A 230686-nucleotide genomic window follows, 5' to 3' on the forward strand; every position below is an offset into this window, starting at 1 on the left:
GCCAATCCATTTGATTATTTTGCAGTTGGTTATTGATAGCACCCTGCTTATCAGCCATTGATGCGTCTTGCTGGTTTTTAAGATTGGTTTGGTCAAGCTGTGCCTGTGTTTGCCACTGTTGGCTTTGTGCTTGATTATAGGTTTGCGCGTCTTGCTGGGCGATAGGCAGTGCCTTGTCAATCATCGACGATAAGGCGACTTCGTTACCGATTGAACTAGACTGCAATCCACGAGCCGCATTGTAGCCCTGTGCCTGCGCTTGGGCCTTGCGCATAATCTCGCTATTCGGGTCAAGTAAGCCGGTAATTTGGTTCTGTACTAATGACTCATTGCGCGGATCATACTGGTACTGCTTATCGCTGGTTACGCCATTTGTGCCCACGTTTTGATATTCTTTTGCGGTAAACGTGTTGTCCTTAATATTAGCCTTAGGCGCATTAGCCACAGCATCACCCGTTACAGACTGATACTGTGATGGAACATAGTTATTCTGCACCGCAGGTGGCGAGGCAACTTGATATTGAGCGTTTGCATCATTGGCGGGTGACGCTGGCGTAGCAGGACTCGTTGTTTGGTTGGCCGTTGGTTTTGGTGTTCCCCATGCAGAACCTTCCTTACCACCCGTTTGCGGAGCGCCAGGCATTGGCGGCACAGGATTTGGTGCATCAGATACAGCATTCGCATTTTTAGGACCAATATTATAAATGGGCTCAGTACCGTTCTTGCTATAACGCTGCGCTTTACCGAGTAAACCAAAACCTTCTTGATCAACATTACCCGTCATTGTGGCTTGCTGTCCTTGGTACTGCGTTCCAGTATCCGCTTGCTTATTTACTGGTGGTGTTTGATTAACAGGATAAATGCTTTTGTTAGTTGGTTTTTCAGGCGCAGGCAGTTGGCCTACAGGCTGAATAGTCTGCACTGGCTTTATTTGTTGCATGGCAAATGAACCTCGAATTAATGAGATTTGTTATCAGATAAGTGAGCTGAACGGATTTGAGCGAGAAAGGTGTGCTTACTGGCACTATGGGGAAATAATAAGCGTTTTATGCGCTATTGCAATCGGTTTAGCTTTTCTTGACTAGCCCTCAATGAATACCCAGTTTGCGGCGCGGTAATCTTTAATGTGCGCAGCAGACAATGCAATAGGTGCATCAGCAGCATCAAGTAGAGTTTGCGCTTCACCTTGGGCTTTAGTCATAGGGATTTTAATCACTGGCGTAGCGACGATGGCACTGTGTACCTCGATGTTACTTATCGCTGCGCGCAGCCCAAAGGCATACTCGCTATCTGGTACAAAGCCAGAACCAACATCACCTGGCATTTGATAAACTCGCTCACCATAACTTGGCCGGCTACCGATGCGCAGCACTTGGCCTTTCGCTGTGTTAGTAGGTTTTATCACTCCTTCCATGCTGTAAACCTGATAAGTATCACTACCTTTTGGCTTACAACTTACGCGCATAGAATCTATTGGCCCAATACCTGACAGCGTGTAAAACTCAATAAGCCAATGTCCTGACTGTAAACCAAAGAAGATTTTGCGTGTGAAATAGTAACCAAAGAAACTCAGCTCTATGTTGTCACGTTCTGCGCCGCTAAATGTCAGTGCAACCTTAGGCATTTGCTTTAGATTGCCATAGCTGAATAGTGTCGATTTAGCGTTCAACGCTTCCACGTTATCTAGCTGAAACGCAATACTAAAAGGCGTCGTTGCGCTGATAATATCTGGTTCAACAATTTCAATTGCACTTTGGTAGCCAGTCATTAAATAAGCAAAAGCACCACTTGCAGGATCAACAACTGGCGGCACTGGAGGTGGCGGGTTATAGCCAGTATCAATATAGCGATAAAGCAGCTGTAGGCGGTAATCTACCGTCATATCTGCTTCTAGCAATATAGCGCCATTTATCACAGGCGTAGCATGCTCAATGCTATATCTATCGCGCTGTAAACGATAATAAATACCGCCATCACGGATATAAAACAGCATATTATCGCTACGCGCATTGCTTGTGTCCCAGCGAATATCAAATGTCGAAAACGGGTAACTTCCATCACCAAATACAGTAGTCGTGTTTTCCACGTTAACAGGATCAAACCAATATAACCTAAGCTCACCTAATACTGTTTCATAAAACACCATTGGCCGACCTAGTTGATCAAATGTAGCCGACAGCCTTTTTACATTATCAACGTAGAAAATAATTTGCTGATCATCAAATTCGTTAGCAAAGTGGTTATAACGACTGGCAGTAACAGAAGTTCCGTTAAAATTGAATAACCACCAAAACTCCTTTATTGATCCGCCACTATTATTTAGTTCAATTGGTCCTAATTCTAATTCAAATGGGGTATCAAGCGACACTGACGGTTTATATAGCCCATAGGTAGCGTAAGGAGTGGCAGATTGAATACCATCTATTACTAACCAGCCAGTTTCAGGGATCATATGTCACCCGTTACCGTGATAATGTGAAAGTAATAGTGAACGTATACGCAATGTTTGAATCTTTAGGTAGAGGTGGTGTTACTTTAAATCCTGAATATGTTCTTGTAGCGAAACTGGATGACATACCTACACCTATAAACCCAATACCTGCACCTCCCGCTAAGTTTACGTTAGCTGGAATTGTTCTGGACACTACTACTTTACTCCTCCCGCTAACAGCCTCAGTTAAGTTATACGTGTATGAGTCACCTAAGTTTACTGGGTTTGTCATCACTATATACGTGTCTGTTACACCTATAGTTATATCTGTTGCATCTGCCGCAACTGTAATACTACACCCTGTAAACAATGTGGCGTTTAAGCTTATAGCAAAAGGCATAAACGGGTATATTAGTTGAGTAGTAGTCGCATCCACACGTGATGCCATGAATTGGAAAGTATGAGTTGTTTCATCTACATCTGCTGTAAACGATGCAGGAAATTGATCAACAGTTAACTTTAATGTGTGCGTTATAATCAATTGATCTGTGGCTGTAACCGTGATAGCTGTTGGGTCACCGTTCACATCTTTCACTAAAGTTTTAACTACCATGTCTGTAGCAACTGTTGTTCCTGTAGCTATAGCTAGAGAAGATAAGTTTCCTACTATAGCACCTGCTGTAAAAGTAAATACAGTCGTAGCAATTGTTGTTATAGCGCTTCCGACTACTTCTTTTGTCGGTGCGCTATGCGCTACAGTTGACGCAAATCCTAAGCTTGCTATTGTCGTGTCTGTTGGACTTACAGTCGTGTCAGTACACGCATAACATCTAATAAAAGCTACTGATTGCTTTTTAAAGAAGTTGTCTAGTAATAGGTTATCGAAATATCCAGTATCTAGACGTATCTCTCCAGTTACTGTGTCTCTCAGCTGCACTCTACATAAACCCTTAGCTTTAGCTGCTAAATTTAAGCCTATCATAATTTTATTACTCCTAGAGTTACTGAGTTGGAAGCTGCGTCTTCTACGAAACCTCTTACCACATCGTATTTAATAGTGCTTATCGCTACGGTGTTAGTTGCAACGTCCACCGCACTCGTATCACGTATTACTTTGCTTACCACAATCGCTAATGACACAGAGTTAGTTGCTTCATCTGTGCCTTCTGGCTTAGTCGCTAATGTTTTAATAATATCTAGCGTTACACTGCTGTTTGCTTCATCATTAATATCTAATAGTACAGGCGTTATGTACATGATTTCTATTGCGATACTAACATTGTTATAAGCTGTATCGGCATCTACTGGTATTGGGCTATATAGCGTACTTCTCAGCACCCCATCCCTGTAATAAACTCGCTCCCGCCTTGCCTGTGCTGCGCCTGCCAGTACAGCAAATAACGCCTGAGCTTGGGTTAGCTTGGTGGGCTCTGCCATTACAGCACCACATCGCTCGGGTAAATGTCGCCAACCATTAGCCACACGGTTTCACTTAAGCTGATTAGCGCGATGGCCGAGTTTTGACCATAGGCCCGAAGCGTGCCACTCGATAGAATCGTCACCCCTTGCGCTTCATCTGGCACTAACCAAAATTCAGCCTCAGTACTGGCAGCAAGAAAGATAATGCTACCAGTCGCAACAACCGGATCCCCGTTCACCGTTCTTATGCTGCGACCAACGGTCACTAAGACTTTGCTTTGTGCTTCGGTTGGGCTTTCAGGCATGACGTAGTTGCAGGTGATAAACTGGTTGTGACTATCACCACTCACGCTTATTGCATTGGTTGAGTTGGTGATGAAGGTAAGTTCATGGCTAGCATTTAGAATTAGCTGTGATGCTGGCAACAGGTCCATGTTGCCTTGCTTGTTGATATACAACAGCGTGTCGGTATATGACTGATTCGCTATCTCAGTATTGCCGACAAAGTTAGCCGGTAACTTAACGACAAAACCATTGATCTGCGCGGTAATCGCCTGCAAGTTTGCCGATATCCCACCCATTTTAGTGTTCATCGGTGTGGCGCGAATCGTTGTGCCATTAACGAATGGACTGGTATCTTGCCAATAGCTTAATTGAGTCATGGTGATCCTTAGCGCCTGCGGCTAACGGGCTTACTGTGCAAGTACAAGTTTGAAATGATGTGCGGTGGTAACTGCTTTGAAGTGTTGCTTAGGTGCAGGGCAATATTGCGCGATACGCCAGCGATATACATATCGGCCCAGTTAGTTGTGCCACTGCCCCACGATGCGTTATCCCATTCTGATAAATCCCACTTACTGCCAGAGCCGATAATAAGCTCACTATCTGGCGTGTCAGGGCTCATAAAATCAAAGTAAGCGATAGCGTGCATCAATACTTCGGTAACGCTGTCGCATTCAATCACCAGCTTGTGCCATTTCTTGCGGGTTTCAGGGCTACCAAAGTGCATAAATCCTGTGAGCAAATAACTCTCATACTCTGCGCCGTCAAAGCTGTAGCCACGGTCTAGCTGATAGATAAAGCCGTTTTCAGCGCCAACAAATACCGACTCAATGCCGTTTAAGTCCTCTCCACTAAAGGCGCAGCGGATCGGCATTGGATAATTAACTTGGGTAAACTGTGGCGTTCCGTCTGGCGCTAACGTGATAAACAAAGCGCTGCCATCGGTGAAAAACAGGCGGTATTGGTTTTTGGTTTTAATCGTCACGCTGCACATATCACGACCAGCGTATTGATCAAGCAACGGTTGAACTTTTTGGCTAATGCTTGCCTGAGCAAAGTCACCAAACTGCTGCACCCGCGCCAACATGGTTAAGCCGCGATCATCTAAAAACAGGGTATCGCTTAAGCTCTGCGCGGTTGCTGTGCGCATGCCAACCTTAGTGCTCAAGCTCTTAAGCTGAAAATCTTCTTTGCCTGTGCCGTACAGCATGTAAACACGGTTGCGGCAACCAATGGCGCATGTGTTGTCGGCCTGCACCTGCATTTCTGTGATTTCATCGGCCACCGCGATTTCACCGCCACCATCCACAGAGCTGAACTTAGTTGGGTCACCAATAGCACTAAACACAAACGAGCCGCCACGATAGCCGAGTAATAATACTTGGCTTGGTAAAACCTCGAGCACGGTTGGCGCGTCTGGCGTGATTGGGCCAGTTATTTGGGTGAAGGTAGTACCGTTAAAGCGGAATGCCTTGTTTTTGCCATCAACGCCGATAATCTCAAGCGTACCAGCGCTGCCAGTAAAGTTAGTTTGTCGCGTAAATAATCTGCCGCTGGGCGCAAGCACTGGCGTTGTGACCTCTACCCAACCGGCTACCGTGGCGCGGTAAAGTTTTGCTGCAGTGCCGTCGGCGATATTGCGCATCGCATAAACAAGTCCAGCGAACATAAACACGCCGATAATTGGGCCAGTGCCTGGCACTGCTTGAATAGCAGCCCTACGCGCTTCAACTTCAACATCTAACGCGGCTAATGCTTCATCGTCGGTATCAAATGGGAAGCCGGATAAATCTGGGATCCGCACAGCAGAGGGCGACGGCCTGCCATCAAAGCGCTCGTACCCTGTCACGCGCTGATAGCGGCCGGAGGTGTTCACCTCGTAGTTAACCAGTTCGCGGCATTCGCCTGGCTTCATATCGCTGTCGCTATCGGCAAGATTTAAGCCGCCACGCAATGACAGTGCTGCAGGGGTAAACGACATTAGTACGGCCCCCGCGCAAAGCCCATCTTAGGCAAATAGTCGCGGCACAGTTCAGTCAGCTTTTGCTCATACTCAAGCGATGCCAACTGAATCAAGTTTTGATCATCTTCGAACTTGCCATAATAAATAAGTGCTTTTTGCACTATGCAATCATGGTATGCAGCGGGGATTGCCGACACATTACTATCGCCACTTAACGCTACTGGCATCTTAAAATAATCGGTACGTGTGCTATAGGCGCTATCAGGAACAGGGTAAAACATAAAGCTACCGTCTGGCGCAATGGTGACCACTTGCGGCAATCCCTGCCCCGTTCCTTGTGGTTCGTATCGGTCAACCCATTCATCCCAATCTACAACGCTCACTGGCTGACCATTCACCCAAAAGCGGCTTAAATCCTTTAGATCGCTTAAGGACAAATCAATAGCGGTGTAGCTTTGCTGACCAAGCACTAAAGCTGATTGCGTGCGGCGCCATAGGAATTTCCACTCAGTTTTCAAGCGCTGAATATCAAGGTCTGCATCACGCACCCAGCCGACAATTTTAGCCAGCACGCCTATCTGATTGATTGTTGACGCTGGACCAGTTCCAGAAACGCCGGATTCCTCGCGCACGCGCACGCATAGCTCTAGGTAAGTCATAGTGAGGCCTTATGCGTAGTGCTTTTGAATTACACTGAAAGGCCAGCGCTTAACTTGGGTTTCTTTAAGCGATTTCATTTTGGTAGCAGCATCGGTCACTGTTTTAAAGCGTTTTTCAATCGCGTTATTGAGCACTTCATAAACACCCGCGCTGACTTTTACATCTATACCTTTTTGCACTTGGTGCATCACGCCGTTCACGCCGACTTGCACAAAGTTATCAACTTCGGTTTCTTCATCACCACTATCATCATGGATATTTAGAGTGACAGCGACCAGCTCTTTACCTTTAGGTGTTGAATCAAGTACTTCGTCAGTGAGTTCTAATTCTTCCAAGTCACTGTCAAGATCTGCATCTAAATCATCTTGATCAGCGTCAGTTTCATTATTGGCAGTGTCATTTGCAGCTGCAGTCGCTGCGGCCTGAGCTTTAGGTTTGTCAGCAGGAAATAAAGAGGCATCAGCCTTTTTCATTTCCGCAATCACTTCTTGGCGCTCTTTGCCAGATAGGTCTAGACCAAGGGTTTCAGCGGCATACTTAATTAACTTATCAGTGCTGTCTTTGCTGGTAAATTTCATGGTTTCATGCTCCAACTATAGGAATAAAAAAGCCCCCACATTTGAGTGGAGGCTTTTGATTTACTGCTTACTGATTTAGCTGCGCCAACCTAATTAGGTTGGGTCAACTGAGGCTGCGACTTCACCGCGTACAAGCCATGCGTCATTGAGGATCAGCGCGGTATACCACGTTTTCCATGCAACTGAGCCTGACTGACCGAGTTCATCACCATGGCTTGGCGTGCCAGGTTGACGCACCATTGGCTTGATCGCCCCGCCTGCTTCCTTGCTGCCCTTCAATGGGATACAACCGAACGCTTTAGCAGCCATGTATAACACAGGGTAAACGTCTGCACTGGTGCCGCCAGTCGTTACAGCTGTACTGCCATGCGCGCCGCCAGCGTTAACCCAAGGGTTAAACAATGGTGAAGCGATATAACGCACATCTTCCACGCTACCGACTTCTTCAGGGCAGATAGGCTGACGGTTGCCATACTCGGCCACAGGAGTGAAGCCGGGCATTTTACGCACGCTCGATACAACGTCGGTATGGCACACAGCCACAAACGCCGCTTCAATCGGCTTGGTTGCATAGTTAGTGCTACCAGATAGAATCGAGGTGATACGCTTGGCGCGCTGGCCCATTAAGGTACGAACCGCAAGTCGTTGAACCTTGATTGATAGTGGAGTATTGACCGCGTTACGGGCTGCACCGTTGGCATAAACGACGTTAGTACCAGCAATCAGCTTGCCGTAAGTCACTAACTCGATAGTTTCTGCGGCCTGTTCGCCTGCCATCATCGCCATATCGGAACCCACAGGATCTTCATGCAAGTCAGCAACTTTGTCGGTCAACTCCATCCACGCGCCATGCTGTTGCAAAGTCGCGTTTACGTCTGCATAACGGAAGTTTGTAGCCGCTGGGCGAACACCTTCAGTTAATGGCGTTAGCGCAGGAGCAAGCGGCACAGGGCGGCGGAACTTAATCACTTCACCTTTGTTTTTAGGCATAGGTTTGTGATCACCAAGTTTGTTGAGCACAAGAATCGGCTCAGCATGTTCAAGCATTTTTACTTCGGCATGCACGCCAACGCGCGAGCCAATATCACCATAGCCATTAGACATGATGTAACTCCTTAATTTTTACTAGTGATTTGATTGAAGTAATCAACTGGATCAACGTCGTCAGGATTTGCCGCCGCTTTGCCTGCGCCTTTGCGCGGAATTTCGGCGTGATCTGATAACGTGGTTTTGGGTTTAGGCTTTGCCGCTGGCGCGATAGGCGCTGGACGTGAGCCTTTGTACAAGTTGAGCAGCGCAATGTTGTCGTCTGCATAATCGCTCTGAGCCATGGCCTGCACTGAGGTTGGCTGAGTAGCCACCCACTGGTGAAACGTTGGGTCTTGCGATATCTGCATGTAATCAGGATGAACAGTCGCTAAAGCTTGGAACTGGTTTTTCAGTTCTGCTTGATGCTTCTCCTGTGCTTGCTGCTGGCGCATTTCTTCGAGCGGCGTTAGCTGCTGCTGAAATGCTTGCGTTGCTGCGTCAACTTGATTGCGAACAAAAGCGGCGAGTTCTGGAAAATCTTCCTCAACCTCGGCAAACGATTTGCCTTTGAGATCGTCGGCAGTGGGTAAACCTTTTTCGCTGTTCGCATCAGCACCATTGGCTTTTTCATTAGCCTGTAATCCTGCTGTTAACTCGTTGAGTTTTTTAGTCAACGCAGAGACTCGGCCTGAATTTGCGCGATGATTCGCGTCAAGCTGCTGGTACTGTTGTTTGAGCTGTTGATATTCGTTGCGCAGAGGCTCTGGCGCAGAGGACCAAGGATCATCAGTTGCGGCTTGGCCTTGGCCTGCATCTGTGCCCTGCTCGTCTTGCTGGTCTTTTGCTTCGTGCTGTTGCAACAAATCATGCTCGTGATCCAGCTCATCAACCTTTTCACTTGCAGAGTCTTTATCAGAGTCCTTGGTGAGTTCGTTAAATAAGCTGATAGCATCCACTTCATCGTCTTGGACTTGGCCTTGATCTTGTTGTGAATTAAGTTCGTCTTGCTCTTTTGGGTCCATTTTTAGAGTGCCTTATTAAGTTGCAGTCATAAAAAAACCCGCCGGAGCGGGTCATAAAATTGGTATAAAAAAGGCCGCTAATCTGCGGACTCAGGTGGTTTGGTTAAATCGCGTGGGTAGACGCGAATAATTTCATCAATCATTTCAATTTTGCCGCGTAGCTTTGCCGTAGCAACTTCATTGGCATCATTGGTCAGTGCTTCCAATAACTCTGCACGGTCTTTCTCTAGCCGCTTGACAACCGCTTTCCATGACTCACCATTGACATGCAGCATTTAATTCAGCCCGTAGTTAGCAGTTAAGCCCTGAGAGATTTTGAGATTGCTCTCAGCCATAAACTTGTCCCATTCAAGTGCTGCGCGACTTTTTACTTTTTCTAACTCGACCATGAGCCTTTCAGTATTCATCTTGTCGTTTTGCGCTAGCTTCATTAATTCAACACGTTCTTGCGACTCTTGACGCTGCATATCGGCTGCAATTTGCTGCTGCTTCATTTGCAGTTCTGCTTGTTTCTCTGCCATGCGCTGCTGGGCATTAAACTGCGCCAGCTTCATATCCATATCAGCTTTAACTTGTGCCTGCTGCATGCGTAACTGTTCAAGTTGCATCGCTGGGTCTTGCGGTCCGTTATTCTGTTGTTCTTCCATCTGCTGCTGATACTGTTTAAGTTCCTCATCAGTAGGGATAATTTCAGCAGGTAGCGATTGTGTTTTTACCCACTGCTTGAGAATTTCGACCGACTTGAGTTGCAGCACAGGCGCGAATATAGGGTTATTGCCTGCGATGTTGATGAAGTTAGTTAAGGCTTGGCCCACCTGTTCTTTGATCAATAAGGCAGAGGTTCCGCGCGCATCAACCTGATAATCGCCTTTTACCTCATTGTCGTCAGAGTGCATCATATTGAAGTGGTAAAAATCGCGGATCAGCGGTTCTGTAATGAAGTCGTCCCATTGTTTAACTTGATTGCGACGCACTGTATTGGCAGCATTCATCAGCATTGACATGCCGCCTAGGGTTTGGCTGGCTTGGCCTTGCTCACCCTGTTGCAGCATCGGAACACCACTCACTTCATCAAATAGCATCCGTGCCGTTTGATAAATCTGGCTTAGCTCATCGACATGTGAATCAAATTCAAAGGTACTGAAAACTTGCTTAATGTCTTGTATTGAACCATCTATATCCCAAAATTTACGCGGTCTAAAATTCCAGTTGCCATCCTGCGGCGTAACTTTCTTTTTATTTACCCCGATTTGTGGGCCAGAAGTGATTGCGGCGTTATCTAAAATCATGCGCCATGTACTGTTGATAATGGCTTGTTCGTCACGCACCATTCGCGGGATGCCGTAACCAAAAATGCTTGAGTCGTCTAGCTCTCAGTTGTAACAGCGGTAAGGCATATCCTGCGTGTAATCCATTAATGCCAGTTTTGCACCAAGGACTATGCCACCGCAGTAAAACACTACAGCATCGTATTCATCCTGTGCTTCATCTTCTTTACCTTCTTCAACTGGGCCTAAAATTTTAAGTTCTTCGAGGACTTGGCGCGATACAGGGCCATGGTATTCCCATGTTTCATAGCGTGTATCGTTTAGCGTGTCGCTCAATCCTGCAAGAATGCGCACATCATCCATATAAGTGCTGCGGTGCTGTGTCTGCTTTGACGTCATTTGCAGCACTTTAGCAACTTGCTCCTTTGGGAACCCCTTACGATTTACTAAGCCGCGGATCTGTTTCTTGCTCATAAAGCGGCGTTCGAAAGCAAATTCTGCTTCTTCAATCGTTGAAGCCGACATATCAGGGTAAAAATCCCACGGCCTTACCACTTCAGCACCAGGCTGAAATACTTTCTTGATAACTGTAACGAACTCGCCTCTTTCTTTATCGTGTACGTAAGCGCGGTCAGTCTTACCTAATACGACTGGGCCTTTAATAATGCCGGTGCCAACAACACATGCGTCGTGGATAATTGAGCGACACTTAGCGTTATACTTAGTTTCGACTAACTGATCTTTAATCAGCTTTTCCATTTTGTCGCAGGCTTGACTAATCTGCTGTTGCTTACGTTCTGCAACGTCAGCGTTAGTAATTACGTTTCCTTTTTCATCTTGATACTGAGTATCACCCAGCTTAAAAGGTGTATCTTTATCCGCTAGCATGTCGACTAACTGCGGCACTGGTGTTGGCTTGATACCCCAGTTTGTATCGTCATTAGGGAATAGCAGATCAACTAATTGCGATTCGCCAGCATTCGTTTTAGCGCGAGTGAGCTTGATAAAGACTTTAGCTGTCTCGTTTGTCTCCATCGCTTTGAGCGTGGCCGTGTCATACATGCCGTGATAGTTGCGTAAATCCTCCACCATACGCACATCGATGTTCCCGCGCTGATACATGGTGTCAGATAGCTTTCGCTCAAGCTCTTGCGCCAGAATGTCCAAATTAGAATTTGGATCATAATCATGGCCGTAAGCCTTAGGCTGTGCACCTTTAGGTTCATCTGACATTGTTTATCTTCCTGCTAATAACCTGTTAACGAATCAGCGGCAGCGGTTTGTGCTGCGGTCTGTTTGAGTTGTTCTGTCCGTTCATAATCAATTTCGCCCTGCGCGCCTTGTGCGAGGTACTGCAATCCGTCGTGTGGATGCGAATATTTGTTCTTGTCTGCAACACTGGTGTAGCGCGCATCACCAGCCACTTGAATGCGACGCAGCTGATAGCCACCGTTAAAACCTTTTCGCAAGGTTTTACAATCGGCGCTCAGTTCAAATGCTGGCTTGTTATCGATTTTTTTAGTTAAGAAGAAGCGCACCGACTCCCAGCGATGTTCCGGCTTGTTACTGCTGGTTGAGTAAGCAGTAATGCCGTATTCCATGTTGATGATTTCAATCGGACTGTTTTCATCATTACCCGACTTACCCCAGCCTGACGGGTCGCAGAACGCGACATAATCAGCCTTGGTGAATGCTGGGAACGTGCGCTTTAACTCAGGAACTAAGAAGTCCATAAAGCTACGAACGCCCATGTTTTCGCTAACGTATTCCTTTATCACCCGCAATTTACCGAGCGGCGTTAACTGCCCGACAATCGCTGCAGGCGTGCGCCCAAAGTCAAAGCCAATAAGCAAGTTGCCATGGGCTTTAATCGGTAACAGTTTGTTGGCGTTGGTATGGAGTACGTCATTCCACTGGCCCTTATAAATCGCCATCCCTGTGGCGACCGTGCCGTATTGGTTCGCTAAGTTAATGCGGATCCAGTCGTCGGCTTTACCCTGCACCTGCTTGATGTAATAACCATCTGGCAGGTTAGCGAGGTTTTCGGCGTCTTGATTTGGAACCCATTTAACCGTAGCGTTTTGACCTGTGCCGATCACTTTCTCTATAACGCCGCCAGGCTGACGTAAAAAAAGCCACTCATCTGGGTGGCTTTCTTCTGCTAATTCGTAGTACCAGTGATCATCGTCTGGCGCGTTGGTGTCGCCAATCATGCCATGCCAGCTTGGTCCACCTTCGGCAGCACTGGGGTAACGTCCATGTCGGCCGTCGCACATATCAACTACGGGCTTAGCCAGTTCCTTAACTTCGTTTAACCAGAACCCAGTTACTTGTAGACCGCGCAACTTACGCACCGCATCGGGCCTATCGAGTGCTAGAAAAACCAACTCAGCCTTAACGCGGGTGCCATCTTCTAAATCAAAGTCGAGATAATGAGTCGGCGGGAAATCATGGTTGAACTTCCCTAGCTGGCAGTCCTCGTTGTGATATAAATCGCACCAGTCTTTGATCGTCGTACCCTTGAGATCAGGATAGGTGTTGCGCACCGCGATAAAGCGAGTTTTACGAACGCCGAATGCGTTTGGCGTCTGTTCGCACATTTGGTTGAATAATCGCATGGCGCTACCATACGTTTTACCTGAACCAATTGGGCCCATAATGAAGGTGTTACGTACCCGAGAAGCGATGTACTGTTCAAGCACATCACCCTGAGCCGCGACATAAAACTCATAAGTTGTTTGCTCTGACACACTGTTATCACTCCTGTGCCTTAGCCTTTGGCTTATTGCGTCCAGTGTAGTCACGAACTACAACTTTAGGCCGCGAACTAATTTCAACTTTGTCAGTCCACATCTTGCGGTACTTACCAAGCAGCTCAAGGGCTTTCATTTTGTCCCATTGCTTAAACTTCTTGGTAAATCCCACTTGTTCACGGTCGTCGCCAACCCCCTCGAAAAGCTCGTCAGTTTCAACACCTGCCACAGCACGGCGGCAATGTTCAGGCCATTCAGCAAACGGCCTTAACGAACCGTCGTCGTTATAGATTGGCGCCATATCAGCAAATGCCACCATCGCGGCTTCACGGATAATGCGCTCAATAGTCACGTTATTAACGTCGAATAGCTGCTCGATATGCCAATCAATAGCTAACTTAACGTGTGGACGCTGGTACATTTCCCAGCCGACCTTTTTAGGGTCTTTGGATGTAGAGCCAGCACGCTTTGCTGCTTGCGCTTTATTGTGGTCAATCAAATACTCAGCAACGAACTTGCGCTCCATATCTGTGTATTTGTGCTGATCCCAATCGAATCTAGCTTTAGCTGGCTTATCCATTTTTATTCAACTTATCCAACTGACGCAGAGCGATTTCTTCATTAAGTTTATTGATTCGCTCTTGCTGTTCAGCTAATTTCGCCTCACGCTTTTCTTTATTATTAGAATAAGTTTTGTTAGCCCAATAAGTTGCAATAGCCAGAGCCATACCAAGGATCACCGCGAATTTATCCACAGATAGAAATCCCCCCAACGCACTAACGAATGATGAAAAGTAGGCGAACATCGACAACAATTTCTGAATGAAGTAATCGCTTAAGCTACTTAAGTTATTGTCTGTGTTCATTAGCCTTTGCCTCTCGCCAGTCGTGCAGCGCTTGCCAGTCGGTGTTGCACCGTTCTAGCGCCGCAATGAGTGTCAATGAGTAGTTATAGAGATCGGGATTTTTGCGCCCCGAATAAATGGGGATCAGGCATTTGCTCAGAAGTGACTTGTCTGGCAACACATAAACTATCTTTGTCGTTGTCACTGTTCGCACAATAGGAACGCTGCTCGAGCAACCGATTAAGCTCGCTAGGCACACTAGCCACAGTCCACGATTTATCAGATTCATTGGTCGAACTCTCCATCACAGCCTTAGCCTTGGCCTTGGTATTCACTAGATCAGCATCAATAGTGTTGCGTCCCTGCTCGCGAACCGTGAGCGTTTTAGCAGTGAGCGCAGCATCCAGCCGCAATCGTTCCTTTTCAATCTCAGCGGCTTTAAGCTCAGTTGTCGCGTTGTCCAAATCGGTTTGAAGTGTCGACAAAGCCATTTGCGACTTTTCAAAGTTAGCTTTAGTTGTTGCCAAATCAGCTTTGGTTACGTTCAGCATCAAGCCGAGCAACAGCAACGCCACGGTTAGCATGATGATCACGCCAGCACTTAATTTGTCTTTAATGGTTTGAAACATGGCTAAGCTCCTTTAAGCACAGTTGCCGTTCTGCTTTACGGCGGTTAACAAGCCCTTGTAATTTCTTGCCCTTGGCATAAACCCAGCGGCTTAGCTCATTGCACGCGCCAACACGGTCGCCACGCAGCAACTTCTTACGCAGTGTTGAATCACTGAAATTCTGTGCGCCGACGTTGTACATAAAACTGAGGTAGGCTGCGCGTTCGCTATCTGTGATAGGCACGCGCACTAGATTGGTTAACTGACGGTCGAATACCTCCAGATCATCAGCTAACATCGCCAGGCATTCTTGCTCGCTAAAGCGCTGCCCTAGTGCTAACTCTGGCCCAGTCTGGCCGAAGCAGGCCGACACAATACCAACCGGATCAACGTAAGTACCAAGCACTAATCCCTCATGCTCAGCAACAAAAACGCCTCCCGTCACTACTGCACCAGAAAAGCCAGCAGCGATAAGGAAGGCGCGGATTTTTGACATTATTTGACCCACATACCAACAGCAAACGAATCACCGGCAGGCGTTACGAATTGACCGCCGACAAGCTCACCATCACCAAATTTTTCAACCAACTCAGGCCAGTTAGCGCCAGTGAATTGAGTGCAGCCGAAATCTTTGAGGCGGTCATGCAAACACTCGGCATAATCTTCCATTGCGGCAGATTGACGACTCAACATTAATCGAGCGCGACTACCTAGCGACTTAAATTTGTCGCCTTCGATAAACTCATTCAGCTTAACCAGCTTCGTCATTAGCTCGTTGTGCTCAATGATCACGCGGTCGATATGGTCAATTACCGGAGCTACGCCGTTAATTTCTTTAGCAAGGCAATAACCTTCTAGCTCCCAAAGCTTTTCTTCGGATTGAGCTATCACCTTTTCAATCGCGTACTTAGCGCCAAGGTCAGCGTTAAACTTGCGCGGATCTGCGCAGCCGCTAATAGCTGTAGATAACGTGAACAAAGTCTCACCGATGGGCAGCATGGAAACTGCTACGGTTGTCGTCGTTCCTTCGACAATGTGGGTTTTACATTCGACAGTGGCGAGCAGCGCCTCAATCATTGCGGAGGTAACGGTCTTAATCATTATCGGAGTCCTCGGAGTCCAGAAACTAAAAAGCCCCAGCTAATGCTAGGGCTTGGGAATGTAAAGCGCAGAAACACAAAAGCCACCCCGAAGGATGGCTTTTGCTGGTGTGCTTTATTGCACTATGGGGAAATACTATGTGAATTGGATTCTATGTCAAGAGGGTAATTCACTCGATAACTTTACGAGCTTCGCATAAGTACACTCTGCAACTGAAGCAATCAAGTTTAATTTTTCAGATACTTGTTGTTCCATTTTCTGTTGTCCTTCAGGGCTTTTTCTAACCTCTGCTACCACATCTTTTATCATCATATTTCTTGATGTATTACCAAATGAAAGCTCTCTAGCTGAAAAATTTTTAGTTTTATCAATACCTGAATCTTTTAGTAAATAGTCATAAAAACTAACACTAATAACATGCCCCTCGTAATTCGTTGCAGCAGTAACAAATTCAACTTTAGCAATTTCAAATCTATAATCATCATCATAAGACTTTACTAGGTTACTCATGCACTCGCTATAATTATGCAATAAAGTCATTAACTTAATAAGATTATTGTTCAAATCTATTAGTTTTTGATGCTTATCCAATATAAACGGGTGCCGCCACTGATTGTAAGCCATGAGAGCCAAGCCAAAAGTCAGCATAGTAAACAATCCACCAATCACTGTGAAAGTAGTTGATACACTGGCTCCACTGCTGTAAATCCAATTACCAATATCACTGGACCACAGATAGCCAAAGATAATACCAGCCATCATAATCAGCACTGACACTAAGAGAGAAAACATTGCGGTTTGAACAAACTTTTGCATAGGTAAAAGAACTCCATTTCAGAATAACTCCATAATATCAGAAAATTAACACTAATCCCTTGTTTTAAGCGCCGCGTTCTCCGCCTCCAACTGCCCTATCCTTGAGCTATCAGCAAACGACTTACCCTGCATTTCGCTCACTAAGTCCTCTAGGGCACAAACGTAGTCAACAACGTTCTGCGGATAATTTTCATCAGCCAAAGCTTGCTCATACTCGTCGCAAAGCTGCTCGAGTGATTTAGCGCTATCCCCTTCCAATGAAAGCTGTAACTCTGGTTCTTCGCTGTACACTTCGCCGCGCTGCATGTCGGCAATTTTGAGCCCGAGAGGAAGATTGTTCAGGTGGGTAACGGCTTCATCGAGCGTCATAGAACCTTCACCACGGCGTTCATTTAACATCATAGCCAATGACATTAAGTTAAAGTTTCTTTCGTCAAGCTTAACGCCGCAGATACTCCTTACCGCATCACGGCAATCAAGATTATCAAAATCGATCAAGTTTAAATCTTGAATAGCTGACTTCAATTCTTCAAACCGCGCATCTAGCAGTTCTTCCAATTCTTTATCGTTCATAAATCACCTTCAAAAATTATCAGTTAAGTGAGCTAGAGTTATTTAAGCAGTTGCCACTTATGGCCGTTTTGACACACTGCGCGTTTAGAACCTGACTTAGTTTGCTTGAGTTCCAAACCGCATTTACCGCACTTCACAGCAGCAACACGCTTGATCATCGCCTCGTTAATCTGCGCTGAGTGATTGCGACGTTTAGGACCATAGCCCAAAGCTTTGGCAACCTGAGCGTATTCTTTAGAAATCCATTTGCCATCAGGTTCCAAATGCAAGCCATCGCCCATCATGTCGCCAAGTTGGACAAGCTGTTTATGAAGGTGCGCCTTGTTATCCATGCTTCACCACCTTCTCATAACCCACATCAACCAACAGCGCGCAATCTCTGCCATGGCGTTAATCTTCGCCTGGCGATTGTCGACTATTTGCGGATCACGCTGGCGACGCTCCATTAATTCGAACTCCTCGCGTTCCTCCTTGGATTCTGTCAGGTCGTCCGTGGTGTTTGGTGGAAGCGCGCAAGCTGGCGCGTCAACTCCCAAGCGTTTGCGTTCGGCGGCTAATGATCGAGCTGCATGCTTAACATCGATAGCTAGTTGGTCAAAATCGGTTTTCATAACTACCTCCAACGGTTGGCGCGATTCTGGCTGCGCTTGCGTTCTGATTTATTCCGGCGTTTACCACCGGTTACTTTTGGAGCTTCAAACCCATGACGAAGGTCTTTATGCTGATTACGCATTACATTCAAATGACCATCACCAAAGTCGTTATTACGTAGCACTGCAATAACCTCTGCAGTAAGGCAGTTATCAACATCGACATTGATACTCTCCGTATCCACGATAACGACTGGCTGACATAGCAGCATCTGCATCAGCGCTTTTCTAAGCGTCGATTTACCTACACCTACGCACCCAATTAAAATGATCCGCTTATCCATTCATCACCTCGCTTTCTGCCTGAACCAAACGCAACACGCTGGCCGCATACTTAGCCGCTTCACTTTCGTGCTGATACAGCTCGTCAATCACGCTCATGTAAACGTCATAATAAATCTGGCTGAATTGCTGCTCTGTTAAGGTTTTACGTGACAGAGCATTAAACGTCGAAGTCAGATTTTTGATTGTTCGAATATCTGCAACACCCGAACCTTTACAGTTGCGGCATGCATAGCGCGGGTCTTTTTTAAATCCTACTCCCTTACAACTCTGGCAAATCTTAGTGCCGCAAACCTCAGTCACCGCCATCGTCGCCAGCGCCTTAGCGTTAACCTGATTAACGTTACGGTTTTCAAACACACTCGCCAGCGCCTGCTTAAGTTCTGCCGCACTGTGTTGATTGCCGCCAATCTTCGCCTCCAAGAGTTTCACGCCGACAGGGTGAACGTGCTGAACCATGGCGATCACGCCTGCAGCATCTTCGCGGCTAAAGATGCCTTTACCGCTGGCGCGCGGTTCAACGCTTATCGCCTGCTGTGACGTCAAACAAAATAGTCTTTCAAGTGATACGCACATGCGTTGATCTCCAAAGTCTTGCTAAGTCCACGCGCCAACTAATTACGCGCCATGTTCCGCCAATTTATTTATCGTTTAAAATCAATTGCTTGTAAATCAAAACGGAATATCATCATCCCAGCCGTCATCTAAATCAGGGGTAAAGTTCTGCTGAGGCTTTGGCGCTGGCCTTTGCTGTGGCGCATGACGCTGATTTACTGGCGCGCCGTGGTCAGGTTTAGGCGCGTAAGCGTTTTGCGTGCCTTGGTTTTGCTGCGGCTTAGGTTGGTATGCTGGCGCTTGCGCGTTATGCGGCGCAGATTGGTTACTTGACTGCTGTCTGCTGCCGAGCATTTGCATCGTTCCGCTTTGGTCGACGATAACCTCAGTGCTGTAATGGTCCTTACCGTCGTTGTCTTGCCATTTGCGGGTTTGCAATTTGCCCTCGACGTAAATCTGTGAGCCTTTGCGCAGATACTCGCCGACAATCTCAGCTAGCTTTCCAAAGAAAACCACTCGATGCCATTCGGTGCGCTCTTGCTCTTGGCCTTGTTGGTCCTTCCACGATTCGCTAGTCGCGATACTCACGTTAGCCACCGCGTTTCCGTTTGGCATATAGCGCACATCAGGGTCTTGCCCTAAGTTGCCCACTAAAATGACTTTGTTAACTCCGCGTTTACCCATGCTCTTATCCCCTTACCCATGTAGCGCGATGAGTGCTGCATCGCGGTTATCTTCATTGCTGCTGCCAGTCCATCCGGTCAGCTTGTTGAAATATGCGCTGTTCTTCTTGGCCTGCATTTTCACTTCGCCTTTGAGCGGTTTAACCAAGTGAACTTCAATGCCCTTACTGTTCAGCATTTCTTTGATGAGGCTTGCAGTCGCTTTGACTTGGCCCACGTTCTGGCTAATCTTGCGCATGGCTGCTGGTCCTGTTCCTGCGCGATGTTTTACACTTCGCCAGGCGTTTACGTCCTCAAGCTTGACCGTGATTTCGTTATCAGCAGCCAGTGCCGTGATGTACTCAATGAGTTCAGGGAATGGCATATTTTTTAATTCAGAAATCTTGTTGCGTACCACAATGGCGACGCCGCTGGCTTTTAAATCTGGGTCTATTCCGATGATCAAGGACATTTCACTTTCCCTCGTTTCTGTAACTGCTAGCTAACTCATGTAAAAACTTTTTGGCGTTATAGCGACCTTCACGACCGCCGGCTAAAAACAACCGTTCGAACTCAAGTGATACCCAGTGCTTTAGGCTGTCAGGTATCCAGCGCATGCGGCTTAACACAAAGTTCTTATCCGAATCACCACCACGGCAGTGATACCAAATCGGGTATTGTCGTATTGGCCTAATGTGCTCAACTTGTTTTGCTAACGCTTTGTAATCCGGCTTTGCATCATTCGATGCTTGCTTAGCAAACGCATACATATCAGGCGCATCTTCAGGCAAAGGCTTGATGATTGGCCTAGCCATGATTCATCACCTGGCGCAATCTGCTATTGGCTTTGCGCTGCTCGAATGCAGCACGGCGCTTGGCTTTTAATTGAATTTTGAGCATGCGAATTTCTGGCGCTGTGCGTGGCACACGCTGAGTGATTTGCTGTTCAAAGTTCTGATTGAATTTGCGCGGCTCGCCTTTGCACTCAAGTAACTTTGTGTTGCGGCTTGGGATAAACTCGCCTCTTAGCTGTTTTGCGCTTAACGCTTTCATGTGCGCGCAGAACAGCGCCAGCGCTTTGTCTTGTGGCAAACGTCCACGGCATTCAAAACCGCACTTGAGACGAGTTGCATACTCAACGTCTGTAAGTGGCTTCTTGCGCTCAATCATGCGGGTGAACGCTTCCAGCATTTCGACTTCGGTTAACTCAACCGGATTACACCACTGAATAAACTGGCCGATGCTTGGCATAAACGGGCTTGGGTCCAACTGTGCGCGCTTAATGCCAAGTTCGATTTGCTCAAGAGTGCGAATGCCGTGCAATGCAAACGCTTGTGTCCATGATCGCTTCCAATCAGCGACAGCGCCCTTAGCATTCAGTGCTTGCTTGTGCGCAGGTTTGGCCGCTATCAGTTGCTTGAGCACTTGGTTAACGATTTGTGCGGCAGGGCTATTAGGGCCAAGAATCGCTGGCGCTTGGTCCTGCGCAGTCTTGATGTACTCAATTGCGCTGCTTTGCAATTGGCTTAACGCTAATGGGCCGCTCATTGCGCTTGCTCCGATTGATAGAGCACTAACCCTTCAGCCCAGCTTGTATCGTCTAAGTCGCCCAGATCAGCACGATTGGAGTTGTGATAATCCGTCTGGCGGTTAGCCAACCACGAATTAACAAACTGCATAATCGCTGTGCGCGGTTTGAGCTTTTCAGGGTTAGCGTCAAACCAGCCGATCATGTTGCGCAGCTCTTGCTCACAATCGATATCGGGGTATAGCGTTTTTAATTTCTCAAGCTGTTCAGACTTGATCGCGAAAAAGCCATTATTCATCAGCGGCAAGCCAATCGCGCTTTTTGCGATTTGCGCTGCTGTTTGTTCCTGTTCATGATCATGTTCTTGATCTTGGCTTCGAAGGGGCTCGCAAGGGGCTTCTGAGGGGCTTGTATTTTTCACGGGTTTTTCTAGCCCTAACACCTCCCAGTAAAGTTCTGCAAACTCTTGTTTTGCTTTGCTTTCTGGTAGTTCACCAAACTCCCTTTTAATCGCTTTTACTCGGTTATCTTTAGGGTTTAAATTCTCACCGACCTGAAACTTAAGCATGTTCTTAACAAACACTGTGTCAGTGGTAGCATCGAAGGTGCAAAAGCCCCCTTCCAAGAGGCTTGCAAGCCCCTTCGAAGCCCCTTCAATAGTTAACCCAGTCTCGTAAGCTATATACATGATTGGACAGTGAAAAACGCCAATCATCGTACTGTGCGGGCTGGTCATAAGGTACATGGCAATGAGTTGCGCCTCAGGTTTTCCGCGTAATTCCTTGCCAGTTTTACCGATCCAGAAGTGAGGCTTAACCACGCTGTATTCACGCATAAAACACCCCTTCACAAGGGGTTGACTCACCCCTTACTAAGCCCCTTGAGAGCCCCTTCGAAGCTCCTTCTAAGGGATTAACCGTTCTTATCCGTGCCATGTCGCTACTCCCGCACCTGTTGCTGAATGGTGCTATCAACTTGGAACAGCAACTCAACGACTGAAATCGTGGCTTTGCGAATATCTGCATACTCAGCATCGGTGATAATGCCGTCAGCTCGCGCTTGGCGAATCGTTTTACCCAGTTCGCCAGTGCGTTCTTGCACTAACAGCAATAGGTCTGAAAACTCATCGTCAGTAATGCCAGCTTTAGGGACGTCAATCAGCACTTTACCCATGCTCACAGCCCACGCGCTTAAAATGCGCGCATCCTGTGTGATGTGGGTAATTGCCACCGCTTCGCCTAAATGCAGTTGATGAAAGTCGCTATCGTTGTTCAGCTTAGCCAGCAAGGTTTTAGGGCTCTTTCCCAATAACCTCGCCACTTCTGAAATGTTGTGGTCATCCGTCAGTGATGCAGCAGCTGCAAGTGGATCTGTAGAAACTGCCGACGGTTTTCGCATGTTTGTTTTGCTGAAAAACATATAATCCACCTTACGCAGCAGGATTATTCATAAGTGATTCACTCGAAATTAGGTTTTTTTCCATAGCTTTCAGAATGATATTAGCGGGTACGCTATTACGCATTTTCCAGTTATGGACAACCTGAGGACTCACATCAAATAAGCGTCCTATTTCAGTGGGCTTGGAACGGTCAAAGCCTAACTTCTTACAAAAATCGTTGTAGTTCATACAACCTCCTAATTATTTGCACTCATTTTTACACATGGCGTGTATTTGTGCAATGCGATTTTTACACAACACGGTTGATGACCTGTAGAGCACCATTCTTTACACTTATTGTTTATAAAATGGAGGATTAATGGACAGCGTTTATAAAAACATCATGGCTATAGCAGCCATGAAGGGTGTAACAAAAAAGATGGATGTAGCAGACATGATCGGGGCTACTCCTCAAAAGTTAACCAATTGGAAAACCAGAGGTGTTCCTTCTGCTGAATATAAAAACATCGCTGAGAAGCTAGGAACGAGCATTGATAAGCTCATTAGCAAAACAGGTCATGTAACGAATGTTGAACCAGCCCCACACGGAAAGGGAGAGGTGCCAGTGTTATCTTGGGTACAAGCGGGGAACGCGCAACTAGCAATTGATGATAACGATATAAACGAATGGGTTCAGACCACTTGCCAAGTACGAAGAAATACTTACGCATTAAGGGTTCAGGGTGACAGCATGATGCCAATGTTTACTGAAGGTACTATTCTGGTAATTGAGCCAGAAATAGATTATGCGGTGAACGATTACGTTATAGCTAAGAACGGCGATGGCGAAGCCACCTTTAAGCAATTGGTTAAAGACGCTGGTTTATATTATTTAAAGCCTAATAACCCACAGTATCCTACAGTATCATTAGATGGTTACACTGTAATCGGTGTTGTTAGGGAGGCTATTAGAAAATTCAAATAACAAAATAAAATGCATAAGGATTTGTATGAAAGACACTGAAATAGAAAAGGAAATAAATTTTTGGCAGGATAAGACTAAATCAAGTGACGGAGATCTAGCCGAGGTTTCAAATGATAAAATAAAAGAATTAATAAAGCTAAGAGATAAGAATAAAAACGACAGAACACAGATGTTCATTGTGCTTTGGATTTTGTGTGGAGTTACGTTATCAGTCCTTATTGAGAGCTCTTTAATATTAGCTTGGTCAATAGCTATAGTGTTATCAGCTGTATATGCCTACGGCTTTTATAAAAAGTAATTTACCCAAAATGCACACAACTCAAGGATGAAAAATGTACAAAATAATAGTATTTACTATCAGTTCCTTAGCTTTATCAGGTTGTGCTGCTCCGGTGCAACAAATTACCAGACTAAGTGAAAAGCCTACTAGCATTTGTGTGGTAAAACACGACGCAGTAAAAGAAGGTGTCCTTACAGCGATCACCTCAGAGCTGCAATTTAAAGGATACAAAACCGCAGTAATTCAAGGGCGTTATACTCAGCGACATAATGTATGGCAACCTCAATGGTTAATTGATGAAGCAAAAACAGCACAATGTGATGCATTAATGTTTTATGTAGCGAATTGGCGTTGGGACTTAGCAAGTTACATGGCATTCGCTAACATATGGATGACTGATATTAACGGACAAAAAAATATAGGCCAAGCAACCTATGATTCGACTAACTCCGCATTTTCAACAAGTAAATTCATCAATGCAGACGCTAAAATTAGAGAGTTGATTAATCAGCTAGCCATGTAATAGACTAAAAATCACTGAACACGGTCTAAATCCTCTAAGCCCATTGCCATCGCTATGGGCTTTTTTATTGTCCCTGCCTAAATAAATCTAACCCATCACTAACAAAATCAAACCAAGAAAAAACACTCATAAAAATATTTTACACATTTAGTGTATTTTCCCTTGACGCAATTATACACATAGTGTGTAATTAAATACACAAGGCAGACGCCTAACGCTCTTTAACAATCTAGCCCATGAACGACTAAACCCGCCTAGAGCGGACTAGGTCACTCCAAGTGTCTCGGTGATGGAGGACAGAAATTCACCGAAAACAGACCTATACACCGCTATTGGCGACCGGACTGTTTGAGTGGGAAGAGCCCATAAGAACAGGTACTAAATGGTTTCACTGCGAGCATGACCCAAATATGTGTATAGCCCCGCCAACCATCGGCGGTGTGGTAGATGGACAATCGCCTTGGCAACAGGGCGCATTGGGAAGGTGGCTGACTTATGTATCAGTGACGACTGATGGCTTTGAAGCACCCAGCACTTAACTGGCAATGCTACGGGTAGCGCTAACAGTAAATAGCGTCCGTCCTAGCCACCTTCACCAATGCGAATCACAAGGAGAATGCCATGCAAACCTATGGCAGAAGTTCATTAGAAATTGCCGAGGATAACCTGCTTGAGCTGGTTACCCCTGTATTCAATATCAGCCGTGGTGAAGCACAAAGGCTGTGCATTCAACGCCGCGAACTTGGTGCTGATTTGAGAGAGGCAGGCCAAGCGCTGCTAGATGCCTGGGAAGGCACAAAGGAACAGATTGAAAGCGTCAATCGCTTATTGCTTGCAAAACAATTAGCGGTTTTGAAATCACACTAATCACGCCAGCCTGCGGCACCAGCAGACAATCTCACTAGAGGACAATCCCATGTAAATCACTAGCCGTTAGAAGCGGCCACTTACAAGCGCAGGTCATGACTGTGCCCCGAGTATCCATGTCGATAGCCAGCTTTGGATCTGGTTAGGGTTAATAAATAAAGGTCCCACTGGTAAAGCAGCCGAAACGCCTGAAAGTTCAGCACCAGTTATTAGCGGCATAGCGCGGCAGAGGACGGGTTCAGGCCGCCGGATGACGTAACCGGCACCAATGCTTTATCAAAGTTTTTTACTTTCACTGAGAGGCTTTGCTAAAGCCTATCAAGGAGGATATATGGACGACCGCTATACGGTTTATGAAAACCAACTGCTATACGCGCTGACCGTGGCGCTTCTTGCTAGCCCACTTGGTAGCAATACCATGGAGCACCCAGCCGTTAAAAACTGCCTCGAAGCTATCGAACAGCACTACTTAACGGGGAAGCCTAGCTTTCCGTTTGACGTTAGTTTCTGCGACTTTACTGGATACCTTTACCACCTTGTTGGTGATAAGCGCCTAACAGTGGCCACATTGCGCATTGACCGATTTGGCCGCGCTCGGACTTACCGTATAGGTCCGGCGATTTGCCACATCATTCAAACCACCGACCGCACTGAGCAATACATTGAGCGTAAAGAATTGCTGCGCGGTGTTCACCGAATTGACATAAGGAGCACGCTCCCATGCTTGATGCAAACTCAATAGGCGATCACCTGACCGCCAAACTTTCAAACTCAATCGCGCTCGATAGCGCCAAAGCCGAAGCGGTTACCGCTAAAGCTGAATGGATTGAAAACCAACTGCAGCGAGGTGTTGCCGTGGAAGGACATGATCTAGACACCATTATTGAAACCGTACTCGATAACGATGGTATTAACGAGGCGCTAAAAACCGCCTATCTGTACGGCAACCCGCAAAGCATCAACGTGTTAGTCGATGCCGAAATTACCCGCTTAGCCAATGCGATAGCGCCTGACTTAGTTCAAGCGCACTTGGATTATTTGGAGGACGTGGCATGAGTGATAAACCTCTTAAAGCCTACGAAGTAAACGAACCTGAAGAAGGTTGTAGTTGCATCGTTTTTGAAACTAACAGTGCCGCAGCACGTCGCAACGGAGCGGGTGAATTAGGTATTGATTGGGAAGATGTTTCGTACTGTCGTCGCATACCATGGGCTGATCAGTACGCAGGTGTTAAAGGCGGTATTCCTCCACTTGTTTGTATAGCTAACGGTTGGTGGTTTAAGTGCATGAATTGCGATTGCCACATCGACTGTGATCTTGAAGGTGAAGATAAGCAAGGCAATTACGTCAAATTAGAGCCAGTCGAAGATGGTAGTGCAATTTACTGCTCTCAATCCTGTAAAGATAAGCTCGATAACGAGAAGGCTAATAGAGATTTAGCGTTCGAGACATTCAAAAAGTCAGTTCAAGAAAAGCGCCCTGACCTTGAATTTTACCATTTTAGAGGCGGGTGGCCGTTTATCACAATGACCGCTCAATTTAGATTTCCTAATTCCAAATACGGTGGCAGTGCAACCGACCAAGACGGTAACGGCAACATCCAATGGTTTGTTGCCAACGGTGATAAAGCCGCTTGGGACGAATACGAAGCCAAGCTAAACGCTAAGGAGAGTAATCATGAGCAAACTCTTTAAAATGACCTTTAACCCCATGGCTAGCGCGCCTAAGGGAACCTGCGGTATCAGCTACTCTTTTGAAGCGGATACCTTGGCAGAAGCTGAGCGCCAAGCCGAGGCTAACCTTGCCGCCGAGGGTTATAACCGCCGTCACTTTCGCCGCAATATCGAAAGCCATTGCACGCTAGTGAACGAACAGCAAGACGTCAGCGAGCCAGTTAAAGCCAAAGTAATCACGAAAAGTGAACCAATTAAAGTAGCTAAGTGCGATGGAAATCATGCAGGCCCAAGCTGCGCGGATCCAGAGTGTTGGAATGACGATATTAAGCCAAGCTCAGTCAATGATGATTCGTTTGATGACGACCCGTTTGCCGCGTTCGCGCCACCAGCATGGACCATTGAAACGCTTAATGCACGTTTAGAACAGTTAGCGCCAGGTGAACGCTTGATTATTGATAATTTGCCCGATGACATTTATCACGGCGCAATCGGCGTTAGCTCAAGCAAGCTCAAGCTATTTATTGAGTGTCCGCAAAAGTATTACGCCAAGTACATCGCAAAAATCATTCCGGACGCGGAAAAAGCCTACTTTGATTTTGGTAAGGCTATTCACACGGTTTTCTTACAGCCTTGGCTATTCGAATCAAGCTATGTGTGCCAGCCAGAAGAAATCAAAATCCGCAGTAGTAAGGTTTGGTATGCGTTTAAAGAGAAAGCGGATGCCGCCGGACAAGTTGTGCTAACGCAAGCCCAATGGGATGACATGCCGATACTGCGCCAATCACTTGAGTCTAACGCCAAAGCTAAAGCGCTGACTCACCATGGCGTAGCAGAACGCAGCATCTTTACCCGCGACGTTGAAACGGGCCTGATTATTAAGTGCCGACCAGACTACATGATCGGCAAGTTGATAATCGATTTAAAAAGCGACGCCAGTGCCGATCCGCGCTTCTTTGGTCCTAAAGCCAAAAAGCTGGGGTATCACATTCAAGATGCGCTTTATACCGATGTAGCCGGTGCCGATGAATTTGCCTTTTTAGTCGTCGAGTCATGCCGCCCGTTCGTTATCACCGCGCCAGTTATTTTAGATGCCAACGTCAAACGCCTGGGTTATCTCAAGTACCGCAAAGCGATGCGCGAACTTAAACGCTGCATGACGCACAACGTATGGCCTGCATACACAGACCTAGCGGTAACTGTAGGCCTTAACCATTTCGAGCAACAAGATTTAGAAGCGCTCGAAAACGAACTCACCGACTCAATGGAGCGCGCAGCATGAGTAACAAACTAGTTTTTCCCATGTTCACGCCAGTGTTTGAGCGTGACGGGCGCGGCGATGGCCAGCAAATATGTTTTGAGTCCTACTTGATGGACGCCAAACAAGCACAAGAAAAAATTACGCTTTTCAATGGTGAATTTGGCGCTGCTGCGGTTGGTATGGTGTTGCCATTTGCTAATCGCATCAAAGTAAGCGGATTCAGCAAAGACCCCGTTTTTGAAGCGACCTTCTTAAGTCTAGGTACTGACTATGAAGAGTTTGAAAACGGAGCCACGCCATTCAGCGTTGTAATTTACCTAAAAGACGATGGTCAAATGGGTAGCGCAGCGATCCATTGTGTGCAGTTTATTTCGACAGTCGAGGATTCTTCAGATGATCAGCAATAACACTCAGCTTAAAAAAGTGGAGCAAGAACAGCCTAACCGCTTTCTAGTTCCGGCAAACTTTCAAGAAGCCTTTCAAATTGCTGAAATGCTGTCTCAATCTGAAATGGTGCCTAAAAACTACCAGCGCAAGCCTAATGATATCGTTATCGCTATGGCAATGGGCGCTGAACTTGGCTTTCAGCCACTGCAATCACTGCAAAATATTGCGGTTATCAACGGTCGACCATCTGTTTGGGGTGATGCGTTCCGCGCGCTAATTATCGGCGCACGAGATTTAGTCGAGTTTAAAGAGTGGTACGAAAACGATACCGCGCACTGCCACATTAAACGCCAGTTAGCGTCTGGCGCTGTTGTGGAGTTTAACGGCTCATTTAGTCTTGAAGATGCCAAGCAAGCCGGATTGTTCGGTAAGCAAGGCCCTTGGACACAGTACACCAAGCGCATGCAACAATGGCGCGCACTGGGATTTGCTGGCCGCGATGCCTACGCCGACCGCTTGCGTGGTATCTGGCTCGATGTTGAAGCGCAAGACTTGCCGCCAGAGCGCGACATTACCCCACAGCCTGAGAAGCGCGCCGACTCACGCTTAAACCAAGTGCTAAACAGTGCAACTGTAGTCACTGAGCAAGCGCAAACGGTTGATCAGCCAGTACAAGCCGCGCTGCCTAATCTAAGCGAAAAACTGGAAATGTCGCTGCGTGACTGCGGCAATCTTGACGAACTGTTAGAAGTTGGTGAAGCCATTAAAAAAGCAGTGGGAACAAGTCAAATCGACGCAGGACAACGCCAGTACCTTGGCAAGCTGTTCTCCAAGCTGCAGCGCGACTTTACCGCAGTCAATACAGAAACAGGCGAAGTCGCCTAACCCCTCTTTACTCCCTTTGTTAACACTCAATATGGCGGCGCCATAGCCGCCAAAGGAATCGTCATGTCTTTAATTCTGCCATTCGACACCGAAACAACAGATTTGCCAGATTGGAAAAGCCCAAGCGAAGCAGATCACCAACCCCACCTAGTGCAGTTAGCCGCGCTATTAGTTAACGACAAATTTGAAATCATCAAAGAGTTGGATGTAATCATCAAGCCAAACGGCTGGATCATCCCAGATAAAGTTGCAGCTATCCACGGCATCACCACCGAACGCGCAATGGATGAAGGTATTCCAGAGCAAGAAGCCTTAGCGCAGCTGCTCGAAATGTCACAAGGTGCGCTGCGTGTTGCCCACAACAAAAATTTTGATCATCGCATTATTCGCATTGCCACTAAGCGCTATAGCGATGAGGCAACGCAAGATGCTTGGGATAATAAAGATAACTTTGAATGCACCATGCAAATGGCTAAGCCAATCATGAAGATGCTGCCTAAAACCCGCTTCGGCTTTAAGTCGCCGAAATTAGAAGAAGCCTACGAATTTTTTACTGGTAAAAAGCTGGAAAACGCTCACAACGCAATGGCAGATACCAAAGCTTGCTTTGAGGTTTACAAAGCCATCGTACTTGGCGCGAATAAAGCCGCCTAACTAACCACCACAAACAATTATTCACGGCGCCACAATGCTGGCGCTGTGACTTTGCTTTATCTAAAAAATACTGAGGATCCACATCATGGCCGCAAAATCCCCTAAAAAAGTTGAAGAAGCCGCACCAGAGCAAACAAATACACTGCCCGTCCCGTTTGAAGAAATCAACGAAACTAAGGCAGTTGAACTTGGTCCCTTGCTTTATACCCAAGCAGGCGCGTTAAAGCCCTACTTTGAGCACATCAAAGCAAGCGTTAACGAAGTGCCAGACCTGACAACGGCCAAAGGCCGCGACCGCATAGCCTCGCTTGCTGCCAGTGTTAGCCGTAGTAAGGGAGTCGTCGAAAAACCTTGTCGCGCTTATCTTAAATATCTAAAAGCTGTGGTTAAGCCAGTCGAGCAAAACATTAAAGAGTTTGTCGATGACTGCGACGACCTGCGCGATAAAACCCGCGAACCGTTAACCAAGTGGGAAGCGGATCAAGAAGCAACCCGCCAACGCCTGCAAGCAAAGGTGGATTACTTCGGTGAAGAATACCAAAGCATGCTTGAGAACATGCCAGGCAACTTGCATGAACGCGCCGACTTCATCAAAGCGGTGCTTGAGGACATTAAAGCCGAGCCAGCGGGCGACGACTTTGAGGCCATGATCGAGGCTGGCACAGCAGCTAAAGCCGAAATTATCGGCAAGATGACACTCGCGTATCAAGCCGCGCTGATTGAATCAGACAATCAGAGCAAAGCTGACGAGCAGGCAGAACAAGCGCAAAAGGCCCGTGAAAAACAGATTGCCGAGGAAGCCGCGACGAAAGCCAAAGCGGATGCAGAAGCTGCAGCTCAAGAGCAAATTGATGCCGCCAATGCTGCCGCGCAAAAAGTGATTGACGATGCAGCCGCTGATCAGCGTTTACGTGAACAGCAGGCGCAACAGGATGCAGCAAATAAGCAACGTGCGGCGCAGATTACCAAAGAATTGAATTTGTTTAGCACGCAGATCAGCGAAGCCCCAAACAGTGGAGCGATGCAGCAGCTCGTTGATTCAGTGTCTGCTTTTAATATCCCTAATGATTTAGGCCAAGAGTTTGAACAAGTGTTAAGTGCTTATGACGTTGTTTACCGCGCAGCTTATGCAAAACTTGGCGCAATGCTTCGTGAAGATGAAGTAAACAAAAAAGCCCTTCTAGACCTGCAAGAAGCCAACCGCAAAGCAACTAACGAAAATCATCGCCGAGCAGTCAATAAAGACATTATGCAGCACCTTGTCGTGCTTGGCGCAAGCAAAGAACTCGCAAGGGCCATTACTGTTGCAGCCATGGATAACAAGCTTGGCGCGATGGTTATCAACTACTAGCTGAGGCATTTATGACCGAAGAACAAAATGCATTACTCGTTTTTGCAGAAGAACTTGTAGAGGTCGCGGCTGAGTTATTAAAGCTGCAAAACCAAGTATCGAAAGCAATCAGATTTGGCATTGATGAACTGCGTGATTTGCCAACGAGTAACCGTGAACGAATCCAAGCTGAATGGAATGACTTGCTAGGCACTGTGCAGGTTCTTGCTAGCCGAGGTATTGACCTCAAGCCGGATATAGCAGCGATTACTGCGAAAGTGGCAAAGGTCGAGAAATACACTCAGTACAGCAAGGACTTAGGGCAAGTATCAACATCCTAAGCTAACACAATGCGCGGCTTAGGCCGCGATAGGCTTCTTTTTAGGAGAAGAAAAATGGGACGAGGTAGAAACATTAATCGCGGTATCGGCGGCGATGCCATCGAAGCGCCAAAATCCGAAGGCTGCAAACGTGGCGATATCTTAGTAGGCCAAGCCACAGTAAAAGCCTTTAAACACGGTTGGGCACTCATCGGCTCACGTTTTACAAGCAACAAATCACGCGCAATAGAACACGCAAAGCGCATTGACCGCATGTTGGTTAGGGGGTGAGTCATGTTTCGAGTATTCGGAGTGACCCGCACTCAAGCTGAAACACTGGCAAAGCGCAAAGTTAAGCGCGTTAAAAAGGTGGGTAAAAAAAGTGTTGAACTCACCGAGCTTGAATATCAACAAGCCTTAGCTGATGAAATAGCCAATCAGATGCGCACCGCCAAGCCTAAGCAGCTCAGCCACGATTTATCCACCCCTAACATTTGCCGCGAATACATGAAGCTGATTAAAGAAGAAGCTCGGCTATTCATCATGCATCGCAAAGAGGGCGAGATAAACCCTAAAACACGTAAGCCTAAAATGGAGCGGGCAGTTTATGAGGCCTAGACAGAATTTACCCCCAATTACCGCAGCGGATACCCACGGCAAAACGCCGTGGAACCCAAGCCGCCGCGCGCTCAAGCGTGTCACTGACAGGGTAGAAATTCCCTGCACCTGCCATTACTGCAGAGGATTAGTTGAAATCAGGCATCATCAAGAAATCTATAACGGCCGTCAGTTTGGTGAATGGCCGTGGGTTTACGCCTGTAACGACTGCGACGCATACGTCGGCATGCACCCGTTCACTAACTTACCGCTTGGCACGCTCGCTTCAGCTGAAACCCGCGCAGCGCGCAACAAAGCTAAAGCGGCATTTACTCAGTATTGGGAAAGTCATCGCATGACGCGCAGCCAAGGCTATGTCTGGCTAGCGAAACAGCTCGGCATTGAACGCTCAAAGTGTCATATCGGTTGGTCAGATACAGCCCAATGTGAGCGGATCATTCAAGTTTGTCAGGAGGCGGTATGAATAAGCTTGAATCTATAGCAAAAAGAATAAGCGAAATAAGCTCAGAAATACGCGAAGCAAAAATACAGAGGCAAGTAAACCTTGAAAAATGTCACGGAGACGAAGGCTACCTAAGTATAGACATGGGAAATTGCCTTACAGCTACTTACATGCATGTTATTAATGAACGTTGCGATGAGACTGGAAGGACAGATGATTATTTTGAAATCCTTAAGGAATTTGGGTGCAAAAACTGCATTGATGCTTATATTCTTAAACGGAAAATTGGCATCCTTAAAATGGAGCGCGGAAGGTTAGTTGGAAGCATATCTAAAATAGGTGCGTCACTATGAACCACCTAATTCAAGGCGGTGAATCGGCCGAGCGTATTGAACTGCTACTTAGCCTAACCAAAATCAAAGAGCCGATTACCTCAGCGCTGTTTGATTACTACGTTAAAGGCGTTAGCTCAGGCAACGCGGCAGAACTGAGAGGCATCAAGCACGGCAACGTAAGCCGCGGAGCAGATACCCTCGAACAACACGCCGCCATCGTTGAAGCCATCAAAGAAATTGATTGGGAAAAGCATCTAGCAAAGCTCAATCAAGCCTATGCGCGCATCGCCGAACTAGAGGCGTTTATTCAATCATCACAGCTCAGTTAACCGATAAAAAATAGCAACTCTTTCACCTCCGCTTTTCGCCCACACATAAACTTTGAGAACCTTCACTATGAGCAATAACTGCACATACGCTAACGCTTTGCGCGCGCAAAAAGCTAAACCTGTTCACCTCTTAAAAGAAGTGGGCGATCAATGGCAAACGCCACCAGCGCTTTACTGGGGCATATTCGCCAAGTTTGGCCCCTTCATCCTAGACCTATTCAGCGACGGCGATAATGCCAAATGCCCACGCTATTACACGGTTGAAGATAATGCCCTCACCCAAGATTGGACCAAGGACTTAGCCGGCGGCAAAGCCTACGCAAACCCGCCATATTCCCGCGCCAGTTACGAAGATAAGCAAGCCATTACAGGCATGCGCAACATCATCGCTAAATCCATAGAGGAACGCGACAAAGGCGCTCAGTTTGTTTACTTGATTAAGTCTGCGACCTCAGAGGTGTGGTGGCCGGAAGATGCGGATCATGTTTGCTTCATTCGTGGGCGTATCAGCTTTGATCTGCCCGAATGGTTTGTACCCGCCAACAAAACGCAGGAAGCCTCAAGCGCTGGGTTTGCCTGCGCTATCGCCATTTTTGATAAAACGTGGCGCGGTGAGCGCATGAGCTACATCAACCGCGATGATCTGCTACGCGACGGCCAAGTGATGCTTGACATGATTGCAGCGGCAGCACAAATCAAAGTTGATAAGCAAGTCATTAAAATCATTGAAGATATTAAATTCGATATCAATGAGGAAATAACTAAAGCGCCAGCTAATAGCGTATGGCCGATTGAAGTACTGAACATTGCAAAAGAAGTATTCGCGCTTTGCGGCATAGAGAAACCCACTGAAATCCAATTCCAAGAACTCTGTGAAGAAGCCAATAGGCAGCGGTTAGAAGGTTATCCAACCGACTTAATCATTGATGACTTAGTAATGAACATGCCAACGGAGACAAAGTCATGCGCGGCTTAATCGTAGATAACTTCGCAGGTGGAGGCGGTGCTTCCACTGGCATTGGCTGGGCAATCGGTCGCAGCGTTGATATTGCTATCAACCATGATCAAGATGCTATCGCCATGCACTCAGCCAACCACCCTGATACTTTGCACTATTGTGAATCGGTTTTTGATGTAGACCCAGTAAAAGCCACTGCTGGTAAGCCAGTTGATGTGGCGTGGTTTAGCCCTGACTGCACTCATTTTTCCAAGGCCCGTGGTAATACGCCTGTTAAAAAAGAGATACGCGGATTAGCTTGGATCACTGTTCGTTGGATCTTGAGAACACGCCCGAAATTAATCCCGTTAGAGAATGTTGAGGAATTTAAAACATGGGGGCCGTTGATTGGTGAAGATTCACAAAATCAACACCCTGATCCTGCTCGCAAAGGTGAAACGTTTGAAGCCTTCAAAGCCATGCTTACTACTGGTGTTGCTGCTGATCACCCTGCTTTAGCTGAGTGCGTTGGAACCTTAGGTCTAAGCAATAACGACAGAGGCAAGTTGATCAAAGGGCTAGGCTATAAAGTGGAGTTTCGCGAGCTACGAGCCCGTGACTATGGTGCTCCAACTATCCGCAAGCGCTTATTTATGATCGCGCGTTGTGATGGTCGGCCAATTGTATGGCCAGCGCCGACACATGGCGCACCACACGATCCGCGCACTGTTCGCGGTGAATTACTGCCTTGGGTTAAAACGGCTAAAAAAATTGATTTTTCTTTGCCATGCCCAAGCATATTTATGACAAAAGAAGAAGCTAAACAGCAAGGTCTTAACGTAAAACGCCCTTTGGCCGATGCTACTTTAGAACGTGTGGCCATCGGTACGATTAAGCATGTTTTAGAAAATCCAAACCCATTTATCGTTGAAATAGCTAACTGGTCAGGTAAAGGCACTAAGAGCGTTAATGAACCTCTGAAAACCATCACTGGATACCCTAAAGGTGGGGCATTTGCCCTAGCGGCGCCAGTAATGATCCAGGCAAATGGTGGCTATAACACCACACTTGCTTACTCGGTTGAGAATCCTTGCAGCACGATAACTACTACAGGTAGCCAGCAGTGGCTTGCAACAGCCTTTATGGTGCACTTGCGTAAAAACATCAAACCGACTTCATTAAGTGACCCGATGCCAACTATCACCGCAGGCGGCACACACCATGCAGAGGTCAGGTTAACTCTTGTTGCACCAGGCGAAAGCGGTTTAACGGCAGAGCAAGAAGCCGGAGCTGTACAAGTCAGCGCGTTTTTGATGCGTTACTACTCAAACGGTGGCCAATGGAGTTCACTCAACGAACCATTAGCAACTATCACCACTAAAGAGCGTATCGCATTAGTTACTGTCACATGGAACAACAAAACCATGGTGATCGTTGATATAGGGCTGAGAATGCTCACAGCCAGAGAACTTTTCAGCCTTCAAGGTTTTCCTGATGATTACATCATTGATGGCTATAACGGTAAAACAAACAAAACCAAACAGGTAGCAAGGTGCGGAAACTCGGTACCGCCGCAATTTGCAGAGGCCATTATCCGCGCAAATCTCCCCGAGCTTTGCACACAAACCGCCGAAGCGGCATAGGAGGTTCGTCATGAAGGAACCTGACGACAGCGAGGAATCTCGCGGAACGTGGGCAATGGTTTGTCTCGCAATAACGCTATTTCTATTAATGATTTACTCAGTGCTTGACGCTAAGGGGTTGTTATGAAAATCACCGATGAAGAACTCATGCAGTGTATTTGGCAAATGCAGTTGCGCACGGTAACAACGGGCGTACTCGATTGCTATGTAGGGAATGAATACGCGGTTAGTGGTGCAAAGTGTGATAGTGAATTTTTGTACGCTTCATCAATGAAGTTATTTAACCGTGAGCATTTAACTAGCGTGATCTGCAAGTCTCAGTTGCTATTCCGTTTGCGCGATTTGGCCCGTCAAAAGCTAATCAAAATAGATAGAGGCGCATTTCGCATTGACAACCACGAAGCGCGCGAAGCCTACCAGCTCGCGCGCCAATGGTGGCTTGATCATGGGGTGCCCACAGGCTACGACCGCGAGCATAACTGCATGCGCTGTATCAAATTACCTAACTACAACGACATGGTTGAGCAGTGCATCGCTCACCTTCACCATCATTTTAATCAGCAAGGTTTACGAGGTGCGGCATGAGCTTAGATATGGAAGATTTCACTTTAGATATGCTGATCGCGCAGGCCAAAGCCGCACAGCTTAAGAAAGAAACTGACGCTGAAAATCTGCCAGCTTTGTTCGGCAAAACGCTAGATGCACTGGTTTCGGCATGTGAAAAGCTCGGAACAATCACCGAAGAACGCGACCAGCTGGCGGCGTATGTTGAACGCTTTAATAAAACAATGGCTGATCTTAGTGTTGATGCAGATGATTCGGATGATGACCCAATCCCATGTTCTTTGTGGGAATTATTTGAAGTCACTCCAAAACAATGCCTTAACCATGTCCGAGCCAAGGCTGTAATGAACTTTGCTGAATTACCCCGTGATGTTTATCTAAGTGGCGGCGTCACTGCTGAACTAACCGTTTATGACGTTTATCAGTTGGCACGTTACCACGTTAAAGCTAACTATGGCTATGACACACAGCCATGGGATGACGATGGCGCAACGACAGCGCGTAATTCGTTAAACGAGTTAAGTGCCTGCGCTGGAAAGACTGGCTTCATCGCTGGCGTGATACATGTGAATCCAACAGCAGAAGGCCGCATAAGTCTTGCTGATGAAGCTAATAAATACGCCGATAGCATCCGCAAAGCGGATAAGGGTGGTGAGTGATGGACATACTGAAAAGCCTCATCAAGATTATTTTCTTCTTTGCGCTGTTTATCGGCTTAGCAGTATTGCTAGCCAAGTGTGAGCATAACAGTTCACCAATTGTAAATGGCAAACACGTTGGCGCAAGGTATGAGTGTCATGATGGCGTGCTTTATGTCATTTCAGGAAGTGGCATTGGTCGCAGTATCGCACCATCTTTTAATGCTGATACCGGAAAAATAGTCAAGTGCAGCGATGGTAGAACCTATCAAGCGGCTAAGGGTGGTGAGTAATGGCAAACATCATTAGCGATGATGACAGAGAGCAATATCTCACCGCTACCCGTGGTCCTGATGGCGATATGTGGGTGGGCTTAAATGGGTTTAGGCTACTTCGCTACAGAAACATGATCGGCGGAGGTCGCTGTCCACATACTTGGGCGGCACTCGTTGAGTTAGAAGCAGCAATAAAGCGTGATATAGAGCTTCAACAAGGTGAAAGCTGTCAACTTAAAGCTTGGCAAGTAGCAAGTAAGAAAGTCATTAAGACAATGAAAGAAGGTGCCAAATGAAAACCACAATAACCGCAGTGCTTACCTGCTTGGTTGTATCACTGTTAATGACGTTGATTATTGTCGGGGTATTTAGCTTTTACACCGATACACAGCTGCTTATCACCATGTTCATTTGGGGAATCTGTTTTAGTTCATCTTGGTTTTCAGTATTCGCCATCACTAAAACATGCAAGGTGTTAGTGCTAGACGATAAAACCCGAGTGATTGTTGTTGACGAACATAGCAATAAGGCAGGTACATGATGGCCCTAATTCTAGGCGATACGTACCAATTTAAAGGTGGTCGTGAACAGATTATTTATGTTGGTGACTACGGCAGCTGGCATCAATTTGAGCTTAAAGGCGAAGTCGGAGTTATTTGGTGCGAGCTGTTAGATAGTGATTTGCATTTAATTGAAAAGGCAGGTGCATGATGGCTAAGAAAATTGTAGAAAATGTTAATCCAGCTAAGTGGGTACGCGGTAATTTACTGCCTAATGTGTTCGGCATCACCTCCGAGGCCGCACGTAAGTATCGCGAACGTGGCGTATGGTTAGAAGGTCGCCAATGGCGCTATGACCCAATTGGACGCGTCGTCTATAACGTTCCTGAGATTGAGCACTGGATGGAAGGAGCCGCATAATGAAAGCTTTACCTAAGGGCATAACTACAATGCCGCGTGGCGTTGAGTTACATGGCGTTACTGTGCGTATTGTATTTATGTTCAACGGTGAAAGATGCCGTGAACCATTGGCAGGCCATTACAAGATCACTAAGTCTACGATTAAGTATGCTGAAAATAAGCGTACAACGATTCTGACTGAGATAGCCGAGAATCGATTCGACTATCTCGCCCACTTTCCTGACTCAGCAAAAGCCGCGCAATTTGCTGGGCTAAATCTGCAAAAACGTTCAGTTACTGACGCTGTTAACCAATGGCTATCAGTTCAAGAAGCGACAAAAGCTAAAAGTACCTTTAAAAACTACAAGGTAAAGGCTCAGCATGTCACCAAAAAATGGGGCAACAGAAAGCTAGCGGATATCACTAAGTCACAAATGGAAATATTTCAGTCTGAGTTGCTTAAAGGTGGCTTGTCACCCAAAACGGTGAATGACATTTTCACCATCGTTCGGGGCGTCTGGTCCGAAGCATTTCACGATGGAATGATTAAGACTAACCCGCTAGATCGGTTAAGAAATATTGAGCGCGATAACTTAGAGGAAACCGCCGATCCGTTTACTCGCGAAGAACTGCTAAGGATTGAGAACATCAACACAATCCGTCAAGGCGATATCAACATGATCATGTTTTGGTGTTGGTCAGGGTTATCGCTATCGGAGATCATCGCACTTGCATGGGAGGATATTGATACAGAAACGTGGACCGTAAAAGTGCAGCGCGCCAAGGTGCTTAATCAGTACAAAGTGCCTAAAGAACGTGGGCGCATTAGGGTTATTGAGCTAATCGGACAGGCTAAAGTTTGGCTACAACGTCAATTAGCCCTTACGTTCATGCTGCAAACAACTGAATATACAGTACAGCAACGGGACAATATCACCAGCAAACAAGAAAGTATTCGTTTGGTTTTCCTGAACGGTAAAAGCGGCGAGCCTTGGTATGATCACTCCGTTCGCCGCTGGTTCACTGGGATTCTTAAACGCGCCAAGTTACGCCATCGGGGACCGAATCAGTGTCGCCACACCTTTGCAAGTCAGTTGCTTTCTAACTACGTTCCGCTTGAGTGGGTTGCTCGGCAACTCGGTCATAGTGACACCACTATGATCAAGAAACACTATGGGAAATGGATACCAAAAGACTCGCAACGTATGGCTGATCGCATCACGGAAATGGTCGGTCCATACGAGGACTTAAGCGGACTAGAAAGCGTCAATTCTGCCCCAAAAATGCCCCAAAGCAACAAGGGGAATCAGTAAGATACTGATTCCCCTTGCTTTTATTTGGCGGTGAGAGAGGGAGTCGAACCCTCGATACGTTACCGTATACACACTTTCCAGGCGTGCTCCTTCGGCCACTCGGACACCTCACCATATGTCGATTTATGTTAGCGTGGTTAATCTTTCACGTTTAAGAATCACTAACGATTTCGTATAGCCTTGCCGAGAGGCTTTCATCGTTAACGGAGCGGTACTGTACGCAAAAGCCTAAAGGGGGTCAAGTAAAAAAGACTCAGTTTCAGGCGGTTGCACAATTGCTAAACAAACCGCCGTGATTTCTTGAATCTTTTCACCGTTTTATACCGTTAATTGACGGTAAATTTGTGCACTTCTTTTGACATTGAATTCGCGTCAAACGTCAGGGCTTTGGTCAGCTCCCTAAGCTCATCGGAGATCCTTTGAGTATTAAGGTAAATCTCACTAATCTTCAGTGCATTACGATTTACGTCTTCGGATACCGCCGATTGCTCATGGGTTGCTGTAGCAATTTGCTCGTTCATGCGGTCAATAATGTCTACTTGCTCCACAATACGTTTCAATTCGATACCTGCCTGTTCAGCTTCATGGACACTGCTATTAGCCTGAGCTAACCCTCTGTCCATGGCTTTTACTGCAATGCTCGCTCCCGCCTTCAATCTATCTGTCATATTTTTAATGTCCGAGGTCGAGGTTTGTGAGCGCTGCGCTAAACTTCGGACTTCGTCTGCAACTACAGCAAAACCACGACCCATTTCCCCTGCGCGGGCAGCTTCAATGGCGGCATTAAGCGCGAGTAAATTAGTTTGCTCAGCAATACTGCTGATCACTTCAAGCACAACCACTATGCCGTGAATTTCACGGTCTAAATCGTTAATGGCTTTAGAAGCTCCACTAATATCGTCGGCTAACGCTTTGATCGCTTTGCTGGTTCGGCCGACTTCGAGGTTGCCTTCTTTAGCCTCTATATTGGCGGCGGAAGACGCTTCGGATGCCTGCACTGCATTGCTGGCAATCTCGGCCACTGTTGCACTCATTTCTGTCATAGCGGAGGCCACTTGTTCTGCCTCACTGTGGCCCGCCATCACATCTTGCTCCATGGCATGGGTACAGAGATCCATTTGCGCCACAGCTTGTTGCAATTTAGCGCCACTGGAACGTACATGTAGGATCACTTTTTCAAAATCACTCATCATGTCGTTAAAGGCGATGGCGAGTTCACCGAATTCATCCGAGCTAGAGTGAGTCAGACGCACACTTAAGTCGTAATGTTTACGGGCTTGCGTGATGGTCGAATATAAGTGATGCACACTGTCATGCAAATAACGGATAACAGATAGACTCAATATCAAGACTATCGCCAATACTGAGATTAAGGTCGCGAGCACTAAGAACATTTTCTCATTCGCTAATGTTAATCTTTCATGGGTAGTATTAAGTAAATCTGCCGAGACTTGCTGTTCAAACTCACGTAATAGCTCAATCCGGGCGGTCGATTTACTGAACCACTCTTCGGGACTTTGTTGCAGGATTTTTTGATTATCTTGCTCGAATGCGATTTGACGTAACAACTCAACGTCATGCATTGCAGCTGAACTCTGTAAACGGTTAAACGAGGATAATAAATCAGAATTTGCTAGCGCTAAAAAACGCTCTTGATAGGTATTTTGCTCTGAAACCAAAGTGATAAATTTGGCATAAACCTTAGGCTTAAATCCAGCTTGGCCAAAGGTTGAGCTGAGTACCGCCCTTTCAATCCCCGCCCTTTCCTTTAATTGCAAAAAAGCACTAAAAGCCGTCGCTTTAATGGCGATTTCTTGATTAGCACCCGTTTTTGCGGTTTCATCGACTATCGTCAGTAATAACTTATTTAACTCAGTATAATAGGCAACTTCATCGGCGACACTGATACTTAAACTATCCACCTGCGAGCGGATGGCATTCAAACGCCCAAGTTGAGCGTTTAACTCTCTAAGTTTTGGGGCAAATATCTCCGGCAGATGATTCTCAGTGATAAAACGCTGATAGAGGCCGAGCTGCGTATCCGTTAATTGTCTTTGACCAGGTATTTTACCCGCAAACGCTTTTCCTGCTGAGCCAATAAATCCAGCACTCATGCCGCGCTCTTTTTGTAACTCATGCACTAAGTTACTGTTGGTGACAGCTAGCTCGCTTAATTGCACCACTAAGGTTAAATCTTTTCTATATTCATATTTTTCAATGAGGTAAAGCGTGCCACATAAAAAACAGGCTAACAGCGGAGGCAAGACAACCATTAATAATTTTTGTTTTAGACTGAGATTACCAATCCATTGCCATTTCATAGAAATATCCTTTTAAACTTAGTTTTAGATCCAAATACCGAACACTAGGTATAGCATAATATCAACCGTAGGACGACTAAGGTTTATTGAAATTGCACAAGCTAATATCCTGATAAACGAGGATTTCCCTCATATTCCATCAATAGTTTAGATTTTGCTAATCGCAGAGCAAACTTGAGAAACGTCAAACAAGGATCAGATAGAAATAAAAAACGCATTGAAAATTCCAATACGTTTTTCTAGAGAAAGGAACACTTAATCTGTGACTGAAGATGACTCTAGCTGAAAAGCTGTGGGAATAATCCCTTCACACCAGCCGCAATGACTTCGATACCAATAGATAACATCAAGAGTCCCATGAGACGGGTAATCACGTTAATACCCGTTTTGCCGAGGATCTTATAAATGATAGATGCCATTCTAAACAGGCCAAAACTCACTAAACCAAACACTATCACAGTAATGAACATCGCAATAATGTTCGACAATGAATTATGCTCAGCGGCAAAGACAATCACCGAACTGATAGCGCCAGGTCCCGCCATCAGTGGCAAAGCCAAAGGCACAACCGCCACAGATTCCATCGCCGAGGATTCGCGGTCTTCCTCTTGGTTACGCTTTACTTCGCCTAACTTACCTTGCAACATTGACATCGCAATAATGGCAATCAGGCTGCCACCAGCAATTCTAAAGGCAGATAACGAAATGCTGAACATATTCAGAATGTGCTGCCCCGCCACAATCGTGACTAAGAGGATCACCACAACCGCAAAGTTCGCTACTTTACCCGTGTGATTCCGCTCAGCCTCCGTTTGATGGCTCGTTAAGCTCACAAACACAGGCAACAAGCCAACCGGATTAATGATGGCAACGAGGCCAAGAAAAAATTTAACGTAAAGAGTTAACTCCAAGGGACTATCCTTATGTGCGTGTCACGCCGTCTTCATCAAAATAAGCTTGAGGGCAAGTATAGTATCTCAAGCGCTATTGACTGAAAAATGAGATTTTTGAGGTTAAATCACAACTTCGAATAATATTTAGTTATCGAAGCCGATGCATTTTCAGCGCAATTTTAAACAAACAAGTTACCCTAAGTGTAGTTTTATTACATAAAAGCACGATATTGTCGTTGATATCACACTCTCAACGCGGCTTTAGGTGTAATTTTCTACCATAAAGAGGATTTAGTGAATGCCTTGATTCACTAAATCTTTTTAGGAGTATTAATCATGACAGTGACCAATGCACAAGAACTGGATCTCATGGTCGAGCGAGTGGCCAAAGCACAAGCCGAGTATGCAACATTCAGCCAAGCGCAAGTCGATAAAATTTTCCGTGCAGCGGCCCTTGCCGCTGCCGATGCGCGTATCTCGCTGGCCAAAATGGCCGCTGCAGAAACCCGCATGGGTGTAGTTGAAGACAAAGTAATTAAAAACCACTTTGCCTCCGAATACATTTATAACAAATATAAAGATGAAAAAACCTGCGGAATTTTATCTGAAGATGTCACCTTCGGTACTATTACCATTGCTGAACCCGTAGGCATTATCTGTGGCATAGTCCCCACCACGAACCCCACATCGACCGCGATATTTAAGGCCTTAATCAGCCTTAAAACCCGTAACGCAATTATCTTCTCGCCCCATCCTAGGGCCAAAGTTTCAACCACAACCGCAGCAAAATTAGTGCTTGATGCTGCCATAGCCGCGGGCGCGCCCAAAGACATTATTGGTTGGATTGATGAACCCAGCGTTGCACTATCGAATCAATTAATGACTCACCCTAAGGTGAATTTAATCCTCGCAACGGGTGGCCCTGGTATGGTGAAAGCCGCCTACTCTTCCGGTAAACCTGCTATTGGCGTAGGTGCAGGTAACACGCCTATTGTTATCGATGAAACCGCCGACATCAAACGCGCGGTCAGTTCGATTCTCATGTCGAAAACCTTCGATAACGGCGTCGTTTGTGCGTCAGAACAAGCGGTAATTGTGGTCGACAGTATTTATGAGCAGGTTAAAGAGCGTTTCGCAACCCACGGTGGCTATATGCTGTCGAAGGATGAAGCCGCGGCGATGCAGCAGGTCATTTTAAAAAATGGTGGCTTAAATGCCGATATCGTTGGCCAAAGCGCCGCCAGTATCGCGCAAATGGCGGGCTTTGAAGTGCCGCACTGGACCAAAGTGTTGATCGGTGAAGTCACCGACATTTGCGACAGCGAAGCCTTCGCCCATGAAAAATTATCACCACTGCTTGGTATGTACCGCGCCATCGACTTTAACGATGCCATGGATAAAGCTGAAGCTTTAGTCGCACTCGGCGGCATTGGCCACACATCAGGGCTTTATACCGACCAAGATACCCAAACCGAACGTGTACATGCCTTTGGTTTTAGAATGAAAACGGCGCGTATCTTGATCAACACCCCAGCTTCACAGGGCGGTATTGGCGATCTGTACAACTTCAAACTGGCACCTTCGCTCACTTTAGGCTGTGGTTCTTGGGGCGGCAACTCGATTTCAGAAAACGTTGGCCCGAGTCATCTAATCAATAAAAAAACCGTCGCTAAGAGGGCCGAAAACATGTTGTGGCATAAGCTTCCTGCATCTATCTATTTCCGCCGCGGTAGTTTGCCCATCGCGCTCGAAGAACTGAGCGATAAAAAACGCGCCTTAATCATCACAGACAGATTTTTGTTCAATCACGGTTATTGCGATGAAACCATGCGGATTTTAAAAGCCCAAGGCCTTGAAACCGAAATTTTTTACGATGTTGAAGCCGACCCCACATTAGCCATAGTCCGTCAAGGCGCTAAGGTCGCTCAAAGCTTTAAACCCGATGTGATAATTGCGCTCGGCGGCGGCTCACCAATGGATGCGGCTAAGATTATTTGGGTAATGTACGAGCATCCAGATGTGGATTTTGCCGATCTAGCATTGCGCTTTATGGACATTCGTAAACGTATCTACAAATTCCCCAAAATGGGCACCAAAGCCATGATGGTGGCAATTCCGACGACTTCAGGCACTGGCTCAGAAGTCACACCTTTTGCGGTAGTGACAGACGAAATTACCGGTAAAAAATACCCGATTGCCGACTATCAACTCACGCCCAATATGGCGATTGTTGATCCAAATCTTGTGATGGACATGCCTAAATCCCTCACCGCCTTTGGTGGCATAGATGCGGTGACCCATGCATTAGAAGCCTATGTCAGCGTGATGGCGAATGAGTACAGCGATGGCCAAGCGCTACAAGCCCTCGACTTACTGTGCAAATATTTACCCGATGCCTACAACTTGGGGTCACAATCACCTGTCGCCCGTGAAAAGGTCCACAATGGCGCCACTATTGCGGGTATCGCCTTTGCTAACGCTTTCCTTGGGATTTGCCACTCAATGGCACACAAACTGGGCGCCGAGTTCCATCTCGCCCATGGCCTAGCCAATGCGCTGCTGATCAACAACGTAATACGCTTTAACGCAACGGATCTGCCCACTAAGCAAGCGGCCTTTAGCCAATACGACAGGCCAAAAGCCCTGTGCCGTTATGCTGCCATCGCAGATCACTTGAAACTAGGCGGAAAGACGGATGAAGAAAAAGTCGAAAAATTGCTTGAGAAAATCACACACCTCAAGAAGACGATTGGCATTCCTGCTTCTATCCAAGAAGCCGGTGTCAACGAAGCCGACTTCCTCGCCAAGTTAGATGAATTAGCCGAAGATGCGTTCGATGATCAATGTACCGGTGCCAACCCACGTTACCCATTGATTAACGAGCTGAAACAACTGTTCCTCGATAGCTACTATGGCCGTAACTATAGCGACAACTACTAGGTATCGCCTACCGATGCTAGGCACGAGCTTAATAAAAGCCGCGCGACATAAATGAAGAAGCCCTCGAATGAGGGCTTTTTATTGCGTGATGTTCCGTGAATGACCTAATTAAGAGTCAATGCGTTAATCGATCGCACACAAAATGACTTCACTAGCAGCTAACTCAACTGGGCATCACTCACTTACGATCACTAAGCTGAACATCACAACAAACTGTGACTAACGCTGTGCCAGTACATAATCAATGGCGCTGGTGATGGCTGCAACCTGCGCCAGATTACATTCGGCAGGCGTGGCCGTTGGGCTATCTGGGTACACTTCTGTCGTTGTGTTATAGATACAGCCAGTGACACTGCTGCAAAGCCCTAATGACTTAAGCGGATAGTTAATCACCCCGTGCTGCACCACAGTCGAGCCAATGATCTCGCCTTTCTCATCGGCAGGAGCAATGTGCGTCACTTTACTCACACTATCAATAATGGCTTTCTGAAAGGCATCCATTGAGTGCTCTGTATCACCCACAGCATAAAAACCATCTGGGATAGTACCTTTGACGTACTCTTTACCATCACGGGCGCAAAGCGCTGGACGAAATTCTAATTCATCTGAATCAGTGGTTTCATGTAAGTCCACATGTACATCAAAATCTTGCTCTACGGATGCGACTAAGGCCATCAAGGCCGCCGATTCTTCCGCTGGACTGTTGGCATAAAATGAACGATTAGGATCGATAGCCTTCGGGTTCCAACGATTAATGGTTTCGTAACCCCAAGGACTCACACACACGGCGATCACAAGATTGACGCGATCAACATAATGAGCCGCCTTATCCGCTAAAAATGCCAAGGCACCATGAACACCGCTGGTCTCGTAACCATGCACGCCGCCAGTCACCAACACAGTTGGCTTTTGTGGATCAAACTGCTGGCTCTTCACCGCAAATAATGGATAACGATCGGCGTTAATCGATAAGGCGCCATATTGCACAATGCCAAGCCCAAGCGAAGATAGCTTTGCTTCCATTGCCTTGAGTGGCGTCACAACATCGTCCTGATACGAACGCTTGATTTGGGTGCTCGCCAGCCATGCGGCTTTTTCAGACTCGCCCCATTTTTCGCCTACGGTGCCGATGGGATAAAATGTTAAATTTGCCATAATTCCTCTATTTTTAGTTCTATTCGGTAAAGTTCTTTTTATTCAAGTTCTTTGCACCCTAGTGCTTTCGTTCAAGCTCTTTTCGCTCAAGCTTTTTCGTTGAATTACTATTCAGTCGAATGATAGTGCTCGTGTTCGGATGATAAATGAGTACAGTCAACCTAAAGCACTAGCTGCATGGGAATATCGCGGATCCCGCCGCGTTCTCGCTCGGGTCCAAGGGGCACAAAGCCAAAGCCTAAGTACACAGCCTGCGCATTCAGCGCCGAGTTCACGGTAAATATGCCCGAATTGCCTTGGGTTAAACATTGAGCTTTAGCATGTTCCCACAGCATTCTCGCCACGCCTTGCCCCTGTGCATGGGAGGCGACAAAAAGATGGTACAAGTGACTATTCGCCTTCATCCCCACTACACCTGCGAGTTGGCCCGAGTCCGTTATGGCAACATGGTACTGATAACCCATAGCAAAGTAGCTACCAATCGCCTCTATCGACATGGCATTGACTAAGATTGCAGCGCCCTCAGCAGTGCAAGTTGGGGCGATAAATTCTTGGGTTAATTGAGTGAGTAATACGCTTATTTCAGGGATGTCAGTTAAGGTTGCGGCTCGAATTTTCATCTTAACTCCTTGATTAAAAACATTTCATGACACAATAAAAAGCCAGAACAGAGTTCTGGCTTTTTAAGATACTGAATCAAAAGGCACTTAATCCAAATACACTTGGTCAGAAGACGCTTAGTTTAAATACAGACTAAAAATACTTTAATTGTCAGTTGAGCATTAAATGACTCGCCGATGATAATCCTATCAGGGCGAGCCTTGCTTCTATGGGCTTTCGTCGGTGCAAAGCCCATAAACACACTGGTCGTTATTGCTTAGTCCAGCGGTCCATCCAACCGAAGACATTAGCATACCATTGCTCTAAGTTTTCAGGTTTTAAGATCCAATGGTTTTCATCAGGGAAAATCAATAACTCTGATGGGATCCCTTTACGCTGCATAAAACTGAATGCCGCTAAACCTTGACCATAAGGGACGCGGAAGTCCTTCTCACCGTGGATAACCAGCATGGGTGTTTTCCAGTTTTCAACATAATTCACTGGGTTAAACTTCTCATATAACGCTTTGTTATCTGAATAAGTGCCGCCAAACTCATGCTCTGCGAACCACACTTCTTCAGTCACGTAATACATAGAACGCATATCGAACAGACCCGCGTGGTTAACTAAGCACTTGAAACCGTCGTTCCAGTTACCTTGGATCCAGTTCATCATGTAGCCGCCGTAAGAACCACCGAGCGCACAGGTGTTTTGCGGATCGAGCCATTTTTGTTGCTGGCTCACCGCTGCTAGGCCTTTTTGCAGATCTTCTAATGGCTTACCACCCCAATCTTGGCTGATTGAATCCGTAAAGGCTTGGCCGTAACCGGTAGAGCCGTGGAAATCCACCATGACGACGCCATAACCCGCACCCGCCCATAATTGGGCATTCCAACGACCACTGAAGGCATTACCAAATGAACCTTGCGGCCCACCGTGAACGAGATAGGCAATTGGGTATTTTTTCCCTTCTTGGAAGTTCGCCGGTTTGATCCAGTAACCGTAAACGTCTTCGTTATTCCAACCTTTAAAGCTGAACTGTTCAAACTTACCAAACTTGATCTCGGCCAATTTGTCTTTATTCACTTCGGTCAGACGTTTAAGCCCTTCACCTTCAGTCGTAATGCTATAGAGATCGCCCGGTTCAACTAAGGTTTTGCTATCGAAAATCAGTTGTTCGTTAGTGACCGCAATTAAACTGTTCGTGCCATCACTGTAGACAGAACGCACATCGCCAAATTGGGTATTCACTTGGAAAATAGAGACTTGACCTAGGTCTTGTGCCGTCACATACAAGGTACGATTGTCAGGAGCAAACATCAGTGAGCTTGGGCTGCGATCCCATAATGGCGCCACTTCTTTGGTTTGGCCTGTGCTAGTATCGCGCAACATAATGCCGTAGCGATCTGCTTCAAAACCCGGTTTTTTCATTGCTAAATAGGCCATGTAACGACCATCGCTCGAAAATGTTGGCTGCGCATCCCATGCAAGATTGTCTTTGGTTAAGTTGGTTGCGGTGCCGCCTGTCACTGGCACTTGCCACAAATCATAGTTAGTGGTCCAAGCTTGATCTTTGCTGGGGGCTTTCGCGCTATATACCACAAACTTACCGTCTGGGGTGAAGGTCACTTCTTCCATACCCGAGAAAGGTTTTGGCGGCGTTTCAGTGTCTAAACCTTGAGTCACATCCACTACTTTAGTCAGTTTTTCACCGTTTACAGCGCCCACAAATAAGTGGTTACGGGCGTGGTCTTCCCACGTATTCCAATGGCGAACCATTAACTGCTTGTATTCACGGCCAGTCGATTTACGCTCAGCTTCGGCGGTAAATTTATCCTTTGAGCAGGCTAAGTCCTTACACTCGGGGAATACCCGCATGCTAAGTACAACTTGTTTACCGTCGTTTGATAATTTGTAGCCATCAATATCCAAAGGTAAATCAGAAACTTGTACCGCTTCACCGCCCGTTAATGGCAGTTGAAATAACTGGCTTGAACCACTGCGACTAGCAAGGAAATAAATCGACTTGTCGTCATTGGCGAAGCTCACATCGTGCTCAGTGCCCGTGGCAGAGGTCAATTGTAGTGGTTTCGCCTTCGTGTCTATCAAATCTAATAGATACAGATCCGAGCTGGCCTCTCCCTTATCGTTTACCGTTTTAAGACCATAAACTAATTTAGTGCCATCATGGGACACAGTCGCAGAGTGCATCTTATTGAGTTTAATGAGTTGTTGCACAGTAAAAGGCGTTGGATCGGCCGCTTGGGCTGATAACGCCAGTCCCGCAGCGCCGAGCGCCAATAGGAGAGGAGCTATTTTCATTGTTATGTCCGTCTTTTGTTGAACAGGTTCGAGGCTTGCAAATATTCGATAATCATCATTGCTGCAAACACGAATGTTAAAAAACGATCTGAGATCGTATCTTTCGAAGATAAGCTTGCCACACTATCGAAACAAAAACGCTCAGGCAAGCCAAATGGCGAACCTGAGCGTATTTTTTTGTGACAAAATGTCAGTGGCGCAACGTTTTACCTCAAGAACAGATATCAGAACTCAAACTTAAGCTGTTTTGCTTAAAAAGCCATCAAGTTCAATCCGCTGCATCCTCACCTTTACGCTTTCGCGTTGGCGATATTCACTTTCCAAATTGCTGGGCCAGTTTCATGGGCGTTCACACCATGCGAATCCACAGCCACAGTCACTGGCATATCTTGCACATCAAACTCGTAAATCGCTTCCATGCCCAAATCAGCAAAGGCCACGACGCGAGAATGTTTAATCGCTTTAGACACTAAATACGCAGCGCCGCCAACGGCCATCAGATATACCGCTTTGTGTTTTTTGATTGATTCAACTGTCGCAGGGCCGCGCTCAGCTTTACCTATCATGCCCATAAGACCAGTTTTCTCTAACATTAAGTCAGTGAATTTATCCATACGGGTTGCTGTGGTTGGGCCCGCAGGACCGACAACTTCAGCACCGACTGGATCAACGGGGCCAACGTAGTAAATAAATTTACCCGTAAAGTCCACGCCTTCTGGCAGACCTTCACCGCTTTCAATCAGGCTTTGAATGCGCTTATGGGCAGCATCGCGACCTGTGAGCATTTTACCGCTCAGCAGAATGGTTTCACCGCTCTGCCACTGCTCGATATCCGCTTGAGTCACAGTATCTAAGTTAACGCGGCGCACATCATCACCCACTTCACGGGTGATTTCTGGCCAATCGGCCAATGATGGCGGCGTTAATTCCGCAGGACCTGAGCCATCTAAATGGAAATGTACGTGGCGAGTCGCCGCGCAGTTCGGGATCATCACCACTGGCTTTGAAGCCGCATGGGTAGGCGCCGATTTGATTTTAACGTCTAACACTGTGGTTAAACCGCCAAGACCTTGGGCACCTATGCCTAAGTTGTTCGCGCGCTCAAAAATGTCTAAACGCAGCTTTTCTTCGGTCGTTTGCGCGCCACGGGCGAGCAACTCATGGATATCCACGCTTTCCATCAGCGCTTCTTTAGCTAATACGGCAGCTTTTTCTGCCGTGCCGCCAATGCCTATACCCAGCATACCCGGTGGACACCAGCCCGCGCCCATGGTCGGTAACGTTTTTTCTACCCATGCGGCGATATCATCTGATGGGTTTAACATCACCATCTTAGCTTTGTTTTCACTGCCGCCACCTTTAGCCGCAATCGCCACTTCAATATGGTTGCCTGGCACCATGTCAATATGCACCACAGATGGCGTGTTATCTTTGGTATTTTTACGGCTGCCCGCAGGATCTGACACTATTGATGCGCGCAGTGGGTTATCAGGATTGGTATAGGCACGACGAACACCTTCGTCGACCATTTCCTGAATCGTCATATCGGTTTTGTCCCATTGGACACCCATGCCCACTTTCACGAAAGTGGTCACAATCCCAGTGTCTTGACACAGAGGACGTTTACCTTCGGCCGACATACGCGAGTTAATTAAGATCTGGGCAATTGCATCCTTCGCCGCCGCACTTTGTTCACGCTCATAAGCTTGGCTCATGGCATCAACAAAATCCTTCGGGTGGTAATAAGAAATGTATTGCAAAGCATCCGCCACACTTTCAATAAAGTCGGCTTGTTTAATCACAGAAGTTTCAGACATTTTATGGTGAGATGACATAGTAGGAGCGCTCCAGCAGCCTTTGCGGCCTAACTTGTTTTTGTTTAATTCTTTCTGGGCCAATATGATACTCTTTCACATCTTTTTGGGCTACATCACATTTTGAATAGGGTTAATCGATGGCAATTAGGGCGTCAAAACAGCTTGCATCACGCCAACTTGACTGGACATTAAGTACCGCAGCACTGTTCGAACACTTTGCAAATGACACTTGGGCAATTCTGTTAGATTCGGCGAACGCGCCGCATCAAGACGCCAGATTCGACATCATTTGCGCCAATCCTATCGCAACGTTAGTGACTCAGGGCGAGCGTAGCGATATAAAGCTCATCGATACGAGCTTGAGCTTACCCGAGGCAATAGACCCAAACCGTGATCCCTTCGAGTTACTCAACACTTTATTAACCCATTGGTATTCAAAATCTTTTGATTGCGTTCTGCCCTTTAGTGGTGGCGCAATGGGCAGTTTTAGCTACGATTTAGGCCGCAGAATTGAATCCCTGCCGATAACGGCCAAGCAAGATATACAACTGCCAGAGATGAACATCGGTTTTTACGACTGGGCGTTAGTTTTTGATTACCAAGACCAATGTTGGCATTTGCTGCATTATTTAGGTGAAGCAGCACTCGATATTGAATTGAATAAAATTCAAGATAAAATCGCCAAAAAGCCAAATTCCGCCGCATTCATGCTCACTAGCCCATGGACAGCACAGATAGACAAAGCCCAATACACGGCAAAATTTGCAGCAGTTCAAGCCTATTTACACAGCGGTGATTGCTATCAAATAAATTTAACCCAAAGATTCGAAGCCCATTATCAAGGCGATGAATGGTCAGCCTATAGCCAACTGCGCAATGCCAATAAAGCACCCTTCTCGGCCTTTATGCGTCTGCCGCAAAACACGATTTTATCGATTTCACCCGAGCGCTTTATTCAGCTTCGCGGTGACGATATTCAAACCAAACCTATCAAAGGCACACTGCCGCGTCATACCGATCCCGCATTAGATGTGAAAGCCGCCAATACACTGGCAAACTCACCAAAGGATCGCGCCGAAAATGTCATGATTGTTGATTTACTGCGTAATGATATCGGCAAAGTGGCGGCAGCAGGCTCAGTACGTGTACCGCATCTATTTGAGATTGAAAGTTTTCCTGCCGTGCATCACTTAGTCAGTACGGTGACGGCCAAGCTTGATAGCCGATTCACGGCGAGTGATTTACTGCGCGCGGCGTTCCCCGGCGGCTCAATCACCGGCGCACCGAAAATCCGTGCCATGGAAATTATCGAAGAACTCGAACCTTCACGGCGCAGTCTGTACTGTGGATCTATGGGCTATATCAGCCAAGATGGCCAAATGGATACCAGTATCACCATTCGCACTATTGTGGCTGAGCAGGGGAAACTCTATTGCTGGGCGGGCGGCGGCATAGTGGCGGATTCAGAAGTGAATGCCGAGTACCAAGAAACCTTTGATAAGATCAGCCGGATTTTGCCTTTGCTTGGCGCAGAGCCGCAAAAGCCGTAAGCTTTCATACTAAACAGTAACGAGAACGTCGATGGATCAAGCGGAATTTAGACTCAGATTTAATCTGCACCCTTTAGCGCTGCAAGATCCGGCGGCCTTCCCACACCTTGGACTGCGCAAAGCTGCGGTGTTGATCCCGCTGCAGGATATCAACGGTGAACTAAATCTAATTTTGACCCAAAGACCCATGCACCTTCGCGCCCATCCAGGGCAGATCAGTTTCCCCGGCGGTAAAATTGAGCCCTACGATGTCGATGCAATTGCGGCGGCGTTAAGGGAAGCTGAAGAAGAAATTGGATTATCGCGGTATAACGTCGATGTGGTGGGCACATTTCCGGCCCACAATACTTTTACCGGATTTGAAATCACGCCCGTGGTCGGCATTATCAAGCAGGCATTTGATTGGAAACTCGATCCCGGTGAGGTAGCCGATTGCTTTACTGTGCCATTAAGCTTTTTTATTGAGCCGAGCAATCGCCACCAAAAACGCTTTTTACGCCAAGGGCGCTACTACAGCGTGCATTTTATTCCCTATCAACAACGCTTTATCTGGGGTGCGACTGCCGCGATTATCGACCATCTGTGCCGCCAGTTAAGCATTCCTGCCAATATCATCTGACTTCACTTGCCATTGCTAAACCGTTAAAAAGCCAAACTGTTAAATTAGCCAAACAATGGCTAGCTTAAACCACCAAATGGATATACAAACCGGCGACAATCGACGTTAGCAGCAACATGGGAATATTAAACCAATAACCCATACGACTGTGGTGGGCGACATAATAGTTAAACGCTAAACTGACCAAACTAATACCGCCACAAACCCAAATCAAATACTGCAATAATTGGGTTTCATGTGGGTCCCAATGGACTCTAAATGTCGCGCCACGGGTTAAATAGGCCCCAACTTCACGGTCTGGCCTTGCATCACTAAACACTAATAGCGCATAGACGGCTATTGCCCAGCCTAAAATGGATAAGGTCGCAAGGATAATTTGAAATATTCTAGTCTTGCTCATACCGCCTCCCGCCGTTTAACTCACTATATCGCTCAATATCGATATTATTAACCTCAGGATACCTTTTTCAGCTTGAGAAAAGCCACCAGCAAGGTAATATAAACCTCCAAAATTTTCATATAAAACGTTTCGTTGGAGAATTAAGCAACAATGAGCATTGCATCTGTCGCATCTGTATTTAAAGGTGAGCACGCCGTCGGTTCTAAAGTCACAGTGCGTGGCTGGGTCAGAACCCGTCGTGACTCTAAAGCCGGCATCTCTTTTTTAGCTGTTTACGACGGCTCTTGCTTTAATCCTATCCAAGGTGTCGTGCCCAATAGCTTAGATAATTACGACAACGAAGTGTTAAAGCTGACTGCGGGTTGCTCTGTTGTAATGACGGGCGACGTGGTGGAATCTCCTGGTGCAGGCCAAGCATTTGAGCTGCAAGTGACTGAACTTGAAGTCGCTGGCTGGGTTGATGATCCAGACACTTACCCAATGGCTGCTAAGCGTCACTCAATTGAACATTTACGCGAATTAGCGCACTTACGCCCACGTACTAACATTATTGGTGCCGTTGCTCGCGTGCGTAACTGTCTATCCCAAGCGATTCACCGCTTCTACCACGAAGAAGGCTTTATTTGGGTATCGACCCCACTTATCACAGCATCAGATTGCGAAGGTGCCGGTGAGATGTTCCGCGTATCGACCTTAGATATGGAAAACCTGCCGCGTACTGAAGCGGGTAAAGTCGATTACGATAAAGATTTCTTCGGTAAAGAAGCTTTCCTGACCGTATCTGGCCAGTTGAACGCTGAAACCTACGCCTGTGCACTGTCAAAAGTGTATACCTTTGGCCCGACTTTCCGTGCTGAAAACTCAAACACTAGCCGCCACTTAGCGGAATTCTGGATGGTTGAGCCTGAAGTCGCCTTCGCCAACTTAAACGACATCGCAGGCCTTGCCGAAGCTATGTTGAAATACGCGTTCAATGCCGTATTGACTGAGCGTATGGACGATTTAACCTTCTTCGCCCAACACGTTGATAAGACTGTGATCGACCGTCTGCAATCTTTCGTTTCAAGCGATTTTGCTCAAGTAGATTACACGGATGCGGTTGAAATTCTGCAAAACTGTGGCAGAACCTTCGAGTTCCCTGTGTCTTGGGGTATCGATTTATCTTCTGAGCATGAGCGTTACTTAGCCGAAGAACACTTCAAAGCCCCTGTGGTAGTGAAGAACTATCCAAAAGATATCAAAGCCTTCTACATGCGCTTAAACGATGACGGTAAAACTGTTGCCGCGATGGACGTGTTAGCCCCAGGTATCGGTGAGATCATCGGTGGCTCTCAACGTGAAGAGCGTTTAGACGTGCTAGATATGCGTCTAGCAGAAATGGATCTGAACCAAGAAGATTACTGGTGGTACCGTGATATGCGCCGTTATGGCACAGTGCCACATGCAGGTTTTGGTCTAGGGTTTGAGCGTTTAGTGTCTTACGTGACGGGCGTGAACAACATTCGTGATGTTATCCCTTTCCCACGTGCACCGCGCACTGCGAACTTCTAATCTCCCTTAACTTGGGACTGCATAGCTAAGACATCTCTATTAAACCTTAGCAAAACGAAAGGAGCTGAATATTCAGCTCCTTTTTTGTTCGTCCGTTTTAGTCACATCATGCGGCTAAACAACCATTAATCCGCCAGACTCAACGCCTGCGCAATATATTCCGCGACTCGCTTGGCAGCAATATCATCGATTGACACCAACTTAATATGGCGACGAAATTTGCCACTGCCTTCAAGTACCTGATGTGGATCGCTAAGATTCGCGCCTAAGCTAAACTCCAATGAAACATGCTGTTTATAGGCAAACACACCACAAAAACTGGCTTTGGTGCTAAAGAGTATACCGCCGTACTTAACGGCTTCAGTAATGGCCAGCGACGATGTGGTAGCGGCAGTTTTGACCTCCTGTCGCACCCCCTGCACTATTTCAAACAGACTCGGGCTGGTACATAAAATATCTTCTAACAGTTTTTCAAGTTGCGGCTGATCTTCCATCATGATCTCTTTACCTCTCATACAAGCAAGACTATCTCAGTCAGATTGTAGCGCGCTAATCGGACTGAATAACACCCTATTGAAGCATCCCTAAAAAATAGTGACGTGCAAATAAAAAGGCCAAGCGTGGAGTACGCTTGGCCTTTTGCTGGAGTTGTCCAACTTAGCAAGGCTAAGTCACACGGATAAACACTGCGCCCTAGATTAAAACCCCTTCACACCGGCCATATCAGGGAGATGATGAGCAATCCCCTTGTGGCAGTCGATACAGGTCTTTTCGCCGCTTGCCAGTGATGTTGAGTGCATCTGCGCCGCTCTGGGTGATTGGCGAGTAAAGTCCATGTAAGTGAAGTTATGGCAGTTACGACACTCGAGCGAATCATTGGCCTTTAACCTTGCCCACTCATGTTCTGCCAGTTCACGACGCTTATCTTCAAACTTCTCACGGGTATTAATCGTCCCAAAAACCTTACCCCACACTTCCTTAGATGCCTGCATCTTACGGGCAATTTTATCGGTCCAGTTATGCGGTACGTGGCAATCGGGACACGTCGCCCGCACGCCACTGCGGTTAGTGAAATGAATCGTCGTCTGTAACTCTTGATAGACGTTATTTTCCATCTCATGGCAACCAATACAGAAAGCTTCTTGGTTGGTCACTTCTAGGGCAGTGTTAAATCCACCCCAGAAAATCACGCCAGCCACAAAACCACCTAAGGTCAAAAAACCTAAACTGTAATGCACACTCGGACGATTGAGTACCTGCCAGATTTTTTTCAGTTTATCTAACATGCTAACTCCTAGTGTTTTTTCTGCTCAGTGTTGGCTTTGATCAGATGTTCCATATCCACAAAGTCGTTTTCGACCAGCAACTTGGCATCTAACTGCGGCACATGACACTGAGTGCAGAAATAGCGGCGCGGCGATAACTCGGCTAAGAAGTTATTGTCCCTGTCCATAAAATGCGTGACGCTGACCATAGGCGCTTGCGAATCCCCAATGCGGCTACGAGCATGGCAAGCCATACACTTGTTCACTTTAAGATCAAGCTGATAGCCGTCGATCTTGTGTGGGATCACCGGTGGTTGCATGGGATAGCTGCGCACTTCCTTCACATCGGTATTACGCACACTTTGCATCGCAGGTGGCGTAGGCTCGATATTGATAGGCGCTAAGCGCAGGGTATCGATTTTCTCTTCGGGAATACTGGCGGCAGACACACTGGTCATGATTAATGAGCCAAATACCAATAAACCGATCGCTGAGACTAATTTTAGGGTTTTCATCGTGTTCTCCTTAAACCTTGACGATCTTCACCGCACACTTTTTAAAGTCAGTTTGTTTTGACAAGGGATCTGTCGCATCTAAAGTGACTTTATTAATGAGCTGGCTAGCATCAAACCAAGGCACGAACACTAAACCCACGGGCGGTTTATTGCGGCCACGGGTTTCGACTCGGGTCTTAATTTCACCGCGACGGGACACAACGCGAATTTCATCGCCACGGCGCAGACCGCGTTTCTTCGCATCTTCGGGGTGCATAAAACATACGGCATCGGGGAAGGCACGATATAACTCAGGCACACGTTGGGTCATAGAACCCGAATGCCAGTGTTCCAACACTCGACCCGTCGACAGCCAGATATCATATTCTTCATCGGGCGCTTCTGCGGCAGGTTCATAGGGCAGCGCGAAAATCACCGCACGACCATCGGGATGACCGTAGAACTCAAAGCCCTTCCCCGCTTTAACATAAGGATCTGTGCCTTCACGGAAGCGCCACTTGGTTTCTTTACCATCGACCACAGGCCAACGCAGACCATGAGCCTCATGGTAAACATCAAATGGGGCGAGATCGTGGCCATGGCCGCGGCCAAAGGTCGCATATTCCTCAAATAAGCCTTTTTGGACATAGAAGCCAAAGTGTTTAGCCTCATCGTTCAAATACTTAGGATCGGCATCCGCAAGCGGGAACTTATCAACATTACCGTTCTGATACAGGACTTCAAATAGGGTTTTCCCTTTAAACTCAGGGTTCGCCGCTAATACATCCTTAGGCCAGACTTCGTCTGTAGTGAAACGCTTCGCAAACTCCATCAATTGCCACAGATCCGAATGGGACTCACCCGGTGCCTGCACCATTTGATGCCAAAACTGAGTGCGGCGCTCGGCGTTACCATAGGCGCCCTCTTTTTCCACCCACATAGCGGTGGGCAAAATCAAATCGGCCGCTTGAGTCGTAACCGTCGGATAGGCATCGGACACCACGATAAAGTTGGCAGGGTTACGGTAACCCGGTAAACCTTCTTCATTGATGTTTGGGCCCGCCTGCATATTGTTGTTCACTTGCACCCAGTAACAATTTAAGTCGCCATCTTTTAGACGACGGTTTTGCTCGACAGCGTGATAACCGGGTTTAGGTGGAATAATGCCGCTTGGGATCTTCCAAATGTCTTCGGCATGCTTTCTGTGTTCAGGATTGGTCACGACCATATCGGCGGGTAAACGGTGGGAAAACGTCCCCACTTCACGGGCCGTGCCACAGGCGGATGGTTGACCCGTCAAAGAGAATGGACTGTTACCAGGGGTTGAAATTTTACCCATCAAGAGATGAATGTTATAAATCAGGTTGTTACACCACACACCTCGGGTATGTTGGTTAAAACCCATGGTCCAAAATGAGGTCACTTTGATGTCGGGATCAGCATACAGCTTGGCCAGCGCAATCAGTTTATCCTCGGGCACGCCCGACAACTTACTGACTTTTTCGACGCTATAATCCGCCACGAAGGCTTTAAAGGTCTCAAAATCAATTGGGGTTGAATCCCCCGCCGTTTTAACATTTTTCGCTTTTTTCTCAAGGGGATGTGTCGGACGCAAACCATAACCAATATCTGTTGTGCCCTGACGGAAGTTAACGTGTTTCTTCACGAAGTCCCAGTTCACTTTATCATTCTGAATGATGTAGTTAGCTATGTAGTTCAAAATGGCTAAATCGGTTTGCGGGGTGAACACGATCGGCAAGTCGGCCAAATCGAAGGATCTGTGTTCAAAAGTCGACAACACGGCCACTTTTACATGGCTGGCACTGAGACGTCTGTCTGTCACTCGACTCCAGAGGATCGGGTGCATCTCCGCCATATTCGAGCCCCAAAGGACAAAGGCATCGGCGGCTTCCATATCGTCATAACAACCCATAGGTTCGTCGATACCGAAGGTGCGCATAAACCCGACCACGGCTGACGCCATACAGTGACGCGCATTCGGATCGATATTATTCGATCCAAAACCCGCTTTCATCAACTTAACGGCAGCGTAACCTTCCCACACAGTCCATTGGCCAGAGCCAAACATGCCCACAGCAGTTGGCCCTTTGGCTTTAATGGTCTCTTTCCATTTTTGCGCCATGATGTCAAAGGCACTGTCCCAACTGATGGGCGAAAACTCACCGTGCTTGTCGTATTTGCCATCTGTCATCCGCAGCATAGGCGTGGTTAAGCGATCGCTGCCATACATGATTTTCGACAGGAAATAGCCCTTGATACAGTTGAGCCCACGGTTCACTTCACTGTTGGCATCGCCATGGGTGGCAACCACTTTGCCGTCGCGAGTTGCGACAATCACAGAGCAGCCCGTGCCGCAAAAACGGCATGGGGCTTTATTCCACTCTAATTTGGTTTTTTCTGAGCTGGTAATTAAGTTGCTTGCGCCTGCGGGCAAGGCTAAACCAGCGGCGCCTGCAGCGGCAATCACCGCATTGGCCTTGATAAAGTCACGTCTGTTCATATTCATTCTTCACCCTCTTCGAGCACTTCACTCTGGTGGTAAACCATAGTGGCTGATAACACGCCCGGAATGGCATTGATCGCTTCGATACTGTCCATCAAGGCGCGTTGCGTCTCGCCTTCGATCACGACGACCAATTTCACTTCGTTGTTGACGGAAAGTTCGGCATTTTCAATGGTCATTATCTGTTGTCTAACATCTGCCATTTTCTGCGGTAAGACCTGCACCACTAAACTGGTGATATGGAGTTCTTTGCTCATCCGACATTCCACTCTTATTTTTAACTATTTGATGATGTTACGTTTAACCAGCGCCCGGTGGACCCGTCAAAATTTGGCTGAACCAAATAGCAAAGCCCAGACCACTGACCAGTAGTACGGACAATAACGGTGCGAGAAACACGGTTAAAAAGATAAAGATTTTCAGTTCTAAGGATTTTTCTTCTGCGGTGCTAGCACTCATGCATCCTCCAAGAGGTGTGTTCCTGCCACTTTGAATGCGCTGCAAAAAATCGCCAGCGGCAGGTTTTATGTATATCTATTGCATCTTTGGATCACGAAGCGATCATACCTTTTAGTTGTTAACAAAATGTATACCTCCAAATTGGTAAAGCGGATGATGCTTGATCCAGATCATCAATTTGATGTGAGTATTCGTCAGATCTCAGTTTTTAAACGTTTTTTGCAATTACAAGTTAGATTATTGAACTGATTTTGTGATCAATAAACGGCTGGGATAGATAAATCACGGCAAGAAAACAACAGAAAAACCTCAAAAAAAACCTGAGTATTCATAAAGGAGTAGGCAGTAGAAAGGTGTAAAAACATGCGAGATAACGACTTGATCCCAAAAGAAAGATATTCGGCATAAAAGCATCGCTGCCACCCCAAAAAGCGCTTATTTTATGTGCCGAGCAGTATCTCTCCTAGTTGATAACTTAGTTTTATCTAAGGTGCTCACTTTCAGCCATTGAAGAATGATAACTCTAGAATAAGTAGATAATTTTGGTATGAGTAAATAACTTTGGTACTAGTAAATAACTAGGACATGAATGACATGAGTAGATATAACGTTAAAGCAGGCCCGTTTCATGGCGCACCACTGGAGGTATATCGCGTGAGAAGAGTAAGCATAGGGAAAATAAAAAACCGAGAAAATGGTTAGTTTTCTCGGTTTGTTTAGTCATTTTTTGATCGCGTTATTGTTACATTAATCGGACAAAGGCGTTCAGCTCAACCTTTAAATCAGTCCATTAAACCTGTTGAATATGATTCAAAATGCGCTTTTCAGATATCGGATACGCCGTGCCTAGCACCTGCGCAAAACAGGAAACACGGTACTCTTCAATCATCCAGCGCGCCTCGATTAACGCAGGCGGTGTTGGCATAGCACGTGGCACTTTAGCGAGTTGTGCGATTAAAGCTTCTTGAACCTTGTTGATGCTCTGCATATGTAAACGGTCACGGGTCGGATCAACTGGCAACTTCTCGACACGGATTTCAATCGCTTTTAAGTAACGCGCCACATCGGCTAACCGATTCCAACCACAGGATTCGACAAACCCTTTAAACACTAACTTGTCTAATTGGCTTTGAATATCACTCATAGCAAAGGCAATATCTAAGCTAATTTTGCCCTTAAGACGCTTTTTAATGCTCTGATACAAGGTCAAAATCTGCTCAACCTTCAATGCAATTTGCTCGGCGGTCGGGTTGAGTTCTTGGCGAACCCAATCCTTTGCCTGCTCAAATTGGGCTTGATTACGCACATCGAGGGCTTTTTCATCCAATAATTGCTGCACAGCGGCGGCAATAATGTCATCAATCAAGATTTGCACTTGACCGAAGGGATTGAAATACATCGCCAATTTCGCCTTATTCGGCAAAGCTTGCTGTAAGTGTTTCACCGGTGATGGAATGTTTAGCAGCAATAACCGTCGCAGACCTTGGCGATGGGCATCTAAGGCCTCAAATTCATCATCAAATAATTTGATCGCAACACTGTCTTTTTTATCGATCAGCGCCGGAAACGCCCGCACTTGGTAATTGCCTTTTTGCTGCTGATATTGCTGCGGCAAATCGCCAAAGGACCACTCAGTTAACGCTTCTTGCTCTATACCTTTATCCGCCACCTGACGAATGGCCTTCGCCACCACGCCCTGCAACTCGGCTTTTAAGGTATCGAGCACCCGACCTTCAGCCACTAAGTTGTTTTTATCGTCTTCGATTTTAAAGTTCATCTGCAAATGCGCAGGCAGTTGCGTTAAATCAAAATCTTCCGGCGATATACGCGTGCCACTCATGCGCAATAATTGCTTGCACATGGCCTCAAGCAAACTGGCCCTAAAAGGTACCATGGCCTGCACACAAGCGCGGGCATAGTCAGGCGCGGGCACAAAGTTGCGTCGTAAACTCTTAGGCAGAGATTTGATCAGTGCGATGCACTTTTCTTCCCTTAGCCCTGCCACTAGCCAATCAAAATCGCTATCGTCGATTTGGTTAAGCAGCGCCACCGGTATGTGAACCGACACGCCGTCATCCGCCGCAGCGGGTTCAAAGTGATAACTCAGCTGCAGGCGCAAATTGCCCTTGTGCCACGTATCGGGAAAATCTAAGGTCGAAATATGGTCGGCATTGCGCTGCATTAACAGTGCTTTGCTGAAATCGAGTAAATCCGGTTGCTCGCGCTTTGCCTTCTTCCACCAGCCAAAAAACAGCTGGGCGTTGTAAATCCCTTCTGGGATCCGCGGCTCGTAAAAATCCACCAACACTTGCTCGTCCACCAAAATATCGCGGCGACGGGATTTATGCTCGAGGGATTCAATGTCTTCGAGCAGCTTTTGGTTAGCGACAAAAAACGCTTCTTGGGTCTGTAACTGCCCTTCAGCCAAAGCGCTGCGGATAAAAATCTCACGCGCTTCAACGGGATCGATGGGGCCGTATTGCACTTTACGACGGTGCACAACCGTCAAACCGTAGAGCACTTGATTCTCAAGGGCGATAACGCTGCCAGGTTTTGCCTCAAAATGTGGCTCCACATAGCTTTTCTTGATCAAATGCGCCGCTAAGGGCTCTAGCCATTCGGGTTCGATTTTGGCGCAGCAGCGAGCGAATAGGCGCGATGTTTCGGTAAGCTCAGCCGCCATGATCCACTTAGGGCCTTTTTTGGCCAGTGGCGAACCGGGAAACACAAAGAATTTACGATTACGGGAACCTAAGTACTCGTTATTGTTATCTTTAAAACCCACATGGCTCAATAAGCCCGATAAGAGCGCACGGTGCAAGCTGTCGTAATTGGCTGGTGTATCGTTTAGGCGCCACTTTAAATCGTGCACGGCTTGCTTAAGCTGGGCGTATAAATCCTGCCACTCGCGAACGCGCAAATAGGCTAAATATTCATCGCGGCACTTTTTACGGAACTGGCTAGCAGATAACTCTTTTTGTTGATCTTTTAAATGCTGCCACAGGTTTATCCAGCTGACGAAATCGGAACTGGGATCGGCAAAACGCCGATGGGCTTCATCACTGGCTTGCTTCTTCTCCATCGGACGTTCGCGGGGATCTTGAATCGATAAGCCCGCGGCAATCACTAGCACTTCGTTCAAACAACCTAACTGCTGACTCTCGACCACCATACGCGCCAAACGCGGATCCACAGGAATTTGCGCCAAGTTGCGCCCAAGTGGTGTCAGCACTAGCTTGCCGTGTTTGCTCTCAACCGCTTGTAATTCTTCGAGCAACAGGAAACCATCGCGGATATGGCGTGGATCGGGTGGCTCGATAAAGGGGAAACCGGCGATATCACCTAGGCCGATGGCCAGCATCTGCAAAATGACCGAAGCCAAGTTAGTGCGCAAGATTTCAGGATCGGTAAAGGCCGGACGATTATTAAAATCCGCCTCATCGTACAAACGAATGCAAATACCCGGTCCCACACGACCACAACGGCCTTGGCGCTGATTAGCGCTCGCCTGCGAGATAGGTTCAATCGGTAAACGCTGCACCTTAGTGCGATAGCTATAGCGGCTGATACGCGCCGTACCTGGGTCGATAACGTAGCGAATGCCCGGCACTGTCAACGAGGTTTCCGCCACGTTCGTCGCGAGTACAATCCGCCGACCTCTGTGACTACTGAAAACTTTAGACTGCTCACCGTAAGATAAACGCGCGTACAACGGCAAAATTTCGGTATCGCGGTAATTACGCCGACTCAATTGCTCGGCCGTATCGCGAATTTCCCGCTCGCCGTTCATAAAGATCAGAATGTCGCCCAGCCCTTCGGCCACCAGTTCATCGACGGCGGCAAAAATGCCTTCGATTTGATCTAAATCGGCATCGCTATCTTGGACTAAGGGTCGGTAACGGGTTTCGACCGGAAAGGTACGGCCCGACACTTCGATAATAGGTGCATTGTTGAAATGCTTAGAAAAACGCTCAACATCTATGGTCGCCGACGTGATAATAACTTTGAGATCGGGGCGTCTTTTGAGAATTTGTTTGAGGTAGCCCAGAATAAAATCGATGTTGAGGCTGCGCTCGTGGGCCTCATCTATGATGATGGTATCGTATTGATCGAGATTGCGATCAGAGGTTAATTCCGCCAGTAAAATACCGTCGGTCATCAACTTGATATAAGAGTCACTCTTAAGCGCATCGGCAAAACGCACTTTAAAGCCAACCACTTCACCGAGCGGACTTTGTAATTCTTCTGCGACTCGACTCGCCACGCTGCGGGCAGCCAAACGTCTTGGCTGGGTGTGGCCTATCATGCCACGGCAACCTAAGCCCAGTTCCAAACAGATTTTAGGTAACTGAGTCGTTTTACCCGAGCCCGTTTCACCGGCGATGATCACCACTTGATTGCCCGCAATCGCGCGTGCAATATCATCGCGCATCAAGGAAACGGGCAGGTTTTCAGGATAGTGGATTTTAGGCCGAGCGTTACGACGCTGCTCAACCTTCTCAAACGCCGCCTGCGCTTGCTCGCTCAGCTGAGCTAAGACTTGGGTCTTTTTATCTGAGTCGGCTTCTTTATTGAGCTTAAATAAACGACGACGGATCCGCGACGCGTCGCTCTGATAACAAAGATTAAGAAAGGCGTTCGATAGCGGATGTTTGTCTGAGTTCAAATCCAAATTCCATTGCTAGCATCAAAAACGGCGATCCTAGCAAGGAAAGTGGCGTAATGGTATTGCTAATTTACTCTGCACTCAGTATATGGCGTGTCAGTTTCGCACTGGCTCGACTTAGATTAAACCGGTGACAGATAACATTGTTGCATATAGATATTCATTGCTTTGAGCACATTGGTGCGATTAATCGTGCCAATGACTTTGCCATGTTCAACCACTGGATACACTTTAGGTTTAGGCCCTAGCATTTGTTCGGCGAGCTGCAAAATACTGTCATCTGGCCCAACGAACAGCACTTCAGTGCGCATGCAATCCTTCACCACTGAGGTCATATCACAGTGATAGCTACTTTTAATCATCACAGCCAAACAATCCTGCTGGGATAAAAAGCCCACCAAATCGCCCGTATCATCAACCACTGCTGCGCCCATTTTATTATTATCTAACAACTTTTCGACCGCAGTTGCGAGCGACATATTAGCGCGCAGCAACACGGGCTGACGATCCATATGGTCGCGGATTTTAATTAAGTCCATAGTCTTTCCCTCGAATTAACCCTACGTTTGTAGTCTAGTCAAAATATCGACAAGAATGTGCGATTTATATCGATTGGGCTTATCTAGTGTATAACCCTATGTCAACAAGAGCTAACAGGACAAAAATAGCGTCAACAAAGGCAGCCAGAAATAGCGACTTAGAGTTAACTGAAGCGAGCACTACAAACTGAAATCAGGCAAGTATCTGATTGAGCTTCAATGGCGGCAGATAATACCATCCGTCTTCGGTGATCATGTTACTTGTCATTCCAACACGTTTTAATTCGCTATTGATACAAGTTATAAGTCGATATAAAAGCGATAGCCTACACCGGGCTCAGTCCGCACATACTGAGGTTCACTCGGGGAGTCGCCTAATTTTTGTCTTAAGTGACTGACCACAATTCGTAGATAATGTGTGTCTTCTGTATGAGCGGGTCCCCAAATTTCTTTGAGCAACTGAGTCTGAGTGACAACGCAGTTAGGTGACGACGCCAATTTAGACAATACTGCGTATTCCTTGGGTGTGAGTTCGACAATTTGATGATCAACTTTAACCAGCCTGCGACTTAAATCAATCTGTAACTTGCCGTCATCTAATATGGGTAATTTTTCAGGTTTGATATGGTCCCTTAAAATCGCCCGCACCCTTGCCAGTAACTCTTCCACACTAAAGGGTTTGGTCACATAATCCTGCGCGCCTGCATCTAATGCTGCGACTTTTTCTTTATCTTGATTGCGAACCGACAATACAATCACAGCAACATCGGACCATCCCCGTAACTCCTGTAGCACTTGATGACCTTCCATATCCGGCAAGCCTAAATCCAAAATAACTAATTCAGGTTGCTGTCGAGCGACAGCTGCGAGTCCTTGCTGACCATTTTCAGCTTCGGTAACGTCATAGCCCTCACTGGTGAGTGCAATCCGCAGCATGCGGCGTATTTGGGTCTCATCATCGATAACCACGATTTTTATTGCCACGTCTCTAGTCCATTCTGTGGTTTATTAAGGATATTTTGGCTGAAAATGATTAGCCAGGAACGGGATAGTCTAACGGCAATTCAACTTCAAAACGAGTACCTTGCCCCTGTAGACAATCGGTAACGCGAACACTACCGCCGTGTGCAGCTATCATGCCTTTACAAATAGCCAGCCCCATACCTGTATTCTGTTTTTTCTGATCGCCATCGGCAACCACATAAAACATATCGAAAATTTGATCCCTATGACTGGCGGGAATCCCCGGTCCTCTGTCTTCAATGGCAATACAGCAACGGTGATTAGAAATGGTCAATTCAATACAAATAGGCTCTTCTGGTGGTGAAAATCGAACGGCATTCTCTAGAATGTTAAATAATCCTTGTTCAATCAGCGCCGCATGCACAAAGAGGAGTGGGGGCTCTTTTTCTCTGTGATATTCAACGATTGCGTTAGGGAAATAACGTTTAAGCCTGCCAAGTACGCTGCCAATAATGTCATCTGCCGAAACCCAATCACGCTCTATGCTCAAAGTGCCATGACCCAGGCGTGTCATATCGAGTAGATTTTGGATATAGCTGTCCAAGCGACGGCTTTCTTGCAAAATAGTATCAAGTAGCTCGTTACGGTCGGCCTCTAGCAATTGTTTGTTCAATAGTTTTAAGCTCTCCGCCGCCCCCATCATGGCTGAGAGTGGTGATTTTAGATCGTGAGACACTGACGATAATAATGCGGAACGTAACTGCTCAATTTCTGTTTTCACCCGTGCCGATTCAAGATCTGACACTAACTGAATACGCCGCCATGTATTAGCGCCTTGCTGTAACATGGCCAGAATAAGCTCTCTATCAAACGGACTGAGTTCGTTGACCGTAGGTTGCCAATCTAAAATCGCCGCGCCAATCGTCGTACCTTCAAGTTCAATGGGGAACACACTCACACCCGATGCGCTCAAGGTATCGCTCAAACGCCCCGCCGCTTGCCCATGGCGCAAGGTCCAATCGATTGCGGCTAAATCAAGGTCGTTAAATGGCGTATTCAGCAGCGGTAAATAGGATCGCTGACCGTCTTTACGCTGCAAAACAATATAACAATCAGCATTCACTGAACCAGCAATCTTGCGCCCTATCGTTTGCCAAAGGGCTTTTTCATCATCGGCGACCGATAATTCTTGGGCAACATCTTTTAAGGTTTCAGCATAACGATTTGACTCACGCAGTAAAATAAACTGATTTCTGATCCGAGATGCCGCCGGTCCACTGATAAGCCCTATACACATCAAAAAGATTAAAGTGGCAATATCATCCTGACTATTTACATTCATAGTAAATTTGGGATCAGTAAGAAAGAAATTAAAGCTGAAAAAAGACCACACCGCAGTTGCCATGGCAGGCCTAGCGCCATAGGTTAAGCCAATGCTGACAATCAAGAAAACATATAACAACACCAGATTGCCATTACTGAGCCAAGTATCTAAAAATGCCACCAGCGGAAAAATAACCACCACGCCAATCAGCCCAAGAATATGGCCTCGAAGATCACCAAAACTGGCTTTAGGCGTAATGGGATCTCGTACTTGCATTTGGTTTTCGGGTGCGTGATAGACACTCACCTCAACAGGTAAACCAGACTCAATCAAGCGTTGATACAGCCTTTTACGCCACCAAGGATAGGTGCGTTTCACACCTGCGCCGACTAATACTGTGTTAATTCGATGCAGGGCTATGTAAGGTAAAATGGCCTGATAACTGCTCGTGTCGCGTAATACTTCGGTCTGCGCGCCAAGTTCCTTCGCTAAGGCAAAGGCCTCATTTAACCTTTTCCGCTGATAAAGGCCCAGCGCTTTGCCGGTATCGACCCAAAGCACTAACCAAGGAATTTGCCGCCGCTCGGCAATCTGCCGACCTATGCGGATCAAATACTGATGATCACTGCTGTTACTCACTAAAACCAACAATCTGTCTTTGAGAACAAAATCCGTTCCCTGTGCTTTGGCATCCAGTTCACAAATCAGTTTTGCATCGACTCGCTCTATGACTTTTTTCATTGCCAATTCGCGCAGTGCCGTCAAGTTCGAGACCGAAAAAAAAGCATCTAAAGCCGAACGAGCATACTCTGGCAGATAAACTTTGCCTTGCTGTAAGCGTTCGATGAGTGTTGATGGCGGTAAATCGACAAATATAATTTCATGGGCTTCATCAAGGAAGCGATCGGGGACGGTTTCCCGTACCCGCACTTGAGTAATTTGCAACACCAGATCATTCAAACTGACCAAATGTTGGATATTGACTGTGGTATAGACATCAATGCCCGCAGCCAATAATTCTGCGACGTCTTGATAGCGCCGTTTATGGCGACTACCGGGGACATTCGTGTGGGCCAACTCATCGACTAAGATAAGCTTAGGCCGACGAAGCAGCGCCGCATCCAAATCGAATTCCGTTAAACGATTATGATGATAATCAATGGGTTTACGTGCCAATACCTCAAAACCCGCTACCATGGCCTCGGTATCGGCACGCCCATGGGTTTCCACCAGTCCAACCAGCAAATCGACACCTTGCTGGGCCATTTCCCTTGCCGCACTGAGCATTGCATAGGTCTTGCCCACGCCTGGTGCCGCCCCAAGAAAAACCGTCAGTTTGCCTTTATCATTTTGCTGTATCTGACTTAAGAGCGCATTGGCTTGCTGTGTTTGACTGATTGGTACCACGATTAGAAACTCCTTGAAAGACTCACTATCCAGCGCGCATCACACAGGGACTGGCACTGACTCTGCGATAAATCCGTATCGACATAACCGACACTCAACACATCCTGCTCAGTCATATTGAGGTTCAGCCCAACTCGCCAATCTAAATAGTGGCTATTGCTTGCGGCCATAGAACCTAAAAACAGTGCCATATCTTGCTGAGAAGCAAAAAAATTGCTCCCAAGATGCAGTACTAGACTTACATTAGAGAACAGTTGCGGTTCATAACTGGCATAAACATACTGAAAATCGTCCACATTCTCGCCAAAATAATCAGGAGAATAAACCAGCCCTAACTTAGCATCGGCGTAGCTTACCACAGCATAAATTTCGTTATAACTCAGGTCGGTATCGTCCTGAGAGTATTGGTAACGTATCACGCCTAGGTCCGTTGTTAAGCCATTACCCCAATCCTTGGCCCAGCCAGCGGACAAGTCGAGTTCTAAACTTCCATCCCCAAATTCGATGTTACTGCCCCAAAGCGAGCCATACCAGCCAGAATCATGGCTTAAGCTATACCCTGCTTGAACTGCAGGTCCTTCATCAGTTTGAGAAATACCGCGAAACGCATAATCACTGATGAGCATCACACTCCCTTGACTCTGCCAAGAGGCATTGCCCCCATGAGTCTCAGTGCTGGCAAGCGCGCCCATAGAGAGTGAAGATAACGCCATCATCACACCCGCACAGAGGCGTGAACAATTAATATGTAACATAAAAATTTATCCTTAAATTCAGTAGAATATTGTTTTATTGAGCGTGTTTAGCAATCTGGTCGAGAGCGAGGTTGAGCTTGAGCACATTGACGCGTGCTTGCCCAAAAATGCCCCACTGCGGTGGTTCGATAAATTGCGCCACTAAGGTCAACACTTGTGGTTCGGCTAACTGTCGAGCCTGAGCCACGCGCGCAACTTGCAGTTTGGCTGCAGCGGGTGAAATATGAGGATCCAGTCCCGCGCCCGATGTGGCGAGTAAATCCACAGGAATATCAGCGGCCTTAACGGATTCTCTGGCTTGGATTTCTTGGCTTGTTGCCATCACACGTTCACGTAACGCCGGGTTACTCGGCGCAAGGTTACTACCACCTGTCGCCATAGGATCGTAACCGACAGCGCTCGGCCGACTAAAAAAATAGGCCGGATTAACAAAGGGCTGAGCGATGAACTCAGAACCCATCGCGACATTATCCCTGTGGATCACACTGCCCTTAGCTTGTACGGGAAATAAGGCGCCACCGAGCTGAGTCACAGTGCCGGTATAGACAACGCCACACACAAATAACAGGGCGAGACTGGCTCTCAATCCCATAACGGCATGCTGGGTTTTAGTGGTATATACGATTGAATTCATTACTGTCTCCTAGAGCATAAGTGCAATGATTGAGTCGAGTGCTTTAATGCCGACAAAGGGTAAAATCACCCCACCTAAGCCATAAATCAGCATGTTATTTCGCAGTAATTTTTCGGCACTTATGGGTCTGAGTTTGATGCCTTTTAATGCCAATGGAATTAAGGCGGGAATGATAAGAGCGTTAAATACGAGCGCTGCGAGTACGGCTGAGGTTGGGCTGTGAAGCTGCATCAGATCCAGTGCACCAATCGCAGGCAAAGCCCCCGCAAATACCGCAGGAATAATGGCAAAATACTTAGCCACATCATTGGAGAGGGAGAATGTAGTCAAGGCGCCACGGGTGATCAGCAATTGTTTTCCGACTTCAACGATAGCAAGTAATTTAGTGGGGTCAGAATCCAAATCCACCATATTGCCAGCTTCTTTAGCGGCTTGGGTACCTGAGTTCATCGCAAGACCTACATCGGCCTGCGCTAATGCCGGCGCATCGTTAGTGCCATCCCCCACCATAGCCACTAATCGACCTTTGGCCTGCTCTGCACGAATAAGGGCAAGTTTATCCTCAGGTTTAGCTTCAGCGACAAAATCATCGACCCCAGCTTCGGCGGCAATCACGCCAGCCGTTAGCGGATTATCCCCTGTCACCATGATGGTCCGTACACCGAGCGCCCTTAAACGGGCAAACCGCTCCGCAACGCCTGGCTTAATCACGTCACTTAAGGCTATAACCCCTAAAATGTGCGTGCCACTGGCGACGACTAAGGGAGTCCCCCCCTGCAAAGCCACTTTGCGGATAAGCGCGTTAACAGATTCAGGCCAGTGAATTTGATGCTGCTGCGCCCAAAACTGCATCGCATCGCCAGCGCCTTTAATGCCTTGAATACCATCGGTTAAAATGACCCCAGAAACCCGAGTCTCCGGCGTAAATGGGATAAAAGTTGCATCCGTAGGTTTGACGGGCAATACCGCGCCCAAATCTATGGCCAATTTGAGTACAGATTTCCCTTCAGGGGTGGGGTCATCTAGAGAAGACAGTACCGCCGCATCACGCAACATCTCAGCAGCAATGCCTTTCACGGCTAAAAATGCGGTCGCTTGACGATCACCGAAAGTGATAGTGCCAGTTTTATCTAGCAGTAACGTATCGATATCCCCCGCAACTTCCACGGCTTTACCCGATTTAGCGACCACATTGGCGGCTAAGGCGCGGTTCATGCCTGCAATACCAATGGCAGGTAACAAGCCACCAATCGTCGTTGGGATCAAACACACTAACAGCGCAATTAACATAGTGTAATCAAGGCTTGCACCGACGAAACCCGCCATGGGTGGCAAAGTCACCACCACGATAAGGAAAACCGCAGTCAATGATGCAAGTAGCACAGTCAACGCCGTTTCGTTCGGTGTTTTCTGACGCTTCGCCCCTTCGACCAGCCCTATCATACGATCTAAAAAGCTATTCCCCGGATCGTTGGCAACCAGCACGGTAATTTCACCCGTAAGTACCTTAGTGCCGCCAATCACACCGGAATGATCTGTGCCTGCTTCACGCAGCACAGCCGCAGATTCACCGGTAATCGCCGATTCATTGATAGTGGCTATCCCTTCGATGATTTCACCGTCGGCAGGAATATAATCACCCTGTAAAACCTTCACCTTATCGCCTTTGACAAGCAAAGTTGCGGATACTGATTCCAACTCACCGTGGCGTATGCGCCGAGCCTGCAAGGCCTCTTTCGCCGACTTTAAGCTGGCCGCTTGTCCGCGACCCCTTGCCTCTGCCACGGATTCCGCAAAGTTAGAAAACCACACGGTAAGCAAAAGAATAAGGGTCGTGGCTAACTCAAAACCAACAGTCTCGCCATTGAAGAACTTTTGTCCAGTGATCAAAGCGGCGAGTAAAGCGCCCACCATCACCACGAACATCACAGGGTTACCAGCCATACTCACTAAGGACATTTTCTTTACAGCACCAAAGGCAGCTTGCTTCACGCCGGCGCTATCTAATATTTGAGCAGGTTTATGCATGACTATTTCTCCAGACTCATAGTGGCAAGTTCTAAAGCTTCGCCAATAGGCCCTAATACCGCCGCAGGTAAGAAAGACAGGAAGTTAATGATTAAAATCACAGCAATAAGGGTGAAACAAAAGGTGGGACTCTCAAGCTTCAAGCTCGCGTTACTGTCGGGACTTACTCTTTTACTCGACATCATCCCCGCAATCGCCAGCGGTAAAAACAGCGGCAGGTATCGACCGAGCAGTAAGGCGATAACGCAACTGATATTCCACCAAGGCGTGTTATCACCTAAGCCTTCAAAACCCGAACCGTTATTAGCAAAAGCGGAGGTATATTCGTAAAAGACTTGCGAAATCCCATGAAAGCCGGGGTTACTGTTGCCCGTAATACTCGGGATAGCCACAGTGATCGCCGTCAAACCTAAGACGCACAAGGTAGGTAAAACTAATAGACTTCCCAAAAGGGTGATTTCACGGGTTTCGAGCTTACGACCAAATATCTCTGGCGTACGGCCAATCATCAATCCCGATAAGAAAACAGCAATCCACACATAAACGATAAAGTTAACAAAACCACAGCCAATACCGCCCCATATCGCATTGAGTAACATGCCTGAACGCGTCATCAATCCCCCTATTGGATTGAAGGAATCGTGCATGGCATTGACCGAACCGTTAGAGGTTTGCGTGGTAAAAGAAGCCCATAGTGCTGATAGCTCAGGTCCAAAGCGAACTTCTTTACCCTCCATATTCGGCCCTTGGGCGCTTAATCCCGTAAAGGCGGCGTTGGGTTGCAACTCGCTGTACACAGTCGCCCCCAGAAAACTGACGCTCAATAGACCCATAGCAACTAAAGCCATCAGGGTAAATTTTTTGCGTCTTAGCATTCCGCCAGCCATAAAGACGACGGCCATAGGGATCAGCACTAAGGCTATGGTTTCGATGGCATTACTGACTGGCGTTGGGTTTTCAAGCGGGTTACTGCTGTTGGGGCCATACCAGCCACCGCCATTAGTACCTAACTGCTTAATGGCCACCATAGATGCAACGGGGCCAATCGGAACGACCTGCTCAGTGATAGGTGATGCAGAATCTAAGGTATTCACTTTTTGCGCACCGTCAAAACTACTCGGTACGCCTTGCCAAGTCAGTAACAGCGCCACAATAGCCGCTAATGGCAGCATAAGTCTGAGTACACCGCGCACTAGGTCAACATAATAGTTACCCAGATTTCGAGCCTCGCCCTCTTTGGCGCTGTCATTATTCAACCCGCCTAACATTCCCCGCAAAATCGCCACACAAACCGCCAGCGCCATGGCTGGAGTGACAAATTGCAGCGTGACAATGACAAATCCTTGGGATAGATAACTGAGCTGAGCCTGCCCGGAATAGTGCTGTTGATTGGTATTGGTGAGGAATGACACCGCAGTGTGTAAAGCCAGATCCCAAGATAATGGTCCTATGCCATCGGGGTTAAGCGGTAACACATGTTGGAATTTAAGGATAAGAAACGCCAAAATGCCAAGTACCAAGTTGCTGATAAGAAACGCCGCACCATAGGATTTCCATGTCATCCCCGAATGGGCATTTACGCCTATAGCCCGATAAATCCACTTTTCAATGGGATTAAATAAACGATCTGAAAAATGGGACTGACCAGAGAAAACCCCTGTCATATAGGATCCCAACAGCCATGCGAGCCCAAGCGCAGTAGTAAAAATAAGGGTAATTTCAAACATAACGACTCCTAAAACTTATTAGGGGCAAACATTGCCACTGCTAAGTAGATGAAAAGTGCTATGGAAAGTATTAGAAATATCCAGTCCATATAATTTGTCCTTAAGAAAGTGAGTAACAGGACAAATATATGAATTAACCGCGTAAAGTCTCTAGAGTTAAAATGACTAATCCCGTAAAGAATACGTAAAAGTCATCATAATCAGTGATAAATAAGGCCACAATAAACAATGGCATTAGCTATAAAAGTAAAATAAAAATGCCAGCTAGAAATACTAACTGGCATTAACACATGACCAAGCGATGATATTGTAGATTAATTAAGCTCTATATTTTTCATTTTATTATAGCTATCAGTCTTAATTTCTTTAAGTACACCTTTATTGTCATCAATAAATAATGCTTTTATATCATTCTGATTAGCGACGACTAATCCTTCTTGACTTCCTAAACATAATAGCGCTGTAGACCAAGCATCTGCTCTAGCCGGATCCGTTGCCAATACAGTTACAGATACTGTGTTATGGGTTACGGGTTTACCGGTTCGCGCATCAAGAATATGTGAATAACGCTGCCCTAAATGATCAAAATAATGACGATATGTACCCGATGTCATGATCGCTTGAGGGAAATCAATAAGCAGAACCTTTTGCATTGTTCGCTGTTCGGGCAGCGGTTTTTCAATCGCGATTTTCCAAGCAGAACCATCGAGCTTACTGCCGTGTACGACCATTTCGCCGCCAATCTCTACCAAATAATTATCGATATTGTATCGCTTTAGCACATCTGCAACTTTGCCTACGCTATATCCCTGTCCAATCGAAGATAAATCAAGATGTACCTCTGGCAAATCTTTAGTTAACATTTGATTATCAATACTTAAATGATGTAAGCCTACATAGGTTAATGTCTGTTGGAGTGCACTTTCTGTAGGAATAGTTAATTGATTATGGGTAAATCCCCACAAATCGAATAATGGTTTAATGGTCAAATCATAACAACCCTCCGTTTTTGAAGTGACCTCCTTGGCTATCCCTATGAGCCCTAAAATATCATCCCCGACCGCCATAGCTAAGTGCATACTGTTAAAACGAGAAATCACCGAATCTGAACGATAAGTAGACATATGAAGATCTATTTCTGCCAATTGCCGCTCAATCTCGCGGTTTATCTCTGTACTATTTATCTTGTCTTTACTCCAAAATGTCACATGCCAACTCGTTCCCTGCGCAAGGCCTTCTAACTTGGTATAAACTGGCGATTTCTGACACCCTACTAGCATAATGAGTAATATACATCTCAATAACCATTTCATTTACTGACCCTCCCAGTCAATTCGACAAATTAACCATAAAATACACTTAAAATTAAAATCGCCAGAATGCCCGTGAGAAAATGATGAGTACAGGAAATATTTCTAATCGCCCAAAAAGCATAGCGACACACATCAGCCATTTAGCCGCATCTTTTAACGTGCCAAATCCAGATGCAGTGTCACCATAACCAATTCCCATATTATTAATGCACGCGGCGACTGTTCCAAAGGCGGTGGCAAAATCATGTCCAATGGCGACCAATCCCCATACAAAAACGCAAGTAAAAAATATGTACAGGAAAAATAATCCCCATACTGAGCGAATGACTCTGTCTGAAACAACTTGGCCACTGATCTTTGTCGTTAAAATGGCATTAGGATGAACCAATTGATGAATTTCTCGGATCCCTTGACGGTACAAAAGTAAAAATCTGACAGCTTTAATACCGCCACAAGTAGAACCAAAGCATCCACCAAAAAAGCTCGCGCCTAATAATAAAAGCACAATATGACTGGGCCAATTAGGATAACCTGCAGAGCCTAATCCATTGTCCGTCATAACTGAAACTGTTTGAAAAAATCCATGTACCAATGAATCTTTAATATCAAAAGTTTGAGTACGATTCAGCTCTAAACAAGCGATCCCAACAACGATAGATAATATGAGAATAAAAAATCGAACCTCCGCATTATACCAAATAGGCTTGAAGCCTCGTCGAACTAACACTATGTAGTATAAGGCGAAATTGATTGCTGCCAGTATTGAAAACACACCACCCACAAGCTCAATTGCAGCACTGTTATAATATCCTAAGCTGTCGCTATGTGTGGAAAATCCACCCAATGAAACGGTAGATAGGCTATGACATATGGCATTAAACCAATTCATTCCTGCAAGTTTATAAGCAACTGCACAACCTAAGGCAAGTACGCTATAAAGCCCCCATAAATTTCGAGCCGTATCCGCAAGGCGGGGCGTCATCTTTTCCTCTTTCATGGGACCTGGCATCTCAGACTGATATAATTTTGCGCCACCAATACCAAGAAATGGCATAATTGCAACGGCCAAAACAATTATCCCTAACCCACCGAGGAAATTAAGCTGTGCTCGATAAAATAAAATCGATTTGGGTAGTTCATCAATATCTGAAAAAATCGAGGCTCCAGTCGTAGTAATGCCAGACACACCTTCAAACATGGCATCGGTTAAACTCAAGTCCAATCGTCTATCAAGAAGAAAAGGTAATGCACTCATTAAGGAAAATATCAGCCAAAATAAACAAGCAACCATGAAGCCATCACGTTTTTGCAGATTTTTATTTTCCTCACTTGTCATCTTCCAACCGACCACACCAATAAAAAGGGAAAGTAGGAATGTGATTAAAAATGGAGTGATATATCCATCTTTATAAAATAATGCAACAGCGATAGGCATCAACATGGTGAAGCTATATATGACAATCAAAAAGCTACATAGATGAATTATGGTATGAAATCGAGAGCTAGATTTCTGTATTCCACTGACTGCAACCATTCCAACTCACCTTTAGATATTTATCGTGAAAGACTTAATGAATAATTTATTAGGTATCATAAAATACAAGCGCTCACGTCCTGTTCTAAAATTATATGCTATCGATAACAGAGTTAGGTTAGGAAATAGATCGTCCCCTAATACTCTTTGTCGTCTAAGGTGGATTGCAAGTTGACTTATCGTCGCGACAATGGCTATGACAATAAAAGTGATTAGATTGATAAAAACAGCCACATCTATCATTGGGAGAGAATAACAAGGAGCGTTAAATAAAAAATGAACACGAATAGCTTCAAAAAATGCAGCCATATACGCATATTGAAAACAACATTGAAGTGTAATCATAACGACAACGAGTTGGAGTACAATAATAATGCTTTAGATGACCCCCTCCAAGAGGGTAGATACAAGCAAATAGCGAGTAGACACTCAGAAATAAAGCTCAACCTAACAGAGAATTTAAAAACACTTAGTTTGTCCATCAAAATGTAAGTCGTTATGTCATACAGATTTTCACTTTAACAGACGAAAACAATTCTGACGCGTAAAAAAAACGTAAAAAAATACGGAAATTAACTTTAGATAGACAAAATAAATAACATTATATTTTTGAAATCCCCAATCAATTTAACTGGGGATGGTTAGTATCAATATGCTTAAATGGCTAAGGCTTGCTCAAGATCGGCAATCAAATCTTGAGGATCTTCGACGCCAATGCTCAATCTAATCAGGTTGTCATTCACCCCTGAAGCTAGCCGACTCGCAACATCCATAGCGGCATGGGTGGTACTAGCGGGGTGGCAGGCAAGGCTCTCTAAGTCGCCTAAACTGACCGCTTGAGTAAACAAGTTCAAATGATCTAAAAACTGCGCCGCTCGGTTAAAACCCCCTTCGATCTCAATACTCACCATACCGCCAAAGGCGTTGATGGTTTCACTCAGAACTTGATGACCTTGATCCTCTGCTAGCCCTGGGTAATAAACTTTTGCAACGCTCGGATGGGTTGCAAGAAAAGCGGCGACCTTAGCCGCGCCCGCAAGATGAGCATCCATTCTAAGTGCTAAGGTACGTAAGCCTCGCTGTAATAAATAGGCTTCCTGTGGCCCAATCGCAGCGCCGATATGTTTAAGCGCTATAGTGCGAATAGGTTGCATTAATGCCTTAGGTCCAGCGACAACACCTGCGATTAAATCGCCATGACCACTTAAATACTTAGTGGCACTGTGCATCACAATATCAATGCCATGTTCCAGCGGTTTGAATAAATACGGGGTTAAAAACGTATTATCACAAATGGTTATAGCGCCCACTTTTTCGGCGGCAAGCTTAACCTTACGGTAGTCACTGACTTTTAAGGTCGGATTGGTGATGGGCTCAAATAAAATCATTTTTGTTTCGGCGGTAATCTCTGCCAATAAATGATCATCATCTTGATAACGGCGCACAGTAATACCCGCGCGGGTTAACGTTTGGATTAAAAATGCCGCAGTGCCACCGTATACGGGGTCGATAAATGCGATTTCATCACCTTGACTCGCTAAGGCATAGAAAATACTGCTGATTGCCGCCATCCCACTCGCAACAACGAGTGCTTCATCAGCCCCTTCCAGTTGTGCTAATTGATATTCAAGCGCCTGCACTGTTGGATTCGCCATGCGACTGTAGATAAAGCCCGGTTGCTCACCTGCAAAACGGGCTCGACCATCCTCGGCACTACCGTAGGCGAAGGTGCTACTTTGATAGATAGGAGTTGTAAGCGCGCCCGTCGAGTTATCAGCGGCATAATGGGTGTGAAGTAATTTAGTTTTAAATTGCATAATAGATCCTAATAACCATTAAATGGCATGAGCGAATGAGGCGTAATGCGCTTGAGCAACGTCGGGATGAGAGCGTAAACGCCCTTTTAATACGTTCTGGCCCACTTGGTGGAAAAGTGGATTTAATGGATCGCTTGCCGGTCCTTGAGCTTGGTTCGCCAGATGCTTTGGCAAAGGTAACAAAGGGACTGTCGCATTCAACTGCGCCGCCATAAAAAAGGCGCACGAGTAGCGCTCGACCCCAGCAGGCGGGCTTGTCACCCTATGGTTGGTTGCCTTTAAATACCCATTAGAAGCCAACTCAAGTAATTCACCTATATTCACCACAAAGGCATCTTCTAATGGCGGTATGCTTAACCAACCGTTGTCAGTCTGAACCTCTAAACCGGATTGCTTATCTTGCAGCACTAAGGTCAAATAGCCAGGATCTTTGTGTGCCCCTACACCTTGGCCTGAAGTCTGTCCATCCGCGCTGGGATAGCGAATAAGCTTCATATGCTGATAAGGACCCGCTTCAATCGTGGCATCAAAGGCGCTTTCTAGCTGCTCTAGCGCAACAGCTAAAGCCCTCAATAGTGTGACACTGGTATCGGCTAAATCCTGTTGCCATGCCAATAAAGTCGATTTCATCTGTGGTAATTGTGACGGCCATTGATTAGGCCCCTGTAGCTGCCACCATATAGGCACATCAGACTGCTGAGGGTTAGCCACTTCTTCTTGCATGATATCAAACTGTTCCCGCAAGTCCGGTTTCCCTAAGGTCAATTCACCTTGCAAACGGGTATAACCGCGAAAATGCGGTGTATTAGCCATTTTCACCGCAAGTTTATCTACGACGGGCAGCGCAAAGAAATCTGCCGCTAACTGAAGTACTTGCTGCTGTCTAGCAAGCTCAATGCCGTGGCCGGTGAGATAGAAAAACCCTATTCTTCTGGCAGCATCGGCAAGCTTAGTAATAAAAGCGTTACGACGTTGTCCACTGGCATGCCAATCACTTAAATTCAATATCGGTAATTGTTCCATCAATGACTCCCATTTAATGCATTGTCTGAGCCGGATTCTATGCCTTTATGGGTCGATGGATAATGAATTAATAACTATTTGATATATTAAACAGTAATAATAGATCATTTAGATATATAGACATCTAGGCTTCTATACTGCTAGATTTGAATTTCAAAGGTTAAAACAACGCTAATTATTAGGCCAACTCAAACCGTACCACTCAGATAAACATCATAAGCCATACTGCTTAATGATATTTATCTGGTTATTTTTCAATATATTAGTAAAATTAAGATATAAAAATAAAAGCGAGTCCACTTTTGCGGCACTCGCTTTTAAGGTTTCGAAGTTTTAACGTTTCTAAGTCATGTCAGTTATAAACCTAGATGCTTCTACCAATGACATTATTGATCATGCCAAATCAGCACTTGGGCTGGCTCACCATTACTACGGGTGGCGCGGTACATACCTTCGGTATTAAATGGCGTAGCAATATTGCCACGCTGATCGACTGCAATCACACCACCCGAACCGCCAGCAGTGATAAGACGTTGATTAATAACTTCATCTGCAGCCTGAATGATAGATTTTTGCTGATATTTCACCTTGGCACAAATATCCCCCGCGACGAGGTAACGGATAAAGAATTCACCATGACCCGTTGCCGATACGGCACAAACACCGTTTTCAGCATAAGTGCCAGCACCGATGACAGGAGAGTCACCGATACGACCAAAGCGTTTTGCCGTCATACCACCGGTCGATGTACCTGCAGCTAAGTTACCCTTTTTATCTAAGGCGACAGCACCAACGGTACCAAATTTGTAATCGAGGTCCTTCATCTCAACATTAGCAACTTGTTCAGATTTAGCCGCAGCTTGCAGTTTTTGCCGTGCATCGAGTAATTGCTGATAACGCTCGTCAGTATCAAAATGACGGTTTGGCACTAAAGTAAAACCTTGAGTCAGTGCAAATTCTTCCGCTCCTGCGCCCGAGAGCATCACGTGCTCAGATTTATTCATCACGGCCAAGGCTAAGTCAATTGGATTGGCAATATGACGCACTCCAGCGACAGCGCCGGCATTCATGGTTTTGCCATCCATAATAGAGGCATCTAATTCATGTCCGCCGTCATAGGTATAAACCGCGCCTATACCAGCATTAAACAGAGCACTATTTTCAAGGATATTAATTGCGGTTTGTACTGCCACTAAGCTGTCACCGCCCTCCTCTAAGACTTTTGAGCCTTTATCGACCGCTTCCTTTAACTTATCTTTGTAGGCTTGGCGTTGTTCAGGGGTGAGATTAGCTTTAGAAATCGTCCCCGCACCGCCATGGATCGCAATGGCGAACGGTTTATCATTGGCAAAGGTGTTATGTGACATAAAAAGTAGGCCCGAAATAATTAAACTAAAGATGGCTAATTTTGTTTTCATTCTTTACATCCCCTTAAAAAGTAGCGTCCTTTGTAACCATTTCATCGTGTAATTTCAATCATCTCCTTGCCTGTTGGTTTTATTCTGGCGACAATGATGCCAAATCACAGGGACTATAAAGTGCAGCCATTTTTGCAAATCACCTCACATTACATTCGTCTTTGCTTGTTTCTGAGTCTGATTTCAGTCACATCAGTCGCGGCAGCAGATGATTTTATCAAATTATCTGTTACAGGCGTGAATGAAGCGCTTCGAAGCAACATAGTTGCTCACTTAGGCGCTTTACCTGAATCTGAGGTGCAGCGCCGTGCCTTTTTGTTTAATGTCGATGACAATATCAGCACCGCCTTAGAATCCATGGGCTACTATCACGGTGAAGTAGAAGAGAAGCTGATTGAGCATGACAAGGGACCGTGGGAATTAAAACTTGAAATCAGCCCCGGCGAGCCAACCATTGTTCAGTGGGTCGATATTAATTTTAGTGGTGAAATGCTTGATGACCGAGCCTTCGATCAATGGCTCGCAAAGGTCAACATTAAACCCGGCGATGTGTTAAATCACGGTGTTTACAGCGACGTAAAATCGCAACTCGTCACCTTAGCCTTGGCACGAGGTTACTTCGATGGCGAATTTACTGAATCACAAATTAAAGTTAACCGCGATATTAATACCGCACAGGTAAGTTTGCATTTTGATTCAGGCAAACGTTACCGATTTGGCCAAGTCAGTTTCGATGGCCATAACTTAGAACCCGATATATTAGAGGATCTTATCCCCTTTAAAGAAGGTGCTTCATACTCAACTCGCCGTGTAAGCGCCTTGAATCGTCAGTTATTAGATACTGGTTATTTCGCCAATATCAAAGTGATCCCGCAAATCGATAACGTCGAAGATAACCATATTCCAATGCGAGTCGAATTAACGCCTAAGGCAAGTCACGCAATTGAACTCGGTTTTGGTGGTGATATTGGCAAAACAGATCAAGCCTTTGATCCGAGGGTGCGTGTGACTTGGCGTACACCACAAATCAATAAATACGGGCATTCCCAAGAAACCAGTCTCGAATGGTCGCCCGATAGACCAAAGTTATTAACCACTTATACGATTCCGCTCACACATCCTTTAGACGATCAATTGAAGATCCGCCTCGGTTTGCTGCGGGACAAATACGGTGTGACTCAAGTATATGATGCCGAGAATCGTGATTTTAGTAACACAGGCCAGCTCGAGTCGACTAAGTACCTTCTGGGGCTATTACGTCAGCAAAGACTAGAAAATCAATGGCTAATGAGTTATTCGTTGGAGGCCATACGCGAAGAATATACCCAGTCTGACGTCGATTATATGCCGTCGTTTTATCTGGCAGGAATTAACTTTTCTCGGACTAGCCGGGGAGATAACTCACTGGATCCTAAATCCGGGTTTAGACAAATTTACAGCCTAGACTATGCCGATCCCTATTTAGGATCAGAAACCCGCCTAGCCCGCTTGCAAGCTAAATTTAAATGGATTGATACCTTCTTCGATAACCACAGAATCGTCGCTCGTATTGATTTAGCTGCCAACTTAGCTAACGAGAATGATCTTGCCTCTATCCCACCATCACTACGCTATTTTGCCGGTGGCGATCAGAGTGTGCGCGGCTATGGTTATCAAGAACTCGGCCCCTATTTAGACTATGTTGCTGACGATGGAAAAACCAATCGCGAGGTTATCGGTGGCCGCTATTTAATGGTTGGTAGTTTGGAATATCAATATTATGTGACCCCCACTTGGCGGGTCGGCACATTTATCGATGCGGGTAACGCCTTCGATAATAATCAATTTGAACCTGTCGTCTCTGTCGGTGGCGGTATCCATTGGATCTCCCCGATTGGTCCAATCAAATTAGATTTAGGGGTCGGATTGAAAGAAACTGAGACCATTGAAAGATCATGGCGAATTCACCTAACCATGGGGACAGATCTATGAGCCAGCCCCCAGAGCATAATAAGCCAAGCGAACAAGATATCGTTGATAATCCCATCATTGAAGCCAATGAAGCCGAAGCCACTGAAACCATAGTGACCTCTGTCACCCCATCGGTGTCATTCATTCAAAGACTGTGGCGGCAGTTCAAACTCTGGACTCGGATTATTATCTATGTGCCATTAGGGCTTTTAGTGTTAATCGCCCTATTACTCGGCACTGAATTTGGCTCGCGCATTAGCGTGGGTTTAGCCGATCAATTTGTACCCGATCTTGAACTGACTTATACCTCTGGTTCCATTAACAAAGACTTAGCCCTATCTCACGCGGCTTGGTCTATGGCCGGAATGAACGTGCAACTTGAGGATCTGCATTTACTGTGGCAGCCCGCCTGTTTACTGCAAAAACGCTTATGCGTGAATAGCTTATCTGCGGCTAAAGTCGATGTCACTATTGATACCCTAGCGCTTTCTGCAGACTCAAACGAAGCGCCAGTCGCGCCACTTGATGAAGAACCCAGCGAGCTCCTATTACCCTTTGATATTGTTTTAGATTCTGCTGAACTCAATGGTGTTAATATCCAAGTGGATGATATGCAATTTACCGCTAATCGTCTTAACGCAGAAGCACAATGGTTTACCGAAGGTTTGTCGGTTAAACAGCTATCCAGCGAAGGATTATTCATACTGATCCCTGCATCAACCGATGTAGCAACACAAACTAGCACGGCAGCGGTAACGAATGCAGCAAATCCCAGCACAGCCGCGGGAACAACACCGACACCATCGGCCAGTCCGTCGCTAACAAAAGAGGCTGAATGGGCTTTAGCACAATTGCCACAAGTATTTATGCCTTTCCCTGTGACAGTCAATGCCCTAACGTTAGACAACACCACACTGCAAATCGGCGATCGTAAAGATGTTTTTGGCCATGCAGAACTACAAGGCAGTTTCCGTGAATACCAATTGACCTTAGACCATCTCGCCATTAGCCACACCGATGGCAGCGCCGATATCACAGGCAGCCTAACACTTGATAAAGATTATCCACTCGATTTAGAGGCAAATCTCACCCTTAACCAACTAGTCGAATTGCCAGATCTCACTCATCAAGTATTAACGTTACAGCTGAGCCAAAGTTTAGGGCAGCTTCAGGTGAATGCCGTCGCCAAGGGCGATGCCGACTTTACGCTAGATGGCCAAATAACACTGCAAGACCCTAACCTGCCCTACAAGGTGAAACTTGAACAGACACGGCTTCAGTGGCCACTGAAGAACCCTGAATACTCGGTAAGCGATGCCACACTCGATAGCCAAGGCGACCTTAATCGGCAAGAGGCGAGTCTTACTGGCCAACTGATCACACCCTTTCACAAAGTGCTCGACATAGACACTGACATCCATCATCAAGATGCTAAGTTAACCATCAATAATCTTGATGTAATGGGCGCGATTGGTAAGGTCAAGCTCACGGGCGAACTCGATTATCAAAAAGCCATTAGCTGGAACGCCAATCTCTGGATCAATGACGTCAAATTACAAGAAATACAGCTGCCACAAACGGATACAGCACAAAGTACAACGGGTTTACCGGACAGTTTGATTTCAGGAAAATTACGCACTAAAGGCTCATTTGCAAACCCCCGTTGGCAAGTATCCCTGAGCGATACTGAGCTCACTGGCACTTTGCAAGGTTATCCCTTCGATATTACAGGGGATATCAGTGTGAATGATTCCCTGTATGTCAGTGCTAAAGGGCTGAACGCCAAAGTACTAGGTTCAACTCTGGCACTCAAAGGCGAAGCCAATGCCAACTGGGATCTCCAAGGTGAATTACAAGTGCCCGACTTTGGCCTATGGTTACCTAAGGCCAGCGGCCAACTACAGGCGCAGATCAATGTCACTGGTGACGAGAAACACCCCCAGGTCGAGCTTACAGCGCAGCTGGCAGAACTTTACTATCAAAACATTAAACTGCAGGAATCTAATTTAAAGGCCTATTACAAGCCGCTAGATCAACATGAGTTTGCTATCTCGCTAAAATCAAAAACCTTGCAGATTGCAGAACAAAATTTAGATACAGTGACACTCGGGGCGAAAGGTACCATTAACGCTCAAAAACTCACTCTCAACGCCACGGGCGATCTTGGGCTCGATGCAACGATGAGCAGCCAATACGATGTGAAGAAGTCACGACTACAGCTCGATGTTGATCGTTTAAATCTCAACACGCCCGTAGGCCTATGGCAGCTCGATAACACCATTAATCTGGCTTGGGACCAAATCAAGAATCAAGGCAGCATTACGCCCTTTTGCCTCATGAATCCCAATAGCCGTATCTGCCTAAACAGTAATACACCAATAGGTAAAAAAGGCAGCGCACAGGTGAGCTACTCAGGTAATCCAGGGCAATTACTTGTCCCAATATTACCAACGAATATGCGTTGGAACGGCCCTGCATCGCTGTTAGCCAATGTTGCATGGGCTGCTGGCCGTAAGCCTACTGCCGATGTGAACTTTGATTTCGCTCCCGGCAGCATTATGCTCAAACGGGATAAAAATCGTGAAGTCACCATTAATTACCAAAACCTGTCATTAAAAGCGACCTTAGATGCAAAACGGCTGGCGACGGTTTTAGATTTTGAATCAGAAGGCGTGGCCAGTTGGCAGAGTGAGATTAACGTCAATGTCACACCTGATCGCACCCTGTCAGGTTATGCCAACATCAAGCAAATCAACTTGCAGCCACTTGGAGAGTTTTTCCCTCAATTAAATACAGTGCAAGGTTTACTGACGAGTCAACTTAACTTTGCGGGTAGTCTAGATGCGCCCGAAGTATCGGGGAGCATGGCCTTAACTGAGGGCGCCTTAGCCCTAACAGCAAACCCAACATTAATCGACAAAATTGACATGTCGATGTCATTTGCGGGTCAACAAGCGCAGCTTAAGGGACGCTGGATGATGGGCAATGGTTTAGGCAGAGTGAATGGTCAACTGCAATGGCCCCAAGGTCAATTTAGTGGCGAGTTAGCCCTCGAAGGCGATAAGCTCGCCGTGATCCAACCACCACTGGCTATTCTCGATGTCTCCCCCGAGATCAACTTAACCTTCAACAGTAAGCAACTAGCAGTAAAAGGAAAAATAGCGGTGCCTTCTGGCAACATTAAAATTGTGCCATTAGCGGAAGGCGGTGTCGCAGCCTCCGAAGACGTGGTATTTGACGATTCCATTGCCGCCACTCAGCCTAAAACTAGCCCCTACGCCATCGTTGCAGATCTGAATATCAGTGTGGGGAACGAACTCAGAATTGATGGTATGGGCCTCAAAGGTAAACTCCAAGGGACCTTAAAGCTACAGCAGCAAGCTTTCCGTCCTCCTTTGCTCTTCGGTAATATCAAAGTCAATCAAGGTAGCTACAAGTTTATGGGCCAAACCCTAAAAATCCGCACTGGTGAAGTGCAATTTGTGGGGCCAACGTCATTACCAAACCTGAATATTGAAGCAATACGGGAAATTAAGACTGAAGACTTAGTGGCAGGTGTACGCGTCACAGGCACGCCATCACGCCCAGTAGTGACCTTGTTCTCCAATCCCGCCAAAGAGCAGGCCGAAATCTTGTCTTACATTATCAAAGGCAGTGGCTTTAACAGCGCCAACAATGAGCAAAATAACTCGCTGATGATGGGCGCGGCACTCGGTTTAGGTTCACAAGTGGGCGGCGGCGCAATTAACAACCTAGGGAATACCGCGACAGGACTCATTGAAGAGTTTGGTTTCTCTAACGTGCAACTCGACACTAATGATGAAGGGCGTGTGGCGATCAGTGGCTTTATCGGCGATAACTTAATGGTGAAATACGGAGTAGGTGTATTTAACCCTGGTTACGAAATGACCGTCAGGTATTACTTGCTCTCACAACTCTATCTAGAAACCGTGTCAGGCACTTTAGGCCAATCACTTGATATCTATTACAACTTCAATATCAAGTAACCATATGAATACCAAGATATTGACACTACAAAATTAGCATCCAATCACTCTAACCAAACAACCTCAAAATACGGGTTACAGTATGTTGAGGTTGTTTGGGTAAAGCCTAAGTGTCTACCCATAAATACAAACAACTAAAAATTAGTCACAAAAAAAGCGCCCTTAGGCGCTTTTTGCTTCAGTTACGACAATTAAGCGTAAACGAAGTCAACATGTTCAATGATTGGCTTGAACACGTGGCGTTGCATAGCTTGTGCACGAACACCCACTTCTTTACCATCAACAACGATAGTCAGAGTAGAAGTGTAGAAGTCAGCATTAGCTTGAATGTTAATGATATCTTTGTGATCAAAAACAATAGAAACTGGCTCTTTGCCTTGGCCATAAATAACAGCAGGTACTTTACCAGCATGGCGTAGGCGGCGGCTCGAACCTTTCCCTATTTCAGTGCGGGTTTGTGCTTGGATAGTGTAAGACATGTGTTTCTCACTTAAATTTAGAGTAAAAAGTTGCCGGCATTTTCGACCAATGACGGCTCATATAAAGCGCGCGAATACTAACATAGATACCCAAGGCGCACAAGAATACCGCAAGCCCTCTATTTATCGGCGTCAGCGTTAGCAAAACAGACCGCTATTTATCAAATTGAGGAACTTGTATCTTGGCTGTTACGGCAGAGAAAAGGCTTTGATCTCAAACAAAAAACACGAGATCTAGATCACACTGGGAAATTGAGAAGCCTGTTAAGCTCGGGCAAATTTCGATAACTGCTGTGTCAAAAAATGCGTCATGCGCTATACCAGTTACAACAAGAAAATAGACTTTCATGCCAACTGGCCCGTGAACTCGTCTCTCTTATCGAAACCGTTCCTTATCAGCAAAATACCCTCGAATTAAAATTCTTAGAATTGCTTGCCTGCACCCAACAAAAAAACCGCAGCTTGATCTTACTTATGCAAATTATTGAGTCTGTCGATATTGAGTCACAGAGGCAAAGACAATATCAATTTTCACAACGTCTCAGCCTATTGATCTGTGATTGGCAACAACATAGAGAAATGAACAAACTCAATCAACAATTTATCCCGCTGCTCAGACATTACTTGATCGAATCGCAAGCCTTGGAACAAGATTTTTATCAGCAGATCCAACAACAGATCATTGCTACCAGTGCCTTACCGGACCACAATCGACGTGCACAAAGCCAGAATTAGGGTAATAACCCACACCACCGAGTTTCAGGGATAAAGCCGCTTCTCTGAGGGTTTTTAGTTTAACGCTAGGGATCGCTATGTCCATCGCCATGCCGCGCATGTGATAACTCTTCTTAGCAACTCCGCCACTGTGGCTCACGAGCATGGCATTGGTTTTTGGTGAACGGTAACCGGAAATCACATGGATTTCATCGTTGGTATTCAAGGTTGTTTTGAGCGAGTGGAGTAAATCAAATAAGCGCTTATCCATAGGTGCTGCCACATTCTGACGATGATCCCGCAGCAAATGATTAAAATTGTCTAACACCTTGCTCTGATAATGACCATCTACCCAGTAACTACCGTCATCGCGCTCGCCAGTATGACGATTAAACAAACTTAACTCGCGGATCCCTTTGGTTGAACGGCTGGCAACCGCTTTTGAGGGAATAAAGGAACATAATGCCACACCACTAAGGCCTAACAATAACTGCCTACGGGCAGGACATATTAAAGTCACATGATCACCTTTTGTATGCTTTTTGGTCACTAGTAAGGCAAATTATACTGAATAAGCCCTAAGATCAAGTTTTGCCAACCCCATTCTGAGTAGGATTTCAAAATGCCAAGCGAGTTCAGATGCTTATCTTGCTCAACTTTACAGCACAAAAACGTTAATGTTGTTCCAAAACCGTGGCAGGCACAGCATTCGTCAGCTCAGGTTCCAAATCATAAATGTCGCGACGGTATTGCTCCTGCCCACTATCGTCTAACCATGCAGTCCAGTAAACCAGATGCACGGGCAACTTTTCGGAAAGTGAAAACCACTGAGGTTCAGTAATACCAGGGGCTAACTTGTCCCATAAACGTTTGTCTTTTACTAAATGTTCTTTAAACCACTGGGCTAATTCAGTGGCTTTTTCAATACGAATACAACCAGATGATAGTGCCCTATCGTCCTTTTTAAAGAGACTTGGCTCAGAAGTTCCATGTAAATAGACACTGAAACTGTTATCAAAGTGAAACTTATATTTACCTAATGCATTCTTCGCCCCAGGGCGTTGTACAAGCTGATAGGGAAACGAAGCGCTGGCTAAGGCCTGCCATTCCTCTGGCATGCGTTGCACCTGTTGACCGTTATAATCGTACACATCAAATTGACGTTCATTAAGATAATGACCATTTCGCTGAATTTGCGGCAGAATGTCCCGCCGTAAAATGCTGCTAGGCACTCGCCAACTAGGGTTAAGCACCACGCTAGAAATCTGACTGTCCAAAATCGGTGTTTGCCGAGAAGATTTACCCACAATGACCTTGGAACTTAACACTGGCGTACCATTATCGACCAACGTCATCTCAAAAGCGGGCACATTAATCAGCAAATAACTCGGCTCTAATTTACGTTCAAACACTCTTTGTCGAATAGTGTTTTTAGCTAATAGTACCGACCTCGCCCTTGGCGATTGGTTCACCCAAAATAAGGTCTGCTTACCTATCACCCCGTCCTGTTTTAGCCCGTGCTTTTGCTGAAAGCGCTTAATGCCAATCATAAGTTCTTCGGTATAAACTTGATTCACTCTAGGCTCAGTGGCTAAGTCTCCCAATATCCACATACGCTTTGCTATGGTATCAACGATCTGATGACTCATTCCTAAGGTTAACTTTTCATCTAGCACTAAAGTTTCCCATGGTTCAATTGTGTCCAATTGCACTAAATGGGCGATTTGCTTAAGCACCCTTTGATATTGGGGATCTACTGGAATAACGGATGAAACCGTCCCTGGGGCTCCAGCGTTGTTACATTCAGCGGATGTCATCACATAATGCCAGTAACCGGTAACATCAGCTTGGATTCGTACTAAATCAGCAGTAGATAAGGTATTAGGAGAAAGTGTTAAGTCACGATAATGCTGGCCAAATACTGGATTAACGCCTGCGAGATCCAATAGCAACACCTGTAGCACTAAGGCCGCAAGCGGCAGCACAGCAGTAAGATCTTCAGCTTTACCCTCAAGATTTGGCTGCGCAGCAATACTCGAATTTGATGTCAAGGATTGAGCGCCATCAGCTGCACCTACCTTTGGCACTAAAATTATTGGAATACAGAAAAAAAGGCTGAGTAATAGTTGCGCTAGATTACGCCTCGTCGGCATCGGGTTAATCTGCAATGCTTTCAAGTTCGCGATGTTGAACTCCTGCTCTATCAATTTGAGTTCTCTCACGTTTAGCGTTACACGCATGGATGGGGGCAAATAGCGAATGATCTTTTTCAATATCATAAATACTCCCTTAGCTATTTTTAAGGTCACCTGAGAGCCAGCGGTTATATCAATCAACAACACTATGATATGACTATTCCATGGAGATCAATTAATTACTAGGGGTTAACTCCAGATAACGAAAAGAAAAATGCCACTGAGGTCGTCAGTGGCATTGATATCAAACAAACTCGCATAAATATGCTGAGCAAGTGCTCGTTAGCAAAAAGACACGAGATCTTCTTCGACAAATTGCTCTGGTAATTTCTGTAGGCTACGTAACATCAAAGGATTTGCCAACACCATCGCCATTTCTTGACGATTGAGTAAAGCTAATGCGCTCTGTTGACAACGAGCTTCATGCACCTTCACATGCACTATGGCTTCCATCGCTTCAATTGGTGTACCCGCAGCACGCAAAGGCTGTTTATCCACCATGGCTAAATGCAATTCCATCAACGCAGGGTCTTTAAGTACCTGTGCTAACGTCCAAGGCTCAGCAATGTGTCTTTGGTAAGCGGCACGCGCTTCTTGCGCTTGCAGACAAATTTGCGCAGGGTTACGTTCTTCTGGTGTTGCAAGAATACCAGCACGCTTGAACACTTCGCCAATTTTAACTGAACCTGTCCATGCCGAAATAGGCACAGCAATCCACAGACCGATCAACGCCGGACTCATCCAAGCTAACAAAGTCAAAGAATCCAAAATAGCCGCATAACCTAACATCACACCTGCCAGCATATGCCAGCGGTGACGATAGATTAACGTCATCCAAGGCATACTGCCGTCATCACGACGTTGCGGCGACCAACCACTGTCCCGCCCCATCAGAATTGACATCACAGCACCACAATGGATAAACATCATGATAGGTGCAATCAGCGCTGAAAGTATGACCTCAAAGATCACACTGAATATCGCTTTAATTCGACCACCAACACTGCGAGCAAACTCACCGTCTTTAAGCAGCAACAAGACCCCAAATACTTTAGGGCCAAACAAAACCCCCATAGTAATGTAGAACAATCTTAATGCCCTATCCGAGTCCATGATGGGCCAAGTCGGGAACAGTGAAAATTGATCGGTGAAATATTCAGGTCGAATAAAGTGTGCCTGCAAAGCCAACATCAAACCGGTCAAAATCAACATCAACCAGAAAGGAGATGACAAATAAGCCATGATACCCGTCAGTAAATGTAAACGGCTTACCCAGTGCAAACCTTTAGTCGGCAAAATACGCGAATGCTGCAAGTTACCTTGGCACCAGCGACGATCACGCACGGCTAAGTCGATAATCGACGGTGGACATTCTTCGTATGAACCCGGTAAGTCATAGGCAATGACCACACTCCAACCCGCACGGCGGATCAGCGCAGCTTCAACAAAGTCATGGCTCATGATGTGACCACCAAAAGGTGGCTTACCCTTAAGGTTGGGTAATCCGGCCGCGGTCATAAAGGCTTCGGTGCGGATTATGGCGTTGTGGCCCCAGAAGTTACCTTCTTTTTGTACCCACCAGCCTAACCCGGTACCAATTACCGGACCATAAATACGCGCCGCAAATTGCTGTAAACGGGCCATTAAAGTGGTGCCATTGATCAACGACGGAATCGTTTGGATCAAACCCGCATCAGGATCGGCCTGCATGCGCTGAGCTAAGCCAGTGATGGTTGAAGACTCCATCAAACTGTCGGCATCAAGCACTAACAAGTGATCATAACGCGATCCCCAACGACGGCAAAAATCGGCTACGTTACCCGCTTTACGGGCGACGTTTTTACGACGGCGACGGTAATACACCCGCGAATGCTTATGGGTTTCTTGACGTAACACCAGAAACGCCTGCTCTTCGAGCAAAGCAATATCGGGATCGGTAGTATCACTTAAGATAAACCAATCAAAAGCATGACCATGACCCGTTTGCGACAAGGTTTCAGCCATCACTGAAACCGCCGAGAATACCCTATCAGGAGATTCGTTATAGGTCGGCATCAAAATCGCGGTTCGCGTATGCAGTTCAGTCACTTGTAAATCTTTTGCCCGCGGTTTTCGCAGTAAAATTAAAAAACCTGCAATACCGCTACAAAACGCCAAAGCAATCCAGCAGAAATTAACCGCAAACAGCACTAGCACTAAATATTCCAGAGGAGTAATTCCGCCAATGCTAAATACCGCCCCCATTTCATAGATAGCAAACAAAGATAATAATAAAGCCCCACCCACCACAAACACACGACGGTAGGTACGCGAGCGTACCCCATCAGCCACAGTGCTACGGCGAGGGAATCCCTCTGGCATCTTACTTAAATTTTGGGGTTCCATAGCGCCAGGCCGTTCATTTGGCATAGCACTACCACCCACGAGGACTTCCGTCTCGAGTACCGAGTTATCGGATACAGTCATATCATGTTGCTCCGTCATGAACCTTACAGCGTCCAGCGATAGAGCCAGGTTTCAACCTGACGAGGAGTTGGGAACTTAAGTTCAGCGCGCAGTTCGATAAGATCTTTATCTTCTGGCTCTAATTCAAAAGCTAAGCGATAGCCATTTTTAGCGGCATTACGGGCAATCACCACGTTCGTGACCACACCACTAGAAGCTTCAACTTTAGCGACTGGCATTTCATCTGTCATCGGACCTTCAACTTGATAGTCGACCACAAATAAACGTCTTGGAGTCGCCTTAGCAATATCGGCACGACCACTGGCAGAGCGAGAAATATGTACAGCACCGACTTTCGCAGCAGGTTCTTCACCCCAACTCATGCGATAGGCAAAATGAAATTCACCGCCAGCAGGAATAGGCTGACGTGGTTTCCAATAACTAACAATGTTGTCATGAATCTCAGACTCTGTCGGAATTTCAGTCAACACCACAGAACCTTGCCCCCAATTACCCACAGGCTCAATCCATAGGCTTGGGCGACGTTCGTAATGGGCTTCTAAATCTTGATATGACGCATAGTCACGCTCACGTTGGATCAGACCAAATCCCTGAGGCGAGTTGTCAGAAAACGCACTGACTTGTAACTGACGTGGATTAGCTAATGGGCGCCATAAATGCTCACCACGACCATTTAACATCAATAAACCATCAGAATCATGTACTTCAGGTCTAAAATCATCGGTGTCATGACGACCATTGAGTGAATGTAAAAACATGCTAGTGCTTGGTGCTAAACCGACTTTGCTCAGCTCAACACGAGGAAACAGTGTCGCTTCTACATCAATCAAGGTGTTATCACCGGGACGGACAGAGAAAGTATAGGCACCTGCTACGCTTGGGCTATCTAACAAGGCATGCACAACAATCAAGTTGCTGTCATTGTGTGGACGCTCAACCCAGAAGGCGCGAAATATCGGGAATTCTTCCCCTTCAGCGTCAGCCGTTTTTAACGCCAAACCACGGGAAGATAAGCCATAGGCGTTACCTTTACCTAAAGCACGGAAATAACTCGCACCTTGGAATACCATAAGCTCGTCAAATACACCGTTCGTATTCAATTGGTTATGAATACGGAATCCTGAGTAGCCAATGTCATCATTTGGTAGCGCTTGAGTAATCACTTCACCCGCGGTGAAATATTTAGGCTCATAGGCTAAGTGCGTTGCATTCTGACCTTCTACAATCGCAATCTCGATCAGATCCTGAAAATAGAAACCACGGTGGAACATTTGCATTTGAAATGGCACGCCCTGATCACGCCAAATAGACGCAGTCGGGTTAAAACGAATATCTCTGTATTCATCGTATGACAGTTTAGCAAGGCCAGCTGGCAAAGGATCTTTGAGGGTCACATAAGGTTTCGCTGCCAAACGTTTTGCAATCTTCACGACAGTTTCGCTATCAAAAGCGCCTGTCTTAGTGAATCTGATTTGATTTTTTGTACTGGGCTGAGAAATCACTTTCGGTGGAGTAACCACAGGAACTGCCTCGGCGGGTTTTGTCTCTTCAGCGTACGCGACACCAGACAGGGCGACTACAGCGCCTAGCGTCAGTGAACATATGAGTGACGAATAAGGTTTGGACGATGGGCAACGCAACAAGCTAACCATAGATAGGTAACCTAAAAAATAAACTAAGAAATCAATGTTTTTTATGTATACAGTGAATTTTTTTCACTCTGATTTAGAGATGAAAAAAAACAGTTGCTTACATATCGCGAAAGATATCAGAAGGAGAAAAAAACTCATAAATAAAGATGCAGTTAACCCCTTCTACACAATACTATTTGAGAATAAGCTTATACCAAAAATGAATATTAAAATAACATTATCATGCTTATTTCTGTTTTCAAAGTTACAAAAACAAATTAAGTGATCCAAATGCTACATTATTGAAAGTAAAATGAGCCTTTTTACACCTCAACTAAGTGTTGATGATCATAGATGAAATATCACAATAAGCGAATCAATCTGTTGGTAAGCCTAAGGATTAACACTAAGACAGCAGGAAAATTCAAAATTTTACCCGCTTAAATGTATCAAAACAACTGAGCTGATGTCACTGAAACTGCGGATCTATTTTAACATTTCATTGCCTGAACTATTTTGGCAGAAAAAGTGTCACAGATAATCCACCTTGATCCCTAGGCGCAATCACTAAACGACCTTGGTGCAATTCTATGATGTGATAGCAGATAGACAAACCTAATCCCGCGCCTATGCCTTCATTTTCATTCACACGATAAAAACGTTCTGTCGCATTGGCAATCTGCGGCTCTGTCATGCCTTGGCCTCGATCCGCGACACAAATACAGATTTCATCATCCAAAGCATGGGCCAACACTGAAATCTCCGATTCCTGTGGACTGTATTTACAGGCATTTTCGATAATATTCTTCAGTACAAGTAGCAAATAAAAACGATCACAGGTCACCGTTAGATTGGATGCGATATCGATATTCCATTCATAATCTGTGATTTGTGGCATTAATTGATTAAGCGCATCTTCGACCATAGGCAAAATGGCGTGGGATGACACATTAAGCTCATTAATCGAGTCCACCCTTGCTAATACGAGTAATTGTTCAACGGTATGACTCATGTGCACGACGCCAGCATCTATCGCAGCTAAATGGAATTTCTGCTGCGGATCATCATCAATCAGACTCTCTAAGCCATGTTGATGTAATTTAATCACAGATAATGGCGTTTTAAGCTCATGGGCCGCATCGGCGCTAAAACGACGCTCACGGGCGATAAATCGCGCGATACTATTGATATATAAGTTCAATGCGCGCCGAACAGGGACTAATTCTTTAGGCAATGACATAGTCAACGGGGTCAAATCGTTGGGCGCCCGTCCAATTAATTCTCTTTCAAAGGTTTTTAATGGCCGAAACAAGAGATAAAACAAGAAGCTAACAATAATTAATGTTAAAGGCACTACCATTAAAGGCACAATAACGGCGTTATGCATGATTTGCGATACGAGCTCTTGGCGTACTTCATCCTGTTGAGCAGTGACAATCCAAACATGATTTTTAACCGAAAAAAAACTGAACACATGCCAAAGTTCTCCTTCGAACACTTTCTTATGATAGCCCTGTACGAATCGACTAATAGGTTGATGACCAATATTATCCGATAAAACTAAGGCCTCACCCGCCTCACTCCAGATTTGAAACGCCAATTTATGCTCATAGGCCAGTTTCAGCGCATCGGCCTTTTCGGCAAAGGAACTGATCTGGCTATCGGGAACGTGGAGCACTTGGGGTATGACGAGATCCTGAGCTGTTGCATTGGGCTCAGTATGATAGAACAACTCCAACATTTTAGCGGTTTGGAGCATTTGCGCATCGAAGAGTTCTTCGATTTGATGCTTAGAATCCCGAGTACTCAACCAGCTAGATACAGCGACGGATACTGAAATACCTGACAAAATTAATAATGTCAGTACCAAACGCAGTGAATACACATCTAGCCCCTTTAATCGAATCACTTCTTTTTCCTAACGACTATGCTTCAAGTCATCACTGCGTTATCAGTACCCACAAACGTGGAGCTTGTCACTTAACTCTTCAAATTAATTTATTTCAATCAAGGTATAGCCTATTCCACGCACGGTTTTGATTAATTCATTGGCAAGTTTTTTGCGCAGATGGTGGATATGCACTTCTATTGAATTACTGCCGACCTCATCCCAGCCATAGGTTAACTGTTCTAACTGGCTGCGGGTCAATACACGCCCTGCCGACTGAGCGAGTTCGAGCAGTAATTGAAATTCACGCCGTGAAAGCAGCACATTTTGATCACGAAAGGTCACTTCACGGGTATTTAAATCGATACACAAAGCACCAATAATCAAACTGTTGTGATCGAGCCCATACTGACGTCTGACGATGGCACGAATGCGCGCGGCTAGTTCACGCACATCAAAAGGTTTACCGAGATAATCATCGGCGCCCATGTCTAAACATTCGAGCTTAGTGTCAAAATCCGTATTAGCGGTCAGAACTATTGTGGGAATTGACACTCCCTGCTGGCGCCAAGCTTTAAGTAACTCTTTACCATTACCGTCAGGCAATCCCAGATCGAGCACTATGGCACTGAAGCTTTCATTTTTAACCCCCAACAAGGCTTGCTGATAACTATTAAGGTGATCAACTTGCATACCCAGCTTCGCCAAACTCAAGCAAATTCCTTGGGCTAATAACTCATTGTCTTCAACCAACATAATACGCATTCAATGTCCTTAACTGAGCCCTAACGGAAAATACTGAACTTAACATCTTGTTGCTGTAAAAAATCTTCCGCGTCTCGCCCCTGCAGCATAGCCATAGTGGCGAGCATACCTGCAGTCACGCAGTTTGGCCCTAACACAGTCACAGAGCGCGGCGCATGGATAACGGGATAGCCAGTGCGTGGGTCGACAATATGGCCGTAACGCTTTCCATCGACTTCAAAAAATCGCCGCGTATCGCCACTGGTCGCTAATGCACCCTGACTAATCGCCAGTACACTCGCAGCGTGGTCAAGGTGTCGTGGATCTTCAATTCCCACTTGCCATGGCGTCACTTTAGACACGGGACAAGCGATATCACCGCCAAAATTCACTAACACTGGAATGTCTGGATAACATTCGGCTAACTCATAGGCGACTCTGTCGACCGCATATTCTTTTGCGATACCACCAAAATCCAATTTCATACCTGTTGGCATCTCAATATGGCGCGAATCAAACTCGATGCGCTCAAACCCCACTAAGTCTTTCGCGGCAAGTATGCGGCCATGTTCGGGCAATTGGGCTTTGGGATCAAAGCGCCACAGTTCCATTAACGGCCCAGCAGAAATATCAAAGAGTCCATCACTGAGCTGAAAACATTGTTTAGCAAAAGCCAATAACTGCCAGGTTTCTTCATCGATAAGCTGCTTATGACCATTGGCATGGTTTAATTGCCACAGACAATTCTGCGCGATAAAGCGACTGTACTTATGTTCGATACGCAGCGCCTCAGTGACAGCCATATCCAACATATCGTCAGCAATATCAAGTTGATCACACCCAATGAGTATTTCACAGGGACTCGCCATGGCCCTAAATTCGCCCACATAACCCCAATCACGGCGCAGCAACGAATAAGGTGCGGTCTTTAGCGACGATGTCGACATCATAAATCACCTCTTCACATGGCATACACTGGGATTGCGATTGAATAAGTTCAGGGGTAAATTGAGTATGGGTAGCTAAGCTACCCATACAGTTTAACGCCTTGCTATCTGAGCCAGTAGCATTATTTCGTATTAAAAAGAATAACTAAACTGTGCTGTAATTGCCTTCTGAGTCGGAAATAGATCGAAGTTTTGCAGCTCTCCAGGAATCGTAGCGCCGTTATTTTTCGGATCCTGTTGGTAATACTCTAAGCGATACGACATTTCATGACCGCCCGATAATCTATGGCCAAATTTAACCCCAATCGTATAAGCCGACATATCACCGATACGATAATCGGCACTGGCAAACTCTGGCAGTGGCGTATCCGCCATCAAGAAAGGTTGATAGAAGTTAGCCGCCGTTTGTTGGTAATAGCGCAGATGTAATTGACCATAGAAATTGCCAGTAAAGTAATACCGATAATGGGTTTCTAAGGTATGCGATGTGAGGTCCCAGTCATCGGTATTATAACGATAGGAAAAATCCACCACACCCGCATCTAATGCGCCTTTGGTCATCACGTAAAAACTGTGCTTCAAGCGCGAATCAGGGCGGCTTTCATACAATAAATCCTGAGTAATGCCGTTGTTATCCACCACACTGAGCACCTTGTAGGGATCAGTTAAATAGCCATTCACACTCGACAAGCCGTAATTGGCTTGCAACAACCAGCGCTGACTAAGCACTTGGGTGATACCTAACATCACATCCGCGGTCTGCTTATTATCACTGCCACCTTGACGAGTCGCATCGAATGCGCTGCGATAAGCTTCCTCGCTGGTGAAGTTATCGCGAATGACCATCGAAGATAAATCCACCGGACGACCGCCAACGGGGTCAACCACATCGAAACTATAAGCCGTACCTAAAAATAAAGTGGTGTTGTCTTTATTAAACCCTCGCTCAATTCCGGCATTGATGCCCATTGACATATAATCAAACTCTTTCGAGCCATATGCGCCAACATTGAGTTTCCAATCTGGTGTTAGCACTTCACTCCAACCGACATTGGCTTGTACGCGAGTATCGTGAAAGGTGTCATCTAACGGCGTTTCCCCCGCTGAAACATGATATTGACCATTACCAGATGGTCGAGTAAACGTTTGGCTAGAACTTTGGGCCACGGCGCCCGATGCTGAAGGCCCCGTTAGACTATCAACCACGAGTTTGAGATCCAGCACACTGTCATCGCCAAAGGCTTTTTGCGCTGTGCCTATAGCTTCGATGGCTTGTACTCTATCTTGCTCACCGTAATACATTAACGCAGCATCGATCTTCCAGTCGTCAGCTTTTTTAGATAATTCAGTCGCATGGCCACTTGTTGCAAACAGTCCACAACTGGCTAATGCGAGAGCACCTGCTATCTGCTTCGATTGTCTTGTATTTATTTGGTTCTTTTTTTGAGTCATAGCTGACAACACCTGTAGGTCATTTCCATCTATTCAATACCGCGGGATTTCGCCCCAGATTTTAGAACATCTGCTCGTCACATTTGTTTTAGTACGTCTGTTCATTACATCTGTGTGTTACATTTATTCGTTACATCTAAAGGCAAATAACACCAACGGAGAGTTTAGTTACAGCCACATCCACCACCGGCAAATGCACGACCGCCGCTACTGCCTTCTTTACTAAAATAAATATGATCATCGAGTGCAAGATCGAGCTTTTCACTGTCGAGCGCCATATCGCTGCGGGCCAACTGGCCTTTCTCCCACGGCTGCACTCCTAAACTTGAACATCCACTCAAACCTATGATGAGCGTTACTGCGACTAATGCGGGTCTAAGCATAAATTACTCCTTCAGTAAATTGACGAGCTCTTGCTCGTATTCAGCGGTTTTATCGGCATAAAAGCCAACATGATGCTGTACTAACTGACCTTGACGATTGAACATAAAACTGCTCGGCATGCCCAGCAAATCGAAACTGCGAGCGACATCACCTTCGGGGTTAAAACGTACTGAAAAATTGGCAGGGACTTGTTTTAAGAATTCCTGGGCTAACTCGTTATCTGTATCTAGGTTGATTGCCACGACAGCTAATCCCTGATCTTGATACTTTTTTTGTATTTCATTCATCCAAGGAAACGATTTACGGCAAGGGCCACACCAGGATGCCCAAAAATCGACATAGACGACTTTGCCTTTAAACTCACTCAGGGAAACAGCTTGGTTTTGCGCGTTAAACACTTGATAGTCCAGCGATGGCGCGGCTTGTACGCCTGCGGCCAATAAACTGAGTAACAATAATATTTTCTTCATAGCATATTCCGCATTAACGATTACGTTCGAATCTATTAACTGAATCTTAAGGTTTTCTTAAACAAGCTTATATAAGTTTAATTAACCTGCTCGCCCAGACTCACCACGCGAATGAACCATAGTCATCTGCATCGCCTTAATCACATGAGTGCTTATTAAGTGACCGATTTCATCCAAAATGGCAAATGTGAGACATTTTGTCCCATTAGAAAAAGTGAAATTAGATCTGTGTCATGTTAATTAAATGTCAAAATCAGTTCGGTCACATCTCTTAAAAATTCTTGATATACATCAATAATCTTTACACTCCAACGGCCTAAACTGACACTGTCAATTATGTAAACCCTTACCAATTTACATTTAAATAACAAAAAAGGTTGACCCATGGACACACATGCAGCCCTATATGAACAGGGAAAGGCGCGCTTAGATGCGTTACGCCAATTCGCTCCCCGTCAACAACAATCGCTGATTGAGAAAATGCAACAGCACGGCATTAGTCGCCGTGATTTTATGAAGTGGAGTGCCATGGTGACGAGCATGCTCGCATTACCCCTCCCCTTTAGTAACTTAGTGGCCGAAGCTGCCGAATTAGCCGATCGTGTACCCTTAATCTGGTTACATATGGCCGAATGTACTGGCTGCTCCGAATCTTTAATTCGTACCGATACCCCCAATCTAGACTCACTGATTTTCGATCATATTTCCTTGGAATATCACGAAACCTTAATGGCTGCAGCGGGTTGGCAAGCTGAAGAGAACCTCGAACATGCACTCGAAACCTACAAGGGCCGCTATTTACTGGCCGTTGAAGGGGCGATTCCGACTGCAAATAACGGCAGTTTCTTAACTGTGGGTTGTAAAGGCCACACAGGGTTAGAAATCATCAAGCATGCTGCTGAAGGCGCCGCCGCGATTATCTCTGTCGGCACTTGTGCGGCGTTTGGTGGGGTGCAAGCCGCTTATCCAAACCCAACGGGGGCGAAAGGCGTGCATGAAGTGGTCAGTAAACCCGTGATTAACTTAGGCGGTTGCCCACCGAGTGAAAAGAACATAGTCGGCACTTTGATGTACTTCATCATGTTCGGAAAATTACCTGCGCTGGATATGTTTAATAGACCTAAATGGGCTTACGGCGCACGGGTACACGATAACTGTGAACGCCGCGGCCGCTTCGATGCAGGTGAATTCGTTGAAGAATTTGGCGATCACGGTGCGAAAGAAGGCTACTGCCTTTATAAAGTCGGTTGTAAAGGCCCTTACACCTACAACAACTGCCCAACCGAGCGCTTTAACCATCACACTAGCTGGCCAGTACTCGCTGGACACGGTTGTATGGGTTGCTCAGAACCTAACTTCTGGGACGATATGGCTGACTTTGAAAAACCCCTTGGCCGTCAACTCCTCCATGGATTGGATGCGACCGCAGATACTATTGGTGCGGTGATTTTAGGCGCGACTGTGGTGGGCATTGGAGCCCATGCCGTTGCCAGTATTTTTGCCAAACCGCTGGAGGAATAACCCATGAGCAAGCGCGTTGTTATCGACCCTATCACACGTATCGAGGGTCACTTACGTATCGAAGTCGAAGTTGATGAAAATAACGTCATCAACAAGGCTTGGTCATCCTCCACACTTTGGCGCGGTATTGAAGTCATTCTCAAAGGCCGCACGCCTATGGATGTTGGCCTTATTGTGCAACGTATCTGTGGCGTATGTACCTATTCCCACTACCGCTGCGGTACTGAAGCGGTTGAAAATGCGTTAGGAATTCAAATTCCATTGAACGCAAGATACTTACGTTCATTAATGCAAACCTCTTTATACATGCACGACCATATTGTCCATTTTTACCATCTACACGGCTTAGATTGGGTTGATGTGGTTTCTGCACTGAGCGCCGATCCTGCTAAAGCGGCACAAGTTGCCCTGAAATACACAGACCATCCCATAGCGGCGGGTGAAGGTGATTTAAAAGCGGTACAAGAAAGAGTTAAAGGCTTTGTCGAAACGGGAAAATTAGGTCCATTTGCCAACGCTTATTGGGGCAACGGCACCTATAAATTTACCCCAGAGCAAAATCTTATCGCGCTATCTCACTACCTTAAAGCGCTTGAAGTACAACGTGTTGCGGCAGAGATGCTAGCCATTTTTGGTGGCAAATCACCACATCCACAATCCGTTGTTGTCGGTGGTGTGACTTCGGTGCGCGACATGTTAAGCCCTGCTCGCCTGCAGGAATGGAAGCAAAAACATGCGACAGTAACTGACTTTATTCTGCGTGCCTATCAAGCAGATATCGTGATGGCGGCCGAAGCCTTTGGTACTGAACCTAGCGTGTTGGGCGGCGTAAACGTGAAAAACTTCATGGCGACCGATGACTTTGTGTTAGCCAATGGCGAATACATGTTTAATCAAGGCGTGATCATGAATGGCGACCTTGCCGGCGTCAGTGATGTGAATCCAGATCTGATTGCCGAAGACGTCAGCCACGCTTGGTATAGCGCCGATGCGCCGCAACATCCCTATGACGGTACAACGATTCCTAATTACACTGGTTTTGTTGAACGCGACACTGTCTACGGCAAATTGCCAACACTGGATGGTGATGGCAAATACTCATGGGTGAAATCTCCCCGTTATCAAGGTGAGCCTGTCGAAGTGGGTCCACTCGCCTGCCTATTGGTGAGTTATGCCCGCGGTAACAAGGTGGTCGTGGATTCGGTTAATGCCCTGCTCGCTCGCACAGGTCTACCCGTAGCGGCTCTATTTACCACTTTAGGTCGCACCGCAGCCCGTATGCTGCAAACAGTCATCGTCGCCCAAGAAGGGTTAAAAACCTTTGATGCGCTGCTGACGAATATCCAGTCCGATGAATCTACCTATGTAAAACCCAATATTGATCCAAATAAAGAGTATGTAGGTCACGCCATGATCGAGGCGCCACGCGGCATGTTAAGCCACTGGATCCGCATTAAAAATGGAGTGATTGAGAACTATCAAGCCGTCGTACCAACTACCTGGAACGCAGGTCCAGTGGATGCCAACGGTAAAATGGGTCCCTATGAAGCCTCTTTAATTGGCTTGAAACTGGAAGATCCTACTAAGCCCCTTGAGGTGATACGTATTATTCACTCATTTGACCCTTGCATGGCGTGTTCTGTACACGTAATGGATTTCAAAGGCCAAGCATTGAGCGAGTTCCGTGTCAGTCCCAATGGTCAATAATCGAGGGAGGGAACGCAAAATGAACCATTCTGCAACCCGCATTCGGACACTGATTTTTAGTCCGGCAATACGGATTTTTCACTGGCTCAGGGCACTGTCAATTCTGGTGCTAGTGATCACCGGATTCTATATTGCTTGGCCGTTTCTGGTGGCGCCTGAAAGTACGGACGTACTCGTACAAGGCTGGATCCGCTTCGCTCATCTGATTTGCGGTTTTGTACTAACCGCAATCACTTTAGTGCGCTTCTACCTGTATTTTTTCAGCCGAAGCGACATTGAGCGGCGCTCATTTCGCGATGTCATGAGCGTAAAAAGCTGGATCACTCAGCTGAAATCTTACTTATGGATGGGGCACTTACATAAAGCCGGTGTCTATGGACCGCTGCAATTTGTGACTTATGTAGCAATCTCACTGGTCGCTCTTGTGATATGTATAACGGGTCTGGTGTTGTACGCCAATGTGTATCACCAAGGTTTAGGTGGCATGCTTTGGGGCAGCGCCGCTTGGATCACGGCACAAATGGGTGGGCTAGCACAAGTTAGGATTTGGCATCACTACCTCACTTGGGCATTTGTTATCTTTGTGGTTATCCACGTCTATATGGCGGTTTGGTCAGGGATACGCTTCAAACATAACTCAGTTGACTCGATTGTCTCTGGCTATGACTACCCAAAGCCAGACTCACACCACTAGGAGTCCAATGAAGATATTGCTACTCGGTATTGGCAATGTCCTGTACGCCGATGAAGGCATCGGCGTACATTTTGTCAATTATATAGCTGATAATTATCAGTTTACCCATGAGTCCCACCAGCTAACGCTGCTCGACGGCGGCACCTTGGCTCAGGGACTTATCCCTATTATTTGCCAATACGATTATTTAATCGTGGTCGATACTGTTAACGCCAATGGCGTAGAAGCGGGCGAAGTCTACTTCTTCGATTTTGATAAAGCGCCGAAGGAAATCGACTGGCAAGGCAGCGCCCATGAAGTCGAAATGCTGCAAACCCTCAATATGATGGAAATGGTTGGCGACAGGCCTAAAACCTTCGTGCTTGGCGTCACCCCAACCGTGCTCGAACCTATGGTGCTAGGCTTGACCCCTAAAGTCGCCGCCGCGGTACCTTTAATGGAATCAAGCTTGTTATCCCACTTAGCCTCCCTTGGGTTCACTGCAACGCGTGTTGCCGAGCATAGTATCGACTCGCTGATCCCTGACTCTTATAAACGTGGCGTTACTACTGGTGAAAGTATATAGAAGATGAAAAACATCAGATTTGATTTTACCTGCTCACGTCAGGTGCCTTTGTACGCGCATTTATGTAATCAATATCTAAATTATGATGAACTAAATATCAGCATAGGCTGTGATGGTCAACATAGCTCAGGTCAATATAGTGGCCAACATGACTTTGGCCCCCAAAGCTATTTTATTGAAGCTCAGGGCGAGCAAAACCAACTAGAACAATTGGCCGATGCCATTGCCGCGGATTTTTTGATTTCCGCTTGGTTGATTGACTCTAGTATTAAAGTCATCGACGAGCCCCAAGGCAGTAAAACCTTACTGCCCTTTCCACAGTCTGGATCAAGCCCTGCCATAGTGCCTTTTTGCCAGCATTGTTATCCGTTGATTGGCGATAATCAGTCGGCTAAGTTTGGCACACTCGATTTAATTTGCCCTTGCTGCAAGGGCGAAACACAATTAACGTCCGCACAAAAAGCGTTAACCTTGTCAGATATTAAAGCCATGGCACAGGGACTGCTGACACAAGGCCCACTGACATTAGCGGCCGCCGATAATCTGCAAATCAGCCTGACACCGTTTGAGCAGCCCTTAAGCGAGCGGCCACAACTGTTAATTTGTAATCCCAATACGCTGAACGCCCATTTTTGTCTGAACGATGCGCAGGTGCTCGCGCTTTCGAGTATTGAAAAGCCGCTTATCTGCGCGAGACCCACGCAAGAACACGACAAACTCAGTGCGCCACTGTACGACATTTGCTTTGCCTACAGCCGAGTGATCTTAGTGCTCGGGGAAGTATTACGACAAAAAGGGGTCGATTGGGTTTACATTAAAGGGCCGCATAATAGGCCGAAGCTAGCTTGGGTCGATGGTGCTTGGGCACAAATCGCCAGTCACGATTTAAGCTCAACACAGGTTCAAACCAAGCACTTTATCGCTCCAGAACCCTTAAGGGGAAAAGTCAGTTTTCACGGTTATCAAGCCCAATGGCAAGCGGCGAAACGTTCACGATCGCACCAAGGCGAACTGAGTGTGGCAGTATTGACTCAAGTACCGTCAAGTGAAGACAGTGATATTCATTGCACCAGTATGCTAAGCGATAATAATCAAAATACAGTCAACACAGAAAATCACACCCTTGCAGACGCTGCGCTATTTAGTGCGCTGCTCAACGGTAAATTTACCAGTCATAAACAGGCAAAAAATGCCGCGGTCATTTACTTAAGCCATAGCCACGCCAGTCAAATTGTCACCTGCAATAATAAGGGCGACACTGAACTCTTCTTTGCCCTGCCCGAGCTACCCGATAACGGTTACGAAATCTTCCATCAACTGGACAGCAGTCCGCAAAAAGCCGTAGCACAAAAATTTAAGAGCCTGTTCCCCGAAGATTACCTAAAACTTTTAAGCCTAAAGCTTCACGGCAGACGGGACAACTTACAAAGCCTGTGGGCGATTGCTGCCATATTAATTGGCCTTAATACACAAGAAGAGACTCAAAGCCAAGCAAGGCTCAGCGATGCACTCATGGCCGCTGCCATGCGCTACCACGGTGCCAATGCACCGCGTATCGATTATCCGCTGACCAAAGGTGAAGCCCACCGCAGCCTAAATTGGTGTAAAACCTTAGGCACTGTGTTAAGTTTTCGTATTGCGGGTAATGACGATCCAAGTCAGCTCGCCTTTGCGATGCAAGACTCGCTGGCGGACTATTTATCTAACTGGATCGAGCATATCGACTTAAATATCGGCGTGCACAATATAGCCTTAGCGGGCAATGAATTAATCAATGAAACCCTGTGCAAACGCATCAGCTTGCGCTTAGGCAAAAACTTTCCATTGGTGATCAATCGCAGCCTAGATTTAGACGGCGATAACTTAGCCGTTGGTGCACTTTACGTTAAGCAGCGCCAACTGAATGCCCATGATTAGGAGGCCAAAAGTTAAGTCACAACGTATGAAGCCACATAGGCACAATAGTCGCCACAAAAAGCACAGTGACCTGCAGATAAAACGAAGGCTGGCATTGGAATACCTTGTCCACAAGGGAGCCACGTTAAAGCGTTGTCAGTTGCACGTCACTGGCATAGTACAAGGGGTGGGATTTCGCCCCTTTGTCTATCGTTATGCCCTTGAGTTTCAACTGACGGGTACTGTGCTCAACAATGCCAAGGGCGTGACCATTGAGCTGCAAGGTAATGATGAAAACCTCACTCGCTTTATCACTGTACTCAATACCACTCCACCGCCACTCGCCCGTATCGACAATATCAGCCAAATACCACTGCCAATTTTATTAAGAGAAACCACGTTTGAGATTATAAAAAGCGACAGCCATGAGGACGATGACCCAAGTTCACCGATAGGTGCGCAAGTGGCTGTATCGGCAGATAAAAGTACCTGCCAAGACTGCATGAACGATATACATAATCCTGATGACCGCCACTTTGGCTATGCCTTTACCAACTGCACTAACTGTGGCCCTCGATACACGATTATCAATGCTTTACCCTATGATAGACACAACACCGCCATGGCCGATTTTGACATGTGTCCCGAGTGCGCCAAAGAATATCAAAACCCACTCGACCGCCGCTACCATGCCCAGCCCATAAGTTGCCCCGCCTGTGGCCCCAGACTCAGTTTAAAAACACCGCAAGGGGAATACATCCTTCCCAGTGCCTCAAATGTCAGCGCACCTGAATTGAGTACGGACCTTGCGGTACTGACAGCTGCGGCTGATAGATTACGCCAAGGGCAGATTCTGGCAATTAAAGGATTGGGTGGATTTCACTTAATCTGTGATGCCCGAAGTGACAATGCCGTCAACGCACTCCGGCTGCGAAAACAGCGCCAAGCCAAGCCGCTAGCGGTGATGATGGCGGATATCACCATGGCGCAGCACTATGTCACAGGGACGGATGCCGAGTGGCGAGTGCTGAGTTCGCAGGAAAGGCCCATAGTGCTTATGAGCAGCCGAGCCGAACATGATCTCAGCTTAGCTGTCGCCCCCAATCTGAATAAACTCGGGGTATTTTTACCCTACACACCGCTACATCATTTGCTATTAGGTCTCTTCAAAGGGCCATTAGTTGCAACCAGCGCCAATGTTTCCGGTGAACCTATCATCACTGATTGTGATGAGCTTATTAGTCACTTAAGCCATGTGGTGGATGCGATAGTCGATCATAATCGGCCGATTATTAATGGCTGTGATGACAGTGTGGTGCAAGTGATCCAGCCGCAACTAGATTCCTCCGTAGAGGTGCAAGTATTGCGCCTCGCCCGCGGCTATGCACCGTTAAGTTTCCCCTTAGAGATACCGCTGACCCAATCGATTTTGGCCGTGGGCGCACAACAAAAAAATGCCATCGCCTTAGGTTTTGGCAATAATGTGTTTTTAAGTCCCCATATTGGCGACCTGTTCAGTGTCAGCGCCGAGCAATATTTTGAGCGCACTTTAGCCACTTTTGCTCGGTTGTATCACTTTACGCCAAATCTTATTATTCGCGATAAACACCCAGATTATGCCCCTTCGCGCTGGGCTGAAATGCACTCAAACCCGAGTATAAAACTCAGCGATACCCGTCAAAATCAATGTTTATCGGTGCAACACCACCATGCCCATGTGCTCAGCGTAATGGCAGTTAACCAATATCGAGATCCCGTATTGGGCTTTAGTTTTGACGGTACAGGGCTTGGCGACGATGGCAGTTTATGGGGCGGTGAAGTGCTATTAACTACGCTCGATAAAGCCGAGCGACTGGCCCATTTTGAGCCCATAGCCCTGCTAGGCGGCGAGCAAGCCATTAAGCAACCCGTGAGGTTATTACTGGCATTATTGTTCGAACAAATGAGCCTCGATACTGTGCTCGCATTACAATTACCTATATTAAACAACATGCGCCCAAACACTCTGACTAACTTACATAAGATCTGGCAGAACGGCAGCGCGATAAAAACCTCCTCTGTCGGGCGACTGTTCGATGCCCTCGCCTGCGCCTTAGGCTTAATAGAAACCACACTGTTTGAAGGTCAAGCGGGCATGGCGATAGAAGCCGCGGCCAATCGCGCCGATGCATTAGCCCTTGAAGTCATTTCGCTTAACTTACCTCTTGACATCGACCAGTGGCGAAGCAGTGAGATGTTCAAGCAAATTGTTGAATTGATTACAGCACAACCGCTAACAGACAATAGATGCTATGCCATCGCCCGCGCCTTTTTACACACATTAGGTGATGCTATCTGTGATTATGCTGCCCAGTATCAACACCTCCAAACCGTGCTCTGCGGTGGCGTATTTCAAAATAAATACCTCTTGGAATACTGCCTGAGCAAGCTCAGCGCCCAAGGAAATAAAGTGTTATCCAGTAAACAGATACCCATCAATGATGGCGGCATCGCCCTAGGCCAACTTTGGTATGGCATTCATCAGAGTCAATAACCTTACTTATTTGATACCCCCTGATGTTCGCTCGCCATTTTTATCCCCATAAACCTGACGAACATCAAAGATCCGTAGCGCAATTTGTATCACACTCAACATTAGCGTAACCAAATTAACGATTCGTACATCAATCATTATTTGTCAGGCAAAGTCCTCGTACTCTGCCGATACAAGGAGAGGTAAAATGTGTAAAGACTGCGGCTGCTCCCTTACCCGCCACGACCATGATCATCTAGGCGCGCATGCCCATAGCCATGAGCATAATCATGACCATTCACATACTCATGAGCATAGCCATCAAGAGTTACACACAAATCCTCAGTTAAACGATAAAAAAACCTTGTCAGTCATCCACAAAATTTTAGATAAAAATGATGTCGAAGCTGGACATAACCGCGCCCACTTTGAGGCACATAATATTACTGCCTTCAACATCATGAGTAGCCCGGGCAGTGGCAAAACCACCCTATTAGAAAATCTCAAAGAATACACGCAGCTCAACTATGCGGTGATCGAGGGCGACTTAGAAACCTCCCGCGATGCCGACCGCCTCATCGCTAAAGGCATTAAGGCCTATCAAATTCAAACGGGCAGCGCCTGTCACCTCGACGCCTTTATGGTGCACGGTGCCCTACATCATCTGCCGCTTGAAGGACTCGATATTTGCTTTGTCGAAAACGTCGGTAATCTCGTCTGCCCAGCCAGTTATGATGTGGGCACTCACAAAAATATCGTGCTGCTATCAGTGCCAGAAGGTGATGATAAGATTGAAAAATATCCTGTGATGTTCCGCCGCGCCGATGTAGTTTTTATCACAAAGTGCGATCTACTGCCCTATTTTGATTTCAAGATGGACGAAGCCAGAGCGCAGCTTAAAAAACTCAATCCAGCAACTCAAATTATTGAAGTCTCAATTAAAGATGGCGACTCCATGCAGGCTGTAGCCGCTTGGCTTAAAGACAATATTCGAGGTGCACAATAATGTGCTTGTCCATACCTTCCCAAGTGGTGGCGGTCGATATTGAGCGCCAGAGTGTCACCGTCGATACCTTAGGCGTGCGCCGCGATGTCAGCAGTCATTTAATGAATGAGCCACTGGAAATTGGCGACTATGTACTTATCCATATTGGTTTTGTGATGAACAAAATTGATAAGGACGATGCGCAGCAAAGCATTGATCTATACAAAGAAATCGTCACTAAGCTTGAAAATGAAGCCATACACTGACCATCAGCAGTGCAGGATTAAGTCGCAAGGCGCACCCCTATCGAGTGCACCGAGGAAAAAGCATGCTTGAACTAAAACACCTCTATCAAGGCTTTCGCGATCCCCAAACGATTGCCAATTTAGCACGGGATATTCGGTTAACTGCTAAATTGGTTAAACAACAAATCAATATCATGGAAGTCTGTGGTGGCCATACTCATACGATTATGAAATACGGCTTGCTAGATTTACTGCCGGATAATATTGAATTTATCCATGGTCCTGGCTGCCCAGTGTGCATTATGCCTAAAGAGCGCATCGACCAAGCCGCGGCGCTTGCCTCCCAAGAAAATGTTATTCTTGTGACGCTGGGCGATATGATCCGTGTGCCTGGTTCTCAAGGCTCTTTAGCCAGTTTTAGGGCCAAGGGCTGCGATATTCGCCCAATTTACGATCCCTTAGATACGCTCAAAATTGCCCGCGACAATCCCGATAAAACCGTAGTGTTCTTCGCCATTGGCTTTGAAACCTCAACCCCAATGACAGCAATTTTGTTACAACTGGCCGAACAAGAAAAACTCGAAAATCTACTGTTTCATATCAATCATGTATTAGTGCCACCCGCAATTGATGCCGTAATGCACGACCCAAAAGCCAGAGTGAACGCCTTTATCGGCCCAGCCCATGTGAGCGTGATCAGCGGCGCAAAAATCTATCGCAGCACAGTCGAAAACTATGGCACACCCGTGGTTGTCGCAGGATTTGAGCCCGTCGATGTGATGGAGTCGATTTTACGGATTGTGCGCCAAAAAGCCGCGGGTAAAGCTGAGCTCGATATCCAATACAGCCGCGCAGTATCGGAGGACGGCAACCTCACGGCGCAGGCCAAAGTAAATCAATTCTTCAATGTCAGACCGCAATTTCGCTGGCGTGGACTAGGCCCAATCCCCAATTCAGCGCTGCAGCTTAAACCCGAATATGCCCACAGAGACGCCGAACTGCGCTTTAAAGACCGCCTACCGGTGAAGGAAATTGACGATCATAAAGCCTGTCAGTGTGGTGATATTCTTCGTGGGCTTGCTAAACCAAAGGACTGTAAAGTTTTTGGCCGCGGCTGCAATCCCGAAACGCCCTTAGGCAGTTGCATGGTCAGCTCCGAAGGTGCTTGCAATGCCTATTACCGCTATCAAGGTATCGATATCAAGGAACCACATCATGGCTGATACGCTTAAAGATAAATCCATTCAACTCAGCCACGGCGGTGGCGGCAAAGAAATGAATAAACTGATCCGTGATCTGTTTTTTGCCGAGTTTGATAACCCAATCCTTCGCAGCGAAGAAGACGCTGCTAAACTCGATTTGCACGGTGCTAATGCCTTTACCACAGACTCTTTCACCGTATCCCCTTTATTTTTTGCCGGCGGTGATATCGGCAAGCTCGCCATCGCAGGCACAGTCAACGATCTCGCTATGATGGGCGCAGAACCTCAGTATTTGAGTTGTAGTGTGATCATAGAAGAAGGCTTTTCTATCAAGGATTTAACTACGATTGTCCGCAGTATGGCGAAAGAATTAAAACACAGTGGTGCACGGATTGTCTGCGGCGACACTAAAGTCGTACCCAAGGGGTGCGCCGATGGTTTATTTATTAATACCTCAGGCATTGGTCGCATCTTGCGTCCCAATATTTCCGCGGCGAATGTCACCGTGGGCGATGCCATTATTGTCTCCCGTGATATTGGCTGCCACGGTGCAGCGATTTTAATGGCGCGTGAAGGACTCACGCTCGAATCAGCATTACAAAGTGACTGCGCGACGCTCTGGCCCATAGTCGAGCAATTGATCGCCGCCAATATTCCCATTCATGCGATGCGCGATGCGACTCGCGGCGGCTTATCGGCGGTGCTCAACGAATGGGCCGTCGCCTCCAATGTCGGCATCACAGTGAATGAAGCCAGTATTCCCGTTAGCGATGAAGTCAAAGGTCTGTGCGAACTCTATGGTTTCGAAGCCATGGATCTTGCCAACGAAGGCACTTTCATCCTCGCTGTTCCCAACGACATCGCCTTAGGCGCGCTCGAGATCATGCAACGCTTTGGGCGCTGTGAGCATGCAGCGATAATCGGCACTGTGAGTGATGATTTAGTGGGGAAAGTCGTACTAAGAACGCCTTGGAATACTAAGCGTTATCTCGATCTTCCCCAAGGTGAACTGCTGCCAAGGATTTGCTGATGCACGAATATTCGATTGTGAGTGCCCTGATTGAGCAATGCGAACAGCACGCGCTGGCCAATCATGCCGATAAAATCACCCGAGTGGATATCAAACTGGGAGTCATGAGCGGGGTTGAACCTAGCCTGCTACAAACGGCCTTCGATACGTTCAAGCTCGATGGGATTTGCAAAGAAGCCCTACTCAATATGCAAATTCAGCCGCTAGTGATACTTTGCCAAGACTGCCAGACTGAATCCGTACTGAGTGAGCGCACGGTCGTCTGCCCTGCATGTCAAAGCTTTCGTACTCGCGTACTCGATGGCGAAGATATGTTACTGATGCAACTTGAGATGGAGCAGAACGAGGATTAATCATCCACGATACGCATTGTTAACGACAACGCTATTGATAAAACGCTCTATAAATAAAGAATGCTATCAATAAAGAACGCTCTTCAACACAAAAATGGCTTCGAGCACACAGAGCTCAAAGCCATTTTAAACCACACTATTTCAGTCACGCTACATCAGCTGTAGATAGAAGCTTCACCCTCTGGGCGCGTCTTGAGAACGCGCAGGAACCACATATACTGCTCTGGGTAAGCTAAGATAACTTGCTCGACCACTTTGTTCAGTGCCAACGCCTCATTTTCTTTGCCCACCATGTCTTCAGGCGCAACGGCCGTCATCACAGTGAGATCAAATTGGCGTGACGTTTGATTGTAGCCAATCTTTACTGGCAGCACTTGGGCATTCCCCGCCTGCGCTAAACGCCCAACAACAGGTAGCGTTGCCTTCACTGTGCCTAAAAAAGGCGCAAACACGCTTTGTTCAGGACCTAAGTCTTCATCGGGCAGATAAAAGAAACTGTTACCGCGCTTAAGCTCAGCCAATAACGCCCGAATGCCCGCCTCGCGCATATACACATGGCCACCACAACTGCTGCGTACACGATTACTAAACCAATTGAATAAGCCGTTTTTATGGGCTTTGGCCATAGTCACCATAGGCAACTCAAGGTTAAGGCGTAAACCAGCATAATCAATTGGCCACACATGGGGCATGATAAAAATGATCGGCTGCCCCGCAGCCTGCGCTTTAGTCACATGCTCAAAGCCGATTAAATTGACTCTACGACGTAAATGCGCTTTTGAGCGCACCAGCAATTCGCCCTGTGCTAACAACACCAAAACGAAGTTTTGCACGTTCTCACGGATTAACACTTCAATCTCGGCGGAAGATTGTTCAGGAAAGCACGCCCTTAAGTTGGCTCTCGCAACGCTAATGGGCTTTTTGGCAATTGGCATCACTATTTTTGCCAATAATCTTGCAATAGGATCACGCAGCCATGCGGCCATGAGTCCGAAAATCACTAATAGACCAATCACTAACCAAGTGGCCCAGTATCTAGGGTGTAATAAGGCGAGTTTAAAACGACGGTCAAAATGTTTGGGCTGTCTTGACAAAGAATTCACCTCAGACAGTGGATAGAAATAATGGAGATATTACACAAAAAAATAAACAGGAAAGCCACTCTCTAAGGAGTGGCTTTCCCATCAAACAAACGAAATTACTTACCCGTGTTTGCTGCTTCTACACGAGTTTTCAGCTTTTGGCCGGGACGGAAAGTCACGACACGACGAGCAGAAATTGGGATATCTTCGCCTGTTTTTGGGTTCCTTCCCGGTCTTTGATTCTTGTCCCTAAGGTCAAAGTTGCCAAAGCCAGATAACTTGACCTGCTCACCACTTTCAAGTGCGCCCCGAATCTCTTCAAAGAACGACTCAACCATCTCTTTGGCGACACGTTTGTTCATTCCGAGTGTTTCAAAAAGATGTTCTGCCATTTCGGCTTTGGTAAGTGCCATACTTTAATCCCTCAACGATGCGTTGAACTCGGACTTAAGGGCAGAAACGACTGAACCAACGGTCTCAGCAATCTCTTTTTCCTCAAGCGTACGAGTAGTGTCTTGTAATGTAAGTGCTATCGCCAGGCTCTTCTTGCCAGGTTCAACACCTTTACCTAAGTATACATCGAACAAGTTTATGCCAACCAACTGATTTTCGCCAACTTTTCTTATCAATTTCATTACATCACCTGCAGATACACTCTCATCTACTACGACTGCGATGTCACGACGATTAGCTGGAAACTTAGATACAGCTTGGGCTAGCGGCAAACTGGTATGCAATAAAGCATCCAATTCCAACTCAAAAACGATGGTTTTACCATTGAGTCCAAAAGGCTTCTCCAAACTAGGATGGATTGCACCTATATGACCGATCACTCGATCATTTCTCAATATTTCAGCACATTGCCCCGGATGGAGAGCAGAATGCGTCGCTCCTCTAAAGCTAAATTCTGATGCGGAAACTGTCAAGCCGATAATTGCTTCTAAATCACCTTTAAGGTCGAAAAAATCAACAGTTTTCGATTCCATAGCCCAATGTTCATCATTTTGGAGCCCAGTAATGACACAAGCGAGCATTGCTTGCTGCCTTACACCGGATTCTGCATTGATATCAGGAACAAAGCGCAGGCCAGTTTCAAAAAGTCTCACGCGACTCTGTTGACGACTTTGGTTGTAGCCAACGGCGGCCAATAAACCGGTGAACATTGACAGGCGCATGGCCGACATTTCACTGGAAATTGGGTTTGGTAACACCATAGCGTCTAAACCAGGATGAACCAGATTTTGCAATTTTGGATCGACAAAACTGTAGGTTACCGCTTCTTGGAAACCACGAGCGACCAATAAGGCACGCACGCGTTTTAGGCTTAAGTCAGATTCTTTATGATCTGACATACGCAGCGCAGCAACAGGCGCCGTATTCGGGATATTGTTATAACCGTAAATACGGGCAACTTCTTCGATCAAATCTTCTTCAATCGCCATATCAAAACGATAAGTCGCGGTAGTGACCTGCCAACTATCTTGGCCCACAACCACACTGAAGCCGAGACGTTGTAGAATTTCGACCACATCTGTGTCTGGTACATGGTGACCTAAAATTCGATCTAACTTGCTGCGACGTAAAACGATTTGTGCAGGTTTGGGTAAATCAGCTTCTGATTTAGCCTCAACTACAGGGCCAGCTTCACCGCCACAGATATCCAGTACTAAACGCGTAGCACGGTCGATAACCTTGTGTTGCATCTCAGGGTCAACACCACGCTCAAAGCGGTGTGATGAATCTGTATGCAAACCTAAACGACGTGACTTACCCATAATGGCAAGCGGCGCGAAGAAGGCACATTCAAGCAGTATGTCTTGGGTCGTGTCGCTCACGCCTGAGTATTCGCCGCCAAACACGCCGGCGAGTGCTAATGGACGCGCATCATCGGCGATCACTAAGGTATCACTTGGAATCGTAACTTCACTGCCATCAAGCAGAGTGATTTTCTCTTCGCCAGTGCCTAAACGCACTTGGATATCGCCTGTTAATTTGGCCAGATCGAAAGCGTGCATAGGTTGACCGAATTCAATCAACACAAAGTTAGTGATGTCCACGATAGGATCGATAGAGCGAATACCGCTACGGCGCAGTTTTTCCTGCATCCATAATGGCGTAGGCGCTTTCACATTAACGTTTTTAACCACACGGCCTAAGTAACGTGGACACGCTGCAGGCGCGTTAACGTTAATCGTGAGCTGTGCATCTGTCGTTGGCGTGACGGCTTGCCACTGTGGCTCAACCACTGTTTGGCGGTTTAACACGCCCACTTCACGGGCAAGACCTGCCATACCTAAGCAATCGGCACGGTTAGCCGTTAAATCCACATCAATAACGGCATCATTAAGTTGCAGATAATCACGGATGTCAGTGCCTAATGGCGCGTCCAATGGTAATTCGATGATGCCATCGCTTTCGACGTTGATGCCAAGCTCGCTGTACGAACACAACATGCCTTCTGATGGCATGCCACGCAGCTTGGCTTTCTTGATTTTGAAATCGCCAGGTAATACGGCGCCAACCATAGCCACGGCCACTTTAAGACCCTGACGGCAGTTTGGTGCACCGCAGACGATATCGATAAGTTCGCTACCACCAACGTTGATTTTGGTCACGCGCAGTTTATCGGCATCGGGATGCTGACCACACTCCACCACTTCACCAATCACGACACCGCTAAAATCGGCAGCCACGGCTTCAACGTCATCGACTTCGAGACCGGCCATAGTGATCTGGTGGGATAATGCTTCACGGCTGACTGAAGGGTTTACCCATTCACGAAGCCAAGATTCGCTAAATTTCATGCTATTACAGCTCCGTTATTTAAATTGCTTCAGGAAACGTAGGTCGTTTTCGAAAAACGCACGTAAATCGTTTACGCCGTAACGCAACATAGTTAAGCGCTCGACACCCATACCAAAAGCAAAACCAGAGTATTTTTCTGGATCTATGCCAACGCTGCGCAGCACATTCGGATGTACCATACCGCAGCCAAGCACTTCTAGCCATTTACCATTTTTGCCCATCACGTCCACTTCCGCTGAAGGTTCAGTGAATGGGAAGTAAGATGGACGGAAACGCACTTGCAGATCTTCTTCGAAGAAGTTACGCAGGAAGTCATGCAAAATGCCTTTCAATTCGGCAAAGTTCACATGCTCATCAACCAAAAGCCCTTCCACTTGGTGGAACATAGGCGTGTGAGTTTGGTCGTAATCGTTACGATAAACACGGCCCGGAGAAATAATGCGTAATGGTGGCTTTTCAGTTTCCATAGTACGAATTTGCACGCCCGAAGTTTGGGTACGCAGCATCAGTTTAGGATTGAAATAAAAGGTATCATGATCAGCACGCGCAGGATGGTGCTCAGAGATATTCAGTGCGTCGAAATTGTGGAAATCATCTTCAATTTCAGGGCCCTGCTTTACCGAGAACCCTAATTCCCCGAAAAAGGTTTCGATGCGCTCAATGGTTCGAGTCACAGGATGTAACCCACCGATCTCTTGGGTGCGGCCTGGCAAAGTCACATCAATCTTTTCAGCGATTAATTTGGCTTCCAATTCCGAACTCTTCAGACCATCGATGCGCTCAGTTAATTTTTGTTGAATCGCCTGTTTAGCATCATTGACCGCTTGGCCAAAGGCTGGCTTTTCTTCAGGGCTTAAGCTACCCATCATTTTCATCATGTCGGTGATCTTACCTTTCTTACCAAGGTAATCGACACGGATATCATCCAGTGCTTTTAGATCACTGGCCTGGTCAATAATGACTAAGGCTTGTTCTACGATCTCAGTTAACTGCTGCATTTTCTCTTCCACTGCATAGTCGCGCTTGATAAACAAGTGCTATGGGCGCCAAACTTTCAGGCTATTTGGGTGCTCAGGTTATCGGGCGTTAATGCCAGACGCTTTGCTAGCTATAACGAAATAAAAGGATAGAAATTTTACGCGAGCGAGCGGCATATTACTAGGGCTTATTGGGGGTTTTTATCATGCAAATTCATGTGTTACCCCAGTTCAGAGCCTGAGTTTTGCTCAAGGGGAAACCCAAACCTCGATTCTGACGTAAACAACTTCCGCTTTCAGCCACTAGCAGCACTTGTAACTAAACTGTAAACTCACATCTGTACCTTGCCAAAATTGCAGCAAACAACACAATAATGACTGCAATTAGACTACATTAACCATATAAATTATTACAAAACAGAAAACTATAAAGTCTATGGCAAACTGACCGATATAAATTCGGTTTATGGCCCATTTTATCGAGGCACTCATGAAAGAAGTAAAATTTCGCTGGATAGATCAATATCTTATCCATATGACCTTAAAAACTAAATTCGCTATTCTCTCTATCGTTCCTATGTTGATGATTGTTGGACTGGCGCTTTTCCTAGATAACCAATCCCAGCAAACCTTAATTCAAGGACAGCTCAACAGTCTGCAAAATGCTTCACAACAAATCAACCAAGTCACTGGCAGCTTATATAACAAACTACCAGAGCAAGAACGCCAAACTATCCTTAATCAACTTAGTCGCGAAATTGAAGGTAATGTCAGCATTGTTTCGGTAAATGAAGCCGATAGCAAAGCCCAATCCATCGCTCGCAGTGGTGGTGGTATTGATGATAGCGGTAAGCAACCTAGAGCTGTGAGTCGCGTTAACGATCAAAACCTGATCACGATTATTCCCCTAGACAGCAAAGAAATTGATGCCTTGCTCGCCAACGATAACCTGCTGGTTTATGGCCTAATGGCGGCACTCTTGTTTGTGCTATTTTTGTTCAGCTATTACATTTCAACCTTCGTAGGCGGCGCACTTTATACGACAGTGATGGCATTAAAACGGGCCGCATCGGGTGATTTAACGGGGCGTTTAAACTTCTTCGAAGTAAAAGACGAGTTCAGTATCTTAGCCATCAGCATAGATACCTTAGTAGAACGTCAACATACCTTAGTCAAGCAAATCGCAGAATCGACCGCTAAAATACGCGAAGTTGTATCATCGTTTCGTAGCACAGCGCAGCAAGGTCAATCCTTGGCGGTAAACCAGAGACAACATCTGGACTCCTTAGCGACGGCAATGGAAGAAATGACTGCCGCAGTGAAAGAAGTTGCCCGCAATGCCGAACAATCCTCAGCCGAAACCCAAGAAGCCAATCAACAGGTTAGCGCAGGCGGGAAAGATATTGAAACCACAGTTAAGGCCATCGATGTGTTATCGGATGAAATCTCCGCGGCCTCAAATGCGGTAGGTGTACTCAATGACAACGCCAGTAAAATTGATGAAGTGGTGTCAACCATTAATGCGATTTCCCAGCAAACCAACCTACTGGCCCTCAACGCGGCAATTGAAGCGGCGCGCGCCGGTGAACAAGGTCGTGGCTTTGCAGTGGTGGCCGATGAAGTACGTACTTTAGCGGGGAGAACTCAGGCCGCAACGGTTGAAATCAAAACCATGATCGAATCACTTCAATCGGGTACTCGCAATCTGACACAAGTGATGTCGCGTACTGTGAATCAAGCCAATGAAGGTAAACAACACGTACTGCAAACGGGTAAAGACTTAGAGTTTATCGCCCACCACAGCAACAAAGTGTTTGAAATGAGTGTGCTAATTGCGACCTCGGCCGAAGAGCAGTCGGCAGTGGCCAACGAGATTGCGACTAACTTAATGGAAATTCGCAACCAATCACACGATGTGGAGCAATCGGCCAACCAGTCGGTTTCAGGTTGTGATGAGCTGCAAGCAACAGCTGGTCAACTTGATCAGTTGATGGTGGGATTAAAAATCTAGTTGCGCATTATTTGATGGAATTTAAATTCACTTAACACCCAAAATGCACAAGGGAGCGATAATCGCTCCCTTGTTGTTTTCATTCTGACGGTCACTTTCCAATCAACAAGTGTCGTTTCAATTAATCAGTTAATTTTCAATCGATAACGCTACGGCAAAATGAATTCACGTCTGTTAATCCACGTCTTTAAGTGGCCATAGCACGATATGATCTTCAATATCCTTCACGCGTCTTTCATCCACCACCTTGCCTTGGATCGACATACCCGCTAAATGCATCGCTTCTTTGGAGCCTGTGAGCAGCGGGTGCCAGCTCGGTAGCTCACGCCCTGCCGCTAGGCGGCGATAGGCACAACTGTCGGGCAACCAAGTTAACTCATGGATATTATCAATCGTGATCACTGTACATTGGGGGACATGGGTGAAACGGTCACTGTAATGCAGACAGCCTGCCGTTTGATGATCGAGCAAAAGGCAAGCTGCATTAGTGTAATACAAGTCTTCGGTTTCATCATCTATCAACTTGTTTAAACAACATTTACCACAACCGTCACACAGGGATTCCCACTCGGTTGTGCTCATCTGCGCTAATGTTTTACTCTGCCAAAATGCCATGATTAACTGTATCTTCTTAATAAAAAACCCGCTCAATGCGGGCTATTTTACACTAATTTGTCGTCAGATACGCAATGCCACTGAGATTAACGAGTGTGGTTTGACGCGCCAGAGCTCATTAGCAGCGTCTTGATGCTACCCAGTTAATCTTTGATCCCAAGACTTAGCTTATGCTCAGCCAATAAATTCACCTGAGGTGGCGGAATTTGTAAATAAAAGCCATTTTCTGCCATGGCTGCTCTGACTTTATGTATATCTGCCATTCCTAACGCGTCGCGTTTAGCGATAGGAAACACCATCACCAACTTTGGCACGCCAAACATTTCCATCAAAGGCACTGGAACATCGTCAAAACAATCTCTTTTCTTCACAAATAAATAAGTATCAGCCTTTCGGCTACTTTTATAAACGGCACATAGCATAAGAATCAAATATCCAATAGTTCAAACTTGCCAGTCAATGGGGCACACTATAACATGGTCGCCTAGTAATTTAATTGTAAAATCAGCGAACCGACTGATGATTTCTGGAGAATAGTGCCGGGATGTCAAAACCTAGCTTAGAGTTAAAAGGCGCTTCTTTTACTCTTTCAGTGCTTCATATTAATAGCAGCGATTTACAAGCTGTCATGACTGAATTAGACCATAAATTGGCACAGGCTCCTCAGTTTTTTCTGGGTGCTCCTTTAGTCGTCAATCTGAGTGCCATTCAGCACGACAGCTTGAATTTAAGTGCGTTAAAGGATCTGCTGATCTCACGTCAATTAGTGATTGTTGGCATAACGGGCGCGACAACCGTACTCAGTAAACAGGCAAAAGACTTAGGCCTTGCCATAGTCAAAGCGGGAAAACAGAGTAGTACCCCGCCGCCAGCCCCGCGCCAAACTAAGATAGTGAAGCAAAATATTCGTTCAGGCCAACAAGTCTACGCAAAAAATGGTGATTTAATCATATTTGGTGCGGTAGGCAATGGCGCAGAAGTCATCGCAGATGGTAGCATTCATATCTATGGCGCATTACGAGGGAAAGCCATGGCAGGCGCCGCGGGCGATACCAGCGCCGTTATCATTGCCCACTCTCTGGAGGCCGAACTCGTTTCAATAGCAGGGCAATATTGGCTCGCTGAAAATCTACAACAACATAGCTCAGATAAAAGCGGCTGCATTCGCCTAAACGGTGAGTCGCTTATGGTTGAATCATTGCCCCTCTAAATGGCAGAACAAAGGATAGAGAGAAACATGGCACAAATTATTGTTGTCACTTCAGGTAAAGGCGGCGTAGGTAAAACCACATCGAGTGCTGCAATTGCGACCGGTCTTGCCATGCAAGGACACAAGACAGTCGTTATTGATTTCGATATAGGTTTACGAAACTTAGACTTGATCATGGGTTGCGAGCGTCGTGTTGTTTATGACTTCGTTAATGTGATCAATGGTGAAGCCAATTTAAATCAAGCGCTGATCAAAGATAAACGCTGCGATAAGTTATTCGTTTTACCCGCTTCACAAACCCGTGATAAAGATGCACTGACCAAAGAAGGTGTTGGCCGTGTTTTAGACGATTTGGCCAAAGACTTTGAGTTTATTCTGTGTGACTCTCCCGCAGGGATTGAGCAAGGCGCTATGATGGCATTGTATTTTGCCGATATCGCCATTGTGACCACGAACCCAGAAGTCAGCTCAGTGCGCGACTCAGACCGTATTTTAGGTATGTTGCAAAGCAAATCACGCCGCGCAGAACTGAATCTAGAGCCGATAAAAGAATATTTACTCTTGACTCGCTATTCACCGAGCCGTGTAAAATCGGGCGAAATGTTGAGTGTTGACGATGTTCAAGAAATTCTGGCCATTGAGCTACTCGGCGTTATTCCTGAGTCACAATCTGTACTGAAAGCCTCTAACTCAGGCGTACCTGTGATTATCGACCAAGAAAGTGATGCAGGTTTAGCCTACAGTGATACAGTCGCACGCTTACTGGGTGAAGATGTACCAGTACGCTTTATTACGGAAGAAAAGAAAGGTTTCTTACAACGGATATTTGGTAGCTAATTATGTCTTTACTCGACTATTTCAAAAGCAAGAAAAAGCCTAGCACTGCGGTAATGGCAAAAGAGCGCCTACAGATCATCGTGGCTCATCAACGTGGACAAAGGGACACTCCCGATTATTTCCCACAGATGAAACAAGAGATCATTGCCGTTATTCGCAAATATGTGCCGATTTCTGATGATCAAGTTTCTGTGCAGTTAGATCAAAACGACGCCAACCTGTCGGTACTCGAGCTTAACGTCACTTTGCCTGACAGATAAGTCGATGACACAAAAAAATGTCATCTTCAATTGAAGATGACATTTTGATGTGGATGTTTTTCAGCGATAGCTTCAAGTACGAAATATTAAGCACTAGACCTCAAGCTTTGCTAAAGCCTCAGTTGCCAATTCCCCTCGCCAACCGCATAACACTGCCGGTAAATCCCCTTGTTGCTTATCCCAACGCCATTGCAAAAACTCATGGATATGACGTTTAGAACCGAGCATTTCCTGCGGCACATCATGCTTTTCGCATAATTCGACCAAACAGCTTTTAATCGCTTTAAAGGCCGATTTGTAGCCTGATTTTAACGCCAATACATCCACTAACTCGGGTAAATTAACCAAATCCGCAGTTTGTAGCACACGTAATAAATCTTTGCCGTGGATGCGTTTTTCCTGTTCGGTCAAGTCATTGAGCTTAAACAAGTCAGCCGAAGTTTTAGGTTGCTTCTTCGCTAATGCAATAAGACCATGATCTTTGATCACAAAACCTAAGGCTAAATCACGGACTAAGGCTTTTTCAAGGCGCCATTTGGCGAGCACTTTAAGGTAAGCCAATTGAATTTCAGTGAGTTGAAAAGCATTTTTCACTTTCAAATAGGCTGTATCAAGATCAGGATCGGCAAGCCTGCCCTGAGTCATCCTTTCCCCTTCCTCGTATAACCAAGCTAAACGCCCTTGGGCGCTGAGTTTCGCTTCCAGTTGAGGATAGAGCTGATACAAATACAGGACGTCATTGGCGGCGTAGCTTAACTGGGCTTCCGTTAAAGGACGACGGATCCAATCTGTACGCGATTCACCTTTATCGATTACTTCACCAAGGCAAGTTTCAACTAACTTGGCATAACCCACACCGTGGCCCATACCACACAAAGAGGCGGCAATTTGGCTATCAAACAAAGGCGTAGGCTGACATTTGCCATAGTGGGCAAAAACTTCTAAGTCTTCACTGCAGGAATGCACTAGCTTAACGATATTCGGGTCCGATAACAGCGCCCAAAATTGGGCTAAATCTGGTAAAGCCACCGGATCAATCAAAGCTAAGGTTTTACCATCATAGGCTTGGATCAAACCTAACTTGGCATAATAAGTACGAGTACGAACAAACTCGGTATCTAACACGAGTATCTTACTCTGTTTATATTGGGCAACGAGGGCATTAAGGCTTGCTTCATCACTCACATATTGAAACGCTGACAAATTCTTCTCCAGATCCTGTGGGTCAATCACAGTCCATAAAAACAAAAGCCGGCAAATGCCGGCTTCAATCTTACGCGCGCTTAGCTTCGTCTCTAAGCTCTCGTCGCAAGATTTTACCCACGTTGGTTTTAGGTAACTCGTCCCTAAATTCTACCAGCTTCGGCACTTTATATCCCGTTAAATGAATACGGCAGTGCTTAATGATGTCTTCAGCGGTTAAAGATTTATCTTTTGCCACCACAAATACCTTCACTAACTCGCCACTGGCGTCGTTTGGCACACCAACGGCAGCCACTTCAATCACTTTGGGATGAAGTGCGACCACTTCTTCGACTTCGTTAGGGAATACGTTAAAGCCTGAGACTAAGATCATGTCTTTCTTACGGTCGACAATATAGAAAAAACCTTTCTCATCCATATAACCAATATCGCCCGTGGCTAACCAGCCGTCAGTGTCGATCACTTTGGCGGTTTCTTCAGGACGTTGCCAATAGCCTTTCATCACCTGAGGACCTTTACCAAACAGCTCGCCGGTTTCGCCTTGGGCTAATACCTTGCCGTCATCATTACGGATTTGGATCAGTGTCGAAGGGGCAGGAAAACCAATTGAACCGTTATAACCGTCTAAGTTATATGGACAACAGGTTAATAAGGGTGAGGCTTCCGTCAGACCATAACCTTCAAGTAAACGGGTTTTAGTAATGGTTTGCCATTTATCCGCCACGGCTTTTTGTACCGCCATGCCGCCACCGATAGAGAGTTTTAAGCGTGAGAAATCCAACTGGGAAAAATCATCACTGTTCACTAAAGCGTTAAATAAGGTATTCACCCCAGTTAATGCAGTGAAAGGATACTTTTTCAACTCAGCCACAAATCCTGGGATATCGCGAGGATTGGTGATGAGTAAATTCTGACTACCTTTGTGCAAAAACAGCAGGCAATTCACGGTCAAGGCGAAGATGTGATACAGCGGCAAGGCCGTTACGACAAACTCACTGCCATCGTTTAAAGCGGGAGAATATGCACCATCGGCCTGCAATACGTTTGCAACAATATTGCCATGGGTCAACATAGCGCCTTTAGAGACCCCAGTGGTGCCACCTGTGTATTGTAAAAATGCTAAGTCGTCGTTAGTGACTTCAGGTTTGATGTATTGCATGCGACGACCCGTTGATAAGGTATCGCGCATTGATAAAGCATGGGGTAAATTGTATTTTGGCACTAACTTCTTAATGTACTTCACCACAAAGTTCACTAAGGTGCGTTTTGGGGCACTTAATTGATCACCTAAACTGGTGATAATCACGCTTTCAACGGGAGTTTGATCGACCACTTCTTCTAAAGTGCGGGCGAAGTTTGACACCACCACAATGGCTTTGGCGCCAGAGTCAATCAACTGATGTTTAAGCTCGCGCGGTGTATAAAGTGGGTTAACGTTAACAACCACCATACCAGCACGCAAAACACCAAACAATGCAATGGGATACTGCAACAGGTTTGGCATCATCAAAGCGACACGGTCGCCCTTTTCAAGCTTTAATTCATTTTGTAAATACGCAGCGAATGCTCGGCTGCGTTCTTCCAATTTACGGTAGGTTAGCGTGGCACCCATGTTGATAAATGCAGGTTGATCTTCATACTTAGCCACCGCTGTCTCGAACATGTCGACAAGCGATGAGTATTGTTCCACATTAATTTCAGCAGGCACATCTTCTGGCAAATGATTAATCCAAGGCTGATCCACTACTCTCTCCTAAATCCCCACAACTGCGGAAACAATATCCATACAAGCGTCAAGACTCGATAAATACCGAGTTAAAATACCGGCTTACATTTTATAGTTATTGATTTACTCGTCATAAATCATACGAGCGTTTTAATTTTGATCATCATCACATAAAAAAAACAAAAAACCTAGCGTCTTTTTTATACCCATATAAGCAACCTATTAAACGAATTTGCGGATCAAACGTGCAACGCCTTCGGCATTGTCCATATGCACATGATGATCGCCCTCAATTATGTGCTCAGACAAATGCTTGAACCACGTTCTGGCCTTAGGTATCGCACTCTGCAACTGACTAAATCCCTGTTTGCCACAAATTAATAAGGTTTCGACATTGATGTCCTGCATCAAGGCATCAACTTGGGCGAAGGTTAATCGTTGGGGTGAATCTAATCTTAATCGAGGATCACTACGCCAACCTATGCCATCACCTTCGGGCTGCATATTACGATCGAGCAACAAACGACACCAAGGTTCGGCAAGTCCTGTTAAATGTGCCCTCGCCCGCACCGCAGTATCTATACTGTCGTAAATCTTTACCTGCCCATGCTTCTGAGTTAAATACTTCTCATGCTGATAGAAACTTTTTTTCAATCGCGCCTTAGCTTGCGTTGGCAACTCAGACAAGGGGCTTAACGCTTCAATCAATACCAGCTTGTTAACCTTTTCGGGAAACGTCGCCGTGTAAGCTGAGGCGATAATACCGCCAAGCGAATGCCCAATCATTGCCGCTGGCTTTTGCGGTAATGCCGTTAACAACGCGTCTAAATCATACAAATAATCAATCCAATGCAGCGGATAGTGTCCCGGCCTATGTGCAGAAAAGCCGTGTCCCGGCCAATCAATGGCAAGCACTTGATAATCAAGTAAATGCGCTGCTAAGGGTTCAAAACTGTTGGCGTTATCTAACCAACCATGTAAGGCAAGTAATAAAGGTTTATCCTTCGCCCCCCATAATCGGCCCGCGACCGTAATATGAGGTAATACAAATTCAATTTGATTTTTGGGGGCGAAAGATTGCCACATAATGCCTCTGATGTCAGGTAATTAAGATGATTTTTTGACAAATTTAAGTGTCATACGGTCACTTTCACCGATCGCTTGGTATTTTTCTTTATCGGTATCACCCAAGGCAAAAGAGGGCGGTAGCGTCCAAACACCTTTGGCGTAATCTTTCGTATCTTTGAGGTTCGCATTGATTTCTGCACTTTCAACTAAGGTAAAACCTGCTTTTTTGGCTAAAGCAACCATAGCCGCTTGATCCATATAGCCAGTGCTGAAGTTCATTCCTTCGTTGGCTCTATGCTCTACCACGCCAAAGATACCGCCGTCCTTCAACACTTTATAAGACGCGGCAAACACGTTTTCCAGCTGATCTGTCGATGCCCAGTTATGTAGATTTCGGAAGGTTAATACCAGATCAGCACTACCGTCAGCGCCTAAATCCATCTTATGTGGAGGATCGAAGGTTACAATCTTAGCATTGCCCATGACGTCTTTATTGGCCGTCATCCACGCAGCATACTTAGTACCCGCGTTCGCGCGATAACGATTTCCGGGAGTATCTGTTGCAGGAGCTGTTTCGAAACTGGCTGCGATATATTGGCCCTCTTTAGCAAGATAAGGCCCTAATATTTCACTGTACCAGCCATTACCCGGCCAGAGTTCAATCACAGTCTGTTTTGGGGTAATGCCAAAAAAAGTTAAGGTTTCAGCGGGATGACGATAAACGTCACGACTGGCATTTTTAGCCTGACGAAAATCGCTTTTTAAGACTTTATCTAAGCTTTCATCGGCATAGGTAACACTCGAACATAAACCAGCAAGCAGCAGACTGGCAACTAAGGTGACTTTTTTCATTGTAATTCTCCATGGATACCGAAGGCTTAACCTAGCAGCCAATGGCCAAAAATCCAAGGAATAGAAGTCGGAAAACTAAGCTTTAAGCGACATAAGTGGTTATAGCTCAAAGTGATGAGCAAAATCACCTTTACCTAAATCAACAAAGTTCAAAGCAGAAAAAAGATGGGGGAAACACTAGACGACTGAGACATTAAACAAGCTTGAGAACTAACGACTTGCGGCATTATCTACGCGGCGCCACGCAAAATACAAAGCGCAAGCACTGGTTAATAACCATAATCCCACCCAAATCCACGCGGGGATCCAAGAGCGCTCGGCCAACATAACTGCATCACCTTGACCATCAAGCCCGAGCAACACAGTCGGACTCGCAAGTGCATTAAGCATGATCATCAAGCCAATAATACGCAAAAACTGAGTCAACATTTTGTTTTGACTGAGTTTAAGCGGTAACAACAAAATAATAGTCAGCACAGCTAAAATCGCTAACGTGAGAATATCCCTGCCCCAAAGCAAGCCGCTTAGCACCACTAAAGCACCTAGCAAGGCAAAACTCACGCGGATCCCCTTTGGCCAAGTCGCTAATAAATAGATTAAATATCCCCAACAGGCCGCGCCAAAATACCCAGCAAAGCCAATAAACATCGGCGAGCCACCTTGGCTAAAACAAAATCCGGCGCCGTTTGGAAACAACTGAATATGGCTGACCACGCCCGAGCTTAAAATCGTTGCAATGCCGTGGGACAATTCATGGAAATAGCTTTCAAGCCATTTAAACGGCACGCTTAAATAGGGAATGCGAGTGATGAGTAACGCCACCACCAGCTCGATGATAAACAAGCCACGGCTTGGTACACCGCTGGCGGCTAAACCTGTTAATTTAGAAGAGGAAAATCGCGAGGTTGAACTAGAAGACGTTTTTTGATGCTCAAGCATACAAGTCCACACCCACCATTTGCTGAATTTCATCGCGTTTGGCGGCATGTTGAGTTTGTAAATATTGGGCTATCGCCCCCTGATGGCCACGCGTATCTTGCTCATACTCGAGGTGGACGCCGAGCCTTGACTGTAAATTTCCCGCTGCGCTTTTACTTTTAGGCTGAGTTTCTAAACTAAGGGTTTCAACGGCATCTTGCTCAATCACTGGGCGTGACGATTCAGGCGCAGTCAGCCCCTGAGCGATAGCGGGTCTATTACTCGCTACAGCATTCGTCAAACTCATTTGATTCACATTAACTTGCATCAAGAAGCCTTAAGTTTGCACTATCCATCGTTAAGCCATTCATCGTAAAGAATGCTTAGTATCAGTTGCCTGAGATTCTATCGCAGATACTCAAGCAAAGAACAGCTTATTCACGGCCGGGTAACTTTTTCCATGTGACTGTATCACGTAAGTACACAGGTTCAAGCTCATCGACCGAGGTTGTCAGTCCAGCTTTTATGCCTGCTTCAGCCAATATCAGCATAGCCTTTGCATCGGGATATTTCACGGCCTCGAGAGCTAAAATCCCCTTGCCGAGTGCCAGCAAATCGGGATAAGCATCAAAACCTGTGCCGCAGCCCACAATTGGCGCTTGAGTATCGAGCTGAAGTTGTACGTCCGCAGGTGAACTAACTACTTCTTTACCGACAAGCGTTGCAATACCGTCAACGGCCACAAACTGGCCCCAATACACTTCGCCCATGCGCGCATCAATGGTGCACAAAACTTGCTCGGCTTGATGCTGGCTAATCGCCATTTGTGCCATTGCCGCTAAGGTTGAAATACCAATCACAGGCAAATCTAACCCCAGTGCCAGACCTTGCGTCATGCTAGTGCAGATGCGGATCCCCGTAAAACTGCCAGGGCCTCGTCCGTAAGCAATCGCAGTCACTTTATCTAAGCGAATGCCCGCTTGCTTGAGCACTGAATCGACCATAGGCAGCAGACGTTGACTGTGTTCACGCGGTGCATCGGCAAGTTCAGCATAAATCTGACCTTGGTATTGCAGCGCAGCTGAGCAGGATTCGGTACAAGTGTCTAAGGCAAGAATACAAGCAGAGTGTTCGTGTGTTATTGTCATTTCAAAACCGGATTAGCGGGCAAGATTTCGCATCAAATTTACATAATCTGTATTGCGCGAATATGCCATGAGAAAACTGGCGCAAATAATAACATCAAATGTCCGAAAACAAAGGGCTAAGCAAGCAACTCAGCTAAAATAGCGCCCTCATGATATTCAGTCGCAAATCTGGACGAGATGAATTTATGTGATCTAAGTCAATGATCAATAAACTTATTAATGAATATAGCTCGCTTGGGGAAACTTTTTCAACTTTGATTGTCAGAGCAGAAAAGTAAGGGGCGAATTTATCCCTTGCCATTCCCTTAGTATTGTACGATTGCTTTAACCCGCCTTCGATAAGGACATTTCATGTTAAACACGCCTCCATTGCGTCGCTTAAGACGCTTACGTAATTCAGAAGCAATGCGCGATCTGCTGCGCGAAACCCATATTTCGCTGAGCGATCTTATCCATCCCCTGTTCATTGAAGAGCACATCACCCATGCTGTGCCCATCTCCACGCTACCTGGCATCAGCCGTTTACCTGAGAGCGCACTGGCGGATGAAGTTCGCGAGCTTTACGCCCTTGGGATCCGCTATGTGATGCCCTTTGGGATTTCCCACACTAAGGATGATAAGGGCAGCGATACATGGGACGACAATGGTTTACTCGCCCGTATGGTGCGCACCATTAAAGCTACCGTGCCTGAGATGATGGTAATCCCCGACATTTGTTTTTGTGAATACACAGATCACGGCCATTGCGGCGTCGTACACAATAATGAAGTCTGCAACGACCTCACCGTCGAAAATTTAGTTAAGCAATCGATAACGGCCGCCAAAGCGGGCGCTGATATGTTAGCACCATCGGCCATGATGGACGGTCAAGTGAAAGCCATTCGCCAAGGGCTCGATGCCGCAGGTTTTGAACATGTGGCGATTCTGGCCCACTCGGCAAAATTCGCCTCTTCCTTCTACGGTCCTTTTAGAGCCGCGGTCGATTGTGAACTCAATGGAAATCGCAAGGGATATCAACTGGATTATGCTAATGGTCGTCAAGCCCTGTTAGAAGCCTCATTAGATGAAGCCGAAGGCGCCGATATCCTGATGGTTAAACCCGGCACCCCCTACTTAGATGTGCTCAGCCGTTTAAGACAAGAAACCCACTTGCCACTCGCCGCCTATCAAGTCGGCGGTGAATATGCGGGCATTAAATTTGCCGCCCTTGCGGGCGCGTTGGATGAGCGTGCAGTGGTGACTGAAACGTTTATCGGCTTAAAGCGGGCGGGTGCAGATTTGATTGTCAGCTATTACACCAAACAATACGCCCAATGGTTAACTGAAAGCCGATAGTGCGTCGGTAGCTAATCAAAAGTTACGCTAATCGTTAAACCGATAGCTAAGCGGCTTGTTAAGAGAACAACTAGGTTTTGCACTTTAGAAACCCCATAAAAAACGCCACCTTTATCGGTGGCGTCTTTGTATTTAACACCCTATTCACTTAAGCCTTCTGCAATCTTGCAAACAAGGCTTTCACTTTTTCCACTTTAGGACGCACGACCATCTGACAATAGGGCTGCTCACCGTGTAAAGCGAAGTAGTCGTTGTGATAATTTTCAGCGGGATAAAAAGTATCAAACGCTGAAACTTGGGTCACTATCGGCGCATCAAAAACCTTGGCTACTGCTAACTGAGCAAGCATAGCGGTAGTTTGCTCTATCTGCTCAGCATTATGGGTAAACACCACGGAGCGATATTGTGGCCCCTTATCATTACCTTGGCGATTAAGCGTGGTCGGATCATGGCTCTCAAAAAAGACCTGTAATAGCGTCGTAAAATCAATTTCCTCTGGGTTGAACTCGATATGCACAACCTCTGCATGGCCGGTTTGGCCCGAGCAAACAGATTTATAATCGGCATCATGGGCATCACCGCCAGCATAGCCAGAAGTAACATTCACCACGCCCTTTAGACTTTTAAAAATCGCTTCGACGCACCAAAAACACCCAGCACCAAAAGTTGCAAAGTGATTCGGTGCTTGTTCAACAGCCTTATCCATCCCTTTGAAAACCATAGAAACTGAGTTAACACAGTGACGGATATTGTTAGGTGTTAACATTTCACCTTCAAAGACATGCCCCAAGTGACCGCCGCACTGGCTACAAACAATTTCAGTTCTGCGGCCGTCAGCGTCTATATGGCGGGTTACAGCGCCAGCAATTTCATCATCGAAGGCAGGCCAGCCACAATGGGCATTAAATTTATGCTCAGAGCGATACAAGGGGGCATGGCATTTTTTGCATAAATACAAACCCTTAGCATCGTGTTCATAATACTCACCACTAAAGGGGCGTTCAGTGCCTTTCTCTTCGATAACATAGCGTTCAAAATCGGTCAGTTTATTCATATTAATGCCCTTTCGACTCACGTCGTTGTGTATTTCGATATTCTTTGATTAAGAAGCTGATTTATAAGGAAGCCAACATAAGACCCACTCCAAGCAAGATTTCTTGCACTCGGCTTCAAAATGCGACTGACATCAATCCAATCACAACAAATCTAATGCCCATACTAACGGATTTAGTGACTAAAATCTTACCACTCAAGTAAGTACTAATATAAGTGCTCATATTAAGTACTCATATAAGCGACTGCATAAATGACGGAAAATACGGCAGTTGATCCAGATCACAGTCGCTGAGTATTTGCACCCACATCAGCGCACGGCTACACTTGCTGCGGGTCAAATTACAACTAAATATAACAAGTAGAAACCAAAATGAAATTAGAAACCATTGATTACCGCGCTGAAAACAGTGCCCAGCAATTCGTTGAATCACTTCGGGAAACTGGCTTTGGTGTTTTATCTAATCATCCGATTGATAAGCGCTTAGTTGAAGACATCTACACCGAGTGGCAAGCCTTTTTTAATTCAGAAGCCAAAAACGACTATATGTTTAAAAAAGAAACCCACGACGGTTTCTTCCCTGCGTCGATTTCTGAAACCGCCAAAGGCAACACAGTCAAAGACATTAAAGAGTACTACCACGTGTACCCTTGGGGCCGTATCCCCGATTCACTACGTACCAATATTCTCGCCTATTACGATAAAGCCAACGCACTGGCTGCAGAACTATTAGAGTGGATCGAAACCTACTCACCAGAAGACATAAAAGCCAAGTTTTCGATGCCATTGCCAGAAATGATCGCCAATAGCCAAAAAACCTTACTGCGTATTCTGCATTACCCGCCGATGACGGGCAGTGAAGAAATGGGCGCCATTCGCGCCGCAGCCCATGAAGATATCAACCTTATCACAGTGTTACCTGCAGCCAATGAGCCTGGATTACAAGTGAAAGCCAAAGATGGTACTTGGTTAGATGTCCCAAGCGATTTTGGCAACATTATTATCAATATCGGTGACATGTTACAGGAAGCCTCTGGCGGCTATTTCCCATCGACGTCACACCGCGTCATCAATCCTGAAGGTACGGATAAAACCAAGTCACGGATCTCTTTGCCGTTATTTTTACATCCAAACCCTGCAGTCGTGCTATCGGATCGCTATACCGCTGACAGTTATCTGATGGAAAGACTGCGCGAACTCGGGGTGATCTAAGCCTTAATTCAGCCTATTAATCCAAGCAACAATCACAAGAGACAGTCAAGGATTAAGCGATTAAAGCGCCTTAGGGCGCTTTTTTTATGACATTCGCCACCTTCAAGGTAGAATAGCCGTTCTTTAAGTTATTTAGGACAAGGCGTTATCATGGCAATTCAGTGGTATCCGGGGCATATGCACAAGGCACGCAAGGAGATTGAAGAGGCAATGCCTCAAGTCGATCTTGTTATCGAAGTGCTGGACGCGCGTATTCCCTACAGTAGCGAAAACCCCATGGTGGCTCAGCTTCGAGGCGACAAACCTTGTATCAAACTGCTCAATAAATCTGATCTGGCCGATCCAGAGATCACCGCACAATGGATTGAATACTTAGAGCGTGAACAAGGCGTCAAAGCCACGGCGATCACAACGCTGCAAGCAGCAATGGTGAAAAAAATCCCTGATCTCTGCCGTAAGCTAGTACCAAGTCGCGATAAAACCGAAAAAGACATTCGCACTATGATCATGGGGATACCCAACGTTGGGAAATCTACCATCATCAATACCTTAGCTGGACGTGTTATTGCCAAAACCGGTAACGAACCTGCGGTAACCAAAACCCAGCAACGGATCAATTTACGTAACGGTATCGTGCTGTCGGACACCCCAGGTATTTTGTGGCCCAAAGTAGATAACGAAGCGAGCAGCTATCGCCTTGCCGTCACTGGCGCGATTAAAGATACGGCGATGGAATATGAAGATGTGGCCCTGTTCGCCGCTAAGTATTTCTTAACCGCTTATCCAAAAGAGATTTGTGAGCGCTATAACTTAAGTGAATTACCCAAGGATGATGTCGCACTTCTCGAGGAAATCGGCCGTAAACGTGGTGCGCTGCGTCCCGGTGGTCGCATCGATATGCACAAGGCATCAGAGTTATTACTGCATGAATATCGCTCGGGGAAAATAGGCTTACTCTCGCTAGAAACACCTGCGATGGCAGAGCTTGAAAAGATTGAAGTCGCCCGTATCATGGCCGAAAAAGAAGCAGAGAAAGAAGCCAAACTGGCAGCAGAGAGACTTAAACGTTCAGGCAAACGTCATAACGACTAGTCAGCCCGCCACTCTGCATTTGGAATATAAGGCGCAGAGTTTGTTAAAGACAAGACGCTGATGACTTTTATATTCCAGCTTATGGCGCTCATTCATCAAGTTTAAAGTTAAAGCCAGTATATTGAATATACTGGCTTTTTATTATCAGAAACGGAACTTTCGCGTTAAAAACACTTTTACGCCAATGACTTCTGCGTGCCTGATATAAGCTCTCAATATCCGCCAGTCATCATCCTCTTGGCACAATACACCAAGGAACCATCTTGGGTTTGACTGCACGGCAAAGGTGCTTTAGTCGCGGGATAGATCGACCACTTCTTTCAAGTTTTCTAATGGTACCCACCCTGATTCTTCACTGACAGCTTTTATACACCATACCCAGCCATTCAACATTCGTGTGCCAATGAGTTGTCCCCCTTCATGCACATTAAGTTCTCTTGCCGTATAGTCCTCAAGCGCCAGCCCGTCGGAATTTTTTAGGCGCTGAATCACTTGACCAGGAACCCAACCAGCATCTTGCCCTGGCGTAGTGCAAAGGAACCAGAGATCCCAGCCTTCAGGACCTGCATATTTTTCTCTAACAGTAAGAGGATCACCTTTTTTGAACGTAATGGGGTTAGGAAACTCACTTTCATGTGGATTGACAACGATATATTTCTTAGTAGTCATGTATTCAGCTAACCTTTTGATAAATATTCGTAAAAATTAACTTTGTTCGCTTATTAAAGCACGCCCAATTAACGCTCGGTTTGAGTGAAACTTATCCGTTTTCTATCAGACATACTATCCGACAACATACGCATGCACAGTTTTCAAACCAATTATCAGCATAAAAAACTGTAATATTTTGATTTTAAATACGATGACAATAAACTGCATTATGAGTAGGAAAATGCCAGTTAGCGTAATATGAAGGTATATTCAGTTAGCCAAAAACCGCGCCAATTTGCACGCAGTTTTCAATGGGAATTAACAGCAACCTAATGAATAATTACAACTTTTTTAACTTATTTTAAGGTCTTCCAAAACATGATCTGCTGCCTGGAATGCCAATGCTGCCAAAGTGAGGGTTGGATTACCCGTTGCAACTGTTGGAAACACTCCGCTACCGACTAAAAACAGATTGCTATGATCCCAAGATTGCTGGCGAGGATTCACCACAGATGTATCTCTGCAGTCCCCCATTCGATATGTCCCAACAATATGCCCAGCACCGTAAAACCTAAAATTATGGCCCTGATATTCAAAATTATTCGACGTCACCTCACTCTTATCACCATAGAAAACCGGCGCAGGCGGTGCCTTGGTATATTCGCGCGCACCAAGGGCATCAAAGAGTTTAGTCGAAATATCTTTAGCCGAGACAAATGCGTTGCGCACATAATCTTCGCGGACTCGATAGGTTAATTTGGGGCGCGGCAAACCTAAGTTATCAGTCAAGGTCTCGGACAATTCGACACGGTTTTCAGGATCCGGCAATTGCTCAATTAGATAACCCATACGAATTTGCCGTGTATAAATACCATTTAAGATACTCACCAACGAGGCACCAAATAAGCTGCTATTTGCAGGCATAGCGGGATCAAACCGTAATGGAATCCCCTGCTGATTGACAGAATCCCCATTTAATTGCGAATTATTTTGCCCAAATACAAAATCAGCTAAGGTCGTGAATGGATCATTTGCTGCCCACTGCCAACCTTCATTGCCGATTTCAATACGATAGGCGGCACGGTCTTTACGAAAGGCGCCATCACGTAAACTTTCGATACCCGCAGTAGATAAAGGCCCCCGAAAACCATAGACAGGATCTTTCGCCAGACCCCAGGCCAAATACATAATGTGATCCATCAAATTACGCCCCACTTGATCGCTATGGTTGGCGACGCCGTTCGGACAGGCTTTATTACGCTTAGACATGAGCAATAATTTAGGCGTCTCAATCGCGTGAGCTGCAATCACATATTTTTTACCCGTAACTGTACCGCCGCCCGTCGCTATCCCCCCGTGAGTTTGATAGGTCACATAATCAATACCAACTACATCCTTTGTATTTTCATCCACTTGAACATTTGTCGCGACGTGACGATAAAACACATCAACATTACCGGTTTGCAATGCTCGCCCGAGCGTCACAGTAGCATCGTATTTGGCTTGTATAGGGCAAATAGGAATACAATTTGTATTCCCCGCACATTGACGGCGTTCCCCCGGTAATGAATTGCGCCCCTGAGGGGTTGGCGTGACTGACAATTGAATATTGTCGTACACCATATAGCTCACAGCTTGTTCATATTGTTGATCAACTAAAGATGAAACAATGCCAGGCATTGGGTAATCGTAATTCGGCCCATAAACACCATCCGGTGAAACATTAAATCCGCGATAAAGCTGATCCATCGCCTCTTTGTCACCGGCGACGCCAATCTCATTGGTCGCCTGTTCATAGTAAGGAACCAGCGCCTGATAAAATTGTTTTCCACCGGGCCAATCCACACCCTGCTTATACTGGGTTTGCAACTCAAAATCATTGGGCAATAAATGCAAACTGGTCCCTAGCCAATGCCAAGTTGTGCCGCCGCCAATACGCTCATAGGAACTAGCAAAAGCAAACTTTGCTTCAGGGCTGTCAGGTTTCAAATGCTCTGGTTGCGGCGTGTAGTCGAAATAACATTGCTTTGGATTACGCCATGCGCCAATTTGCAACACGGTATAACGCGGCACATTTTCCTTCGCAGGATCAGGCAGCCCGAGTGGATTATCCGCCGTCGATGCCGCTGGATTTTGTGTGGTTGGAGGATAAGGTGACTCAGGTGTTTTGGCATTGGCTTTAAAGAAGGTTTCCATGTAACCACTGCGGTCAACAGGCACTTCCTGCCCTGCTTCGAGGATTAATACTTTTTTCCCCGCCATCCCCAATTGATAAGCCATGATAGAACCGGCAATACCTGATCCCACAATAATGACATCGTAATTGGTTTGAGTGCTCATACAGCACCTCCTTGATGACCCGTATATGCCGACAGTGCAGCGGGCTGTTTCGCCCAATAGCCATAGCGATAATTTGAATCCCCCATCGGATGAGCCTGCATAACTTGCCAAACTAAACCTGTGGTATAACTTTTTGCCGAAATCATATCGCTAACCGTGGTTTCCGGCTCTGTATCCGTCGAGGGAATAATGGTTGGCCATGCACCTGAGCACCACATAAAAATCAATTTACGACAGGCCAACACAAAATTAGCCCCGTTGTCTGGTGCCAGCATTTGCGTGCCAATTTGTTGATCTGATAATTGCTGCGCTTTTAACGCCGCAAATTTTTGCAGAATAGTTGTAACTAAAGTTAGGTCCTTCGATTCTTCGGTTATTTTTTGCGTAAACACGGCTAAGTATTCGGATTTAATATCCACGGGATCCAATGTCGGGGCAATAATACTGGTCGCAAAGCCGGTTAATACCGCGCTCAAACCAATAAAATGATTCATAGTATCGGCAGTCGCGCCTGTAATATCAGTCATGATGAGTTCCTTTCGTAAATTATTGCGCGCGTTGCAGCAAGTAAGTGAAATCAGCAAAATTACCGTTAGTGGTTGCCGCATTATTGTGACAAGCCATACAGCTGCTTGATGTTTGCTTTACCGAACCTTGGATATAAGTTTCGAGCGTGGTGTTCGCTAAAAATAAGGGAGCAGGCACGCCCGTTGGATCGGTGGGATTTTTGGCATCGGTAGGCCATTGCGTACTGATCAATTCGTAGTTCTTCCATACCGATCCCGGCACTACAGCGTCGAGTGCTGCGTGATAACTGGCATTTAAGGCTTTAGCATCGGCAGTGATAGGAATGACGCGTTCCACTTGAGTTGGTTTAGTGTGCGGGGTTGCCGGATCCCACGGGCGTGCTGGTGGTTCATTCACTTTGCAGTCAGTACATTTAGCATCGTAAAAATTATATGCCGACAATGATGCTGACTCACCTTGTGTTGGCGCATTAGCGACATGCTCAAAGGTAGACCAAATCCATTGTGGTTCGTCTGCGGTTTTGTGGGCAATGTGAAAACCCACTAACCCGACTTGCTCAAGCGCACAAGCTGGCTTAACCCCGTGTTGCTCTTCGGGATTGTTATAAACTAGCGCGTAAGTTGTATAGTAATTCGTCGAATCAAACTTGCCGCCCATTTTTATCCATGAGGCTTTAAGCATAATAGAACCTACCTGCCCGGTTTTACTGTCGCTCGCGGTAAAGTCGACATCGGCATTAAACTGTTTCTGTCCTTTTTTGCTGTAAAGGTTATTGTTCAAAATAAAATTGAACATAGTTTCATTGGTTAATATTTCATAACGGGTATAAAGCCCGTTTTGGTCAATCAATGGACCCGTTGTAAAAGGCTCACCGCTTTCATCCAACACATTCGGGGTCTTCCCTACTTGCGTTAAATAAATAGTCCCTTGAGGAATGGACTTGGGATCAATACTTTTGCAAACATCCGGCACATTATTGGACTGATCCCACCCAGGTGGTTTTACGCCATCGGGTAAAAAAATCTCCCGGCTTTCCTTCCAATGCAGCCACACGACTGGCTGGTTAGTTTTTTGCCCAATGGTGGACATAGTATTGGGTGTGCCATCGGCATTTGCTGGCCAGTTAAGTGCAATAAACGATTGCCAAGAAAAATCATCAAAATCATGTTGCAGGCTTTCGAGTGAGAACGGGGGTTTTGCTGTGATTTCCAGCGGCATAACAGGGCTTAACGTGGGTAGCGTTATAGCTGCTTTTGTCTCTACTGGTGCTTCTGCATGTACAGCAGCACTCATACACAAAAAAAACGCACTATAGCGAAAAGATTTGATAGACATGAAATTAACTCTCCTTGTTATTGGGACTTATTCAATGCTTAAAACGTTTACGATTCCACTTTCTTTAACGACTTAAAATCAGGGCTTTCACAACACCCGCCACTGCAGGCGTGATGGCACGATACAAATAGCGTACAAGACTTGACCTCAACCAAATCCCAATAAATGGGTTTCGATATTAAAATTGAAGTTTGCTGTTTTGATCGCAGTCTCTGGCTTACTGAGCAGGTCTGAACAGATTGATTGATACGGATAAATATTAACGTCTTTCATTGAAATTCCTTTTCATGATTGCGTTTTATCACGATACCTTGAGTCTAGATTATTCATTGATGATCACCTCAAATGAAACCTAGTTATCTCAGTGGAAGGGTTAAACACTCCTGTGTTCCCGTAGTGAAAATAATTCTATTCTGCAGAAAGAAAAGTAACCTTCTGAAAATATTCCATGTTAAAAGATTGTTTACGTTTCACTTATTGTCAAGCGTGAGGCAGAAGGTTTATTTTATTTGTAAAAAAGCCCGCCGCACGAGACGACGATAACAGCAGTAAAAGCATAATGTGATATCAAGAGTTCAACATTGATCTGAAGGCTGCGAGGGCCAAGCGTGGGCAGTGCTCCAATACTGACTAAGCGATCGTAAAATCGGTCGCAACCACGCGCGGCCTATTCTTATTTGGTAGCCATTGATTCAACAATAACTGTCAAAGTTTGGAAGATTTCGACTTATTTTCATCATTAGATTCTGTAAAGAGTCACTCAGCATCTGATTATATGGCCCTGCTAATGACTTTATAAACACTTTGACTGAAACAGAACACAACTGGTTCTTACTGTTGAAACAGGAAATCTATTTTCTTGTACTGACTAAAATTCTAAGATTAAAAATGATGCCATTTGGGGATGCTTTGACCTACTTAGGTAGCCCTGTGAAATATGACCATGTCGTTCCACTTGCTTCCCTCAATTGAGCCGCAGAGTACCTTCACAAACTTGTTATTCACCGATGTTTGTGCCCATAACCAATACATTTATACCTTTATAATTCACTTGTTCTATAGGCTTAAACCCATGATGTAAGTACAAACCTCCAGTTAAATCTTCTGTTTGAAGATATAATTTTTTCACGCCTATTTTATGTGCTAGCGATATTATCTCTTTCACAAGTTTTGAGGCGACACCCTGTCCCCTAGCCTGCTGAGTGACGTAAACACCACCAAGCCAAAATTCAAATTCTGGGTATATGTCCATTTCTCGAATTTTTAGCTCTGCTGAACCAGCAAGAACACCATTTACTTTTCCAATGATCAGAATAGGCGCGGTATCACGATTTATTGATGCAGAGACTTTTTCAACGACTTCCTCCTTGGTATAGCTACTATTGTCTTGGCACCATTCGTTGAAATACCAACTAGCTACCGTGTCTATCGCAGAGGGATTATCGGCAAGTAATGAAATTCCCATATATGTCCTTAGATGTACAACGATTTGATTTTCTTTATGAACAACATCTTACCAACTTAACCTTGTAAGGCAAGCAGCCCACAACCATTGATGTTTGTAGTCAAACTATACTGATATCTATTAATGACTTTATGATGATGTTTACTTTGCTGTGGCTTTATTGAAAGTTCGGACTGGCATGACTTCTAGGTTGAAAGTAACCTCATCACATTAGCTTTTTTATAGCCACAACTTTATTAACCCTACTTGCATTTTAAACTTTGAAACAAGCTTTGGGGCATTTTAGAGTTAACCGATTTTAAGCACGCCACGCTTTAATCGCTTCTGTTGCTAAACCAGCTAGCTGTTTTGAAACTTCACGACCTTTGTAAATTGACGTTGTGTCTTTTGCGATTGGAACAGAATAATGAATATCGTGAGCAAGATTATTTAGATACTCGCGGCCACCACCTTCATAATTTTGCAGTTCCTGACCATTGAGCTGGATCATATAGCTATAGCCAAATGCACTCATGTTGCAATTTGCATTCAAGTACAAGCGACCTTCATGCTCCAAAAGGAACCATACTCGGTTTTCAGAATCCATTACTTTCATCGTCATCTCGCATAAGGGGATTTACCCGAACTTATCATAAAACCCAAACCGTAAATGGAAATACGCATCTCAACGGAACTTTTCGGTCAATTGATCTAATAAAGCTTCCATACTCTGCTCGAGGAGATCGAGCACTAGTTCAAAACCCTGTGCGCCGCCATAGTAAGGATCTGGTACTTCCGTTATTTGCGTATCAGCATAGGACAACATTAACTGTAACTTGTGTTGATACTCAACCGGACAACGGCTAAGCAGATCCGCCAAATTGGCATTATCCGCAGCTAGAATTAAATCAAAATGCTCAAAATCATCATTCACCACCTGCCGCGCCCGCATGCCCTCGAAACTAAAACCCCGCTTTTTACCAGCCTCAATAGCGCGGCTATCGGGCTTATCCCCTTGGTGATAACCAATAGTACCCGCCGAATCCACCTCAATATTAAGCCTGCGCTCAGCAATCTTAAGACGACAAACCGCCTCTGCCGTCGGTGAGCGACAAATATTACCCAAACAAACCATCAATATTCGCCGTACACTTTGATTTTTTAACATGAATACCTCATAGCTTAGTATTATCAATAATTTATCTAGTGTGCTTAAACCTAGATGTAAACTTAATATGATAAGCAGCTTAATACATTAATTATTTACCTATAAATACAACATGTTAAACCTAGAAACACAAAATATTCTTACGCCAAACCATTATCAAAAATAAAATGCGCGCTACGATCCGAAAGTTAAGGGTGTCACCTCAGCTAAAATATTCCCCTTGAGCCATATACATACCAAGCACGCACAAAATTTAACCTAACCCGTAAAATATACGATAAACAGCACAGAAACAAATTAGCCTCCTTGCTAAGGATTTTTTATCGACTAGGTTTATATGTCAGAGTACGGTTTAAAATAAAACTGAATGTTCACCGCATACTCGCTCAAATAAAAAATACACCACAAAGTACAAGAAGAGGAAAAGTAAAATGGATTTTATTGAACGAATCGATGTTCTATCAAAACGCATCCCTCAAATTGCTAATAGCCTTCAAACTGAGGAAGCGACTAAGAATGCCTTAGTCATGCCATTTTTGCATACAGTTCTAGGATATGATGTTTTTAATCCTAGCGAAGTTGTCCCAGAATTTACGGCAGATACTATAGGTAAAAAAGGTGAGAAAGTTGACTACGCATTAATTAAAGAAGGTGAAGTGCAAATCCTTATTGAATGCAAAAAGTACAATGAAAAGCTGTCCATAAAGCATGCGTCACAACTATTTCGTTATTTTTCTGTCACCAACGCACGCTTAGCTATTCTTACAAACGGTACTGAATATCAATTTTATACCGATCTTGATGCTCCTAACAAAATGGATGAAAAACCATTTCTGATCTTAGATCTTGAAAATATTGATGAACACTTAATTCCTGAAGTTAAAAAGCTGACTAAAAACTCGTTCGACGTTAACTCAATAGTCAGCGCGGCAGGAGAACTAAAATACTTGAGTCAGATAAAACGTATTATTAGTGAGCAATTTAAAGAACCTGAAGAAGAGTTTATTCGCTTTTTTGCCTCAAGGGCTTATGATGGTGTTCTTACACCTAAAGTAAAACATCAATTTGCTGAAATTACTCATAAAGCACTAAGACAATTTCTCAACGACAGCATTAATGAACGTTTAAAATCCGCTATTGGCAATGATAAACCAACTGATGAAAACAAAAATTTAATCGATACCCCAATCCCATCCAATGATGAAAAAATTAAAGTAGTTACTACTGAAGAAGAAATTGACGGTTTCAATGTGATAAAAGCTATATTGAGGCAAAAAATAGAAGTTAATCGAATCATCGCAAGGGATACCCAAAGTTACTTTGGCATACTATTGGATGATAATAACCGAAAACCCTTATGCCGCTTACACTTCAATGCTAAACAAAAGTATCTAGGATTAGTAGATGAAAATAAAAATGAAACTCGTCATCCTATTAACTCTGTAGATGATATTTTTAATTTCAGTGAACAACTATTATCGACAGTCGCCTATTACGAATAATACTATCAAAATATCAATTGCGCATTACTCAGCGTAAAGACTTATGCGCAATTTGATTTACTAGGAACGGCTACTCAGTTTCAACATCGGTTCTTACCCGTAAAAAACTGGCAAACCGCGGTAAACCGTTAACGGTAAGCCCAAGGTATTTATAGGTGATGATAGTGCCCACTGCGGGGGGATGTTGGCGCTCTGCGAGACTAAAACCTGTGCCAATACTAAAAATTCGGCCGTCTGGCGTTTGCACTTTTAATGCGCCCATCTGCCCTGCAAATTGACCTTTACCTGGGATATAAGCGATAACAGTAGCTTCAGCATCATAATAAGGTTTTAACTTCATCAGATGAGGATTGCGGCCACTGATATAAGTCGCAGAACTGCGATGCAGCATCAAGCCTTCGGCACCTTTTGCAACTAAGGCATCGAGTTTTTGATACAGGGCTTCAAGGCTTTCTACTTGGAACTGCACTATGACTTCAAGATAATTCGATTTGCCACTCAGTTCAGTCAGCGCAAATTGATAGCGATGCTGAAAGTCGCCACTCGCCTTGGGGACATCGAACACCATAAATCGCACTTTGCGCCAATCATCATCCTTAGCTGAGGTTTGTCGAACTAAACTCGACATCGCTTCAAACTGACCTCGCCCAAGCCATAATTCACCATCGAGGGGATAATTCGGAAAATTTACAGTAAACCAAATGGGTGTGGCGATGGCATTTCCCTGCCGAGTGAATAATTCCTTGCCATTCCAGTAACCTCGAACCCCGTCGAGTTTCTCACTAATCAAAAAATTTTGAATATTAATATCTTGCGAAGTTCGAGTCGCATCAAATTCGGTAGCAAGTTGTATGGCAGGTGGTGAGGTTTGTGCGTTAACCGAAAGAGTTAAACCGCAAAGTATAAGCAAGCTGAGCTTAAAAGTACTAAAACGGATGAAATGATTAAATGTTAAATTTTGTAACGGGTTTGTATGAGTCATTCCCTTGCCCACGCTGCAATATATCCTTCATCAAGCTTAGGCCGCACGGCTAAAGTTGCACTAAAATAACCGCAAAAGTCACTAACTCCCTAAGTTAACAACGAATGTTGATGATCAAATTTGCTCAGTTAATTGTTTATGCACTTTTCATCTCAGGCTATACTGCGGCCAAATTTATGACTCAGTCAAATGTTAACAAAGACAACAGTAGGGTTTATTCCCCCCTGTTTTGAATGAGCAGAACCTCAGCGCTTTGTCGCTAACGTCAATTGGAAACACTATGAAACCAGCCAATAATCACGGTATTAAGCGCATATTCAGAGCGACGGGATTTTCGATGAAGGGCCTAAAGGCCGCTTGGATCCACGAAGCCGCCTTCAGACAGGAATTAATCTTAACGATAGTCATGTTACCCGTAGCCTTATGGGTTGATATCAGCACTATTGAACGCCTTATGCTGATTTTCACGTTGTTTATCGTGTTGATTGTTGAGCTATTAAACTCGGCGATTGAAGCTGTGGTTGACCGTGTCGGCAGTGAAATACACCCATTAAGTGGCCAAGCCAAGGACATTGCCTCGGCTGCCGTCTTTATGAGTCTTGCGCTTTGTGGATTAACTTGGCTGGTTGTATTAACGCCGCTAGTGCTTTAATTCTTAGTTTCTAAACCGTTGCATGAACAACCATTGAGCCATCGTCCCTTAAAAAGTCGATGGCTTGTTTGATCTGGGCTAAGCGGTCATTCTCAGCCCAATACGCAAGATACACATTTCGTGAAATGGCATTCGCGCCGCTGACGAGATGCAATTCGCCGCCGCGCAATGCATGTTGCACTAGATGCTCAGGTAAAAATGCGCAGCCGCCATTATTCAAGATGAAATCTAACGCAATACGTGCTGAACTCGTGTGCAACGTTGGCACTGGCAGCGAGGCATATTCCTGCGCGTGAACAATATTGAACGCCGTACCCCAATCGACTTTTACATATTGCCCCGGCACAACCGCTTTTACCGTTTGACCTTTTAAGCTCGACACCAACAACAAATTAATTTGCCCCAGTTGCACTATCTCAAATTGATCAAGCTTTGGCGGATCGAATGAAATCGCAATATCTAAGGTGCGGTCAATTAGCTGACGCGTCATTGCATTCGCGGGTAGCACTTCGGTGCGCAACGCCACGCCAGGTAAACCGACATGCAGTCCCTGTAAATAACCTTGCAAGTAAGCGTCCCAAATATTCGGCCCTGCACCAATGGCAAGCTGAGTCGACTGTAACTGACTGAGGGAAACATCTTGCTTAGCCCGCTCCCATGCGGTTAACACCGCCTCGGCATGACCAAGCATACGTTCGCCTGCTGGCGTGGGCTGAATATTATTACGTTGCCGTTCAAATAAGGCGACACCCAAAATGCTCTCAAGCTGTTTCACCCTAAAGCTCACAGCGCTTCGGGTGAGATAAAGATTCTCAGCCGCTTTACCAAAATGGCGAGTACGGGAGACTTCGAGAAAGGTTTTTAGTAAATCGGTATCCATAAAAATTCTTGACCAACATAGGCAAATTTTTTTGATTTATAAATCAATAATACTAGCCAATACTCCAGTTGCAAATCTTTGTATATCAAAAACTAGAGGGTATCTGCCATGTCTGAACAGTCTTTTTTTAACGCTAACAAGGGTTCTGAGACGTTTAACGGCTCAGTTGCTGCCAGTTTTGTCTCTCAAAAACGTTTCTACGACGATGCTAATTTCCCCAAAGGCTTTAAACGAAGCGGCGATTTTACCAATAAAGAAGCTGAACTCCTTGAATTGCATGGTCATGCGATGAAGAATTTAGCGGAAGGAAAAACGCTGCCTTGCACCTCTGATGAAGCCCAATTTGTGGAAGTCGCCAAAGGAAATATCGCCCCCAGTAGCTTGTTAGAGCAGATCTGGGTAAAGTATCGCAGGCTCGCCATGGGGAAACCCTTTTATGCCGTGGTTGGTACAGTGCATTTGCCTGCAACCAAGCCCGAGATAGAAATAGAGGCTGAGGCTGTATTTGATATTGAAGATGATGTTCAGGATGAACCTGAACCCGAGGATAAAGAATGAAGATTAAGGTTTGCTACTAAATGCGTGGTTGGATTTTATATAAAGAAACCGCGACTCAGCTAAAACCTGAATGGTATGAAATTGAGCGTCTACTGGCGGCAGCAAAAGCCGATAACATAGAGTTGGAAGTTTACGCACCTGATGAATTTGATCTGACTGTCACCAGAGAAGATAACAAGAGTATTTTATTGAATGGGCAAGCCGTCGAGCTGCCCGATTTTATCATTCCGCGAATGGGCTCAGGCACGACCTACTTTGCTTTAGCCATTATTCGTCACTTAGAAAGATTAGGGGTATATTGCCTCAATCCATCTAAAGCCATTGAAATCGTTAAAGACAAGTTATTCTCCCAACAATTGTTGGCCGAGAAAAATCTGCCTACGCCTAAAACCATGTTGGTTAAATTCCCCGTCGATATCGCCCTCGTAGAACGCCATCTCGGTTTTCCTGTGGTGATAAAAACACTTTCAGGCTCACAGGGCAGTGGTGTGTTTTTATCCCATAAGGCGCGTGAATTTGACGATTTAATGCAGTTGATTGAAGCGACCAATAAAAACGCTAACATCATTCTGCAAGAGTTTATCGCTAACAGTCATGGGCGCGATCTACGCGTATTCACTATTGGTGGTCGTGTGGCGGGTTGCTATGAAAGACGTGGTCAAGAAGACAGCTTCAAAGCCAATGTCAGTGCCGGTGGTTCAGCGCGTCCATTTCAGATCACTCCTGAAATTGAATGGCTTGCCACCCAAACAGCCAATATTCTCGATCTTGATGTTGCAGGTATCGATTTATTGTTTGATAACGGCCATTACAAAATTTGTGAGGCTAACTCATCTCCAGGGTTTGAGGGCTTAGAGTCCTGTTTGAATGTGGATATTGCCGCGCAAATTTTGCATTTTATTCGCATCCGTTTAGGCATGTTTAATAAAGATGAACCAAGTAGCCCAAAAATCGTAGCTGATAGCGTAGAGGCTGAGACTTCTACCCCGTCACTTCTATCGTCTGCGTCCTCTATCGAGACGAAATAGAAGCACTAGGACATATCAATATCTAGCGGGATCGTACCGCTAGATATTCTCAATATCGATGATTCTCCACCATGTTTGTGTCTATATCCATTTGTATCTAGCCCCATTAACAACGCAACAATCCTAAAGCCGTTCAGGAAGGAAACACTTGTCCTTAGTCTTTCAATCCACAATTGATGTGATCGCTCACTCAAATTTCATTCAACCTCACGAGAACCAGCCCTACTTTTGTTTTGAATCACAATTTTTTGCATTTTTTAAAACATTTTGTTCACATTGAAAAATTTGCTGTTAAACTCCAAATGTTGTTTTTTTATAGCACTAAATTCTGACCTTATCGCTAAACATAATAAGAATAATGCAGGAGTCACTCCTTAACATGTCGATCCGCCTATTACCCCTAATCATAGCGTCACTGCTCAGCACTCAAGTGCAAGCCGATGATTTTACTATTCAGTTAGGCGGCTTTTATTCGCAATCAGACACCAATATGGAAGTCACTAACCCTGTTTCGGGTAATAATTTCACCTTAGATTATGAGTCCGATCTACAACTTGCAGAAAACGAATTTTTACCATTTATCGAGTTAAATTATCACTTTAACGAACGGCACAATATCTACCTAGACTGGAAACAGCTTCATCGTAACGCCGAAACCCAAGCCTTAACCAAACCCTTCCAGCTCGAGATTAACGACACCATTTACGATATCAAAGCAGGCGGTAATCTAAATTCAACCTTAAACATTGATGTACTGCGCTTCGGCTATGGCTATGATGTATTTCAAGGCAGTAACTATGATGTCGGTCTATCACTTGGTTTACATACTATGTTTATCAAGACAGGTTTTGAAGGGGTGATTGGTGTTTGCGCTTCATCGGAATTACTCAATAATGTCTGCGGTAGCCAAGCAATTCCGCGCATTGTTGACGAAAATGTCACTGCGCCACTGCCCGACATTGGCATATATGGTCAGTATGAATTTGTTCCCGGTTGGCAAATCACCAGCCATGCACAGTATTTTTACATCAAACTCAATGATGTCAAAGGCGAACTGGTTGATATTAAAGTGGGGGTTAATGCACAAATCACCCCAAACTGGCGAATGAGCGTGGCCTATAACTACTATAAAGTTGACGTTGATATCGCCCAAAATTCGCCGAATAAAGATACTCAAATCGCCGATTACAACATCTATTACAATTTTATTGGCCCTATGCTTTCTATCAGCTATTCCTTTTAATTCAATAAAAATCTCTTCCCATATTGTATTAAACACCCCTTCTCGCTCAAACTGTTGCCCGAACCCTGGCCCAAATTAGTGCGAAAAAATAAGGGCGCCTACTGGACGCCCTCATGATCCAACCCATTAAACCTATTTACGGCCATCCTGCTCACGTTTGGCTTTAAAGTCTGATGATTCAAGCCAATGGGGCCAATCTGAACCATTCGCTAAGGTGGTTATCATACTGGCGATCAAGTCTAGGTCTTGACTCACCCCCTCCAACGTCCAATTTGGATCATAATCATCGGCTCCTTGGTGATATTTATGCGCAATATAGTCAGGATCTGTATCTCCAAGACTCATAAATAACAATCCTGGTACACCTTGCTGGGCCAGCGCAAAATGGTCTGATCTAAACATCAATCCATTCTGTGGTCTTGGATCCGCTTTTACCGAACGGTCTTGGGCTTTGGCGGCTTTATCTAAGTATTGCTCCAACTCAGATACCCCTTCCCCATAGCGCAAAATGTAATCAACGCCTTTATTTACATTCATGCCATCGATATTTAAAAAGGCGACGATATTTTTGGTTGGCACACTGGGATGCAGAGCAAAATGCTGTGCACCAATCAGACCCGTTTCTTCTGCAGTAAAGGCACTGAAGAGCACCGAGCGATCCAGTGGCGCCGTGCTAGCTTGCTGTTTGAAGTAACGCGCTAACGCTAAAACCCCCGCCACACCGCTGGCATTATCGACAGCTCCGTTTAAAATCTCTGACTTACCGTCTTCAATCACAGTGCCAAGGTGATCCCAATGGGCATGCATCATCACCACTTCCTCGGGGCGCGTTTTACCGGGCAGTAAAGCCGCGACGTTATGGGACTCGGCGCGTTCAATTTTATTGTTTAACGTGAGCTGCGCGCTCAGCTTAAGTGGGATAGCCTTAAAGTTTGGCTTGGCTGCTTGCTGTTTTAAGGTATCAAAATCCAATCCCGCTTTGGCAAAGATTTTTTGTGCGGTTTCGTGCTGAACCCAGCCCATCACGCCCACTTGACCTTGGTTATTATTGGCATCGACCAGAGTAAACTTAGTCCCTGTGTTGGAGTTTTGCACCACACCCCAGCCATAGGCGGCAGGCGCTGTTTCGTGAACAATAAACACGGCCTCAGCGCCTTGACGCGCCGCTTCCTCATATTTATAAGTCCAGCGACCATAATAGGTCATAGCATTGCCTTTAAATATTGTTGGATCTTGGGTCGCAAAGCCGGGGTCATTCACGAGTACGATGACCGTTTTGCCTTTTACATCTAACCCTTGATAATCATTCCAGCCATATTCGGGTGCATTGATACCATAGCCAACAAATACCACATCGCTTTTATTCAGGCTCACGGTGTCAGCGATTCTTTGGGTTCTCGCGGTAAATTCACTGCCATTGGCAAATTTAAGTCCGCCAATATCAAGCTGCATGTTTTGATCGGCACTAATTTGCGCCAAAGGAACCGCCTGTAAATAGCTATCGCCAAATCCGGGTTTGAGACCCATATCTTTAAATGCTGTCACTAAATAGTCTAAAGTTAACGTTTCACCTTCAGACAAGGGCGCGCGTCCCCCAAAAGCATCACTCGCTAAGGTTTTCACATCGGTTCGGTATTGCACGAGATCGAGACTTTTCACAAATGCCGTTTCAGCAAAGACAGGTAATGAGATAGTGGCCAACAGACTTGTGGTTATGATTAAATTTTTCACAACTTTCTCCCAAGTTATTATCATTATTTGGTTTTAAGGATAGACTTTACCATATCATCTTTAATTTATGATGGAAGTCTTAGCGCAAACGGAGTCGCTACATCCAAGAGTAAACGGTAATCATGTCTCCATCTGACCGATATTCTTGTCGTTGACTTAAATCTGACTGCAACAGAATAAAAAATAGCGAAAATTTTAAAATATCCGTTTATTTTCATTGAGTAAGGTAACAATATGTCGCTAGAGTTATTACAAGCCGCTGCACTGAACCTCAAAAAAGCAGTGCCTCTGATGCTCAAACATAAAATTCCGACCACCCCCGTTAACTATGCGCTTTGGTACACTTATGTTGGTGAACAAAATCCCGAGTTAAATCAACAACTCGATACTGTTATTGCCCAATACAATACTTGCCCTCCTGTCAGTAGCGAAATCTTGTATCGCCAATATGTTGCCGACCCAGTTGAACTCGATGTCAGAGAAATGCGCCAAAATCTGGATGCTATGGTGACTGAGCTTTCCCAATCACTCAAAGATACCAATCTAGATGCCAATGACTTCCAGTCACGTATCGAAAGTAATTTTGAAAAGCTCAACCGCATCGAAGACGAAGGCTTTAGCGTTGAGCAAGTACTCGATCTGGTCCGCAGCTTAGTGAAAGAGTCGGACAATATTCGCTCGAGCACAGAGTTCTTTACCGGTCAGCTGCAGAAGGCTCAAACCGAAATAGACGCACTAAAGAAAAAACTTGAACAAACAGAAAAAGACGTTCTCTACGATGCACTGACGGGCTGCTTTAATCGCCGCGCCTTTGACACTGATTTTGCAGGAATGATAGCCCAAGCCCCCTTAGGCACTTGTGTGATCTTGGCCGATATCGACCATTTTAAAGTGTTTAACGACACCTATGGCCACCAGCTCGGCGACCAAGTGTTACGCGCCGTGGCGAAACGGCTACAGGAATCCTGCCGCGATGGCACAAAACTGTATCGATTTGGCGGCGAAGAATTTGCGATTATTGTCCCTAAAAGTCAGCTACGTATCGCAAGGCAACTGGCCGAAGCTATGCGCCGTGGACTCGAAAAACTCAGTTTAAAAGACAGACGCAAAGACGAACGCATCAATAATATCAGTGCTTCCTTTGGCGTCGCCCAATGGCAAGAAAAACAAACGGGTATGCAATTGATTGAAGCGGCAGACAAATTACTTTATGAAGCCAAGCGCTTAGGACGAAATCGTGTGCTGCCTATCAGTAACTGATAGTTATAACTTAGCTTGAAGCCGATAATTCAGCTTCAGGCTAAGATGATTAACAAATGAGCATTTTTTGAAAGCAACATGAAGGATTTAAAGTAGATTTCAGATTAATGTTTGAAACTGCGAGAAACAGTTCCAATATTCCCTTGCACGCCACTCCCTATTGAAACGGATACATTCGTACCGTGTGTTTCCATCGACTCATTTTCGACGGGTATCGCCTGCACCACAAACCGCAGTTCAGCACCACCTTGAAGTGAATCGAAGGGATAACACGTAATTAACGTTAAGCGATTATCATCGGATGGCGCCATAAATTGAGTTTCGGTTTCATGTACGACCTGAGTCGCCACCACTTCATAAATAATGTGATTGCCTTTAAGCGTTTGTAACGATAATCGACGCCCCACCGCCATGCCATTGAGTATCGCAAAATGCGTGTCCCTGTGGCCGGCAATCACAGTATTGCCTTTTTGCCCCGCTGGCGCACTGGACAACACCAGACTCGGACCAAAGGCCAAATTTCGCCCAGAAGCCCCCGCAAGAACATATAAACTGTCATTAAGCTCTGCTTCAATATTGTTGTTCGCCGCCACTTGCTCACGATGAATAGACAGCTTTGCCACGGGATAGGTATCCGCCCATGACCAAGGCTTATGGGATTGACCATCAGCCAAGGTTTTAGTCCACGCTTGTTCAATCAAATACTGGGCAAAGTGTGCTTTAGCTTGCATATAGAGTCCCTTTCCTAACAATGTTGCGCCAATTAAAAATAATCCCACCACTAAAAATCGCTGTGTTCTGCTTTTGCTCATCGCGCTTAACTCGTCGCTCATCGTTCACTGGCAAGTGCCACCAAGGCCGACTTCTCTTCACGTCTTTGTCGAAGAATCGATCCTGTAAGAACCAAAGCGAGTAGCAAGGTCAGCGCACCTAATAACATATCCAAACGGCTTGACGTCGCGGTTTGCGGCAAGGCTCCAAAAGGTTGCCAACCTAAGGGCAAGTGCTGACGAACCACGGCATCACGGCTCATTGCAGTTGAATCAATTGGGGTTAAGTCCACCGCCACTAAGCTGGTATAGGCGCTGACTAAGTGATAATTCATTGATAAGGCCGTCACTTGCTGTTTGACCTTGTCATCATTCGCGCCATTTTTACTCAACTCCAATGCACCAATCTGTTTACGCGCCCACAGTAAGTCTAAACCTGCACCTTGATGGGTCATCAATCCTGCGGAGTTGTCCTGCAGCGAGAGCGACTGTTGCCAGTTTTGATGCCCTTGCCGTCCTGAAATCACTAACTCCTGTGGCTCACGGGCGCTGCGCTTTAGACTCACGAGCACAGGCTCACCGCGGTACAGATCAGCAATCGGTGATGGCCAGTAATCGGGCACACTGCCATCATCAAAACGCACTTGAATATCGGTTAACACTGGATATTGAATTTTGCTGAGTAAGGCGCTGATCTTCTCATCGACTTCATCCACTTTGCCAATATAGGTAAAAGTGCCACGACCGAGTTCAGCCGCCCTTTGCATAAAGTGAGAATTAGGCGCCGAACCTATACCGACAGTAAATAGTCGGCTTTCACCTATTTGATAACGGATCAAATCAAATAACGCTTGTTCATTGCCCACAGAGCCGTCGGTCATAAAGATCACTTGGCGCAAAGGCTGCGTTGCATCAAGCGATACACTGCCCAAGGATTTTGGCAAGGCAGCATCCAGTGCCAACGCCATTTCAGTGCCACCATCGGCCTGTAAACGGCTCACAAACTGACGTGCCCGTGACAAATTCGACGAGGTCGCCGGTAATGGCACTGCTGAGAACTGAGACAAACTGGAGTTAAATTCGATAATGTTAAAACTGTCCTCCGGCTTCAGTCCTTTTAACGCGTATAACAGTGCATTTTTAGCTTGAACGATAGAATCCCCCGCCATAGAGCCCGAAGTATCAATCACTAAAATTAATTCACGGGGCAAACTCGGCTGAGTACTCTTTTCAACCTTAGGAGGCAACACCATGACGAGACTGTAATTATCATCATTTACGCCGCTGGTTTTATTTGTCTCAAGTGTATCCTGAGACAGATTTTCGTCATCGAGCTTATGGGTTTTACCTTGCTGATTAAACACCCAAGCCATTGGGCTCGTGCCCTGCTGTACTCGCCATTGCAGCACAAAATCACGATTAGCGGGCACACGTTGCGCCAGCGATACATCGACCGCGCCGCTGTTGTCTTGCACCGCGTCGCTGTTGTCTTGCTTGAGTTTGATGTCATGGTAAGGACTCTCAATGGACGCTTTATCAACCCCCTTTGCGAGTAAGACTTGAATGTCTGCCTTCAGCACAGGATCGCGTCCACTGGCGCCGTCCCGCACTGGTGCCACAATCCGGTCAGCATCAAACACCTGCGAACTTGTCACTCGGCTTGATTGGCGCACCTGTGCCATAGGATCATGTGAGTCGCTAGCACTTGAATCCGATGTTAATCCCGGAATATAACGGGGCGCGACCACCAGCGGAAAACGTAAACTAAACAAACCATCTTCATATTTAATGGTCTCCTGATAGCTTATTTCTACAATCAGCTCCTCTTGAGGTGCTAGGTTTGCGACTTCGGTCGTGAACATATTAGGCTGCTCTTGGCTCACTAAGCTGGCACGTTTGCCTTCAGCTTTCGCTTGCTCAAAAATCTGCTTGGCATCGGCCTTAGGATGAATTTGCCCTTCGATCACTCTCTGGCCTATATGTAATCGCAACGAATCCACCGCAGCCTCATTGGGCAGCGGGAACAAATATTGCCCATTCAACACAAATTCAGTGTTGTTGCGAAAAACCTGTTTCACGCTCACGCGATTACTTAAGCCAGAGACTTGCATCAACACTTGTGTATCAAGCGGCAAAGATGGCACCCATGCACCGCTCGGCTGACGATAAAGCAACAGCCCCTGCGTAATATCATCGTAATTAATGATGTGTGACTCTGTGTTATGTTGCCCGACCAATGCCGAAGCCATATTCTGTGGCGCAGACAATGTGCCGGTACTATTAGGCGAAGCCAATGCCACAAAGGGCAAACCCCAACACACGGCGGCGCTGATCAGCAATACCGCTACCGCTTCACTCACTTCTTTTACCCTTTTCCCTGTGATCATCACAAAGGCTTCCTCTATTAACAAATATGAACTGATGTCGGTCGTCGTTAATATGAACGACGTAAAATGGACTACTTAAATTGACCGCTAGTCAGCAGCATGCCTGGCCGTCAAGGCCAAATGAGGCTGTAGTGTTAATGTCACGCGGCGGTCGAACACATCCGATTCTCTGTCTTGGTCGGCTTGCAAAGGCGATAAAGCACCAAAGGCTTGAGTGGTCATACGCTCGGCAGTGACGCCTTGCTTAATCAGGTAGCCACGCACCTCCAGTAGACGCTGCTCAGAAAGGGCTTGGTTGTAACTCTCATCACCACGGCGGTCGGCATAACCCTTCAGCTCAAGATTGAGTTCTGGTGACAAATTCATCACCTCAGCCACATCATCTAATTGGGGCAAAAAATGCGATTCAACCTCAGAGGAACCGGTACGAAACTGTACGCTAAGCCCCAAAGCAAGTTCACTGAGCAATTGACGTTGTGCTGACAGCAACTCATCAAGCTCTTGCTGCGCCTTGGTATATTCGCTCGCCCGTTTTTCAGCGGCTTGCTGTTTTACACTCCACTCGGATAACTGGGACTCTTGCAAATGGATCTGTCTTTGCTGAACATGCAGTGTGTCTGTATCGCTGACCGATTTGCCAATTAAGGTGCCTGTGAACGCACCAATAATCGCCCCCACTGGACCACCGACTAACGCCCCTACTAAGGCTCCACCACCGAGGCCAATTAAGGCTTCCGGTTGTTCGTCCTCGCTTGCGTATTCGTCATCCATCGCGATACCGCTAAAATAGGCATCATTTTCTAGGGTGAGGTCTTGTCCTATCACTTGGTTTTGAAGTGAAACCCGCGCTGACACACTGGCTACAGGTGTGCTTAATAAACTCAAAACCAATAGATTAATTAGTGTCTTTTTCATCATCTCATTCCTTTTTGATTATTAGCTGAGCTTGGACTCGTACCTGAAGCAATCCACTCAACACCACATCAGGTCAAACGGGTACAAAACTGAATGGGGCTATTAAACACAAGTGGAATGGCATGAGCAGGGATGGAAAATGGCAATACAACTATCAATTGTGGCAACAAAATGGCAATTGCATTTGTGGCCTTTTTTCTCGGGTAAAATCCTGTATAGTCACGAAAACTTACTCCCCCAAGTCAATAGGAATACGGCTCTATGAAGCGTATCGCCATAGTGGAAGATGAAGCGGCCATTCGCGAGAATTACAAGGACGTGCTGCAACAACACGGTTACAGCGTGCAAACCTACGCCGACAGACCATCGGCCATGCTAGCCTTTAATACCCGTTTACCGGATTTAGCCATTATCGACATCGGCTTAGGTAATGAAATTGACGGCGGCTTTATGCTATGTCAGTCATTGCGCGCCATGTCGAGCACGCTGCCGATCATCTTTTTAACCGCCCGTGACAGTGACTTTGATACTGTGTGTGGCCTGCGTTTAGGCGCCGATGATTACTTGAGTAAAGAAGTGAGTTTTCCCCATTTAACCGCACGACTAGCCGCATTGTTTCGACGCTCTGAACTTGCGGCCAGCCAAACGGCGCAGGAAAATCTGCTCGAACGTGGCCCACTGACCATTGATGCCAACCGCATGCAAGTCTATTGGAACCAGTTACCAATCGAACTTACCGTGACCGAATTTTGGATGGTGCATGCGTTAGCCAAACATCCAGGCCATGTACGCAGTCGCCATGAATTAATGCAAGAGGCTAAAATCTTTGTCGATGACAGCACTATCACCTCCCATGTGAAACGCATTCGCAAAAAGTTTATCGCTACCGCGCCAGAGTTTGATTGTATTGATACTGTCTATGGTATGGGTTATCGCTGGGACAGCTTGGCCTGATCTATGGCTTAACAAACCTTTAAGCGCGCGGCGTTGAACCAGATAACCTTGGATGAATGAACTTTTAAACCCATTAATGCTGATCCTTAACTTATGACACGTTTCCCCTTTGGTCTACGCACTAAAGTCATCGGCCTTAGCCTGTTCTTGCTCTGCCTACCTTGGCTGGGGTACCAATATGTGTGGGAAATGGAAAAGTATCTTCGCCACGGCCAAGAACGCACCTTAGAAGGCACCACTCAAGCACTGGCCACCGCGCTGCACGAGCGGCCGAAATTGTTCGATGGGCAAGCGAGTTTTTTAAAGCAAGTGGAAAAAAGCCGCGATCTATACGCCTATCCACTGGCGGGGGCGATTCTACTCGACGGCAAACTCAACGAATGGCAGGAATATCAGCACAGATTTATCCAATACGGTGAGGCGCACCAAATTATGCGTGCCGATCCGAACGCCCCCCTGACCTTAAGCTTTACCCACATGGTCGGACAATACGATGGTTATCTGTATGCTTTTTTTCAAGTCATTGATCCAACAGTGGTACTGCGGGGTAAAAATGCCCTAAGTGTCGATAGAAACGATCATCTCTCGATTGCAACACTCGCGCCCGACAATAAATTCAAACGCTATATCGTTGCCACGACTCAACCCGGCTGGATCAGCGCCTTCGAATTACCCGCTAATCCTAAGCAAACGGTGCCTGTTACACCTGAGGTACGTATCCAAGGACAATGGGCGACGACAGATGTGGGCTACAATGTCGAGCTGCGTATTCCCTTAGACATGGTCGGCAGCAAACTCGGATTTGCCATTGCCGATGTCAACGACAGCAAATACCGTGATGTCGCTGCAGTTGTCGGCACCTCGGCCTTAGATACGGTCGACAATCTCGGCACAGTGCTGGTACCATCACCGGAAATTGAAAGTATTATCAAAGGCATGAGCCACTATAGCTCACGTATTTGGGTGGTCGATAAACACGGTCGCGTACTGGCAAAATCCGGCGACATTCGCGCGAATGACAGTGTATGGACCCGCACCTTAGAAGATGAAAAGAGCACCGCGCTGTGGGATACCTTCAAGCGTGATTATCTGCATCCGCTGTACTATAAAATTCTCACTAAACCGCCCAAAGACTTTATTGATTCCTTACAAGATTCCACCGAGCTTGACGGCAGTCATATCCAAAAAGCCCTCGCGGGTCAGCAAAGTTCGACTTGGCGGTTAACCCCAGACAACAAAGCTGTGGTACTCGCCGCCGCGAGCCCCATTTGGATTGATAACAATGTGATGGGTGCCGTCGTCGCCGAAGAAACCACCCACGGAATTCGAACCCTACGCAACCGAGCGCTGGAAAAACTCTTTAACGTGATTTTGACCATAATGAGTATGGGCACCTTGGCGCTGTTCTTCTTCGCCTCGAGTATTTCTAACCGCATTCGTAAATTGCGAGATGAAGCCGAAAATGCCATCGACAGCCAAGGCCGTGTGCGTAATCACCTCAAACCGTCGAAGGCTCGGGATGAAATTGGCGATCTGTCCCGTAGCTTCTCTAGCATTGTGGGGCGACTGGGTCAGTACACTCACTATCTAGAAAACATGTCGTCACGCCTGTCCCATGAGTTACGTACGCCCGTGGCTGTGGTGCGTTCATCCCTTGAGCATTTAAACCTGCAGACCTTAGATAAAGACACGCAAAAATATGTCGACCGAGCCCAAGAAGGTGTCAGCCGCTTAAGCATGATTTTAAACAACATGAGCGAGGCAACACGCTTAGAGCAGAGTTTAACGCAGGCCGATATCACTAAGTTCCCACTCTCACAAGTGGTCAGCGGTTGTATGCAAGGTTATCAAATGACCTATCCAGAACAAGGCTTTAGTGTGAAAGTGCCCGAGCAACCACTGATGATGCAAGGTGTGCCAGAATATATCGCCCAGTTAATGGACAAACTTATCGCCAACGCCATTGAGTTTTGCCATAAAGACAGTGCTATCGAAGTCACACTCACCCAAGTGGGTAAGCAAGCAACTCTGCTTATCAGTAACTTAGGGCCTGAACTGCCCATTGATATGTCGGAGCAGATTTTCGATTCCATGGTGTCGGTACGGATTAATCAAGCCCAAGATAAACCCCACCTAGGCTTAGGTCTGTATATCGCGCGATTGGTCGCCGAGTTCCACCAAGGACAAATCCTTGCCCGTAATCGCAGCGAACATAATGGTGTAGATATCCTTGTTACCTTACCTTTAAATTAAGAACATACGGGCTTTAAGTTAAGCGTGTTACAGCTTTTAAGCCCTGCGTCATAATCTCAACAGCTAAAATACAGGAGGCCAATAACATGAGCCAAACTCATCACGCGCCTCCTGTCATTTATGCGGGTAGATGCTAAGATGACCGCCATAACAATCGATAAGAAACGCCAATTATTCTCCCAAATTGTTCAACCTCTTCGTTCAACCTAAATGCCAAGGTAATGATCCAATGACAGATAAACATCATCAAGCCACCCAAATCGTCAGCTTAGGTCGAGACAAAAAATGGACCAAAGGCGTGATCAATCCGCCCGTCTTTCGCGCTTCGACTATCGTCTTCGAAACCATGGATGAAATGCGCCACGCCGCGAAAAATAAAACCAATGGCGAGATGTTTTATGGCCGCCGTGGCACCCCAACCCATTTTGCCTTTCAGGCCGCGATTGCCGAACTAGAAGGTGGCGTCGGTACGGCGCTGTATCCTTCTGGCGCTGCGGCGATCAGTGCGGCGCTACTGTCATTTTTAAAAACGGGCGATCACCTGTTAATGGTTGATAGCGTGTATGAGCCAACGCGGGATCTGTGCACCCATATTCTCGGCGGTTTTGGTATCGAAACCACCTATTACGATCCGCTGATTGGCGCAGGCATTCGCGACCTCATTCGCCCCAATACTAAGGTGCTGTTTTTAGAGTCTCCGGGCTCCATCACCATGGAAGTGCAAGATGTACCGACCTTGTGCCGCATCGCCCACGAACATGGGCTGATCACTATGCTGGACAATACTTGGGCCTCGCCCATCAATAGCAAACCCTTTGAAATGGGTGTAGATATCTCAATTCAAGCGGCGACCAAATACATCGTCGGTCACTCGGATGTGATGATAGGCACGGCCACGGCCAACGAAAAATACTGGCCACAATTACGTGAACACAGTTATTTGATGGGACAAACCACATCGCCAGACGATGTGTACCTTGCTGCCCGCGGCCTACGTACCTTAGGCGTGCGTATGGCGCAACATGAAAAAAATGCCCTGCAAGTGGCCAACTGGTTGAAAACCCGGCCAGAAGTCGATCATCTGCGTCACCCCGCATTCGAGACATGCCCTGGGCACGAATTCTTTAAACGCGACTTTAGTGCCTCCAACGGCTTGTTCTCCTTTATCTTAAAACAGGGCGATGGCGATGCGGTCACCGCACTGGTTGAAAATATGAGTCACTTTAAGATGGGCTTTTCTTGGGGCGGCTACGAGAGTTTAATCCTCGGCATTTTCGGTATTGAAAAAATCCGCTCGGCGACTCAATGGGATGCGAGCAAACCTTTGATCCGTTTACATATTGGTTTAGAAGATCCCGCTGATTTAATCGCCGATCTCAGTGCTGGGTTTGAACGCTTTAACGCAGTATTGGCGGCCAAAGCTAAGTAACGATATTTAATGTGCTAAGTGCTAGCAGAATATAAAAAAGGGGCTGAATAAATATTCCGCCCCTTCTCTTATCGATACTGACACAAATACGAATTTTTATTGCAATATCATTATGCTTATCGCAAATAAACCGCTAAATCATAAACCCTACGGTGATTAATTCGCTTTCGTTCCAATACTTAATGCAGAATCGACCCAAGCCGCAGAGCCATAAAGCGGCACTGTTGAGAGCGCATGTTTATGGCTGCCATTGGTCTCTTTCGTCGAATAGGACAAATACAACAGAGTCTGATTTTGCGCATCGTAAATTCTACGCACTTTTAATGACTTAAATAAAATACTCAGGGACTCAGTGAAAATCACTTCGCCGTGTTTCCCCATGTCTATCTTCGCCAGATCGGCCGCAGTAATTGGCCCAGTTTGACGGCAACTGATCCCCATATCGGACGGATCGGCAAAATCTAAATTGGCTTCGATACGACTGATATGGCAAGTCACCCCAGGTATTTTAGGATCATTTTTAGCATCAATAATCACATCTTTAGTGGTAAAAAGCCCTAAGCTCACCTTACCCACATCGTCACCACAACCCGCAAGCAATAGACCTACAGAGGCCGCAAACGCACACTTCAACAGAGTTTTCATTCATACATCCTTTTACATTAGTGCTGATATGCTAGCGCTTATATATTAATGCGTAGCGAATAGCTTTTGTGCCCAGCGGGTTAATCCGGCTGTCACAGAGCCAAAGTGATCGCCGACCACGACCGGAATATCGGGATAAATACCAGCGATTTTCGCATAAATCGCAGGGCTTCGTGCCGTACCACCCGTCACGTAAATCACATCGGGTTTACACTCTGCTTCAGCGGATAAATCCTCTGTTGCTGAGCGGTTTACCGCGACATTTGTTGCAGCCAAAGTTTTTGCAGCTTGCGTGAGCGCTTGGTGCATCAGGGCTTCCACTTTCGTCAGCGACGGCTCAATGGCATTTTCAAACAATTCACGACTCACACCCGCGTGCAGCGCCGCTTCGATAAAATCCAGATTAACATCAGTATTATCGGTATCTGACAGTGCAATTTTCGCACGCTCGGCTTGGCGAACCAGTTGATAGCTTAACTGCTGCTGTTGCACCTTTAACAATCGCTTCAGTAACTGTGGCTGCTCGGCTTCTTTAACCAATTCATCAATCAATTTACGGCTACTTAAGGTACTGAATTCTCGCTGGGCGCTAATATCATTCACTGCGACCGCATTCCAAAATGTTTTACTGGGCATAGGTTTGCCATTGATCATCAAGGAACCTAAACCAAAGTGCGGCATAAAGGCATTCATTGCAAGGGCGATATCAAGATCGTTACCGCCGATCCGCTGGCCGCTGTGACCGAGGAAATCTTCACTGCGATCCGCTTTTTGTTTATGGGCGGGTCCCATTTTTACCACAGAGCAGTCCGTTGTACCGCCGCCTACGTCAACGACCAATACCGTTTTGTTGTCGGTCAAGGTCGCTTCATAATCCATCCCCGCCGCTAACGGCTCGAACAGAAAATCAACGTCGATGAAACCCGCGCGTTTTGCCGCTAAGGTCAAAATGGCTTCGGCCTGACGGTTACTCTCTTCACCGCCTATGCCTTGAAAGTTCACCGGACGACCAATAATCGCATGGGTGATCATCGCAGTGCTACCCTGTTTAACAAGGTCTTTTTCAACTAACACAGATTCGGCGCGCACTTTAATATGCTGCATCATCAAGGTAACAATATCTTCAAACAGGGCCACTTGTTCGGGTCTAAGCCCTGTCGCGCCTAAAAAAGATTTTGGCGAACGGACATAGAATCCCTCCTCCGGCATCTCTAAATACGCGCTCACCGCCTGCTCGCCAACAAATACAGCCTGAACATCGGCATCGAGATCTAACTCATGGCGCACCATACGGGCGCGACTCAATTGCGCGGCGCGCTTTTTGGCGTAATCGGCTTTTAATTCAGTGGGAAGGCCACGATAAACCGCCTCGGCGATCAGTTCCCTGTCCATCGCGTATAAGGTCGAAGGCAAATAAGCTGATTGCTCTGATAACGCCAATAACTGCACACCATCATCCAGCATGATCCCTACGGCGCAGTTAGCACTACCATAATCAAATCCAACAAACATACCTTTATACTCCCGCGATAAAAAAGCCGAGCAAGATAACATAGTTTGCGATAATGCCCAAGGAGTTAACACTGACGGATTTATTCTCCAGTAAGCCACGCTTGCACAGTTTCTCAAGGCTTAAATCGCAGTGACGCGAACAGAGTTTAAGCTCAATCCAAGATGATCATCATAAGGTCATATTTCTGTCACACTCGTCATCAAGTTGACATATTTCCCTCGTATCTTTATCCCAGATAAATCCCAGACTGATTTTGGCGTGTACGCAATATTTATCATTGAAATTCCTTCACTTGTCGGCAGTAAATCTGATTGCACAACGGCGGATGAATGCTATTGTATATTGCGCCATGACGCTTGCTTAAAGGAGCTGTGCAGTGTCCCCGAATACCGATAAACTTTCGATTGATAAAGAACTCTCTTGGTTGTCTTTTAATGAGCGGGTATTGCAAGAAGCCTGCGATCACAATGTTCCCTTAGTGGAGCGAGTGCGCTTTTTAGGGATATTTTCCAATAACATGGATGAGTTTTTTAGGGTGCGTGTGGCTGCGGTCAGACGCTCCATTTTGCTGTCATCCCTGCAGGAAGGTCGCAGTAATAGCCGCCATTTAATGGCCAAGATCCAATCGAAAGTGATGGCATTGCAAGAAAGGTTCGATGGCATCTACACGGATTTAATGCGCGAACTTGTACGTCGTAATATTTTGTTAATCAATGAGAAACAATTAAGCGAGTTCCACAGCGACTGGCTGAAAAAGCATTTTAGAGATCATTTCAAACGCCATATCGCGCCGCTTATGGTCAATAATAATCGCGATCTGATCAAGCAAATCAACGACGACGCCACCTATTTGTGTGTGTGTTTGTTCACCAAAGCTCGCCGCCAATATGCCTTAGTCGAAGTGCCGACTAAAAATGTACCGCGGTTTATCGAACTCCCAGCCGAAAAGAGTAAAGCGAAAAAATATCTGATTTTATTAGATAACATTATTCGCCACTGCGTAGATGAACTCTTTGGTCCCTTCTTCGAGTACGATGCTATCGAAGTGTATTCGATGAAGTTAACCCGCGATGCCGATTTTGATATCACCGACGAGCTTGAACAAACCCAGCTTGAGAAAATGACCAAGGGATTGAAAAAACGTCTTACCGCCGAGCCTGTACGCTTAGTGTACGACAAAGAAATGCCTGAACACATGTTAGTTATGCTCAAAGAAAACCTGAACATCAGCTCGACTGAATGTTTGATCCCAGGCGGGCGTTACCACAGCTTTAAAGACTTTATCGCCTTCCCCAACCCGAGCCGCGACTACCTCGAAAACGAAAAACTACCGGCGCTCAATAGTGCAGGTTTTGGCCGCAGTGCCAACAGTTTCGATGCGATTCGGATGGGCGATATCATGCTCAATTATCCGTACCATAAGTTTTCCCACTTTACCGAAATGGTGCGCCAAGCGGCCTACGATCCGGCGGTGCGCTTTATTCGAATTAACTTATATCGAGTCGCGAAAAAATCCCATGTGATGCAATCGCTTATCGATGCAGTGAAAAACGGCAAACAAGTCACCGCAGTCATTGAACTCAGAGCCAGATTCGATGAGCAATCCAACATCGAATGGACCCGCATCTTGGCCGAAGCGGGCGTCAAAGTTCACCACGGTATCACCAGTTTAAAAGTGCATTCCAAGTTGTGCTTGATTGGCCGCGAAGAACAAGGTGAAATCAAACTCTATTGTCACGTTGGCTCTGGCAACTTTAACGAAGGCACAGCGCGGGTCTACACTGACTTGTCGCTGTTCACCGCCAATCAAGAGATTGCCCGTGAAGTGGAGCAAGTGTTTGACTTGATTGAACATCCGTATCGCCGCGATAACTTCCAGCATTTAATCGTGTCGCCCTACGATGCCAGACAAAAACTGAGTCACTTAATTGATAATGAAATCGTTAATGCCCAGAGCCATATGAAGGCGGCGATTACCTTAAAATTAAATAACTTACTCGATGAATCCTTGGTCCAAAAACTCTATGAGGCTTCAGCCGCTGGGGTCAAAATCAAGTTACTTATTCGCGGCATGTGTTCGCTTATCCCGCAAATTCCGGGGATCAGCGACAACATCGAAGTCTATAGTATCGTCGACCGATTCCTCGAACACTCGCGGGTGATGCTGTTCCACGCGGGTGGAGAGAACAAACTCTTTATCTGCTCCGCCGACTGGATGAGCCGCAACATAGATAATCGCGTCGAAGTGAGTGTGCCGATTTATGATCTGCGCCTAAAACAGATGATAATGGATATTTTATCCTTACAGTTCAATGACAACACTAAAGCACGTGTCATCAACAAGGAACAAAGTAATCCTTATCGGAATCGCGGTAACAAACGAAAAGTGCGTTCTCAAATTGCCATTTATCAATATCTGATTAATTATGAGAAGCGCCAACTGCAAGAATTTAATGCCTTACGTATGTCCACCCATGAGGGTGACGCTGAGCGAGAAGTGAAAACTCAGCCTGACATAACACCTGAGTTACGGGCCAAAGCCAGCTAATCGCTGGCTTTATATCGCTTTGATTGCCTAAGGATAATCCGATTGGTAACCACATATTCGCACACACAGTCACACGCTACGCCCAGCAATGTACTCGCAAACTCTAAATCGCGCCACTTTGTCGCCATCGATATGGGGTCGAACAGTTTTCATCTGGTCATTGCCCGCGAGCAAGATGGCAGTTTGCAGATTTTACATAAAGAAAAACAACAGGTTCAGCTCGCCACTGGGCTCAATGCGCAAAATATTCTCGACAATGACGCCATAGAACGTGGGCTCAATTGCCTACGGGATTTTAACCAAAGATTTTCCAATCTCGACCAAGCGCAAGTGCGATTAGTCGCCACCCACACTCTGAGAATTGCCAAAAACCGCGATCAGTTTATCGAGGCTGCACTCGCCATCATGCCCTATCCGGTGGAGGTCATTTCGGGCCATGAAGAAGCGCGTTTGATTTATAACGGTATTGCCCAAAGCCAAGTGCTAGGGAAAAGTAATTTAGTCATCGATATCGGTGGCGGTTCTACCGAAGTTGTGATCGGCCAGAAAAATACCCCAACTCAGTTATCTAGCCTGCGCTGCGGTTGTGTGAGTTTCAATGAGCGTTTCTTTATTGATGGGCTCATCACCCCAGCCTCATTTCGTGATGCTCAAAGCGCGGCCGACAAACAGTTCGCCTCGCTCTCCAAGGAATATTTCGCGGGCGGCTGGGAGCTGACGTTAGGCAGCTCAGGCACAGTGAAAGCCATCTGCGAAGCGATTCAAGAAGAACACGGCGATGAAACTATCACGCTGCCACGACTAAAACAGCTCAAAATCAAGTTGATCAAATGTGGCCATATTAGCCAAATTCAATTTGCCAATGTCGATGATAAACGCATTCCTTTAGTGCCCGCCGGACTTGCCATTTTAATCAGCTTTTTTAGGCGCTTACCGATACAAAAGCTCGAGTTTAGCCCAGGAGCACTGCGTGAAGGCGTACTCTATGAACTGGCCAAGATTGGTCAGTATCAGGATATTCGCCACCGCACCGTCGACAGTATTGCCCAGCTTTATCATATCGATATGGCCCACGCCGCTAAGGTACGCGACACCGCCATGGCCTTGTTTGAACAGGTCGCCGATGAATGGCAATTAAGGCCCCATGCACGCTTGCTCGCCTATGGCGCAACCTTACATGAAATCGGGCTACACATTAATTCAAAGTCCCTGCACAAACACGGTGGTTATATCATCAGCAACAGTGACTTACCCGGGTTTAGTGAAGCCTTGCAGCTGGATTTAGCGCGGCTTATCACCAATCACAGAAAAAAGCCCAACGAATTAATGCTCGCCGAACTTGAGCCCAACCATAAGCTCACGTTGAATCGCCTGCTCTGCCTGCTGAGGCTCGCTGTCTTACTCAACCTTGGCCGTATCGCTAAGACGCTGACCTTAGATCATATTAAAGTGATCCCCGATGGACTCATGCTAGTGCTACCGAGCCACAAGCGAAAAATCAGCCTGTTTATGAAGGATTTACAGCGGGAACAGAAGCAAATGCTCACCCTTGGGATGAACCTGCGGTTAGTGTCTAGTCTGACTTAGCGGTTACGGCGTTAGCTCAGCCGAACGTGGCAGAGGCGAGTGTGGGTTAGCTCTGTGTGAATGATTTTAGCGAAGGATTCGGTGCTAAAATATTGCCCAGAATCGAGGGCAATTATCTCGCCTAAAAACAAGGTTAAGTTAGCTGTCAATCTGGCTTGGCAACGGAATTTCAACAGCATAGCGGTTGACTTAATCCATGCGCCACGACAGATTAAAGTTTAAAGGATTTTTAACCCTTCACTAAAGCACAAATTCCTGCTCGCGCGTTTGCCGCTGAGTGGGGATTTCTGCTATCATCCACGGCTGACTAATCATAATTCCACGAATTTAAAGATAATCAGAGTCAAACCCTTTTTATCTCGCGATATCAGCCCCATCGCCTGCAGGTACAAGTATGATTAACCACTTTAGTGTGCTTGGTATAAAACCCAGTGCCAAAGAAGACGACATTAAAAAAGCCTATCGACGGCTGTCAAACAAATATCATCCCGACAAGTTGTTAGGCACCTCGGAAGAGGAAAAGCAGCAAGCCGCCGTACAACTTGAACGCGTTAAAAATGCTTATGATGTGTTGTCCGATCCTAAGCGACGTAACGCGTTTATCAAAGATTTCAATAACGTCATAGTGACCGATCCCGCGAGCGCCATGCGCGAGCTGTGGGATCAATTTTATCCTTGAGCGTTTTCTAGAGTAGTGTCAAATGGTCAAAAAACTGAATATCTCACGCATTAATGAGCTTAAAAATAATGCCTACGACAATATCGAGTCCTACGACGATCCCGATACACCTAAAGCGCTAGAGCAATTTACTAGCCAAATCAAAAAGGTGTTAGAAGCCGATCCTAAGATGCTCGATACTGTGCCTGAGTACCTGCCTGTCGCGCTTTACGGTCGAATTAAATTTCCCGCCGAAGCCAAACTCAAGTGGGCACATTGGATAAACACGGCTACTCAACCCGAGTGGGATGAGTTTAAAGTCACGATTGGCTTTAACAATGCTGATTTACCTTTAGTGTTAGCCGTGCGTGGTTACTCGGAAACCTTACTGATTGAAAGCTGCGCCGTACTGTATTTACTCGAAACTCAAGGTAAAGCAACGCCAGCAGCAAAACATCACGACGATGAAGATGATGATGACAACGATTATGTTGGCACCTCAGATAACGACGACGATGATGAAGGCGAAGAGGAAGATGGCTACTACGATCACTACGATGATGAGGACCGCTAATGAACACTAGTCTCATTGAGATTACCGTCGCCGAAATTAAAGAGTTGGCGGACGTAGAGCCAAAACAAGCGAGCAAACGCTTTGAAATCATTGCAAATACCATGAGCGACGAGCAATTAGTCGAAGTTATCGAACACATGGATATCGTCACGCTGACCCAAATCAACAGTCATCATGATATCTCTTGTCCTTCGATCATGTCTGAACTCATGACCCCAGAACAAATTCGCGACATCGTCTGTCAGCAACCTTTGTACTGGGAAGAAAAAATCAAAAACAATGCCGAAGAACTTATTCAGCATACCTTTGATTTTTTGACCTATTTAATTCGCATCCAAGATAGCGAAGAAAAGCAAACTGCGATTTTAGAATGTATCGCCGAAGATCCTGCGGGCCTCTTCTACCTGTCGATTCCTTTCATCGAAATGATGTTAGGCGAAAAGCATGAAGATGAAGACGGCTATACAGATCTCTACGATGACGAAGAAGACACTGAAACCATAGGTTACGATAGCCGCGTCGCCAGTGAAGATGCACACAGCCTCAGCATAGACGACCCACGCAGCCTAATGGCCTTGATCCACGAGCTCGCGCCCGATGTTGAAAAAGCCATTAAGAGTCTGCTGCGAAACGAAAGCTCAGGTTGGGAAATGATCATCAGCAAGTTTGTCAACGAGCTGGTTATTCAAGCCAAAGAGAAAAACCAAGTGACGGATGAATACGCTGAAGTCGATGATATGTTTAGCTTTTTGGATTAAGGAATTATTTGATGCAACTGGTACTGCGTGATGTAGATCAAGGACCCTACCTGAGCAAGGTATTGATCCAAGGCCAAGCAGACGAAACGCTGAGCGGTGAACAGCTGTCACAAATCAAATCCAAAGCCATTTTGATGAGCCTCAAACTGGCCGATAAGTTTTACAACAAGTATAAAATGCACCTGCTCGAACAAGCGGCGCACGATGTCATTGGTGTGGTGAGTCTTGGTTTGATGGAATTGTCAAACCAAAACCCGCAGCAGGCGATACGCCTGTTGATCACCGCCGATGGCGTAGTCAAATGCTTTCAAAAAGGCTGGAGCATGCTCAGCACTGTCAGCAAGCACAAACTCGTCAACGGCAAGTCACTGTACGGCGATGTCGACAAGTTCTTGCTTGAACAAGTGTCTAGCCCGCCAGATGCGGAAGAATGGTTAGGCTATGAAGCCTATCAAGATGCTCTGCTTGAACACCAACGCCAACAGTCGATTGCGGCCCTATTGGCACAGTTTTACGCGCAATCGAGCTATGATCCGCTAGATTTTCTCAATCTAGAGAGTGTATTAGCCGAAGCGGTACTGTATCGATTGTTGTTTGATGGCGCCAAAGTCAGACAGGATTTGAAAAAGCGTATCGGCAAAATCACCTTAAAAGAGGAATGGTTTACCCGTGAGCATATCGAATTGGAAACCCAGAAAGCGTTAGCAGAATTACCCGCAGAACTCGCTGAAACCATCAGTAAAGATCTCGGTAAAAACTTTGCCCCCGCCCTACTGCGTACCCTGCACTTTGCGAAAAGCTACCGCGAACTCTTACTCAGCGACGCTTCACCCGAACGCTTAGAAAGATTCGAACATAAAGAAGGTCTCGTCGGCCTCCTCGGCTGGCCACTCTACATAGTACTTTGATCGGTCCTTTAATCAGTAGTGTGTTCAGTAGATTAACGAGTGCTTGAGTCGCTTTAAAATGAGTGCTTTATTGAAAAATAAAGCACTTTTTTACTGTCTTTTGTCTCTATGCCCAATCTCAATAATCAGTATTGAGGTCTCAGTTTTGAGTGGTTTTAGCTTGAAAATAAGTGACTTACAGAGATATAACTCTTCAGTTAGATAAATTCTGGAGATTCATCCCTCCTCAGATAACCCCAAATCCGAAACATGCCATTTTCTATCGAATAAGGAATTGAATATTGGGCTAATTGTGTGCTTACAACATCAGAAAAGTCCGTCACTCGATCCGCCACTAATCGGCCTAGCCATTCTCTTTTGAATGGATCAACTTCTAACCACTCAATGGTTTCTGCTATTTTAAGTAACTCATGCCACCACACAGCAGTAAAACCTGCATTTGGATTTTCATCATAAATCAATTTGTATCGCACATAGGGAATAAAGTCTTCAGATCCATTTAATGCCTTTTCAAGCTCGCACCACTTTGTTTTATTCATTACAGACGAAAGCTGATGCTCATTTACATACTTCAAAACTTCAGAATTCATTTTTTAGTGTCTCAAGCGACTAAGTGAAAACTAAATGATATAGCTTTAATAGATATATTTTGCCAATAAAAACTAATTAAAATGGCAGATAAAATGATGGGCAATAAATTAGGCCATCCATTTTAAACCGTGGAGCGCTTATTGGTTTGACCTACTCATATTGGCTTACCATCGTATTTGCTCGTCGACAGGGTGAATAGAAACCTAGGGATTCTAAGTTTATGAACGAGAGCCATGGAGGGCGAACTGGCAGTTAAACAAGAATGTTGTTCAAGTCCTTCCTTTGGATGCTCGCCCGCCACAAACGCGAGCAACTTGTTACGAGTCATTTTTAATGGTGATTATTGTATTTCCATTCGAACTAAAGGTGCTCGCTCACCCATGTAAATACTGACAGGAACAAGCAAACGCTTATCATCCTGCTCTCGAAGTTGATAATAATCCTCGGTGCATGCAAATGAAAATGAGTTATTTTCCCGAAGCACTAATTTTCGAATGACGCCATTGCTGGTTTTCGCACTGAGTTGCCCATCATCAAATGTAACAGTCATCATCGTATCGTCTGTACCTTTGTATTTACCAATCAGAGTCTTAGCTTGTTCTGTGATATTTTGATGAGCAATTGGCGCTGGTGAAAGGTTAAGTTGCCTTGCAATCATATTTAACAAAGCTGGGCCTGGGTGAACAGCGTCATTGTTGCCGAATACTGTGCCAAGTAAATCATGCGAGGGAAAATAGACTGACCATGCCACAAAACCAGGCACTTGCCCTTGATGACTGTACGACGGTTGACCGCTTATCGGGTATACATCAGTGCCAAACCCATAATTGACTGATTCCCCGTTGTTTAGTTTTGCTCTAGTTACCATCAGCTGATAATTTGCAGCCGAAATTACCTTCCCAGAACTTAAACCACGATGCCACAAGCTCATGTCGTCAAGAGTCGATGCAATTGCACCCGCCGCATAAATCCAACTACGGTCAACGATTTCGGGAGTAAAATACGCATTAGGTTCATCGCTATTTGCGGTATAACCTCTCACAATTTGCTTTGAACTTACCCCTTTAGTCACAACAAACGAATTCTTCATGCCTAAAGGAGAAAAAATATTCCGCTGCAAATACTCGCTATATGTCAGACCAGAAGCGGCTTCAATCACCTTTCCTAACAAAATATATCCGGTATTTGAATACGCATAATCAACACCAGGCTTTGTCAGCACTGGCATTTTACTCACTACATTGATCACTTCATCAATGGTGGCGTATTTGTCCCATCGCTGCCTGATCCCTACATCCGAGTTGTAATTTGGCAGCCCAGAAGTATGACTTAGAACACTTTCAATCGTTAGCTTTGCGTACTCAACTGGAAGATCTGTAATAAAATCATCCAGAGTATTTTTTAAGGATAAATTATTATTCTCAACGAGTTGAAGTATCGCAGCGGCCGTAAACTGCTTTGAGATTGAGCCGATCTGAAAAATACTATCAACTTTTAAGGGGTCACGAGTGCTTATATCTGCAACCCCAAGTGCGCCTTTGAAAATATGCTTTCCAGATTGCTCGATACTGATTGCAAGTCCCGGCTTATCCGATGATGTATGGCAAGCTAACATGACGGAAAAATCGTGTTGTTTTGCATTCACACAGGTAACAAAAAATAGAGAGCTAAACAGTAACTTTTTTACCATGGTAATAAACACGCCTTTGCAAAGAAAATATAACGCCGCCAGCAGAGGCCGAAAAAACAGAGCGAAGCGGCAGTTTTTTCGGCCCTCTGGCTGGCCTTATTAAAAGTTTTACCCTCCATCTGCTAGCTTCTTAATTTCTTCATATAAAGGCTGCCCACTTTCAGATGCGGAGTTTAATTGTATTTCCCGTTCTTGGTAATTGTGGTGGCCAAGTTCTTTGCAATGCTTATAAATCTCCATCAGCATAGTTGGGGAGTTTTTCTTGCAGATATGTATCCGATTATTGTCGTACTCCGGAAACTGCGAAATTGTTATATCTATAAATGTATCATCGACTTCAAGCCACACATGACTTTTTACTGAGCTGTACTGCTCGAGTGCATTTCCACACCATATGATTTTAGATTCTATACCTTTTTCTTTCAGGTACATGGCAAGGAAATTACTAGCGATGTCACATGACCCAAAAGGAAAAGAATTAAGCTCATTCCATCGGCCTAGCTTGTATAAACGGTAGGATTCAAGCTCTGCGGCCTTTACTAGGGCATTCCTAAATCTATGTACATACTCTTTAAGCAATTTTGATCTCCGAGGACTTTTAATACCTTATATGGATTTTTATTACTAAAGTTTTGTTTGAGCTTGATTAACCATATCTTGAAGCGCATCGATAATGTTCGTTTCTTTCTTTTGTTGTTTTGCTAAATTAAGTGCTTGGACAAAACCTTCATAGGATTGATTAAATTTTTTCACCTTAGCATAACCTTGAGCAAGTTTCATATGCGCATATGAATGTTCTGGGTAATCACGTACAAATTGCTCTAATGTCTTAAGCGCTTCTTCTTCTCGCAGGTTCATTTGCTGTTGCTCTGCAAATTCTACATAAATATCAACAGGGGCTGAAACAGTGAAGCCAAACTGCTTAGATAAATCTGAATAGTAACTTTTAACGACTGATATGTTCGCATATTTAGCCAACTCAGGGGTGATTTTAAAATTAACATCAGCATACAAATACTCTAGCCCACTCGTTATCGCAGGTAATATGCCACTCATGTGAGTACGCTCTGGATAGTGTTCAAATTTCCAGTCTAGATTAACGGGTTTGTTCCTTTCCATGTTGGTTAATAGCTCTAATGTACCCGTATAGAATTGACTACCTTCACCAGCAACCGAAATAAAAAGTTTTTGTTTAGGACGGTTGCTTTCTATTAGTTTTTTTGAATTTTGAATTATTTCATCATAACTCCACCATCCATTGGCGCTTATAGCTAAGTAATTATTGAACAGTTCTGGGCGCTCAAATAAAGCTGAAAGTGCTAATGTCCCACCATTTGAATGACCAATAATTGTTCTGTGAGGATAGGTAGTATAATTTTTATCAATATATGGAAAGAGCTCATCATTTAGAAATTTTAAAAATTTATCTTGCCCTGAATCAGGCCATTTAGATTTTACAAATGTTTGAAATTTGGTTTGTGGCTCACCGTTTATCTTAGGGAGATAGTCACGAGGACGATTTGTTGTTTGAATACCAACAACCATTGTTTTGGGTATTTGTTCATAGTCGACTAGAGACTGCACTATGCCCGTGACGGTATGAAAATGGTGTTCACTATCAAGTAAATAGATAACATATAGAGAATCACCTGTATTTACTCCCTTTGGTATATACACTGAAATAGGTCTATCTTCGCCAATAATTTCAGAATGTATAATGAAATTTTCTCCAATAGTCACTTTATCTAATGCAGAAGCCTCAGATATAGCAACGGTAAAAACAAAGAGTAATGAAATTAAAAAACGCATAAACAAAGTCCTTTTTGTGATTTTGATTGTGATTTAAAAACCTAATACTTGCATTGTTCGCATACGTACTTACCTCATTAGACCAGTAAAAACGCGCACTCTTAATTATATGTATTAACTAAAAGCTAACAGCTTTCTATCGCTTTTCATATACAAGAATCCATCATAAAAAGAGCAAAATCTGGCCACCCATTTTAGATCAACAACATAATGCACTTTTGGTTTGTCTACAACTTGTACGAGCTAAAATTGCTTAAATAAGAGTCATCAAAAATTGAAGGACTAAAGCTGAGGCATAAAAATGAGCTTACTCATTAAAAAATAGTGGATTTAAGACATGCTAACCCACCCAATAAAACACATGGGCAGAGATTGGTTTAGTTAAGCAGGATTACAGTTAGTTGCTGTGAAAGTGCTGACAGCTTGCGGCAAAGTGCCGTCGTCGCTTTTCTAGATGTTCACAGTAATCAGTGAGTGCTTGCAGCGTACCCACCGGACCATGAAATAGCTTGCCAAACTCAGTAGTGAGCTTGAGCCAATTGTCATGTGGGATATTTAATCTTGCCAGTAACTTAGCGCTATTTACACTGATTGCCCCACGTTTGTCGCTTCGAATAATTCGGCCTGTATCATCGACCAATTCAAGGTAATCCGATAATAAAAACGCAATGCCATTGGGCTGGTTGTCGCGCTCATTACCGATAAAAGGCAGCAGATTTTTAGGCTGCTCACCTTTTAATGCGGCACGAATACGCAACTGGATACTGGTATGGTCGGATTGTTCTGGTGTATCAGCCAGTTGCGCTCTAATAGGATTCAAATCAACATAGGCCATACAAGTTAAAACTGCGGCTTCATCGAGTAGAGCTTGCGATTTAAAGCGACCTTCCCAGAAACGACCTGTACAGTTATCTTCTTGATTCGCTTGTCTTGCGATGGGTTCGTTGAGGCAGCGCATAAACCAACTGATATCACATAAACGGCTGCGATAAATGGCAATTGAATGCTTTAATCTGTGAACCTCATGCGCTTCAACTAACTCACCTTTGGCGAATTTTTGCGTTAATTCATCGCCTTTAAACAGCTTATGCCACTGCTCAAGTACTTCGTGGTCAGTCCAACGATTGGCGCTGTCGATATCGACCCGCAGCACCACATGCAGATGATTGGACATCACAGCAAAAGCCGCCACATCAATAGCAAAAACCGCTTCGAGTTCAAACAGTAGCGATTCTACCCAAGCGCGGCGATGGTCATAATTTTTTCCAGAATAGGTATCATCGCCACACAAAAACGCACGCCGCACAACGCGGCTACAACAATGGTAATAGGGTGTGTCTTCAACACTTATCTGAGTTCTACGTGGGCGCGGCATACAAACCTCCTTGTTTAATGCTTAACCCAAGCATAGTCGGAGGTTAACAACTGCGCTATTTAGGCTGGGTGTCCATTTTTATTGCAATTTTTATTCTTTTTATTATCCATTTTTATTCAAACTACGAAACACACTTTGGGGCAATATCTTTTTAGCTAAACGAACAGCAGAAGTGTTAGTTAAGATTGGCATTGTTGCAACTGTGACCGTTGGCGGCATGGATGCCGTCGTCGAGCCCTCAGGGACGAGTTTATTGCGAGTCACAGGGGAAACAATGACAATTCATGCTGCAAACTGACGACAAAATTATCTTGCTTTGGGGCAAATATCTTTTTAGCTAAACGAACAGCTGAAGGGTTAATGAGGATTGTCATTGTTGCACCTGTAACCTTCTAAAACAGGGATATTTTATTAGAGCCCTCAGGGAGGCTTCTTGTTAAATAAAGAGGTGACGAGTCACTGGGGAAACAATGACAATTGATGCGTCACAACTGACAACAACTTTATTTTGCTTTTGGGCAAAAAGAAAAGCCCGCGGCTGCGGGCTTGGCGTCACTTTAAATATCAGCGGAATAAAAGGACTGGCTTAACGGTAAGTCAGCGTTGTGGTATCCGTTAACTTGTCGTTATCTTTAACGGTCAGTTCAACAGTGTGTTGTCCACGGCGGGCAAGGCGCAATACCACTTGACCGTTAGCACGGGTGCCATTGTCGAACGTCCACTTATGTTGCTTGATCACACCATCGGTATCATAGCTAGTCGAGATAAACATATCGACTAACCATAAATTAATACGCTGAATTTGCGCAACGGGTGGTTGTTTCACGTTGTCAGCAACCACTGTCACCATTTGCGACGTGCTATGGGTTAGGCCATCATTATCAGTCACAGTTAGCGTAACCAGATACTCGCCGCTTTGGTTGTAACTGTGGGTCACAACCTCACCCACTGCGGCAGTGTTATCACCAAAGCTCCACTCAGCTGACACGATTTGTCCGTCGCTGTCGGTTGAAGTGGATGTCAGTTGCACTGCAGCGCCATTCACCACTTGAGTGAAACTGGCCACTGGCGCGACTTTTTCCGCTTCAAGTAAGAGTGAAATCACCACAGGATCGTGATCCGATGAGCGGTAAGCATCACTTGCGAATAAGTCTTGGATTTGAGCAGGCGTCTTAAACTCTTCGTTGTAATCCAATACACGTGGTTCGTCGGTATTGATATGCCACTGCGTCACATCCACCACTTTATCCAGCAGGGCTGCGTTCGCTAAAGCATGGTCCAACTGACCCGATTCAGCCGAGAACACATAGGAATAAGGATTTGGCTTTTCAAGTTTGGCAAACAGCTCACTAAAGCCTGCATTACCTAAAGCAGTTAATGGATCTTCCTTCGCATAGGCGTTCAAATCACCAATCAGCAATACGCCTTGATCTGGATATTGCTCGCTAATCCATTGACCTGCAGCCGTCGCCGCACGGGTACGAGTGATATTACAGTTGCCTTGACCGTCGTTAAGATCAGGTTCGCCCGCACATTCACTGCCCTTAGATTTAAGGTGATTAACCGCAACAACTACGCCTTCTTCACTGCCGTTCACGCTAAAGGCTTGCGTCAGCATTGGACGGTTTTTGCTATCGTCAAACAGGGGCTGTTGATCGCTATCTAATGGCGAATTTGCACTGGATAAAATACGTGCAGCGCCCTGCGGCGTGACTTTATCACTGCGATAAATCAAGCCGACTGTGATGGCATCGGTGCCAATCGCATTCATGCCTGTTGGCACGATATAAGCGTAACGTGCTTCACCCACAGCGGCATTCAAACCTGCGACTAAATCGGCAATGGCTGAATTAGCGCCAAAGCCATCGTTTTCAATTTCCATCAAACCAAATACATCGGCACTAATGCCCACCATGGCGCTGACAATCTTCGCCTTTTGACGCTCAAACTCGCTTAAGGTATTGGCACCACGCGCGGTTGGGAAACCTGCACCTTGGCCATCACCATTGAAGTAGTTAAGCACGTTAAAGCTAGCGACTTTTAGATTACCACCATCAACCAATGTGGGCGCAACTGGGCGTGGGTTTTCCGCCACAAAGTTCACCGTTTCGATTGGCATAATGCGATACAGATTAAAGCCATAGTGCATTACACCTGTGAGCGATGTGGCTTTATCGCCTACACGCACAGTGTTTGATGCGCTCAAACCAGGAGCGGGGAATTGCACAGGATCAGGATTCTGCGCCGTTAAACCGTCATCCAATAAAATACTGTCACGTTGGTTGGCTGCGCTCACCGCCAGCGCATCCGCGCCCGGCGCAGCCACCTGCGTACCAATAAAGTGGCGCTGACTGCCTAATGAAATCTCGCCATAACGGCCTAGGTTATAGACTTCATTCACCACTAAATCTTGGCTGAAACGAACCCGCATGCCCTCAAAGGGCTCAAAATCATCACTGCTGTTAACAGGTAAGGTCACTAGCGCGGCCGTTGGTAACGTTTATCCTGTGGCACACAACTTGTGATCAGATAAAGTCGTTAGTTCAGTTAAGCCTTGATATTCAGTGACTTTGGCTTTTAAACGAATACGATCGCCTGCCACATAAGCTGTGGGCGCAGTGCCGGTATACACAAACACCCCTTCCGAGGTTTGGGGATCGCTATCGGCTTCGTTATCAGCCATTTGCACGAAAATGCCCTTAAGACCGGCTTCTTGATTACTGACGACAACCGCCTCAACCACCAAAATTTGACCATTGAGAGGGCTGGCAGCGCCCGCGCCTTGAAGCGCATGAATTGCTGTGGCCTCTTCGCCGCACACTAAAGAGCTTGGTGGAGGGTCGACGGGATCGGTTGGCGTACCCGCACTGAACTTACCAAGATCAGAAACATCATCCTTAGCAAAACCTAGCCAAGTGCTAAAGCTTACTGCATCAGTACTGATAGGATCGGCAATCAGCAGATCAGGATTACGGCGCAGGGTATTATCTTGAGTGGAGAGATCACCACTGCCCCACTCGGCACCGGGATCGACACCGACTTGACCTAAACTATCAATGACTTGATTTTGATAGGTCAGTTCAATCGCATCGTCGCCGTTAAAGAAGCTGGCGCTACTCTGTTGATTTGTGACCGCAAGGATATCGGCAGAAGAGTCATTATCGGCAACCACATAAGTCGCCCCCGCCGCTAATGAGCCAGTGAGCGCAATGGTCGTGCCGACGTTTGTGCTGCCATTAAAATAGAAGCGCAATTGATATTGGCTTAAATCAATAGCGCCCGCGGTTGGGTTATACAGTTCGATAGCTTTATTATTGCTGCTGCCTTCGACGTATTCAGAAATGATCAAATTATCCGCGCCATGGGCAAGCCCACAAACGCTGCTGATGGCTAACGCCAGCACAGTTTTAGTGTTAAACATTGAGACCCCTAAATGTATTGTTTTAATATTTGGTATTTAATTGATGCGCTTAGATGCTTCAAGGTGATGTCACCTCGAAGACTGACAATACTATAGGCGGTCAAGGTTACAAATTGGTTGCATCAAAGTTGCAACTTAAGGTGGATATTATTCGTGCGATTTAGCGATCAGAACTAGGAAGAAAGCAGTACGGGAGATGCTGGCCGCACTACACAGTGCGGCCAGAGATAAATCGAGGTTCATCAAGTAAGCAGAACAAATGGATGACAATCCTGACACAGGGTTATAAGGGCTGAAGCTTTTCATCGAGTAAACTGACGAGCAGTAACTCACCTTGCAAATTCACTCTAAACTCACCGTATTTTGCTGCACTAAAATGATCGGCTTGTCCTTCTTCAAAGAAAAAGCTGTTCGATGCGAGCTTAATTTGATTACCACGAACACGAAACTGCACTCGTAGTTGATCTTTACCGAGTGCTTGGTCGGTATAAAAGTCGACAAAACGCGCCACTTTTTGCCCATCGACAGCCAGCAATAACTGCCCCTGCATTTGTTGCGGCGCTAAGGCGCTACGCACATCGCGCGCAATGGCATATTCAAGCGCCATGTAATCACCCTGCATTAATGAGCGCGGATCGACCGGTGCTAATGCAAAACGCACCACTTGGCCGTGATTAAGCAGTTGTTCGAATTTGAAAATGCGCCAATTCACGCCAGCGAGAATCGTCACTGTTGTGAATAATACGAGTCCAAGCGCCCATTTATGTGAAGCCGACAGTTTTCCCATCACATTGCCCATCACACAGTCTCCTTGGCATTTTCATTGGCAGGAAATAACCGCCACATCACTAACCTTGCCACCAACAGCAAGGCGCCTAAGCCCATCAAATAACCAGATTTAAGTAACAGAGTCGTCTCTAGGGAATAATAATACCCGCTGACAAATAACAGCGCCGACACCATTCCCATACCTTTCAACCAAGACTCGTTGCAATAATGACCAAGCAAGATCAATAGAATAGCCGTTGATAAACCCTGCATAGGTAAGGATAAACCGCTAACGATGACTAAACCGATAACACCCCCCAGCGCCGCTGGTGAGCTTAGTGATTGCTGGCGCTCGCGCAAGATTGTCACCAATAAAAATCCGCAAATAGCGAAAATAATCAACAGATTAGTCAGTGTCAGCCACAGGCTTTGCTGCCAAGGGCTAAATAAGGCTTCAAAAATACTGTCCATACTAAAAGCGTGCATCAACTGCAACGAAAGCAACGCGAGTGCGAAACCATAGATGAGCATCCGAGCCCTGCGATAATGACGCCCGAACTGATTGATATTTAATAACACTAGACTAATGACTACGGCAAAAAGGCTTGGGCTAAAATTGAGCAGTTCAAATTTTGCCATCAGGCCAATCACGCACCAACTTAAGCAAAAAGCGAATACAAACTGGGCTAGCCCGTGGGCAATCAAGCCCCACAGTAATAATGTAATACCCGCCATACAGAGATACCATGTGAGGCTAAAATCATTGTTAATTAAATCAAATAATCCCCATGCCACACTGATCAAACCACTCAAACAGGCGGCAAAAGCAAATTGTTCAATAAAAATCTGTTGCCGCGGTAAAAAATACAGCCCAATCCCCAAGGCCAAATAGGTTAAGCCAATAAATAAAATGACATCTTCTTCAACATGCTCAAAAATGGCACCAAACACTGCCATCATGAAGCTCAATAAAAACAACGCCGCTATCCAAGCAGCAAACGCCTGCATAGTGGCAATATACCAAGGGATATCATGGTCTTCTGGCATTTGAGCGGCACTAACATTGCCTTCGGCATACAAAGCTTGCCAGAGTTTGATTAGACTTAACTCACTCGAAGCGTCGATTGACGTAACACTATCAGTGCAGGGTCGAGTGATCATTTCGCTATCCTGTAAACCATTATTGTTGCTCATGAACATCTCCCACGCCCACGCTCCCTTGGGTGGCGATTCCTACAAACTGTGGTTTAAGTTTCCGGCTTAGCTCCCTCAACCAAATACTCAAACCTGTGCTTGCCAAAATGATATAAAGCCCAATAAACAAAAATCCACCTATGGGGTTATTATCCTCAAACATCAGCTTTATCAGTAACGCGGCGCCTACGGCAATCAGGCTAAAACCGCCCAAGGCCAAGGGATATATGCGTGGTAATCTATAACGAAAAATAACGAATCCGAATATCAGATGGGCAAAATAACCACAGAAGATCCCAGTGCTGAAGCTATCGCGTTCAAGGAAATCGTCGAAAATAAGCCAAGTGATTAACCAAGTAAAACAACCCATAGCAAACAATGAACAGGCATATTCAAGGATTGGCGCATGCCAGCGCCCCGCGACTTTGTGGTCTAAAAGTACAAAAGCATAATAGATAACTAAATTCAAACAGATAAAGATCAGCAATTGTCCTTGAGCGCCCCAAAATAATCCCCAGAAATGGGAAAAGGAATCCAGAAATATCCCTATGCTAAGGTTTAGCAGTCCCACCAGCAACAGCCACAAACCATCAAATCCCGCCACCCAAGCAAAGGGTAAGATAACGAATGCCCATAGCGCGAATAACTGCCAAGGATCGGCGCCCGTTTGATAGGTTTGCCCAACTAACGCTAATAAGCCACCGACTACCACACTTGCGGCCAGTAGCACGCCATTGGCGGTCGTCGCACCAAAAGTGCTGTCTTTACGATAAGAACTAACAGGGGAATAAATGTTGGCACGATAATAGAGCCAAGTAAATGCGCTGATAGCGAGTATTATCGCCACTTCAATCAGTCCAAATTTGGCAAATCGCCCCAAAGATTGCCAATTATAAGCAAAGAAAAAAATCACCCCACAGGCAAAACTTAACGCACCGAACCAGAGTAATAAATGAGCGATTAAGCGACGCCAACTCGACCCATCCGGCAAGACTGTCACCTGTCGATAAAGCTTATTCGCCTGCTCTTGCGTGATATGTCCCTGTTCAACCCAACCACACACTTGAGATTTTATCTTGCTCAATGTGAAATCTCCCTCATCCTGTTTGCGCTAGCTTACTATGACAGATTTAAAATTCGCACTTTATCGACAGCATTGAACAAATTAAATTGTGTATACTTGTAAAAAATCATTCATGCTAAAAATAACAAGGGGTGACTATGATATTGAGCCAGTTGTGTCGTCTACTCTTTTGTTTAGCCTTAAGCATTAGCGCATTTACTGCGGCTATCGCCCAAGATAAAGTTCAGTCGCCAGCGATTCCCGAGTCAATTCCGACAATTCATGTCGGTGGTTATCAATTTGCTCCCTATGTCCATCAACAACAAGACGGGCGTTACACAGGTCTCACACTCGATATCATTAATGCACTAAATCAAGTACAACAAGAAGTGGTCTTTAAATTTGCCGTCACCAGTATTGAGCACAGATATAAAGCCTATTCCTTAGGTCGCTTCGACATGATGCTCTTTGAGAATCCCGCTTGGGGATGGCAAAAAATAGCGACTCAGTTTATTCCGCTACATATGATAGATGGTGAAGTCTTTATTGCACTTAAAACTAAAGCTCATAACCAAAGCTATTTCAAAAACTTAACCAACAAGTCAATTGCGTTCATCAAAGGATATCACTACCAGTTTGCCCACTTTGAAACCGATGCGAATACGCTGGCAAAGCAATTTCGTCCCTTGTTCGTCAGTCACAATAACGCCTCTATCGAAAGCATTCTACGTGAACGCGCCGACATAGCACCCGTGACTAACTCTTACCTGCAGTATTATTTAAAGGTTCATCCAGAAGATAGAAAATTACTTTTAATATCAGATAAATGGGATCAAAAATACGCTAATGGCATTTTACTTAACCCCAGTTCACAGCTCGATAGCAAAAGGCTCTCACACTGGATTGAACTGCTCATCAATAATGGTAAACTCGCTGAACTCGCCGCCCAATACGGTATTCAATTAACCCCATAATTCGCTGTTTGTTTTTCAAACTCTGATGCTTCAATCGCGATGATTTATCAAGTTCTCATGAGCAATTTACGCGGCAGACAAAAGTGGCCCTAGCATAGCCAAAATACCAATGAGCAAGAAAATCAGCGCTTGCACTATGATCATCTGGCCACTATTCGGTGGACTCAGAGTGGCAATGTAAAACTGCCAAATCGCAAAGATCCCATAGTTCATCCCGAGGAATAACAACAGGCTAAAGGCATACATCCCAGGGATTACCTTTAGTGCACAGGCTAAAAGTGCAGCCGTTGAAACCACAAAAAATACCGATTGGCAGTGAAATAAGCACAGTAGCATTTGCTTGCTTTGCTGTGACACATTTGCCTTCAAGAGTGGCGCCAATAAAACCCGCTTACCATAGATTAAATGGTACCCACAGACTCCAGCACTCAAGACAGTCGCTGCCATTATTGTTAATACCATAGTGCTCCTATTTAGTACTCATATTTGATTATCTTTGAATATCGTAAACTGAACTAAGAATTTAAAACTGAGGAGAATTTAAACCCAAGGCTTAAATACTTGACCATGTAACTAAGACCCTAAAAACTGCGGTTGAGTTTCAGCCGAGCGAAAATAAGCAACTTGGTTCTAAGCCCCTAAACCAAACGGGGCTAAAATCTATGGGGAAACCGACTCAATATGAATGCCCCCATCAGCTCCTTAGTGCTTGTACTTTAACGCAAAAAAGGAGCCATCAGGCTCCTTCTCTTCACAATCCGTAAACGATTACCCTGACTAAAACCTACGATTACATCGTCGCCATAGTCCAATAATTTAAACGCTTTTGTGGATCGGCTAACAGGTTTTTACATTCTTCTTTATATTTACCCATTAACGCACCTAAGTTGCTTGACCCCCCTAAGCTTTCGATTTGACGGGCTTTAGCATCGGCAACCGCTTGAGTGACCTCTGCTTCAGAGCTGTATTTCTTAGCTAAATTCTCAGACTCAATTTTAGAACTTTTTAAACGCTCACCCACGGCCTGCATTTGCGGTGCATTCATCGCGCCAATGGCTTCTGAGCTAATTTGATAGTAAGCGGCACATTCAATGGCTTCTTTACTAAACGCTTTTTCTGCTTCATCAGCCCAAACTGCAGTACTGGCACTTAAGACTAAACCACCTAATACTAACGTTTTTACCTGAGTTAACATGTTACTTTTCCTTTTAATCGCCATAAATAAACCTACTCAAGCCCTCGGTGGAGCTCAAGTTCGTAGATATAAAAATCTTGGTTACGCACAAAGCCTAAACCTTCATACAAGCCCTGCGCGCGCTGGTTTTTTTGCTGTGTTTCTAACATCAAATAACTCATATTATGCGCTTTGGCATAACTGGCGGCTTGTAGCACTAATGCCCGCCCAATACCGACACATCGGGCATGTTGAGTCACATACACATCATTGAGGATCAACATAGGGGCCAAACGTAACGATGAAAAACTGGGATACATTTGAATAAAACCTAATCCAAGCCCTTGATTATCTTTAGCTATAAATATCACTGATGAGCCATCTGACACTCTTGAATAAATAAACTGCTCCGCAGCCGCGAGATCATCCCTACGCCCATAAAACTGTCGGTACTCATTGAATAACACTGCAACCTCATGGACATGAGTCACATCTACTCGAGTTATAATGCTTGCCATGGGCCTTTCCTATTTATCATTAGAGTGTTGGCGGTCGTTGTCGCAATCGAAATTGCAGACTGTTTTTCACCGTTGGCCACTCGGTATCAATAATGGAATACACCACGGTATCGCGGATAGTGCCGTCCTTAAGAATCTTATGATTTCGCAATACACCATCTTGCTTAGCGCCCAGTCTTGCAATGGCTTGTCTCGAAGCTTGATTATGCCAGTGAGTACGGAACTCAACGGCAATGGCGTCTAAGGTTTCAAAAGCAAAGGTCAATAACAGCAGTTTAGCTTCAGTATTAATCCCAGTGCGCTGGGCACGTTTAGCATACCAAGTGTATCCAATCTCAAGACGACGATTATCAGACTCCCAGTTGCAAATTCGCGTGCATCCGACGATTTCCCCTGACACTCTATCCCGCACCGCAAAGGGAAAACTCAGGCCCCGCGCTTTTTCTTCGAGTGCTTTAGCCACATAGAGCTTCATCTCAGTTGGCTCAGGGACACTGGTAAACCATAAACGCCAAAGTTGACCATCTGTAACGGCGAGACTCAATGCCGCCACATGGGACAAAGATAAGGGCTCAAGTACAATATGCTCACCACTTAAACAACCTAAGTTATCTTCACAGCCCACAGTATCGCCTCCGTTAGATGATAGAAAAGTGTGTTGTAGCGCACGTTTTTATCTAGCCTAACATTAAACGAGAATAAAAAAATACCCTATTTTCAGCATGATTGGACAAATTCATTCCATTGTCGGCGGCTTAGATTACCTAAAGCTTAAGAATGTAAAAAAAATTGAAAAAATGAGTAGAAGGCAGTTAAAACAGGTTGGAATAAATACTGCTGCGGAAGAACACGCCGTGATGGCCAATCAATATCCGAGAAATAGCCAATGACATTGCGCAGTCGCGATAAGTGATTGGTGATTGGTGATTGGTGATTGGTGATGACGATGACAAAAGCGGCAATCGAGAGCAAAAACACCTAAACCTGTAGGCAGCATTTAGGCGTTTGTTATAAGGCGAAGTTAAAAGCCATGAACACTGTTACTGACCCTAAACCAGCCCGCAATGCTATTACGCTGGGCCAAGGTTTTGGTCACTTCATGGGGAAAACGCTCACTGAGGAAAATCACAAAATGGCCCATTTTAGGCGCGATGCGTTCAATCTCAATATCGGCTTCATCATAGATAATCAACTCACCACAATCTGCCGCTTTCCAATCAGGATTTAAGAAAAACACTGTGGTTAAAATACGATTTTGGCTGCCCTTAAGTGCATCAACATGTTTTTTATAAAAGGCCCCAGGCTGATATACCGCATAATGGCTTTCATAATCGAATAAGCCCATAAACAAGCGACGATTCAAGCCATTTTTGAGTTGTGTCATCAACTCAAGATACTGGGCATCGGGCTCATTTTGCTCTTCTAGCCACTGTATTCTGTCACGACGAATGTCTGGATTTAAGTGCTGTTCAGAACCTCGACCAATAGAGGCAGCTTTTAATTCATATATTTCAGTTGATTGAATTTTTTCCAATAGTACTTGGCTAATACAGGAAGGAACTAAGTCAGATAAAAAGATATAGCCTTTGTCTACCAAGGCATCAGCGATCACGTCCAGCATTGCTTCACTTAATTGCGAAACCATTATGCTACATCCAAAAAAGGGCTACGCTTTTGCTGTACTCAAGGGCTCAAGGAGGGATTAAGTGAGCCTGATTTTCGAGGGGCGTCGATAAGAGATATGATTACCATATCTCAACGATAAAATTTGCGAAATTCTAGAATAAAGAAGACGGAATTACAATAAAATAAAAACCTATATAAACAATACGTTAAGGTTGGCCAAACAGTTCAACAGGCGCATCATGATCACTAAGCTGCAAACAACGCTCAAAGTGTAATCCAAGTTTGTTCAGCAAAGCTTTTGAAGCACTATTATGGCTGCTAACAATCGCGACAATACGCTCAATACCTAAACTTTTACCTAAGTCAAAAGCGGCTTTAGCCGCTTCGAATGCATAGCCCTTGCCCCAATATTGCGGCAAAAAAGCATAACCTATATCGACATTGTCCAGTGTCGGCCGTTTAATTAAACCGCAGATGCCAATGGTGAATCCATTCTCGGCGAGCACTACAGCATAAAAACCAAAGCCGCACTCGGCATAACTTTTCATCGGTCCATTGACGATATAATCCTTAGCCTGCACAAGTGTGCGTACTCCTCTATCCCCGATATTCTCTATAAAGCCTTGGCTGTTGAGCAAGACTAACATAAAAGAAGCGTCGGCTGGGGTTAACTGCCGCAGGATGAGTCTAGGAGTACGCGCAACTTGCATAGAATTTCTCCACTAAAAATAGAGGCGGATTTATAAATAACGGACGTACTGACTGCCGTCCTTTTGCGGTTTCTTGGGAGCAGTAACGGCTGGCGTACCCACATACAAAAAGCCGACGATTTGATCGTGTGGCTCAAGACCTAAAGCAACATTTACATTCGCATCAAAGGCAAAATCCCCTGTACGCCACACTGCACCTAAACCTAAGGCGAAGGCAGCCTGCTGCATCGCCATGGTCGCGCAACCCGCTGCAATAAGCTGTTCAAGTACGGGGACCTTGGAATGTTGCTGCGTTTTCGCCACGACAGTAATCACCATAGGCGCGCGCATTGGCATGCCCTTAGCTTTATTGACAAAATCCTCGTCGGCACCGCTCGCTTTCGCTGCCTCAACAAAGATATCTGCCAAGGTATCTAACCCTTGTCCTGCGGCAATAATAAATTCCCATGGCGCTAAGGCGCCATGATCTGGCACACGAATGGCTGCATCTAAGATGATTTTTAATTGACTCGCATCTGGAGCAGGAGCAGTTAATCGTGGGGTTGATTGGCGAGTGAGTAAAAGTTCAATAGCGTCCAAGTTCTTATCCTAGTTCGATATAAATTGCGCTCAAGCATAGCAAATTGCTGACAAAGAGGCATAAAAAAATCCCACCGCTTGAGTGGGATTTAACTTGTTAAGTGCACTTACCATCGAGTGTGCTTAAAAATTAAATGCGCTTGAAAATCCGATGCAGTTAACAATTGAGCCCGCTTGAGAAAGACTTACTTAATCCCACAGCGCTTAGCGATGAAATAATCTAGGCTAGTGTAACGACCACCGCCTAAGGTAAAAAGCGCCAACAACATAATAAAATAGGTGATCGCAAACTCAATACCATTATTAAGCACAGCAAAATTACCTGAACTGGTCAGCCAGTCATAGTTACCGTGCTCCTGCAATAACTCTTTGGCTTTTATCAGTTTATCCCCTGCCTCAAGCACTCTGTCATTCGCAAGCCAAGAAGTACCATCGGCAATCGCTAACCAACCATTTGGCCAATGCACAGTCAATGCGGCGACCAACATAGTGACCATTAAAGGGATTGAAATCAGTCGCGTCGCGAGCCCAAGCAGTAACAAGATAGCGCCAAAGAACTCAGTTCCCGCCGCCAGTCCTGCCATTAACGCCGGCATTGGCAGACCTAAGCCCCAATCGGGATTGGCAAACCAAGCAACCGTATCTTCAAAGTGAGCGAGCTTGTTATAGCCTGCCTGCATTAACACAGGTGCAAGGTAAATCCTAAGGGCTAATGGCGCTAAGCCTTCGAAATAGCGGCTCATATTGAGCAGTTTCTGATAAAGGGATACGAGTGGCATAAGGTCTCTATTAGTAGTTAGTAGGCTGATTTATTGGCTTGCAGGAATAGACCCTAGCAAGGCAATAAATCTTTCATGGCCTAGGCTTCTTTTTCAATCGCTTCCTGATTCAGTTCCTTGAGATCTTGAATGAGTCCACCTAACTTTTTATAAAAATGCTTAGACTGCTGCTCCGATAAGCTCGCATTCATCGCCAACAGCAAAGTCCCAAATGCCTCAGTATTTTTACGTAAAAACACTTTATGTTGCTCTGACTTAAGCTCATCGGGCTGCGTCATCAGCAAGGTCAAACGCTCGGTTAATAATGCTTTATCAGCGCGCTGACCCAGTGCAACCTCAAACTGGCGTAACCATTCGTGCCTGTACTCAAGCCACATATCTAAGGTGGATAAACGCTGTTGATTATATTGGTGAATAAGCACTTTTTGCTCCGCAGTTACACTTCCAAGCCAATCATCAAATTGGGTTTGAAGGTTTTCATCGGCATCTTTTTGTAACTGTTCAGGGGTTTTACCCGCAAATTCTTTAACGAGCTCCTGCTCTTCCTCCCGTAATTTTGTGAGAATCTGCTTCACCTGTTCATCGGACAAAGACATTATGATAGGTAGAAGCTCGGGCAAGGCGAACTCAAACAATCGAAACCAATGCCGCTTAGCAATATTCACATGATCTGCCCATAGCACTGGCGTTAACGTATTGGTTTTTATGAGGCCTTCGACTTCGGTCAATTGCACCACATAATGAGCTAACTCTTTGGATTGGTGCCAAATGACAAATTTTTCAATGAGGGCATCGAATGCCTTTTGCTGAGATTTATCTAAGGTAACATAATCCTCTTGCTCCCAGCCGATGGCCCAGTCGAGGAAATGGTAACTGAATTTAGTAGAGCAGGCGCTTAAGCCTAAGAGACACACAAGTAGCATCACGCCTTTTTTCATACTGAATAATCCATCCTAGAATTGTTGCTAATAAGACGCTTGAGACTATATAAAGTTGCTTTTTATATCAAACAAGTTTGTCTAATAAAGGTTTTCAGTATGTTCTACCCACATGTCCCACCAATCGCGCGGTCAATGCCATAAGGGAATGAACCATTATCATCAGATGGAAACTAAGCACACGCAATAATGACTATTTGGGGGTGATCAGCGGCCAGAAGCAATCAAACCAAGCAAGGTAGTCGGCGCTACGACTGGGTTCTGTTTGCGCTGCCATCAATAATGCCCAGTAACAAGCAAATACCCAATACATGTCAATAGCGGCAGGCACTGCAGTTACTGCTTGTGCAGTAACATAAGGATGTCCACTCAGATACTGTTTCACCAACACACTTTGCTGATAGGGCGTTAACGCATGGGTCGCTAACACTACAGCTAACTCACACAGTGGATGCGACGCCGTCGCATATTCAAAATCGATACAACACAAGCGGTTACTTTTGAGTAACAAATTATGGGGATTAAGATCGCGATGGCAAAACTGCGGCTTGATTATGCAGGCTGCTAACTCATCACACCAATGTTTGATTTCGATTTGAATTGCAAGCAGCTTAGCCACCCGCTCATTCCAATCGTGAGTATTGCTATAACCAATATCACTACCCTGCTTCAATAGCACAGCTCGCCTTAATACTGGCTCACTAAATGTTGCAGAAGCCTGATAGGCAAGCATTTGCTGGTGATATTCCTGCCACTGCTCAGTGATACTAATAGCATAAGGCCCTGTAGGCAGATCGCGTAATTGCAGCAATAACGCCAATAGCAAACAATGGGCTTGGTTAGGGTGCGTTTCTTGTTCTGCTGCCGGAAACTGTGAATAGTTAAACGTCGATTGCCCCAGCACAAAATCAGCAGCACTCGTTTGGCGCTCTAACGCTGGCCAGTGGATTAAGACCTCGTTTTCAATATCGTCACTTTCAATATAATCACTTTCAATAAAATCACTGAGGTAATAACGCTCATCTTCACTCACCCACAACAGTTCAGGAGCAAGTTTAGCTTGAGCCAATTGCTGCCAGTAAAAACGCTCCTGCTGGCGGTTGCAAAAACTGTCCGCCGCATCCGCATTCACCCGCAGCACATAACTGCCTGTGGGCGTAGTGATTTTATAGTTGTGATTACTTAAGCCGCCCGCAAGCTCATGAATACTTAACACGTTAACTAGCCCAGCACTTTTGAGTATGGGGTAAAGTGCTTTGAATGGCTCGCCTGCTGAGCGTTGCATCGAGGCGTTTATATCGAGCATTAACTGAGTAACTTCAAGGTATTAGCTTCACGGGCATCGGCTAACGCGGTTCGCCACAGGAAATACCCCACGACCGCCAGACCCACATAAAGCACGAATAACAAGGATGTCAGCATCAAGCCTTTGCTGAGATAAAGGTAAATCGACACTATGTCGATAACCACCCAATAAAGCCAATTCTCAAGTACCTTTTTTGCCACTAAATAAGTCGTCATCACGGCGAAACAGGTTGTCGCCGCATCTAGATACGGGAATGCGGCTTGGGTATACGTCGCCATACCGTGACCAACCAAAAGCGAAATCACACCCGTCGCTGCGATCAACTTTAAATGGGTTTTCAATGGCCAAGTGGTCACTTTTACGCCTTGATGCTTATCACCACCTTGGGTCCAGAGCCAATATCCATAGAGCGCCATCGCCATGTAATAGACGTTAAGCACAGACTCCATCAGTAGCGACACCTTCCAAAACAACACAGTGTAAATAGCGGTACTGGCAAAGGCCGCCGCCCAGCACCAGACGCTCGCCTTCATCGCCAGTAGTAAATATGCCATCGCCAACAATACCGCGAGGGCTTCCCATACGGTCATCACATGGACTTCACCAAAGGCCGTATTAACGCTCTCGACCAAGGTTAACCATAAATCTGTCATAGTGTTGTTCTCATTGCCTATTTGTCGCTTACATGGCGGTCAATCATTATTCGCTGTGAGCTAAATTCAGCTCACCACCGATAAACTTACACACAAATACCGCCTTGCCCCACTTCTCATGGGCCGCTTGCATCTCGGTCGCCAGCATAGTCATCACATCTAAATAATCGCCGCACACTTGAGTTGCCATCGCATTAGTCACGCGCTCGATATTGGGATAGCTATCCACGCGGCCAATAAACCACTTGATAGGATCGAGGTAATTTTCATTAAAGGGATACATGCTAATTTCTGCGGTCAGTTTCATTTTAATTCCTTGATATTCTGAAGTAAGGCTGTAGCCCAAATACTGGGCTACAGTTCAGTTAACACTTAAATGATTATGCTCACTTTAAAATGAGCTATTACATAAACTTAACGTTAAAGGTTACGCCAATCTGACGCGGGTCGCCGTAACGAATATATTGCTTTTCCGCCCAACCGTTATCTGGCTCATTGCCAAAATAGAAGCCACGCACACCGTATTCTTCATTAAACAGATTGCGTCCCCATAAATATGCCGACCATGCGCTCGACTCATAACCTACACGGGCATTGACGATAGTGTAGGGTTCAGAGCGGGATTCATTGCTGTCTGAATAATAGAATTCACTCTTACCGCTAAGATTCAGGTTAGCAAACCAACCCGAATTGGCACGATAAGTCCCGCCAAGGCTGTAGGTAACATGTGGAGAATGGGCTAGATCGCGGCCAGTTAAATCCACCTCAGTGCCATATTTGTCCTGATACTGGTAGTCACCGTAGGCCGTTTCTAACCAACCTAAGCTTGAGTAAATTTGCAGATTATCCGTGGCATACCAGGTTGCATCTAACTCAGCGCCATAGTTATTCGAACTGCCTGCATTTTCAGTGAACAAGATAAAACGCTGTGGTTTATCGGGATCTTGCTGTGATGCAGCCACCTGTTGATCTTGTCTGTCCATATAGAACAGCGCCAAATTAGTATCGATAAGTCCCGCTAACCAATGGGATTTAAGGCCGATTTCATAGTTATAGAGCGTCTCAGTATTAAACTCTTTTTTATCGTTCAACTCGACGGGCAAAGTCATGTTGAAACCGCCCGCCTTGTAACCGCGTGCAACTCGGACATAAGCATTGTGTGAGTCGTTCAGCACTTTACTCACAGCAATATGACCGCCCCACATGGTTTCGCTCGGGTCGAAATTATCGTTATTCGTATCAGAGTAATGGCTGTTGCGACGCTCTAAACGTAGACCCACAGATAAAGCATAATTTGAGCCCAAATCCGTATCAAGCTGGCCAAACAGCGCATAATTTGTCGCTTCATACTCTGAGTCTAAGACTTCATCCGGCGAAGCATTGTATTCAGAATACAATTGGTTATCTTCTTTCAGATTCATGGCATACACACCAAGCAACCAATCAGTACTCTCTGCAAAAATACGGCCCTGCTCGGTAGAACTTAGGCGAAACTCTTGCGACGCGGTTTTACGCTGACCCGTTTTATCCCAAAAATAATCGTATTGACACGGCGCCAGATTGCCATTGTCATCATTGCATTGCTTAGAGGCCCAATATTCTGAGTTAGCCCAATCGCCATCGTAACTGTAATGGTGATCGGTATTCGCAAAAGAGGTTAACGAAGTTAATTCGAAGTTTTCTGCGCCAGAATAGGTCGCTTTAAAACCCGCGCCTGTGGTGCGTTGGCTATCAACACCCGGTTGATCCGATGTTGTCTGAGTTGGTGAATTAGTTAAACTCCACACATCATAGCCATTATCAAAATCGGCATGCAGCACAGTTAAATCAAACTGCAAATCATCTGTCGCATACCAGCGCAGCTTAGCGCGGCCGCTGAATTCATCGCGACCATTGGTATCATCACGGCCTAAATACAGGTTATCGTGGTAACCATTTTGCTGATGTTGCTGCATTGACACACGATAAAGCAGCTTGCCAGAATCCGTTAATGGGCCAGAACTGAAACCGCTAAAAGTGCGTAAATCATCATCGCCTAACGACACTTCGCCGCCATGCTCAAACACATCAGTTGGATCGTTACTCTTCAGATAAATCAGTCCCGCTAAGGCATTCGCGCCGTAACGCGTCCCCTGCGGTCCACGAAGCACTTCGACCTGCTGTAGATCGTACATGCTCGACACCATACCAATACCGGATAAATCGATATCATCTATGATGTAACCCACGGAAGAATTAGGTGCGCCTTGGTATTGTTCCTGTTCCCCTACACCGCGAATTTGAAAATATTTCGGCCGAGAGCTTCCACCTGACCAGTTAAAATTGGCGATAGAATTAAGCAGATCTTCAAAGTGTTGCGCACTTTCATCCTGAATTTTTTGACTGTCGATAACGGTAATGCTTGAAGGCATTTTTTCTAAACTTGAGCTGCGAAAATCCGCCGTCACCACCATGACTTCCATCTCAGGGCTGGGATCGGGTCTGTCAATAGCGTCGGTTTGTGCAAAAACAGGGGTGCTCAGCGCTGCGGCGATGGCTAACGCCAGCGGCGCTCGGGCTAAAAATAAGCTTGGCGATACGGTTGAAAATGGAGATTGATGGTTTGACGTTTTACGGTTTGACATAGGACCTCAAATATAATGTTTGAGATCCGGCAACGAATAAGCGATTCAGAAGTGTGCTGTTGATTGGCCCATTCCTACGCCGGTATTAGCCGGATCAGGTTCTAAGGGTTCGTCAGATGACATCTCAGTTTGCAGCCGTTAACGTTAAAATCAGAGTAACATTAATGCACAACAAACACCCCTTGGCGGCGCCTAGTATACATGACGGAAATAAAAAGTGGGCACTCTTATCTCTGCGATTCAATTAAATGTCGCGAAAACCACTGCCCTTCAGTTCGTATGATGAAAATATCTTTATTAGCCGCCTAAATCCTTTCGTCCATTTGACCGCCTATCATGATAATGCTATAGAAGGTCGCAATTTCGAACACAGTAAGAGGACAATAGTCGATGCAGCTAAAACCTTTATCGAAAGGACGTTATAGCCAGCGATGGGAGCAAGACTATCCACTTATTGAAGCGGTTGTACTTAGCTGTATCAGCGAAATAAAAATGCTCAAAAAAGGCGCTCACCTCATGACGCAGGGGGAAGCGATGGCATCACTTGTATTGGTGAAGCAAGGTCGCGTATCACTCGGCCATACCGCGAGAAATGGTCGGTGTTTTCAATTAGGTACTATTGATTGTGATTCACAGCTGTTTGGCGAAATGGAGTTCTTCACCCAGTACCACTGTCAACTAGACATTATTGCCAGTGAACCCTTAGAAATCATGTTGATTAGCGCTGAAAAACTGCAACATTGCCTCGGTCAACACCCTCAACTCGCGCTATTTTTTGCTAGTGCAATTGCGATTGACTACCAAGACACAGTGGATATTTTTACTCGGCGACTGCTCTATCCCATCAGTTATAACGTGGCATTTGATATTTACCATGAATACTTAAATGACTTGCCCGTAGATGGCTTTAGTAAACGCTATTTAGAGGCTGAACGATTTGGCACTACCGACCGAGTCTACCGTCGGGCGCTACAAAATCTTGAGGAACGAGGCTTAATTGAGCGGAAAAAAGATGGCATTCGGATTTGTGATCTCAACGCACTCAAGAAATTTGTTGAAGCAGGTATATAACCGCTTTCAACATAACCCACACTCGACTTAATTTAACAACCGAGTGTGGGATAGATGAACAGGTAAATTAACTTACCGATGGCGAGTGTTGTTCCATAGCCGATTTCATCCGACTTGAAACGATCAATAGCATAAATATCGCTGCGTAAAGCAAAGGAATCACATACATCACAGTTTGTAATCCGATAATACGTTCAAAGAAAGAACTGATGGCTGGGCTAAACATCGCCCCTGCACTTCCGCTAATAAGAATATATGACACATTTTTGCTGCTAGCTTTTTTTACAAAAGACACGCCATAAGCAATAAATGCATTATAAAGCGCGGCACACACAAAACCATAGCCATAGGTTAAATAAGCTATCCAATTAAGATTATTGGTACTGACAATGGCAGCGGTGATCACCATAGCTAAAGCAATAATACCGACTAAGAAATGGTGAATTTTTACACGAGTCACAATCACAGTCGAAATTAACGCCCCAATTAGCGCAGCGGACCAATACTGGGTAATAATATTACCGGCATCTTCAAACGGAATATCAAATTTTTGTTTTACAAATAAAGGTGCCCAAGTTAAAAAAGTATATAAAGCCAGCATTCCTAAAAATAAACCAATACCTCCACTAATAATACCGAGATTCCATTCAGACTGTTGTTTCTCTTGTGTTGTAGACGATTGCTCGCAAATAGAGAAATGAGTGAACAAGGTAATAATGACTGTACCGAACGCCACTAAACCTACGGCTAAATAGCTATAACTCCATGATAATGAATTTGTTAATGCATAAGTCGTTATCAATGGAAAAATAACGCCTGCAATATTAAACGTTGCATCTTGCACCACTAACATTGTGCTTTGTAATTTCTCTTGCCACACAGACACCACAATCGTACCAGCAATACATAGACCGATACCGCCACAAAAACCAATTAAGGTCATTGCTACCATCACAACTTGTAGGGAACTGGTTAGATGTAAAGCCAGAGCAGAAAGAGCAACCAGACTGTAACTTATCAAGGTCATTCTTTTGATACCCATTTTTTCAATAAAGAAAAATGCTGCAATCGTCCCCGCGAGTGCACCACCATTGAGCAATGAAAAGATTGATGCAACTTCGTTAACATTAGCGGCAAATTTCTCAGCTATGGGTTCAATCAACATCCCAAATTGGGTCGCAAAGCCCGCCATAATAAAATTGGCGAGAAAACTGATGGCTGTTAAAGTAATTTTATTATTCATTATGTCATTCCATAAGTGAAATGCTAAGGGTTCAAAGGATGGCTTTAAACCTAATTGAGGGCGGTTTCTAACGCGAGCTCGATCATATTATTAAAAGAGAGTTGGCGTTCTTCGGCCGTTGTTTCTTCACCGGTTAAACAATGATCCGATACCGTTAAAATGGCTAATGATTCGATACCTTGTTGGTGTGACAATCCATAAAGCCCCGCCACTTCCATATCAATACCTAATACCCCAAAACGTTCAAGTGCAGGGATCATATCTTCATCGGGATCGTAATAAAGATCACCACTAAAGATATTGCCAACTTTTACACTAATGCCTTTCTCATTCGCTGTTGTATAGGCTTTATGCAATAAAGAAAAGGTCGCAGAAGTTGCCATTTGGTAGCCGCTACTACGCTTAGCGTTAGTAGCTGAATCCGTGCCTGCGGCTTGGGCTAAAATGACATCTCGCATTTGTACATGTTTTTGTGTTGCACCTAAACTGCCAATACGAATAATGCGTTTCACGCCAAAATAATTAATCAGCTCATGGCCATAGAGCACCATAGATGAAATACCCATACCATGACCCATAACGGAAATGCGCTGTCCTTGGTAAAAGCCCGTGTAACCAAGCATATTGCGAACATTCGTGACTTCTACGGCATCGGTGAGATAGGTTTCAGCGATATATTTAGCACGGAGTGGATCACCCGGCATAATAACAGTTTCAGCAAAATCAGTAGGTTGAGCATTAATATGAGCAGTCATCTTTCTATCCTCATGTGGTAATATGCTGATAGTAGTGCTCAATCACTGAATGTATTTAGGACTAAAGTCCGGATTTCACCTTGCCGTAAACCTTTTTGCTTAAAAATGGGTAATTTATCGCAACTTTCAATGTCAAAAAGACGAAAGCTAATAACATTTGAGTGACCTTAAGGTCATTGAAAGTTGATGTAAAACGAATAAAAAGGCTTACTCCTTAAAAGAAGTAAGCCATTTTAGAACGGGTTTAATATCAAAAAATCAATTAAACACGGAATAAACTAAACAGAAGCAAACTCAAGCTTAGTTTGAAAAGGTTTCACGCACGTATACATCAAATTTAACCACTTGGGCATTAGGTGCAACAGCGCCGACTTGCAATTGCTGTTTACCGTGTAATTTCACCGATTTCCAGCTGGTCGCTTCATCTTCGATAGTAAAGCCGCTGGCATCGTACCAAGTGAATTTATATTGCACACGCATATCGGAAGAGGATTTGCTAACAATCAACGCTGAGCCCTGCACTAAATCACCGACTCGGCGTGCATCCACACTCTGTACCGCAATATCTCGGGCAAAGCTGGAATTATCGACGCGGGTTTCACCCAGTGAACTCACTGAAATCCCTGCGGTATGTGAGGCACAAGCACCTAAGGTAAGCGCTGCGGCCAGTAATAACCCTGTATAAACTTGTTTCATATATTTCTCCTAGTCACGCCACAAAATACGCAGCTAGCGCATCATTTCCCATTAAACGACAAACTAATCGAACAGTGCTGAACTCATGCTTAATAACATAGGTTAAATAAAGCATTCTCAATCTAAAATAGTGAATCAGTCATGCTTCATCAATCTAAACTTAATCAGATTAATCAATCAAAAAATGTGCCCGTGCCGTAGCAATAAGCTGCTTACGATTGGTTTGCCAACAATCAATATTCACGTTGGCGACTCGTCGACCCTGACGGGTAATACGACACTCAGCAAAACTATCCTTGTGCAGGCCTGCACGTAAATAGTCAATTGAAAAATCAACGACTTTAGGCACCTTTGCCGTTTGCATAAATACCATTAACTGCACTATCGCCGACATTTCCATAAAGCCCGCAATCACGCCGCCATGAATGGCGGGCAACACAGGATTACCGATATTGTCATCTTTAGCGGGCAATTTAAAAATCAGTTCATCACCAAAACGCTCCACCTTCATGCCAATAAATTTGGCATAGGGAACGTGCTCAAGTAAATGGCCAAAATCATTAAGTTCAGTAGCGCGTTTAACTATCCCTTGCACATCAATAGGCGCTTTAACCTGTGCGTTTTGAGTTGTACTGGCTGCATCTAGTATCGAATTATTTGCGCTCATCACTCTCTCCTATCGCAGGCACGGCTTCACCCATTAACGCTTGCCTAAAGGCATCACCGACCATTTCTGGACTGATCCGCATAAAAGAGCCGACGGCATGGGCGATGGGATCGTCAATACTGTCTTGGTAAGCAATTGCACGGGTAAAGGCAATATTAGAAGACAACTTATAGCATTCTGCAAAACCAAATACAGGCTTATGGGGCTGAGCGGGCTTCATGTAGTCCACCCGCAAATCGAGCGTAGGTGATATTTCTAATAATTTGAATTTATGGAAAATAGCGCTCACGACTGCACTGCCACACGCGGTATCCATTAAAGTAGTGATCACCCCACCATGAATAACACCGGTATCAGGATACCCAATTAATTCAGTGCTGTAGGGCAACTCAATCAACACATGGTGCTCACTCGCCTCCAATACGGTCAAACCGAGACGGCGACACTGAGCGAGTTGATCCACAAACCGCTGCGCCATTTGGGTCAGCGGGAAAAAATCCGAATTGACCTTCATTTGCCTTGGCTCAACATGGGCCCCAGAGGCTCCCCGCCCACAAGGTGGAAATGAATGTGATAGACTTCTTGTCCACCGTGTTGATTGCAGTTCATGATCAGTCGGTAGCCATCTTTAGCGATACCCGCTTCCGCCGCCAATTTAGCTGCAACCGTCATCATACGGCCAAGCACCGGCTCATCAGAGGCTTTCATGTCGTTCGCCGTAGGGATCAAATGATTCGGCACAATCAAAATATGGGTTGGCGCCTTAGGGGAAATGTCTCTAAAGGCAGTCACAAGTTCATCTTGATACAGAATATCCGCGGGAATTTCGCGACGAATAATTTTGCTGAAAATCGTTTCTTCGGCCATGGGGCGTCCTCCTTGGGTTAGTTGGCATAGTATACTAGCAATTCAATACTTTGTGTCTGCAGATATTTTGCTTTTCATTTGCCAGTTGCAGGCATTTTTGGCAGCATGGCCACCATTAAAACACTCAGGTTTTGCAGGATAAATATGATCCATTACCAGATAATCCCCGTCGATCCGAAAGCCCATTTATTCGCTGTCACTATGACATTATCACAACCCAAGCCATTGCAGGTCTTTAGCCTACCCGCTTGGCTGCCAGGCAGTTACATGGTGCGCGACTTTGCCAAAAATATCATTGAACTCAAGGCACAAGATGCACAAGGCCAAACGCTTAAGCTCACCCAACTAGATAAGCAAACTTGGTCGGTTGACCATAATAGCAGCGAAATTATTCTGACTTATCAAGTGTATGCTTGGGATCTGTCGGTGCGCACCGCGCATTTGGACATGACCCACGGCTTCTTTAATGGCAGTAGCGTGTTTTTATCCGCCCATGGTTTCGAAGACTCTTTACACACCGTCTCTATAGAGCCACCAACAGAGTCAACATTAAGTGACTGGCGCCTTGCGACCAGCATGACCCGCACCAGTGGTGACGATTTTGCCTTCGGCCAATTTTCAGCTAAAAGCTATGACGAGCTCATCGATCATCCGGTGGAAATGGGCTTATTCACCTTAGGGAGTTTTGATGCCTGTGGCGTGCGGCATGATATCGTACTCAATGGTCGCCACCGTGCTTGTATGCCAAGGCTCTGCCAAGATTTAAAGGCCATTTGTGAGTATCAGATTAACTTCTTTGGTACGCCTGCACCGTTTAAACATTATTTGTTTATGACCACAGTATTAGACAATGGCTTTGGCGGTTTAGAGCACAGAGCTTCTACTGCATTAATGTGTTCACGCAAAGACTTACCGCTGTCGCTAGATATGCCAATCAATAATGACTATCGCACTTATTTATCCCTGTGCAGCCACGAGTATTTCCACAGCTGGAACGTTAAGCGCATTAAGCCTGAATGCTTTTTACCCTATAAACTTGAGGCAGAAACCTATACGCCACAATTATGGGCCTATGAAGGCATCACCTCCTATTACGATGACTTTCTTACCTATCGTGCAGGTCTGGTAGATGAACAAAGCTATTTAGATATGCTGAGTGAGACCTTCACCCGTGTCTATCGCAGCCAGGGGCGCTTTAAACAAAGTGTTAAGGACTCAAGCTTTAATGCTTGGACTAAGTTCTACAAGCAGGATGAAAACGCACAAAATGCCATCATCAGTTATTACACTAAAGGGGCTCTGTTTGCGCTGTATTTAGATTTAACCCTGCGCAGCGAAACCCAGGGCAAATACAATCTCGACCATGTTATGCAGATTTTATGGCAGGAATATGCTCTGCAAGATAAAGGCACCACAGATACTTGCCATCAAGCCATCGTTGAACGACTCCTTGGTCGTGATTGCCAAGATCTGTTTGCCTACTTAGATAGCACTGACGATATTCCGTTAGCGGCTTTACTCGCCGAATTTGGGATCAACTTGAGTCTTCGGGCCAGCCAAGGCCCGCAAGATGTGGGCGGTGGACAAGTGAAAGGTTATGAGATTGCATTCGGCGCGAAAACCCAAGCAGCACCTATAGGATTAAAAATCGTGACTGTCACCCAAGGCAGCCCTGCACACCTTGCAGGGTTAAGTGCTGGTGATGTGTTAATTGCCGCGGATAACCTACAAGTCACAGGACAATTTGAGGCGCAGCTACAGCAGTATCCGCTGGGTGAATCCTTGAATTTACATTGGTTTAGACGGGATGAATTGATGACGGGTGAATTGATGATAACTGCCGCGGCTAAGGATACTGTCGCCCTATCCATTCGTGACAAAAGCAAAATAGCGGCTTGGCTTGGACGTTAATAGACTTTCGGCTTAAGAACACTTTTGAGAAATAATAAAAGGGGCTTTAGCCCCTTTTATCTGAGATAAGACTTAACTTAAACGTATATACGTTTGTATATCAATACTGATATCGACTTAAACCACCACATCGTGCAAATAGGTTTGTGCCCACGCAATCGCTTGACCACGGCTAGACACTCCAATTTTACGGAATACTCGGTACAAATGGGTTTTTATCGTGCTTTCACTGACAAACAACTGATTGGCGATATCTAAATTAGTACTTCCCGTCAACAATGCTTGTAATACTTCACGCTCACGGATAGTTAACGGTTCAGTGTCTTCGAACAATCCAAAATCATCATTTACCCCATTAATGAGCTGAATTGGGATGACCCTATGACCTCGTAAAATATTCGAGAGTCCTAGGCTTATTTCAGTTAAACCTGCATCAAGATAAAACACCCCTGCAGTTGTGGCAGCTTGCATTAAAAAACGTGCATCCACTTGTTTAGGGAACTGTAAATAGACAACTCGCACACTCGGTTGCTCACGGGCAAGTAAACGTTGAAATTGATGGGCTTTTTGAAGATCAACAGTCGCTAAATCGATCACGACCATGGAGGCATTATTATCTTTGATTTTCTCACACATCTCATCAGGGCTGACTTGGGTCAACTTAACGAGAAACTCCTGCGGCCAACGTCCTGCGAGCAATTCCATCAATACTTGCGATCGTGACACTACAATCCAATGTAATATTTTGAACATCCTGCTCACTCCCTGTCTGGTTAACGATTATTCACTTTAAGGATCTAAGATCCTCCAAATACGACTTCAACATCCGTTCAATAGACTTCCAAGTCTACCGTGGTCACGATATTAGCATTAGATAAAACAGATTAAAAAGACTTACGTAAAAAATATTTACCGTACGCAAATCAAAAACTTCTAACACTTTCGTTGACTACACTATCAATCAGAAGTCTTAATTGAAACTGAAAAAAGTTACTGAAATTTTAGGATAAAAGCGTAAGATCATACCAACACAAAAAATAAGGAAATTCCATGTCCAGCAGTAACCCCACCGCTTTTGAAATAAAATCCTATCCAGTGTGGGACAAACCGACGCGATTATTTCATTGGATTAATGTCATTCTTGTGCTCGCACTCATCTTAGTCGGTGGCATCATGATGTATCGCACTGAGCTAGGCATATCTGAGTTAACAGGTAAAATTGGCTTGAAAACTTTACACGTGTGCATAGGATATGCGTTTGCAATAAACCTCATCGTCCGCTTTGTGTGGGGTTTTATCGGTAACAAATATGCGCGTTTCAGCCACATGTTTCCCAATGCTAATAGCAAAAGCGAATTAATAGCTTATAAGACTGAATTAGCCGCGGGGAAAAATCCGCAGTATTTAGGTCATAACCCTAAAGGTAAATTTGCCGTGCTGGCCATCATGTTGCTATTAGTGACCATAATGATCACTGGACTTTTCCGTGCAGGTACAGATATTTATTATCCGCCGCTAGGTAGTGCTGTACAAAGTTATCTTGCTGATACCAATGTCGAACCAACAAGCTTAAAACCCTATGATGCAACGGGTGTGAACGCAGAAAAAGCGGATGCACTTAAACCAATGAAAGGATTGGCAGGTCAAGTGCACGTCTATGCGGTTTATCTGTTGTTACTGCTGATGTTATTACATGTATTCGCGGTGATTTATACTGAAGTAAAACGTCAACCAGGGATTATTTCAGCCATGTTTTCGGGTAAAAAAATCATCCAAGGCCAACCCAAAGATGAGTAATGAGTGACTTTAGTCATAAAAATAACGCCAGCATTTGCTGGCGTTATTTATTTAGATTTGAAGGCTCACGCCAACGTTTCTAATATGTTTGATTATTTTTTCAGAACAGTTGCTGGGGTACGACCATCATCATGGCAGCTTTCACAGGTAGGTTTTTGACCGACATTCATATCATGTACCGCATGACAATCTGCACAGACTAAATTACCGTCATGTGGTTTATGCACAGCGTCCATTTCAGCATAGGTACCATGACAACTTTGGCACTGTGCAAATTCAAAGGCACCATCCGCAGAAGGCGTACCATCTTTATGACAGCTTTCGCATCCACCTGACTCAGCATGGAAATCAGACAATTTTTGATCTGCAGCAAATGCGGTTGGCGACAGCGCTAACGCTGCAAGACTTGCCCCGAAAAGCGCACTTAATAGTTTTTTGCTCACAATAGTATCCTCCAATGGCGATTGTCAGTGGAAATTCTTGTCAGGGTGACTTCCATCTCTCAACCAAAATAAATAGCACGACTCGATATAACTTAGCTAAGGATGAACGAATAAGCAAACCCAAACTAAGCGACACAACTTTATCAACATACTCAAGGGTAAAATGTGCGCTGCATCATGTAACCACATGCTTATATAAGAGTTTTACATCTACCTAACCTAGAGGCTACATAATGTAAATCCCTAAACTGGCAAGCGACAGAATAAATCCCCCTTAATCTAAAACTAAAAGCTCGATTCATGGTGATACTTAAGACAAAGTGATAATAAAAAGGAATGACAATAAGTGAATGGGTACAGAGTACTAGACGAGGATGCTTTAAATTGTGAAGGCACAACATTCAACCCAAACGCCTCTGGCACTTAATTCAAATGCCAGAAGGAATTAGCGATAACGGTTAACTCGCCCACTATAACCAATAATACAAATGGCGGTTAGACAGGTAAGCATCAACTCGCATCAAGTTTATTGTCAGCCTCAAGCTCTGTTTTAGGCCAAGCGTTAATCACGGCTTTGACCAACGATGCCAATGGAATGGCAAAGAATACTCCCCATACACCCCATAAACCGCCAAAGACTAAAACGGCCGCTATGATGATCACCGGATGCAAATCCACCGCATCGGAGAATAAAATAGGCACGAGTAAATTACCGTCGAGCGCCTGAATAATACCGTAACCCAACATTAAATAGCCAAATTCAGAACTAAAACCCCACTGAAAAAATGCCACTAGGGTGATAGGTAATGTAACTAAGGTTGCACCGACATAAGGGATCAATACCGATAACCCAGTTAACACACCGAGCAACACCGAATATCGCAGTCCCATCAAGGCAAACAAAATATAAGTTGCGACACCAACAACCACGATTTCGATCACTTTGCCACGAATGTAATTAAAAATCTGTTGGTGCATTTCAAACCACACTTTACGCGCTAGCTGGCGATTTGTGGGAAAAAATCGCTTACTGCCGCTAATCAGTTGATCTTTATCTTTTAAAAAGAAAAACACCAGTAAGGGCACTAAAATCGCGTACACCATCAAGACGAGTAAAGAAGCTGAATAACCGATTAATTGCTTAGCAATATCCAACACATGTTGAGTATCGAGCAGTTTTTTAAGCTCACCAACCATCAGATCTAACTGCTCTGGATTGATAAATCGTGGATATTGATTGATCAGTGTTTGTATTGTCAGCAAGCCTTTATCTATCATGCTAGGCAAGTCGGCAATTAAGCTAACACCTTGACGCCACACACTCGGAATTAAGCCAAATGTCAGTAAAACCACGATTCCCAAAAACAACACAATAACCAAGGACGCACCAGCGGTGCGATTAATCCCCAATTTAAGCATTTGCGCCACAGGCCATTCCAATAGAAATGCCAACACAAGAGCGACCAACAGCGGAGCAAGTAGACCTGCCGCAAAATAAATCACTAGCGCAAGCCCGACAAGAATAGCCATTAAGGTCACAGCTTGTGGATCACTAAAGCGCTCTTGATACCAACGAGAAAAAACAGTAAACATGGATCATTCCAATAGTGATGGTTGGCAAGGCTTCCCAAACGCTCAGGAAAGTTTATTTATCATGATGTTATTCGAGACTTTACTCAGTTAGACTTTCGCTTCTACATGTCAGCTAAATCAAAAAAATACTGACAAGAGTAAATAACCTAGCCTGAGCGGCACTCTGGCTCAGAATTAGGCGCTTGATGTTAGTCTAAGAGGATTTAAACATAAAAATCCTCAATTTATCCCTGAGATAGATCAACTTTGGTGACCATCAAGGCTAACAGACTTGCATCATTACGCAACTCTTGCACGACATGCCCTTGTTTTTTTAAATATTGGGGAACATCTCGCCGCGAACCAGAGTCTGAGAGTAAGATATGCAACTGCTCACCCTCTCGCATTGGCTTCAATGCAAGCTTCACTTTCACTAAGGGTACTGGACAACGAAAGAGCGTTAAATCAATAAAAATCATAATGAACTTGCTATAGACGAACTTGGGCCATTATCCTAAGTTGCACCTCAAACTACAAGCTAAGTGCAGTATCTGCCTTTAGTTGAGATAATTAGAAATAAAAGGATCCGCTTGCGTAACTTGACTTTTTTGACTCGATTAAAACCTTTTGTTGCAGGCGCACTCTCCTTGATGCTGCTAACCTTCGCCGCCAAAAGCTTTGCCAACAATGACTTACCGGATTTAGGTACAGCCGCAGTTAACACCTTCAGCCTTGAAAAAGAAATGGTTTACGGTGATGCTTATATGCGCATCATTCGCTCATCGGCACCTATGCTAAATGACCCCGTGTTGAGTCAATATCTTACCGAGCTTGGCAATAAACTGGTCGCCCATGCCACAGGCGTAAAAACGCCGTTTTATTTTTTCCTATTACAAAATGATGAAATCAACGCCTTCGCCTTCTTTGGCGGCCATGTTGCCGTACACACAGGCTTATTTCTCAATGCCGACAATGAAAGCGAACTGGCTTCAGTATTAGGCCACGAAGTGACTCACGTTACTCAACGTCACCTTGCCCGATCCCTTGAAGCACAGCAAAAAAGTAATCCTGCAACAATTGCCGGTTTACTCGGCGCCATTTTGTTAACGATTGCAGTACCACAAGCAGGTATGGCGGCGCTTGCGACAACCCAAGCCATGGCGACACAATCGAAAATCAACTACACCCGTTTGCATGAAAAGGAAGCCGATCGCATCGGAATGCAAATTCTAGTGGATGCAGGCTTTAATCCTAATGCTGCAGCGGATTTCTTTGGTAAATTAGCCAGTCGTTATCGCTTTACCACCACACCACCACAAATGTTATTAACTCACCCATTGCCTGAATCGCGGATCACTGAAGCCCGTAACCGTGCCGAGCAATACCCTAAACGTTATATCCCTGATAATCTTAATTTTCAGCTAGCAAAAGCTCGTATTCAAGTCCGTTTTTCCAGCTATAGCGACGAAGCAGTATTAAGCATGTTTGATCGGCAGCTCAACAAACAGACCTATACCTTCAAAGAGGCAGCACTTTATGGCAAAGCGCTGGCTTTATATAGATTGAAGAAGTTTAATGAATCAGAAAAAATCGTCGATGAACTGTTAAAAATCGATAATAACAACCTGTTTTATATAGACACTAAATCTGATTTACTGATCGAACGTAAGGACTATGCAAAAGCGATTACTATGCTCGAAGCCCAGCGTAAAATGAAACCAACGTCTCAAGTGATCAATGCCAACTTAGCCAATATATATATCGAAGCCGATCAAGCCCCCAAAGCAATCCCTTTGCTGGAAGATATGATTTTCCTCGATAAACAAAATGAACTGCCCTATCAATTGTTGACTATGGTGTATAAAAAAACCGGTAATCAAGCATTGGAATATTTTTCCACCGCAGAGCTGATGGCCTTAGGTGCTAATTATAAGGGCGCAATCGATCAACTTAACTTCGCCTACCGTGCATCCGAAAATAATCCATTACAGCTTGCACGTATTGAAGCACGTATTCGCCAGTTTAAAATGGCTGATAAAGAGATGGATGCGCTTAAGTAATAAGTTTTTTTACAAATAGATTAAAGACAATTACCCATTTATGCGCCCCGAACACACTGACGGGGCGCGGTTTTTTCTGTTATTATCCGCGCCATTGTTATTTCAGCCCGTATTGAGCCTCTAGTACTATGACCCAAGCGACGATTTACCATAACCCACGTTGTTCAAAAAGCCGTGAAACCTTAGCTTTACTCGAGCAACAAGGCTGCGACATTACCCTAGTGGAATACTTAAAAAATCCCCCTACGGCTAAAGACATCGGCGACATTCTGGCTAAATTAGGCATCAGTGCTCGCGAATTAATGCGCACCAAGGAAGCAGAATATCAAGCCTTGGGACTTGCAGACTCATCACTAACAGAATTGCAGTTAATTGAGGCTATGGTCAACACACCTAAACTCATCGAACGGCCAATTGTGCTCGCCAATCAAAGCGCAGCCATCGGCCGTCCTCCTGAGAATGTGCTCACTATTCTTTAACCCATAATTTTTAAACCAAAATGGCTTTTATTTTCAACCCTTAGGTAGACTTATGACGTCCAACACCTTATTTATCCTTAGCCGTTTAGGCTACTTTGCGCTAGTGCTGCTGTTAGGCGGTTGGTTTGTTGGCCAAGGGATTAGCGGTGAATACACCCTGCTATTTAGCCTCTTATGGATAGTGCCGTTATTACTACCCGCAAAGGGAGTTTTCCAAGGTAATCCATACACTTACGCTTGGGCAAGTTTTATTCTGTGCTTATATATGTTACATGGGCTCACCCTGCTTTATGTCACCAATGACGCCTTCGCTTTTGCCTTAATCGAAGTATTATTGATTGGCGTACTGCTAATCGCTTTCCCATTTTATGCCCGCATACGTGGTCGTGAACTGGGATTAGGCCTGAAGAAAAAATCTAAAGAATAGTCCGTTCAATGTATTTTCAGTGCCGTCTCACCTTGCTAGGTATGGCGGCATTTTTTATATTACAAGACCAAACCTTGGCTCAAATATCCCTTATGATCTCAGTCTAAATACCTATTTTAACCTTAGTTCTAACCTCTGTTCCGACGTCAATTCCCATCACGACAAAATTAACACTTATTATACTTACACTGACTTTTTGCAACTAAGTGCCCGTGCTATAGTCAGTTTCTCACAGTATAAGCGTCCCATGGCGCCACAAAAGTCTAAATAGCACAGCAGAGTTAACAAGGGAGAATGGTGTAATGGGAATGTCGATACCACTGAAATTTTTCGGATTTATGGCCTGCTCTGGCCTACTCATCGCATGCGGGGGCGGTGGTGATAGTCAACCAGATGATAGTGTCGTCACGCCACCATCCACTTCACTAGCACGCTGCACAGATAGCATTTCGCCACTCATTACCACCACGTCATCCTCAATTCGCTTTCAAACCGAGCAAAATTATGTGGCGGGTCAATCTAGTACTATCATTGCCAATATCCTAAATCGTGACAGCCAAGACTTAACCTTCCGTTGGCAGCAAATCGATGGCCCTAACATAGTACTCGTCAGTCAAAACAGCCCGGTATTAGCCTTTGATACTCCCACCGCAGGCGGCTACCGTTTTAGCTTGCATGTGACGGGCAGTAATCTAGATGTCACCGGAGAAATTGGCATTAATGTCGATCCCACATCGACGGGTATGCTAAACGTCCGTCAAGATCACCAAGTGGTTGAAGGTAATAATGTGAGCTTAAGACTCGGACAACAATCGGAATTAAGCGCAGCAAATATCTCTTGGTGTGTAGCATCTGGCCCAGATTTAATGGTCGATGTGAGCGATCCGTTTAGACCCTTGTTTACCGCGCCAACGGTCACCCAGGATACAATCACTCGCCTCAAAGTGAATGCCAACGTCAATGGCAATCAGCTTAGCGATGATGTCTTTGTGCTAACAACCTCAGCGCCAGCGATCAGTTCGCCATACTTCGATACCCCAGTTGCGCGCACCCATGCCTATCGTCCGGCTTCACCTTACGCCAATGTGCTAGCAAACTGTGTTTACTCCAATCAGCTTAATGATAGCTGCACTATCAATACCTTACCTTTGATAGGTCAAACCTCAAGCGATCTAAATCGTGAGACCATTCTAAATCGTGTACTGGTTTCACACGACTGGATGGGCGATAACTTTGCCGCTTTCTTAGCCCAGATGGACCCCAACAGCGATTTTGCTCGCCTATTACAATCCGTCACGGCCGTGGTGATTAGCTATGATGTACGCCCTTCTTTTTATTGGGTAGTCACAGGGGCGATTTATCTCGATCCCAATGATTTATGGCTTACGCCAAGCCAACGCGACACTATTAATGAAGCGCCGGATTACCGCAGTAATTTTGGAAATGATCTTAACTTTGTGATGCCTTGGCGTTATGTAAAAGATAACCAATATGCCTCCCTTGGCGTGCCTATCACCGTCAGAGCAAACCGCACATTAGCGCAAATCAACCCCGATCTGGCCTCCTTGTTGTATCACGAACTCGCCCATGCCAATGACTTTTTTCCACGCAGCGTGCATGCCACACTCACAGGGCCAAGACTGTTAGATGACTACAGCCGCCGCAATGCCAACAAGAGTCTAATTTCAGATCAAGTCAGCAAAACCTACCCATTAACGAGTACTGAAATGATGGGACTTGCCAATGTTAGTTTCCTCGGCGCAGCGGCGAGTAATGTGCAAAAGACCTATCAAGCATCGGATGTCAGTACTTTCTTTTCTGCCGATATCGCCAGCGACTTCTATGCCTATTCCAGTACCCGTGAAGACGCGGCCATGTTATTTGAGGAAGCCATGATGAGTTATCGCTATCAAATATTGCGTGATGTCGCCGTCACCAATAAACCTGCGATTTTAACTGCGGATTCGCTGATTATTGACTGGGGACAAAGGGGACGAATTGCGCAAGACAGTCTAGAAAATCGCGCTGCGTTGGTGATTGATGAAATGCTGCCAGAGCTTAATGGGATCAGTCTGGTCGAAAGCCTACCCGAGCCAATGAATATGGTGCAAGGTCAAAGCTGGCGTCAAACATTGGCAATATCGCTTGCGAATACGCAGCTCAAAGGCCAAAGCAATGCAGCTGCAATTAATGCCGAGTCTCGTTTTGAAGCCGAACTTCGCTTAAGTGGTGATCGTCACCAACATCCACAACAATAGCGTTTTAAATTTTAGATAAACAAAAGCCCGTATGTATTCAACATGACGGGCTTTACTTTTTTTGGCTTTAATGCCAGTAGGTTTTGTATCTTCAGAACGAACACAAACCATGCTGTATCTAAAGGTGCAGCATATCTTTGGCAAACGGAATCGTGAGCTTACGCTGATGCACTAATGAGGCTTTATCTAACTTATCCAATACATCAAACAAGGTCCGCAAATCCCGCGCCATACGGTTCAGTAAAAAACGCCCGACATCTTCCGGTAATTGCAGGCCACGCATAGCGGCGCGGCGTTGCAGTGCAGCAAGTTTTTCATCATCTGCCATGGGTTGCAGTTGGTAATTCAACCCCCATTGCATACGTGAAACAAGATCTGGCAAGAGGAACCCAGCATCCGCAGGAGACGAGCTGCCGCTGACTACTAAGGCGCAATTCTTATTTTCTGCGACGCGATTGTAGAGATCAAAAATCGCCTCTTCCCAAACGGGGTGGCCGGCGATGGCATCGACATCATCGATACAAACCAAATCCAACTGTTCTAGGCCTTCAAGCAATGCGGTCGAAATACTCGCATGTATGCCTAAGGGAATATAAAAGCTGCGACGCTCCACTTCATTAGCGTGCGCGCAAGCAGCGTGCATTAAATGGGTTCGACCCGATTTAACTGGGCCCCACAAATAGATGGCGGCTTCACCATGCCCTTCGGCATTCGCTCTCAATTTTTGAATAAGTTCATCATTACCCGCGGCGGGGTAATAACTATTAAAGGTTTCGTCGTCTGGCAAATGCACAGGTAACGAGAGTTGCAGAGGTGAGTTTAAGGGCACTCGGTCTTCTCAATATTAAATAAAAACAATGCCGTGCTTAACTAAGCACGGCCGATAACATCTTAATGTAAACGCCATTCATACACAGGTTTGCCAGTTTGATTAGAGACAGGGCTAAATTCACCTGCACTCACAGGTGCGACCACAGAAATACGCGGCTCTAAGCTTAATAAGCGTTGTAAATCCGTCTCTGAGCCGAATAAATCTAACGAAAAAGTCACTGTATTACCTTGAATATGCGTTAACGTGGCATTTTTAATCGCGCTGAGTTGCTTCAAATATTTTTCAACTTCAACTAATTGCGCCATTTTTTGGATATTAACGAAGGTAACACTCGCACCAAGCTGAGTACCAGTATCAGCAATCGCATACTTAGTAAAATAATATTCACCTAACGCTGCCATCATAGCGGTAATCGCTTGGGCCGAATTTTCAGCAGTACCGTTATAACTGAATAACGGTGGCGTCAAAGAGTCAATGGTAGCCTTAGTATAAAGATTTAAACGATAACGAACCTGATTGCCGGCGGCATCAATTGCCACTAGCGCCAAAAAGTCAGCTTGATAGCGGCCAGATACACTCGCCACGATGTCGGCAAACATCCCTTTAATATCGTTAGGATTAATACCCATCAACTCATCAAGATCTAAGATAGGCAGGAGTACAGGTATACCGCGGGCATAGGAAAAATCGCTAAAAATCTTACGTTCGGCTAACGCAGATGAGTCACCCAATATCATAGTGTCGCCATCACCAGGCATAGCGACCCAAAATAAGGTCAGCGGGCGTTGAGTTCCCCAAACAGGCAATTGTGCCTGACGCAGTAACGCCACTATGCGGCGGTGCTCAAAACTCGCGGTCAACAGCAATTGGCCATTTTGCTCGATATAACCATACTGGCTCAGCAAGGTATCAGGATTACTGAGCTGAGATTGGATTAGGCTGTTATCGAGGGATCGCGCCGTCCCAGTGTTCTTGATAATGACTTGCTCAAGTGCACTTTTTAAGGCTTTGTCGCGTTCAGCAACTGCGCGCGAAGACACAGGCACATTGGCCTCATCTAATTTACTCACCTCAACAGCATTGACGCTATTAATCGTGAACAGACAATATAGAAATGCAATTAAGCTCGGCTTCAATAGGAATTTCAGCATCTTTGAGTAGTTGAAGTAGCGTCAGATGAGGCAAATTGTACCATAGTTAGCGCCTTAAGCGAGTCTTGCCAAAATTTAGCCCCATTTCCGTGCCTGCCATAGCACAGAAAACCCAAACAGTGATCAACGTCAGCAAAACAGGCGATTTTCTTCTGCTCAAAATCCAACAAACTGTTATCATTTGGCGGTTTACCCTAAATTAACGAGAATAATAAATGAGACGACTCGCTATCCCCCTACAGGGCGCGCAAATGCTATTTGTGGCCTTCGGTGCCCTAGTGCTAATGCCGCTACTCACAGGGCTCGATACCAGTGTGGCATTGTTTACCGCAGGTATCGGTACCCTACTCTTCCAATTGATTACTAAACGCCAAGTGCCTATCTTCCTCGCATCTTCCTTCGCCTTTATTGCCCCCATACTTTATGGCGTGCAAACTTGGGGAATTCCATCCACAATGGGCGGCATTATGGCCGCGGGCGTGGTCTACGTCATGCTCGGCGCTTTAGTTAAAGTGCGCGGCACTGACTTTATCCACAAACTATTGCCCCCAGTCGTAGTGGGACCCGTGATCATTATTATCGGTCTTGGCTTAGCCCCCGTGGCGGTGAATATGGCATTAGGCAAGAGTGGTGATGGTAGCTTGACTTTAGTCGCTACAAATACGGCGTTATTTATTTCGCTCGCATCGCTTGGCACCACTATCGCGGTGGCGATTTTCGCAAAGGGCCTACTCAAGGTGATGCCGATTTTAGCAGGTATTATAGTAGGTTACAGCTTAAGCCTAGCCTTTGGTATTGTTGATTTTGCCGTCGTGACCGCTGCAAGCTGGATTGCTATTCCTAAATTTGTCGCGCCAGAATTAAACTGGTATGCCATCGCATTTATGATCCCAGTGGCAATCGCCCCTGCGGTAGAACATATAGGTGATATTCTGGCGATATCCAACGTCACGGGTAAAGATTTTATGAAAAAACCCGGCCTGCATCGCACGCTAACGGGTGACGGGATTGCCACAATTGCAGCCGCAGCCTTTGGTGGTCCACCGAACACAACTTACTCAGAAGTGACAGGTGCAGTAACCTTAACCCGAAATTTTGATCCTAAGATCATGACTTGGACTGCCATTACCGCTATCACTTTAGCCTTCGTTGGCAAACTAGGTGCGCTGATGCAAACTATCCCCGTCCCCGTGATGGGCGGTATCATGTGTTTGCTATTTGGTTCCATTGCCGCAGTTGGCCTCAACACCCTTATTCGTAATCATGTGGATTTATCAGAGCCACGTAATTTAAGTATTGTCGGTGTTACCTTAGTCTTTGGTATCGGCGGCATGGCATTTGGCATAGGTTCATTCAGTCTGACTGGTATTAGCTTGTGCGGTATTGTCGCAATTACCATGAACTTACTATTACCCGCGACTAAGCCACACAATAAACACCACGAGTCTGATGTAACGCCTCATTAATTACGGCTTGAAGACACGATCAATTTCGAAGTAGGTCGTTGAAAAATTACCACTTTATAAAATTGATCGCTTCTTAAGAAACCACCATAAAAAAGCCGCCGTGATATCAATCACGGCGGCTTTTTTATGAAGCAATATTTTTATGAAGTAAGAATTAACTCTTACTCCTCAGTCTTGATCTTAGCGGCAGCAGCTTTAATCAAAGGTTGTAATTCGCCTTTTTGGAACATGTCCACGACGATATCACAGCCACCAATCAACTCACCTTCAATCCACAATTGTGGGAAAGTCGGCCAGTTAGCAAACTTAGGTAATTCTGCGCGAATGTCTGGATGCTGAAGAATATCCACGAATGCAAACTGCTCACCGCAGTTAATCATGATCTGAGCGACCTGTGACGAGAAGCCACAGCTAGGCAACTTTGGAGAACCTTTCATATAAACAATGATAGGGTTTTCCGTGATCTGTTGCTTAATTTTCTCTACTGTTTCCATTTTGATTCCTAAGTAGGATGACATTGACTCAATGCGACTATTGTACGTCAGCTAGACGCAGAACAAAATCCCACAGTTTGTAAGGTTATGTCGACATTTGATTTTTCGATGGCGTCTATCTAGTCAATTAGCTAAACAATGATTCACATCACAAATTTTATCGGTACAATAGTCCTAAGTGAGCACGTTTAAGAAACGATAACCTAAGACCATGGAGAGATACTAATGGCTTTCGAATTACCCGCATTACCATATGCAAAGAACGCACTAGAACCACACATTTCTCAAGAAACCATAGAATACCACTACGGCAAGCACCACAACACTTATGTTGTGAAGCTAAACGGCTTAATCGAAGGAACTGATTTCGCTGGCAAATCTTTAGAAGATATCATCAAGACTTCTACCGGTGGCGTATTTAACAACGCAGCTCAAGTGTGGAACCACACTTTCTACTGGAACTGCTTAGCCCCTAATGCTGGCGGCGAACCAACAGGCCCAGTTGCTGATGCAATCAATGCCGCTTTCGGTTCATTCGACGCATTCAAAGCGCAATTTACTGATTCAGCAGTAAACAATTTCGGTAGCGCTTGGACATGGTTAGTGAAAAAAGCCGATGGCACTCTTGCTATCGTTAACACTAGCAATGCAGCGACACCACTGACTGACAGCACAGTAACGCCAATCATGACAGTTGACGTGTGGGAACACGCTTACTACATCGATTACCGTAACGTGCGTCCTGACTACCTTGCCCACTTCTGGCAATTAGTTAACTGGGACTTCGTTAACCAAAACTTCGCAGGTTAATTCATTTAACCTAACGTAGTTTACTGCCGAATGAGCAGTGGGTTAATCCCAGTAAAAAGAGCCCTAGTGGCTCTTTTTTTATGCCCCTCGTTTGCCGCCCATCCCTTATCCCACCGATTTATCCTCCGCTAACTACAAGTGCAATAATTGCGTTTGCAACTATTTGTTATTGTTTTTATTTGATATTTTTTTGACACAGATAGTGAGTTTGTGTCTAAGATTAGAGTAGGAGGCTGGCTAGCCAGTTATCCGTTCCATGACATCACTGGCGTTTCAGGGGGTTTATATGGGCATTTTCGAGCATTACCAAAAGCGCTACGAACAAAAACTCGATGAAGAATATTCTTTGCAGGAGTTTCTGGACATCTGCAAGGGAGATCGCAGCGCTTACATGTCAGCATCAGAGCGACTACTGCTTGCAATTGGTGAAGCAGAAGTCATTGATACCGCAAAAAATCCAACACTTAGCCGTATTTTTTCGAATCGACTTATTTCACGCTATCCCGCATTTAAAGATTTCTTCGGCATGGAAGACGCCATAGAGCAAATTGTGGCTTACCTAAAGCACTCGGCTCAAGGATTAGAAGAATCCAAACAAATTCTATACCTACTGGGCCCAGTGGGCGGCGGTAAGTCATCACTAGCCGAAAAACTCAAAGCCCTAATGCAAAAAGTGCCCATTTACATTCTGAGCGCGAATGGAGTCCGCAGCCCAGTCAACGATCACCCCTTCTGCCTGTTTGATGTGGAAGAAGATGGACAGCTGTTAAAAGATGAATTCAACATTCCCAACCGTTATCTGAAAACTATCATGTCGCCTTGGGCGGTAAAACGTCTGCATGAGTTTGGTGGCGATATCTCCAAATTTCGCGTGGTAAAAGTCTTTCCATCCATTCTGGACCAAGTGGCAATAGCGAAAACTGAACCTGGTGATGAAAACAACCAAGATATTTCGTCCCTTGTCGGTAAAGTCGATATTCGGCAACTCGAACATTTCTCCCAAGATGATCCCGATGCTTACGCCTATTCAGGCGCATTGTGCCGTGCAAACCAAGGGGTGATGGAATTCGTCGAGATGTTTAAGGCACCAATTAAAGTGCTGCATCCACTACTGACTGCGACGCAAGAAGGTAACTATAACGGCACAGAAGGCTTATCGGCCTTGCCCTATAGCGGGATTATTCTGGCTCACTCAAACGAGTCCGAATGGTCAACCTTCAAAAATAACAAAAACAACGAAGCCTTCCTCGACCGTGTTTACATAGTCAAAGTGCCCTACTGTTTACGGGTCTCAGAGGAGCTGCAAATCTATCAAAAATTGCTAATCAACTCTGAGTTATCGAAAGCGCCCTGCGCTCCCGGCACCTTAGAAACCTTAGCGCAATTTAGTGTGTTGTCACGCATCAAGCCGCCTGAAAACTCCTCCATCTACTCTAAGATGCGGGTATATGACGGTGAAAGCCTCAAAGATACCGATCCTAAGGCTAAGTCTTACCAAGAATACCGTGATTACGCAGGTGTCGATGAAGGCATGAATGGACTATCCACCCGTTTTGCCTTTAAGATTTTGTCGCGGGTATTTAACTTCGACCATTCAGAGATCGCAGCCAACCCAGTACATTTATTCTATGTCCTCGAACGACAAATTGAACAAGAACAGTTCCCCGGTGATACCGCCGAACGTTATCTTGAATTCCTAAAAGGTTATTTGATCCCTAAATATGTGGAGTTTATCGGTAAAGAAATTCAAACCGCTTACTTAGAGTCTTACTCTGAATACGGCCAAAATATCTTCGACCGCTATGTCACTTACGCCGATTTTTGGATCCAAGATCAAGAATACCGCGACCCAGAAACAGGTCAGCTATTCGACCGCGCCGCCCTCAATGCTGAACTTGAGAAGATTGAGAAGCCCGCGGGGATCAGCAATCCTAAAGATTTCCGTAATGAAATCGTTAACTTTGTGCTGCGCGCCCGCGCGAACCATGAGGGTAACAATCCGCTATGGACCAGCTACGAGAAACTTCGCACTGTGATCGAGAAGAAAATGTTCTCCAACACAGAAGATTTACTGCCTGTTATTTCCTTTAACGCCAAAACGTCGAACGACGATCAACGCAAACACGATGATTTCGTCAATCGCATGATGGAGAAAGGCTATACCAAAAAACAAGTCCGACTCTTGTCTGAGTGGTATTTACGAGTTCGTAAATCTTCTTAAACTTGCGCTAACTAAGTACAGGGCTTTGGTGTTGCCAAAGCCTTCGCTGGGTTTTGGGAGGTGCGTATGGCGAACTTTATCGATAGACGGTTGAATGCGAAAGGAAAAAGCACAGTCAACCGCCAACGCTTTATCAATAGATATAAGCAACAAATTAAAAAAGCCGTCAGCGATGCAGTGACTCGTCGCAGCGTAACGGATGTAGATAAAGGCGAAAAAATCAGTATCCCAACACGGGATATCAGTGAACCTATGTTTCACCAAGGCAAAGGCGGTGTCAGGGATAGAGTGCATCCCGGTAATGACCAATTTACCCGTGGCGATAAAATTGACCGACCACCTGGTGGTTCAGGCGGCGGTTCGGGCAAAGGTGAGGCCTCAAACTCGGGTGAAGGCGACGATGACTTTGTGTTCGAAATCTCTAAAGACGAGTATCTAGAGTTATTGTTTGAGGACTTAGAACTCCCCAATCTACAAAAAAATCGCCTCAATAAACTGGTGGAATACCAAATCTACCGTGCTGGGTTCACCAATGATGGCGTCCCCGCTAACATCAATATTGTCCGTTCATTACGTTCATCCCTTGCTCGTCGCATTGCGATGTCGGCCAGTAAAAAGAAACTATTAAAAGAGTTAGAACAAGAGCTTGCTGAACTGGAAAATATTCCAGGTACTAAGGCAGAGTTGATTTTGGATTTAAAAGCTCAAATTGAGGAGTTAAAACGAAAGATTGCTAGAGTGCCGTTTATCGATACTTTCGATCTGCGCTTTAATAACTATTCCAAAAGGGAAATCCCTTCTAGTCAAGCTGTGATGTTCTGTTTAATGGATGTGTCTGGTTCTATGGATCAGGCAACTAAAGATATGGCAAAACGCTTCTATATCTTGCTGTATCTGTTCCTCACCCGTACCTATAAAAATTTAGAAGTGGTTTACATTCGCCACCATACCCAAGCCAAAGAAGTCGATGAACACGAGTTCTTTTACTCGCAAGAAACAGGCGGCACCATAGTGTCCAGTGCATTGAAATTAATGCATGAAATTCAACAAGCCCGCTACCCCGCCGATGAGTGGAATATTTACGCAGCCCAAGCATCCGACGGTGATAACTGGGCTGACGATTCACCTACCTGTAGGCAATTGTTAGAACAAAAAATATTGCCACTCGTGCGCTACTACAGCTATATCGAAATCACCAATCGCGCCCATCAAACCCTGTGGCGCGAATATGAATCCCTGCAACAGCATTACGACAACATCGCCGTGCAGCATATACGTCAAGCCGAAGATATTTACCCTGTCTTTAGGGAGCTATTCAAGAAACAAGCGGTTTAAGGGGGCACTATGGGGATAACTAAATCAACATCTTGGACACCACTGAGCGATGGTCCCGACTGGAGCTTCGAGCTACTGCAAGACTACCTCAAGGAAATTGAGCGGGTGGCAGCGCTCTATAAACTCAGCACTTACCCAAATCAAATTGAAGTCATCACTGCTGAACAGATGATGGATGCTTATGCTGGCATAGGCATGCCCATAGGTTACACCCATTGGTCTTTCGGCAAACGTTTTATCGAAACCGAGCAAGGTTACAAACGTGGCCAAATGGGGCTCGCCTATGAAATTGTAATTAACTCTAACCCCTGTATCGCTTACTTAATGGAAGAAAACACCATCACAATGCAGGCGCTGGTGATAGCTCACGCCTGTTTCGGACATAACAGCTTTTTTAAAAACAATTACTTATTTAAGACATGGACAGATGCGAGCTCGATTATTGACTACCTTGTCTTTGCTAAAAACTACATCAGTGACTGCGAGCAAAAATACGGTGTAGAACAAGTCGAAAGCGTCATAGACTCCTGTCATGCGCTAATGAACTATGGTGTCGATCGTTATAAACGTCCCTCTGAAATCTCATTCAGGGAAGAACAAGCAAGACAAAAGGATCGCGAGGCTTACCTTCAAAGCCAAGTAAATGATTTATGGCGCACCATTCCGACCCATCAACATGAGCAGTCTCAATCTAAAAAACGTCGTTTCCCCGCCGAACCGCAGGAAAATATTTTATATTTTATCGAAAAAAACGCTCCTTTGCTTGAACCATGGCAAAGGGAAATAATCCGTATTGTGCGTAAAATGGCGCAATATTTTTATCCGCAAAAACAAACTCAAGTCATGAATGAAGGCTGGGCAACCTTCTGGCATTACACTATCTTGAATCACTTGTACGACGATGGCGTGGTCACTGACCGCTTCATGATCGAGTTTTTGCAAAGTCATACAGGCGTTGTGGCCCAACCCGATTACAACAGTCGTTATTACAGTGGCATCAACCCATACGCCTTAGGTTTTGCCATGTTCACCGATATTCGGCGTATTTGTGAAAATCCAACCGATGAAGATAAAGCTTGGTTTCCCGACATTGCTGGCAGCGATTGGATTGAAACCTTACACTTTGCGATGCAAAACTTTAAAGATGAAAGTTTTATTAGCCAATATCTCTCACCTAAAGTTATCCGCCAATTTAAATTGTTTGGTATCCATGATGATGAGAAACGCAATTATCTTTCGGTATCCGCGATCCACGATGAACGGGGCTATCAAGATATTCGCCAGTTACTATCACAACAATATAACCTGTCTAATATTGAGCCAAATATCCAAGTACATAATGTGGAAATCAACGGTGATCGATCCTTAACCTTACATTATGTGCCAAATAACGATATTCCCTTAGCCAATAGCCATAAAGAAGTATTAAAGCATTTACATCGATTATGGGGTTTCACTGTCACCTTAGAGCAAAAAAATGCAGATGCGAGTATTAGCGTCTTAGCATCCTGCCCTGAAGCCAATAAACCAGAATAATAAGCACAATAAAAAGGCCGTTTCCAATTGAAACGGCCTTTTTGTTTATTTAGCGCTATCTTAACGCAATATCACTCACAGAGATTAATGATCTTGAGCAATAGAAGCTGGCATATCTTCGCGTAATTGTAACCACATCTTACCGCTATTCATGCCATAGGTACGCATTAGCGCAGAGACATCGAGGTAATTTTTCGCCTGAGCCAACAGTTCTAATTCTTTGTAAAAGTTCAATGCTAATAAACGCGCATCTGAGCTGGTAAAGTAATAACGACCAACTCGACTATACAAACCTTTAAATCCGTTTAATATCAAAACGTAAAGTGGATTTCCAGACGAAAACGCTAAGGTGTGATGCAGTAAGTAGTCAAATTCAGCATAGGATTCAGCCGTATCTTCAAGCTGGTGAATCTTTGCAAGTACCTCCACAGCGGTATCCGGGTTATAACGCAAAGCACCACGAAAATAGATAGCACTGACGTTCGTTCTAGCTGACAAGAGTTGGTCAACCAATACCGGAAAACCCTCGGGATTCAAATCAGCAATAGTCTCAAGGATATTTAAGCCTGAAGTTTCCCAAAAGTTGTTAACCCGTGTTGGTTTGCCATGCTGAATTTTCAACCAACCGTCACGCGCCAAGCGCTGTAGCACCTCACGCAGAGTGGTGCGAGTCACACCAATCAATTCTGAAAGCTCACGTTCAGCCGGTAAAATGGACCCTGGAGGAAATTTGTTTTCCCAAATTGATCTCACAATATACTTCTCTGCAAAACTTGCAGGTCCTTTGGCATTGATAATCATCAGCCCACTTATCCAGTTGTTGTGCGTCGTAATGGTCACTGATCATACCAGAGCGGTAAAAAATGGAAACCATTCACTTAAAATCACTGTGTTATCGCCGTGTAAATGTCACAGAATCGTTCAAAAAAACGACCAAGGTCAATACAGGATGGGCCAATTTTGCCGCTTAGCTCCGCTTTTTGAAATGTCGGTATCAGTAACTCATTACATTAGCTTTCTCTTTAGGCTAGACTCATTTAACTAACGCAGGTATTGATAATAATCACGTGCAATTTTTAACATAATTAGAAGAGAGGCTGCCATGCCGGCGACAATGAGTCAGGCGTTTATTGGGAACTTCTTAGGAAATTCTCCTAAGTGGTACAAAACCGCAATACTGTCATTTTTAATTATCAATCCAATACTCTTTTTCTATGTCGACCCCTTTGTGGCTGGTTGGGTATTGGTTCTAGAATTTATTTTTACCTTAGCAATGGCATTAAAATGCTATCCATTACAGCCTGGCGGATTATTGGCAATTGAAGCCGTCGCGATCGGAATGACATCGGCAAGCCAAGTCTTACATGAAATAGAAGCCAACCTCGAAGTATTATTACTCTTGGTGTTTATGGTCGCTGGTATATATTTCATGAAGCAATTGCTGCTATTTGGCTTCACAAAAATCATTACTAAAGTGCGCTCTAAAATTTTAGTGTCATTAATGTTTTGTTTGGCTTCAGCCTTTTTATCAGCCTTCTTAGATGCGTTAACGGTTATTGCCGTCATTATCGCGGTCGCTGTGGGTTTCTATTCTATTTACCACAAGGTCGCTTCTGGAAAAGATTTCGGCGCCGATCACGATCATACCTCTGAAGGTAAAAATGATGATGGTGAAGATCAGTTAAATGAAGAAGAACTCAGTGCATTCCGTGGTTTCCTACGTAATCTGTTAATGCATGCGGGTGTGGGTACTGCGCTGGGCGGCGTGTGTACTATGGTCGGTGAACCACAAAACCTTATTATCGCCGCGCAAGCAAATTGGCAATTTGGTGAATTCGCCGTGCGTATGTCACCCGTTACTGTTCCTGTATTAATCTCGGGTATCTTAACTTGTTACTTAGTTGAAAAATTTGGCATTTTTGGTTATGGCGCTAAGTTGCCAACGGCCGTTCATCGGATCTTATGTGAATATGCCGCCCATGAAGATGCGCGCCGTACCAATAAAGACAACATGAAGTTAATCGTCCAAGCCTTAGTGGGTGTCTGGTTGATCGCAGGACTTGCATTACACTTGGCTTCTGTGGGCCTAATTGGTCTTTCTGTGATTATTTTAACCACAGCCTTTAACGGCGTTACCGATGAGCATGCCCTCGGTAAAGCTTTCGAAGAAGCACTGCCTTTTACCGCGTTATTAGCTGTCTTCTTTGCGGTTGTTGGCGTAATTATCGACCAGCACTTATTCGCACCAGTGATCCAATGGGCACTGAGTTATCAAGGCAATACTCAGTTGGTGATTTTCTATATCGCCAACGGATTGCTGTCTATGGTGAGTGATAACGTGTTCGTCGGCACAGTGTACATTAACGAAGTGAAAGCGGCATTGATTAACGGTCAAATCAGCCGTGATCAATTCGACTTGCTGGCCGTTGCGATTAATACTGGAACTAACTTACCTTCGGTTGCCACACCCAATGGTCAAGCGGCGTTCTTGTTCCTACTAACCTCTGCCCTAGCACCACTTATCCGCTTATCCTATGGCAGAATGGTATGGATGGCATTGCCTTACACTATCGTGCTGTCTATTGTAGGTGTCATGGCGATTCAAACGGGTTTCTTAGAACAAGCCACCCAATATTTCTATGATTCCCAGATAATCATCCATCACAGCGCTAGTGAAGTTTTAGAGCCGATGACTGGACATTAATCTTCTTTATTGACTGAACTTTATTTAATAAGTAGAGTCCAAAAAACGCCCCATGTCTGAGGGCGTTTTTTGTTGATATGGAGCTCACTTTGACTGTAATGACTCGCTTTGCCCATTCCCGTTCATCTTGGTTTATTCTCGCAGGCACAGCCCTTGGGTTAGAAGCAGCCGCCCTGTATTTTCAATATGTCATGAAACTGGAACCCTGTGTCATGTGTATTTACCAAAGACTCGCTATTTTTGGTTTATTGGCAGCAGGCCTCATTGGCATGACAGCACCCAAATATCGAATCGTCAGGATCTTAGCTGCCGTGCTCTGGGCCATCAGTGCAACTTGGGGATTAAAACTAGCCTTATCGCTCGTAGATATGCAAGCCAACCCATCCCCTTTTTCAACCTGCTCATTCTTACCTGAATTTCCAGCTTGGATGCCATTACACGAATGGTTCCCTGCCGTTATGATGCCTACTGGCATGTGTACTGATGTACCTTGGGTCTTTATGGGTGTAACGATGCCCGAATGGATGGTCGTGGCCTTCAGTGGCTTCTTAGTCGCTTGGTTACTCTTTATTGTGCCTGTCCTAAGTGGTTCAAATAAACCATCTCTTTATAAATAACGAGTTTGAGATAAGGCAGGCATAAAACCTGCCTTTTTATTGACGATTATATTCCACTTATCCTATTCAATCCTCGCAACTTAAACATATGCCAATAGCAAAACAGTGAGAAAGCGCTACACTGGCTCAATGAAAAGTGGTGATTTGGAAACTGGGGATTATGGGAAAAAGTTCGACATCTGAGCCACACACGCCATTAACCCAATGGCAAAACAGTTTGCCATTCAAATTTAGCCTTATTCAGCTCGTCATTGCCGCTATTTTGATTTGTAGTACAGCTTGGGTGATGCTGAGCATTCAACGCCAACAAGTTCTTGATCAGCAAGCCGTGTTAAACCAAAACTATGGCCAGTTGATTATCGCCAAACTGCAAGAAATGACTTCACAGGTTGAAACCGTAGTCGACTCTATTTCCAGTATTGCCAAACTTTACCGCTATGATCATGAGCAACTGGTGAAAACTATTCCCACGTTGCTGAAACTCGATAGTCAACAACGCATCATTTCTGGCGGCGGCGTCTGGCCGGAACCCGGCGCGTTTAATCAGCAAAAATTTCGAGATAGCCTGTTTTGGGCACACAATGTAAACGATGAATTAGTCGCCATTGATTCCTATAACAAAGACACGTTCCCAAGCTACCACACCGAAGAATGGTATCGGCCGACGCGCTATTTTCCTGCTGGTAAAATTTTCTGGTCAAAATCTTATTTCGATCCGACAACCCATGAGTCAATGATCACAGCCTCAGGCGCTATGTGGATGGACCATCAGTTTATTGGTGCCGCCACTGTGGATATCAGTTTAGAAAAGCTCAATGTGCTATTACGCAATACTATGATTAATGTCAGAGGCTATGTCATAGCCTTAGATCATCAAAACCAAGTACTCGCCTATCCAGATGCCAATAACGATCTTAAGCATCAAACCAATACCAATCATTCTTTCGTCACCTTCAATCATCTCGCCAGCCAACAGCCAGATTTCAGCCCCGTCGAAGTCGCATTGCAGAGTGCAGATAAAGCCTTTATAGAAGCGGCGATTGCCGAGCGCGTTTTTACCCAAGAACAGATGCAGCATCTAACGAGACTAAGTCATCAAAATGAGCGTGACATGTTAGCGGCCATCGTAAATAACAATGCCTTAAATCATTTTACTGCCCCGAAATTACTGACGTCGGTAACTTTGACCCATGATCCAATCCTTAAAACGGCATCTCTCGTTTCGGTATTTCTCATGCCAAATACCTATTGGAAGGTACTTGTCGTCACCCCAATTTCACCGCTGCAGGATACCGCTAAACATTTAATCGAAAAGGTCGGCGTTTATTTAGTCTGTATTCAACTATTAGGCTTAATTCTATTATTCTTACTCCAGCACCGACTATTTATTACCCCCATTATTGAAATCGTCCAAGCCTTAAAACGTAATGATTCCGCCTCTATCGAACTCAAAGCCAATAACAGCCATGACGAAATTGGTTTATTGGCAAAAACATTCCTGTCGCGTACTCGACAACTTGAAGTGGCAATGGCGAGCTTAGATGCGAGTAACCTGGCACTAGAACAGCAATTGCAGAGCCAAAACCTGTTTCAACTGGAGTTAAAGCGCCATAAAGAACAATTGAGGGCTTTACTTAAATTTTCTCAAAATCTCATCTATATCAAAGATCTTCACGGTAAATATATTCTCGTCAATGACAAATATTGTGAAATCTTAGGTATAGAACGCAGACGCATTATTGGCACTTCTGATTTTGAGATATTTCCCAGCCAATTTGCCCACGAGTATCAACAAAATGATCGACGCGTTCTGCATAATCATGAAGCCATAAACTTCGAAGAAGCTATTCCATCGCCCCTAGGCAATCTTATTTATATCGTGACTAAATTTAAGATCAAAGATGATGACGATACCGTTATTGCAGTCGGTGCTATTGCCTTTGATATCACCTTACAAAAAATTAAAGAGCAAGAACAAGAAAAGTTACTTTTAGGGCAAGTCGAGGCGCTTAATCACCTACAAGAACAAGTTCGCCTCAGTAATCAACATAACCATGAACTCCATCTGCTCCAAGACAAATCAACCCAATTACTTGAGAAGCATCATCAACTCAATCTCAGTCGTGAACAAAGCCAACAGCTAATGCAAAATTTTCTAGCTGAAATGATGACGCAAATTATGCATGAGCAAGATCAGCTACTCGCCAAAGTGTGCCAACTTCAGCCAATAGATAATGCTAACGACCAAAATCAGATCACCGAAATCATGGTGACTCAGGCAGATAAATTGCGACATATTGCCCAGTTATTAACGAATCATCAAAATGACATTCGGCCACTGCATCTCGCACAATTTATGCGCCATCTCTTAGGGTTGCTAAAGGTACAATTAGCTAAAACAAATGTGGAAATAGCGTTAAATTGCGAAGAAAACATCATTATTGATGGCCCTTCATGGCAATATTTGCAGCTGTTTTATCGTCTAATCACCAACACGTTGAATCATGCATTTAAAGCTCACAATGAACAGCGTGAAATAACCATTAATATCGACAAGTCGAGCGAAGAGTTACACATCAGTATTATCGATAATGGGATAGGTATGACAGAGCCGCAACTCGCACAGTTACGGCAAGAACTAGCGCAAGAACTCTGCCTTGGAACGCTGACCTGTATAAATCTGTGGCTTAAAAATGATCTCAATGGCAGCCTTAGCATAAGTAGCCACTTGAACCAAGGCACACACATTCAATGTCGTTGGCCACTGAGTACAGATTTAGAACCGTAATAAATAAAGGTGCGTTATTGATCTAACCATGCCTTGGCTTGGCTATGTTCATCGGCGGTAAATACCTTTACCGGACATGGCAGCATGCAGGCTAGCGCATTAACCATAGCATTTGTTTGAGTGGCATTGGCAATCATCACGACCCTTGAAAAATCACTTAAATGAAATAAACCTAAGACCGCATCATCCCACAGGGCCCCAACGGATATACCTTCAAATTCAGGGGAAAACTCGTACCAAAGGCGAATACTGGCGTGGTCTTGCAGCTTGGCTTCTATGGCGGGAACCAAATAGCCTTCAACATCCCCATGGTTAACACGGCCAGATGCGACCACAGCCAATATATCATCAGCATGACCCGAAGAAATCGTTAGCATTGAACACTCCTTATCAATACATGAAGGGAAAAATAGTTAAAGCTCATACACTAAAGATACACAGACAATGACATAAATGCGGGAAAGATGGGCTTTTTATTTTAAGCTAACACCATTTAATACATACACATCAGCAATGCAAATAACACTAAAAGGAGCTAATCCACAGCGATGACTCGCATAACCCAGCAACAAAACTTAGTCGCAGAACTCGATGAAAAATGGTGACCATACGAAATAACATGAGGTGAAGCAAAGAGAAGATATTTACCTCACACTCAAGGCTGCTACTGCTCGAGGTTAACAATAAGTGTGAGGAAACACATGGTACTCAAACGATGGTGATTTACGCTGCTAAAAAATAGTATTAGTCATGACTTACCTAAAATCATGCATTAATAAATAATCTAATTGCTATTCTGACTAAGCACTCACTTGAAGTTTAGCGATTTCTTGATCGAACAAATTCTTAATCAAACTAGAAAACTCGGTAATAAATAAAGTCTGTGCGGGAGTCGCTTTATGGTTGGCAACTGAAGCTAAAATCTCTTCTAAATCATACACAATTGCATCCACTTCACGGATAATCACATTACGTTGCGTAAAAGACAACGATGGATTTTGGCCACACACCATAATGATCTGTGCCGACAATTGCTCTTCAAATAATTCCATCACAGTATCGTCTGAAACTACCTCTGAACTTGGTGTTTCAAATAAGCCAAGATGTTCAGTTAAATACTGGACCAAATGCATGTAACCATCTTTATCTGTGACCATTTTTTACCCTTTAAACTCATTAACTTAATATCTATTGTGATGCTACTAATAGCACATCAGAAAATATCAAAGAAGCCAAAAGCTCGGCTTCTTATCAAGATCTAGCATACGCCACTTATTTAACTCTAGCCTATCTTCGATAACAGACGTATTGATCTATACCAATCTTATTGAAGTTACTGAGTTAAGGTTAGTACAAATGACACAGGAACAGCTTGACTAATACTCGATAAACCCGCAATTTCACGTAATTTATCAATCCCAGCCACAAGATCAAACTCATTGGCATTAACAATTACCGGTTGAAAACTGTTCACTAAAAGTTTGTTATCAGAAACTTTAGTGATAATCACCGAAAAAGCCTTAGTTTGCGATTTGCCGTGTAACGCAATTTTTCCATCAATATCAAAAACTTTACTCTCACCGACGCCAAGATTTTTTAGTATCTTAGGGTCTACTTGTGATGACAGTTTCAGCTCTGGATACAAAGACGCTTCAAATAACAAATTTTGCATCCGCTCATCGCGGACATCAATACCCGTTGCCACACCGATTAGTGGAATTGTTAATTCAAATTGACCGTTATCTTTTAGCGTACCTTTGAGTTGTTTAAAGTGATGGACTTCACCTATATCACCTTTCTTTACCGAAATAAAACTGACTCGCGAATCTTGTTCCATCACTTGCCATTGCGCGGCACAGCTAAAACTGGCCATAGCAGATAAGGCGACAATTCCCATCCATTTTTTCATCGTATCCGTCCTTAAAGAGTGAGTTTAAAGCCATGCCGTAAAGAAAATCGACATCCGCAACAGGCTAAAATCCTGCCCAGTTAAACGTGATCAACATCACCTAACTTAAGCTAAAGATACTCTGTTTATCCATTAGCGACCAGTAAACTATGATTCATACGCGCACTAACCATTTATCTAAGCTATTGGCAAAAGCCTGTTTATCTGCTTGAGAAAACGAATCAGGCCCGCCAGTGTGCACGCCAGAACCGCGCAAATCCTCCATAAAATCGCGCATCGTCAGCTTTTGTTTTATGTTATCGACGGTATAAAGCTCGCCACGGGGATTGAGCGCCAAGGCGCCCTTTTCAATGATTAAAGCCGCTAAGGGAATATCCGCGGTGATCACTAAATGCGTCGGTTCAACATGATCGACAATATATTGATCGGCCACATCAAATCCCGCACCAACTCGAATTTGGCTGATATAGGGAGATGGCGGTACGCGGATCATTTGATTAGCCACCAGCACCAGCGGCAGGGCTTTGCGCTCCGCCGCTCGAAACAGGATTTCTTTGATAGGATTAGGGCATGCATCCGCATCAACCCAAATTTTATAATCACTCAATGTCTTTTAACTCTGTTGTTAGGTTCACGAGCTCAATTTTATGCCGAGCTATACGCCGTACTAAGGCGCTAAACGATCGATTTCCCACTCTGCATCATGGCGAGTATACATAAAACGATCATGCAGCCTATGTTCTCCACCCTGCCAAAATTCGATACTCGAAGGTCTCACTAAGTAACCCCCCCAAAAACTGGGCAAGGGCACATCGCCCTTGGCGAACTTAGCCTTCATTTCGAAGAATTTGCCTTCAAGTACTTGTCTGGCACTGAGTTTACTCGATTGCTGTGATACCCAAGCCGCAATTTGGCTGTCCTTAGGACGGGTAATAAAGTATTTAAGCACTTCAGCGGTGGACAGCGCCTGCGCTTCACCGAGCACCGACACTTGCCGCTCTAGAGGATGCCAAGGGAAATGCAAACTGACTTTATTATTAGCAGCAATTTGCTGTGCTTTACGGCTGCCAAGGTTAGTAAAAAATACGAAACCTGTGTCATCAAAACGCTTAAGTAATACTATTCGTTGAAAAGGTTGGCCGTGCTCATCTACAGTCGCCACACACATGGCGGTGGGATCACTAAGCTCTGCATCCCTCGCCTGCGTCATCCACAATTCAAACAAGTCCATCGGGTTTTGCGGTAAGTCGGCACGTCTTAAGCCGCCTTTGGCATACTCGCGGCGGATATCACTGAGATCTGTCATAGGGTTTCCTTAAGCAAACGCCAAAAATTCACATGAGTTCAGGGATCAGCACTTCAGCCTGAAGCTGCTGATAGTGGCTAAAACCAATGTTATAACCTTGCTCGGTCGTTAATGAACACCGCCCTAAGCATAAATGGGCAGGAAATCCCTGCGTTGAGTCGTCGGTATTAAAGCGGATTGTGTCCCAACTGACAGGAGCAAACAAGGTTAATAGACGCGCTAATAGATCTTGCGGATACTGCGCTAAATCCAGATTCGTTTCAAAGCTCACATAGGAGCTAGCGCACGCATTCTCGCTTTGAGGCGTAATATGCAAGGTAACATAATATTTGCCCCAGAGACCGTTCATCGAAAAGCCTGACGGATCAAATAAATGGGCGTCAATCTCAAATTCAGGGAGTAAATCGTTAAGTTCGAGTGCGGCGCAAATCTCATCTTTACTCTGCGAGCCGCCATTAAGATAGTCGGCAAATTCGCCACGAATGTGGTACATCAACAGCTCACTAGTTTGATCATCCTTTGGTGCTCGATAATCACTGTCAGAGCAGAAAAAATAGTGATGATGGCTGTCGAGATGACCCACTCGAAAGGCTTTACCGGCGATACGTTGGCGCAGTTTGCCAATATCCTCGGCAAAACTCGTGGTTTGCAGATGGGCTTGGTATTCGTTTTTACGCTGATAACTCACCAAGGCCATGGCAGGCACGCCAAGCGCGTCGATAAAATAACAAGCGGCGTCCACTAAGGTACTGTTACCACAGGTGAGCATGACAAATCTGTCGTGCCATACAAACAAGCTGGATTCACTCAACAGATAAGCATCACAGTCCGCATTACTTAACTGCGACAGTATCTCGGCGTGGGCACAGTTGACTAAGGCAGACCAAAAACTCACATCGAGTTCGCGTAAATTCGGCGCAGACGCCGTCACGATAATCTCGAGTTTTTTTTCTGAACCTTCAAAAAACATCACCCCTTTGACCTCATGATCGTCATTCATCCTTTACTTGATCCTAGAACAACGCGATTTTACACGACTAAAACGGCAATAAAAGCGAAAAATCTGTCCTTATAAAAACAAAAATCAGCCGAGGTTACCCAAGGCTGATTTATTTTAACACGCTAGAAATTAAGAAAAATCTTCTAAATAGGTATAGCCTTTCAGCCCTAGTTGCAATTCTTCTAAAATTTGTGCGCGTTCACCCTCGGCGATATGC

229 protein-coding genes, 1 tRNA gene, 1 pseudogene and 1 riboswitch (2 of these 232 only partly in view) are annotated in these 230686 nt (G+C 45.4%); of the genes and pseudogenes, 85 read left to right on the forward strand and 146 right to left on the reverse strand.

Translation table 11 applies throughout. The annotated features are described in order from the left end of the window. The 32 genes from L5M37_RS00240 to L5M37_RS00395 all read right to left on the reverse strand — a co-directional run. Window positions 1–940, reverse strand: partial view of a hypothetical protein gene (locus L5M37_RS00240; RefSeq protein ID WP_263198901.1) — the 5' portion only. 764 nt of this gene lie to the left of the window's left edge; 940 of the gene's 1704 nt are visible here — the first part of the coding sequence; the start codon lies at window positions 938–940; its stop codon lies beyond the left edge, outside the window. A gap of 141 nt (window positions 941–1081) precedes the next feature. Continuing rightward, window positions 1082–2452 carry a hypothetical protein gene (locus L5M37_RS00245; RefSeq protein ID WP_263198903.1) on the reverse strand — a complete coding sequence of 457 codons (1371 nt, stop codon included), beginning with the start codon at window positions 2450–2452 and terminating at the stop codon, window positions 1082–1084. Between the two features lie 10 nt (window positions 2453–2462). Beyond that, window positions 2463–3413 carry a hypothetical protein gene (locus L5M37_RS00250; RefSeq protein ID WP_263198905.1) on the reverse strand — a complete coding sequence of 317 codons (951 nt, stop codon included), beginning with the start codon at window positions 3411–3413 and terminating at the stop codon, window positions 2463–2465. Beyond that, window positions 3410–3868, reverse strand: a complete 459-nt coding sequence (locus L5M37_RS00255; RefSeq protein ID WP_263198907.1) for a hypothetical protein — start codon at window positions 3866–3868, stop codon at window positions 3410–3412. Before L5M37_RS00255 ends, L5M37_RS00250 begins: the two co-directional genes overlap by 4 nt. Then, a complete protein-coding gene (locus L5M37_RS00260) occupies window positions 3868–4512 on the reverse strand; it encodes a hypothetical protein (protein ID WP_263198908.1) in 645 nt (214 codons plus the stop codon). The genes L5M37_RS00255 and L5M37_RS00260 overlap by 1 nt, the downstream gene beginning before the upstream one ends. Window positions 4513–4520: 8 nt before the next feature. After that, complete coding sequence (locus L5M37_RS00265) at window positions 4521–6113, reverse strand: hypothetical protein (RefSeq protein ID WP_263198910.1); 1593 nt, start codon at window positions 6111–6113, stop codon at window positions 4521–4523. Continuing rightward, entirely contained in the window at window positions 6113–6754 is a 642-nt protein-coding gene (locus L5M37_RS00270) for a hypothetical protein (protein WP_263198912.1), read from the reverse strand. Before L5M37_RS00270 ends, L5M37_RS00265 begins: the two co-directional genes overlap by 1 nt. A 9-nt stretch (window positions 6755–6763) precedes the next feature. Then, on the reverse strand, window positions 6764–7333 hold the full coding sequence (locus L5M37_RS00275; RefSeq protein WP_263198913.1) for a hypothetical protein: 570 nt from the start codon (window positions 7331–7333) through the stop codon (window positions 6764–6766). A gap of 93 nt (window positions 7334–7426) precedes the next feature. Further along, the gene (locus tag L5M37_RS00280) at window positions 7427–8437 is read right to left on the reverse strand and encodes a N4-gp56 family major capsid protein (RefSeq protein ID WP_263198915.1); all 1011 of its coding nucleotides are present in this window, start codon (window positions 8435–8437) and stop codon (window positions 7427–7429) included. Between the two features lie 11 nt (window positions 8438–8448). Continuing rightward, window positions 8449–9384 carry a hypothetical protein gene (locus tag L5M37_RS00285; protein ID WP_263198917.1) on the reverse strand — a complete coding sequence of 312 codons (936 nt, stop codon included), beginning with the start codon at window positions 9382–9384 and terminating at the stop codon, window positions 8449–8451. Between the two features lie 77 nt (window positions 9385–9461). Continuing rightward, a complete protein-coding gene (locus tag L5M37_RS00290; RefSeq protein ID WP_263198918.1) occupies window positions 9462–9659 on the reverse strand; it encodes a hypothetical protein in 198 nt (65 codons plus the stop codon). Then, complete coding sequence (locus L5M37_RS00295) at window positions 9660–10715, reverse strand: hypothetical protein (protein ID WP_263198920.1); 1056 nt, start codon at window positions 10713–10715, stop codon at window positions 9660–9662. 42 nt (window positions 10716–10757) lie between these two features. Continuing rightward, entirely contained in the window at window positions 10758–11885 is a 1128-nt protein-coding gene (locus tag L5M37_RS00300; protein ID WP_263198922.1) for a hypothetical protein, read from the reverse strand. Window positions 11886–11899: 14 nt separating this feature from the next. Then, the gene (locus L5M37_RS00305) at window positions 11900–13402 is read right to left on the reverse strand and encodes a hypothetical protein (protein ID WP_263198924.1); all 1503 of its coding nucleotides are present in this window, start codon (window positions 13400–13402) and stop codon (window positions 11900–11902) included. A 7-nt stretch (window positions 13403–13409) separates the two neighbouring features. After that, complete coding sequence (locus L5M37_RS00310; protein WP_263198925.1) at window positions 13410–13985, reverse strand: terminase small subunit; 576 nt, start codon at window positions 13983–13985, stop codon at window positions 13410–13412. After that, window positions 13978–14271, reverse strand: coding sequence for a phage holin family protein (locus L5M37_RS00315; protein WP_263198926.1), 294 nt, complete (start codon window positions 14269–14271; stop codon window positions 13978–13980). The genes L5M37_RS00310 and L5M37_RS00315 overlap by 8 nt, the downstream gene beginning before the upstream one ends. Further along, window positions 14255–14539: an Rz1-like lysis system protein LysC gene (gene lysC, locus L5M37_RS24135; RefSeq protein ID WP_411569055.1), complete on the reverse strand. Its 285-nt coding sequence runs from the start codon at window positions 14537–14539 to the stop codon at window positions 14255–14257. Before lysC ends, L5M37_RS00315 begins: the two co-directional genes overlap by 17 nt. A 323-nt stretch (window positions 14540–14862) precedes the next feature. Further along, window positions 14863–15354 carry a lysozyme gene (locus L5M37_RS00325; protein WP_263198931.1) on the reverse strand — a complete coding sequence of 164 codons (492 nt, stop codon included), beginning with the start codon at window positions 15352–15354 and terminating at the stop codon, window positions 14863–14865. Next, window positions 15354–15959, reverse strand: coding sequence for a Gp49 family protein (locus tag L5M37_RS00330; protein ID WP_263198933.1), 606 nt, complete (start codon window positions 15957–15959; stop codon window positions 15354–15356). Before L5M37_RS00330 ends, L5M37_RS00325 begins: the two co-directional genes overlap by 1 nt. 156 nt (window positions 15960–16115) lie before the next feature. After that, window positions 16116–16775, reverse strand: coding sequence for a hypothetical protein (locus L5M37_RS00335; RefSeq protein ID WP_263198936.1), 660 nt, complete (start codon window positions 16773–16775; stop codon window positions 16116–16118). Window positions 16776–16826: 51 nt separating this feature from the next. Continuing rightward, entirely contained in the window at window positions 16827–17348 is a 522-nt protein-coding gene (locus L5M37_RS00340) for a hypothetical protein (RefSeq protein ID WP_263198938.1), read from the reverse strand. A gap of 38 nt (window positions 17349–17386) precedes the next feature. Further along, window positions 17387–17680 carry a hypothetical protein gene (locus tag L5M37_RS00345; RefSeq protein WP_263198940.1) on the reverse strand — a complete coding sequence of 98 codons (294 nt, stop codon included), beginning with the start codon at window positions 17678–17680 and terminating at the stop codon, window positions 17387–17389. A 3-nt stretch (window positions 17681–17683) separates the two neighbouring features. After that, the gene (locus tag L5M37_RS00350; protein ID WP_263198941.1) at window positions 17684–17959 is read right to left on the reverse strand and encodes a hypothetical protein; all 276 of its coding nucleotides are present in this window, start codon (window positions 17957–17959) and stop codon (window positions 17684–17686) included. A gap of 2 nt (window positions 17960–17961) precedes the next feature. Further along, window positions 17962–18282, reverse strand: a complete 321-nt coding sequence (locus tag L5M37_RS00355; protein WP_263198942.1) for a hypothetical protein — start codon at window positions 18280–18282, stop codon at window positions 17962–17964. After that, window positions 18275–18856 carry a hypothetical protein gene (locus L5M37_RS00360; protein ID WP_263198944.1) on the reverse strand — a complete coding sequence of 194 codons (582 nt, stop codon included), beginning with the start codon at window positions 18854–18856 and terminating at the stop codon, window positions 18275–18277. Before L5M37_RS00360 ends, L5M37_RS00355 begins: the two co-directional genes overlap by 8 nt. A gap of 96 nt (window positions 18857–18952) precedes the next feature. Beyond that, on the reverse strand, window positions 18953–19519 hold the full coding sequence (ssb, locus tag L5M37_RS00365) for a single-stranded DNA-binding protein (protein WP_263198946.1): 567 nt from the start codon (window positions 19517–19519) through the stop codon (window positions 18953–18955). A 12-nt stretch (window positions 19520–19531) separates the two neighbouring features. Continuing rightward, window positions 19532–19969: a hypothetical protein gene (locus tag L5M37_RS00370; protein WP_263198947.1), complete on the reverse strand. Its 438-nt coding sequence runs from the start codon at window positions 19967–19969 to the stop codon at window positions 19532–19534. 1 nt (window position 19970) lies between these two features. Then, the gene (locus L5M37_RS00375) at window positions 19971–20312 is read right to left on the reverse strand and encodes a hypothetical protein (RefSeq protein WP_263198949.1); all 342 of its coding nucleotides are present in this window, start codon (window positions 20310–20312) and stop codon (window positions 19971–19973) included. Further along, window positions 20305–21045, reverse strand: coding sequence for a replication protein P (locus tag L5M37_RS00380; protein ID WP_263198951.1), 741 nt, complete (start codon window positions 21043–21045; stop codon window positions 20305–20307). The genes L5M37_RS00375 and L5M37_RS00380 overlap by 8 nt, the downstream gene beginning before the upstream one ends. Further along, window positions 21042–21860 (reverse strand): hypothetical protein, encoded by an 819-nt coding sequence (locus L5M37_RS00385; RefSeq protein ID WP_263198953.1) that lies wholly within the window; start codon window positions 21858–21860, stop codon window positions 21042–21044. Before L5M37_RS00385 ends, L5M37_RS00380 begins: the two co-directional genes overlap by 4 nt. Before the next feature lie 104 nt (window positions 21861–21964). Next, window positions 21965–22444 (reverse strand): phage regulatory CII family protein, encoded by a 480-nt coding sequence (locus L5M37_RS00390; protein WP_263198955.1) that lies wholly within the window; start codon window positions 22442–22444, stop codon window positions 21965–21967. Window positions 22445–22454: 10 nt separating this feature from the next. Continuing rightward, a complete protein-coding gene (locus tag L5M37_RS00395) occupies window positions 22455–22652 on the reverse strand; it encodes a hypothetical protein (RefSeq protein ID WP_263198957.1) in 198 nt (65 codons plus the stop codon). A gap of 130 nt (window positions 22653–22782) precedes the next feature. On the opposite strand from L5M37_RS00395, the gene L5M37_RS00400 reads away from it, so the two are divergent. From L5M37_RS00400 to L5M37_RS00535, 28 genes are all read left to right on the forward strand, one after another. Continuing rightward, window positions 22783–23388, forward strand: a complete 606-nt coding sequence (locus tag L5M37_RS00400) for a LexA family protein (protein ID WP_263198959.1) — start codon at window positions 22783–22785, stop codon at window positions 23386–23388. 25 nt (window positions 23389–23413) lie between these two features. Continuing rightward, window positions 23414–23686, forward strand: coding sequence for a hypothetical protein (locus L5M37_RS00405; RefSeq protein WP_263198960.1), 273 nt, complete (start codon window positions 23414–23416; stop codon window positions 23684–23686). Window positions 23687–23720: 34 nt separating this feature from the next. Further along, window positions 23721–24191: an Sbal_3080 family lipoprotein gene (locus L5M37_RS00410; RefSeq protein WP_263198962.1), complete on the forward strand. Its 471-nt coding sequence runs from the start codon at window positions 23721–23723 to the stop codon at window positions 24189–24191. Window positions 24192–24812: 621 nt separating this feature from the next. Beyond that, a complete protein-coding gene (locus L5M37_RS00415) occupies window positions 24813–25058 on the forward strand; it encodes a hypothetical protein (protein ID WP_263198965.1) in 246 nt (81 codons plus the stop codon). 331 nt (window positions 25059–25389) lie between these two features. Then, window positions 25390–25800 carry a hypothetical protein gene (locus tag L5M37_RS00420; RefSeq protein WP_263198966.1) on the forward strand — a complete coding sequence of 137 codons (411 nt, stop codon included), beginning with the start codon at window positions 25390–25392 and terminating at the stop codon, window positions 25798–25800. Continuing rightward, complete coding sequence (locus tag L5M37_RS00425) at window positions 25779–26114, forward strand: hypothetical protein (protein ID WP_263198967.1); 336 nt, start codon at window positions 25779–25781, stop codon at window positions 26112–26114. The genes L5M37_RS00420 and L5M37_RS00425 overlap by 22 nt, the downstream gene beginning before the upstream one ends. Then, on the forward strand, window positions 26111–26752 hold the full coding sequence (locus tag L5M37_RS00430; RefSeq protein WP_263198969.1) for a hypothetical protein: 642 nt from the start codon (window positions 26111–26113) through the stop codon (window positions 26750–26752). Before L5M37_RS00425 ends, L5M37_RS00430 begins: the two co-directional genes overlap by 4 nt. Beyond that, window positions 26736–28013 carry a PD-(D/E)XK nuclease-like domain-containing protein gene (locus tag L5M37_RS00435; protein WP_263198971.1) on the forward strand — a complete coding sequence of 426 codons (1278 nt, stop codon included), beginning with the start codon at window positions 26736–26738 and terminating at the stop codon, window positions 28011–28013. The genes L5M37_RS00430 and L5M37_RS00435 overlap by 17 nt, the downstream gene beginning before the upstream one ends. After that, the gene (locus L5M37_RS00440) at window positions 28010–28399 is read left to right on the forward strand and encodes a hypothetical protein (protein ID WP_263198973.1); all 390 of its coding nucleotides are present in this window, start codon (window positions 28010–28012) and stop codon (window positions 28397–28399) included. Before L5M37_RS00435 ends, L5M37_RS00440 begins: the two co-directional genes overlap by 4 nt. Further along, window positions 28386–29264, forward strand: a complete 879-nt coding sequence (locus tag L5M37_RS00445) for a hypothetical protein (RefSeq protein ID WP_263198975.1) — start codon at window positions 28386–28388, stop codon at window positions 29262–29264. The genes L5M37_RS00440 and L5M37_RS00445 overlap by 14 nt, the downstream gene beginning before the upstream one ends. Before the next feature lie 63 nt (window positions 29265–29327). After that, on the forward strand, window positions 29328–29918 hold the full coding sequence (locus L5M37_RS00450; RefSeq protein WP_263198976.1) for a 3'-5' exonuclease: 591 nt from the start codon (window positions 29328–29330) through the stop codon (window positions 29916–29918). 85 nt (window positions 29919–30003) lie between these two features. Then, a complete protein-coding gene (locus L5M37_RS00455) occupies window positions 30004–31269 on the forward strand; it encodes a hypothetical protein (RefSeq protein ID WP_263198978.1) in 1266 nt (421 codons plus the stop codon). 11 nt (window positions 31270–31280) lie between these two features. Beyond that, on the forward strand, window positions 31281–31589 hold the full coding sequence (locus L5M37_RS00460) for a hypothetical protein (protein ID WP_263198980.1): 309 nt from the start codon (window positions 31281–31283) through the stop codon (window positions 31587–31589). A 54-nt stretch (window positions 31590–31643) separates the two neighbouring features. After that, window positions 31644–31859, forward strand: coding sequence for a hypothetical protein (locus L5M37_RS00465; RefSeq protein ID WP_263198982.1), 216 nt, complete (start codon window positions 31644–31646; stop codon window positions 31857–31859). A 3-nt stretch (window positions 31860–31862) separates the two neighbouring features. Further along, the gene (locus tag L5M37_RS00470; protein WP_263198983.1) at window positions 31863–32186 is read left to right on the forward strand and encodes a hypothetical protein; all 324 of its coding nucleotides are present in this window, start codon (window positions 31863–31865) and stop codon (window positions 32184–32186) included. Further along, window positions 32176–32649, forward strand: a complete 474-nt coding sequence (locus L5M37_RS00475; RefSeq protein ID WP_263198984.1) for a DUF3268 family zinc-finger domain-containing protein — start codon at window positions 32176–32178, stop codon at window positions 32647–32649. The genes L5M37_RS00470 and L5M37_RS00475 overlap by 11 nt, the downstream gene beginning before the upstream one ends. After that, entirely contained in the window at window positions 32646–32981 is a 336-nt protein-coding gene (locus tag L5M37_RS00480) for a hypothetical protein (RefSeq protein WP_263198985.1), read from the forward strand. The genes L5M37_RS00475 and L5M37_RS00480 overlap by 4 nt, the downstream gene beginning before the upstream one ends. Beyond that, window positions 32978–33292: a hypothetical protein gene (locus L5M37_RS00485; protein ID WP_263198986.1), complete on the forward strand. Its 315-nt coding sequence runs from the start codon at window positions 32978–32980 to the stop codon at window positions 33290–33292. The genes L5M37_RS00480 and L5M37_RS00485 overlap by 4 nt, the downstream gene beginning before the upstream one ends. A gap of 67 nt (window positions 33293–33359) precedes the next feature. Continuing rightward, entirely contained in the window at window positions 33360–34268 is a 909-nt protein-coding gene (locus tag L5M37_RS00490; RefSeq protein WP_263198987.1) for a phage N-6-adenine-methyltransferase, read from the forward strand. Further along, window positions 34256–35872 (forward strand): DNA cytosine methyltransferase, encoded by a 1617-nt coding sequence (locus L5M37_RS00495; protein WP_263198988.1) that lies wholly within the window; start codon window positions 34256–34258, stop codon window positions 35870–35872. Before L5M37_RS00490 ends, L5M37_RS00495 begins: the two co-directional genes overlap by 13 nt. 123 nt (window positions 35873–35995) lie before the next feature. Then, window positions 35996–36457 (forward strand): hypothetical protein, encoded by a 462-nt coding sequence (locus tag L5M37_RS00500; protein ID WP_263198989.1) that lies wholly within the window; start codon window positions 35996–35998, stop codon window positions 36455–36457. Then, window positions 36454–37095 (forward strand): hypothetical protein, encoded by a 642-nt coding sequence (locus L5M37_RS00505; protein ID WP_263198990.1) that lies wholly within the window; start codon window positions 36454–36456, stop codon window positions 37093–37095. Before L5M37_RS00500 ends, L5M37_RS00505 begins: the two co-directional genes overlap by 4 nt. Then, a complete protein-coding gene (locus L5M37_RS00510; protein ID WP_263198991.1) occupies window positions 37095–37367 on the forward strand; it encodes a hypothetical protein in 273 nt (90 codons plus the stop codon). The genes L5M37_RS00505 and L5M37_RS00510 overlap by 1 nt, the downstream gene beginning before the upstream one ends. Beyond that, window positions 37367–37645 (forward strand): hypothetical protein, encoded by a 279-nt coding sequence (locus L5M37_RS00515; protein ID WP_219234312.1) that lies wholly within the window; start codon window positions 37367–37369, stop codon window positions 37643–37645. Before L5M37_RS00510 ends, L5M37_RS00515 begins: the two co-directional genes overlap by 1 nt. Beyond that, window positions 37642–37890, forward strand: a complete 249-nt coding sequence (locus tag L5M37_RS00520) for a hypothetical protein (protein WP_263198992.1) — start codon at window positions 37642–37644, stop codon at window positions 37888–37890. Before L5M37_RS00515 ends, L5M37_RS00520 begins: the two co-directional genes overlap by 4 nt. Beyond that, window positions 37887–38060: a hypothetical protein gene (locus L5M37_RS00525; RefSeq protein WP_263198994.1), complete on the forward strand. Its 174-nt coding sequence runs from the start codon at window positions 37887–37889 to the stop codon at window positions 38058–38060. Before L5M37_RS00520 ends, L5M37_RS00525 begins: the two co-directional genes overlap by 4 nt. Next, window positions 38057–38269 (forward strand): excisionase family protein, encoded by a 213-nt coding sequence (xisR, locus tag L5M37_RS00530; protein WP_263198995.1) that lies wholly within the window; start codon window positions 38057–38059, stop codon window positions 38267–38269. The genes L5M37_RS00525 and xisR overlap by 4 nt, the downstream gene beginning before the upstream one ends. Beyond that, on the forward strand, window positions 38269–39561 hold the full coding sequence (locus L5M37_RS00535; protein WP_263198996.1) for an Arm DNA-binding domain-containing protein: 1293 nt from the start codon (window positions 38269–38271) through the stop codon (window positions 39559–39561). The genes xisR and L5M37_RS00535 overlap by 1 nt, the downstream gene beginning before the upstream one ends. Window positions 39562–39586: 25 nt before the next feature. Here L5M37_RS00535 and L5M37_RS00540 read toward each other — a convergent pair. The 3 genes from L5M37_RS00540 to L5M37_RS00550 form a co-directional block, all read right to left on the reverse strand. After that, a tRNA-Ser gene (locus tag L5M37_RS00540) sits at window positions 39587–39674 on the reverse strand. A 213-nt stretch (window positions 39675–39887) separates the two neighbouring features. Next, on the reverse strand, window positions 39888–41882 hold the full coding sequence (locus tag L5M37_RS00545; RefSeq protein ID WP_105252312.1) for a methyl-accepting chemotaxis protein: 1995 nt from the start codon (window positions 41880–41882) through the stop codon (window positions 39888–39890). A 278-nt stretch (window positions 41883–42160) separates the two neighbouring features. Next, entirely contained in the window at window positions 42161–42793 is a 633-nt protein-coding gene (locus L5M37_RS00550) for a YchE family NAAT transporter (protein ID WP_006081420.1), read from the reverse strand. Window positions 42794–43111: 318 nt separating this feature from the next. Between L5M37_RS00550 and adhE the strand changes: the two genes are divergently transcribed. Further along, entirely contained in the window at window positions 43112–45715 is a 2604-nt protein-coding gene (gene adhE, locus L5M37_RS00555) for a bifunctional acetaldehyde-CoA/alcohol dehydrogenase (protein WP_263198998.1), read from the forward strand. 219 nt (window positions 45716–45934) lie between these two features. Here adhE and L5M37_RS00560 read toward each other — a convergent pair whose 3' ends face one another. The 4 genes from L5M37_RS00560 to L5M37_RS00575 all read right to left on the reverse strand — a co-directional run bounded on the left by L5M37_RS00560 (window position 45935) and on the right by L5M37_RS00575 (window position 51627). Continuing rightward, window positions 45935–46870 carry a M14 family metallocarboxypeptidase gene (locus L5M37_RS00560; RefSeq protein WP_263199000.1) on the reverse strand — a complete coding sequence of 312 codons (936 nt, stop codon included), beginning with the start codon at window positions 46868–46870 and terminating at the stop codon, window positions 45935–45937. Between the two features lie 161 nt (window positions 46871–47031). Continuing rightward, window positions 47032–47490 (reverse strand): GNAT family N-acetyltransferase, encoded by a 459-nt coding sequence (locus L5M37_RS00565; RefSeq protein WP_263199002.1) that lies wholly within the window; start codon window positions 47488–47490, stop codon window positions 47032–47034. Between the two features lie 250 nt (window positions 47491–47740). Then, entirely contained in the window at window positions 47741–49792 is a 2052-nt protein-coding gene (locus tag L5M37_RS00570) for an alpha/beta hydrolase family protein (RefSeq protein ID WP_263199004.1), read from the reverse strand. 290 nt (window positions 49793–50082) lie between these two features. Next, complete coding sequence (locus L5M37_RS00575; protein WP_168824126.1) at window positions 50083–51627, reverse strand: fumarate hydratase; 1545 nt, start codon at window positions 51625–51627, stop codon at window positions 50083–50085. A 119-nt stretch (window positions 51628–51746) separates the two neighbouring features. On the opposite strand from L5M37_RS00575, the gene pabB reads away from it, so the two are divergent. Both pabB and L5M37_RS00585 read left to right on the forward strand, forming a co-directional pair. Next, complete coding sequence (pabB, locus tag L5M37_RS00580; protein ID WP_263199005.1) at window positions 51747–53159, forward strand: aminodeoxychorismate synthase component I; 1413 nt, start codon at window positions 51747–51749, stop codon at window positions 53157–53159. A 31-nt stretch (window positions 53160–53190) separates the two neighbouring features. Continuing rightward, on the forward strand, window positions 53191–53778 hold the full coding sequence (locus tag L5M37_RS00585) for a CoA pyrophosphatase (RefSeq protein WP_263199006.1): 588 nt from the start codon (window positions 53191–53193) through the stop codon (window positions 53776–53778). A gap of 64 nt (window positions 53779–53842) precedes the next feature. On the opposite strand, the gene L5M37_RS00590 is transcribed toward L5M37_RS00585, so the two are convergent. Continuing rightward, window positions 53843–54178: a hypothetical protein gene (locus L5M37_RS00590; RefSeq protein ID WP_113939548.1), complete on the reverse strand. Its 336-nt coding sequence runs from the start codon at window positions 54176–54178 to the stop codon at window positions 53843–53845. 150 nt (window positions 54179–54328) lie between these two features. Between L5M37_RS00590 and asnS the strand changes: the two genes are divergently transcribed. Further along, window positions 54329–55729, forward strand: coding sequence for an asparagine--tRNA ligase (gene asnS / locus L5M37_RS00595; protein ID WP_105252305.1), 1401 nt, complete (start codon window positions 54329–54331; stop codon window positions 55727–55729). A 125-nt stretch (window positions 55730–55854) separates the two neighbouring features. On the opposite strand, the gene L5M37_RS00600 is transcribed toward asnS, so the two are convergent. The 21 genes from L5M37_RS00600 to L5M37_RS00690 form a co-directional block, all read right to left on the reverse strand. After that, window positions 55855–56226, reverse strand: a complete 372-nt coding sequence (locus L5M37_RS00600; RefSeq protein WP_263144797.1) for a DUF1801 domain-containing protein — start codon at window positions 56224–56226, stop codon at window positions 55855–55857. A gap of 201 nt (window positions 56227–56427) precedes the next feature. Then, a complete protein-coding gene (locus tag L5M37_RS00605; protein WP_028760143.1) occupies window positions 56428–57015 on the reverse strand; it encodes a cytochrome c3 family protein in 588 nt (195 codons plus the stop codon). A gap of 8 nt (window positions 57016–57023) precedes the next feature. Then, a complete protein-coding gene (locus L5M37_RS00610) occupies window positions 57024–57509 on the reverse strand; it encodes a nitrate reductase cytochrome c-type subunit (protein ID WP_263199007.1) in 486 nt (161 codons plus the stop codon). Between the two features lie 10 nt (window positions 57510–57519). Continuing rightward, window positions 57520–60009 (reverse strand): nitrate reductase catalytic subunit NapA, encoded by a 2490-nt coding sequence (gene napA / locus L5M37_RS00615; RefSeq protein WP_131525176.1) that lies wholly within the window; start codon window positions 60007–60009, stop codon window positions 57520–57522. A 2-nt stretch (window positions 60010–60011) separates the two neighbouring features. Continuing rightward, window positions 60012–60269: a chaperone NapD gene (locus tag L5M37_RS00620; protein ID WP_028760146.1), complete on the reverse strand. Its 258-nt coding sequence runs from the start codon at window positions 60267–60269 to the stop codon at window positions 60012–60014. A 43-nt stretch (window positions 60270–60312) separates the two neighbouring features. Continuing rightward, a complete protein-coding gene (locus tag L5M37_RS00625) occupies window positions 60313–60471 on the reverse strand; it encodes a nitrate reductase (protein ID WP_028760147.1) in 159 nt (52 codons plus the stop codon). Window positions 60472–61261: 790 nt separating this feature from the next. Next, on the reverse strand, window positions 61262–65137 hold the full coding sequence (gene hrpA / locus L5M37_RS00630; RefSeq protein WP_411569056.1) for an ATP-dependent RNA helicase HrpA: 3876 nt from the start codon (window positions 65135–65137) through the stop codon (window positions 61262–61264). Window positions 65138–65259: 122 nt separating this feature from the next. After that, on the reverse strand, window positions 65260–65676 hold the full coding sequence (locus L5M37_RS00635; protein ID WP_028760149.1) for a CBS domain-containing protein: 417 nt from the start codon (window positions 65674–65676) through the stop codon (window positions 65260–65262). A gap of 300 nt (window positions 65677–65976) precedes the next feature. Continuing rightward, window positions 65977–66660, reverse strand: coding sequence for a response regulator (locus L5M37_RS00640; RefSeq protein ID WP_028760150.1), 684 nt, complete (start codon window positions 66658–66660; stop codon window positions 65977–65979). A 49-nt stretch (window positions 66661–66709) separates the two neighbouring features. Next, window positions 66710–69370, reverse strand: coding sequence for a sensor histidine kinase (locus L5M37_RS00645; RefSeq protein WP_113939544.1), 2661 nt, complete (start codon window positions 69368–69370; stop codon window positions 66710–66712). Window positions 69371–69372: 2 nt separating this feature from the next. Continuing rightward, window positions 69373–70125 (reverse strand): TorF family putative porin, encoded by a 753-nt coding sequence (locus tag L5M37_RS00650; protein ID WP_263199009.1) that lies wholly within the window; start codon window positions 70123–70125, stop codon window positions 69373–69375. A gap of 34 nt (window positions 70126–70159) precedes the next feature. Beyond that, window positions 70160–70759, reverse strand: a complete 600-nt coding sequence (kdpC, locus tag L5M37_RS00655; RefSeq protein WP_263181852.1) for a potassium-transporting ATPase subunit KdpC — start codon at window positions 70757–70759, stop codon at window positions 70160–70162. 9 nt (window positions 70760–70768) lie between these two features. After that, window positions 70769–72787 (reverse strand): potassium-transporting ATPase subunit KdpB, encoded by a 2019-nt coding sequence (gene kdpB, locus L5M37_RS00660; RefSeq protein WP_263199011.1) that lies wholly within the window; start codon window positions 72785–72787, stop codon window positions 70769–70771. Window positions 72788–72789: 2 nt separating this feature from the next. After that, on the reverse strand, window positions 72790–74514 hold the full coding sequence (kdpA, locus tag L5M37_RS00665; protein ID WP_263199013.1) for a potassium-transporting ATPase subunit KdpA: 1725 nt from the start codon (window positions 74512–74514) through the stop codon (window positions 72790–72792). An 8-nt stretch (window positions 74515–74522) separates the two neighbouring features. After that, on the reverse strand, window positions 74523–74603 hold the full coding sequence (locus tag L5M37_RS24140; protein WP_105252297.1) for a potassium-transporting ATPase subunit F: 81 nt from the start codon (window positions 74601–74603) through the stop codon (window positions 74523–74525). Window positions 74604–74828: 225 nt separating this feature from the next. Then, window positions 74829–75827, reverse strand: coding sequence for an FAD:protein FMN transferase (locus L5M37_RS00670; RefSeq protein ID WP_263199015.1), 999 nt, complete (start codon window positions 75825–75827; stop codon window positions 74829–74831). Window positions 75828–75879: 52 nt separating this feature from the next. Then, window positions 75880–77361 carry a TrkH family potassium uptake protein gene (locus L5M37_RS00675; protein ID WP_263199017.1) on the reverse strand — a complete coding sequence of 494 codons (1482 nt, stop codon included), beginning with the start codon at window positions 77359–77361 and terminating at the stop codon, window positions 75880–75882. A 12-nt stretch (window positions 77362–77373) separates the two neighbouring features. Further along, the gene (locus L5M37_RS24145; RefSeq protein WP_411569059.1) at window positions 77374–77736 is read right to left on the reverse strand and encodes a hypothetical protein; all 363 of its coding nucleotides are present in this window, start codon (window positions 77734–77736) and stop codon (window positions 77374–77376) included. A gap of 281 nt (window positions 77737–78017) precedes the next feature. After that, entirely contained in the window at window positions 78018–79178 is a 1161-nt protein-coding gene (locus tag L5M37_RS00680) for a trans-sulfuration enzyme family protein (RefSeq protein WP_263199019.1), read from the reverse strand. An 18-nt stretch (window positions 79179–79196) separates the two neighbouring features. Continuing rightward, on the reverse strand, window positions 79197–80201 hold the full coding sequence (locus tag L5M37_RS00685) for an isopenicillin N synthase family dioxygenase (protein WP_263199021.1): 1005 nt from the start codon (window positions 80199–80201) through the stop codon (window positions 79197–79199). A 386-nt stretch (window positions 80202–80587) separates the two neighbouring features. Next, window positions 80588–81619 carry an isoaspartyl peptidase/L-asparaginase family protein gene (locus L5M37_RS00690; protein WP_263199023.1) on the reverse strand — a complete coding sequence of 344 codons (1032 nt, stop codon included), beginning with the start codon at window positions 81617–81619 and terminating at the stop codon, window positions 80588–80590. A 120-nt stretch (window positions 81620–81739) separates the two neighbouring features. On the opposite strand from L5M37_RS00690, the gene L5M37_RS00695 reads away from it, so the two are divergent. Together L5M37_RS00695 and L5M37_RS00700 are read left to right on the forward strand one after the other, a co-directional pair. Further along, window positions 81740–83590 carry an autotransporter assembly complex protein TamA gene (locus L5M37_RS00695; RefSeq protein WP_028760161.1) on the forward strand — a complete coding sequence of 617 codons (1851 nt, stop codon included), beginning with the start codon at window positions 81740–81742 and terminating at the stop codon, window positions 83588–83590. After that, the gene (locus L5M37_RS00700; RefSeq protein ID WP_263199025.1) at window positions 83587–87576 is read left to right on the forward strand and encodes a translocation/assembly module TamB domain-containing protein; all 3990 of its coding nucleotides are present in this window, start codon (window positions 83587–83589) and stop codon (window positions 87574–87576) included. The genes L5M37_RS00695 and L5M37_RS00700 overlap by 4 nt, the downstream gene beginning before the upstream one ends. A 191-nt stretch (window positions 87577–87767) precedes the next feature. Here L5M37_RS00700 and rplY read toward each other — a convergent pair whose 3' ends face one another. Beyond that, window positions 87768–88055, reverse strand: coding sequence for a 50S ribosomal protein L25 (gene rplY, locus L5M37_RS00705; protein WP_028760163.1), 288 nt, complete (start codon window positions 88053–88055; stop codon window positions 87768–87770). 303 nt (window positions 88056–88358) lie between these two features. Here rplY and L5M37_RS00710 point away from each other — a divergent pair, with 303 nt between their 5' ends. Continuing rightward, complete coding sequence (locus L5M37_RS00710) at window positions 88359–88790, forward strand: hypothetical protein (protein ID WP_106650352.1); 432 nt, start codon at window positions 88359–88361, stop codon at window positions 88788–88790. On the opposite strand, the gene L5M37_RS00715 is transcribed toward L5M37_RS00710, so the two are convergent. The 11 genes from L5M37_RS00715 to L5M37_RS00765 form a co-directional block, all read right to left on the reverse strand. After that, entirely contained in the window at window positions 88741–89289 is a 549-nt protein-coding gene (locus tag L5M37_RS00715; protein WP_028760165.1) for a DUF882 domain-containing protein, read from the reverse strand. The genes L5M37_RS00710 and L5M37_RS00715 overlap by 50 nt on opposite strands. Window positions 89290–89443: 154 nt before the next feature. After that, window positions 89444–90922, reverse strand: a complete 1479-nt coding sequence (locus L5M37_RS00720; RefSeq protein WP_411569060.1) for a L,D-transpeptidase family protein — start codon at window positions 90920–90922, stop codon at window positions 89444–89446. A gap of 324 nt (window positions 90923–91246) precedes the next feature. Continuing rightward, the gene (gene mdoH, locus L5M37_RS00725; protein ID WP_105252289.1) at window positions 91247–93430 is read right to left on the reverse strand and encodes a glucans biosynthesis glucosyltransferase MdoH; all 2184 of its coding nucleotides are present in this window, start codon (window positions 93428–93430) and stop codon (window positions 91247–91249) included. A gap of 23 nt (window positions 93431–93453) precedes the next feature. Next, window positions 93454–95082 carry a glucan biosynthesis protein G gene (locus tag L5M37_RS00730; protein ID WP_263199030.1) on the reverse strand — a complete coding sequence of 543 codons (1629 nt, stop codon included), beginning with the start codon at window positions 95080–95082 and terminating at the stop codon, window positions 93454–93456. Window positions 95083–95572: 490 nt separating this feature from the next. Next, window positions 95573–96970 carry an ATP-binding protein gene (locus tag L5M37_RS00735; RefSeq protein WP_131525481.1) on the reverse strand — a complete coding sequence of 466 codons (1398 nt, stop codon included), beginning with the start codon at window positions 96968–96970 and terminating at the stop codon, window positions 95573–95575. An 84-nt stretch (window positions 96971–97054) separates the two neighbouring features. Next, on the reverse strand, window positions 97055–97714 hold the full coding sequence (locus tag L5M37_RS00740; RefSeq protein WP_028760171.1) for a response regulator transcription factor: 660 nt from the start codon (window positions 97712–97714) through the stop codon (window positions 97055–97057). 20 nt (window positions 97715–97734) lie between these two features. Continuing rightward, a complete protein-coding gene (locus L5M37_RS00745) occupies window positions 97735–98643 on the reverse strand; it encodes an FAD:protein FMN transferase (RefSeq protein WP_131525480.1) in 909 nt (302 codons plus the stop codon). Further along, entirely contained in the window at window positions 98591–98728 is a 138-nt protein-coding gene (locus L5M37_RS00750; RefSeq protein WP_263199031.1) for a hypothetical protein, read from the reverse strand. Before L5M37_RS00750 ends, L5M37_RS00745 begins: the two co-directional genes overlap by 53 nt. Before the next feature lie 44 nt (window positions 98729–98772). After that, window positions 98773–100092 carry a DUF3570 domain-containing protein gene (locus L5M37_RS00755; protein WP_263199033.1) on the reverse strand — a complete coding sequence of 440 codons (1320 nt, stop codon included), beginning with the start codon at window positions 100090–100092 and terminating at the stop codon, window positions 98773–98775. 164 nt (window positions 100093–100256) lie between these two features. Then, window positions 100257–100475 (reverse strand): DUF4266 domain-containing protein, encoded by a 219-nt coding sequence (locus L5M37_RS00760; protein WP_263199035.1) that lies wholly within the window; start codon window positions 100473–100475, stop codon window positions 100257–100259. A gap of 3 nt (window positions 100476–100478) precedes the next feature. Continuing rightward, a complete protein-coding gene (locus L5M37_RS00765; protein WP_028760175.1) occupies window positions 100479–100946 on the reverse strand; it encodes a TlpA disulfide reductase family protein in 468 nt (155 codons plus the stop codon). Between the two features lie 384 nt (window positions 100947–101330). Here L5M37_RS00765 and hyaA point away from each other — a divergent pair, with 384 nt between their 5' ends. The 11 genes from hyaA (at window position 101331) to hypA (ending at window position 113656) form a co-directional block, all read left to right on the forward strand. Then, window positions 101331–102467: a nickel-dependent hydrogenase small subunit gene (hyaA, locus tag L5M37_RS00770; RefSeq protein WP_028760176.1), complete on the forward strand. Its 1137-nt coding sequence runs from the start codon at window positions 101331–101333 to the stop codon at window positions 102465–102467. 3 nt (window positions 102468–102470) lie between these two features. Continuing rightward, window positions 102471–104174, forward strand: coding sequence for a nickel-dependent hydrogenase large subunit (hyaB, locus tag L5M37_RS00775; RefSeq protein ID WP_105252282.1), 1704 nt, complete (start codon window positions 102471–102473; stop codon window positions 104172–104174). A 19-nt stretch (window positions 104175–104193) separates the two neighbouring features. Further along, window positions 104194–104868: a Ni/Fe-hydrogenase, b-type cytochrome subunit gene (gene cybH / locus L5M37_RS00780; protein ID WP_028760178.1), complete on the forward strand. Its 675-nt coding sequence runs from the start codon at window positions 104194–104196 to the stop codon at window positions 104866–104868. Between the two features lie 7 nt (window positions 104869–104875). Beyond that, the gene (locus L5M37_RS00785; protein WP_105252281.1) at window positions 104876–105433 is read left to right on the forward strand and encodes a HyaD/HybD family hydrogenase maturation endopeptidase; all 558 of its coding nucleotides are present in this window, start codon (window positions 104876–104878) and stop codon (window positions 105431–105433) included. 3 nt (window positions 105434–105436) lie between these two features. Beyond that, window positions 105437–107350: a NiFe hydrogenase gene (locus tag L5M37_RS00790; protein ID WP_263199037.1), complete on the forward strand. Its 1914-nt coding sequence runs from the start codon at window positions 105437–105439 to the stop codon at window positions 107348–107350. 94 nt (window positions 107351–107444) lie between these two features. Then, window positions 107445–109862: a carbamoyltransferase HypF gene (gene hypF, locus L5M37_RS00795; RefSeq protein ID WP_263199039.1), complete on the forward strand. Its 2418-nt coding sequence runs from the start codon at window positions 107445–107447 to the stop codon at window positions 109860–109862. Window positions 109863–110049: 187 nt separating this feature from the next. Continuing rightward, window positions 110050–110847 (forward strand): hydrogenase nickel incorporation protein HypB, encoded by a 798-nt coding sequence (hypB, locus tag L5M37_RS00800; RefSeq protein ID WP_105252278.1) that lies wholly within the window; start codon window positions 110050–110052, stop codon window positions 110845–110847. Then, entirely contained in the window at window positions 110847–111092 is a 246-nt protein-coding gene (locus L5M37_RS00805) for a HypC/HybG/HupF family hydrogenase formation chaperone (protein WP_263199042.1), read from the forward strand. The genes hypB and L5M37_RS00805 overlap by 1 nt, the downstream gene beginning before the upstream one ends. A gap of 62 nt (window positions 111093–111154) precedes the next feature. Then, a complete protein-coding gene (gene hypD, locus L5M37_RS00810) occupies window positions 111155–112294 on the forward strand; it encodes a hydrogenase formation protein HypD (protein WP_263199044.1) in 1140 nt (379 codons plus the stop codon). Next, entirely contained in the window at window positions 112287–113303 is a 1017-nt protein-coding gene (gene hypE / locus L5M37_RS00815; RefSeq protein WP_131525471.1) for a hydrogenase expression/formation protein HypE, read from the forward strand. Before hypD ends, hypE begins: the two co-directional genes overlap by 8 nt. Next, on the forward strand, window positions 113303–113656 hold the full coding sequence (hypA, locus tag L5M37_RS00820; RefSeq protein ID WP_028760186.1) for a hydrogenase maturation nickel metallochaperone HypA: 354 nt from the start codon (window positions 113303–113305) through the stop codon (window positions 113654–113656). Before hypE ends, hypA begins: the two co-directional genes overlap by 1 nt. Window positions 113657–113811: 155 nt before the next feature. On the opposite strand, the gene lpxM is transcribed toward hypA, so the two are convergent. The 4 genes from lpxM to pheS form a co-directional block, all read right to left on the reverse strand. After that, entirely contained in the window at window positions 113812–114750 is a 939-nt protein-coding gene (gene lpxM / locus L5M37_RS00825; RefSeq protein ID WP_131525470.1) for a lauroyl-Kdo(2)-lipid IV(A) myristoyltransferase, read from the reverse strand. A gap of 104 nt (window positions 114751–114854) precedes the next feature. After that, window positions 114855–115151, reverse strand: a complete 297-nt coding sequence (gene ihfA / locus L5M37_RS00830) for an integration host factor subunit alpha (protein WP_006081370.1) — start codon at window positions 115149–115151, stop codon at window positions 114855–114857. Window positions 115152–115154: 3 nt separating this feature from the next. Beyond that, entirely contained in the window at window positions 115155–117542 is a 2388-nt protein-coding gene (gene pheT / locus L5M37_RS00835) for a phenylalanine--tRNA ligase subunit beta (protein ID WP_263199045.1), read from the reverse strand. Between the two features lie 15 nt (window positions 117543–117557). Beyond that, window positions 117558–118541, reverse strand: coding sequence for a phenylalanine--tRNA ligase subunit alpha (gene pheS / locus L5M37_RS00840; protein ID WP_006081368.1), 984 nt, complete (start codon window positions 118539–118541; stop codon window positions 117558–117560). A 469-nt stretch (window positions 118542–119010) separates the two neighbouring features. Between pheS and L5M37_RS00845 the strand changes: the two genes are divergently transcribed. Then, window positions 119011–120531, forward strand: coding sequence for a methyl-accepting chemotaxis protein (locus L5M37_RS00845; RefSeq protein ID WP_105253108.1), 1521 nt, complete (start codon window positions 119011–119013; stop codon window positions 120529–120531). Between the two features lie 174 nt (window positions 120532–120705). On the opposite strand, the gene L5M37_RS00850 is transcribed toward L5M37_RS00845, so the two are convergent. Both L5M37_RS00850 and L5M37_RS00855 read right to left on the reverse strand, forming a co-directional pair. Beyond that, window positions 120706–121146, reverse strand: coding sequence for a YcgN family cysteine cluster protein (locus L5M37_RS00850; protein WP_219250509.1), 441 nt, complete (start codon window positions 121144–121146; stop codon window positions 120706–120708). A 143-nt stretch (window positions 121147–121289) separates the two neighbouring features. Next, window positions 121290–121568, reverse strand: a complete 279-nt coding sequence (locus L5M37_RS00855; protein WP_028760191.1) for a YcgL domain-containing protein — start codon at window positions 121566–121568, stop codon at window positions 121290–121292. A gap of 122 nt (window positions 121569–121690) precedes the next feature. On the opposite strand from L5M37_RS00855, the gene minC reads away from it, so the two are divergent. Genes minC through minE form a run of 3 tightly spaced genes read left to right on the forward strand, consistent with a single transcriptional unit; the run spans window position 121691 to window position 123453 of the window. Next, window positions 121691–122356 carry a septum site-determining protein MinC gene (gene minC, locus L5M37_RS00860; RefSeq protein WP_006086392.1) on the forward strand — a complete coding sequence of 222 codons (666 nt, stop codon included), beginning with the start codon at window positions 121691–121693 and terminating at the stop codon, window positions 122354–122356. Between the two features lie 27 nt (window positions 122357–122383). Beyond that, complete coding sequence (minD, locus tag L5M37_RS00865; protein WP_006086391.1) at window positions 122384–123193, forward strand: septum site-determining protein MinD; 810 nt, start codon at window positions 122384–122386, stop codon at window positions 123191–123193. Between the two features lie 2 nt (window positions 123194–123195). After that, window positions 123196–123453, forward strand: a complete 258-nt coding sequence (gene minE / locus L5M37_RS00870) for a cell division topological specificity factor MinE (RefSeq protein WP_028760193.1) — start codon at window positions 123196–123198, stop codon at window positions 123451–123453. 93 nt (window positions 123454–123546) lie between these two features. Here minE and rnd read toward each other — a convergent pair whose 3' ends face one another. The 7 genes from rnd to tsaB all read right to left on the reverse strand — a co-directional run bounded on the left by rnd (window position 123547) and on the right by tsaB (window position 130368). Then, window positions 123547–124656 (reverse strand): ribonuclease D, encoded by a 1110-nt coding sequence (gene rnd, locus L5M37_RS00875; protein WP_028760194.1) that lies wholly within the window; start codon window positions 124654–124656, stop codon window positions 123547–123549. A 70-nt stretch (window positions 124657–124726) separates the two neighbouring features. Next, window positions 124727–126400, reverse strand: coding sequence for a long-chain-fatty-acid--CoA ligase FadD (gene fadD, locus L5M37_RS00880; RefSeq protein WP_263199047.1), 1674 nt, complete (start codon window positions 126398–126400; stop codon window positions 124727–124729). A gap of 204 nt (window positions 126401–126604) precedes the next feature. Next, complete coding sequence (locus L5M37_RS00885; protein ID WP_263199049.1) at window positions 126605–127468, reverse strand: alpha/beta fold hydrolase; 864 nt, start codon at window positions 127466–127468, stop codon at window positions 126605–126607. A gap of 21 nt (window positions 127469–127489) precedes the next feature. After that, window positions 127490–128302: a class I SAM-dependent methyltransferase gene (locus tag L5M37_RS00890; RefSeq protein WP_263199051.1), complete on the reverse strand. Its 813-nt coding sequence runs from the start codon at window positions 128300–128302 to the stop codon at window positions 127490–127492. A gap of 210 nt (window positions 128303–128512) precedes the next feature. Continuing rightward, window positions 128513–129241, reverse strand: coding sequence for a M50 family metallopeptidase (locus tag L5M37_RS00895; protein WP_263199053.1), 729 nt, complete (start codon window positions 129239–129241; stop codon window positions 128513–128515). Next, window positions 129234–129548 (reverse strand): hypothetical protein, encoded by a 315-nt coding sequence (locus L5M37_RS00900; protein ID WP_263199054.1) that lies wholly within the window; start codon window positions 129546–129548, stop codon window positions 129234–129236. Before L5M37_RS00900 ends, L5M37_RS00895 begins: the two co-directional genes overlap by 8 nt. 106 nt (window positions 129549–129654) lie before the next feature. Continuing rightward, window positions 129655–130368 (reverse strand): tRNA (adenosine(37)-N6)-threonylcarbamoyltransferase complex dimerization subunit type 1 TsaB, encoded by a 714-nt coding sequence (tsaB, locus tag L5M37_RS00905; protein WP_263199055.1) that lies wholly within the window; start codon window positions 130366–130368, stop codon window positions 129655–129657. A gap of 351 nt (window positions 130369–130719) precedes the next feature. Here tsaB and hemB point away from each other — a divergent pair, with 351 nt between their 5' ends. Next, on the forward strand, window positions 130720–131703 hold the full coding sequence (hemB, locus tag L5M37_RS00910) for a porphobilinogen synthase (RefSeq protein WP_263199057.1): 984 nt from the start codon (window positions 130720–130722) through the stop codon (window positions 131701–131703). Window positions 131704–131851: 148 nt separating this feature from the next. On the opposite strand, the gene L5M37_RS00915 is transcribed toward hemB, so the two are convergent. Next, a complete protein-coding gene (locus L5M37_RS00915; RefSeq protein ID WP_263199059.1) occupies window positions 131852–132757 on the reverse strand; it encodes a bifunctional methionine sulfoxide reductase B/A protein in 906 nt (301 codons plus the stop codon). A 372-nt stretch (window positions 132758–133129) separates the two neighbouring features. Here L5M37_RS00915 and L5M37_RS00920 point away from each other — a divergent pair, with 372 nt between their 5' ends. Both L5M37_RS00920 and ylqF read left to right on the forward strand, forming a co-directional pair. Continuing rightward, window positions 133130–133969: an isopenicillin N synthase family dioxygenase gene (locus L5M37_RS00920; protein WP_011919191.1), complete on the forward strand. Its 840-nt coding sequence runs from the start codon at window positions 133130–133132 to the stop codon at window positions 133967–133969. Between the two features lie 150 nt (window positions 133970–134119). After that, a complete protein-coding gene (gene ylqF / locus L5M37_RS00925) occupies window positions 134120–135061 on the forward strand; it encodes a ribosome biogenesis GTPase YlqF (protein ID WP_011919190.1) in 942 nt (313 codons plus the stop codon). 291 nt (window positions 135062–135352) lie between these two features. On the opposite strand, the gene L5M37_RS00930 is transcribed toward ylqF, so the two are convergent. From L5M37_RS00930 to L5M37_RS00965, 8 genes are all read right to left on the reverse strand, one after another. After that, window positions 135353–135730, reverse strand: a complete 378-nt coding sequence (locus L5M37_RS00930) for an SH3 domain-containing protein (protein ID WP_263199061.1) — start codon at window positions 135728–135730, stop codon at window positions 135353–135355. Between the two features lie 333 nt (window positions 135731–136063). Continuing rightward, window positions 136064–138052 carry a GMC family oxidoreductase gene (locus tag L5M37_RS00935; RefSeq protein WP_263199063.1) on the reverse strand — a complete coding sequence of 663 codons (1989 nt, stop codon included), beginning with the start codon at window positions 138050–138052 and terminating at the stop codon, window positions 136064–136066. Beyond that, a complete protein-coding gene (locus L5M37_RS00940; RefSeq protein ID WP_263199064.1) occupies window positions 138049–138579 on the reverse strand; it encodes a hypothetical protein in 531 nt (176 codons plus the stop codon). The genes L5M37_RS00935 and L5M37_RS00940 overlap by 4 nt, the downstream gene beginning before the upstream one ends. Window positions 138580–138598: 19 nt before the next feature. Continuing rightward, window positions 138599–139915, reverse strand: coding sequence for a hypothetical protein (locus L5M37_RS00945; protein WP_263199065.1), 1317 nt, complete (start codon window positions 139913–139915; stop codon window positions 138599–138601). Between the two features lie 147 nt (window positions 139916–140062). Further along, the gene (locus L5M37_RS00950; RefSeq protein ID WP_263199067.1) at window positions 140063–140188 is read right to left on the reverse strand and encodes a hypothetical protein; all 126 of its coding nucleotides are present in this window, start codon (window positions 140186–140188) and stop codon (window positions 140063–140065) included. Between the two features lie 724 nt (window positions 140189–140912). After that, window positions 140913–141380 carry a GNAT family N-acetyltransferase gene (locus L5M37_RS00955; RefSeq protein ID WP_263199069.1) on the reverse strand — a complete coding sequence of 156 codons (468 nt, stop codon included), beginning with the start codon at window positions 141378–141380 and terminating at the stop codon, window positions 140913–140915. Window positions 141381–141678: 298 nt separating this feature from the next. Then, the gene (locus L5M37_RS00960) at window positions 141679–141975 is read right to left on the reverse strand and encodes a hypothetical protein (protein ID WP_028760210.1); all 297 of its coding nucleotides are present in this window, start codon (window positions 141973–141975) and stop codon (window positions 141679–141681) included. 69 nt (window positions 141976–142044) lie between these two features. After that, window positions 142045–142527 carry a low molecular weight protein-tyrosine-phosphatase gene (locus L5M37_RS00965; protein WP_263199070.1) on the reverse strand — a complete coding sequence of 161 codons (483 nt, stop codon included), beginning with the start codon at window positions 142525–142527 and terminating at the stop codon, window positions 142045–142047. Window positions 142528–142958: 431 nt separating this feature from the next. On the opposite strand from L5M37_RS00965, the gene L5M37_RS00970 reads away from it, so the two are divergent. Then, window positions 142959–144029 carry a type I restriction endonuclease gene (locus tag L5M37_RS00970; RefSeq protein WP_131525545.1) on the forward strand — a complete coding sequence of 357 codons (1071 nt, stop codon included), beginning with the start codon at window positions 142959–142961 and terminating at the stop codon, window positions 144027–144029. Between the two features lie 70 nt (window positions 144030–144099). Here L5M37_RS00970 and L5M37_RS00975 read toward each other — a convergent pair whose 3' ends face one another. Continuing rightward, window positions 144100–145011 (reverse strand): DNA ligase, encoded by a 912-nt coding sequence (locus L5M37_RS00975; protein WP_263199071.1) that lies wholly within the window; start codon window positions 145009–145011, stop codon window positions 144100–144102. A 280-nt stretch (window positions 145012–145291) separates the two neighbouring features. Between L5M37_RS00975 and L5M37_RS00980 the strand changes: the two genes are divergently transcribed. Next, window positions 145292–145663, forward strand: coding sequence for a diacylglycerol kinase (locus tag L5M37_RS00980; RefSeq protein ID WP_028760259.1), 372 nt, complete (start codon window positions 145292–145294; stop codon window positions 145661–145663). 10 nt (window positions 145664–145673) lie between these two features. Here the strand turns inward: L5M37_RS00980 and hdfR are convergent, their stop codons facing one another. Further along, window positions 145674–146543 carry an HTH-type transcriptional regulator HdfR gene (gene hdfR, locus L5M37_RS00985; protein WP_131525547.1) on the reverse strand — a complete coding sequence of 290 codons (870 nt, stop codon included), beginning with the start codon at window positions 146541–146543 and terminating at the stop codon, window positions 145674–145676. Between the two features lie 108 nt (window positions 146544–146651). Between hdfR and L5M37_RS00990 the strand changes: the two genes are divergently transcribed. From L5M37_RS00990 to L5M37_RS01000, 3 genes are all read left to right on the forward strand, one after another. After that, window positions 146652–147101: a DUF413 domain-containing protein gene (locus L5M37_RS00990; RefSeq protein ID WP_028760261.1), complete on the forward strand. Its 450-nt coding sequence runs from the start codon at window positions 146652–146654 to the stop codon at window positions 147099–147101. Between the two features lie 20 nt (window positions 147102–147121). After that, window positions 147122–148129 (forward strand): RimK family alpha-L-glutamate ligase, encoded by a 1008-nt coding sequence (locus L5M37_RS00995; RefSeq protein WP_105252744.1) that lies wholly within the window; start codon window positions 147122–147124, stop codon window positions 148127–148129. Window positions 148130–148508: 379 nt separating this feature from the next. Then, window positions 148509–149372: a hypothetical protein gene (locus L5M37_RS01000; RefSeq protein ID WP_212599818.1), complete on the forward strand. Its 864-nt coding sequence runs from the start codon at window positions 148509–148511 to the stop codon at window positions 149370–149372. 132 nt (window positions 149373–149504) lie between these two features. On the opposite strand, the gene L5M37_RS01005 is transcribed toward L5M37_RS01000, so the two are convergent. Beyond that, on the reverse strand, window positions 149505–151127 hold the full coding sequence (locus tag L5M37_RS01005) for a M28 family metallopeptidase (RefSeq protein ID WP_263199072.1): 1623 nt from the start codon (window positions 151125–151127) through the stop codon (window positions 149505–149507). 210 nt (window positions 151128–151337) lie between these two features. On the opposite strand from L5M37_RS01005, the gene L5M37_RS01010 reads away from it, so the two are divergent. Then, window positions 151338–152363 carry a GGDEF domain-containing protein gene (locus L5M37_RS01010; RefSeq protein ID WP_028760265.1) on the forward strand — a complete coding sequence of 342 codons (1026 nt, stop codon included), beginning with the start codon at window positions 151338–151340 and terminating at the stop codon, window positions 152361–152363. A 104-nt stretch (window positions 152364–152467) separates the two neighbouring features. Here the strand turns inward: L5M37_RS01010 and L5M37_RS01015 are convergent, their stop codons facing one another. The 3 genes from L5M37_RS01015 to pdsO all read right to left on the reverse strand — a co-directional run bounded on the left by L5M37_RS01015 (window position 152468) and on the right by pdsO (window position 156438). After that, on the reverse strand, window positions 152468–153175 hold the full coding sequence (locus tag L5M37_RS01015) for a class GN sortase (protein ID WP_219233729.1): 708 nt from the start codon (window positions 153173–153175) through the stop codon (window positions 152468–152470). A gap of 17 nt (window positions 153176–153192) precedes the next feature. Continuing rightward, entirely contained in the window at window positions 153193–155520 is a 2328-nt protein-coding gene (locus L5M37_RS01020) for a marine proteobacterial sortase target protein (RefSeq protein ID WP_263199074.1), read from the reverse strand. Window positions 155521–155607: 87 nt separating this feature from the next. Next, entirely contained in the window at window positions 155608–156438 is an 831-nt protein-coding gene (pdsO, locus tag L5M37_RS01025) for a sortase-associated OmpA-like protein PdsO (protein WP_263199076.1), read from the reverse strand. Between the two features lie 258 nt (window positions 156439–156696). Between pdsO and pdsR the strand changes: the two genes are divergently transcribed. The 3 genes from pdsR to L5M37_RS01040 all read left to right on the forward strand — a co-directional run bounded on the left by pdsR (window position 156697) and on the right by L5M37_RS01040 (window position 161071). Next, the gene (gene pdsR, locus L5M37_RS01030) at window positions 156697–157389 is read left to right on the forward strand and encodes a proteobacterial dedicated sortase system response regulator (protein WP_006081337.1); all 693 of its coding nucleotides are present in this window, start codon (window positions 156697–156699) and stop codon (window positions 157387–157389) included. Between the two features lie 93 nt (window positions 157390–157482). Then, window positions 157483–159642 carry a proteobacterial dedicated sortase system histidine kinase gene (gene pdsS, locus L5M37_RS01035; RefSeq protein WP_028760269.1) on the forward strand — a complete coding sequence of 720 codons (2160 nt, stop codon included), beginning with the start codon at window positions 157483–157485 and terminating at the stop codon, window positions 159640–159642. Window positions 159643–159871: 229 nt separating this feature from the next. Further along, a complete protein-coding gene (locus L5M37_RS01040; protein ID WP_173496578.1) occupies window positions 159872–161071 on the forward strand; it encodes a cystathionine beta-lyase in 1200 nt (399 codons plus the stop codon). Window positions 161072–161227: 156 nt separating this feature from the next. Here the strand turns inward: L5M37_RS01040 and L5M37_RS01045 are convergent, their stop codons facing one another. After that, window positions 161228–161716, reverse strand: a complete 489-nt coding sequence (locus L5M37_RS01045; protein WP_263199077.1) for a CreA family protein — start codon at window positions 161714–161716, stop codon at window positions 161228–161230. Between the two features lie 45 nt (window positions 161717–161761). After that, window positions 161762–163228: a molecular chaperone gene (yegD, locus tag L5M37_RS01050; protein WP_219252722.1), complete on the reverse strand. Its 1467-nt coding sequence runs from the start codon at window positions 163226–163228 to the stop codon at window positions 161762–161764. A gap of 377 nt (window positions 163229–163605) precedes the next feature. On the opposite strand from yegD, the gene ppk1 reads away from it, so the two are divergent. From ppk1 to atcC, 6 genes are all read left to right on the forward strand, one after another. After that, the gene (gene ppk1, locus L5M37_RS01055; RefSeq protein ID WP_028760273.1) at window positions 163606–165777 is read left to right on the forward strand and encodes a polyphosphate kinase 1; all 2172 of its coding nucleotides are present in this window, start codon (window positions 163606–163608) and stop codon (window positions 165775–165777) included. A 42-nt stretch (window positions 165778–165819) separates the two neighbouring features. After that, on the forward strand, window positions 165820–167364 hold the full coding sequence (gene ppx, locus L5M37_RS01060) for an exopolyphosphatase (protein WP_263185174.1): 1545 nt from the start codon (window positions 165820–165822) through the stop codon (window positions 167362–167364). 394 nt (window positions 167365–167758) lie between these two features. After that, window positions 167759–168043: a J domain-containing protein gene (locus tag L5M37_RS01065; protein ID WP_263199079.1), complete on the forward strand. Its 285-nt coding sequence runs from the start codon at window positions 167759–167761 to the stop codon at window positions 168041–168043. A 22-nt stretch (window positions 168044–168065) separates the two neighbouring features. Beyond that, window positions 168066–168596, forward strand: coding sequence for a cold adaptation protein AtcA (atcA, locus tag L5M37_RS01070; RefSeq protein ID WP_263199081.1), 531 nt, complete (start codon window positions 168066–168068; stop codon window positions 168594–168596). Continuing rightward, complete coding sequence (atcB, locus tag L5M37_RS01075; protein WP_006086363.1) at window positions 168596–169354, forward strand: cold adaptation protein AtcB; 759 nt, start codon at window positions 168596–168598, stop codon at window positions 169352–169354. The genes atcA and atcB overlap by 1 nt, the downstream gene beginning before the upstream one ends. 11 nt (window positions 169355–169365) lie before the next feature. Next, a complete protein-coding gene (atcC, locus tag L5M37_RS01080) occupies window positions 169366–170262 on the forward strand; it encodes a cold adaptation protein AtcC (protein WP_106650299.1) in 897 nt (298 codons plus the stop codon). Window positions 170263–170459: 197 nt separating this feature from the next. Here atcC and L5M37_RS01085 read toward each other — a convergent pair whose 3' ends face one another. From L5M37_RS01085 to L5M37_RS01105, 5 genes are all read right to left on the reverse strand, one after another. Next, on the reverse strand, window positions 170460–170852 hold the full coding sequence (locus L5M37_RS01085; RefSeq protein ID WP_263199082.1) for a DUF6678 family protein: 393 nt from the start codon (window positions 170850–170852) through the stop codon (window positions 170460–170462). Between the two features lie 341 nt (window positions 170853–171193). Further along, window positions 171194–172543, reverse strand: a complete 1350-nt coding sequence (locus L5M37_RS01090) for a serine hydrolase domain-containing protein (RefSeq protein ID WP_263199084.1) — start codon at window positions 172541–172543, stop codon at window positions 171194–171196. Between the two features lie 108 nt (window positions 172544–172651). Next, window positions 172652–173122 (reverse strand): hypothetical protein, encoded by a 471-nt coding sequence (locus tag L5M37_RS01095; RefSeq protein ID WP_107947159.1) that lies wholly within the window; start codon window positions 173120–173122, stop codon window positions 172652–172654. 45 nt (window positions 173123–173167) lie between these two features. Further along, entirely contained in the window at window positions 173168–174352 is a 1185-nt protein-coding gene (locus tag L5M37_RS01100) for an alpha/beta hydrolase-fold protein (RefSeq protein ID WP_263199086.1), read from the reverse strand. Between the two features lie 397 nt (window positions 174353–174749). After that, window positions 174750–175727 carry a transposase gene (locus L5M37_RS01105; protein WP_263199087.1) on the reverse strand — a complete coding sequence of 326 codons (978 nt, stop codon included), beginning with the start codon at window positions 175725–175727 and terminating at the stop codon, window positions 174750–174752. A 172-nt stretch (window positions 175728–175899) separates the two neighbouring features. On the opposite strand from L5M37_RS01105, the gene L5M37_RS01110 reads away from it, so the two are divergent. Further along, on the forward strand, window positions 175900–176025 hold the full coding sequence (locus L5M37_RS01110; protein WP_263199088.1) for a hypothetical protein: 126 nt from the start codon (window positions 175900–175902) through the stop codon (window positions 176023–176025). Between the two features lie 288 nt (window positions 176026–176313). Here the strand turns inward: L5M37_RS01110 and L5M37_RS01115 are convergent. From L5M37_RS01115 to L5M37_RS01130, 4 genes and pseudogenes are all read right to left on the reverse strand, one after another. Continuing rightward, a pseudogene (locus L5M37_RS01115) lies at window positions 176314–179148 on the reverse strand (ExeM/NucH family extracellular endonuclease). A 283-nt stretch (window positions 179149–179431) separates the two neighbouring features. Continuing rightward, on the reverse strand, window positions 179432–179947 hold the full coding sequence (locus tag L5M37_RS01120; protein WP_113938736.1) for a GDYXXLXY domain-containing protein: 516 nt from the start codon (window positions 179945–179947) through the stop codon (window positions 179432–179434). Next, window positions 179947–181110: a DUF4401 domain-containing protein gene (locus L5M37_RS01125; RefSeq protein ID WP_263199089.1), complete on the reverse strand. Its 1164-nt coding sequence runs from the start codon at window positions 181108–181110 to the stop codon at window positions 179947–179949. Before L5M37_RS01125 ends, L5M37_RS01120 begins: the two co-directional genes overlap by 1 nt. Further along, window positions 181097–182194: a DUF2157 domain-containing protein gene (locus L5M37_RS01130; protein ID WP_263199090.1), complete on the reverse strand. Its 1098-nt coding sequence runs from the start codon at window positions 182192–182194 to the stop codon at window positions 181097–181099. The genes L5M37_RS01125 and L5M37_RS01130 overlap by 14 nt, the downstream gene beginning before the upstream one ends. A gap of 137 nt (window positions 182195–182331) precedes the next feature. Here L5M37_RS01130 and L5M37_RS01135 point away from each other — a divergent pair, with 137 nt between their 5' ends. Beyond that, window positions 182332–183147 (forward strand): substrate-binding periplasmic protein, encoded by an 816-nt coding sequence (locus L5M37_RS01135; RefSeq protein ID WP_168823968.1) that lies wholly within the window; start codon window positions 182332–182334, stop codon window positions 183145–183147. 66 nt (window positions 183148–183213) lie between these two features. Here the strand turns inward: L5M37_RS01135 and L5M37_RS01140 are convergent, their stop codons facing one another. The 13 genes from L5M37_RS01140 to L5M37_RS01200 form a co-directional block, all read right to left on the reverse strand. Then, entirely contained in the window at window positions 183214–183609 is a 396-nt protein-coding gene (locus L5M37_RS01140; protein ID WP_105252761.1) for a hypothetical protein, read from the reverse strand. 328 nt (window positions 183610–183937) lie between these two features. Further along, on the reverse strand, window positions 183938–184342 hold the full coding sequence (locus tag L5M37_RS01145; RefSeq protein ID WP_105252762.1) for a hypothetical protein: 405 nt from the start codon (window positions 184340–184342) through the stop codon (window positions 183938–183940). Window positions 184343–184374: 32 nt separating this feature from the next. Next, complete coding sequence (locus L5M37_RS01150; RefSeq protein ID WP_173245345.1) at window positions 184375–184839, reverse strand: GNAT family N-acetyltransferase; 465 nt, start codon at window positions 184837–184839, stop codon at window positions 184375–184377. Window positions 184840–184858: 19 nt separating this feature from the next. Beyond that, a complete protein-coding gene (locus tag L5M37_RS01155) occupies window positions 184859–185464 on the reverse strand; it encodes a GNAT family N-acetyltransferase (RefSeq protein ID WP_131525840.1) in 606 nt (201 codons plus the stop codon). Between the two features lie 396 nt (window positions 185465–185860). Beyond that, window positions 185861–186484, reverse strand: coding sequence for a 2OG-Fe(II) oxygenase (locus L5M37_RS01160; RefSeq protein ID WP_028760290.1), 624 nt, complete (start codon window positions 186482–186484; stop codon window positions 185861–185863). A gap of 187 nt (window positions 186485–186671) precedes the next feature. Then, entirely contained in the window at window positions 186672–187175 is a 504-nt protein-coding gene (locus L5M37_RS01165; RefSeq protein ID WP_263199091.1) for a GNAT family N-acetyltransferase, read from the reverse strand. Window positions 187176–187205: 30 nt separating this feature from the next. Continuing rightward, window positions 187206–187754: an NAD(P)H nitroreductase gene (locus L5M37_RS01170; protein ID WP_113938744.1), complete on the reverse strand. Its 549-nt coding sequence runs from the start codon at window positions 187752–187754 to the stop codon at window positions 187206–187208. 185 nt (window positions 187755–187939) lie between these two features. Continuing rightward, on the reverse strand, window positions 187940–188533 hold the full coding sequence (locus L5M37_RS01175; protein WP_113938745.1) for a DoxX family protein: 594 nt from the start codon (window positions 188531–188533) through the stop codon (window positions 187940–187942). 80 nt (window positions 188534–188613) lie between these two features. Then, window positions 188614–189471: a DUF6279 family lipoprotein gene (locus tag L5M37_RS01180; RefSeq protein ID WP_113938746.1), complete on the reverse strand. Its 858-nt coding sequence runs from the start codon at window positions 189469–189471 to the stop codon at window positions 188614–188616. Window positions 189472–189664: 193 nt separating this feature from the next. Then, the gene (locus L5M37_RS01185) at window positions 189665–190777 is read right to left on the reverse strand and encodes a phosphotransferase (protein WP_263199094.1); all 1113 of its coding nucleotides are present in this window, start codon (window positions 190775–190777) and stop codon (window positions 189665–189667) included. Continuing rightward, window positions 190777–191430, reverse strand: coding sequence for a nicotinamide riboside transporter PnuC (pnuC, locus tag L5M37_RS01190; RefSeq protein WP_028760296.1), 654 nt, complete (start codon window positions 191428–191430; stop codon window positions 190777–190779). Before pnuC ends, L5M37_RS01185 begins: the two co-directional genes overlap by 1 nt. 46 nt (window positions 191431–191476) lie before the next feature. Further along, window positions 191477–191737, reverse strand: a complete 261-nt coding sequence (locus L5M37_RS01195) for a hypothetical protein (protein ID WP_028760297.1) — start codon at window positions 191735–191737, stop codon at window positions 191477–191479. Window positions 191738–191834: 97 nt separating this feature from the next. Next, window positions 191835–194054, reverse strand: coding sequence for a TonB-dependent receptor (locus L5M37_RS01200; protein ID WP_263199097.1), 2220 nt, complete (start codon window positions 194052–194054; stop codon window positions 191835–191837). A gap of 54 nt (window positions 194055–194108) precedes the next feature. Further along, window positions 194109–194247, reverse strand: a riboswitch (TPP riboswitch). A 197-nt stretch (window positions 194248–194444) separates the two neighbouring features. Here L5M37_RS01200 and L5M37_RS01205 point away from each other — a divergent pair. Then, entirely contained in the window at window positions 194445–195125 is a 681-nt protein-coding gene (locus tag L5M37_RS01205; protein WP_012196926.1) for a Crp/Fnr family transcriptional regulator, read from the forward strand. A 67-nt stretch (window positions 195126–195192) separates the two neighbouring features. Here L5M37_RS01205 and tsgA read toward each other — a convergent pair whose 3' ends face one another. From tsgA to hinT, 6 genes are all read right to left on the reverse strand, one after another. Continuing rightward, window positions 195193–196368: an MFS transporter TsgA gene (gene tsgA / locus L5M37_RS01210; RefSeq protein ID WP_219252759.1), complete on the reverse strand. Its 1176-nt coding sequence runs from the start codon at window positions 196366–196368 to the stop codon at window positions 195193–195195. 50 nt (window positions 196369–196418) lie between these two features. After that, the gene (deoD, locus tag L5M37_RS01215) at window positions 196419–197123 is read right to left on the reverse strand and encodes a purine-nucleoside phosphorylase (protein ID WP_173245369.1); all 705 of its coding nucleotides are present in this window, start codon (window positions 197121–197123) and stop codon (window positions 196419–196421) included. A 300-nt stretch (window positions 197124–197423) separates the two neighbouring features. Further along, window positions 197424–197819: a YcfL family protein gene (locus L5M37_RS01220; protein WP_028760301.1), complete on the reverse strand. Its 396-nt coding sequence runs from the start codon at window positions 197817–197819 to the stop codon at window positions 197424–197426. A 169-nt stretch (window positions 197820–197988) separates the two neighbouring features. Further along, window positions 197989–198486, reverse strand: coding sequence for a PaaI family thioesterase (locus L5M37_RS01225; RefSeq protein WP_168823948.1), 498 nt, complete (start codon window positions 198484–198486; stop codon window positions 197989–197991). Next, the gene (locus L5M37_RS01230; protein WP_028760303.1) at window positions 198473–199000 is read right to left on the reverse strand and encodes a PaaI family thioesterase; all 528 of its coding nucleotides are present in this window, start codon (window positions 198998–199000) and stop codon (window positions 198473–198475) included. Before L5M37_RS01230 ends, L5M37_RS01225 begins: the two co-directional genes overlap by 14 nt. Next, window positions 198997–199353 (reverse strand): purine nucleoside phosphoramidase, encoded by a 357-nt coding sequence (gene hinT, locus L5M37_RS01235; RefSeq protein ID WP_006081303.1) that lies wholly within the window; start codon window positions 199351–199353, stop codon window positions 198997–198999. The genes L5M37_RS01230 and hinT overlap by 4 nt, the downstream gene beginning before the upstream one ends. A gap of 144 nt (window positions 199354–199497) precedes the next feature. Between hinT and L5M37_RS01240 the strand changes: the two genes are divergently transcribed. Beyond that, window positions 199498–201264 (forward strand): M61 family metallopeptidase, encoded by a 1767-nt coding sequence (locus L5M37_RS01240; protein WP_263199098.1) that lies wholly within the window; start codon window positions 199498–199500, stop codon window positions 201262–201264. A 117-nt stretch (window positions 201265–201381) separates the two neighbouring features. On the opposite strand, the gene L5M37_RS01245 is transcribed toward L5M37_RS01240, so the two are convergent. Then, the gene (locus tag L5M37_RS01245; protein WP_028760305.1) at window positions 201382–202017 is read right to left on the reverse strand and encodes a LuxR C-terminal-related transcriptional regulator; all 636 of its coding nucleotides are present in this window, start codon (window positions 202015–202017) and stop codon (window positions 201382–201384) included. A 297-nt stretch (window positions 202018–202314) separates the two neighbouring features. On the opposite strand from L5M37_RS01245, the gene L5M37_RS01250 reads away from it, so the two are divergent. After that, window positions 202315–203061 (forward strand): cytochrome b/b6 domain-containing protein, encoded by a 747-nt coding sequence (locus L5M37_RS01250; RefSeq protein ID WP_263144624.1) that lies wholly within the window; start codon window positions 202315–202317, stop codon window positions 203059–203061. A 92-nt stretch (window positions 203062–203153) separates the two neighbouring features. Here the strand turns inward: L5M37_RS01250 and cctA are convergent, their stop codons facing one another. From cctA to L5M37_RS01265, 3 genes are all read right to left on the reverse strand, one after another. Further along, on the reverse strand, window positions 203154–203504 hold the full coding sequence (gene cctA / locus L5M37_RS01255; RefSeq protein ID WP_105252823.1) for a tetraheme c-type cytochrome CctA: 351 nt from the start codon (window positions 203502–203504) through the stop codon (window positions 203154–203156). A gap of 510 nt (window positions 203505–204014) precedes the next feature. Continuing rightward, window positions 204015–205097, reverse strand: coding sequence for an AI-2E family transporter (locus tag L5M37_RS01260; protein ID WP_263144622.1), 1083 nt, complete (start codon window positions 205095–205097; stop codon window positions 204015–204017). A 224-nt stretch (window positions 205098–205321) separates the two neighbouring features. Continuing rightward, window positions 205322–205555, reverse strand: coding sequence for a sulfurtransferase TusA family protein (locus tag L5M37_RS01265; protein ID WP_028760309.1), 234 nt, complete (start codon window positions 205553–205555; stop codon window positions 205322–205324). Between the two features lie 111 nt (window positions 205556–205666). Between L5M37_RS01265 and L5M37_RS01270 the strand changes: the two genes are divergently transcribed. The 4 genes from L5M37_RS01270 to L5M37_RS01285 all read left to right on the forward strand — a co-directional run bounded on the left by L5M37_RS01270 (window position 205667) and on the right by L5M37_RS01285 (window position 210300). Then, a complete protein-coding gene (locus L5M37_RS01270) occupies window positions 205667–207136 on the forward strand; it encodes a M48 family metalloprotease (RefSeq protein WP_263199100.1) in 1470 nt (489 codons plus the stop codon). Between the two features lie 128 nt (window positions 207137–207264). Further along, window positions 207265–207615, forward strand: coding sequence for an arsenate reductase (glutaredoxin) (gene arsC, locus L5M37_RS01275; protein ID WP_105252827.1), 351 nt, complete (start codon window positions 207265–207267; stop codon window positions 207613–207615). 52 nt (window positions 207616–207667) lie between these two features. Beyond that, the gene (locus L5M37_RS01280) at window positions 207668–208042 is read left to right on the forward strand and encodes a DUF2069 domain-containing protein (protein ID WP_028760312.1); all 375 of its coding nucleotides are present in this window, start codon (window positions 207668–207670) and stop codon (window positions 208040–208042) included. A 302-nt stretch (window positions 208043–208344) separates the two neighbouring features. After that, on the forward strand, window positions 208345–210300 hold the full coding sequence (locus L5M37_RS01285; RefSeq protein WP_263199101.1) for a hypothetical protein: 1956 nt from the start codon (window positions 208345–208347) through the stop codon (window positions 210298–210300). A gap of 118 nt (window positions 210301–210418) precedes the next feature. On the opposite strand, the gene hda is transcribed toward L5M37_RS01285, so the two are convergent. Both hda and L5M37_RS01295 read right to left on the reverse strand, forming a co-directional pair. After that, a complete protein-coding gene (gene hda, locus L5M37_RS01290; RefSeq protein ID WP_263199103.1) occupies window positions 210419–211129 on the reverse strand; it encodes a DnaA inactivator Hda in 711 nt (236 codons plus the stop codon). Window positions 211130–211191: 62 nt separating this feature from the next. After that, the gene (locus L5M37_RS01295; RefSeq protein WP_105252829.1) at window positions 211192–212283 is read right to left on the reverse strand and encodes a DUF2066 domain-containing protein; all 1092 of its coding nucleotides are present in this window, start codon (window positions 212281–212283) and stop codon (window positions 211192–211194) included. Window positions 212284–212498: 215 nt separating this feature from the next. Between L5M37_RS01295 and L5M37_RS01300 the strand changes: the two genes are divergently transcribed. Beyond that, the gene (locus tag L5M37_RS01300; protein WP_263144613.1) at window positions 212499–213749 is read left to right on the forward strand and encodes a uracil-xanthine permease family protein; all 1251 of its coding nucleotides are present in this window, start codon (window positions 212499–212501) and stop codon (window positions 213747–213749) included. A gap of 161 nt (window positions 213750–213910) precedes the next feature. Here the strand turns inward: L5M37_RS01300 and grxD are convergent, their stop codons facing one another. Then, window positions 213911–214243, reverse strand: coding sequence for a Grx4 family monothiol glutaredoxin (gene grxD, locus L5M37_RS01305; protein ID WP_011846572.1), 333 nt, complete (start codon window positions 214241–214243; stop codon window positions 213911–213913). Between the two features lie 225 nt (window positions 214244–214468). Between grxD and sodB the strand changes: the two genes are divergently transcribed. The 4 genes from sodB (at window position 214469) to L5M37_RS01325 (ending at window position 220145) form a co-directional block, all read left to right on the forward strand. Then, window positions 214469–215053: a superoxide dismutase [Fe] gene (sodB, locus tag L5M37_RS01310; protein ID WP_028760317.1), complete on the forward strand. Its 585-nt coding sequence runs from the start codon at window positions 214469–214471 to the stop codon at window positions 215051–215053. Window positions 215054–215339: 286 nt separating this feature from the next. Continuing rightward, window positions 215340–217274 carry a PrkA family serine protein kinase gene (locus L5M37_RS01315; RefSeq protein WP_131523897.1) on the forward strand — a complete coding sequence of 645 codons (1935 nt, stop codon included), beginning with the start codon at window positions 215340–215342 and terminating at the stop codon, window positions 217272–217274. Window positions 217275–217340: 66 nt separating this feature from the next. Beyond that, a complete protein-coding gene (locus L5M37_RS01320; protein ID WP_263199106.1) occupies window positions 217341–218609 on the forward strand; it encodes a YeaH/YhbH family protein in 1269 nt (422 codons plus the stop codon). Window positions 218610–218618: 9 nt separating this feature from the next. Beyond that, window positions 218619–220145, forward strand: coding sequence for a SpoVR family protein (locus L5M37_RS01325; protein ID WP_198572694.1), 1527 nt, complete (start codon window positions 218619–218621; stop codon window positions 220143–220145). Window positions 220146–220229: 84 nt separating this feature from the next. On the opposite strand, the gene fadR is transcribed toward L5M37_RS01325, so the two are convergent. Then, a complete protein-coding gene (gene fadR / locus L5M37_RS01330; protein WP_028760321.1) occupies window positions 220230–220946 on the reverse strand; it encodes a fatty acid metabolism transcriptional regulator FadR in 717 nt (238 codons plus the stop codon). A gap of 301 nt (window positions 220947–221247) precedes the next feature. Here fadR and nhaB point away from each other — a divergent pair, with 301 nt between their 5' ends. The 3 genes from nhaB to L5M37_RS01345 all read left to right on the forward strand — a co-directional run bounded on the left by nhaB (window position 221248) and on the right by L5M37_RS01345 (window position 226254). Then, complete coding sequence (nhaB, locus tag L5M37_RS01335; protein ID WP_028760322.1) at window positions 221248–222849, forward strand: sodium/proton antiporter NhaB; 1602 nt, start codon at window positions 221248–221250, stop codon at window positions 222847–222849. A gap of 89 nt (window positions 222850–222938) precedes the next feature. After that, complete coding sequence (dsbB, locus tag L5M37_RS01340; RefSeq protein WP_028760323.1) at window positions 222939–223466, forward strand: disulfide bond formation protein DsbB; 528 nt, start codon at window positions 222939–222941, stop codon at window positions 223464–223466. Window positions 223467–223626: 160 nt separating this feature from the next. After that, window positions 223627–226254, forward strand: a complete 2628-nt coding sequence (locus L5M37_RS01345; RefSeq protein ID WP_263175979.1) for a PAS domain-containing protein — start codon at window positions 223627–223629, stop codon at window positions 226252–226254. A 14-nt stretch (window positions 226255–226268) separates the two neighbouring features. Here L5M37_RS01345 and L5M37_RS01350 read toward each other — a convergent pair whose 3' ends face one another. From L5M37_RS01350 to speA, 7 genes are all read right to left on the reverse strand, one after another. Further along, complete coding sequence (locus tag L5M37_RS01350) at window positions 226269–226631, reverse strand: STAS/SEC14 domain-containing protein (RefSeq protein WP_028760325.1); 363 nt, start codon at window positions 226629–226631, stop codon at window positions 226269–226271. A gap of 423 nt (window positions 226632–227054) precedes the next feature. Then, complete coding sequence (locus L5M37_RS01355) at window positions 227055–227411, reverse strand: DUF3802 family protein (RefSeq protein WP_113938764.1); 357 nt, start codon at window positions 227409–227411, stop codon at window positions 227055–227057. Window positions 227412–227587: 176 nt separating this feature from the next. After that, window positions 227588–228163: a YceI family protein gene (locus L5M37_RS01360; protein WP_263199107.1), complete on the reverse strand. Its 576-nt coding sequence runs from the start codon at window positions 228161–228163 to the stop codon at window positions 227588–227590. A 154-nt stretch (window positions 228164–228317) separates the two neighbouring features. Continuing rightward, window positions 228318–228770, reverse strand: coding sequence for a YaiI/YqxD family protein (locus tag L5M37_RS01365; protein WP_006081277.1), 453 nt, complete (start codon window positions 228768–228770; stop codon window positions 228318–228320). Window positions 228771–228830: 60 nt separating this feature from the next. Further along, entirely contained in the window at window positions 228831–229469 is a 639-nt protein-coding gene (gene pdxH / locus L5M37_RS01370; RefSeq protein ID WP_168823927.1) for a pyridoxamine 5'-phosphate oxidase, read from the reverse strand. A gap of 28 nt (window positions 229470–229497) precedes the next feature. Next, window positions 229498–230439: an S-adenosylmethionine decarboxylase proenzyme gene (locus L5M37_RS01375; RefSeq protein WP_263199395.1), complete on the reverse strand. Its 942-nt coding sequence runs from the start codon at window positions 230437–230439 to the stop codon at window positions 229498–229500. 159 nt (window positions 230440–230598) lie between these two features. Beyond that, on the reverse strand, window positions 230599–230686 hold the 3' end of the coding sequence (speA, locus tag L5M37_RS01380; protein WP_028760330.1) for a biosynthetic arginine decarboxylase. Its footprint extends 1826 nt past the window's final position; only the last 88 of its 1914 coding nucleotides appear in the window; the start codon falls outside the window, past its right edge; its stop codon occupies window positions 230599–230601.

Source organism: Shewanella sp. SM69 (assembly GCF_025653985.1).
Classification (GTDB): Bacteria; Pseudomonadota; Gammaproteobacteria; order Enterobacterales; family Shewanellaceae; genus Shewanella; species Shewanella oncorhynchi.

Excerpts from the sequence above, each read along its gene's own strand:
- L5M37_RS01200 (WP_263199097.1), bottom strand. The coding sequence starts at position 194,054 with ATGTCAAACCGTAAAACGTCAAACCATCAATCTCCATTTTCAACCGTA.
- pabB (WP_263199005.1), top strand. The coding sequence starts at position 51,747 with ATGGCAATTAGGGCGTCAAAACAGCTTGCATCACGCCAACTTGACTGG.
- L5M37_RS01090 (WP_263199084.1), bottom strand. The coding sequence starts at position 172,543 with ATGGTAAAAAAGTTACTGTTTAGCTCTCTATTTTTTGTTACCTGTGTG.
- L5M37_RS01300 (WP_263144613.1), top strand. The coding sequence starts at position 212,499 with ATGAGACGACTCGCTATCCCCCTACAGGGCGCGCAAATGCTATTTGTG.
- L5M37_RS00620 (WP_028760146.1), bottom strand. The coding sequence starts at position 60,269 with ATGAGCAAAGAACTCCATATCACCAGTTTAGTGGTGCAGGTCTTACCG.
- L5M37_RS00480 (WP_263198985.1), top strand. The coding sequence starts at position 32,646 with ATGAATAAGCTTGAATCTATAGCAAAAAGAATAAGCGAAATAAGCTCA.
- minC (WP_006086392.1), top strand. The coding sequence starts at position 121,691 with ATGTCAAAACCTAGCTTAGAGTTAAAAGGCGCTTCTTTTACTCTTTCA.
- pdsO (WP_263199076.1), bottom strand. The coding sequence starts at position 156,438 with ATGATGAAAAAGACACTAATTAATCTATTGGTTTTGAGTTTATTAAGC.
- L5M37_RS01265 (WP_028760309.1), bottom strand. The coding sequence starts at position 205,555 with ATGATTTTTATTGATTTAACGCTCTTTCGTTGTCCAGTACCCTTAGTG.
- L5M37_RS01280 (WP_028760312.1), top strand. The coding sequence starts at position 207,668 with ATGACGTCCAACACCTTATTTATCCTTAGCCGTTTAGGCTACTTTGCG.
- L5M37_RS00450 (WP_263198976.1), top strand. The coding sequence starts at position 29,328 with ATGTCTTTAATTCTGCCATTCGACACCGAAACAACAGATTTGCCAGAT.
- L5M37_RS01165 (WP_263199091.1), bottom strand. The coding sequence starts at position 187,175 with ATGCAAGTTGCGCGTACTCCTAGACTCATCCTGCGGCAGTTAACCCCA.
- L5M37_RS00915 (WP_263199059.1), bottom strand. The coding sequence starts at position 132,757 with ATGAATAAACTGACCGATTTTGAACGCTATGTTATCGAAGAGAAAGGC.
- atcB (WP_006086363.1), top strand. The coding sequence starts at position 168,596 with ATGAACACTAGTCTCATTGAGATTACCGTCGCCGAAATTAAAGAGTTG.
- L5M37_RS00510 (WP_263198991.1), top strand. The coding sequence starts at position 37,095 with ATGGACATACTGAAAAGCCTCATCAAGATTATTTTCTTCTTTGCGCTG.
- hemB (WP_263199057.1), top strand. The coding sequence starts at position 130,720 with ATGTTAAACACGCCTCCATTGCGTCGCTTAAGACGCTTACGTAATTCA.
- ylqF (WP_011919190.1), top strand. The coding sequence starts at position 134,120 with ATGGCAATTCAGTGGTATCCGGGGCATATGCACAAGGCACGCAAGGAG.
- tsgA (WP_219252759.1), bottom strand. The coding sequence starts at position 196,368 with ATGAATAATAAAATTACTTTAACAGCCATCAGTTTTCTCGCCAATTTT.
- L5M37_RS00415 (WP_263198965.1), top strand. The coding sequence starts at position 24,813 with ATGCAAACCTATGGCAGAAGTTCATTAGAAATTGCCGAGGATAACCTG.
- pheT (WP_263199045.1), bottom strand. The coding sequence starts at position 117,542 with ATGAAATTTAGCGAATCTTGGCTTCGTGAATGGGTAAACCCTTCAGTC.
- tsaB (WP_263199055.1), bottom strand. The coding sequence starts at position 130,368 with ATGACAATAACACACGAACACTCTGCTTGTATTCTTGCCTTAGACACT.
- hypA (WP_028760186.1), top strand. The coding sequence starts at position 113,303 with ATGCACGAATATTCGATTGTGAGTGCCCTGATTGAGCAATGCGAACAG.
- L5M37_RS01240 (WP_263199098.1), top strand. The coding sequence starts at position 199,498 with ATGATCCATTACCAGATAATCCCCGTCGATCCGAAAGCCCATTTATTC.
- L5M37_RS00545 (WP_105252312.1), bottom strand. The coding sequence starts at position 41,882 with ATGAAATGGCAATGGATTGGTAATCTCAGTCTAAAACAAAAATTATTA.
- ssb (WP_263198946.1), bottom strand. The coding sequence starts at position 19,519 with ATGGGTAAACGCGGAGTTAACAAAGTCATTTTAGTGGGCAACTTAGGG.
- L5M37_RS00270 (WP_263198912.1), bottom strand. The coding sequence starts at position 6,754 with ATGACTTACCTAGAGCTATGCGTGCGCGTGCGCGAGGAATCCGGCGTT.
- L5M37_RS00585 (WP_263199006.1), top strand. The coding sequence starts at position 53,191 with ATGGATCAAGCGGAATTTAGACTCAGATTTAATCTGCACCCTTTAGCG.
- L5M37_RS00350 (WP_263198941.1), bottom strand. The coding sequence starts at position 17,959 with ATGAAAACCGATTTTGACCAACTAGCTATCGATGTTAAGCATGCAGCT.
- L5M37_RS00455 (WP_263198978.1), top strand. The coding sequence starts at position 30,004 with ATGGCCGCAAAATCCCCTAAAAAAGTTGAAGAAGCCGCACCAGAGCAA.
- L5M37_RS01015 (WP_219233729.1), bottom strand. The coding sequence starts at position 153,175 with ATGAGCAAAAGCAGAACACAGCGATTTTTAGTGGTGGGATTATTTTTA.
- L5M37_RS00390 (WP_263198955.1), bottom strand. The coding sequence starts at position 22,444 with ATGTTTTTCAGCAAAACAAACATGCGAAAACCGTCGGCAGTTTCTACA.
- rplY (WP_028760163.1), bottom strand. The coding sequence starts at position 88,055 with ATGTCTTACACTATCCAAGCACAAACCCGCACTGAAATAGGGAAAGGT.
- L5M37_RS00560 (WP_263199000.1), bottom strand. The coding sequence starts at position 46,870 with ATGGCAAATTTAACATTTTATCCCATCGGCACCGTAGGCGAAAAATGG.
- grxD (WP_011846572.1), bottom strand. The coding sequence starts at position 214,243 with ATGGAAACAGTAGAGAAAATTAAGCAACAGATCACGGAAAACCCTATC.
- lysC (WP_411569055.1), bottom strand. The coding sequence starts at position 14,539 with ATGAATCTGATAAATCGTGGACTGTGGCTAGTGTGCCTAGCGAGCTTA.
- L5M37_RS01150 (WP_173245345.1), bottom strand. The coding sequence starts at position 184,839 with ATGGCAAGCATTATAACTCGAGTAGATGTGACTCATGTCCATGAGGTT.
- minE (WP_028760193.1), top strand. The coding sequence starts at position 123,196 with ATGTCTTTACTCGACTATTTCAAAAGCAAGAAAAAGCCTAGCACTGCG.
- L5M37_RS00885 (WP_263199049.1), bottom strand. The coding sequence starts at position 127,468 with ATGTGGCAATCTTTCGCCCCCAAAAATCAAATTGAATTTGTATTACCT.
- minD (WP_006086391.1), top strand. The coding sequence starts at position 122,384 with ATGGCACAAATTATTGTTGTCACTTCAGGTAAAGGCGGCGTAGGTAAA.
- L5M37_RS00325 (WP_263198931.1), bottom strand. The coding sequence starts at position 15,354 with ATGTCAAAAATCCGCGCCTTCCTTATCGCTGCTGGCTTTTCTGGTGCA.
- L5M37_RS00490 (WP_263198987.1), top strand. The coding sequence starts at position 33,360 with ATGAGCAATAACTGCACATACGCTAACGCTTTGCGCGCGCAAAAAGCT.
- L5M37_RS00425 (WP_263198967.1), top strand. The coding sequence starts at position 25,779 with ATGCTTGATGCAAACTCAATAGGCGATCACCTGACCGCCAAACTTTCA.
- L5M37_RS00355 (WP_263198942.1), bottom strand. The coding sequence starts at position 18,282 with ATGGATAAGCGGATCATTTTAATTGGGTGCGTAGGTGTAGGTAAATCG.
- L5M37_RS00895 (WP_263199053.1), bottom strand. The coding sequence starts at position 129,241 with ATGCTTGAGCATCAAAAAACGTCTTCTAGTTCAACCTCGCGATTTTCC.
- L5M37_RS00465 (WP_263198982.1), top strand. The coding sequence starts at position 31,644 with ATGGGACGAGGTAGAAACATTAATCGCGGTATCGGCGGCGATGCCATC.
- pdsR (WP_006081337.1), top strand. The coding sequence starts at position 156,697 with ATGAAGCGTATCGCCATAGTGGAAGATGAAGCGGCCATTCGCGAGAAT.
- L5M37_RS01145 (WP_105252762.1), bottom strand. The coding sequence starts at position 184,342 with ATGTTAACTCAGGTAAAAACGTTAGTATTAGGTGGTTTAGTCTTAAGT.
- L5M37_RS00680 (WP_263199019.1), bottom strand. The coding sequence starts at position 79,178 with ATGCAATTTAAAACTAAATTACTTCACACCCATTATGCCGCTGATAAC.
- hyaA (WP_028760176.1), top strand. The coding sequence starts at position 101,331 with ATGGACACACATGCAGCCCTATATGAACAGGGAAAGGCGCGCTTAGAT.
- L5M37_RS01285 (WP_263199101.1), top strand. The coding sequence starts at position 208,345 with ATGGGAATGTCGATACCACTGAAATTTTTCGGATTTATGGCCTGCTCT.
- L5M37_RS00370 (WP_263198947.1), bottom strand. The coding sequence starts at position 19,969 with ATGTCCTTGATCATCGGAATAGACCCAGATTTAAAAGCCAGCGGCGTC.
- L5M37_RS00275 (WP_263198913.1), bottom strand. The coding sequence starts at position 7,333 with ATGAAATTTACCAGCAAAGACAGCACTGATAAGTTAATTAAGTATGCC.
- atcC (WP_106650299.1), top strand. The coding sequence starts at position 169,366 with ATGCAACTGGTACTGCGTGATGTAGATCAAGGACCCTACCTGAGCAAG.
- fadR (WP_028760321.1), bottom strand. The coding sequence starts at position 220,946 with ATGATTATCAATGCCAAAGGACCTGCAAGTTTTGCAGAGAAGTATATT.
- L5M37_RS00605 (WP_028760143.1), bottom strand. The coding sequence starts at position 57,015 with ATGTTAGATAAACTGAAAAAAATCTGGCAGGTACTCAATCGTCCGAGT.
- L5M37_RS01225 (WP_168823948.1), bottom strand. The coding sequence starts at position 198,486 with ATGAGCGCAAATAATTCGATACTAGATGCAGCCAGTACAACTCAAAAC.
- L5M37_RS00255 (WP_263198907.1), bottom strand. The coding sequence starts at position 3,868 with ATGGCAGAGCCCACCAAGCTAACCCAAGCTCAGGCGTTATTTGCTGTA.
- adhE (WP_263198998.1), top strand. The coding sequence starts at position 43,112 with ATGACAGTGACCAATGCACAAGAACTGGATCTCATGGTCGAGCGAGTG.
- L5M37_RS00335 (WP_263198936.1), bottom strand. The coding sequence starts at position 16,775 with ATGCAAAAGTTTGTTCAAACCGCAATGTTTTCTCTCTTAGTGTCAGTG.
- L5M37_RS00485 (WP_263198986.1), top strand. The coding sequence starts at position 32,978 with ATGAACCACCTAATTCAAGGCGGTGAATCGGCCGAGCGTATTGAACTG.
- L5M37_RS00855 (WP_028760191.1), bottom strand. The coding sequence starts at position 121,568 with ATGCTATGTGCCGTTTATAAAAGTAGCCGAAAGGCTGATACTTATTTA.
- L5M37_RS01010 (WP_028760265.1), top strand. The coding sequence starts at position 151,338 with ATGTCGCTAGAGTTATTACAAGCCGCTGCACTGAACCTCAAAAAAGCA.
- L5M37_RS00945 (WP_263199065.1), bottom strand. The coding sequence starts at position 139,915 with ATGTCTATCAAATCTTTTCGCTATAGTGCGTTTTTTTTGTGTATGAGT.
- L5M37_RS01375 (WP_263199395.1), bottom strand. The coding sequence starts at position 230,439 with ATGTTTTTTGAAGGTTCAGAAAAAAAACTCGAGATTATCGTGACGGCG.
- L5M37_RS00675 (WP_263199017.1), bottom strand. The coding sequence starts at position 77,361 with ATGGTTGCAGTCAGTGGAATACAGAAATCTAGCTCTCGATTTCATACC.
- cybH (WP_028760178.1), top strand. The coding sequence starts at position 104,194 with ATGAACCATTCTGCAACCCGCATTCGGACACTGATTTTTAGTCCGGCA.
- L5M37_RS00805 (WP_263199042.1), top strand. The coding sequence starts at position 110,847 with ATGTGCTTGTCCATACCTTCCCAAGTGGTGGCGGTCGATATTGAGCGC.
- L5M37_RS00265 (WP_263198910.1), bottom strand. The coding sequence starts at position 6,113 with ATGTCGTTTACCCCTGCAGCACTGTCATTGCGTGGCGGCTTAAATCTT.
- L5M37_RS01345 (WP_263175979.1), top strand. The coding sequence starts at position 223,627 with ATGGGAAAAAGTTCGACATCTGAGCCACACACGCCATTAACCCAATGG.
- L5M37_RS00520 (WP_263198992.1), top strand. The coding sequence starts at position 37,642 with ATGAAAACCACAATAACCGCAGTGCTTACCTGCTTGGTTGTATCACTG.
- L5M37_RS01205 (WP_012196926.1), top strand. The coding sequence starts at position 194,445 with ATGCAGCTAAAACCTTTATCGAAAGGACGTTATAGCCAGCGATGGGAG.
- L5M37_RS00960 (WP_028760210.1), bottom strand. The coding sequence starts at position 141,975 with ATGAAAGTAATGGATTCTGAAAACCGAGTATGGTTCCTTTTGGAGCAT.
- L5M37_RS00260 (WP_263198908.1), bottom strand. The coding sequence starts at position 4,512 with ATGACTCAATTAAGCTATTGGCAAGATACCAGTCCATTCGTTAATGGC.
- L5M37_RS01120 (WP_113938736.1), bottom strand. The coding sequence starts at position 179,947 with ATGGGCAATGTGATGGGAAAACTGTCGGCTTCACATAAATGGGCGCTT.
- L5M37_RS00965 (WP_263199070.1), bottom strand. The coding sequence starts at position 142,527 with ATGTTAAAAAATCAAAGTGTACGGCGAATATTGATGGTTTGTTTGGGT.
- L5M37_RS01315 (WP_131523897.1), top strand. The coding sequence starts at position 215,340 with ATGGGCATTTTCGAGCATTACCAAAAGCGCTACGAACAAAAACTCGAT.
- L5M37_RS00720 (WP_411569060.1), bottom strand. The coding sequence starts at position 90,922 with ATGCCGACGAGGCGTAATCTAGCGCAACTATTACTCAGCCTTTTTTTC.
- L5M37_RS00345 (WP_263198940.1), bottom strand. The coding sequence starts at position 17,680 with ATGGATAACAAGGCGCACCTTCATAAACAGCTTGTCCAACTTGGCGAC.
- L5M37_RS01360 (WP_263199107.1), bottom strand. The coding sequence starts at position 228,163 with ATGAAAAAATGGATGGGAATTGTCGCCTTATCTGCTATGGCCAGTTTT.
- L5M37_RS00685 (WP_263199021.1), bottom strand. The coding sequence starts at position 80,201 with ATGGAACAATTACCGATATTGAATTTAAGTGATTGGCATGCCAGTGGA.
- L5M37_RS00790 (WP_263199037.1), top strand. The coding sequence starts at position 105,437 with ATGAAAAACATCAGATTTGATTTTACCTGCTCACGTCAGGTGCCTTTG.
- L5M37_RS00710 (WP_106650352.1), top strand. The coding sequence starts at position 88,359 with ATGCGTCATGCGCTATACCAGTTACAACAAGAAAATAGACTTTCATGC.
- L5M37_RS00575 (WP_168824126.1), bottom strand. The coding sequence starts at position 51,627 with ATGTCATCTCACCATAAAATGTCTGAAACTTCTGTGATTAAACAAGCC.
- L5M37_RS01245 (WP_028760305.1), bottom strand. The coding sequence starts at position 202,017 with ATGTTCAAAATATTACATTGGATTGTAGTGTCACGATCGCAAGTATTG.
- L5M37_RS00750 (WP_263199031.1), bottom strand. The coding sequence starts at position 98,728 with ATGGGTAGCTTAGCTACCCATACTCAATTTACCCCTGAACTTATTCAA.
- yegD (WP_219252722.1), bottom strand. The coding sequence starts at position 163,228 with ATGTTTGTTGGATTTGATTATGGTAGTGCTAACTGCGCCGTAGGGATC.
- L5M37_RS00250 (WP_263198905.1), bottom strand. The coding sequence starts at position 3,413 with ATGATAGGCTTAAATTTAGCAGCTAAAGCTAAGGGTTTATGTAGAGTG.
- L5M37_RS00565 (WP_263199002.1), bottom strand. The coding sequence starts at position 47,490 with ATGAAAATTCGAGCCGCAACCTTAACTGACATCCCTGAAATAAGCGTA.
- kdpC (WP_263181852.1), bottom strand. The coding sequence starts at position 70,759 with ATGAATTCAATCGTATATACCACTAAAACCCAGCATGCCGTTATGGGA.
- L5M37_RS00570 (WP_263199004.1), bottom strand. The coding sequence starts at position 49,792 with ATGAAAATAGCTCCTCTCCTATTGGCGCTCGGCGCTGCGGGACTGGCG.
- L5M37_RS00285 (WP_263198917.1), bottom strand. The coding sequence starts at position 9,384 with ATGGACCCAAAAGAGCAAGACGAACTTAATTCACAACAAGATCAAGGC.
- deoD (WP_173245369.1), bottom strand. The coding sequence starts at position 197,123 with ATGACTGCTCATATTAATGCTCAACCTACTGATTTTGCTGAAACTGTT.
- L5M37_RS01195 (WP_028760297.1), bottom strand. The coding sequence starts at position 191,737 with ATGAAACTGACCGCAGAAATTAGCATGTATCCCTTTAATGAAAATTAC.
- L5M37_RS01135 (WP_168823968.1), top strand. The coding sequence starts at position 182,332 with ATGATATTGAGCCAGTTGTGTCGTCTACTCTTTTGTTTAGCCTTAAGC.
- L5M37_RS01295 (WP_105252829.1), bottom strand. The coding sequence starts at position 212,283 with ATGCTGAAATTCCTATTGAAGCCGAGCTTAATTGCATTTCTATATTGT.
- L5M37_RS00650 (WP_263199009.1), bottom strand. The coding sequence starts at position 70,125 with ATGTTACATATTAATTGTTCACGCCTCTGTGCGGGTGTGATGATGGCG.
- L5M37_RS00845 (WP_105253108.1), top strand. The coding sequence starts at position 119,011 with ATGAAAGAAGTAAAATTTCGCTGGATAGATCAATATCTTATCCATATG.
- L5M37_RS00470 (WP_263198983.1), top strand. The coding sequence starts at position 31,863 with ATGTTTCGAGTATTCGGAGTGACCCGCACTCAAGCTGAAACACTGGCA.
- L5M37_RS00505 (WP_263198990.1), top strand. The coding sequence starts at position 36,454 with ATGAGCTTAGATATGGAAGATTTCACTTTAGATATGCTGATCGCGCAG.
- L5M37_RS00420 (WP_263198966.1), top strand. The coding sequence starts at position 25,390 with ATGGACGACCGCTATACGGTTTATGAAAACCAACTGCTATACGCGCTG.
- L5M37_RS00995 (WP_105252744.1), top strand. The coding sequence starts at position 147,122 with ATGCGTGGTTGGATTTTATATAAAGAAACCGCGACTCAGCTAAAACCT.
- L5M37_RS00745 (WP_131525480.1), bottom strand. The coding sequence starts at position 98,643 with ATGATGTCGACATCGTCGCTAAAGACCGCACCTTATTCGTTGCTGCGC.
- L5M37_RS01180 (WP_113938746.1), bottom strand. The coding sequence starts at position 189,471 with ATGAAAAAAGGCGTGATGCTACTTGTGTGTCTCTTAGGCTTAAGCGCC.
- kdpB (WP_263199011.1), bottom strand. The coding sequence starts at position 72,787 with ATGCATAAACCTGCTCAAATATTAGATAGCGCCGGCGTGAAGCAAGCT.
- L5M37_RS00980 (WP_028760259.1), top strand. The coding sequence starts at position 145,292 with ATGAAACCAGCCAATAATCACGGTATTAAGCGCATATTCAGAGCGACG.
- L5M37_RS00375 (WP_263198949.1), bottom strand. The coding sequence starts at position 20,312 with ATGGCTAGGCCAATCATCAAGCCTTTGCCTGAAGATGCGCCTGATATG.
- L5M37_RS00500 (WP_263198989.1), top strand. The coding sequence starts at position 35,996 with ATGAAAATCACCGATGAAGAACTCATGCAGTGTATTTGGCAAATGCAG.
- L5M37_RS01125 (WP_263199089.1), bottom strand. The coding sequence starts at position 181,110 with ATGAGCAACAATAATGGTTTACAGGATAGCGAAATGATCACTCGACCC.
- L5M37_RS00970 (WP_131525545.1), top strand. The coding sequence starts at position 142,959 with ATGGATTTTATTGAACGAATCGATGTTCTATCAAAACGCATCCCTCAA.
- L5M37_RS01100 (WP_263199086.1), bottom strand. The coding sequence starts at position 174,352 with ATGCGTTTTTTAATTTCATTACTCTTTGTTTTTACCGTTGCTATATCT.
- L5M37_RS00430 (WP_263198969.1), top strand. The coding sequence starts at position 26,111 with ATGAGTGATAAACCTCTTAAAGCCTACGAAGTAAACGAACCTGAAGAA.
- L5M37_RS01085 (WP_263199082.1), bottom strand. The coding sequence starts at position 170,852 with ATGAATTCTGAAGTTTTGAAGTATGTAAATGAGCATCAGCTTTCGTCT.
- L5M37_RS00515 (WP_219234312.1), top strand. The coding sequence starts at position 37,367 with ATGGCAAACATCATTAGCGATGATGACAGAGAGCAATATCTCACCGCT.
- L5M37_RS01350 (WP_028760325.1), bottom strand. The coding sequence starts at position 226,631 with ATGCTAACGATTTCTTCGGGTCATGCTGATGATATATTGGCTGTGGTC.
- L5M37_RS00635 (WP_028760149.1), bottom strand. The coding sequence starts at position 65,676 with ATGGACTTAATTAAAATCCGCGACCATATGGATCGTCAGCCCGTGTTG.
- L5M37_RS00340 (WP_263198938.1), bottom strand. The coding sequence starts at position 17,348 with ATGAACGATAAAGAATTGGAAGAACTGCTAGATGCGCGGTTTGAAGAA.
- pdxH (WP_168823927.1), bottom strand. The coding sequence starts at position 229,469 with ATGACAGATCTCAGTGATATCCGCCGCGAGTATGCCAAAGGCGGCTTA.
- L5M37_RS01005 (WP_263199072.1), bottom strand. The coding sequence starts at position 151,127 with ATGATAATAACTTGGGAGAAAGTTGTGAAAAATTTAATCATAACCACA.
- L5M37_RS01000 (WP_212599818.1), top strand. The coding sequence starts at position 148,509 with ATGTCGATCCGCCTATTACCCCTAATCATAGCGTCACTGCTCAGCACT.
- L5M37_RS00625 (WP_028760147.1), bottom strand. The coding sequence starts at position 60,471 with ATGAGTGCTAGCACCGCAGAAGAAAAATCCTTAGAACTGAAAATCTTT.
- L5M37_RS00435 (WP_263198971.1), top strand. The coding sequence starts at position 26,736 with ATGAGCAAACTCTTTAAAATGACCTTTAACCCCATGGCTAGCGCGCCT.
- L5M37_RS00395 (WP_263198957.1), bottom strand. The coding sequence starts at position 22,652 with ATGAACTACAACGATTTTTGTAAGAAGTTAGGCTTTGACCGTTCCAAG.
- L5M37_RS00330 (WP_263198933.1), bottom strand. The coding sequence starts at position 15,959 with ATGATTAAGACCGTTACCTCCGCAATGATTGAGGCGCTGCTCGCCACT.
- L5M37_RS00920 (WP_011919191.1), top strand. The coding sequence starts at position 133,130 with ATGAAATTAGAAACCATTGATTACCGCGCTGAAAACAGTGCCCAGCAA.
- L5M37_RS00700 (WP_263199025.1), top strand. The coding sequence starts at position 83,587 with ATGAGCCAGCCCCCAGAGCATAATAAGCCAAGCGAACAAGATATCGTT.
- L5M37_RS00295 (WP_263198920.1), bottom strand. The coding sequence starts at position 10,715 with ATGGTGCGTGACGAACAAGCCATTATCAACAGTACATGGCGCATGATT.
- L5M37_RS00785 (WP_105252281.1), top strand. The coding sequence starts at position 104,876 with ATGAAGATATTGCTACTCGGTATTGGCAATGTCCTGTACGCCGATGAA.
- L5M37_RS00890 (WP_263199051.1), bottom strand. The coding sequence starts at position 128,302 with ATGAAAAAAGTCACCTTAGTTGCCAGTCTGCTGCTTGCTGGTTTATGT.
- L5M37_RS00730 (WP_263199030.1), bottom strand. The coding sequence starts at position 95,082 with ATGGTTAGCTTGTTGCGTTGCCCATCGTCCAAACCTTATTCGTCACTC.
- L5M37_RS00315 (WP_263198926.1), bottom strand. The coding sequence starts at position 14,271 with ATGAACACAGACAATAACTTAAGTAGCTTAAGCGATTACTTCATTCAG.
- ihfA (WP_006081370.1), bottom strand. The coding sequence starts at position 115,151 with ATGGCACTTACCAAAGCCGAAATGGCAGAACATCTTTTTGAAACACTC.
- pnuC (WP_028760296.1), bottom strand. The coding sequence starts at position 191,430 with ATGACAGATTTATGGTTAACCTTGGTCGAGAGCGTTAATACGGCCTTT.
- L5M37_RS01175 (WP_113938745.1), bottom strand. The coding sequence starts at position 188,533 with ATGCCACTCGTATCCCTTTATCAGAAACTGCTCAATATGAGCCGCTAT.
- L5M37_RS00955 (WP_263199069.1), bottom strand. The coding sequence starts at position 141,380 with ATGGGAATTTCATTACTTGCCGATAATCCCTCTGCGATAGACACGGTA.
- L5M37_RS00460 (WP_263198980.1), top strand. The coding sequence starts at position 31,281 with ATGACCGAAGAACAAAATGCATTACTCGTTTTTGCAGAAGAACTTGTA.
- arsC (WP_105252827.1), top strand. The coding sequence starts at position 207,265 with ATGACCCAAGCGACGATTTACCATAACCCACGTTGTTCAAAAAGCCGT.
- L5M37_RS00300 (WP_263198922.1), bottom strand. The coding sequence starts at position 11,885 with ATGTCAGATGAACCTAAAGGTGCACAGCCTAAGGCTTACGGCCATGAT.
- L5M37_RS00950 (WP_263199067.1), bottom strand. The coding sequence starts at position 140,188 with ATGAAAGACGTTAATATTTATCCGTATCAATCAATCTGTTCAGACCTG.
- kdpA (WP_263199013.1), bottom strand. The coding sequence starts at position 74,514 with ATGTTTGAAATTACCCTTATTTTTACTACTGCGCTTGGGCTCGCATGG.
- L5M37_RS00495 (WP_263198988.1), top strand. The coding sequence starts at position 34,256 with ATGCGCGGCTTAATCGTAGATAACTTCGCAGGTGGAGGCGGTGCTTCC.
- nhaB (WP_028760322.1), top strand. The coding sequence starts at position 221,248 with ATGCCGGCGACAATGAGTCAGGCGTTTATTGGGAACTTCTTAGGAAAT.
- atcA (WP_263199081.1), top strand. The coding sequence starts at position 168,066 with ATGGTCAAAAAACTGAATATCTCACGCATTAATGAGCTTAAAAATAAT.
- xisR (WP_263198995.1), top strand. The coding sequence starts at position 38,057 with ATGATGGCTAAGAAAATTGTAGAAAATGTTAATCCAGCTAAGTGGGTA.
- L5M37_RS00900 (WP_263199054.1), bottom strand. The coding sequence starts at position 129,548 with ATGCAAGTTAATGTGAATCAAATGAGTTTGACGAATGCTGTAGCGAGT.
- L5M37_RS00590 (WP_113939548.1), bottom strand. The coding sequence starts at position 54,178 with ATGAGCAAGACTAGAATATTTCAAATTATCCTTGCGACCTTATCCATT.
- hyaB (WP_105252282.1), top strand. The coding sequence starts at position 102,471 with ATGAGCAAGCGCGTTGTTATCGACCCTATCACACGTATCGAGGGTCAC.
- L5M37_RS00990 (WP_028760261.1), top strand. The coding sequence starts at position 146,652 with ATGTCTGAACAGTCTTTTTTTAACGCTAACAAGGGTTCTGAGACGTTT.
- L5M37_RS01260 (WP_263144622.1), bottom strand. The coding sequence starts at position 205,097 with ATGTTTACTGTTTTTTCTCGTTGGTATCAAGAGCGCTTTAGTGATCCA.
- L5M37_RS00405 (WP_263198960.1), top strand. The coding sequence starts at position 23,414 with ATGAAAGACACTGAAATAGAAAAGGAAATAAATTTTTGGCAGGATAAG.
- L5M37_RS00670 (WP_263199015.1), bottom strand. The coding sequence starts at position 75,827 with ATGAAATGGTTATTGAGATGTATATTACTCATTATGCTAGTAGGGTGT.
- L5M37_RS00690 (WP_263199023.1), bottom strand. The coding sequence starts at position 81,619 with ATGAAAACAAAATTAGCCATCTTTAGTTTAATTATTTCGGGCCTACTT.
- L5M37_RS00475 (WP_263198984.1), top strand. The coding sequence starts at position 32,176 with ATGAGGCCTAGACAGAATTTACCCCCAATTACCGCAGCGGATACCCAC.
- L5M37_RS00740 (WP_028760171.1), bottom strand. The coding sequence starts at position 97,714 with ATGCGTATTATGTTGGTTGAAGACAATGAGTTATTAGCCCAAGGAATT.
- L5M37_RS00310 (WP_263198925.1), bottom strand. The coding sequence starts at position 13,985 with ATGGATAAGCCAGCTAAAGCTAGATTCGATTGGGATCAGCACAAATAC.
- L5M37_RS01040 (WP_173496578.1), top strand. The coding sequence starts at position 159,872 with ATGACAGATAAACATCATCAAGCCACCCAAATCGTCAGCTTAGGTCGA.
- pdsS (WP_028760269.1), top strand. The coding sequence starts at position 157,483 with ATGACACGTTTCCCCTTTGGTCTACGCACTAAAGTCATCGGCCTTAGC.
- L5M37_RS00755 (WP_263199033.1), bottom strand. The coding sequence starts at position 100,092 with ATGACTCAAAAAAAGAACCAAATAAATACAAGACAATCGAAGCAGATA.
- L5M37_RS01220 (WP_028760301.1), bottom strand. The coding sequence starts at position 197,819 with ATGAAACAAGTTTATACAGGGTTATTACTGGCCGCAGCGCTTACCTTA.
- L5M37_RS00360 (WP_263198944.1), bottom strand. The coding sequence starts at position 18,856 with ATGTGCGTATCACTTGAAAGACTATTTTGTTTGACGTCACAGCAGGCG.
- L5M37_RS00930 (WP_263199061.1), bottom strand. The coding sequence starts at position 135,730 with ATGACTACTAAGAAATATATCGTTGTCAATCCACATGAAAGTGAGTTT.
- L5M37_RS01355 (WP_113938764.1), bottom strand. The coding sequence starts at position 227,411 with ATGGTCACAGATAAAGATGGTTACATGCATTTGGTCCAGTATTTAACT.
- L5M37_RS00850 (WP_219250509.1), bottom strand. The coding sequence starts at position 121,146 with ATGGCATTTTGGCAGAGTAAAACATTAGCGCAGATGAGCACAACCGAG.
- L5M37_RS01140 (WP_105252761.1), bottom strand. The coding sequence starts at position 183,609 with ATGGTATTAACAATAATGGCAGCGACTGTCTTGAGTGCTGGAGTCTGT.
- hypE (WP_131525471.1), top strand. The coding sequence starts at position 112,287 with ATGGCTGATACGCTTAAAGATAAATCCATTCAACTCAGCCACGGCGGT.
- L5M37_RS01230 (WP_028760303.1), bottom strand. The coding sequence starts at position 199,000 with ATGAAGGTCAATTCGGATTTTTTCCCGCTGACCCAAATGGCGCAGCGG.
- L5M37_RS01185 (WP_263199094.1), bottom strand. The coding sequence starts at position 190,777 with ATGCTCGATATAAACGCCTCGATGCAACGCTCAGCAGGCGAGCCATTC.
- L5M37_RS01105 (WP_263199087.1), bottom strand. The coding sequence starts at position 175,727 with ATGCCGCGCCCACGTAGAACTCAGATAAGTGTTGAAGACACACCCTAT.
- L5M37_RS00535 (WP_263198996.1), top strand. The coding sequence starts at position 38,269 with ATGAAAGCTTTACCTAAGGGCATAACTACAATGCCGCGTGGCGTTGAG.
- L5M37_RS00385 (WP_263198953.1), bottom strand. The coding sequence starts at position 21,860 with ATGCGTGAATACAGCGTGGTTAAGCCTCACTTCTGGATCGGTAAAACT.
- L5M37_RS00440 (WP_263198973.1), top strand. The coding sequence starts at position 28,010 with ATGAGTAACAAACTAGTTTTTCCCATGTTCACGCCAGTGTTTGAGCGT.
- L5M37_RS01250 (WP_263144624.1), top strand. The coding sequence starts at position 202,315 with ATGTCCAGCAGTAACCCCACCGCTTTTGAAATAAAATCCTATCCAGTG.
- L5M37_RS01020 (WP_263199074.1), bottom strand. The coding sequence starts at position 155,520 with ATGATCACAGGGAAAAGGGTAAAAGAAGTGAGTGAAGCGGTAGCGGTA.
- hypB (WP_105252278.1), top strand. The coding sequence starts at position 110,050 with ATGTGTAAAGACTGCGGCTGCTCCCTTACCCGCCACGACCATGATCAT.
- L5M37_RS00760 (WP_263199035.1), bottom strand. The coding sequence starts at position 100,475 with ATGCTTAGACCCGCATTAGTCGCAGTAACGCTCATCATAGGTTTGAGT.
- pheS (WP_006081368.1), bottom strand. The coding sequence starts at position 118,541 with ATGCAGCAGTTAACTGAGATCGTAGAACAAGCCTTAGTCATTATTGAC.
- L5M37_RS00410 (WP_263198962.1), top strand. The coding sequence starts at position 23,721 with ATGTACAAAATAATAGTATTTACTATCAGTTCCTTAGCTTTATCAGGT.
- L5M37_RS00400 (WP_263198959.1), top strand. The coding sequence starts at position 22,783 with ATGGACAGCGTTTATAAAAACATCATGGCTATAGCAGCCATGAAGGGT.
- L5M37_RS01320 (WP_263199106.1), top strand. The coding sequence starts at position 217,341 with ATGGCGAACTTTATCGATAGACGGTTGAATGCGAAAGGAAAAAGCACA.
- L5M37_RS00290 (WP_263198918.1), bottom strand. The coding sequence starts at position 9,659 with ATGCTGCATGTCAATGGTGAGTCATGGAAAGCGGTTGTCAAGCGGCTA.
- L5M37_RS01045 (WP_263199077.1), bottom strand. The coding sequence starts at position 161,716 with ATGAAAACTCTGTTGAAGTGTGCGTTTGCGGCCTCTGTAGGTCTATTG.
- mdoH (WP_105252289.1), bottom strand. The coding sequence starts at position 93,430 with ATGACTGTATCCGATAACTCGGTACTCGAGACGGAAGTCCTCGTGGGT.
- L5M37_RS00380 (WP_263198951.1), bottom strand. The coding sequence starts at position 21,045 with ATGAGCGGCCCATTAGCGTTAAGCCAATTGCAAAGCAGCGCAATTGAG.
- hdfR (WP_131525547.1), bottom strand. The coding sequence starts at position 146,543 with ATGGATACCGATTTACTAAAAACCTTTCTCGAAGTCTCCCGTACTCGC.
- L5M37_RS01325 (WP_198572694.1), top strand. The coding sequence starts at position 218,619 with ATGGGGATAACTAAATCAACATCTTGGACACCACTGAGCGATGGTCCC.
- L5M37_RS00245 (WP_263198903.1), bottom strand. The coding sequence starts at position 2,452 with ATGATCCCTGAAACTGGCTGGTTAGTAATAGATGGTATTCAATCTGCC.
- L5M37_RS00940 (WP_263199064.1), bottom strand. The coding sequence starts at position 138,579 with ATGACTGATATTACAGGCGCGACTGCCGATACTATGAATCATTTTATT.
- L5M37_RS00935 (WP_263199063.1), bottom strand. The coding sequence starts at position 138,052 with ATGAGCACTCAAACCAATTACGATGTCATTATTGTGGGATCAGGTATT.
- asnS (WP_105252305.1), top strand. The coding sequence starts at position 54,329 with ATGAGCATTGCATCTGTCGCATCTGTATTTAAAGGTGAGCACGCCGTC.
- L5M37_RS01065 (WP_263199079.1), top strand. The coding sequence starts at position 167,759 with ATGATTAACCACTTTAGTGTGCTTGGTATAAAACCCAGTGCCAAAGAA.
- L5M37_RS00280 (WP_263198915.1), bottom strand. The coding sequence starts at position 8,437 with ATGTCTAATGGCTATGGTGATATTGGCTCGCGCGTTGGCGTGCATGCC.
- L5M37_RS01160 (WP_028760290.1), bottom strand. The coding sequence starts at position 186,484 with ATGGTTTCGCAATTAAGTGAAGCAATGCTGGACGTGATCGCTGATGCC.
- napA (WP_131525176.1), bottom strand. The coding sequence starts at position 60,009 with ATGAACAGACGTGACTTTATCAAGGCCAATGCGGTGATTGCCGCTGCA.
- hinT (WP_006081303.1), bottom strand. The coding sequence starts at position 199,353 with ATGGCCGAAGAAACGATTTTCAGCAAAATTATTCGTCGCGAAATTCCC.
- L5M37_RS00610 (WP_263199007.1), bottom strand. The coding sequence starts at position 57,509 with ATGAAAACCCTAAAATTAGTCTCAGCGATCGGTTTATTGGTATTTGGC.
- L5M37_RS00975 (WP_263199071.1), bottom strand. The coding sequence starts at position 145,011 with ATGACTCATACAAACCCGTTACAAAATTTAACATTTAATCATTTCATC.
- L5M37_RS00765 (WP_028760175.1), bottom strand. The coding sequence starts at position 100,946 with ATGAAGAAAATATTATTGTTACTCAGTTTATTGGCCGCAGGCGTACAA.
- L5M37_RS00445 (WP_263198975.1), top strand. The coding sequence starts at position 28,386 with ATGATCAGCAATAACACTCAGCTTAAAAAAGTGGAGCAAGAACAGCCT.
- L5M37_RS24140 (WP_105252297.1), bottom strand. The coding sequence starts at position 74,603 with ATGGACTGGATATTTCTAATACTTTCCATAGCACTTTTCATCTACTTA.
- L5M37_RS00525 (WP_263198994.1), top strand. The coding sequence starts at position 37,887 with ATGATGGCCCTAATTCTAGGCGATACGTACCAATTTAAAGGTGGTCGT.
- L5M37_RS00600 (WP_263144797.1), bottom strand. The coding sequence starts at position 56,226 with ATGATGGAAGATCAGCCGCAACTTGAAAAACTGTTAGAAGATATTTTA.
- sodB (WP_028760317.1), top strand. The coding sequence starts at position 214,469 with ATGGCTTTCGAATTACCCGCATTACCATATGCAAAGAACGCACTAGAA.
- hypD (WP_263199044.1), top strand. The coding sequence starts at position 111,155 with ATGCTTGAACTAAAACACCTCTATCAAGGCTTTCGCGATCCCCAAACG.